The sequence below is a fragment of the Paenibacillus sp. JT31N17 genome (assembly GCF_056269255.1).
In genome coordinates this window covers 749,729-955,261 of record NZ_JBWDNP010000002.1, presented here as the reverse complement: position 1 = coordinate 955,261, position 205,533 = coordinate 749,729, and the positions used below count along the sequence as shown (strand labels likewise).

Annotated in this window: 187 protein-coding genes, 2 tRNA genes, 3 pseudogenes and 1 riboswitch (1 of these 193 running past the window's edge); of the genes and pseudogenes, 43 read left to right on the top strand and 149 right to left on the bottom strand. The window is 51.2% G+C overall.

All coding sequences use genetic code 11. The annotated features are described in order from the left end of the window. Positions 1-1,504 precede the first annotated feature (1,504 nt). From AC0YOB_RS11735 to AC0YOB_RS11695, 9 genes are all read right to left on the bottom strand, one after another. Positions 1,505-1,648 carry a hypothetical protein gene (locus tag AC0YOB_RS11735; protein ID WP_475792973.1) on the bottom strand — a complete coding sequence of 48 codons (144 nt, stop codon included), beginning with the start codon at positions 1,646-1,648 and terminating at the stop codon, positions 1,505-1,507. Between the two features lie 264 nt (positions 1,649-1,912). After that, positions 1,913-2,356 (bottom strand): D-aminoacyl-tRNA deacylase, encoded by a 444-nt coding sequence (gene dtd, locus AC0YOB_RS11730; protein ID WP_475792972.1) that lies wholly within the window; start codon positions 2,354-2,356, stop codon positions 1,913-1,915. Positions 2,357-2,379: 23 nt separating this feature from the next. After that, on the bottom strand, positions 2,380-4,563 hold the full coding sequence (locus AC0YOB_RS11725; protein ID WP_475792971.1) for a RelA/SpoT family protein: 2,184 nt from the start codon (positions 4,561-4,563) through the stop codon (positions 2,380-2,382). A gap of 337 nt (positions 4,564-4,900) precedes the next feature. Further along, entirely contained in the window at positions 4,901-5,413 is a 513-nt protein-coding gene (locus AC0YOB_RS11720; protein WP_475792970.1) for an adenine phosphoribosyltransferase, read from the bottom strand. Next, positions 5,410-7,845 carry a single-stranded-DNA-specific exonuclease RecJ gene (gene recJ / locus AC0YOB_RS11715; RefSeq protein ID WP_475792969.1) on the bottom strand — a complete coding sequence of 812 codons (2,436 nt, stop codon included), beginning with the start codon at positions 7,843-7,845 and terminating at the stop codon, positions 5,410-5,412. Before recJ ends, AC0YOB_RS11720 begins: the two co-directional genes overlap by 4 nt. A 131-nt stretch (positions 7,846-7,976) precedes the next feature. Further along, entirely contained in the window at positions 7,977-8,888 is a 912-nt protein-coding gene (locus tag AC0YOB_RS11710; protein WP_475765279.1) for a cation diffusion facilitator family transporter, read from the bottom strand. A 42-nt stretch (positions 8,889-8,930) separates the two neighbouring features. After that, positions 8,931-9,863 carry a protein translocase subunit SecF gene (gene secF / locus AC0YOB_RS11705; RefSeq protein WP_475765277.1) on the bottom strand — a complete coding sequence of 311 codons (933 nt, stop codon included), beginning with the start codon at positions 9,861-9,863 and terminating at the stop codon, positions 8,931-8,933. Further along, positions 9,853-11,118, bottom strand: coding sequence for a protein translocase subunit SecD (gene secD, locus AC0YOB_RS11700; RefSeq protein ID WP_475792968.1), 1,266 nt, complete (start codon positions 11,116-11,118; stop codon positions 9,853-9,855). Before secD ends, secF begins: the two co-directional genes overlap by 11 nt. Before the next feature lie 89 nt (positions 11,119-11,207). After that, positions 11,208-11,447, bottom strand: coding sequence for a post-transcriptional regulator (locus tag AC0YOB_RS11695; protein WP_210045737.1), 240 nt, complete (start codon positions 11,445-11,447; stop codon positions 11,208-11,210). Between the two features lie 254 nt (positions 11,448-11,701). On the opposite strand from AC0YOB_RS11695, the gene spoVB reads away from it, so the two are divergent. Then, a complete protein-coding gene (gene spoVB / locus AC0YOB_RS11690; protein ID WP_475792967.1) occupies positions 11,702-13,300 on the top strand; it encodes a stage V sporulation protein B in 1,599 nt (532 codons plus the stop codon). Positions 13,301-13,377: 77 nt separating this feature from the next. Here spoVB and AC0YOB_RS11685 read toward each other — a convergent pair whose 3' ends face one another. Beyond that, positions 13,378-14,109 carry a YetF domain-containing protein gene (locus AC0YOB_RS11685; RefSeq protein WP_475792966.1) on the bottom strand — a complete coding sequence of 244 codons (732 nt, stop codon included), beginning with the start codon at positions 14,107-14,109 and terminating at the stop codon, positions 13,378-13,380. A gap of 287 nt (positions 14,110-14,396) precedes the next feature. Here AC0YOB_RS11685 and AC0YOB_RS11680 point away from each other — a divergent pair, with 287 nt between their 5' ends. The 3 genes from AC0YOB_RS11680 to AC0YOB_RS11670 all read left to right on the top strand — a co-directional run bounded on the left by AC0YOB_RS11680 (position 14,397) and on the right by AC0YOB_RS11670 (position 17,021). Further along, positions 14,397-14,789, top strand: a complete 393-nt coding sequence (locus tag AC0YOB_RS11680; protein WP_210045677.1) for a TIGR04086 family membrane protein — start codon at positions 14,397-14,399, stop codon at positions 14,787-14,789. A gap of 111 nt (positions 14,790-14,900) precedes the next feature. Continuing rightward, positions 14,901-15,770 (top strand): phosphatase PAP2 family protein, encoded by an 870-nt coding sequence (locus tag AC0YOB_RS11675; protein WP_475792965.1) that lies wholly within the window; start codon positions 14,901-14,903, stop codon positions 15,768-15,770. Positions 15,771-16,025: 255 nt separating this feature from the next. Next, complete coding sequence (locus tag AC0YOB_RS11670; protein WP_475792964.1) at positions 16,026-17,021, top strand: class I SAM-dependent methyltransferase; 996 nt, start codon at positions 16,026-16,028, stop codon at positions 17,019-17,021. A 125-nt stretch (positions 17,022-17,146) separates the two neighbouring features. Here the strand turns inward: AC0YOB_RS11670 and yajC are convergent, their stop codons facing one another. From yajC to AC0YOB_RS11400, 54 genes are all read right to left on the bottom strand, one after another. After that, positions 17,147-17,449, bottom strand: coding sequence for a preprotein translocase subunit YajC (gene yajC / locus AC0YOB_RS11665; protein ID WP_210045674.1), 303 nt, complete (start codon positions 17,447-17,449; stop codon positions 17,147-17,149). A gap of 18 nt (positions 17,450-17,467) precedes the next feature. Beyond that, the gene (tgt, locus tag AC0YOB_RS11660) at positions 17,468-18,616 is read right to left on the bottom strand and encodes a tRNA guanosine(34) transglycosylase Tgt (RefSeq protein WP_475765266.1); all 1,149 of its coding nucleotides are present in this window, start codon (positions 18,614-18,616) and stop codon (positions 17,468-17,470) included. 2 nt (positions 18,617-18,618) lie between these two features. Next, positions 18,619-19,665, bottom strand: coding sequence for a tRNA preQ1(34) S-adenosylmethionine ribosyltransferase-isomerase QueA (gene queA / locus AC0YOB_RS11655; RefSeq protein ID WP_475792963.1), 1,047 nt, complete (start codon positions 19,663-19,665; stop codon positions 18,619-18,621). Positions 19,666-19,675: 10 nt separating this feature from the next. After that, entirely contained in the window at positions 19,676-21,826 is a 2,151-nt protein-coding gene (locus tag AC0YOB_RS11650; protein WP_475792962.1) for a SpoIID/LytB domain-containing protein, read from the bottom strand. 22 nt (positions 21,827-21,848) lie between these two features. Continuing rightward, on the bottom strand, positions 21,849-22,286 hold the full coding sequence (locus tag AC0YOB_RS11645) for a thiol-disulfide oxidoreductase DCC family protein (protein WP_210045671.1): 438 nt from the start codon (positions 22,284-22,286) through the stop codon (positions 21,849-21,851). Positions 22,287-22,389: 103 nt separating this feature from the next. Then, positions 22,390-23,412: a Holliday junction branch migration DNA helicase RuvB gene (ruvB, locus tag AC0YOB_RS11640; RefSeq protein WP_210045670.1), complete on the bottom strand. Its 1,023-nt coding sequence runs from the start codon at positions 23,410-23,412 to the stop codon at positions 22,390-22,392. A gap of 20 nt (positions 23,413-23,432) precedes the next feature. After that, entirely contained in the window at positions 23,433-24,062 is a 630-nt protein-coding gene (ruvA, locus tag AC0YOB_RS11635) for a Holliday junction branch migration protein RuvA (RefSeq protein ID WP_475792961.1), read from the bottom strand. Further along, positions 24,059-24,562 carry a crossover junction endodeoxyribonuclease RuvC gene (gene ruvC, locus AC0YOB_RS11630; RefSeq protein ID WP_210045668.1) on the bottom strand — a complete coding sequence of 168 codons (504 nt, stop codon included), beginning with the start codon at positions 24,560-24,562 and terminating at the stop codon, positions 24,059-24,061. Before ruvC ends, ruvA begins: the two co-directional genes overlap by 4 nt. Positions 24,563-24,726: 164 nt before the next feature. Then, positions 24,727-25,431: a BofC C-terminal domain-containing protein gene (locus tag AC0YOB_RS11625; protein WP_475792960.1), complete on the bottom strand. Its 705-nt coding sequence runs from the start codon at positions 25,429-25,431 to the stop codon at positions 24,727-24,729. Positions 25,432-25,630: 199 nt separating this feature from the next. Further along, positions 25,631-27,250 (bottom strand): LysM peptidoglycan-binding domain-containing protein, encoded by a 1,620-nt coding sequence (locus AC0YOB_RS11620; RefSeq protein ID WP_475792959.1) that lies wholly within the window; start codon positions 27,248-27,250, stop codon positions 25,631-25,633. A gap of 168 nt (positions 27,251-27,418) precedes the next feature. After that, positions 27,419-28,300 carry a branched-chain-amino-acid transaminase gene (gene ilvE, locus AC0YOB_RS11615; protein WP_475792958.1) on the bottom strand — a complete coding sequence of 294 codons (882 nt, stop codon included), beginning with the start codon at positions 28,298-28,300 and terminating at the stop codon, positions 27,419-27,421. 25 nt (positions 28,301-28,325) lie between these two features. Continuing rightward, positions 28,326-29,192 (bottom strand): prephenate dehydratase, encoded by an 867-nt coding sequence (pheA, locus tag AC0YOB_RS11610; RefSeq protein ID WP_475789894.1) that lies wholly within the window; start codon positions 29,190-29,192, stop codon positions 28,326-28,328. Next, the gene (gene thrB / locus AC0YOB_RS11605; RefSeq protein ID WP_475792957.1) at positions 29,189-30,169 is read right to left on the bottom strand and encodes a homoserine kinase; all 981 of its coding nucleotides are present in this window, start codon (positions 30,167-30,169) and stop codon (positions 29,189-29,191) included. The genes pheA and thrB overlap by 4 nt, the downstream gene beginning before the upstream one ends. Positions 30,170-30,337: 168 nt before the next feature. Then, on the bottom strand, positions 30,338-31,624 hold the full coding sequence (locus AC0YOB_RS11600; RefSeq protein ID WP_475792956.1) for a homoserine dehydrogenase: 1,287 nt from the start codon (positions 31,622-31,624) through the stop codon (positions 30,338-30,340). Between the two features lie 23 nt (positions 31,625-31,647). Further along, the gene (locus tag AC0YOB_RS11595) at positions 31,648-32,085 is read right to left on the bottom strand and encodes an ACT domain-containing protein (protein ID WP_210045661.1); all 438 of its coding nucleotides are present in this window, start codon (positions 32,083-32,085) and stop codon (positions 31,648-31,650) included. A 358-nt stretch (positions 32,086-32,443) separates the two neighbouring features. After that, positions 32,444-33,766 carry a GTPase ObgE gene (gene obgE / locus AC0YOB_RS11590; protein ID WP_475789897.1) on the bottom strand — a complete coding sequence of 441 codons (1,323 nt, stop codon included), beginning with the start codon at positions 33,764-33,766 and terminating at the stop codon, positions 32,444-32,446. 14 nt (positions 33,767-33,780) lie between these two features. After that, positions 33,781-34,338, bottom strand: a complete 558-nt coding sequence (locus AC0YOB_RS11585; RefSeq protein WP_475792955.1) for a Spo0B domain-containing protein — start codon at positions 34,336-34,338, stop codon at positions 33,781-33,783. 297 nt (positions 34,339-34,635) lie between these two features. Beyond that, on the bottom strand, positions 34,636-34,950 hold the full coding sequence (gene rpmA / locus AC0YOB_RS11580) for a 50S ribosomal protein L27 (protein WP_210045658.1): 315 nt from the start codon (positions 34,948-34,950) through the stop codon (positions 34,636-34,638). Positions 34,951-34,967: 17 nt separating this feature from the next. After that, positions 34,968-35,306, bottom strand: a complete 339-nt coding sequence (locus AC0YOB_RS11575) for a ribosomal-processing cysteine protease Prp (protein WP_475789899.1) — start codon at positions 35,304-35,306, stop codon at positions 34,968-34,970. Between the two features lie 14 nt (positions 35,307-35,320). Continuing rightward, complete coding sequence (rplU, locus tag AC0YOB_RS11570) at positions 35,321-35,632, bottom strand: 50S ribosomal protein L21 (RefSeq protein WP_475765233.1); 312 nt, start codon at positions 35,630-35,632, stop codon at positions 35,321-35,323. A 204-nt stretch (positions 35,633-35,836) separates the two neighbouring features. Further along, entirely contained in the window at positions 35,837-37,111 is a 1,275-nt protein-coding gene (locus AC0YOB_RS11565; RefSeq protein ID WP_475789900.1) for an Rne/Rng family ribonuclease, read from the bottom strand. Between the two features lie 41 nt (positions 37,112-37,152). Further along, positions 37,153-38,037, bottom strand: coding sequence for a site-2 protease family protein (locus AC0YOB_RS11560; RefSeq protein ID WP_475792954.1), 885 nt, complete (start codon positions 38,035-38,037; stop codon positions 37,153-37,155). Continuing rightward, positions 38,030-38,974: a peptidoglycan DD-metalloendopeptidase family protein gene (locus tag AC0YOB_RS11555; RefSeq protein WP_475792953.1), complete on the bottom strand. Its 945-nt coding sequence runs from the start codon at positions 38,972-38,974 to the stop codon at positions 38,030-38,032. Before AC0YOB_RS11555 ends, AC0YOB_RS11560 begins: the two co-directional genes overlap by 8 nt. A gap of 189 nt (positions 38,975-39,163) precedes the next feature. Next, the gene (gene minD / locus AC0YOB_RS11550) at positions 39,164-39,955 is read right to left on the bottom strand and encodes a septum site-determining protein MinD (protein ID WP_475789903.1); all 792 of its coding nucleotides are present in this window, start codon (positions 39,953-39,955) and stop codon (positions 39,164-39,166) included. Positions 39,956-40,143: 188 nt separating this feature from the next. Continuing rightward, a complete protein-coding gene (locus tag AC0YOB_RS11545) occupies positions 40,144-40,803 on the bottom strand; it encodes a septum site-determining protein MinC (RefSeq protein ID WP_475765225.1) in 660 nt (219 codons plus the stop codon). Positions 40,804-40,865: 62 nt separating this feature from the next. Beyond that, complete coding sequence (gene mreD, locus AC0YOB_RS11540; RefSeq protein ID WP_475792952.1) at positions 40,866-41,393, bottom strand: rod shape-determining protein MreD; 528 nt, start codon at positions 41,391-41,393, stop codon at positions 40,866-40,868. Continuing rightward, positions 41,390-42,268, bottom strand: a complete 879-nt coding sequence (gene mreC, locus AC0YOB_RS11535) for a rod shape-determining protein MreC (protein WP_475792951.1) — start codon at positions 42,266-42,268, stop codon at positions 41,390-41,392. The genes mreD and mreC overlap by 4 nt, the downstream gene beginning before the upstream one ends. 47 nt (positions 42,269-42,315) lie before the next feature. Further along, positions 42,316-43,347: a rod shape-determining protein gene (locus tag AC0YOB_RS11530; protein ID WP_210045649.1), complete on the bottom strand. Its 1,032-nt coding sequence runs from the start codon at positions 43,345-43,347 to the stop codon at positions 42,316-42,318. 43 nt (positions 43,348-43,390) lie between these two features. Then, positions 43,391-44,080 (bottom strand): RadC family protein, encoded by a 690-nt coding sequence (gene radC / locus AC0YOB_RS11525; protein WP_210045648.1) that lies wholly within the window; start codon positions 44,078-44,080, stop codon positions 43,391-43,393. Between the two features lie 45 nt (positions 44,081-44,125). Beyond that, positions 44,126-44,749: a Maf family protein gene (locus tag AC0YOB_RS11520; protein WP_475792950.1), complete on the bottom strand. Its 624-nt coding sequence runs from the start codon at positions 44,747-44,749 to the stop codon at positions 44,126-44,128. A gap of 34 nt (positions 44,750-44,783) precedes the next feature. Continuing rightward, positions 44,784-45,026, bottom strand: a complete 243-nt coding sequence (locus AC0YOB_RS11515; RefSeq protein WP_210045646.1) for a DUF4321 domain-containing protein — start codon at positions 45,024-45,026, stop codon at positions 44,784-44,786. Between the two features lie 62 nt (positions 45,027-45,088). Beyond that, positions 45,089-46,537 carry an SPOR domain-containing protein gene (locus AC0YOB_RS11510; RefSeq protein ID WP_475792949.1) on the bottom strand — a complete coding sequence of 483 codons (1,449 nt, stop codon included), beginning with the start codon at positions 46,535-46,537 and terminating at the stop codon, positions 45,089-45,091. A gap of 1,384 nt (positions 46,538-47,921) precedes the next feature. Continuing rightward, on the bottom strand, positions 47,922-49,322 hold the full coding sequence (gene murC / locus AC0YOB_RS11505) for a UDP-N-acetylmuramate--L-alanine ligase (protein WP_475792948.1): 1,401 nt from the start codon (positions 49,320-49,322) through the stop codon (positions 47,922-47,924). A gap of 7 nt (positions 49,323-49,329) precedes the next feature. Further along, entirely contained in the window at positions 49,330-50,706 is a 1,377-nt protein-coding gene (locus AC0YOB_RS11500) for a bifunctional folylpolyglutamate synthase/dihydrofolate synthase (RefSeq protein WP_475792947.1), read from the bottom strand. A gap of 72 nt (positions 50,707-50,778) precedes the next feature. After that, on the bottom strand, positions 50,779-53,439 hold the full coding sequence (locus tag AC0YOB_RS11495) for a valine--tRNA ligase (protein ID WP_475792946.1): 2,661 nt from the start codon (positions 53,437-53,439) through the stop codon (positions 50,779-50,781). A 541-nt stretch (positions 53,440-53,980) separates the two neighbouring features. Continuing rightward, complete coding sequence (locus AC0YOB_RS11490) at positions 53,981-55,558, bottom strand: LysM peptidoglycan-binding domain-containing protein (protein WP_475792945.1); 1,578 nt, start codon at positions 55,556-55,558, stop codon at positions 53,981-53,983. Positions 55,559-55,643: 85 nt separating this feature from the next. Then, positions 55,644-56,636, bottom strand: a complete 993-nt coding sequence (locus tag AC0YOB_RS11485; RefSeq protein ID WP_475792944.1) for an RluA family pseudouridine synthase — start codon at positions 56,634-56,636, stop codon at positions 55,644-55,646. A gap of 14 nt (positions 56,637-56,650) precedes the next feature. Then, positions 56,651-57,952 carry a glutamate-1-semialdehyde 2,1-aminomutase gene (gene hemL / locus AC0YOB_RS11480; RefSeq protein ID WP_475792943.1) on the bottom strand — a complete coding sequence of 434 codons (1,302 nt, stop codon included), beginning with the start codon at positions 57,950-57,952 and terminating at the stop codon, positions 56,651-56,653. 64 nt (positions 57,953-58,016) lie between these two features. After that, the gene (gene hemB / locus AC0YOB_RS11475) at positions 58,017-59,009 is read right to left on the bottom strand and encodes a porphobilinogen synthase (RefSeq protein ID WP_475765204.1); all 993 of its coding nucleotides are present in this window, start codon (positions 59,007-59,009) and stop codon (positions 58,017-58,019) included. An 89-nt stretch (positions 59,010-59,098) separates the two neighbouring features. Continuing rightward, on the bottom strand, positions 59,099-60,661 hold the full coding sequence (gene cobA, locus AC0YOB_RS11470; protein WP_475792942.1) for a uroporphyrinogen-III C-methyltransferase: 1,563 nt from the start codon (positions 60,659-60,661) through the stop codon (positions 59,099-59,101). A gap of 5 nt (positions 60,662-60,666) precedes the next feature. After that, positions 60,667-61,635: a hydroxymethylbilane synthase gene (gene hemC, locus AC0YOB_RS11465; protein WP_475792941.1), complete on the bottom strand. Its 969-nt coding sequence runs from the start codon at positions 61,633-61,635 to the stop codon at positions 60,667-60,669. Beyond that, positions 61,632-62,312 (bottom strand): precorrin-2 dehydrogenase/sirohydrochlorin ferrochelatase family protein, encoded by a 681-nt coding sequence (locus AC0YOB_RS11460; RefSeq protein WP_475792940.1) that lies wholly within the window; start codon positions 62,310-62,312, stop codon positions 61,632-61,634. Before AC0YOB_RS11460 ends, hemC begins: the two co-directional genes overlap by 4 nt. A gap of 43 nt (positions 62,313-62,355) precedes the next feature. Next, positions 62,356-63,174: a cytochrome C assembly family protein gene (locus AC0YOB_RS11455; RefSeq protein WP_210045634.1), complete on the bottom strand. Its 819-nt coding sequence runs from the start codon at positions 63,172-63,174 to the stop codon at positions 62,356-62,358. 99 nt (positions 63,175-63,273) lie between these two features. After that, positions 63,274-64,683, bottom strand: coding sequence for a glutamyl-tRNA reductase (gene hemA, locus AC0YOB_RS11450; RefSeq protein WP_475792939.1), 1,410 nt, complete (start codon positions 64,681-64,683; stop codon positions 63,274-63,276). A 177-nt stretch (positions 64,684-64,860) separates the two neighbouring features. Then, positions 64,861-65,259, bottom strand: a complete 399-nt coding sequence (gene speD / locus AC0YOB_RS11445) for an adenosylmethionine decarboxylase (RefSeq protein ID WP_475792938.1) — start codon at positions 65,257-65,259, stop codon at positions 64,861-64,863. Between the two features lie 323 nt (positions 65,260-65,582). After that, the gene (locus AC0YOB_RS11440) at positions 65,583-66,173 is read right to left on the bottom strand and encodes a non-ribosomal peptide synthetase module (RefSeq protein WP_475792937.1); all 591 of its coding nucleotides are present in this window, start codon (positions 66,171-66,173) and stop codon (positions 65,583-65,585) included. A gap of 166 nt (positions 66,174-66,339) precedes the next feature. Next, positions 66,340-66,984, bottom strand: coding sequence for a ribosome biogenesis GTP-binding protein YihA/YsxC (gene yihA, locus AC0YOB_RS11435; RefSeq protein ID WP_210045630.1), 645 nt, complete (start codon positions 66,982-66,984; stop codon positions 66,340-66,342). An 18-nt stretch (positions 66,985-67,002) separates the two neighbouring features. Continuing rightward, complete coding sequence (gene lon / locus AC0YOB_RS11430) at positions 67,003-69,345, bottom strand: endopeptidase La (protein ID WP_210045629.1); 2,343 nt, start codon at positions 69,343-69,345, stop codon at positions 67,003-67,005. Positions 69,346-69,431: 86 nt separating this feature from the next. Then, complete coding sequence (gene lonB, locus AC0YOB_RS11425; protein WP_210045628.1) at positions 69,432-71,138, bottom strand: ATP-dependent protease LonB; 1,707 nt, start codon at positions 71,136-71,138, stop codon at positions 69,432-69,434. Positions 71,139-71,391: 253 nt separating this feature from the next. Then, complete coding sequence (ispG, locus tag AC0YOB_RS11420; protein ID WP_210045627.1) at positions 71,392-72,507, bottom strand: flavodoxin-dependent (E)-4-hydroxy-3-methylbut-2-enyl-diphosphate synthase; 1,116 nt, start codon at positions 72,505-72,507, stop codon at positions 71,392-71,394. Between the two features lie 106 nt (positions 72,508-72,613). Further along, complete coding sequence (clpX, locus tag AC0YOB_RS11415) at positions 72,614-73,870, bottom strand: ATP-dependent protease ATP-binding subunit ClpX (protein ID WP_210045626.1); 1,257 nt, start codon at positions 73,868-73,870, stop codon at positions 72,614-72,616. A gap of 23 nt (positions 73,871-73,893) precedes the next feature. Then, positions 73,894-74,490, bottom strand: coding sequence for an ATP-dependent Clp endopeptidase proteolytic subunit ClpP (gene clpP / locus AC0YOB_RS11410; protein ID WP_210045625.1), 597 nt, complete (start codon positions 74,488-74,490; stop codon positions 73,894-73,896). Positions 74,491-74,718: 228 nt separating this feature from the next. Next, complete coding sequence (tig, locus tag AC0YOB_RS11405; RefSeq protein ID WP_475792936.1) at positions 74,719-76,020, bottom strand: trigger factor; 1,302 nt, start codon at positions 76,018-76,020, stop codon at positions 74,719-74,721. A gap of 95 nt (positions 76,021-76,115) precedes the next feature. Then, positions 76,116-77,027: a hypothetical protein gene (locus AC0YOB_RS11400; RefSeq protein ID WP_475765182.1), complete on the bottom strand. Its 912-nt coding sequence runs from the start codon at positions 77,025-77,027 to the stop codon at positions 76,116-76,118. Positions 77,028-77,212: 185 nt separating this feature from the next. Between AC0YOB_RS11400 and AC0YOB_RS11395 the strand changes: the two genes are divergently transcribed. Further along, positions 77,213-77,286, top strand: a tRNA-Gly gene (locus AC0YOB_RS11395). Between the two features lie 223 nt (positions 77,287-77,509). Then, the gene (locus tag AC0YOB_RS11390; RefSeq protein WP_210045623.1) at positions 77,510-77,638 is read left to right on the top strand and encodes a sporulation protein YjcZ; all 129 of its coding nucleotides are present in this window, start codon (positions 77,510-77,512) and stop codon (positions 77,636-77,638) included. Between the two features lie 462 nt (positions 77,639-78,100). On the opposite strand, the gene AC0YOB_RS11385 is transcribed toward AC0YOB_RS11390, so the two are convergent. Further along, positions 78,101-78,994, bottom strand: a complete 894-nt coding sequence (locus AC0YOB_RS11385) for a TetR/AcrR family transcriptional regulator (RefSeq protein WP_475792935.1) — start codon at positions 78,992-78,994, stop codon at positions 78,101-78,103. 19 nt (positions 78,995-79,013) lie between these two features. Continuing rightward, positions 79,014-82,232 (bottom strand): efflux RND transporter permease subunit, encoded by a 3,219-nt coding sequence (locus AC0YOB_RS11380; RefSeq protein ID WP_475792934.1) that lies wholly within the window; start codon positions 82,230-82,232, stop codon positions 79,014-79,016. 195 nt (positions 82,233-82,427) lie between these two features. Between AC0YOB_RS11380 and AC0YOB_RS11375 the strand changes: the two genes are divergently transcribed. Continuing rightward, positions 82,428-82,504, top strand: a tRNA-Arg gene (locus AC0YOB_RS11375). Between the two features lie 431 nt (positions 82,505-82,935). Here the strand turns inward: AC0YOB_RS11375 and AC0YOB_RS11370 are convergent. After that, the gene (locus AC0YOB_RS11370) at positions 82,936-83,376 is read right to left on the bottom strand and encodes a MerR family transcriptional regulator (RefSeq protein WP_475792933.1); all 441 of its coding nucleotides are present in this window, start codon (positions 83,374-83,376) and stop codon (positions 82,936-82,938) included. Positions 83,377-83,547: 171 nt separating this feature from the next. On the opposite strand from AC0YOB_RS11370, the gene AC0YOB_RS11365 reads away from it, so the two are divergent. Continuing rightward, entirely contained in the window at positions 83,548-84,399 is an 852-nt protein-coding gene (locus AC0YOB_RS11365) for an aldo/keto reductase (protein ID WP_475792932.1), read from the top strand. Between the two features lie 241 nt (positions 84,400-84,640). Here the strand turns inward: AC0YOB_RS11365 and AC0YOB_RS11360 are convergent. Both AC0YOB_RS11360 and AC0YOB_RS11355 read right to left on the bottom strand, forming a co-directional pair. After that, positions 84,641-84,749: pseudogene (locus AC0YOB_RS11360) on the bottom strand (transposase); the annotation flags it as partial. Between the two features lie 97 nt (positions 84,750-84,846). Beyond that, positions 84,847-86,157, bottom strand: coding sequence for an alpha/beta fold hydrolase (locus tag AC0YOB_RS11355; protein ID WP_475792931.1), 1,311 nt, complete (start codon positions 86,155-86,157; stop codon positions 84,847-84,849). Between the two features lie 409 nt (positions 86,158-86,566). On the opposite strand from AC0YOB_RS11355, the pseudogene AC0YOB_RS11350 reads away from it, so the two are divergent. From AC0YOB_RS11350 to AC0YOB_RS11340, 3 genes and pseudogenes are all read left to right on the top strand, one after another. Continuing rightward, positions 86,567-86,698 (top strand): annotated as a pseudogene (locus tag AC0YOB_RS11350) (type II toxin-antitoxin system HicA family toxin); the annotation flags it as partial. Between the two features lie 69 nt (positions 86,699-86,767). Further along, a complete protein-coding gene (locus AC0YOB_RS11345; RefSeq protein WP_475792930.1) occupies positions 86,768-87,151 on the top strand; it encodes a type II toxin-antitoxin system HicB family antitoxin in 384 nt (127 codons plus the stop codon). A 200-nt stretch (positions 87,152-87,351) separates the two neighbouring features. Next, the gene (locus AC0YOB_RS11340; protein ID WP_475792929.1) at positions 87,352-87,594 is read left to right on the top strand and encodes a hypothetical protein; all 243 of its coding nucleotides are present in this window, start codon (positions 87,352-87,354) and stop codon (positions 87,592-87,594) included. A 172-nt stretch (positions 87,595-87,766) separates the two neighbouring features. Here the strand turns inward: AC0YOB_RS11340 and AC0YOB_RS11335 are convergent, their stop codons facing one another. From AC0YOB_RS11335 to AC0YOB_RS11310, 6 genes are all read right to left on the bottom strand, one after another. After that, the gene (locus tag AC0YOB_RS11335; RefSeq protein WP_475792928.1) at positions 87,767-88,210 is read right to left on the bottom strand and encodes a LytTR family DNA-binding domain-containing protein; all 444 of its coding nucleotides are present in this window, start codon (positions 88,208-88,210) and stop codon (positions 87,767-87,769) included. Positions 88,211-88,227: 17 nt separating this feature from the next. Continuing rightward, positions 88,228-88,374, bottom strand: a complete 147-nt coding sequence (locus AC0YOB_RS11330) for an AgrD family cyclic lactone autoinducer peptide (protein WP_210045619.1) — start codon at positions 88,372-88,374, stop codon at positions 88,228-88,230. After that, positions 88,355-88,897, bottom strand: a complete 543-nt coding sequence (locus AC0YOB_RS11325) for an accessory gene regulator B family protein (protein ID WP_475792927.1) — start codon at positions 88,895-88,897, stop codon at positions 88,355-88,357. The genes AC0YOB_RS11330 and AC0YOB_RS11325 overlap by 20 nt, the downstream gene beginning before the upstream one ends. After that, positions 88,878-89,522, bottom strand: coding sequence for a hypothetical protein (locus tag AC0YOB_RS11320; RefSeq protein ID WP_475792926.1), 645 nt, complete (start codon positions 89,520-89,522; stop codon positions 88,878-88,880). The genes AC0YOB_RS11325 and AC0YOB_RS11320 overlap by 20 nt, the downstream gene beginning before the upstream one ends. Positions 89,523-89,955: 433 nt before the next feature. Further along, on the bottom strand, positions 89,956-91,677 hold the full coding sequence (locus tag AC0YOB_RS11315; protein WP_475792925.1) for a methyl-accepting chemotaxis protein: 1,722 nt from the start codon (positions 91,675-91,677) through the stop codon (positions 89,956-89,958). Continuing rightward, positions 91,670-93,352, bottom strand: coding sequence for a pyridoxal phosphate-dependent decarboxylase family protein (locus AC0YOB_RS11310; protein ID WP_475792924.1), 1,683 nt, complete (start codon positions 93,350-93,352; stop codon positions 91,670-91,672). The genes AC0YOB_RS11315 and AC0YOB_RS11310 overlap by 8 nt, the downstream gene beginning before the upstream one ends. A gap of 113 nt (positions 93,353-93,465) precedes the next feature. Next, positions 93,466-93,552: riboswitch (cyclic di-GMP riboswitch) on the bottom strand. A 319-nt stretch (positions 93,553-93,871) separates the two neighbouring features. Here AC0YOB_RS11310 and AC0YOB_RS11305 point away from each other — a divergent pair. After that, a complete protein-coding gene (locus AC0YOB_RS11305; RefSeq protein WP_475792999.1) occupies positions 93,872-94,750 on the top strand; it encodes an SDR family oxidoreductase in 879 nt (292 codons plus the stop codon). 104 nt (positions 94,751-94,854) lie between these two features. Here AC0YOB_RS11305 and AC0YOB_RS11300 read toward each other — a convergent pair whose 3' ends face one another. The 3 genes from AC0YOB_RS11300 to AC0YOB_RS11290 form a co-directional block, all read right to left on the bottom strand. Further along, positions 94,855-95,838, bottom strand: a complete 984-nt coding sequence (locus AC0YOB_RS11300) for an aldo/keto reductase (protein WP_475792923.1) — start codon at positions 95,836-95,838, stop codon at positions 94,855-94,857. 144 nt (positions 95,839-95,982) lie between these two features. After that, on the bottom strand, positions 95,983-97,311 hold the full coding sequence (locus AC0YOB_RS11295; protein ID WP_475792922.1) for a 5'-deoxyadenosine deaminase: 1,329 nt from the start codon (positions 97,309-97,311) through the stop codon (positions 95,983-95,985). A gap of 92 nt (positions 97,312-97,403) precedes the next feature. Then, on the bottom strand, positions 97,404-97,751 hold the full coding sequence (locus tag AC0YOB_RS11290; RefSeq protein ID WP_475792921.1) for a hypothetical protein: 348 nt from the start codon (positions 97,749-97,751) through the stop codon (positions 97,404-97,406). Between the two features lie 173 nt (positions 97,752-97,924). On the opposite strand from AC0YOB_RS11290, the gene asnB reads away from it, so the two are divergent. Next, complete coding sequence (gene asnB, locus AC0YOB_RS11285; protein ID WP_475792920.1) at positions 97,925-99,769, top strand: asparagine synthase (glutamine-hydrolyzing); 1,845 nt, start codon at positions 97,925-97,927, stop codon at positions 99,767-99,769. 184 nt (positions 99,770-99,953) lie between these two features. Here asnB and AC0YOB_RS11280 read toward each other — a convergent pair whose 3' ends face one another. From AC0YOB_RS11280 to AC0YOB_RS11270, 3 genes are all read right to left on the bottom strand, one after another. Further along, entirely contained in the window at positions 99,954-100,610 is a 657-nt protein-coding gene (locus AC0YOB_RS11280; RefSeq protein ID WP_475792919.1) for a non-canonical purine NTP pyrophosphatase, read from the bottom strand. Next, entirely contained in the window at positions 100,607-101,353 is a 747-nt protein-coding gene (rph, locus tag AC0YOB_RS11275; protein ID WP_475792918.1) for a ribonuclease PH, read from the bottom strand. The genes AC0YOB_RS11280 and rph overlap by 4 nt, the downstream gene beginning before the upstream one ends. 234 nt (positions 101,354-101,587) lie before the next feature. Further along, complete coding sequence (locus AC0YOB_RS11270) at positions 101,588-102,646, bottom strand: GerMN domain-containing protein (protein ID WP_475792917.1); 1,059 nt, start codon at positions 102,644-102,646, stop codon at positions 101,588-101,590. Positions 102,647-102,812: 166 nt separating this feature from the next. Between AC0YOB_RS11270 and AC0YOB_RS11265 the strand changes: the two genes are divergently transcribed. After that, positions 102,813-103,337 (top strand): phosphatidylglycerophosphatase A family protein, encoded by a 525-nt coding sequence (locus AC0YOB_RS11265; RefSeq protein ID WP_379113753.1) that lies wholly within the window; start codon positions 102,813-102,815, stop codon positions 103,335-103,337. A gap of 673 nt (positions 103,338-104,010) precedes the next feature. On the opposite strand, the gene hemG is transcribed toward AC0YOB_RS11265, so the two are convergent. From hemG to hemE, 3 genes are read right to left on the bottom strand one after another with little or no spacing between them, the layout of a single operon-like run. Next, entirely contained in the window at positions 104,011-105,540 is a 1,530-nt protein-coding gene (hemG, locus tag AC0YOB_RS11260; protein ID WP_475792916.1) for a protoporphyrinogen oxidase, read from the bottom strand. Between the two features lie 32 nt (positions 105,541-105,572). Continuing rightward, the gene (gene hemH / locus AC0YOB_RS11255) at positions 105,573-106,502 is read right to left on the bottom strand and encodes a ferrochelatase (protein WP_475792915.1); all 930 of its coding nucleotides are present in this window, start codon (positions 106,500-106,502) and stop codon (positions 105,573-105,575) included. Next, a complete protein-coding gene (gene hemE / locus AC0YOB_RS11250; RefSeq protein WP_475792914.1) occupies positions 106,495-107,568 on the bottom strand; it encodes a uroporphyrinogen decarboxylase in 1,074 nt (357 codons plus the stop codon). The genes hemH and hemE overlap by 8 nt, the downstream gene beginning before the upstream one ends. A gap of 253 nt (positions 107,569-107,821) precedes the next feature. On the opposite strand from hemE, the gene AC0YOB_RS11245 reads away from it, so the two are divergent. Continuing rightward, entirely contained in the window at positions 107,822-109,036 is a 1,215-nt protein-coding gene (locus AC0YOB_RS11245; protein ID WP_475765149.1) for an MFS transporter, read from the top strand. 135 nt (positions 109,037-109,171) lie between these two features. Here the strand turns inward: AC0YOB_RS11245 and AC0YOB_RS11240 are convergent, their stop codons facing one another. Continuing rightward, positions 109,172-109,798 (bottom strand): O-methyltransferase, encoded by a 627-nt coding sequence (locus tag AC0YOB_RS11240; RefSeq protein WP_475792913.1) that lies wholly within the window; start codon positions 109,796-109,798, stop codon positions 109,172-109,174. Between the two features lie 119 nt (positions 109,799-109,917). On the opposite strand from AC0YOB_RS11240, the gene AC0YOB_RS11235 reads away from it, so the two are divergent. Together AC0YOB_RS11235 and AC0YOB_RS11230 are read left to right on the top strand one after the other, a co-directional pair. After that, positions 109,918-111,057, top strand: a complete 1,140-nt coding sequence (locus tag AC0YOB_RS11235; RefSeq protein ID WP_475792912.1) for a THUMP domain-containing class I SAM-dependent RNA methyltransferase — start codon at positions 109,918-109,920, stop codon at positions 111,055-111,057. A gap of 95 nt (positions 111,058-111,152) precedes the next feature. Next, complete coding sequence (locus AC0YOB_RS11230; RefSeq protein WP_475792911.1) at positions 111,153-113,144, top strand: LTA synthase family protein; 1,992 nt, start codon at positions 111,153-111,155, stop codon at positions 113,142-113,144. 156 nt (positions 113,145-113,300) lie between these two features. Here AC0YOB_RS11230 and AC0YOB_RS11225 read toward each other — a convergent pair whose 3' ends face one another. From AC0YOB_RS11225 to melA, 8 genes are all read right to left on the bottom strand, one after another. Further along, positions 113,301-114,545, bottom strand: a complete 1,245-nt coding sequence (locus tag AC0YOB_RS11225; RefSeq protein ID WP_475792910.1) for a DUF445 domain-containing protein — start codon at positions 114,543-114,545, stop codon at positions 113,301-113,303. Between the two features lie 198 nt (positions 114,546-114,743). After that, a complete protein-coding gene (locus AC0YOB_RS11220) occupies positions 114,744-114,965 on the bottom strand; it encodes a YuzB family protein (RefSeq protein WP_210037612.1) in 222 nt (73 codons plus the stop codon). Between the two features lie 43 nt (positions 114,966-115,008). Continuing rightward, complete coding sequence (locus tag AC0YOB_RS11215) at positions 115,009-115,311, bottom strand: iron-sulfur cluster assembly accessory protein (RefSeq protein ID WP_210037611.1); 303 nt, start codon at positions 115,309-115,311, stop codon at positions 115,009-115,011. Positions 115,312-115,419: 108 nt separating this feature from the next. Then, the gene (locus AC0YOB_RS11210; protein WP_475792909.1) at positions 115,420-115,662 is read right to left on the bottom strand and encodes a hypothetical protein; all 243 of its coding nucleotides are present in this window, start codon (positions 115,660-115,662) and stop codon (positions 115,420-115,422) included. Positions 115,663-115,875: 213 nt separating this feature from the next. Beyond that, positions 115,876-116,355, bottom strand: coding sequence for a ferric iron uptake transcriptional regulator (gene fur, locus AC0YOB_RS11205; protein WP_475792908.1), 480 nt, complete (start codon positions 116,353-116,355; stop codon positions 115,876-115,878). Positions 116,356-116,554: 199 nt separating this feature from the next. After that, entirely contained in the window at positions 116,555-117,772 is a 1,218-nt protein-coding gene (locus tag AC0YOB_RS11200; RefSeq protein WP_475792907.1) for a M14 family zinc carboxypeptidase, read from the bottom strand. Between the two features lie 163 nt (positions 117,773-117,935). After that, positions 117,936-118,760 carry a glutamate racemase gene (racE, locus tag AC0YOB_RS11195; protein ID WP_475792906.1) on the bottom strand — a complete coding sequence of 275 codons (825 nt, stop codon included), beginning with the start codon at positions 118,758-118,760 and terminating at the stop codon, positions 117,936-117,938. A gap of 256 nt (positions 118,761-119,016) precedes the next feature. Continuing rightward, a complete protein-coding gene (gene melA, locus AC0YOB_RS11190) occupies positions 119,017-120,318 on the bottom strand; it encodes an alpha-galactosidase (protein ID WP_475792905.1) in 1,302 nt (433 codons plus the stop codon). Between the two features lie 207 nt (positions 120,319-120,525). Between melA and AC0YOB_RS11185 the strand changes: the two genes are divergently transcribed. Next, positions 120,526-121,428, top strand: a complete 903-nt coding sequence (locus AC0YOB_RS11185) for an AraC family transcriptional regulator (protein ID WP_475792904.1) — start codon at positions 120,526-120,528, stop codon at positions 121,426-121,428. Positions 121,429-121,484: 56 nt separating this feature from the next. Here AC0YOB_RS11185 and AC0YOB_RS11180 read toward each other — a convergent pair whose 3' ends face one another. The 3 genes from AC0YOB_RS11180 to AC0YOB_RS11170 form a co-directional block, all read right to left on the bottom strand. Next, positions 121,485-121,886 (bottom strand): YtxH domain-containing protein, encoded by a 402-nt coding sequence (locus tag AC0YOB_RS11180; RefSeq protein WP_475792903.1) that lies wholly within the window; start codon positions 121,884-121,886, stop codon positions 121,485-121,487. 1 nt (position 121,887) lies between these two features. After that, complete coding sequence (locus AC0YOB_RS11175; protein ID WP_475792902.1) at positions 121,888-122,394, bottom strand: DUF948 domain-containing protein; 507 nt, start codon at positions 122,392-122,394, stop codon at positions 121,888-121,890. Positions 122,395-122,555: 161 nt separating this feature from the next. Beyond that, complete coding sequence (locus AC0YOB_RS11170) at positions 122,556-122,792, bottom strand: hypothetical protein (RefSeq protein WP_475792901.1); 237 nt, start codon at positions 122,790-122,792, stop codon at positions 122,556-122,558. Positions 122,793-123,005: 213 nt separating this feature from the next. Between AC0YOB_RS11170 and AC0YOB_RS11165 the strand changes: the two genes are divergently transcribed. Beyond that, positions 123,006-123,233 (top strand): MerR family transcriptional regulator, encoded by a 228-nt coding sequence (locus tag AC0YOB_RS11165; RefSeq protein ID WP_475792900.1) that lies wholly within the window; start codon positions 123,006-123,008, stop codon positions 123,231-123,233. Positions 123,234-123,309: 76 nt separating this feature from the next. Here AC0YOB_RS11165 and AC0YOB_RS11160 read toward each other — a convergent pair whose 3' ends face one another. From AC0YOB_RS11160 to AC0YOB_RS11150, 3 genes are all read right to left on the bottom strand, one after another. After that, complete coding sequence (locus AC0YOB_RS11160; RefSeq protein ID WP_379112744.1) at positions 123,310-123,975, bottom strand: helix-turn-helix transcriptional regulator; 666 nt, start codon at positions 123,973-123,975, stop codon at positions 123,310-123,312. A gap of 168 nt (positions 123,976-124,143) precedes the next feature. Next, the gene (locus AC0YOB_RS11155) at positions 124,144-124,569 is read right to left on the bottom strand and encodes a DUF86 domain-containing protein (RefSeq protein ID WP_475792899.1); all 426 of its coding nucleotides are present in this window, start codon (positions 124,567-124,569) and stop codon (positions 124,144-124,146) included. An 85-nt stretch (positions 124,570-124,654) separates the two neighbouring features. Further along, complete coding sequence (locus AC0YOB_RS11150; RefSeq protein ID WP_475789947.1) at positions 124,655-124,942, bottom strand: Dabb family protein; 288 nt, start codon at positions 124,940-124,942, stop codon at positions 124,655-124,657. 119 nt (positions 124,943-125,061) lie between these two features. On the opposite strand from AC0YOB_RS11150, the gene AC0YOB_RS11145 reads away from it, so the two are divergent. Beyond that, entirely contained in the window at positions 125,062-125,313 is a 252-nt protein-coding gene (locus tag AC0YOB_RS11145; RefSeq protein WP_475792898.1) for a hypothetical protein, read from the top strand. 137 nt (positions 125,314-125,450) lie between these two features. Here the strand turns inward: AC0YOB_RS11145 and AC0YOB_RS11140 are convergent, their stop codons facing one another. The 4 genes from AC0YOB_RS11140 to AC0YOB_RS11125 form a co-directional block, all read right to left on the bottom strand. After that, positions 125,451-125,831 carry a cupredoxin domain-containing protein gene (locus AC0YOB_RS11140; protein WP_210037597.1) on the bottom strand — a complete coding sequence of 127 codons (381 nt, stop codon included), beginning with the start codon at positions 125,829-125,831 and terminating at the stop codon, positions 125,451-125,453. 125 nt (positions 125,832-125,956) lie between these two features. After that, positions 125,957-126,334, bottom strand: a complete 378-nt coding sequence (locus AC0YOB_RS11135; protein ID WP_379112747.1) for a YhjD family protein — start codon at positions 126,332-126,334, stop codon at positions 125,957-125,959. Between the two features lie 217 nt (positions 126,335-126,551). Further along, on the bottom strand, positions 126,552-126,911 hold the full coding sequence (locus AC0YOB_RS11130) for a phage holin family protein (RefSeq protein ID WP_210037595.1): 360 nt from the start codon (positions 126,909-126,911) through the stop codon (positions 126,552-126,554). A 169-nt stretch (positions 126,912-127,080) separates the two neighbouring features. Next, positions 127,081-129,267: an alpha-galactosidase gene (locus tag AC0YOB_RS11125; protein WP_475792897.1), complete on the bottom strand. Its 2,187-nt coding sequence runs from the start codon at positions 129,265-129,267 to the stop codon at positions 127,081-127,083. Between the two features lie 239 nt (positions 129,268-129,506). Between AC0YOB_RS11125 and AC0YOB_RS11120 the strand changes: the two genes are divergently transcribed. From AC0YOB_RS11120 to AC0YOB_RS11105, 4 genes are read left to right on the top strand one after another with little or no spacing between them, the layout of a single operon-like run. Then, positions 129,507-130,967: a spore germination protein gene (locus AC0YOB_RS11120; protein ID WP_475792896.1), complete on the top strand. Its 1,461-nt coding sequence runs from the start codon at positions 129,507-129,509 to the stop codon at positions 130,965-130,967. A gap of 47 nt (positions 130,968-131,014) precedes the next feature. Further along, positions 131,015-132,250 (top strand): Ger(x)C family spore germination protein, encoded by a 1,236-nt coding sequence (locus AC0YOB_RS11115; protein ID WP_475792895.1) that lies wholly within the window; start codon positions 131,015-131,017, stop codon positions 132,248-132,250. Between the two features lie 17 nt (positions 132,251-132,267). Continuing rightward, a complete protein-coding gene (locus AC0YOB_RS11110; protein ID WP_475792894.1) occupies positions 132,268-132,513 on the top strand; it encodes a hypothetical protein in 246 nt (81 codons plus the stop codon). A gap of 5 nt (positions 132,514-132,518) precedes the next feature. Then, entirely contained in the window at positions 132,519-133,625 is a 1,107-nt protein-coding gene (locus tag AC0YOB_RS11105) for a GerAB/ArcD/ProY family transporter (RefSeq protein WP_475792893.1), read from the top strand. 80 nt (positions 133,626-133,705) lie between these two features. Here AC0YOB_RS11105 and AC0YOB_RS11100 read toward each other — a convergent pair whose 3' ends face one another. The 8 genes from AC0YOB_RS11100 to AC0YOB_RS11065 all read right to left on the bottom strand — a co-directional run bounded on the left by AC0YOB_RS11100 (position 133,706) and on the right by AC0YOB_RS11065 (position 143,336). Continuing rightward, positions 133,706-134,890 carry a UxaA family hydrolase gene (locus tag AC0YOB_RS11100; RefSeq protein ID WP_475792892.1) on the bottom strand — a complete coding sequence of 395 codons (1,185 nt, stop codon included), beginning with the start codon at positions 134,888-134,890 and terminating at the stop codon, positions 133,706-133,708. A gap of 1 nt (position 134,891) precedes the next feature. Beyond that, a complete protein-coding gene (locus AC0YOB_RS11095; protein WP_475792891.1) occupies positions 134,892-135,212 on the bottom strand; it encodes a UxaA family hydrolase in 321 nt (106 codons plus the stop codon). 178 nt (positions 135,213-135,390) lie between these two features. Beyond that, positions 135,391-137,658: an alpha/beta hydrolase family protein gene (locus tag AC0YOB_RS11090; protein ID WP_475792890.1), complete on the bottom strand. Its 2,268-nt coding sequence runs from the start codon at positions 137,656-137,658 to the stop codon at positions 135,391-135,393. A gap of 256 nt (positions 137,659-137,914) precedes the next feature. After that, the gene (locus tag AC0YOB_RS11085; protein WP_475792889.1) at positions 137,915-139,060 is read right to left on the bottom strand and encodes a metallophosphoesterase; all 1,146 of its coding nucleotides are present in this window, start codon (positions 139,058-139,060) and stop codon (positions 137,915-137,917) included. A 257-nt stretch (positions 139,061-139,317) separates the two neighbouring features. After that, a complete protein-coding gene (locus AC0YOB_RS11080) occupies positions 139,318-139,881 on the bottom strand; it encodes an FAD-dependent oxidoreductase (RefSeq protein ID WP_475765098.1) in 564 nt (187 codons plus the stop codon). A gap of 59 nt (positions 139,882-139,940) precedes the next feature. Next, positions 139,941-141,098: a DNA sulfur modification protein DndB gene (locus tag AC0YOB_RS11075; RefSeq protein ID WP_475765096.1), complete on the bottom strand. Its 1,158-nt coding sequence runs from the start codon at positions 141,096-141,098 to the stop codon at positions 139,941-139,943. Further along, positions 141,098-142,234 (bottom strand): DNA sulfur modification protein DndB, encoded by a 1,137-nt coding sequence (locus AC0YOB_RS11070; RefSeq protein WP_475792888.1) that lies wholly within the window; start codon positions 142,232-142,234, stop codon positions 141,098-141,100. The genes AC0YOB_RS11075 and AC0YOB_RS11070 overlap by 1 nt, the downstream gene beginning before the upstream one ends. A gap of 349 nt (positions 142,235-142,583) precedes the next feature. Further along, positions 142,584-143,336, bottom strand: coding sequence for a 3-oxoacyl-ACP reductase family protein (locus AC0YOB_RS11065; RefSeq protein ID WP_475792887.1), 753 nt, complete (start codon positions 143,334-143,336; stop codon positions 142,584-142,586). A 307-nt stretch (positions 143,337-143,643) separates the two neighbouring features. Here AC0YOB_RS11065 and AC0YOB_RS11060 point away from each other — a divergent pair, with 307 nt between their 5' ends. Then, positions 143,644-144,231: a TetR/AcrR family transcriptional regulator gene (locus AC0YOB_RS11060; RefSeq protein ID WP_475792886.1), complete on the top strand. Its 588-nt coding sequence runs from the start codon at positions 143,644-143,646 to the stop codon at positions 144,229-144,231. A gap of 147 nt (positions 144,232-144,378) precedes the next feature. Here AC0YOB_RS11060 and AC0YOB_RS11055 read toward each other — a convergent pair whose 3' ends face one another. Continuing rightward, a complete protein-coding gene (locus tag AC0YOB_RS11055; protein WP_475789959.1) occupies positions 144,379-144,762 on the bottom strand; it encodes a c-type cytochrome in 384 nt (127 codons plus the stop codon). Positions 144,763-144,969: 207 nt separating this feature from the next. Here AC0YOB_RS11055 and tatC point away from each other — a divergent pair, with 207 nt between their 5' ends. Both tatC and tatA read left to right on the top strand, forming a co-directional pair. Then, positions 144,970-145,707 (top strand): twin-arginine translocase subunit TatC, encoded by a 738-nt coding sequence (gene tatC, locus AC0YOB_RS11050; protein WP_210037581.1) that lies wholly within the window; start codon positions 144,970-144,972, stop codon positions 145,705-145,707. 18 nt (positions 145,708-145,725) lie between these two features. Next, a complete protein-coding gene (gene tatA / locus AC0YOB_RS11045) occupies positions 145,726-145,938 on the top strand; it encodes a twin-arginine translocase TatA/TatE family subunit (RefSeq protein ID WP_210037580.1) in 213 nt (70 codons plus the stop codon). 109 nt (positions 145,939-146,047) lie between these two features. On the opposite strand, the gene AC0YOB_RS11040 is transcribed toward tatA, so the two are convergent. Together AC0YOB_RS11040 and AC0YOB_RS11035 are read right to left on the bottom strand one after the other, a co-directional pair. Further along, positions 146,048-147,763 (bottom strand): GMC family oxidoreductase, encoded by a 1,716-nt coding sequence (locus AC0YOB_RS11040; RefSeq protein ID WP_475792885.1) that lies wholly within the window; start codon positions 147,761-147,763, stop codon positions 146,048-146,050. Between the two features lie 21 nt (positions 147,764-147,784). Beyond that, positions 147,785-148,555: a gluconate 2-dehydrogenase subunit 3 family protein gene (locus AC0YOB_RS11035; protein WP_475792884.1), complete on the bottom strand. Its 771-nt coding sequence runs from the start codon at positions 148,553-148,555 to the stop codon at positions 147,785-147,787. A gap of 120 nt (positions 148,556-148,675) precedes the next feature. Here AC0YOB_RS11035 and AC0YOB_RS11030 point away from each other — a divergent pair, with 120 nt between their 5' ends. The 3 genes from AC0YOB_RS11030 to AC0YOB_RS11020 all read left to right on the top strand — a co-directional run bounded on the left by AC0YOB_RS11030 (position 148,676) and on the right by AC0YOB_RS11020 (position 151,665). Continuing rightward, positions 148,676-149,374 carry a hypothetical protein gene (locus AC0YOB_RS11030; RefSeq protein WP_475792883.1) on the top strand — a complete coding sequence of 233 codons (699 nt, stop codon included), beginning with the start codon at positions 148,676-148,678 and terminating at the stop codon, positions 149,372-149,374. Positions 149,375-149,622: 248 nt separating this feature from the next. After that, a complete protein-coding gene (locus tag AC0YOB_RS11025; protein WP_475792882.1) occupies positions 149,623-150,735 on the top strand; it encodes a copper amine oxidase N-terminal domain-containing protein in 1,113 nt (370 codons plus the stop codon). Positions 150,736-151,017: 282 nt separating this feature from the next. Further along, complete coding sequence (locus tag AC0YOB_RS11020; RefSeq protein ID WP_475792881.1) at positions 151,018-151,665, top strand: transmembrane-type terpene cyclase; 648 nt, start codon at positions 151,018-151,020, stop codon at positions 151,663-151,665. A 116-nt stretch (positions 151,666-151,781) separates the two neighbouring features. Here the strand turns inward: AC0YOB_RS11020 and AC0YOB_RS11015 are convergent, their stop codons facing one another. Continuing rightward, positions 151,782-152,579 carry a helix-turn-helix transcriptional regulator gene (locus AC0YOB_RS11015; protein WP_475792880.1) on the bottom strand — a complete coding sequence of 266 codons (798 nt, stop codon included), beginning with the start codon at positions 152,577-152,579 and terminating at the stop codon, positions 151,782-151,784. A 179-nt stretch (positions 152,580-152,758) separates the two neighbouring features. Between AC0YOB_RS11015 and AC0YOB_RS11010 the strand changes: the two genes are divergently transcribed. Both AC0YOB_RS11010 and AC0YOB_RS11005 read left to right on the top strand, forming a co-directional pair. Next, positions 152,759-153,844 carry an FG-GAP repeat domain-containing protein gene (locus AC0YOB_RS11010; RefSeq protein WP_475792998.1) on the top strand — a complete coding sequence of 362 codons (1,086 nt, stop codon included), beginning with the start codon at positions 152,759-152,761 and terminating at the stop codon, positions 153,842-153,844. 6 nt (positions 153,845-153,850) lie between these two features. Next, positions 153,851-154,909: a Gfo/Idh/MocA family protein gene (locus AC0YOB_RS11005; protein ID WP_475792879.1), complete on the top strand. Its 1,059-nt coding sequence runs from the start codon at positions 153,851-153,853 to the stop codon at positions 154,907-154,909. 223 nt (positions 154,910-155,132) lie between these two features. Here the strand turns inward: AC0YOB_RS11005 and AC0YOB_RS11000 are convergent, their stop codons facing one another. The 7 genes from AC0YOB_RS11000 to AC0YOB_RS10970 form a co-directional block, all read right to left on the bottom strand. Next, positions 155,133-155,582, bottom strand: a complete 450-nt coding sequence (locus tag AC0YOB_RS11000) for a HEAT repeat domain-containing protein (protein ID WP_475792878.1) — start codon at positions 155,580-155,582, stop codon at positions 155,133-155,135. Positions 155,583-155,724: 142 nt separating this feature from the next. Next, on the bottom strand, positions 155,725-156,669 hold the full coding sequence (locus AC0YOB_RS10995; RefSeq protein WP_475792877.1) for a carbohydrate ABC transporter permease: 945 nt from the start codon (positions 156,667-156,669) through the stop codon (positions 155,725-155,727). A gap of 14 nt (positions 156,670-156,683) precedes the next feature. Then, on the bottom strand, positions 156,684-157,634 hold the full coding sequence (locus tag AC0YOB_RS10990) for an ABC transporter permease (RefSeq protein ID WP_379112947.1): 951 nt from the start codon (positions 157,632-157,634) through the stop codon (positions 156,684-156,686). A gap of 120 nt (positions 157,635-157,754) precedes the next feature. Continuing rightward, positions 157,755-159,461 (bottom strand): extracellular solute-binding protein, encoded by a 1,707-nt coding sequence (locus AC0YOB_RS10985; RefSeq protein WP_475792876.1) that lies wholly within the window; start codon positions 159,459-159,461, stop codon positions 157,755-157,757. 144 nt (positions 159,462-159,605) lie between these two features. Next, positions 159,606-161,333 carry a sensor histidine kinase gene (locus tag AC0YOB_RS10980; RefSeq protein ID WP_475792997.1) on the bottom strand — a complete coding sequence of 576 codons (1,728 nt, stop codon included), beginning with the start codon at positions 161,331-161,333 and terminating at the stop codon, positions 159,606-159,608. 78 nt (positions 161,334-161,411) lie between these two features. Next, positions 161,412-162,986 (bottom strand): response regulator, encoded by a 1,575-nt coding sequence (locus AC0YOB_RS10975; protein WP_475792875.1) that lies wholly within the window; start codon positions 162,984-162,986, stop codon positions 161,412-161,414. Positions 162,987-163,195: 209 nt separating this feature from the next. Further along, positions 163,196-164,041 (bottom strand): helix-turn-helix transcriptional regulator, encoded by an 846-nt coding sequence (locus tag AC0YOB_RS10970; protein ID WP_475792874.1) that lies wholly within the window; start codon positions 164,039-164,041, stop codon positions 163,196-163,198. Positions 164,042-164,194: 153 nt separating this feature from the next. On the opposite strand from AC0YOB_RS10970, the gene AC0YOB_RS10965 reads away from it, so the two are divergent. Together AC0YOB_RS10965 and AC0YOB_RS10960 are read left to right on the top strand one after the other, a co-directional pair. Beyond that, entirely contained in the window at positions 164,195-164,938 is a 744-nt protein-coding gene (locus AC0YOB_RS10965) for an SDR family oxidoreductase (protein ID WP_475792873.1), read from the top strand. 114 nt (positions 164,939-165,052) lie between these two features. After that, positions 165,053-165,853 (top strand): SDR family NAD(P)-dependent oxidoreductase, encoded by an 801-nt coding sequence (locus tag AC0YOB_RS10960; protein ID WP_475792872.1) that lies wholly within the window; start codon positions 165,053-165,055, stop codon positions 165,851-165,853. Between the two features lie 241 nt (positions 165,854-166,094). On the opposite strand, the gene AC0YOB_RS10955 is transcribed toward AC0YOB_RS10960, so the two are convergent. The 9 genes from AC0YOB_RS10955 to AC0YOB_RS10915 form a co-directional block, all read right to left on the bottom strand. After that, entirely contained in the window at positions 166,095-167,234 is a 1,140-nt protein-coding gene (locus AC0YOB_RS10955; RefSeq protein ID WP_475792871.1) for an exo-beta-N-acetylmuramidase NamZ family protein, read from the bottom strand. Then, a complete protein-coding gene (locus AC0YOB_RS10950; RefSeq protein ID WP_475792870.1) occupies positions 167,231-167,935 on the bottom strand; it encodes a PIG-L deacetylase family protein in 705 nt (234 codons plus the stop codon). The genes AC0YOB_RS10955 and AC0YOB_RS10950 overlap by 4 nt, the downstream gene beginning before the upstream one ends. A 2-nt stretch (positions 167,936-167,937) precedes the next feature. Further along, complete coding sequence (locus AC0YOB_RS10945; RefSeq protein ID WP_475792869.1) at positions 167,938-168,903, bottom strand: GNAT family N-acetyltransferase; 966 nt, start codon at positions 168,901-168,903, stop codon at positions 167,938-167,940. A gap of 28 nt (positions 168,904-168,931) precedes the next feature. Then, the gene (locus AC0YOB_RS10940) at positions 168,932-170,128 is read right to left on the bottom strand and encodes an anhydro-N-acetylmuramic acid kinase (RefSeq protein WP_475792868.1); all 1,197 of its coding nucleotides are present in this window, start codon (positions 170,126-170,128) and stop codon (positions 168,932-168,934) included. Then, positions 170,129-170,989, bottom strand: coding sequence for a carbohydrate ABC transporter permease (locus tag AC0YOB_RS10935; RefSeq protein ID WP_475792867.1), 861 nt, complete (start codon positions 170,987-170,989; stop codon positions 170,129-170,131). 18 nt (positions 170,990-171,007) lie between these two features. Beyond that, positions 171,008-171,910: a carbohydrate ABC transporter permease gene (locus AC0YOB_RS10930; RefSeq protein ID WP_475792866.1), complete on the bottom strand. Its 903-nt coding sequence runs from the start codon at positions 171,908-171,910 to the stop codon at positions 171,008-171,010. 81 nt (positions 171,911-171,991) lie between these two features. Continuing rightward, positions 171,992-173,443, bottom strand: coding sequence for an ABC transporter substrate-binding protein (locus AC0YOB_RS10925; RefSeq protein ID WP_475792865.1), 1,452 nt, complete (start codon positions 173,441-173,443; stop codon positions 171,992-171,994). A 40-nt stretch (positions 173,444-173,483) separates the two neighbouring features. Further along, positions 173,484-174,398 carry an N-acetylmuramic acid 6-phosphate etherase gene (gene murQ / locus AC0YOB_RS10920; protein WP_475792864.1) on the bottom strand — a complete coding sequence of 305 codons (915 nt, stop codon included), beginning with the start codon at positions 174,396-174,398 and terminating at the stop codon, positions 173,484-173,486. Positions 174,399-174,608: 210 nt separating this feature from the next. After that, positions 174,609-175,472: a MurR/RpiR family transcriptional regulator gene (locus AC0YOB_RS10915; protein ID WP_210037555.1), complete on the bottom strand. Its 864-nt coding sequence runs from the start codon at positions 175,470-175,472 to the stop codon at positions 174,609-174,611. 321 nt (positions 175,473-175,793) lie between these two features. On the opposite strand from AC0YOB_RS10915, the gene AC0YOB_RS10910 reads away from it, so the two are divergent. Continuing rightward, positions 175,794-176,087 (top strand): c2 calcium-dependent domain-containing protein 4C-like protein, encoded by a 294-nt coding sequence (locus AC0YOB_RS10910; protein ID WP_475792863.1) that lies wholly within the window; start codon positions 175,794-175,796, stop codon positions 176,085-176,087. 165 nt (positions 176,088-176,252) lie between these two features. On the opposite strand, the gene AC0YOB_RS10905 is transcribed toward AC0YOB_RS10910, so the two are convergent. Continuing rightward, positions 176,253-177,068 (bottom strand): UTP--glucose-1-phosphate uridylyltransferase, encoded by an 816-nt coding sequence (locus tag AC0YOB_RS10905; protein ID WP_475792862.1) that lies wholly within the window; start codon positions 177,066-177,068, stop codon positions 176,253-176,255. A gap of 226 nt (positions 177,069-177,294) precedes the next feature. On the opposite strand from AC0YOB_RS10905, the gene AC0YOB_RS10900 reads away from it, so the two are divergent. Genes AC0YOB_RS10900 through AC0YOB_RS10885 form a run of 4 tightly spaced genes read left to right on the top strand, consistent with a single transcriptional unit; the run spans position 177,295 to position 181,804 of the window. After that, entirely contained in the window at positions 177,295-178,578 is a 1,284-nt protein-coding gene (locus AC0YOB_RS10900; protein ID WP_475792861.1) for a UDP-glucose dehydrogenase family protein, read from the top strand. Then, positions 178,575-179,519 carry an NAD-dependent epimerase/dehydratase family protein gene (locus tag AC0YOB_RS10895; protein WP_475792860.1) on the top strand — a complete coding sequence of 315 codons (945 nt, stop codon included), beginning with the start codon at positions 178,575-178,577 and terminating at the stop codon, positions 179,517-179,519. The genes AC0YOB_RS10900 and AC0YOB_RS10895 overlap by 4 nt, the downstream gene beginning before the upstream one ends. Before the next feature lie 18 nt (positions 179,520-179,537). Beyond that, complete coding sequence (locus tag AC0YOB_RS10890) at positions 179,538-180,794, top strand: glycosyltransferase family 4 protein (RefSeq protein WP_475792859.1); 1,257 nt, start codon at positions 179,538-179,540, stop codon at positions 180,792-180,794. 5 nt (positions 180,795-180,799) lie between these two features. Beyond that, entirely contained in the window at positions 180,800-181,804 is a 1,005-nt protein-coding gene (locus AC0YOB_RS10885; RefSeq protein ID WP_475792858.1) for a CotS family spore coat protein, read from the top strand. A gap of 71 nt (positions 181,805-181,875) precedes the next feature. Here AC0YOB_RS10885 and AC0YOB_RS10880 read toward each other — a convergent pair whose 3' ends face one another. Then, positions 181,876-182,922 carry a DUF4037 domain-containing protein gene (locus AC0YOB_RS10880; RefSeq protein WP_475792857.1) on the bottom strand — a complete coding sequence of 349 codons (1,047 nt, stop codon included), beginning with the start codon at positions 182,920-182,922 and terminating at the stop codon, positions 181,876-181,878. Positions 182,923-183,099: 177 nt separating this feature from the next. Continuing rightward, positions 183,100-184,491, bottom strand: a complete 1,392-nt coding sequence (locus AC0YOB_RS10875; RefSeq protein ID WP_475792856.1) for an MFS transporter — start codon at positions 184,489-184,491, stop codon at positions 183,100-183,102. Between the two features lie 144 nt (positions 184,492-184,635). Here AC0YOB_RS10875 and AC0YOB_RS10870 point away from each other — a divergent pair, with 144 nt between their 5' ends. Both AC0YOB_RS10870 and AC0YOB_RS10865 read left to right on the top strand, forming a co-directional pair. Then, positions 184,636-185,475: a helix-turn-helix transcriptional regulator gene (locus tag AC0YOB_RS10870; protein ID WP_475792855.1), complete on the top strand. Its 840-nt coding sequence runs from the start codon at positions 184,636-184,638 to the stop codon at positions 185,473-185,475. 132 nt (positions 185,476-185,607) lie between these two features. Beyond that, a complete protein-coding gene (locus AC0YOB_RS10865; RefSeq protein ID WP_475792854.1) occupies positions 185,608-186,390 on the top strand; it encodes a sugar phosphate isomerase/epimerase family protein in 783 nt (260 codons plus the stop codon). 59 nt (positions 186,391-186,449) lie between these two features. Here the strand turns inward: AC0YOB_RS10865 and AC0YOB_RS10860 are convergent, their stop codons facing one another. The 12 genes from AC0YOB_RS10860 to AC0YOB_RS10805 form a co-directional block, all read right to left on the bottom strand. Continuing rightward, complete coding sequence (locus AC0YOB_RS10860; RefSeq protein ID WP_475792853.1) at positions 186,450-186,965, bottom strand: DUF6886 family protein; 516 nt, start codon at positions 186,963-186,965, stop codon at positions 186,450-186,452. A gap of 185 nt (positions 186,966-187,150) precedes the next feature. Then, the gene (locus tag AC0YOB_RS10855) at positions 187,151-189,058 is read right to left on the bottom strand and encodes a DUF8034 domain-containing protein (protein ID WP_475792852.1); all 1,908 of its coding nucleotides are present in this window, start codon (positions 189,056-189,058) and stop codon (positions 187,151-187,153) included. A 48-nt stretch (positions 189,059-189,106) separates the two neighbouring features. Next, positions 189,107-189,868: a phytanoyl-CoA dioxygenase family protein gene (locus AC0YOB_RS10850; RefSeq protein ID WP_475792851.1), complete on the bottom strand. Its 762-nt coding sequence runs from the start codon at positions 189,866-189,868 to the stop codon at positions 189,107-189,109. Next, complete coding sequence (locus tag AC0YOB_RS10845) at positions 189,849-190,151, bottom strand: hypothetical protein (RefSeq protein WP_475792850.1); 303 nt, start codon at positions 190,149-190,151, stop codon at positions 189,849-189,851. The genes AC0YOB_RS10850 and AC0YOB_RS10845 overlap by 20 nt, the downstream gene beginning before the upstream one ends. Positions 190,152-190,190: 39 nt before the next feature. Continuing rightward, positions 190,191-190,949, bottom strand: a complete 759-nt coding sequence (locus AC0YOB_RS10840) for an SDR family NAD(P)-dependent oxidoreductase (protein WP_475792849.1) — start codon at positions 190,947-190,949, stop codon at positions 190,191-190,193. A gap of 31 nt (positions 190,950-190,980) precedes the next feature. Further along, the gene (locus AC0YOB_RS10835; protein WP_475792848.1) at positions 190,981-193,068 is read right to left on the bottom strand and encodes a right-handed parallel beta-helix repeat-containing protein; all 2,088 of its coding nucleotides are present in this window, start codon (positions 193,066-193,068) and stop codon (positions 190,981-190,983) included. A 170-nt stretch (positions 193,069-193,238) separates the two neighbouring features. After that, positions 193,239-194,087 carry a carbohydrate ABC transporter permease gene (locus tag AC0YOB_RS10830; protein WP_210037540.1) on the bottom strand — a complete coding sequence of 283 codons (849 nt, stop codon included), beginning with the start codon at positions 194,085-194,087 and terminating at the stop codon, positions 193,239-193,241. Between the two features lie 5 nt (positions 194,088-194,092). Further along, on the bottom strand, positions 194,093-196,078 hold the full coding sequence (locus tag AC0YOB_RS10825; protein WP_475792847.1) for a carbohydrate ABC transporter permease: 1,986 nt from the start codon (positions 196,076-196,078) through the stop codon (positions 194,093-194,095). A 22-nt stretch (positions 196,079-196,100) separates the two neighbouring features. Then, positions 196,101-197,762 carry an ABC transporter substrate-binding protein gene (locus AC0YOB_RS10820; RefSeq protein ID WP_475792846.1) on the bottom strand — a complete coding sequence of 554 codons (1,662 nt, stop codon included), beginning with the start codon at positions 197,760-197,762 and terminating at the stop codon, positions 196,101-196,103. A 298-nt stretch (positions 197,763-198,060) separates the two neighbouring features. Then, positions 198,061-198,741 carry a GntR family transcriptional regulator gene (locus tag AC0YOB_RS10815; RefSeq protein WP_475792845.1) on the bottom strand — a complete coding sequence of 227 codons (681 nt, stop codon included), beginning with the start codon at positions 198,739-198,741 and terminating at the stop codon, positions 198,061-198,063. A gap of 174 nt (positions 198,742-198,915) precedes the next feature. Continuing rightward, complete coding sequence (htpG, locus tag AC0YOB_RS10810) at positions 198,916-200,796, bottom strand: molecular chaperone HtpG (RefSeq protein ID WP_475792844.1); 1,881 nt, start codon at positions 200,794-200,796, stop codon at positions 198,916-198,918. Between the two features lie 339 nt (positions 200,797-201,135). After that, positions 201,136-202,242, bottom strand: coding sequence for a GerAB/ArcD/ProY family transporter (locus tag AC0YOB_RS10805; protein ID WP_475792843.1), 1,107 nt, complete (start codon positions 202,240-202,242; stop codon positions 201,136-201,138). A 135-nt stretch (positions 202,243-202,377) separates the two neighbouring features. On the opposite strand from AC0YOB_RS10805, the pseudogene AC0YOB_RS10800 reads away from it, so the two are divergent. Then, positions 202,378-202,641, top strand: a pseudogene (locus AC0YOB_RS10800) (helix-turn-helix domain-containing protein); the annotation flags it as partial. A 237-nt stretch (positions 202,642-202,878) separates the two neighbouring features. Then, positions 202,879-203,499, top strand: coding sequence for a cysteine hydrolase family protein (locus AC0YOB_RS10795; RefSeq protein WP_475792842.1), 621 nt, complete (start codon positions 202,879-202,881; stop codon positions 203,497-203,499). A 351-nt stretch (positions 203,500-203,850) separates the two neighbouring features. Here the strand turns inward: AC0YOB_RS10795 and AC0YOB_RS10790 are convergent, their stop codons facing one another. The 3 genes from AC0YOB_RS10790 to AC0YOB_RS10780 form a co-directional block, all read right to left on the bottom strand. After that, the gene (locus AC0YOB_RS10790; RefSeq protein ID WP_475792841.1) at positions 203,851-204,777 is read right to left on the bottom strand and encodes an SDR family NAD(P)-dependent oxidoreductase; all 927 of its coding nucleotides are present in this window, start codon (positions 204,775-204,777) and stop codon (positions 203,851-203,853) included. 211 nt (positions 204,778-204,988) lie between these two features. Further along, the gene (locus AC0YOB_RS10785; protein WP_475792840.1) at positions 204,989-205,192 is read right to left on the bottom strand and encodes a hypothetical protein; all 204 of its coding nucleotides are present in this window, start codon (positions 205,190-205,192) and stop codon (positions 204,989-204,991) included. A 262-nt stretch (positions 205,193-205,454) separates the two neighbouring features. Next, positions 205,455-205,533, bottom strand: the 3' portion of a protein-coding gene (locus AC0YOB_RS10780) for a GNAT family N-acetyltransferase (protein WP_475792996.1). 134 nt of this gene lie beyond the right edge of the window; 79 of the gene's 213 nt are visible here — the last part of the coding sequence; its start codon lies beyond the right edge, outside the window; its stop codon occupies positions 205,455-205,457.

Below are 205,533 nucleotides of genomic sequence, written 5' to 3'. Positions count from 1 at the left end.
TGGTTAGCTGCTGAGAGGTTGCCTCGTTTTTCGTCCCTGACGGGACCCACTTTTACTTTTTCTGCGCTCGGGAAACCAGGTGTCCCTTCGGGACTGGAATAACGTTTGGGGTTCAGAGGGCGCATCAGCACGACTATTATAGTCTCTAGTTTTCGTCCCCTGACAGGACCTGCTGCCCCCTAAATCCCCCGGAGGGGGACTCCAAAGGGTTCCGGCCCTCTGGACACCCGGCCGAATAACGTTGGCGATTCTGACAAGCTGGTTAGCTGCTGAGAGGTTGCCTCGTTTTTCGTCCCTGACGGGACCCACTTTTACTTTTTCTGCGCTCGGGAAACCAGGTGTCCCTTCGGGACTGGAATAACGTTTGGGGAACAAAGGGCGCATCAGCACGACTATTATGGTTATTAGTTTCGTCCCTGACGGGACCTGTTGATGCCCCCCTAAATCCCCCGGAGGGGGACCCCAAAGGGTCCGGCCCTCTGGACACCCGGCTGAATAACGTTGGCGATGCTGACAAGCGGGTTAGCTGCTGCGAGATCGCCTCGTTTTTCGTCCCTTGCGGGATCCACTTTTACTTTTTCTGCGCTCGGGGCACCTGGTGTCCCTTCGGGACTGGAATAACGTTTGGGGAACAGAGGGCGCATCAGCACGACTATTATGGTTATTAGTTTCGTCCCTGACGGGACCTGTTGCTGCCCCCTAAATCCCCCGGAGGGGGACCCCAAAGGGTTCCGGCCCTCTGGACACCCGGCCGAATAACGTTGGCGATGCTGACAAGCGGGTTAGCTGCTGCGAGGTCGCCTCGTTTTTCGTCCCTTGCGGGACCCACTTTTACTTTTTCTGCGCTCGGGGCACCTGGTGTTCCTTCGGGACTGGAATACTTTTGGGGTTTAGAAGTGCATGCAACTAGTTACACTTTCACTTTCACGTGTTCGTTACTGGAGATTGACAAGTAAACTTATCAAATTTAAACATCACTTAAAAACCGGCTCTGTCACACCAACGTTATTATGGGACGCAGTCCACCAGTCCTTGGGAGCAAAGAAAGGAAGTGTGTCCCGAAAGGGACGAAAACGATCCAAGGTAAGCAGTGACTTCCATGCGTTTCTCAGTAGCGCCAACGTTATTCATTCTGGGTGTCCAGAGGGCCGGCGGCCCTTGGGGTCCCTCCTGTGGAGGGATATAGGGAGGGATATACAAAGAAAAAAACCTACAAACAATGTTGTAGGTCCATCAATAATATATTCAAAAAAGGGGGTCGACCTTTATTATAGGTTCAACATGTTATAGGAACATTGAAAATAAGTTACATTTTCATTACAAAATTAAAAGCGTTTCCTTTCACACTTCACAACCATGCTCGACAGCCTAAAAAAATTACCTACATGGAGATGCAAGCAATGTTTGATTAGAGAAAAAATCACAACATTCCCCGCAACAAGACGAGAAAGAGGCCTCACTTCAGCTGCAGGCCTCTCCTCTCTCACTCTCTCTCTGCACATTCTCAACTGCCGTGCTTGCCCTGAGTTTCGCGGCGTGGAGCCACTGCCCCGCCCATCCACTCGGCAGCGATCTCCTCTTCGAGCTCCGAGAAGATCAATGCTTCCCGGCGGTCCGCCTGAAGCAGTCTCCTCGAGGATCGTTCCATACCTTGCTCCTTACGCGACTGGTGCATGGCGGCAAACCCCTTTTCACCAATTTACTTAAAAAAGTCGTTGTCCAGAGTCCGTAAGGCGAGCAGATAAAAAGATCTGTCGCCAAGTCTCAAGGATAAACCCGCAGCCGGGCTGTGATCTCCAGCTCCATTCCCGCTGCGTCGACGTTTTAAGCTTATATGGTTACTAGTGTTGCCCATGCATCCAGAATTAAGCCATGTCCGGCCGGTTTGGAATAAATTCTCTTCCTGACTCCCTTATTGCCTGCTTTCCAATAAAAGAGTGACCGGACCCCAATTGACCAGAGAGACATCCATCATTGCCCCAAAACGCCCCGTCTCCACATGAAGCCCACTGGACCGCAGCACCTCGTTAAAGTTTAAATACAGCGCTTCGGCCTGCTCCGGCTTGGCCGCAGCCATGAAATTGGGACGCCTGCCCTTTCGGCAATCGCCGTACAAAGTGAATTGGGAAACCGATAAAATGGACCCTCCGGCATCGAGAATGGATAAATTCATTTTATCGCTGTTATCTTCAAAAATCCGCAAGCCCGCAATTTTATCAGCCATCCAGCGGACATCGTTTTCGGTATCTTCATGCGTAAGACCTACCAACAGAACTAGACCTTGCTCGATGGAGCCGACCGTCTCGCCATCGATGGTTACGGCCGCATGCTTGCTGCGCTGCACAACGACTCTCATATATCTATAACCCTCTCCATTACCTATTGCATGATCCGATGGACCGAATACACATCCTTCACACGCTTGATCTTCTCCACAACAGACTGCAAATGTTCCAGATTACGGATCAGGATGGTCATGTGGATCATGGCCAGCTTGTTCTTGTCAGAACGTCCGGACACCGCGGAAATATTGGTTTTGCTCTCCGACACGGCCTGCAGCACTTCATTCAGCAAGCCGCGGCGGTCATGGCCGGTAATTTCAATATCCACACTATAGTTGGCCTCAATGGACTGCTCCCATTCCACTTCAATAACGCGTCCCGCTTCCTCGCCGCCTTCACCGAGTGGAATATTCTGGCAATCCGCCCGGTGTACGGATACGCCGCGGCCCCGGGTGATATATCCGATAATATCGTCTCCGGGGATCGGATTGCAGCAGCGTGCAAATCGAACAAGCAAATTATCCAGGCCTTTGACCGTAACACCATGTGTGGGCCGCGTCTTGCGCTGCGCCGGTGCGGTCTTGACATCCTTTTTCTCATTCGTCAATTCAATTTGATTGGCTTCTTCAGCTTCTTTGCGCATCTTTTCCGTCAGCTTGGTTACAATCTGGGCGGCAGTGATGCCGCCGAAACCGATCGCGGACAGCATATCGTCAATATCGTTAAAGGTGAATTTGGCTGCAGCCTCCTGCAGCTGTGAATCGCTGAGCCATGCCGGGGGCTCCAGCCCCAGACGTTTCAGCTCACGCTCGAGCATGTCTCGGCCCTTCTCCACATTCTCTTCGCGGCGCTCTTTCTTGAACCACTGCTTGATTTTACTGCGGGCATGAGAGGATTGGGCGATTTTGATCCAGTCCTGACTGGGGCCGTAGGAATGCTTCGAGGTGAGAATCTCGACGATGTCACCGGTCTTCAGCTTGTAGTCAAGCGGGACGATTCGTCCGTTGACCTTGGCTCCGATCGTACGGTTGCCGACCTCTGTATGAACCCGGTAAGCGAAATCCAGCGGTACCGCACCTGCAGGCAGCTCAAAGACTTCCCCTTTTGGGGTAAATACAAAAACAAGATCGGAAAAGAAATCCATCTTCAGAGATTCGACAAATTCCGACGCATCGCTGGCCTCATGCTGCAGCTCGATAATTTCACGGAACAGCGTCATTTTATCCTCGAAATAGCCGCCTGGCACTACAGTCCCTTCCTTGTAGGCCCAGTGGGCGGCAATCCCGTATTCGGATGTGCGGTGCATGTCCCACGTTCTGATCTGCACCTCCGTAGGTTCCCCGGTCGGTCCGATCACTGTCGTATGAAGCGACTGATACATATTGGCTTTGGGCATCGCGATATAATCCTTGAAGCGGCCAGGCATCGGCTTCCAGAGCGTATGAATAATACCGAGTGTGGCATAACAATCCTTGATATTATCCACAATAATACGAATGGCGAGCAGATCGTAGATTTCGTTGAACTGCTTGCTTCTCGTCGTCATTTTTTTATAAATGCTGTAAATATGCTTGGGCCTGCCGGATATATCGCCTTCAATATTCATTTCCTCGAGCTTCTCGGTGATCCGTCCGATGACGTCCGCGATATACTGCTCCCGCTCCGTACGTTTCTTCTTCATCAGATTGGCAATCCGGTAATACTGCTGGGGATTCAAATAGCGCAGCGCGATATCTTCCATTTCCCACTTGATGGCAGAAATACCAAGACGGTTCGCGATGGGACAGAAAATCTCAAGCGTCTCATAGGCGATGCGCCGCTGCGCTTCCTCTGACTGATATTTGAGTGTGCGCATATTATGAAGCCGGTCGGCAAGTTTAATAAGAATGACACGGATATCCTGCGCCATCGCAACAAACATTTTCCGGTAATTCTCGTTCTGCTGCTCTTCCTTGGAGCGGAACTGGATTTTCTCCAGCTTGGTCAGGCCGTCCACAACCGCCGCGCATGGCTCGCCAAACCGGGACCTGACCTCTTCCAACGGGACGGTCGTATCCTCGACCACATCATGAAGGAGAGCCGCTATTATCGACAATACATCCATCTGCATATTGACGAGTATTTCCGCAACTGCAACAGGATGCAGGATATAGGGCTCACCTGATTTACGAACCTGCCCGTGATGGGCCTGATCTGCAAAATCATAAGCTTCCTGAATTTTTTGCAAATCCTGTTCCTTCATATAGGTGGAAGCTATTTTGAGTAACTGCTCGATGCCCATGAAACGTCCCTTCCCGACTTCTATTTCCCCTTATTATGCCCCCTGTCAGGCCTCAGCGTCAACTATGGCAGCCATTGGCGGCACTCTTGCCCCTCTTGTGAAGCAAGCCATAGGACCTGACATAGGCCCTTCATCCACTGGCAGGATGCGGCATCCTTCATGCAGCCGGTCAAAGAGGGACCTTCTCCCCATTCGCAAAACAAAAAGCAAGGCCAACTCTCACTGTTTATAGATGAGAAGAAGCCTTATAAAATGATGCGGAGTGAACTTTGTAAATCGAGAAAAAACACCGGAACATGAGCATTCCGGTGTTTTTCTTACCAGCTGTTCGAAGGAATCAATAGGTCATCAATGAGAAAATATCCAGGTCGCCAAGCTTGCTGCGGCCGTCCAGATAACCAAGCTCGATCAGGAAGGCAGCTCCGATTACTTGTCCGCCAAGCTGATCAATCAGATTGAGTGTCGTTGCAATCGTTCCTCCCGTAGCAAGCAGATCATCTGCTATAAGCACCCTCTGGCCAGGCTGGATGGCGTCCTTGTGAATCGCCAGCTTGTCTTTGCCATACTCAAGATCATAATCGGCTTCTACCACTTCACCCGGAAGCTTGCCGCTTTTACGAATCGGTACAAATCCAACGCCAAGCGCAACCGCTAGCGGCGCACCTACAATAAAGCCGCGGGCTTCCGGTCCGGCAATCAGATCAATCTGCTTGTCTCCCACCGCCTGCTTCAGGGCATCGATAACCGCGCAGTAAACAGGACCGTTGTTTATCAGTGTTGTAATATCCTTAAATCGGATGCCCGGCTGTGGAAAATCGGGAATAATACGAATATAATCCTTAAAATTCATGAAACGCCCACTCCTTTTATTATGGATAACGGTAAAACTACCTCCGCCTGCTCAATAATCCAGCCGGCAAGCTCTTTGGTTTCTGCGAACAAAATCTGCTCCGTCTTTTCCCGCCGCAGCGCATCACGATATGTCGGAGAATGAGCAAGCTCTCTTTTGACAGGATCGGCGACAAGCCGGAGCTCATTGTTCTCTGTACGGATCAGCTCCAGCTCCAGAAAAACCTTCAGCATGAAAGCCGCAGACGCTTTCTTCCAGCCCATCATGACAGACAGCCGATCCGCTGCGCCATCCTCGTTGATTGGACATACGCGACGAAGGGTCTGGTACAGGTGGCCGAAATTCTTGCGGTCCGTATGGGAGAATGGCTGTACGGCTGCAGTTTCAGGTTTTTTTTGCTTGTCCTGACGTGATGCGGCAGATTTCGCTACTTTGCCTGGCTTGTCTTCATTGCCGTTAAAGGATTCGCTGTACATGGCGTAGACCCTTTCAATCCCTTGGCAAGCCTTAATGGAGGAAGCGAGCTTATCTGCAGAAGGAGGCCTCCCCAGAATAATCAATTTGGAGCAATACCAGCTATCTTCTGCAGCATCTTCATAAGTGACCATCCGAAGGCCATCCGGGAGAGCCGCGGATTCCGATTCCCTGACGGCTTCGAGCCATACCGGCGACGGAATCAGGACCAGGACAGATTCCAGATCGTCATCCTTGATCAGCTTGAGCAAAGCTGAGAACGAATCGCTGCCGGCTTGTCCGCGTCGGTCAAAAAGCTGAATATGCGGCACCCGCATATCGCCAACCATGAACTGCACCCGGCGTTCGCCATTCCATTCATTGATGGAAAGCTCGCCAACCAGTTCTAGTTCAGCGTCATCGGAGAGCTTATCCAAGTGCTTGCCGAAGCCAAAACCGACCGCATCCAGCAGCTTCCCGTCGCCGCTCAGCGACAGCTTCAAATGCTTGCTCTCCCTGCCAATGGCCCTTCGGTCCGCAAGCTTCGCCCCTTGCAGAAGCAGCTTAGGGGCCATATTGCCATTTCCGAACGGCTCAAGCTGTCCAAGCTGCTCCAGTACATCCATGGAAGCATCTTTGATTGTGCACGCCATATCAATCAAGGTTCCCGGGATCCAGTCTTCCTCCGTGAGCCATTCATCCGCAAGTTGGCACAGACGCGACTCCAGCATCTCCAGATTGTCTGCATGCAGGCTCATGCCGGCTGCCGCCTGGTGGCCGCCATAATGGTCCAGCAGCTCATCGCATTGTGTCAGCGCAGCATGCAGATCATATCCGGCAATCGACCTGGCAGAGCCCTTACACATCCTGCTTTCCTTGTCGATGCTCAGAATTAGTGTTGGCTTGTAGAATCGGTCAATCAGCTTGGACGCTACAATTCCTACAACACCGACATTCCAGCCTTCGGAAGCCAGCACGATGACAGCCGGCTCCTTCTGCCCCACTTCAGCGGCTAAGCTGCGCTTGTCCTCCCACTGCTGCTCGGCTTCCTTCAGAATGGTTTCCACGATAAGCTGCCTCTCACGGTTCAGGGTATCCAGTGTAAAAGCAGCCTCCGCCGCCGTCTCGTCATCCGAAGCGGTAAGCAGGTTCAATGCCCGATGCGCATGGTCCAGACGGCCCGCCGCGTTGATCCGCGGCGCCATTCCAAAACCAATGTCTGTAGAATTGACAGCTGCAAGCTTGATGCCCGCCGCATCCGCAAGAGCACGGAAGCCCGGCTTATCCCCTTTGCGCAGCTCCTGCAGGCCAAGACGCACCAATACCCGGTTTTCATCCGTAAGCGGCATTAAATCCGCGACGGTACCAAGCGCGACGACATCGCACCATTCCACCGGCGGTTCGCCCAGCAGAGCCTGTGCCAGCTTGAACGCCACGCCTACACCTGCCAAGCCCTTAAACGGGTAGGAACAGCCCACCTGCTTGGGATTGATTAATGACCATGCATCCGGCAGCACATGCGGCGGCTCGTGGTGATCCGTCACAATAACATCGATCCCCAGCGAATTGGCGTGATTGATTTGTTCAACGGCGCTGATTCCAGTATCCACTGTCACAATCAGCTTAACCCCCGCTTCAGCGGCAAGATCAATCGCTTTTATATTCAGTCCATACCCCTCCAGGGTACGGTGCGGTATGTAGGAATCGAACTTCAGTCCCATTCTGCGGAACAAAAAGGTCATTAGCGCAGTGGAGGAAACTCCATCCGCGTCATAGTCGCCAAATATACGGATATACTCATTTCGTTCCTCCGCCTGCCTGATGCGCTTAACCGCTTGTTCCATCCCCTTCAGCAGAAATGGATCATGCAGGCCCTCTAAACCGCCATAAAGAAACTGTCGCGCGGCATCAACATCAGCTAAACCTCTTTGTACAAGCAGTCTTGCGACCAAGGGTGATAAGGATAATTCACGGGCCAATATGGCGGCGCGCTCCTCTCCTTCATCGTCTATCTGTGCGACAGTCCAACGTGTTTTGGATCTGATCAGAATGCACACCTCCTTTCACCGGGACTGGAAAAATCGCTATAAGCTCAAAAAAAACGCTGCTGCTACTGCAACAGCGTCGGCATATGGTCCTGGTTCGGATCGTGATTGGATTTGTATGGATAACCCGGGTCATAGGGCTCGACATGTACCGATACATCCGTAACATGACTGAACCGCTTCATCAAGAAGTATTTGACCCGCTTGGCAATCTCGTTGCCCTCTAAAACCGAGATGCGCGGATTAACGCTAATTACGATGTCCCCGACAACATAATGCCCATGTTCCCGGACACGAAGCTCCTCAACTGCAATTACGCCTTCAATCCGCTGAATCGCGGCTTTGAATTCATTCAGATCCGCAGGCTCGATCTCACTTGAATGGCTTTTCAATACGGAAGCTGAAGCTACCCGGTAACCGCTGGAGAACACAATCACCACAATAATAAGCGATGACGCGGGGTCAAAATAATAGAGCACCGGCAGATCGAGCGGCTTGCCGAGAGCTGCCGCCCCTGTTCCCACGAGAGCAGCCAATGAAGCATAAAAATCAGTGCGGCGTTCTTTAATCGGAAAGAACAGCTCCTTTATGACAAAAGCAAGCACGACTGTTGTAACGGCAGGCCAGCCCGGCCCCTTGTCCACCCCGTCGGCGATTGATTTGATGGCGGATATACCGATTTCCAATCCGACAATCATCAGTAATATCGAAGCCATCACACCGGATGCTGCCTCGGTTTTTCCTTGCAGGGCCGGTACCGGAGCATCGGGTGCGCCAAGCCTCCTGCTGCGCCTGATACCGGTAAGAGAGACAAATGATGAAGCAGCGTCGGAGGCGGAGCGGCAGGCATCGGCAAGCAATGCTTTACTGCCTGTTTGCGCACCGATTCCACCTTTCACCGCCGCGATGCAGACATTACCGAGAAGTCCGGTCCATGCCGCTGATTCCGCCTTAGCGTAACGTTGATTCGCTGTCATGGAGGCCTCCTAAGCCATCATAATAATTGAATCCTTATATTCTTATGAAGCGGCTGGCGTTTTTACCGCAGTTTTTGGTTTTTGTTTCTTCTTCAACACCAGCCAGAGCGGGCTTGCGATAAAGATCGAAGAATATGCTCCGCTGACAAGTCCGATGAGAATGGCCAGTGAGAACAGTTTGATGGCTTCACTGCCGAATATCAACAAACAAATTGCAGCGACCGCAACAGTCAATACCGTATTAATGGAACGCGTGAACGTCTGCCCTACGCTGGCATTAACCAGCTCGTCCAGATCAGACGGCTTTTTGATCTTGGCAAAACGTAAATTCTCGCGCACACGGTCAAATATGACGATCGTATCGTTAATGGAGTAACCGATAATGGTCAATACCGCAACGATGAACGGCAAATTCACTTCCAGCTGCAGAATCGAGAACACGCTGATTACGATGAAGGCATCATGCATCAGGGCGACAATCGCCGCGAGCGCAAAGCGCCATTCAAAACGGATGCTTACATAGATCACGATACCCAGACTTGCAACGAGCATCGCAATTAATGCATTGCGTTCCAGTTCTTTGGCAATTTCAACATCAACCGTATTTACCTCGGCGGATGCATCCTTGTCAAATTTCGCAGCAAAGCCATCTTTAAGCGTTCTCTCCTTGGCGTCGTCAAGAACGGTGTCAAAGCGCATGGTTACACGGCTGGCTCCAACGGTTATGGCCGGTTGACCCAGGCCGTTATCCGCAAGGAACTTCTCGATGGCTTCCTTTTGTCCGCTCATATCCTTCTTGACGGCGATATCGACACTGGAGCCTGCACGGAAATCAACCCCGTAATTCATTCCAAAAATGCCGAGCATAGCGATTCCCAATATCGTGATGGCAATCGAAAAGATAAAGAAATAACGGGATCTTTTTACAAAATCGAACTTGATGTTCGAATCATGACCAAATTTATTAAAGCGCACGGATATCCTCCTCCTTGACTCCGAAATATCCCGGTTTTTTCACCAAGTTACTGCGAATAAGCAGGGAAAGGAGAAAGCGGGAGATGAACACGTTGGACAGTATACTCACAATGATGGTCAGGATGAGAATGATCGCAAAGCCTTTGACAGCGCCTGTCCCAAGGAAATAAAGCACGATCCCTGCAATCCCTGTCGTTACGTGCGCATCAATAATGGTCCGGAAAGAGTTTTTGGAACCGGCCTTATGCGAGGACATGATGCTCTTGCCGCTGCGCATTTCCTCCTTGATCCGTTCCGCCATAATAATGTTGGCGTCGACCGCCATCCCGATTCCCAATATAAAGGCGGCAATACCAGGCAGAGTAAGCGTCGCATTAATCAAGTTGAAGCACAGGAGCAAAAGCCAGATGAACACCACGATCGACACACTGGCAATAATTCCAGGCAGACGGTAAAAAATCATCATAAACAGCAGGATAAGCACCGTTCCGAGCGCACCGGCAAACAATGTTTCCTGCAAGGAAAGTTTGCCCAAGGTCGCCCCTACGCTCTGGGTATATTTCTCCGTCAATTTAAGCGGAAGTGCGCCAAGGTTGATTGTATTCTTCAGATCGGTTGCTTCCTCACGGGTGTAATCACCGGTTATAACAGCTTCATCGCTGTTGATTTCCTGTGCAACGTTAGGCGCTGATAGCTCTGTATCATCCAAATAAATGGCCAATTGATTTTTTGGAGAAAGCTTCGCAATTTCTCTGGTTATCTCGGCAAATTTGCTTTTATCCTTCATCTTTATGGATATCTCATACTGGTTCAAATTGGTTTGGCGGATATCCGCCCCATTTTGTTTGAACTCGTTCCCTTGAAGCTCCACCTTGCAATAGCCTGCGTCGTCAGCACAGCCGCGGGCACTGCGGAAAGTAAGCTCAGCCGGTTTCTTGAGAATATCACGCACTTTATTCTCATCGGTGACTCCTGCAATCTTGACGCGAATCCGATTTGAACCTTCTGTTGTTACGTCAGGCTCCGCAACCCCCGTCGCGTTTGCACGCTGTTCGAGACTTTTGGCTGTCTCGGTCAAGGACTCCTTGGTAACCTTTCCACCTGCTTCAATCGGTTGTGCCTCGTACAGAATTTCGAATCCACCCTTCAGATCAAGACCCAGCCTGACCTTGTCAATGATCATAGGGCTAGTTGCTGCTACGACGCCGACGGAAACGACGACGATGAGCACAAATGCTAGCAGACGACGGTTCATAATACCCTTAGTTCCCCCTTAAATTCTCATGTCAATATTCCTATTATAACGATGGTGCAAAAACGAGTCAAAAAAAAAGAGCCCCTCTTTTAAAAATGGGTTCCTTTATAGGCGCTGATGGTCATAAAGTTCATGAATTTCGTTACCTTGAGCGACAAAATGTCATTTACCACCTGGTGCATCATCGGTTCTCCGGTCTTGGCGTATTTCTCACTGACACATTCCCATATATCCTTACCAGAAACATATTCGTAGCCCACAAGCCTGAACTCTTCGGCTTTGCTCTGACACAGCGATTCAATCGAGCTCACCCATTCTTCACTTGTCATCGGCTTATCGTCATCGGTCAATAAAAGATTATTCTCCGTTGTCAAGGGAACATCTCCTTTCGCACTTCCTGCTTTCTTTCTCTGCTGCTCCTTAATATTCGCCATCCAGCCCCTGAATTCCTGCTGCGTGTTCAAAATTGGCTGCATGGAAACGGACATGCCTCGCATAAACATGAAGACAGGACAGGTTAGGGTCTGCATGCTGTCATTCACTTAAGCACGGCCATTTATCGTGGAGGAAAGAGGGAACGACCGTGACCAAGCAAACGTTTATCAAAGGGGCTCTTATCCTGCTGGCAGCCGGAGTCGTGAATCGCATACTTGCGTTCATTCCCCGTATTGCGCTGCCGCGAATCATCGGAGCGGAGGGCGTGGGTCTATACCAGCTCGGTTACCCTTTCCTGATCGTGCTTCTTACCCTTATAACAGGCGGGATTCCCCTGGCAATCGCCAAATGGATTGCCGAGGCGGAGTCACAAGGCGATCATAGACGCGTAAAACAAATTTTCCGGACGGCAATGGGACTGGTGGTTTCTCTGTCCTGCGTACTGACAGTCTCCTTTATTCTGCTTACCCCTTGGATGGTCAAGCATTTGATGACGGACCAGCGCGTTTATCAGACCTTTCTCATGATGACCCCCCTCCTTCTCATAATCGGGATTTCTTCCGTGTACAGGGGCTATTTTCAAGGCAAACAAAATATGATTCCAACCGCGATTTCCACGACCGTCGAAACGATTTTCCGTATTGTTTTTGTACTTCTGTTTGCAAGCTGGCTGCTTCCTTACGGTCTGGCCTGGGCGGCGGCGGGCGCCATGATCGGCGTCGTCGCTGGTGAAATTATGGGATTGGCGGTACTTGTCTGGCAGTATGTCCGGGACAAGCGCCGGCAATCCTCCGCCCCCCAGCATGAAGCGGCAGACAGTCTGGAAGCCGCCTTTAAGCCCGGCCAGCACATAATGGGCAGCGATAGCCAAAAACCAATCCTGCGGCGCCTTATCAATCTGTCCGTCCCCGTGACGGGAAGCAGAATGATCGGCTCCTTCTCCTACCTGCTCGAATCCATTTTTACCGCTCGTGCGCTCGCAGCCGCCGGTATCGCAACCGGCATTGCAACTGCCCAGTATGGCGCCCTGCAGGGAATGATCATCCCGATCCTGCTTCTGCCGACTGCGCTTACTTACTCGCTGGCTGTTTCTCTGATTCCCTCGCTTTCTGAAGCAGCAGCCAAAGGAGATTGGACGACAATCCATAAGCGGCTTCACCAATCGATGCGGCTGGCCCTGGTCACTGGCGCCCCCTTCGTCGTGGTGATGGCCCTGTTCGCCGAACCGATCTGCCGGCTGCTGTACAATCATGCGGAAATTGCCCCCATGCTCAAGTGGATGGCGCCAATCGGTCTCTTTATCTACATGCAGGCTCCGCTCCAGGCTGCGCTCCAAGCTCTGGAGAAGCCAGGTACTGCTCTTATGAATACATTCATTGGCGCAGTGGTCAAGCTTCTTCTCATTATCAAATTAGCTTCTGACCCTGAGCTTGGCATCTATGGCGCTCTGATCGCCATCAATATCAATATCGTGCTGGTCACTCTGCTTCATGCATTCAGTGTTATGCGTTTTGTCAAATTCCGGATGAACATAATGGACTTCCTGAAGGTCGGAGCGGCAATGGTTGTCATGGGGGCTGTCTCCCTCTGGATGATGAATCAACAAACGCTGCCAGCACTATGGCAAAATATGACCGCAGCCTGCCTCCTGGGCGTTTTGGTATATTTGGTTCTAATGGTTAAGCTTCGAATTATTGACCGTTACGATGCCGCCCGGCTCCCCCTGATCGGAAGGTGGTTCCGCTAACTAATTTCTAAATCCTAAAGAGGAATGTGCAAAAAAAAGGATCGCTCCTTCTCATCCTGGGAGAGAAAGAACGGTCCTTATTTGCGGCCGTCATCGATATACAGCTTGCCGTTATGGTCAATGGTGCAGAGAAATATTTTCTTCATATCAAACACGCCATTCTGGCGCAGTTGGTTATTAAGCCAGAAACGGTCTTTGCCCATTCGCTCCAAATTGTCGGTTTGCAGCTTGCCGTCCATGATCAAGGCAACAGGCAGGGATTCGAATCTGAAATTTTTGGGAAAAGGCCTCGGCGGCGTTGATTTTTTGGCCCATTCGGAATCTTGCCGGTTGTTGGCATCCGGGTCATCCGGCTGCGGATTCTCCTTCTCGATGACGGATAATTTACCGCTTGGTTCAAGAAGCGCGAATTCGACATCGGCAACGGATGATATCTGATTTTCCCGAAGCTGCAGCATGAGATCATCCAGATTGTATCGCTGCTTTTTCATGGCCTCGCGATCCAGCTTGCCTCCCTGAATGACGACCGAGGGCTTACCGTCGAACCATGTGCGAAGCGTGTGGCTTTTCAGGGTGATTAACGCAATTCCAATCTGGATGATGACCAGTACGGCCATCGGAAGCAAGCCTTCCATCATCGGTCTTGACGTGTCTTCAATAACAATGACCGCAATTTCCGCGATCATGACAGAGATCACAAGGTCAAAGACTGACAACCGGCCAATCTCTCTTTTCCCCATGAAACGCAAGGTCAGAAAGACCACAAAATAAATCAAAACGGTACGGAGCGCAAGAATCCAGAGGTCCATCAGATCACGTCCTCCCAAAGTTCTAAGGAGTATTGTCACCTTCCATGTGCGGGGTCATACGTCCAAAAGGGTTGGTTATATTCATCTCCTGCCCCAAATTATGCCCCACGGAATCTTCTTTGCCACAATTGGAATTTACCGCCCGACTTGTACTATTCTTGTCAGCTTGACCATATGTTTAGTAACGAAAAGTTTTAACCTGTCCTTCCCGGGCATAAAAACATTCTCTGGCAGCAAGTCGACCGTGGAAGGAAGCATCGCTATAACTCTTAAGGAGGCTGCACGGAATGAATCCAATGAAAAATGTCCCTAATGTGCATATGAAATCGCCCATGCTCTCGGGACTTCTGTATGCCGGGATATGGCTGGCTGCCGGAGCCCTGCTGCTGTCGGCATTGTTAAGATGGGGCAGCATGCAGGAAAGCGAGCTGCCTTCCTACAGTATGATCGTCCACGGCTGCGCAGCCCTCGCCGGCGGCTTCGTATCAGGCCGGAGATCCGGACGGCGGGGCTGGTATTCAGGCGGAATGCTGGGTCTTTTCTATGCCGTGCTGGTGCTGTTTATCAGCTTCATGGCTTCCAATACGGGAGTCAGCGGACGAACCTTGATCATGCTTCTGGAAACGCTTCTGTGCGGCATGGTCGGCGGAATGGTAGGCGTAAATGCTAAACGCTCCTGAGCGAATACATCCAAATCGTGAACAGTTTTTGAACATGCAGTCTCCCCCTTAAAATATGCTATACTGAATCGCAGCCATAGAAACAGGTTTTTTAGGGGGAAAGTAAATACGATGATTCTGTTCAACAATATGACAACCGTTGCCATCTACACCACGATTGTGGTTGTCATTTTATTGGCGTATGGTTCTTTGAGCAACCCGCTCCGCATCGGCGGATTATTTCTGAAAGAGTTGGTGATAAACCGCAAATACCTGCTTCATTTTGCAGCAATGATGCTCATTTTATTTTTCAATAAATATGAGCTTTCTATTGAACAAGATATGACAAACAACCATGATTTCGCGACTTTTTTTCAATCCATCGAAGGTCATTTTGTGGGCAACCTGCAGCATTTCTTTAAAAATGATATTTTGACGACTGTACTGGCGATGATGTATGTCGTTGTATTTCAAGCGCTGCTCATCACTTCAATCGGTCTTTATACGTATCTGGAAAAAACCCGGCGCATGTTCTACGCGTTATGCTACGCGATCATGCTGAACTATCTTGTAGCTATCCCGTTTTATTTATATTTCCCTGTCAATGAGGTGTGGGCGCATGATCCGACTGTACAGTTTTTGATGCTTGACGCTTTTCCTCACTTCGAGACGGAATACCGGGCCTTGTCCGGAATAAATAATTGCTTCCCAAGCCTGCACACCTCCATATCCGTAACGCTTGCCATTCTGGCTATACGCTCAGGCAACAAACGCTGGGCCTGGTTCTGCAGCATCAGTGCGGTTGTCGTGATCTTTGCGATTTTCTACCTGGGTATACACTGGCTCATCGATATGTGCGGAGGTTTGCTACTTGGCCTTGCGGCCTCGACGCTCGGCATGAAGTTCAGCGCGATCAAGGATCCATCCAAAAATCGCAAAAGAAGACCCGAGGCTTCGCCAGCACCAGGATCTGCAAATGTCAGTTTCGTTCGGGAGGAATGAATTCTGAACTGATTTCCCGCACATTCTTCACCGCACGCCCGGCTCTTGCAGCCGGAGCGTGTTTTTTGTTTTGACTTCCAGGAATTCCTGAAGAAACTGTACTTCTCCTACTTCAGTCCCCGTTTCAACTCGGCTAAATGGCGGTATTTATTTCTATGATGCTCTTCTGCATCGAACAAAAGAACTATTCGATCCAGAAGCTTTGGGTCACAACAACCAAGCAATTCATCAACTACCACAATGGGAGGTGCTCTCATGATAGAGCACATAATTGAATGGAACCGCCATTTTCAGGCCAAAAAATGGGCAAAACAAAATACCTCCTTCATCTCGAGCTGGCATGCTTATGTTGGCTATACCGCCCAGCTGTTTGACCGGTTCTCTCAGGGAGGCACTATTGCCCATATTGCCGAACGCTATGGGCTGGATCCTCTGCTGCTTCAACAGTGGGCTGATGTGGGGATTGAAGTCGGGCATTTGCATAAAACCGGGGATATCTATATGACAAGCTCCATCATGCGGCAGTATGCTTCAAGCGAAAGCAACGAATCGATAGGACACTGGCTGGAGGAAATGATGGAGATCCACATACCGACGCTGCTGCGTTTCCCGGATCTGTTGACAGCCTCTTCCCACAACACACATACATATTCCAAATCATTATCGACTTCTTATTCCTCTTTGCTGGAGACGCTCGCCTACCCAAAAATCTTGCAGTGGGTGCGCAGGCAGGGAGCTAAAACCATTCTGGACATCGGCTGCGGCCGTGCCACCTATCTGAAAAAACTGGCTAAAAGGGACAGAAGACTTAAATTAATCGGAATCGAGCAAAATCGTTCTTTAATTGGCAAATCCTTAAAAGGCACAAGGCGTCAGTACCATGGCAGGATTGAGCTGGTGCAGGGAGATTTTCGCAGCTGGAAGGGTCCCAAAGAACCGGTTGATCTGGTTATGCTGAATAACGTTCTGCATCAGATCAAACCCCGGGATCGCAAATGGATGCTTGAGAAGGTAAGCGGATTTCTGACTGGAAACGGCTCGGTATCCATCATCACTCCGCTTCATGCAGCCTCCAGCGGTAAAATATTTTCAGATACCTTCAACAGTCTCACGCCTTCCCAGCAGAAACCGTTTCCGATACCGACCCGGGAAGAGCTCACAGATTTGGCTCATGTCAGCGGACTTAACATCGTCTCGCAAATTCCCATTCATCCGGAAAGCCATTGGTATTTCATCACTCTGGAATCATAAATCTTCCCACGCCCACTGGAATATATACATTTGAATCTCTTAATTCCAATTGAAAAGGCCGGCAGCTGATAGAGGCAAGAAACCTCTTCAGATGCCGGCCTTTTATTGACAAGAAGGCTGTTTATTTATGTAGCTGACTCTTCTTTCTTATCAAGTGAGACTGGTGCGCTTGCGGTTACAATGTTATTCACCGCACTGCGGTCGAAAGTAATTTTCGTCGCGTCATTTACACGCAAAACCACGATATCATCACTAAGTTCCAAGACCGTTCCATGCATGCCGCCAATCGTGACGATTTTATCGCCTTTCTTTAATTGGCTCAGCATGTTGCTGCGTTGTTTGGATTTGCGCTGCTGCGGACGGATAAGGAGAAAATAAAAAACCGCAAACATCAGTACAAATGGCAGAATAGATGTTAATCCTGTCATTTTCTTTCACCCCTTTCCTTAAAATCCTTTGGTGTTCTCAAACAGACCGTATTGAGCAAAGAAGGTCTCCCGGAAATCGAGCAGCCGGTCTTCCATAATTGCTTCGCGAACGTCCCTCATGAGCTGCAGCAGAAAATGCAAATTGTGGATCGTCGTAAGCCGGATACCGAACGTTTCCTCCGCCTTGATAAGATGGCGTATGTATGCACGGGAATAATTCTTACAGGTGTAGCAGGAACACTCGGGATCCAACGGCCCAAAATCTTCGGCATACTTGGCATTTCGTATAACAAGTCTTCCACTGCTTGTCATGGTTGTACCATTACGCGCAATACGGGTCGGCAGAACGCAATCGAACATATCAATTCCGCGGATCGCACCGTCAATGAGAGCATCCGGTGAGCCTACTCCCATCAAATAACGGGGTTTCCCGGCGGGAAGCAGCGGAACCGTACATTCAAGCACGTTATACATCATATCCTTCGGTTCTCCAACGCTAAGCCCACCAATAGCATACCCCGGGAAATCCATGGAAGTCAACTCGGTCGCGCTTTGGCGCCGCAGATCTTCAAACATGCCACCCTGAACAATAGCGAAAAGACCCTGGTCCTGAGGTCTTGCGTGGGACTCCAGGCAACGCTCCGCCCAGCGGGTAGTCCGTTCCAGCGATTTCTTCACATAATCATATTCCGCAGGATAAGGGGCGCACTCGTCGAAAGCCATCATAATATCGGAGCCCAGTGCATTTTGGATTTCCATCGCTTTCTCCGGAGAGAGAAACAGCTTGTCCCCGTTCAGATGGGAGCGAAACTCCACACCCTCTTCCTTGATTTTACGCATGTTGCTCAAACTAAATACCTGAAATCCGCCGCTGTCTGTCAAAATAGGCCGGTCCCAGTTCATAAACTTATGCAATCCGCCGGCTTTCCTGACAATTTCATGTCCTGGGCGAATAAACAAGTGATAAGTATTGCTCAATATAATATGGGCATCCATCTGCTTCAGTTCTTCAGGACTCATCGTCTTGACCGTTGCCTGAGTGCCAACCGGCATAAATGCCGGTGTCTCAATGACTCCATGGGGAGTGTGCACCCTTCCAAGCCTGGCTCCGGACTGCTTGCAGGTTTTAATCAATTCGTAAGTAATCGCCAATTTGCTCTCGTCCATTCCTAGTAGATAAACATCGCATCGCCAAAGCTGAAAAAGCGATATTCTCGATCAATTGCTTCCTGATAAGCTCTCATCACCGCCTCGCGCCCTGCAAGCGCACTGACCAGCATGACAAGCGTTGACTTCGGCAGGTGAAAATTGGTAAGCAGCGCGTTGACAAGCTTGAACGTATAACCGGGATAAATGAAAATATCCGTCCATCCGCTGCTCTCGCGTATCGGCCCTCCCTCAAAGCGGCTGGCCACTGTTTCCAGCGTCCGGGCCGAGGTAGTCCCCACCGCTATTATCCGGCTGCCGCGCTCACGCGCCGCTTGCAGCACAGCAGCTGTCTCCAGGCTCAATTCGTAATATTCCGAATGCATCGTATGCTCTTCGATTCGTTCCACTGACATAGGCCGAAACGTGCCCAGTCCGACATGCAGAGTTATATAGGCAATATGAACGCCTTTTGCCGTTATCTGCTCCAGCAGCGATTGCGTAAAATGCAGCCCTGCCGTAGGAGCGGCGGCTGAGCCTTCATGCTTCGCGTAAACGGTCTGATACCGCTCACGGTCATCCAGCCGTTCCTTGATGTACGGCGGAAGCGGCATCTCGCCAAGGCGGTCGAGCAGCTCGTTAAAGATGCCCGTGTAATGAAATTCAACTATCCTGGCTCCCATGTCGCCTTCACCAATAATCGTAGCCTTCAAAAGAGGCTGGCCTTGGCTGTCTTCTCCAAAAATCAGCTCTGAGCCAACTTTTAAGCGTTTGCCCGGCTTGGCCAAGGTTTCCCATCGGTCTCCAGCCAGTTGTTTCAACAGAAGCAGCTCGGCTTTGGCTCCTGTATCCGCCTTGATCCCCATGAGTCTGGCCGGCATTACTCTCGTATCATTAAGTATAATGGTGTCTCCGGGGACCAGCATCGTCAGCAGGTCTACAAAACGGTGATGGCCGATAACGCCTGTCCCGGCGGAGAGGCTCAGCAGCCTGGAAGCGGTACGATCCGGTAGCGGTGTTTGGGCAATAAGCGATTCCGGCAGTTCAAAATCAAAATCATCTACATTCATCGGTCATTTGTCATTCCTTCACGATCGTTACATCTTTATAGTAGTATTGCAAAATATATTTGTAGTCATACCCTGATCCTGCAAGTCCCAAAGCGCCATATTGCGATAGACCCACGCCATGCCCGTTTCCGTGCCCGACAAACCGGAACGCCGGTTCCGCAGTTGCCGCTCTCACTGTACCATCACCGCTCAGAACGAAAATATTCCCGCTCAACTCCTTCGTTTGGGAGCTGCCCGCGGCCATAAGCGTGCCGTCTTCCGCCGGCCGCTCGCTGACCCGGCCGCTGGCGCCTGCAATCGTTAAGCGCGCGGTTTGGTCAATGGTAAACAATGTGCTCGGCAGCCCTCCAAAAGCGGAACGGTAGGAATCTGGTGTTTTCACATCCACCTTCTGACCATTGGCCAGAATCTCGGTTGGACGTCCGGATGGACCTTGCCGGCTCACTTCGAACGTCTTGACCGCTCCGCTCACCGCGGTTGGAACCTTGCCCTTCATGAGCGCCAACAGCGCGTCGGAAGTATAGGGTCCCCTGATCCACGACATCTGGTTGGACTCAGTTACGGTCTCAATGACTGTAACCAGAGTACCTTTGGATACCTCAGCCACGGGTGCTGCCTTCTCATCCACCAACGGGGCGGGTCTGACCTGAACGGAGTCGGCATTCACCCGCATCAGCGGCTGGCCCGCTGCGTTCTTCTCCCCCGTCTCTTCCAGCAGATCCTCGCGGATATAACCGACCGCTCCTGTCGGAAGGACGGCGCGTTGCCAATGCTTAAGTCCCTTCTCGGAGGATTCATCCGGGCTCGTTACCGACTTCAGATAGCCGACATCATTGCCCCAGATTTCCATGGAATCAGCTGTTTGTCCGCCTGCGCTGGAAGAGAACAAAGCTTCGATTACGCTCCCGTTATACGTAAGAACCTCACCTTTGGTTGCATCCACTGCGGCAATTGTTGTGGGCTTCTCCGAACCAATTCCACCGTAAGCCTGGCTTAGCGTCGTATCCACAACATGCGCAACCTGAAATTTAAAGCCTTGGAACAAGGCATAGGTGCGGGCAGCCACCGCTTGCGATTTGAGCGCTTCGACAGGCCAGGAGGCCGGCATTTCCGCCCCTACAACAGCATACAGATATTGTTCAAAGGGCAGTTCATTAATAACGGTCAGCTTATTGTTGACTCCGCTCAGCTCAATTTGCCCCCGGTAGCTGCGGTTGTATCGTTCTGTCAGTTTGATTCCGCTGGAGGCTGTTGTGGACAACCACAACTTCGATTCGGCCATCGGGACAGAATACAGCATTTGAGGAGCGGCGGCCGCTTCCGTGATGGTATGATCATTGCGGATAATGACATAAGCGGCGGCCGGATCGGTTGCGGTCAGCGGCAGGCCGTTATCCGCTGCGGCAGCCTGTGCTTTGATACTGTCCAATGCGGCCGAATCAGCAGCAGCGCCGACAATGACGGTATAGGAACCCGCTGCGCCTCCAACAGATTTGATTGCTTCGAACGCGTCAATACCCGCTGCTCCGAACGTTTTCGCCGCAGCTGCAGCCTCTTCCCGGGTCTTGAATGAGCCTGCCTCAGCATGCAACGGACCGGTGATATCCGGCTTGGCTTGTCCTCCTAAAGCAGCGATTGTGCCGTCCTTCTGCCATTTCTCATTGGCGGTGCGAGCTGCTGCTGCTGTTGTGTATGTACCTTCAAGAACCTGATATGCTGTTCCGTTGTTTTTGAATAGGGAAGTCAGCAGCGGTGTTCCGCCTATTGCTTTTAACCGTTTGGCCGCACTGAGCGCCGTCTGAAAGTCGCCGGTCTCAAGCACCTTCGGCTTATAGTCATCCAGTGTGAAACGGATCGACTCTCCAGCGGATGATTGAAACAATGGCGTAACGCCGGAAGGCTGCCTCAAACCCACCTGGATCGGGGCTGCGGACGAGACTGTGGCTGTCGCCGTATTCAGTGTATAATTGCCCGGAACATCCAGGAACAGCCCCACCCGAATGGTATCCAGTGACGTAACCGCTCTCTGAGCAGGCTGTGCAGCAGCAACCAGCAGAAATACAAGTGCTGAAAGCATTGCAGTAGCGGCCCAGTTGTAGCTTGCTCTGGGAGCTTTTGATCCCGCAGCCTTCTTATCAGAGCCTGCACGCTTGACATTCATATGCCGTTCATCCCCCTTATGCTTATTCACGCCTCGGCAGGGTGCACGACCCATTCGTACAGCCATCGTCTGCTTTGCCAAACCAGTCATAACGTCTTGCAGCAATATATCTGTACAAGTAATCAGCCATTCCCCGCATACCCGGTATACGGTAGAGAAGAGCTACCCACTTCAAATTACGGACAGTACGCAGAATACGGACTATACCGTCTGCTCCTGCATAGACAGCCCCGCCCTGATCAATGACGTGAAGCCTGGAGAGCAGTTGTTCGCGGGGGAATGATTGAATGCTTGCAATCTCCTCTTCACTCTCTTCGAGGGATTGGATGGAGATAAACCTCAAATCCGCCGATGAGCGCAGCTCCTTCATTCGCCGCACACTGGTCAAGCACAAATTGCATACACCGTCATACAAAACGATTAGCCTCTCGCCTTCATTTTCCTTCACGCGCTTCCCCATCCGAGAAGACCGCCTCCTTTGTTCCTTCAGCCAAACTACCCCTTATACTCCTTATCAAAGGGTCATTGCAGGCATACGAACGAACACACGCTTATGGCTGCCGCTAACTCTCCTCATCACCCGTAAAACGCTGCGGCACAGGCAGACCAAGGTGAAGATAAGCGAGCGGTGTGACGATGCGGCCGCGCGGAGAACGTTGGAGAAATCCGATTTGCATCAAATAAGGCTCGTATACATCCTCTATCGTCTGACTCTCCTCGCCGATTGTAGCGGCAATGGTGTCAAGACCCACGGGACCTCCGCGATAGTTGGAAATCATGGCACGGAGCATTTTGTGATCGATTTGATCAAGCCCCAGCGCATCAACCTGGATCAGACCAAGTGCTGATTGCGCCAATTCATGGGTGACAATCCCGTCTCCGCGCACCTGGGCAAAATCGCGCACCCGCTTGAGCAGCCTGTTGGCAATCCGCGGCGTCCCCCGCGAGCGCGTCGCAATCTCCCCGGCCGCCTCGCCAATCACACTCACTCCCAATATTTCCGCAGCGCGGTTGACGATGTAGGCAAGCTCATCAACATTGTAGAATTCCAGTCGGCTGGTCACCCCGAATCGGTCCCGCAGAGGCGCAGAGAGCAATCCTGCCCTTGTGGTGGCGCCAATAAGGGTAAAGGGCGGCAGCTCCAGCCGGACAGAGCGGGCGCTTGGTCCCTTGCCGATCATAATATCCAGCGCAAAGTCCTCCATAGCCGGGTACAGCACCTCCTCCACACTCCGGTGGAGACGGTGGATCTCGTCGATAAACAGCACATCGCCTTCCTGCAAATTCGTAAGCAATGCGGCAAGATCGCCGGGACGCTCGATCGCAGGGCCGCTCGTCGTCCGCAAATTCACCCCAAGCTCATTGGCGATAATATTGGAGAGCGTGGTCTTGCCAAGCCCCGGAGGACCATACAAAAGCACATGATCGAGCGCTTCCTTGCGCAGTTTGGCGGCTTCAATAAACACTTTCAAATTTTCCTTGACCTGCGTTTGGCCAATATATTCAGCCAGGTAACGGGGACGCAAACTAAGCTCCACCGCCTGGTCTTCCATCATGAGGTTAGCGGAAATTATCCGATCATCCATTCACGCCTGCCTCCTTCCCCTCAACCTTTAAACAACTGCTGCAGCGCTCTTTTCATAAGCGCGTCTACTGTCTCGTCCGGAACTGCCGTGCCTTGCAGCAAGGTCCAGGCCTTGTCAAGCTCAGCCGCCGTATAGCCCAACGCGCCAAGGGCTTCACGTGCTTCCTGCCAAACCTTACCGCCTTCACCTGCACCAGCTGGAGCAAAGTCCTCTTCAAGCGACCAGCCTCCGTTAACGCCGAATCCCGGAGATACGGAAGCAAGCTTATCCTTCAAGTCCAGAATCATCCGCTGTGCCGTCTTCTTCCCGATTCCCGGCAGCTTCATCAGAAATGCTACATTCTCCTGCTGGATGGCGGCGATAATTGTCTCCGGACGTCCTCCCGCGAGGATTCCCAATGCCACGCGCGGCCCGATTCCGGAAACCTCCAGGAGCCTGCGAAACATCGCTTGCTCCTCGCGGCTTCGAAACCCGAACAGCAGTATAGCATCCTCTCTGACGTGATGATGGGTATAAACCGTTACACTCTCATCCCCTGCCGCAAACGCGTAAGGATTGGGCGTATAGACACGGTATCCGATATCACGGACATCAATAACCACATATTCAGCATCCAGATGAACAACGCGGCCTCTCACAAAATCGATCATCGGCGCGTCACCTCGTTAATTTTGGCGGTAAGTACAGATGAGTGGGCATGGCAAATTCCGATGGCCAGCGCATCGGCAACATCATCCGGCTTCGGGATTGCGCTTAGCTTCAGCAGCATCTTGACCATCTCCTGCACCTGGCGCTTCTCCGCCTTCCCGTAACCTACAACCGCCTGCTTCACCTGCAGCGGTGTATATTCAGAAACCGGCAGTCCCCGCTGCGCGGCAGCCAGTATGATAACGCCGCGCGCCTGGCCAACCGCAAAGGCTGTTGTCACATTCCGGTTGAAGAAAAGCTTCTCGACCGCTACAGTATCCGGCTTATATTTGTCAAGGAGCGAGCAAGTCGACTCATACACCTGCAATAACCGCTCTTCCTGGGGAGTATGCGCCTTGGTTTCAATGCAGCCATACTGGACGGGAACAAGTTTATGTCCTATTTTATCGATGAATCCGAATCCTACAATGGCGATTCCCGGATCGATTCCTAATACACGCAAGGCCTAATCTCTCCTCATGCCAGTCAATTGGCCTTTTTTGCCTACCTCCCATTATAACAAATGATAAGCGGAATGAGAACACGCGTTTTGTCCTTCACCGGAATCTTATATGCACACAAAAAAGGACATGCGGCAACCCACGCATGTCCTGCTTCATCTCTATTTCAATAAGTGGATTTCATGACCTTCTCGCTCTCGTCCAGTGCATAGTCGCTGAATGTGGACAACACGCTGTTGTATCCGTCCAGATCGCTTATCCGTATACCATTCAATAATTCATCCATTCGTTCCTTGGGCAGACTGCTCTCCATGTAATTAACATCAAGTTGAAAAAAGGTCCGCATGACTTTCTCTTTTTTCGGCGGTCCATCGAATAATGTGAGGTTGCCATCCTTGTCCATTCCAATATAGGCATGGCTTTTGCAAGCTTCTGACAAGTCATCCATCCGCTGTTCCATCACAACCGTACTGTTTTTACCTATAACCGCCGTCCATTCCGGATGTTGTTTAAGCATCCCGAGAACGGCTCGGGCATCCGCTGTTCCAAGTGAAGACGTCTCCTCACCGCAAATATACGTCCGATGCAGCCAAACCTTCACCTGCCCCTGATGCTCAGCCAAAAGCTTGATGACACTGCTTCTGGCTGCAGGGGAGGATTCACTCTCTCCATGCGTCTCCGGCAGCATTCGGGATACATCGACCCAGGCTATGCTCATGGAGCCGCTGCTATCCTGAAGGCTAGCAGCATAAACATCTTCGGATAGTGCCGGAATACTAACCAGGACAAGCATAGAGCCAAGCGTCCACAAGGAGCGGCGGCGGCGGCGGATTCTCTTCTTCAACTGCTTCCACAGGCTGAATTCCATCATTGGAGGAACTCCCCTTTTAACTTTTCTGCTAGTATTCCTCCATTGTTCAGGAAATATGCGCCTTGGAATATTGTGAAACAAAAGTCCTGATAGAATGAAGAAGACGGGCCGGACATGACACTTTTCACTTCGGCAGCAGTTAGTAAAAGACTCTCCCCTGTCCAACGAGGACCGGAGAGAGCCATATATTTAAATTCTATTATCGGTTAATCCATGGGTAGGAGCCGCGGTTTTTCTGTCTTTGCTGGGTCTGTGCCTTACGGGATACCCGGACTGCTGGCTTGGCAGCTGGCTTGCGGATTTTAGCCACCTTGGCCGGTTGGCTCTGCTCGACGCTCTCATTTATTTCAGCCTGCTCCTCCCCATCGCGGTCATGGCAGCCGCAGTTGCAGGGCTTTTTGCCGGAACCGGTGGTCTGCTGGGCCGCAACCTGGCCATTTCCGACATAATTATAGCTCGGATAAGGTGATTCCGCCTGGCTTAGCGTTGCAGACGGATAACCTCCATATGGCCCCATCATCGCCGGAGACACGGCCGTTTGATCATAATGACCGTAGCCGCCTCCTTGCGGCATCATCATTGCCGGAGACACGGCTGTTTGATCATAATGACCGTAGCCGCCTCCTTGCGGCATCATCATTGCCGGTGATACGGCTGTTTGATCATAATGACCATAGCCGCCTCCTTGCGGCATCATCATTGCCGGAGACACGGCCGTTTGATCATAATGACCGTAGCCGCCTCCTTGCGGCATCATCATTGCCGGTGATACGGCTGTTTGATCATAATGACCGTAGCCGCCTCCTTGCGGCATCATCATTGCCGGAGACACGGCCGTTTGATCATAATGACCGTAGCCGCCTCCTTGCGGCATCATCATTGCCGGTGATACCATTTCGTTCTCCATCCCGTAACCGCCCATCGGTCCGTAGGGCATTGGCGCCGGTGCTCCCCAAGGCAGCGTTGATGAGCCCATCACCTGCCCAGGCGGACACCAATTAGCCGGCCCCATTTCAGCGGGACTCACAGCGGTCGGCATTGAATAGCCATAGCCTCCGGACATTGCCGGGGAAGTCATTGGATAGCCGTATCCATGAGTTTGCATTGCCGGCGAGACATTCTCCGGCATATTAGGCATATCATACAATGACATTACCTCGGTAGCCGGCACTCCGTATTGTTGAAACAAATCGATATGCTTCTCGTATTCGACATGGATCGGGTACGTTTTCGGCTTCTCCGTCACTGGCATAACAGGCATTGGAGCAGGAGCAGGCGCAGGCTCGGGAAGGGGCACGGGAACCGGTGTCGGGACAGGAGTTGGAACGGGCATCGTGCTCGGCTTTTGCCCAGTCGGCTTTTTGCCGATGAAGGGTGCCGTGGACATTTTCCCCATCAAACCCTGTACGCCTTGCATCACCGAAGATGGATGAAGCGGATGATGGCCTGCATCCTCATGATGCTCATCGTGCATATGCGGCATTTGACCCGGAGTGCTGGTCTTGGGAATGTTGACAATCTCACCTGTCAGCAGAACGTTCGGGTTTTTGAGCTGAGGATTGGCTTTAATCATATCGCTCAGCGGAACGCCCCAGGCTTTGGACAGCTTCCAAAGTGTATCCCCTTGTTTAACCTCATGCTGATGCATGATTTCCATGTCTTCCGGCTTCGATGCCGGAATTTTAATCTTCATTCCCACATCAATCATATCTACGTTTGTTATGGATGGATTAAGCTCAACAATGTCTTCCAAAGACACGCCATACTTTTGAGCGATCATATATAATGAATCGCCTTTTTTCACAATATGAATTTTCACTTGCCACTTACCTCCTGTCACGGTCTGTAGTTTATGGGCAGCGGCGAACGCCCATCCACCAATCCCTACATCCTATGCGAGAGATAGGCGGCTGCCACACTCTTTAGCAAAAAAAAAATTGGCCCGCCGCGGGACAAAATCCCACAGCAGGCCCTAATAAAACAATGATTACTCGTATACTTTTACGCCATCAACTTCAACAATCTTACGGAATTCTTCAAGCAAATGTGTTGTGATTGGGCCCGCTTTGCCGGAGCCGATCGTTCTGCCGTCCACCTCGCGCACAGCGATAACTTCTGCAGCCGTCCCTGTGAAAAACACCTCGTCAGCCACAAATACGTCATGAAGCGTAAACGGCTCTTCCTTAAGCTTATAGCCCAGTTTATCGCACAGCTCGATAATGGCTGCGCGGGTGATGCCTTCAAGCGCTCCGACATAGCAGGGCGGCGTGTACACGACACCTTTCTTGATAATAAAAATGTTGTCGCTTGAACCTTCCGCCACATAGCCTTGGGCATTCAGCATGATTGCCTCGCCTACGCCTGCAAGGTTAGCCTGGATCTTAACCAGAATATTATTGAGGTAATTGAGCGATTTGATCTTCGGATTGAGCGCATCCGGGATGTTGCGGCGCTGGGATACCGATACAGAGACAAGGCCGTCGCGGTATGCTTCAGGCGGGTAAATGGCCAGCTGTTCGACGATGATGATTACCCATGCGGTCGGGCAGCGCTTCGGATCAAGCCCCAGATTGCCGGGTCCGCGGGACACAACCAGCCGGATATACCCGTCGCGGAACTCATTGCGCCGGATTGTCTCGACCAAGGCTTGTTCCATTTCCTCATAGGAAAGGGGAATATCCAGCATAATGGATTTTGCCGAGTCGTACAGCCTGTCAAGATGCTCCTTGCATTTGAAAATATTGCCGTTATATATGCGAATCCCTTCAAATATTCCATCGCCATAAAGAAAGCCATGATCGTAAACCGATACCTTTGCATTTTCCTTAGTAACGAATTCTCCATTCAAATAGATAACTTGCTCTGCCATATGCGTGTGTGCACCTCCAGGAATATTAGCCTTCATATGTGAAGCTGGGATAGCTGCCCAGCGTTCGGACCTGACAGCCAATTGCCTCAATCTCGCTGATTGCGGATGGAAGCAATACGGTATCCAATGACATTTCGATATCGATCAGAAAATAATAATTGCCGAGCTTTTTTTTCGTCGGGCGCGACTCGATGCGGGATAGATTGATTTTGCGCCACGCGAAAGCCGACAGCACCTGATGAAGCGCACCCGGATAATCCTCCGGCAGCGTAATTAATATACTTGTTTTATATGCCTGTGATTGTCTGCTGGTCAACGGCTCCGGGCCTATAAGAAGAAATCGTGTAAAATTGTTGTCATGATCGGTTACGCCCCGCTCAAGCACATCAAGCCCGTTGTTCCATGCTGCCGTCGTCTGACCGATAGCCGCCCATCCGCTTAGCGGATTTTCCCTTACGATGCTTACCGCTTCAGCCGTGCTTCCCACATGCTCCAGTTCCGCATGCGGAAGATGCTTGCGCAGGTACTGCAGGCACTGCGCCATGGCAACAGGATGGCTCATTACCTTGGTAATCCGGTTGTAATCCAGGACTCCGTCTGCGCCGGAGAGCTCTGCCAGCGGCCCGATCAGATTCTGGATGGAAGGATATACCCACTCGGCCTGAATCGGCAGATTCACCTCATCAACCAGCCAATCGGTATGTAGGCTTACGGAGCCGTCAATCGTATTTTCTATTGGAATAATGCTGTAGTCGGTTGTCCCGTCGGCTGTGGCAAGAAAAACATCTCCAATAATCCGAAAGTACTTGTAATCAACCTCGACGCCGGAGAACAGGTATCTCGCCGCCTCATCCGATGTTGATCCTTGTGTCAAACACGCAACTCGTATCATGCTCTTACTTCTCCTTTAATCCGCTCCAGCAGCGAGCCGCCGCTCTCTTCACCCTGCAGAATGGTTAATTCAGGGCCAGCCGCACATGGCTTAAGCCACAGCGTCTCCGCCTTGATTCCTGCCTTGCCGAGTGTCTGAATGAGAAACTGCTCCAGTTCCGCCTTGCGCAGACTGTTAGTATCAACAAGAGTCAGCAGTGTCGGCCCAGCCCCGCTAAGAGCAGCTCCAAGAGCACCGTACTCTGTTGCCTTATTCAGTATTTCCTGCATTCCCGGAATTAGTGCGGCCCGGTAAGGCTGATGCAGCCGGTCCCGCATCGCATGCTTGATCAGCTCCAGCTTCCCGCTTGCCAATGCGGCGACGAGTAGCGAGCTGCTGCCGACATTGAAGACTGCATCTGCATGCGGTATGTGCGCGGGCAGTGCATGACGGGCCTTTTCCGTTGCTAGATGAAAGGCCGGAATGGCCACTAGGACCTCAAGATCTCCATGCGGATCAAGGCGAACCTTCTCCGCCCGCTCTCCGTCCCAGGCCGAGACAACAATGCCTCCAAAAAGCGAAGCCCCGACATTATCGGGATGCCCTTCCAGCTTCGTCGCAATCTGGAACAGCCGGTCGTCCGTCAGCGGGAAGCCTGCCAGGGCGTTGGCCGCCGTCAAGGCTCCGACGATAGCCGATGCGCTGCTCCCAAGTCCTCTGGTAAGCGGAATATCGCTGTACATGGCGATGTGCAGCTCCGGAATTTCAATGTCTGCCTCTGCGAATACCAGCTGTGCTACTTTGTAAATCAGGTTGGACTTATCCAGCGGAATGCCATCCAAGCCCTCGCCATGCAGTTCAATGACCGTCTTGCCGCTTCGGGGTACTGACATCTCCAGCCAGGAATAGAGGGAAAGCGCCATGCCCAGCGTGTCGAAACCTGGACCCAAATTGGCCGTGCTGGCAGGAACCTTAACGATTATTTTGCGATCAGTCATCGTATACCACATCCCAATCCGGATACTACAGGCAAATATTTTTTGCCGTTCTGAAGCAAACCAAGGTATCTCATACGTGTCAATACTCCTTCAAAAAGGGTTATACATAGAGAAACGGCTTTGATGCCCCCTGGGCGGCAAAGTTAGTTTCCTTGCTTAAAGCGTGAGTCAGCCTTCTACACGGTAAACGCTCCTGATGGTCTTAACTACATCCATACTTTCAAAGGATTCCAGCACCTTCAGAACTGCCGCTTTGCTGGCATCATGCGTAATAATGATGATTTCCGCTTCGGTTATGCTTGCATTGGGCTGCTGAAGCACCGATTCCAGACTGACCTCGCATTCCGCAAAGGCTTGCGTGATCTTCGCCAGAACGCCTGCGCGGTCATCGACATGCAGCAGCATAAAATACTTCGATGCAATCTGCTCGTCGGTCTTGAGCTTCTTCTGCTTATAAGAGAGCAGCGCCTGTTTGCCGTTGACACCGAGCTTCAAATTCTTGATGACAGCCACCAGATCAGCCACAATCGATGTAGCCGTCGGCAGCTCTCCTGCTCCGGCGCCGTAAAACATGGTTTCGCCAACGGCTTCGCCAAATACATAAACCGCATTAAAGACGCCATTGACCGAAGCAAGCGGATGGGTATGCTTCACCATTGTCGGCTGCACGCTGACGCTGATAAAGTCATCCTGGCTCTCTGCAATTCCAAGCAGCTTCACCACATATCCAAGCCGGCCCGCATATAAAATATCCTCGCGGCTGACCGATGAAATTCCCTTCACATCGACATCTTCCAGTGCAATATTCGCACGAAAGCCAAGTGTCGAAAGAATGGTCATTTTGCGGGCTGCATCCAGCCCTTCGACATCCGATGTCGGATCCGCTTCGGCATAGCCGAGCTGCTGGGCTTCAGCCAGCGCTTCCGTATACGCAGTGCCCTCCTGCGTCATTTTGGTCAGGATGAAGTTGGTCGTTCCGTTGACGATCCCCATAATTTTTGTAATCCGGTCAGATGAAAAACCCTCGACGAGCGTGCGGATGATCGGTATGCCTCCGGCGACGCTGGCTTCATAGAGCACATCGCATCCATGCTCCTGCGCTTTGGCCAGAATCTCGGGTCCATGCAGAGCCATCAGATCCTTATTTGCCGTAATGACATGTTTGCCCTTCGCCAATGCTTCGAGAATATAGCCTTTGGTCAGTTCAATCCCGCCCATGACCTCGACAATAACAGAAATATCCGGATCATGAATAATATCCCAGGGATCCTCTGTAAGCTTGCCCGGATCAATACTCACCGAGCGGCTCTTATTCACATTTTGCACCAATATCTTATCAATAACGATCGGCGAGCCCACCTGGCTCTGCAAATCCTCCTGATGTCCTTCGACGATCCGAACAACACCCGTTCCAACCGTACCAAGACCAAGCAGTCCCACTTTTACCGGTTTCATGATTTCTCCTCCATCAACTCGTTCTATCCTTGTCCGATGACCGACGCTTTGCGGACGCCATCCTGTTCATGAATGGCCGTCATAAGTTCCGTCAGCGTCCCGCCCATCTGCGAAGTATCGACAGAAATTACTACATTGGCTAATCCTTGAAGCGGAATGCTCTGGTGAATCGTCAGCACATTGCCCTCCGAGCTTGCAACAAGACCAAGCACTTTGGACAAGACGCCGGAGCGGTGATCCAAATCCATCGAAATCGTGACGATCCGTTCACGTTCGAGCTGATTCAGCATATGAACGCCATCCTTGTACTTATAGAAGGCGCTTCTGCTCAGGCCGGCACGCTCCGTCGCTTCATGAACAGTAGCGGCCTCGCCGCGCTGGAGCATCTCTTTGACCTGAATCGTTTTGACAATCGCCTCAGGCAAAATGTCCTCTCGGACGATAAAATATCGTTCCGCCACTAACCGTCCTCCTAAGAAAGACATCTGTTCTTCTATAGTGGACATTATATCGAATATCCACCGAAGCGGCAATAGGCAATTCCATGAACACAATATTTCTATTATACCTGATTTGACCGAAGTGGGAAGCCTGAGGCTTCATGCTCCCGTATGCGTCTTCTTAAGCAAGAAGAAACCGCTTTGCCGTCCTCAGGGACAAAGCTTCTTGACCCTAGAAGCTTTGGCATAGTATAGACCTAATTTATATTTTTCTTGTAGTTCCAATAAAAAATAAGACGGACCCGGCATATTATCCGGGTCCGTCTTATTCCTGTCCCACTTCATTTCTATGCCAAATCAGCCAGTGCGGGAGAAGCGTTTATTCGTAGAAATAATCGCTGCCCTCGAAGAACTCGAATGAGAAATCCCCGATCCGAACGGTGTCGCCGTCCTTCGCTCCGATTTTACGCAGCTCGGCGTCGACTCCCATTTTCCGCAGAGTGCGGGCGAACCGCATGACGGCATCATGCGTGTTCAAATTGACGCGCCTCATAAATTTCTCGATTGCTGCGCTCTCGACATAAAAGCCTTCGTTTTCCTTGCCGACGGTAAAGGACTCGTCTTCCTGCTGCTCCAGCGTATATACTTTACGCTCTGCTACATCCTTGACCTCTTCGATAAGCGGCATTTCCGGTACGGTTTCAAGCAGATCCGCGGCTTTGTAGAGCAGTTCCTGTACACCCTGCTTGGTTAGAGAAGACATCGGAACGATCTCGTACTCCATCTCGCCGTCAAGCCCGCTCAACTGTTCCCGGAACAGCTCCAGCTGCTCCTGCGAATCCGGCATGTCCATCTTGTTGGCGGCAATAATTTGAGGACGTTTAGCCAGCAGCGGATTATACAGAGCCAGCTCTTCATTGATCTTGTTCCAGTCCTCGAATGGATCTCTGCCTTCGGATCCGGACATGTCGACCACGTGCACAATAACACGCGTCCGCTCTACATGTCTCAGAAAATCATGGCCCAGTCCCACGCCTTCATGAGCTCCCTCAATCAAACCTGGCAGATCCGCCATGACGAAGCTCCGGCCGTCGCCGACTTCGACCACACCAAGATTCGGTGACAGCGTTGTAAAATGGTACGCGCCGATCTTCGGCTTCGCCCCCGAAACGACCGAGAGCAGCGTAGACTTGCCTACACTCGGAAATCCGACCAGTCCAACATCCGCCATTACCTTCAACTCGAGAACGATCCAGCGTTCCTGGCCTTCTTCACCGTTCTCGGCAAAATCCGGAGCCGGATTGCTTACGGTGGCAAACCGGCAGTTTCCCCGTCCGCCCCGTCCGCCGCGCGCTACAACGATCTGCTGGCCGTGCTGGGTCATATCGGCAATAATTTCCTGGGTATCGTCATTAATAATAATCGTGCCTGGCGGTATCCGGACAATCATGTGCTCGGCATTGGCTCCATGCATGCTTTTCACTTTGCCGCGTTCGCCCTTCTCCGCCTTGAAATGCTTCTGATACCGGAAGTCCATCAGCGTCCGAAGCCCTTCATCCACGCGAAAAATCACATCGGCTCCCCGGCCCCCGTCTCCGCCGGCCGGTCCGCCCTCGGGAACATATTTCTCCCGGCGGTAGGATACGATACCATTACCGCCGTCCCCGCCTTTTACAAAAATCTTTGCTTTGTCGACAAACATGCCCCAGCCTCCGTTTATTTCACAAGCTCCGCATGGAGCACCAAATTGTCCGGCTCTATATCCGCTCCGGCTGCCCTCAGCGGCGAATCTGTCATCGCCCGCTTACATTTATGCTTCCATTCGTTTGTATCCTTCATTCCGCCGTCATAATGAAACGAAGCGGTCATTGTATTCTCGTTCAGCGATAGATCGACCAGCAGCTTGGCCGCATCTCCGGAATCCGGTTTAACCGCGATCCGGTACGCATCAATAATGTCCTGCATAGTCTGTGCTGCGCGATGACCGTCAATACCCAATTCCATGAAATTAAGGTCACCCTCAATATCAATATCCAGCTCCACGTCATTCGTCAGCGTTCGAAAGGACTGCAGAAAAGTGACAAGCGATGGAACGCCGAGCTTGGCGATCTTGCTCTCAGTCATCATTCGTTCTCTTATTTGCTCCACACATTGAACTGCCTTCTCGGCCTTCTGCATCCTGATATAGCCGTATAAAACCTGCAAATCATTCATCCAGTCATGACGATGATGATTCAAAGTTGTAATTGATAATGTCTGCAGCACATGAATCATCCGGGCTTCCCGTAACGCAAATTCTTTTCGTACACACCATGCCCAGACCGCTCCGGCCGCCAAGAACCAAACAACGAAACCCGCTAAAAACCAAGGCTCAAACCGCCATGTGAGAACGGCAGCGGTTGGGATAATCAATGACGCGGCTGCATAATACTTGTTCCTGTTAAAGCGATTCATGGACCGATCCTACTTTCCTGTTCTCTCCTAGCCATTACCAGTATAGCATATGCTTCCAGGCGCCGCCTAAGGAAAAAAAGGAAGCCCCGGCCTGCGTGCAGACCGGGGCGAGCTTGATTATTGCGCTTCGACTGCCGCAGCTACCGGAGCAGCCTCGACCGAGTATACGCTAACTTTCTTACGTACACGTCCCCAGCGTTCAAACTTCACAACGCCTTCGATTAATGCGAATAATGTGTCATCTTTTCCGATCCCGACATTATTGCCCGGATGGATTTTGGTTCCGCGTTGACGGAACAAGATGCTGCCCGCCGTTACCAATTGACCGTCTGCGCGTTTGGCGCCCAAACGTTTCGATTGGCTGTCACGACCATTTCTTGTGGAACCTACACCCTTCTTCGATGCGAATAACTGAAGATTCAGTTTCAACATGGTTGTACCCTCCTTTGTTACCGAGTTAGTTGACGAATCTGAACGTACTTTCCGTAAGAGGTTACGATTGTGCTGAGCATAACAATCATCGATTCCAGCAGCAGCTGCACCCTTTCGTTCATAGCGGGATCGCTCTGCTCCGGAATATCAGACTGCAGCCACCCATTGTCCATGGAAGCAGGAAGCTCCAGACCCGCAAGCTCCTCAATCGCGTTGACTGTACCGACCGAAATGGCCGATACCCCGGCGCAAATGATATCTTTGCCTGGATTCTTAAACTTCGCATGTCCTTCAATCGCAAATGATACGATACGTGAATTCTCGGCGGAATGCCGCAAAATAGTGATCGTAATCATCCCTGGGACCTCACTTAAGCCTTGATCGCGCCAATCGTTACTTTCGTATACGGCTGACGATGACCTTGCTTACGACGGTAGTTTTTCTTCGCCTTGTATTTGTAAACGATAATTTTTTGACCTTTGCCGTGTCTCTCAACTGTAGCTGTAACAGAAGCTCCAGCAACAACGGGAGTTCCGGTTACGAGACCATCTTTATTGGAAACAGCCAGTACGCGGTCGAACGTTACGCTCTCGCCATCACCGGCGTTCAATTTCTCGATGTAAAGAACATCGCCTTCTTGAACCTTGTATTGTTTACCACCCGTTTCAATAATCGCGAACATGTAGTGCACCTCCTTATTTTCGAAGACTCGCCTGATGCAGGTGCCTTCCGATTCAATAACCGGCCGGGCTTGTCAACCTGTTCTGTGCGGTAAATGACTGCAGGGGAAAAATCCCACTTCTACAGGCACCATAATATATTATCACAGGATCAGTCACAATAGCAACAATATAATTCCATTCCAGCTATCAAACTGCCGGTTAATTTACTTGCCGCCCGATGGTCTGGACATATTCACTCTGCCCCTGCCCTTGCAAACCGGACAAACCTCCAGCAATTGATTCATGACATGATCGCGAACCTTCTTGCGGGTCAGCTCCAGCAGTCCAAGACGGGTCCAGCCGACAACCTGGCATTTGGTGCGGTCAAGCTTGAGCAAACTCTCCAGCCGGTGTGCGATCTGTTCGCGGTGCGATTCCTGCTCCATATCAATAAAATCAATGATAATAATGCCGCCTACATCACGCAGCCGCAGCAATCTGGCAATCTGCTCGGCCGCTTCCATATTCGTCTGGAACACCGTATCTTCCAAATCGCGCGAACCGACAAATTTACCGGTATTGACATCAATCACGGTAAAAGCCTCCGTTTCATCCCAGACCAGATCTCCTCCGCTGCTCAGACGGATACGGCGCTCGAATGCCTCCTGCAGCTGATGATTCACCTGATAGCGGTTCATGAGCCCGACAGAAGAATGACTGGAGTGAGACTGATCATAGAACCGCAGCCGGGATTGCATGGTAGGCGCCATTTGCCTGATTAATGCTTCCGTCTCGGTGTAAAATTCCTGATCGTCGATCCAGACCTCGTCCATTTCCACAGTAAGCAGATCTCTCACCAGCCGGTGGGCAAGACCTGCCTCGCGGTGAAGCTCCGCAGGTACCGGAGTATCCTCCGAACGGGCCTCAATTCCCTGCCACAGCTCCCGCAGGAACTGCACATCCGTCTGCAGCGCGTCACTGGCCTCGCCCTCGGCCGCGGTACGCAGAATGATTCCTTCATCAGAATGGCGGAAACGTTCACCAAATGAACGCAGCCTTGTCCGCTCCTGCTCCATCTTCACTTTTTTGGAAACTCCGACATAGGCGGCATGAGGCATATACACGAGAAATCTCCCCGGCAGCGAGAAATGTGTGGTTACGCGCGCCCCTTTTCCTCCAAGAGGCTCCTTGACAACCTGCACCAGAATCTCCTGACCGACCCGCAGAAGCTGAGCGATCGTCGGCTTCTCCTTCGGCTGCTGGTCCAGATGGGGATGAAGCACGTCGTCAATATACAGAAATGCGTTCTTGACAAGTCCTATATCCACAAACGCCGCCTGCATGCCTGGAAGGACATTCACGATTCTGCCTTTAAATATACTCCCGACAAGCTGGCTGTCCATCTCTCTGGTTTCCATATAAAATTCCAATAAACGGCCTTTATCGACGATTGCGATTTGCAGTCTATCCTTTTCACTATGCACTAGCATCAGCTTCATCTTGATTTATCACCTGCCCAGTAGGTGTTCTGGGTTATATTTTACATGAAAAGCTCCAAAACTGCACGATCTGCCTTTCCCTCTGCCAGGAAACCGTTCACCAGCCGCTGTTCCGGCAGCACCGCGACAATGCTTCCCTGCTCTTCCATGACGACAATCAAGTGGTAGCTGTCGCGTTTAAACAAACGCAAAGCGGAAGCAATTGTATGATGCCTTGAGATAATAATGGGAAGCGCCCAGCTCCCATGCTCAAGTGATCTTGAAGAGGCTACCGCCCGATGTGTCAGAAAGCGGATAAACAAAAAAGGGATATGCCGATAGGCTGTCCAATTCGTCAGCAGCAAAAAAAATCCCACCGCCAGCAAGTTCGCCTGAATCCCGCCGCCCGGATGACGAAATACGGGAACAACCGAAACTATTATCATGCAGCTGCTGAGGAGCAGACTAGTTCTCGTTCCCCAGACAAGCGTTCGATGAAATGGCTGAATTCTGCTCAGGGCTGCCTGCAGCAGCTTGCCTCCGTCCAGGGGAAGAATAGGCAGTAAATTAAAAAGCCCGATCATCATATTCGCCTGCATCACATACATGGACCAATCATGGCTCCACCAGCCTAAGAAACCCATAAGCCACGCCAAGACCCCCATCCAGACGTTCTGCAGCGGACCGGCAATTGCGACAATCGCCTCTTCCCTTGCCGGCAGGTTGGCCCCTTCTTCGATTTCAGCAACGCCTCCAAAGGGAAGCAGCTTCACTTCACGGACTGTCCACCCAAAGCCTCTGGCCGTAACGACATGTCCGATTTCATGGACCAGCACGATAGCGAACAAGGTGATAAGCTCTACAAAATAACCCGTTGCAATGGAAGCCAGCATGACAAGTACAAAAAGCGGATGAACCGACCACGCAATCCCATACAGCTTAATCAAACGGGATGACGTCAGCGGGATCGACGTACCGGCCTTTCTCCTTCACCGCAAAAAATAACAAGCTTTGCTCACCTTCTTTGGCAGCAGGCAGCTCCCCAAGCGACTCCCCGGCTTCCACCCAGTCATTAACAGCCACCTTCACCTGGCCAAGCCGTCCGTAGACCGTCATCCGTCCGTTGGCATGCTGGACAACAATGGTCTTGCCCGTCTCCTTCTCTTCGGATACAAGCAGGACCCGGCCTGTTTCAGCCGTCAGTACCGGAGCCGCGGAGCTGCCGGCAAGCTCGACTCCGCTTAAGGTTTCGGCAAAGGAGCGGATAATTACTCCCTTGGGAAGCGGTGCGACGACAGGCAGCGCCACCTCACCCTCGGCCAGCTGCGACTCTCCCTGGTTCCCGCCGTTGAACAGCGGGATAAAGGAAGGCGCACCGGCAAACATCCGGTTATACCAGGTTGCAGCCTCGTTAAAATCGATTTGTTCCGTGAGGGCTGCCGTAACTATTTCCTGTCCCTTCTTCGCTGCTGGAGTCTCCAGATGGAACATGGCGAACACGATAACGAAAAGCGCAGCGGCAATAGCACTTTGAATGAAAAGTCCCTGGACGATGAACGGTTTGCCGGGGGGGCGCTCGCCTCCGGGAACATCCGGAACCGGCCGGTTCCGGATGTTTTTTTGAGGCGTACGCTCCCATCCCGTTCTTTCCCATGGATTGGCCTGCGCCTTCCACATTTGCTCAGGATCAAGTCCCTGCTCCGGGATTTGCACAGTGAGCGGAAAGTTCTTTTCTTCGAAAGGCAGCGGCAAAACGGGTGATGATTGGTCATCCTTGAGGCTGCGTACCGGTATCATGACAGCTTGCTCCTGCTTCTGCTTTTGCTTCATTATCCGACGGATCCGCTCCTGGCGGCGCTGACGGATTCCATTGTTTGTATCCACGGCCCATCCCTCCATCTCATCAAGCTTGTTCGCTTATTTATATGAGAAGACAGGCTTGTTTATGTTGTTGGCAAAACTGGGCGGCGGACACAAATAAACCGTTCAGCTTTGCTGAACGGCTTCCAAGAGAGCCGGAGGGTTGAACAATTCAGCCGGTTCAACGGTTAGATATTGCTCAATCCCTTGCAATCAACCTATTCCAAGAAACTTGCGGAAACGCTTTATGACTCCCGACTTTTCCTCAAGCGGCATTAGCGGCACCATGTCGCCTAACATCCGGCGGGCGATATTGCGATAGGCAATAGCAGCACGCGAGGAAGGATCCATGACGGTAGGTTCACCCGCATTGGCCGATCGGATTACCTTCTCGTCGTCCGGAACGATCCCCAGCAAATCGATTGCGAGCACCTGGCAGATTTCATCGATATCCAGCATTTCACCCGAGCGCACCATATTGGCGCGGATCCGGTTAATGATCAGTTTGGAGGGGACCTTGTTTTGTTCGAGAAGTCCAATCACCCTGTCCGCATCCCGGACAGCGGCATTCTCCGGCGTGGTAATGATAATCGCGCGGTCAGCGCCCGAAATGGCATTGCGGAATCCCTGCTCGATCCCTGCAGGACAATCAATCACGACATACTCGAACTCCTTCTTCAGCTCCAACACAATATCTTTTACCTGCTCAGGTGTAATATCGTTCTTGTCCTTGGTCTGAGCAGCCGGCAGCATATAGAGTTCATCGAAACGTTTGTCCTTAACGAGCGCCTGATTCAATCGGCAGCGGCCTTCGGAAACATCGATCAAATCATAAATGATCCGGTTCTCAAGCCCCATCACCACATCCAGATTACGCAGACCGATGTCGGTATCCACCATGCAAACTTTTTTGCCCAATAAAGCCAGCGCCGTCCCTAAATTGGCCGAGGTCGTTGTTTTGCCGACTCCGCCTTTCCCTGATGTAACCACTATCGCTTCTCCCAAGCTTAACACTCCCCCGCTGCAACCATCGAAGCCTCAATCCGCTAAGCCAGGCTCCAATTGGCAGTCTAAGTAACGTTGTACCAGAGCATATACTCCGCTAAGACCCAAAACCTGGATAGTATTGGGACTTTTAAAAGCCTGGCGGCATAACAAGATTGTTCCTCACTTCATGAATGAATCCAATAAACCTATACCTTAAAAACAAAAGAATGATTGCGTAAACGATGCAGCTGCGACATCTTGTCAATCTTCATGGCGCCCTCATTCAAATAAGCGAATTCCATCGTTGCATCACCTGTCATCCACTCATCCGGCGGCCGGCTGATCACTTCATTAATACGAAGCTGAGTAGGTCTGAGCAGAGAAGCTGCAATAATAGCATCCGTTTTGCCGCCGGTTCCAGCATGGGCGAGTCCGCGAAGAGCGCCAAGCACATAAATATCCCCTGTGCACAGCAGCGAGCCTCCGGGATTCAGATCTCCCATCAGCAGCAAATCACCATGATGCTCCACGGTTTGGCCGGAGCGGATAATGCCGGTCATGACTCGTATATTGTTGCCCTCATCAATCCTGGGTGCTTCCGGCATATCACTTTCAACCGACTGCACGATAAGATTGCCTTGCTGGCGGATAACGGACCTTATTTGATCCTTCTCCTCCTCGTTGGCCAGGCGGGCACCCAGCTTCACATGAACATGAACGATCGGACCGGTCAGCAGCTGTTGATGCGACTTTTCCAATTTGTACTGCAGTTCTTGAAGAAGCACGGAAAATTCGCAATGGTCGTCAAGAAGAAAAACCAATCCTTCTTTAACGCCTTTGATCGTAATATGCTGCTTATCGGTCACGCTCGTCCCTCCTTCTCTACTTATTACGATTCTTTTTCGGACCTCCCGATTCCTGCCTGGGTTTATTTTTCATCGTCATCTTCCTTATTCTTTTTCAGACTACCCTCGAACCACCGCCTTGCAGGTACATACATAAGCAGGGAAAATAACAGCTGAAGAAAAAGACTCGGCAGAATGTGATCAAAAATCGCCCATTCATAGGACAGGCTGGTTAGTCTGAAGACGCGGTAAATAAAATGGACAACCGTATCATTTATAAAGGTAAAAAAACCGATCATGGATAAGGCCATCAGAAGTGTGCTTCTTTTATTTTCCAGCAGCAGACCAGACAAGTATCCCACAAGCCCGAACGTAAAGGACTCAACTCCAATAATTCGGCCATAAAAAGCCAGATCCTGCAGCAATCCAAAGGACAAGCCAAGAATAACCGCGGAATGGCGGCCCCTGTACATTGCTGCAAAAAGCACAAAAGCCAGTGTGAAATGGGGAACTACCCGCCCCACTAGACCATCCGGCAGAATCCAGTAAAAAATCGTCCCCTCCGAAATAAAGAAAAGCAGCATCACAAGGATAATCCGTTGTATGCTCATTGCGTTTCTGCTCCGGTATCCGGAATTTTCACCACGAATACTTCCGTCAAATGATTAAAATCCGCTGCAGGCGTAATCGTTGCCGTCTGGGTCAGACCAAAATCCCCTACCTGAACGGAATCCACAGTTCCGATAATCAAACCTTTTGGAAACACATTGGCAAGCCCGGAAGTGATGATCGTGTCGCCTTTGGCAATGGGATCTTTTTCGGGAATTTTGCTCATCGTCAGCTTGCCCGTATCCTTGCCGTAACTTTCGATCATGCCAAAGGAGTCCTTCTTGTTCAGTGCCGTGGCGGGAATTTGCTTCGTACTGGCATCCAGCGAATTCGCATCCAAATCCGTTATCGGCATCACTGAAGAATAAAAGGGATCGACGCGGTTCACCAGGCCAACGAGGCCTTTGGTCGTGACGACAACCATATTTGTTTTAATCCCGTCCCGGGAGCCCAAATCAATCCGGATCGTCTTGTCGTAAGGATCGTTGCTCGCGGATACAACCTGTGCAATCAAATATTGATAATTATTCAGGCCCTTCTGCCGCTCGGTAAAATTCAAATCCTCTTTCAATGATTCATTTTCTTGTTCAACCTGGTTAAAATGGATGCTGTCCCTGGCATAATTCGCCGCAATTCCGCGGAGAATTTCATTTTCCTTGTATACGTCATGCAGCTTGGATAAATCTTCAAACAAGCCCGCGATATAGCCTGCGGGCCTGTAAAACCATTCCTGTACAAATGCGCTGGAATCGAGGATAAAATTTTCCGGCCAGGTGAGCTTCTTGCGCTCACCGATCGAAAAGCCCATAACGGCTACAAAAACAATAAATATGATCATCAGAACAAACATGCGTCGATTGCGCATCCAATTAAACAATTCTTATCACCCGTCCATTCCACTCATCCGTTTTCCCCATCCGGACTTTATCGTTTGGAACGAGAAACCGGGCCGCCCCGCGTTTTGAATAAATCAATATTATCAAGCGCACGTCCAGTTCCTATTGCAACGCAATCAAGCGGATTCTCCGCAACAATAACAGGCATCCCCGTTTCACGGGCCAACAATTTATCGAGGTTGCGCAGCAGCGCGCCTCCCCCGGTCAGTACAATTCCACGATCCATAATATCGGAGGACAGCTCCGGCGGACATTTCTCCAGGGTGACTTTAACCGCTTCAACGATCGAATTCACGGTATCCATGAGCGCTTCCGTGATTTCGCCGGAGGAAATCGGCAAGGTCTTAGGCAGTCCGGACACAAGGTCGCGGCCGCGAATTTCTATGGTTTCGGGCTTGTCCATCGGCAGCGCCGAACCGATCTCCATCTTGAGCTGCTCCGCTGTCCGTTCCCCGATCATGAGGTTATACATGCGTTTGATATATTGGATAACTGCTTCATCCATTTCATCGCCGGCAATCCGGATCGAACGGCTTGTTACAATACCTCCAAGGGAAATAACCGCCACTTCGGTTGTACCGCCGCCAATATCGACGACCATGCTGCCAGTAGGCTCCCATACCGGAAGATCGGCCCCGATAGCCGCTGCGAAAGGTTCTTCAATTGTGAAAGCTTCTTTGGCTCCCGCCTGCTCCGTTGCTTCCTTGACAGCCCGCTGTTCCACCGCTGTAATGCCAGATGGCACACAAACCATGACATTCGGATGGCGTGGAAAAAAAGAACGCTGCTTCTGAGCCTGGCGAATAAAATATTTAATCATTGTAGCTGTTGTTTCGAAGTCAGCGATAACGCCGTCTTTCATCGGACGGATCGCCCGGATGTTGCCCGGTGTGCGGCCGATCATTTTTTTGGCTTGCTCGCCAACAGCTTCAATGGTTTTTGTATCCGTACGAAGAGCTACAACTGAGGGTTCTCTTACGACAATACCTTTTCCTTTTACATATACAAGCGTATTTGCCGTTCCCAGGTCAATCCCTAAATCCTTTGTACCACCAAACATGATAATCTTCCTTTCTCTTCTTAAGGCAATCCCTCATATTATATTACATACAACCTTGCTCCTTCAAACTGATAAATCGATTGTCACCTATTACCAAATGGTCAAGCACATCGATGCCGACCAGTTCGCCCGCCTCCACCAGCCTGCGTGTCAAAGTAATGTCCTCAGGGCTCGGCGTTGGGTCGCCGCTTGGATGGTTATGTAAACATATTATAGATGCGCTGCTGCACTTAATGGCCGCCCGAAAGACTTCACGCGGGTGCACAAGCGACGCATTCAAGGTTCCAACCGAGAGGGTCTCGCGATGGATGACATGGTTTTTGGTATTCAAAAATAAACAGACGAAGTGCTCCTTTTTCAAATACCGGAGTTCCTCCATCATGAAATTAGCCGCATCGGAGGGCTTGCGAATCGTTAGAGTCTCATTCTGCTGGCTGCGCGCGAGGCGCCTGCCCAGTTCAATGCCTGCACGCAGCTGAACGGCCTTGGCCGGTCCAATACCGCGAATGGCCGTGAGTTCATCAATGCTCATGTCAACCAGGCCATATAAGCTGCCGCATTCTTTCAGAATACGCGAAGCGAGCAGCACAGCAGATTCGCTCTTGGTTCCCGTTCGTAACAAAATAGCCAGTAATTCGGCATGACTTAATGCTTCGGCCCCAACTGTCATCAGGCGTTCTCTTGGTCGGTCTTCGTTAGGGACATCCCTCAGCACATATTGCTGCGCCTCCATGTCCTGTTCCTGCCTTCTTGGATGAATTGACAAATCATGCTTGAATCAAATGACTTCTACGCCAAAAGCGGACAGCATTTCGGACAGCAGGGATAACGGCAAGCCCACGACATTGAAATAGCAGCCGTCCAATCTGTCTACCAGCGTCGCGCCCAGACCTTGTATGGCGTAGCTTCCCGCTTTATCCAGTGGTTCTCCGGTCGCCACATAACGCTTCATCCGGTCCTGATCAAGCGGTTTCATGGCAACCCTGGTCATCCGGTGCCGGACAAGCTCCCTCCCTGAGGAAGTCTCCAGGCAGGCAACACCTGTGAAAACATGGTGTTCCCGTCCCTGAAGTCTGCTCAGCATCCTGAGCGCATCCTGCTCATCGACAGGTTTCCCCAGAACGTCCCCGTCCACTACGACTATCGTATCCGCTCCAATAATAAGAGACCGGTCCGCGTCATGGCCGCCGAGCATGGGAACAGCCGCTCTTGCTTTGCGTAGCGAGAGCTGCTCGACAATACGGGATGGCGACCAATCCGGAGGTGTTTGTTCATCCGCATCTGTCGACAAAATGAGAACCGGCAAGGACAGGTCGAGCGATGCGACCAAATCCCGCCGGCGTGGAGATGATGAAGCCAGCACGAGCTGGCGAACTTGTTTTGTAGGAAGGGATGCATCCATTTGAGTAGCACTCCTATTAATTACTGATGCGTTGTCACATTTTGCGGTACAGCCAGACGGCTGCAACAAGCCCGATGATACTGAGCAGGCTTACCTTTAAGCGGATTGTGAAATCGTAGCTCAGCACAAGTAAATCTGCAGCAGGCGACCACTTAACTTCGGAGGTTTTGGTTAGAAACGATAGTCCAGAGACGGGAGTAAGCCAGCGCGCCACCAAAGTGCCCGCCAGTAAACCGATTAAGATGAATAACAGCAGAATCCATCCATTTTTCTTCATCTTCCATCGTCCCTCGCCATTTTTTGACACGTTTGCTCTATTATACGCTCCAGCGAAACGCTTTACAATCCATCGATAGCAGCAAACCAGGCTTTTTGGGTAAACACCGCTTCCATGAGCGCGTTTTGCATTGACCACAGATGCGCATCAGAAGGCTTCTTTGCATATTCGCCAGCTGCAGCGGACGCTGCGTTCACCTGCTGAATAACCTTGAGCAGCGCCGTTTTTTGCTGTGCATCTGTCACACCCTTCTCTACAAGCGAAGCTGATTTTACCCACTGCTGATGAAGCTCGCTCCAACTATTCGCCTCACCCATGGAGGCATCATTAAGCTTTTCTAATGTGCTTCCATCCATTTGACGAATAAGTTCGCCCGTTTGTTTGAAAAAACTTTCAATTTCTGCAGGCTTGCCGGTATAGGGTATGGAGGAGAGTGCGGGTACATCGATTTGTTTGATATATACCTCCATTCCGGTTAACGTTTGGCTAAGCGCAAGCGCCTCGTTTCGATCCGCAGCCATGCCCACATAAACCCGATAGTCCTCACCATCCGCATAAGATGCAGCCGCCAACCCTTTTGCCGTCAGCTCCTGAACTGCCGCATCCTGTCCTTCTTGATTGCTGAAAACTCCATACTGCAGCATGTAATAGGAACTTTCAGGTATATTCACTTTGATATTGGATGATCCAGCCGCTGCCCCGCTCTGATTTCCAGAAGTGCTGTTGCTCCCATTTGAATTAACCGCCGCGACTTGACTGTCCTTATTATCTGCGGCGTTCGCGCCCGCACCAACCTCAACAGTCGGCACAGCCGTTCCGGCCCCAGGATCCTCCGCCGACGGCGGCCCTCCCGCAAAAAGGGCCAAAATAAAATAACCGAACAATCCTCCGGTCACAACCGCTCCGGTCACGGATGCAAATACCTTGTACCAGGATGGATTCCGGCCATGGCGGTAATTTGCAGCCGTCTTGAACGAGCTGAGGATGCCCTGTGAACCTGAAGAATTTCTTTCGTGCTCGTCCAGATCCTCAAGATCAATTTCAGGCTGATGCGCTTGAATTGTTTTCGATCTCCCGTTGAACGGCTCCTCCGCTGCCGGTATATGATACAGACTATCGTGAGCGTCATAAACGGGAGTTGATGCCATATAGGCATCCTCCCAGGACGAAAGCTTCGCTTCTAAAGGTTTCACTATTTGTGGCGGGTCAGCATGGCCGGGCTCGGCTGGCTTTACTATATTCCTGGAGTCCTGAGACGTGGATGGTGGCAGAGAAGCTCCCTTGACCGTTTGACGATCCGTCTCGCGAATCAACTGCTCCAACGCATGCGCATCATTTTGGAACGGGCTGTTCCATGTTCCCTTATCGGACGAAAATTGAAGTTCTTCCTGAAAAATCGGCACGACATTGGACTTGTTCGGGCGTTCCTGCAAATCCGGATCCGGCTCCCGCTGCTCACGAGCTCCGTTTTGCTTGTCAAAACGGTACGTAATGCGTGCTTTTGAATTCATATCACTCTCTCCTTGTCCGCAATCTCTAGTACGCTTCCTGTGGTCCTTAAAAATATCTTTGTGAATCTTGTCCCTATTTTCAGCAATGTCTTTGTGTTCCTTGTCCCTATCTTCAGCGATGTCTTTGTGTTCCTTGTCCCTATCTTCAGCAATGTCTTTGTGTTCCTTGTCCCTCTTCTCTAGTAATAGTGTATGAAGAGATTAAGAGACTTATGACAAGTGCCCCTCCCTAAATCCCTCCTGAGGAGGGACCCCAAGGGTCTTCCGACCCTCTGGACACCCGGAATCGACTAACGTGGGCGTTATAGAGAATCGCTTATATGCCGCTGACTGCTATGATCGTTTTCGTCCCTATCGGGACACACTTCCATGCAGCGCTCCCGAGCCGCCTGGTGGACTTCGTCCCTGAATAACGAACGCAGCTGCAGAAATGCTTTTACGTTACAGCAAGCAGGTATCGTTTTCGTCCCTCCCGGGACACACTTCCATGATGCGCTCCCAAGCCGCTGATGGACTTCGTCCCCCATAAGATTTGGGTCATATTGATGAGGAATTTACCTTGGCATAATTGAATTATAATTATCTCGAATTCTTAAATCGGGGATTAAAATAAGGTTGGAAGAATGTAATCGTAAATGGAGGAGATGAGTCTGTGATTCTCAAACGTTATTCCAGTCCTGAAGGGACATCTGGTGCCCCGAGCGCAGTAAAGTAGGAGTGGGTCCCGTCAGGGACGAAAAACGAGGCCATCTCGCAGCAGCTATCCCGCTTCGCCGCCCCGCCAACGTTACCCACCCGGGTGTCCAGAGGGCCGGAACCCTTTAGGGTCCCCCTCCGGGGGATTTAGGGGGTAGGGACGAAAAACGAGGCCACCTCGCAGCGGCTTGCCCGCTTTGCCGCCACGCCAACGTTACCCTACCCGGGTGTCCAGAGGGCCGGAACCCTTTTGGGGGATTTAGGGGGCCATCTGCAGTAAAAGTAAGAGTGGGTCCCGTCAGGGACGAAAAACGAGGCCACCTCGCAGCAGCTTGCCCGCTTCGCCGCCCCGCCAACGTTACCCACCCGGGTGTCCAGAGGGCCGGAACCCTTCGGGGTCCCCCTCCGGGGGATTTAGGAGGCAGCTGCAGGTCCCGTCAGGGACGAAAAACAAGGCCACCTCGCAGCAGCTAATCCGCTTCGCCGCCCCGCCAACGTTACCCTACCCGGGTGTCCAGAGGGCCGGAACCCTTTTGGGGGATTTAGGGGGCCATCTTCACTCCATGGAAATGGAATCCGGGGAACATTTGGGGAGGGGCATCCCCAAATAAAAATAGCCCTCTGGCAGCATCCGAAATTGAATCGGATGTCCAGAGGACCAAGAGGCACTTGTCGTCCCACAGAGGATTCAGGGATGCCTTGATCGAAGCAGTCTTGCGAGTCCATCGGCAACCTTCCAAATGTCTCCGGCACCCATAGTAATGACAAGGTCACCAGGTGACACTCTTTCGGACAGCTCGGCCAGCACCTCTTCTTTAGTTGGCAGATAGGCGGTGTTCGCATTACTGTTTTTGACGATAAGCTCGACCAATTTTTTAGAATGAACGCCTTCGATCTGCAATTCGCCGGCAGGAGAGTAGATGTCTGTAATAATGACCTCATCCGCCTCCATGAAAGCCCTGCTGAATTGCTCGAACAGAAAGAAGGTCCTCGTATAGCGCTGCGGCTGGAATACGGCGATAATTCGCTTTCCAGTTGATTTTGCCGCACTGATGGTCGCCTGGATCTCAGTGGGATGATGGGCGTAATCATCAATGACGAGAATGTCATTAACCTCGCCGAGAACCTGAAAACGGCGTTTGGCTCCGCGAAAATCGACAATAGCCGCCGCTATCGCGTCGAAAGGCACGCCTGCCTCCAGACAAGTGATGATAGTTGCCATCGCGTTGTAGACATTATGCCGCCCCGGAACGGACAGGTTGATACTGCCCAGCTTATTGCCATGCTTCGTCAACTCGAAGGAGGCTTTACGGTCGCCGAGTTCAATATTCGCTGCTGTGTATACGGCGTCGTTTCTTTCGATCGCATATGTGATGATCCCGGATCCGCCAAGCGGACCGGCTTCCAGATTCGGCAGCATATCCAGGAGGTTTTCATCGTCTATGCAAATAATCGCTTTCCCGTCTTCCTTAACCTGGCTTAAGAACTGCACATAAGCGGCCTTCAGCTTGGTGAAATCGCCGTCGTAGTTCTCCAAATGGTCAGGCTCAACGTTGGTCACGATAGCAATAGCAGGATGATATTGCAGGAAGGAGCCGTCGCTCTCATCGGCCTCCGCTACTACAAACTCTCCCTTTCCGGCCTTTGCATTGGTGCCTACATTAATGATCTCTCCCCCGATAATATAGGTGGGATCAAGTCCGCATGTTTCCATAACAAGTGCGATCATTGATGAAGTCGTCGTTTTGCCATGAGCGCCCGCAACTGCGACGCCTTTGCCGTTATTCATCAGTCTCGCCAGCATTTGTGCGCGATGCAGGATCGGAATGTTCAAATCCTCTGCTTCTTTGCGCTCCACATTGTCGCGGGACAAAGCGGTAGAATAAACAACAAGGTCCGCGCCTCTCACATGCTCCCGCTCATGGCCAATATAGATATGCGCTCCATTAGCCGCAAGCTTCTCGGTGAGTTCCTGCCCTGCGACGTCGGAACCTGACACCTTGTACCCCATTTCCAGCATGACCCGAGCGATAGCGCTCATACCATAACCGCCGATACCGATGAAATGAACGTGTTCTGCCGTATTCAAAGACGGTTCACCAACCTTTTTCAGAATCCATATTGTAGAGCAATTGAGAGCGGACGTCTGCAATCAAATAGAGCGTTCCGGTTACAACCGCCAAATCGGCTTCACCGGTCAACTTCTGAAGCCGCGCGAGCGCCTGCTTCCAATTCGGTTCCACGATGAGCTCGAAAGGGCGGCCGATTTTCTCCCTCATCTCCCGAACGATATCTGCCAATGCTTCGGCCGACATCGCCTTGCGAAAATCAGGCTCAGTTACCACGAGCATATCCACTAGAGGTAGTATATGCCGTATTGTGTCAGGATGATTCTTGTTCGCCAGCATCCCGATCATAAGATGAAGACGGTTATACGTATACGTATTGCGGAGCGCGTCCGCAAGCGTTTCCGCGCCCTCGGGATTGTGCGCGCCGTCAACCAGAAGGCGGGGAGATTGGAGCACCATCTCAAGCCGGCCGGGCCAGGCCGCCTTGCGCAATCCCTGCCGGAGATCCTCATCATCCATGACAAGCGCATAGTATTGACGCATAACCTCCAGCGCCATGACAGCTACCGCAGCATTGGCGCGCTGATGCGCACCATTCAGCGTAATTGTCAAATCGTCAATGGAGCGGAACAATCCGTTGAAACGAAAATGCTGCTCGTCTTCCTTCACATCGAGTGTGGTTTCACTGAATTTCTCACCGAGCAGATATAAGGTGCTGTTTGCAGCCTTTGCCCTGGAAGCGATGATTTCGATGACCTCCGGCTGACTGACAGCGCTTATTACGGGAACTCCGGGCTTGATAATCCCTGCTTTCTCCCGGGCGACCTCTTCAATGGTATCACCCAGAATATCCATATGATCATGTCCCACATTCGTAATGATGGAGACGATGGGATTGACAATATTCGTTACATCAAGCCTTCCCCCAAGCCCGGTCTCCCAAACCACGAAATCCGGATAAGCCACCGTCGCATAATACAGAATAGCCAATGCCGTTGAAACCTCGAACATCGAGGGCGATCCAAGCTCCGATTTCGCAATCTCCTCGACATGCGGCTTGAGCCTATTGGACAGCATCAGCAGCGTTTCCTCCGGGATATCGACACCGTTATATTGAAACCGGTTGGTGAATTTGGTGATGAAAGGAGACGTGTAGGTCCCTACATCATAACCGGAGTGAATCAGCACGCTGGTAAGGTAAGCACAGACGGAGCCCTTGCCGTTCGTACCGGCAACATGAATAAACTTCAAGCGGCGCTCCGGATGGCCGAAGCGTTCCATCAACAGCTCAATGCGTTCCATCCCCGGCCGGATGCCGAACGCGACTAATCCTTCTATCCAATCCCGTGCTTCCTGATAAGTTGCAAGCCCGCCGTCGGCGGACTTAAGAAGCTGATCTGTCATAAGAGTTCTTCCTTCTTCCTCATATTAACCTGAGCAATTGCTCGCAAGCTGCTATAGCGGCGTTAACGATCGTTATCCGCGCAGTTCCGCGAGTCTTGCTTTCACTTTTTCCCGTTTATCCGCATAATCGGCCATTTTGGCCCGTTCTTCATCAATGACCTTGGCAGGCGCTTTGGCTACGAAGCCTTCATTGCCCAGTTTCTTCTCGACACGCTCAACTTCGCCGGTCAAATTCTGAATTTCCTTCTCCAAACGTATAATCTCCTGGTCGATATCAATCAGCCCGGCCAGCGGAAGATACAGCTCCGCCCCGGTAATAACCGCCGTCATTGCTTTATCCGGCGCCTCCTGGGAAAGACTGATTTCAAGCAAAGATGTCCCGCAGAAACGGCTGATGAATTCTTCGTTGCGGCTGAGAATGCCCGCTTCCGCTTCTCCGGATGGCTTGATGAGCAGCTCGACTTTCTTGCTCATTGGCACATTGACCTCTGCGCGAATATTGCGGACCGATCGGATAATCTCCATCAGAAGCTCCATCTCGCGAACGGCATCAGGCGCTTCGAGCGCCGAGTCATATGCCGGCCAGGCAGCCAGCGTGATCGTCTCGCCATCATGGGGCAGATGCTGCCATATTTCTTCACTGATGAAAGGCATGAACGGGTGAATCAGCCGCTGCGTCCGGTCAAGCACGTATGCAAGAACGGACTGCGTGGCCCGCTTCGCTTCCGGATCGCTGCCGTACAGGTTCAGCTTCGCAAACTCAATATACCAATCGCATAAGTCGTCCCAGATGAAATTCGTCAGCAATCTGCCGGTTTCACCGAACTCATAGCTATCTATAAGTCGTGTAACATCACGTGAGGTTTCATTTAACCGGTGCAGAATCCAGCGCTCTGCTGTTCCGAGCTTCCCGCTGATATCGATATCTGCAGCCGTTACCCCCTCCAGATTCATCAGCGCAAAACGGGACGCGTTCCAGATCTTGTTCGCGAAATTACGCGCCTGTTCTACTCTCTCCCAGCGAAAACGCAAATCCTGGCCAGGCGTACTGCTCGTCGAGATCATGAAGCGCATCGCGTCAGCGCCGTATTTTTCGATCACTTCTAGCGGATCGACGCCGTTGCCCTTGGATTTGGACATCTTGCTGCCATTCTCATCGCGAACAAGCCCATGCATCAGAACATCCTTGAACGGTTTCTGGTCCGTGAATTCCAGTGCGGTAAAGATCATGCGGGCGACCCAGAAATAAATAATATCATAACCGGTCACCAGCACGTCGGTTGGATAGAAACGCTTCAGATCCTCGGTCTGCTCCGGCCAGCCAAGCGTCGAGAACGGCCATAATGCCGAGCTGAACCATGTGTCCAGCACATCCTCATCCTGCCGCAGCGAGGAGCCACCGCATTTGTCGCAAACTTTAATATCTTCTCTTGCTACAAGCAGTTCTCCGCAATCCTCACAATACCACGCCGGTATGCGGTGCCCCCACCACAATTGGCGGGATATGCACCAGTCACGGACATTTTCAATCCACTGCAGATAAATTTTCTCAAACCGGTCAGGAACAAAACGGACACCGCTGCCCGCACGCTGAGCCTCAATCGCCGCCTGTGCAAGGGGCTTCATCGAGACGAACCATTGCGTGGACAAATAAGGCTCGATAACGGCGCCGCTGCGTTCGCTGTGTCCTACCTGATGGACATGATCCTCGATTTTAATGCAGACTCCCTGAGCCTGAAGATCAGCCACAATGCGCTTGCGGCATTCGGAACGGTCCATTCCTTTATAGGGGCCTGCCTCGTCGTTCATCACGCCGCTCTCATCCATGACAACAATTTGCGGGAGCTGGTGGCGAAGGCCGACCTCAAAGTCATTCGGATCATGGGCAGGCGTTATTTTGACCGCGCCTGAACCAAAATCCTTCTCTACATATTCATCAGCAATAATCGGGATTTCCCTGCCGATAATCGGCAGAATGATCACCTGCCCGATCAAATGCTTGTAGCGGTCATCCTCGGGATGAACAGCGACAGCGGTATCCCCAAGCATCGTCTCCGGACGGGTTGTAGCAACGGTCAGGAAGCCGCCCTTATCCTTCAGCGGATATTGCAAATGGTAAAGATGCCCGTTCACTTCTTTATATTCAACCTCAATATCCGAAAGCGCTGTGCGCGCGGCGGGATCCCAGTTGATGATTTTTTTGCCGCGGTAGATCAGCTTCTTCTCATACAGCCTTACGAATACCTCGCGCACAGCTCGTGAAAGTCCTTCATCAAGCGTAAAGCGTTCGCGCGAATAATCCAGCGAGAAGCCCATTTTGCCCCACTGCTCATGAATGGTCTGTGCGTATAATTCCTTCCACTCCCAGACCTTCTCCAGAAACTTCTCGCGCCCGAGATCGTATCGGGACAAACCCTCCTCGCGCAGCTTCTGCTCCACTTTGGTTTGTGTCGCAATCCCGGCATGGTCGCTGCCCGGCAGCCAGAGCGCGTCAAAGCCCTGCATCCGTTTCGTACGGATCATAATGTCCTGGAGCGTAAAATCCAGTGCATGCCCGATATGCAGCATCCCCGTTACATTGGGCGGCGGGATAACAATGGTATACGTCGGAGCATCAGGACGCTTGCCGGCTTCAAAATATTTTCCCTGCATCCAATATTCGTACCACTTGGCTTCCGAGGCCTTCGGATCATACGTCGTCGGCATCTCTGTCGTCATTTGTTTTTCAGACATGGCTACTTACCTCCATTATGTTTGCAAACCGGAACTTGAGTAACGGCCTGAAGGCCGCCGGTTGTGAATATGAATATGGTGAATCGTTGTAAACGGAAAAGAAAGGAGCAATTATTTTCCAAATAAAAATAAACCTTCCGCCCCTTTATTGCAAAGGACGAAAGGTTATGCTTCCGCGGTACCACCTTTGTTTCGACCAGCGGTTTCCCCCTGATGCGACACCTCGAACAGATAACGGCTGCGACCGGCTGGAACTAACGGACGAATCCGCTCATCCAAGCAACTCAGGGGCGACCAGTTGCAGCAAACATCCTGCAGAACCTCACAGCCATCCGGTTCCGCTCTCTGAAGGCATTGATGCCACTCTTCCCCTTCAATGTTATTATTTCTTAAAAGTATTGCCTTATTTTTTCTATCATACACGTTATGATTTGCACTCGTCAATCCTAAAGCGGGATACGGGCGGCCCATAATGGGGTGTTGACAGCAAAAAATCCCTCTGGAGCGGATTGCCGCTGCAAAGGGATTCATGGTTTTAAAGCTATGGAATATATAAAACCTGGCCTTCATTGATGCTGTGATCAGACAAACGATTATAGAGAGCGATTTCTCGGGGCTGCATTTGATAGCGGCTGGCTATCGTCTCCAGAGTTTCTTCGCGCTGTACGATACACATGCGCAGTCTGCGGAACGATTGATCGTCCGCGCTTCTTCCGAAGAACAGATTCTTCCATTCGATCTCATCGCCGTTTGGCTGACTTGCCGCTTCCGCCGCCTTTTGCGCATCCTGCTTCGCAACCGCTCTTGCTTCCTGCTCCCTCAGGCTGGACTGCAAAAGAGAACGAAAACCGACATTGCCGGCTGGCTGTCCGGACGCTTCATCAGAAGGCTTGATCCCCAAAGCAACGCGCATTTCCTTGGGAGCAGGCTCAGGTTCCGACGCGACGGGATCAATCTGGATTGGCTGAGCGCCCAATGGGCTGTCCGCTGCAAAAACAGACGCGTCAGGAGGCTGCTCTTCGGCTGCCGGGTGGAATGTTGAAAGCTGCTGGTCGGTACGCTGTGATTCCCGATTAGAACCCTCAGGCTCTTCCGCTTCCAGCTCGGAGAGATTAAGTATTACCTCTTCCTCTTCAAGCTGCTGCTGTCTGAGCGCCTCCAGCCTGTAGGCTTCCCATTCGGCAGCTTCGCGGCGGGCGTCTTCCCGCTCTTCTTCAAGAGCCCTCTCCCGTTCTTCCTCCTCCAGCTGGGCAGCGCGCAGTGCAGCCGCTTCCCGCTCGGCATCCGCTTGACGCAGTGCCTCGAAGGCTAATGCTTCCCGCTGCTCGGCTTCCAGTCGGCGCTGTTCCCTGCCGGCTTCCTCTGTTTCACGCTGAAGCTGTTCCCGCAGAGCCGCTTCACGGTTCGCGGCCTCCCGCTCGGCGATCTCGCGGTTTGCCGGTTCCCTGAATCCTTGCGTAACAGGAGCTGCCCAGCCGTCGAAGCCAGCCGGCGGCTCCTGCACCCGTGGTGGCGAAGGCTGTGATACGGGAGCTGCCCAGCCGTCGAAACCCGCTGGCGGCTCCTGCACCCGCGGTGGCGAAGGCTGTGATACGGGAGCGCCCCAGCCGTCGAAACCCGCTGGCGGCTCCTGCACTCGCGGTGGCGAAGGCTGTGATACGGGAGCGCCCCATGAAGGCAGCTGTTCTTCATCTTCCCTTTTATGAACGACGGTAAAAGGTTCCTCACGCCATTCTTCCTGCTCCTGCTTCTGCTCGATTTCGATGCCAAGCAGGGACAATACGCCTGTTACATTGAGCGTTCTGGCGGATAGCAGATCGACATCGAAGTTATCAATTTCCACCGCGATGTCATCGAGTCTGTTAATGCGGTTCATAGGAAGCGTGATTTCCACTGGAATCATATGCTCCAGCGCTTGATCTCCCTCAAGCCCGTCAGGCGCCCGATATACTCCTGACAGCAGCAGATGCCCCTTAAGCAGCACTTGTTCACCCTGCTGAACAATCTGGATACGGGGAACAAGCTCGATTTCTTCGAGCTCGTCTATTGCAGCCACATCATCCGGCAAATGAACACGTTCGTAAACGTCAAAGCGTAAACCGCTCGATGGATTGGACACGCTAGTCGTCCTCCTTTCCCCTCTCATAGCTTGGTTATAGCTATCTTCCCTATTTATCTATATGGCGAGGGGTAGGCGGGCATGACTACATTTTCAATGGAGTACCCAATTGATTGACGACTTTCCGGAACCAAGGTGGCTCCGGTGAGCGAACGGTGATTGCGTGATGGGAAAAAGGATGCTGAAATACCAGTTCCTCGCCCCGCAGCGCCTGATGAGGAAGAAGCCGGCTGCTGCCGCCATACAGAACATCGCCGATAAGCGGGTGTCCGATATGGCTCAGATGGACACGGATTTGATGCGTACGTCCTGTTTCCAGCGTCAGGCGGACCCAGGTGGCCTCCTTGAAGGTCACCAGTACCTCATAATGCGTGACGGCCTCATCGCCTGCGGGCGAAACGCGCCTGCGGGCCTTATGATGGCGGTCCTTCCCGATTGGTGCAGCTATTGTACCGCGTTGATTGCCCATGCGGCCCTGGACAAGCGCAGCATACTGGCGTCCGATCTGTTTAATCCGCATGGAATCATCCAGACGCAGCTGGGCGAGGTCATTTTTGGCATACAGCACAGGTCCCGATGTATCATCATCCAGGCGATGGATATGCTTGACCGGCATGGGGTCGCCTGCACTTAGACAATGACAGGCAGCAGCCTCGTCCAGCGTACCGCGCCGACCGGGAGCCGAAGCATGGACCGGCATTCCAGCCGGTTTGTCCATTACGAGGCACCAGTCATCCTCAAACAGGACAGCAGCTTCCCATTGAGCCTTCTCGGTGAGCTGTTTTTGGGCCAGGCGATAAAGTGGATCGGCTTCAACATTTGCCGGTACAAAGGCGTGCAATCGGACAACATCGCCTTCCAGCTGAATGCCGCCAACCGAGAACAGCCGGTTCACCCATTTCTCCGGAAAGAAAGCAAGAGCCAGCAGCCACTGCCGCACAGCATGCGGATGACTCCCGGCCTTCAATACAGGAATATTCAATTGCTTTTCTTCAGACCATTCAGCCAGAACGGGAACCGGCAGCTCCAGCCACTCCCCGCTTCGTTTGATGCTCCTGCCTTGCGTCCATTCATCCATTAGCCCCATCGCTCCTATAAACGCCGCAGCGCTTCATCATGAGCCTCAATCGTGGCATCAATGGCATTCTCATCATGGACGGCAGAAACAAACATGCCTTCGAACTGGGATGGCGCAACACTGACTCCAAGATCCAGCATCGCTCCAAAATAAGCCTTAAACCGTTCCGAATCAGCGGTTTTAGCCGTGTCATAATCAATGATGTGCTTGTCGGTAAAAAATGGGCACAACATGGAGCCTACACGATTAATCGTACAAGCGATTCCATGTTTGAGCGCATTGGATTCAAAACCATCCTGCAATCTGACCGACATCCGTTCCATATGCTCATATCTCTCCGGCGTGAGCAGGCTAAGTGTCGTATATCCCGCCGCCATCGCGAGCGGATTGCCCGACAATGTGCCGGCTTGATAGATTGGGCCGCTCGGGGCCATCAGCTCCATCAACTCGCGTCTGCCGCCATAAGCGCCAACCGGAAGCCCGCCGCCGATCACTTTGCCCAGGCAGGTCAAATCCGGAGTGATGCCGTACAAGCCCTGCGCGCAATGATAGTGGACGCGGAATCCGGTCATGACCTCATCGAAAATAAGCAGGCTTCCATACTGCTCCGTCACCTCGCGCAGCCCTTCAAGGAAACCCGGCAGAGGAGGAACTACCCCCATATTGCCGGCGACCGGTTCAACAATAATACAAGCAATTTGCTCGCCAAACTTCTCGAAAGCGAGCTTTACCGAATCCAGATCGTTATAGGGTACTGTAATGGTTTGGGATGCCACGCTTTCCGGAACACCAGGACTGTCAGGCAGACCCAGCGTGGCGACACCGGAGCCTGCTTTGATCAGAAGGCTGTCGGCGTGGCCATGATAAGAGCCTTCGAATTTTAAAATTTTGCTCCGCTTCGTGTAGCCTCTTGCCAGACGCAGGGCGCTCATGGTCGCCTCTGTGCCGGAATTCACCATACGCACCACTTCAACTGATGGAACGCGCTCGCATACCAGCTCCGCCATTCTGGTTTCCAGCTCGGTTGGCGCACCAAAGCTGGTCCCCTTCTCAGCCGTCCGCTTGATGGCCTCAATGACTTCCGGATGGGCGTGACCCATGATCAGCGGCCCCCAGGAGCCTACATAGTCGATATAGCTGTTCCCGTCGATATCGTAGACGCGATAGCCTTCACCGCGTTCCATATAAACCGGCGTAAGCCCAACGGACCGAAAAGCCCTGACCGGCGAATTTACACCTCCGGGAATGACAACCTTCGCTTGTTCAAAAGCCGCCTTGGAACGCTCATCCCGGCGAAACCGATTATTTTCGCTCAAATTCGACACACCACCTGTTATTTGTTCGCAATCCTAACATTTTCGCGATAGAGTAGGATTGCGTCTATTCTTTGAGCCAGCGTGCAGCATCCAGGGCATGATAGGTAATGATCAGATCCGCTCCGGCCCGCTTCATACCGGTTAATGTCTCAAGCACAATCGCCTTCTCGTCGATCCAGCCGTTGAGAGCTGCGGCCTTCACCATGGAATATTCCGCACTTACATTATAAGCCACAACCGGCAAATCAAAATGATCCTTCAACTGGCGGAGAATATCCAGATAGGCAAGCGCAGGCTTCACCATCAGCATATCCGCACCTTCGATAACATCGGATTCCGCTTCACGCAGCGCCTCGCGCCCATTTGCCGGATCCATCTGATAGGTCTTGCGGTCCCCGAACTGCGGAGTTGAATGAGCCGCTTCACGAAAAGGCCCGTAATAGGCCGAGGCATATTTCACTGAGTAGGACATGATGGGAATCATTTCGAAACCGGCTTCGTCCAGCCCGTCCCGAATGGCACTCACAAATCCGTCCATCATATTGGATGGAGCGATGATATCGGCTCCGGCCTGAGCCTGGGAAACAGCCGTTTTTACCAAAAGCTCGAGAGAAGCATCATTATCCACTTCAGCTGCGCCAGTCGACTGATTATGCAGGATGCACCCGCAGTGACCGTGATCTGTAAATTGACACAGGCAGGTATCTGCTACAACCACCAGTTGAGGTGCCCGGGATTTGACGCTGCGTATGGCCTGCTGGACAATTCCATCCGGCTCATAGGCGGATGAGCCGACAGCGTCCTTATGTTCGGGAACGCCAAACAGGAGAATGGACTGTACGCCGGAAGCTACAACGGCATCGATTTCCAGTTGAAGCTGATCCAGTGATAAATGGTAAACACCAGGCATAGAGGGAATTTCCTCTTTAATATTTTGACCGTACGTAACAAAAATCGGATAAATAAAATCATTCACCGTCAGCTGCGTTTCGCGGACCATATTGCGCAGTCCCGCAGAACGGCGCAAACGGCGATGTCTCGTAATCGGAAAAGTCATAATAATACCTCCTTAGGCGTTTATGGCAAAGTTCTTCATTTCATGGTTTGGCGATCCGCCAACAACACATGTTTTCCCCGGCTTAAAGCCTACTCGCCAGGAATCCGTTTGGCTAATCGCGATGCCGCGATAGCCTCGATAAGACCGTCAATTGTCGCATCCTCCGGCTGAATGGTCACGACCAGACCCGATTCCTCGGCTGTCTTGGCCGTAAGCGGACCGATGCAGGCAATATCCGCACTCTGAAGCACATCTACCGGATTGTCCACTCCCATGCGCTGCATAACCGTTATTAAATTCGTCACTGTTGATGAGCTGGCAAATGTAATGACATCCACCTTGCGTTTGATCAGCAGCTGCAATACATCTTCATCCTGGTCATCTTCAATTACAGTCTCGTAGACATCAATCTCCACAGTTACGAGCCCGCGCAGGGCAAGCTCCCGCGGAAGCACTTCCCTGGCCAGATCGCCGCGCGGCAGAAGCACCCGCTGACCTGGCAGCAAGCTCTCATGCAAGCTGTCCAGCAAGCCCTCTGCCTGAAATTTCACAGGAAGCGACTCTACGATCAGACCGCGTTTCTCCAAAGCTTCAGCTGTTTTGGGCCCGACGGCGGCAATTCGGGCCTGATGGAATCGCCGGATATCTATACCGAGTCTTTTCAGCCAGCCAAAAAAATACTCGACCCCGTTCACGCTTGTGAACATCAGCCAGTCGTATTGCTCTTCGGCAAGCAGCGCCGATTCTACCTCACGCACCGCGGAAGCGGAACTCTGCTCTCGCGTCTGTATCACCGGAAATTCGCAGGGCTCCCCGCCCAATTCCTCAATACGGTCCGCCAGGTCGCTGCTTTGCGCTCTCGCTCTTGTCACCAGCACCCTTGTTCCAAACAAGGGCTTTCGTTCATACCACTGAAGCTTGTCCCGCTGCCGGACAACATCACCTACGACTATAACCGCAGGAGGCTTGAAATCTGCCGCTCTCACAACAGCTTCTATCGTTTCCAAGGTTCCGGTGATGGTTTGCTGTTCGACCCGGGTGCCCCATCGGATCAGCGCCACAGGAGTCTCAGGAGGCTTGCCGTGCTTCATGAGCTGGTCGGCAATATAGCCGATCTTGGCAACGCCCATAAGAAAAATAAGCGTGCCGGTCGCATTGGTCACTTTATCCCAGTGAATCGATTGGTCAAGCTTATCAGGGCTTTCATGCCCCGTTATAATAGATAAGGATGAAGCCAGATCCCGGTGTGTTACAGGGATTCCCGCATAGGCAGGTACGGCAATTGCCGATGTAATGCCGGGAATGATTTCGAATTCAACGCCATTTTGCTGCAGCAGCTCCGCTTCTTCCCCGACCCGACCGAAGATCGTGGGGTCTCCGCCTTTGAGTCTGGTGACAATCTTCCCTTCAAGGGCCAGATCGACAAGAAGCTGATTGATATCCTCCTGCTTCATCGTATGACGGTCGGGAAGCTTGCCCACATATACTTTCTTTGTGCCTGCCTTAAGATATTTCAGCAAACGGGGGCTGGCTAACCGGTCGTACACCACGACATCACATGCCTGCAAACATTCCATGCCCCGGATAGTAATCAGCTTCGGATCTCCGGGACCTGCTCCTACGAGAAAAACCTTCCCTGTCGCCTTCTCCATGCCGTTCATCCCCCAATTTCGGCCAAAATACGGTCTGCACCTCTCTCTATGAGCGCATCCGCGACTTCCTTGCCCAGCTTCTCGGGATCACTCCCATGAATGGTTTCTTTCAGCAGTATCGCGCCATCCGGTGAACCGACAATACCTGTAAGCGCGAGAACAGGAGTTTGCTTGGCTTCCTGCTGATCGATAATCGTCGCATAGGCTCCGATCGGAATTTGACAGCCTCCGTTCAGCGCTCCTAGAAAGCTGCGCTCTGCACGTACGGCTAATGACGTCATAGGATCATTAAATAAATCGAGCAGATCGCGAACTTCCTTGTCATCCTCGCGGCACTCAATACCAAGCGCCCCCTGACCCACTGCGGGAACAGACAGCTCTACAGGCACGTAAGAGGATACCCTGTCCTCCCAGCCCATTCTCTTGATCCCCGCAGCCGCCAGAACGATGGCATCGAAGCCTTCTGTCTCGAGCTTGCGGATTCGTGAATCAATATTGCCTCTGATTGATTCAATTTGCAGATCGGGACGGGCGTGCTTAAGCTGGCTGGATCGTCTTAAACTGCTGGTGCCGACCTTTGCTCCTTGTGGAAGCTGCTCCAGCGAGAAATTGTTTTTGCTGATCAGACAATCCCTTGGATCGACCCGCTTGGGCGTGGCTCCATTGATAAGCCCCTCAGGCAGCTCGAAGGGCATGTCCTTCATGCTGTGAACGGCAATATCAATCTCCCCGTCGAACAAGGCTTGTTCAATTTCTTTCACAAACAAACCTTTTCCGCCCACCTTGGACAGCGTGACATCCAGAATGCGGTCGCCTTTCGTAATGATTTTGCGCACCTCAAAAGAATAATCCAATTGATGCAGAGCGCATAATGATAGCAGCTGATCAATTACCTGGCCTGTTTGGGTCAAAGCCAGCGCGCTTTGCCGTGTTCCGACCACAATAGTCCGCTTTCCGTCAATGATATATGTCATTCCTCATGCCCCTTCTCCACTATATCCTGAAGCCGGTTCAACCAGCCGCCGATCTCTTCCTCCACAGAACCAGAGCGTTCAGCCGTAGGCGATTCTCCTCTCGAATAAGCAAGTATCTCCTGAGCCGCAAGCTTTAAAATGGCATGCCTTCGTTTCTCATCAGGCTCCTTCTCAAGAGCTTGTTTACGCAAAAGGCCCAGCTTCGGAAGTGCAGTTCCCAGCTCTTTCCCATAGTTCATTTCCAGCTCCCGCTTGATGCGCGCTATCAGGGAGGGGCTCGCCCCTCCGCTCGTCACAGCCAACAGCAGATCGCCTCTGCGGACGACCGCAGGAGTAATAAATGCCCCTTCTTCGGCTTTGTCCGCCACATTGCACAATACCCCGCTGCCCGCTGCAGACAAGGAGACGGAATGATTGACAGCCCGATTCCCGGTAGCTGCGAATACAAGAAAAGCATCGGCTAAATCCTCTTCCTTGTATTCCCTCCGCTTATGCCGGATAGACCTCAACTCTGCCAATCGTTGAAGCTCCTCAGTAAGCAAGGGGCTCACGACCACAAGCCTGTCCGCTCCGGCTTCCAGCAGTCCGAGCACCTTGCGCTCCGCGACAGCTCCCCCTCCGATTACAACGCAGAGCTTCTCTTTGAGATTCACCATCATTGGATAAAAATCAGCCAAAATTGTTCAACCTACTTTCCTTAGCGTATACGGCTTAAGGAATCTATGACCAGCCGTGAAAAGAAGAGGCCTTATTCATTAACAGATTAAGCAGCAGAACGCCAAAGCTGATCAAATTAAAGCGGGCGCTGTTCCAGACTGTCCCGTTGAACCATCGATGCCTCAATATGTTGGCAATATAGAGTGCCAATGCAACGAAGGAAGTAAGCACCTTGGGATCAAGCAGCAGAGTATATCTGCCTTCCGTCAAAATCGATGTAACCGCAACCGCCAAAGACAATGTAAGCAGCGGCGTACCGATTAACGACGCCCTGAACATGAAGCGGTCCATAACATCCAAACTGGGCAGCCGCTGAACGCTCTTGGTCCACCTCTTTCCTTTCAATCTGCCATGCAGGAACAAATACATACCTGAGAAAATGGCGCTTATCGTAAGCGCGGCAAAGGCACAGATCATCAGGCTGACATGAACCACCAGCAGTTCTCTAGCGAGCTCCCAAGGGGCCAGCGACGCTCCTGAGCCGATACCGAACAAATTAAGCGTCAGTACCGCGAAGCCGATTACATTTGCGAAGAAAACAATAAATTCAATCCGGAAAAATTGACTGATAACGAGCGATATCGTCACCAGCAGCCAGGAGAACAGCAATAAATATTCAAACAGGCTCATAAAGGTCATATCCAGATGCGAAGCAATCCGCTGAACCAGAAATACCGCCTGCAGCACCCAAACGAAAGTAAGCAGCCCTGTTCCCACTCGTTTCGCCCTCCGGTTCCGGTCAACGAAATCCGAGAAGTAAAAGAGCAGGCTCAGGGCATAGATATAAAGCATTGCATCATATAACCAGTTTTGTGTAACCATGGGCGCCTCCACAAGTACGGCTTGAGATCGCCGGATAAGGAAATGGCGGCTATTCGCCGCCTGTCAAGTTCACTTGATCCCAATCGCTCGATATAAAAATTAAGTGGTCGCAGCAGCGATTGTACGGGAGGCTGTCTGCGCTCCAGGATTTTTTCCGAGTGACGAGATATGAGCGCCCTCTGCTGAAGAGACAGCCTCACGTTGTTTGGTCGATCTGCGTTCCTCAAGCTTGGCCTCTGCGATTTCCTCTTCCAATGCGAATAATTTCACAAACAAATCCATCGCATCATCGGCATGCTTCTCGGAGGCCATCTCTTTAATACGGACAATCGGATCGTGCATCATTTGGTTCACTATGCTTTTTGTCAGCTTGCGGATAATTTTCTTCTCGCGTTCGCCCAGGTCAGGGAGCTTGTTGGTCAGGCTCTCCATGGTTTCTTCGTGAATAACTGCTGCCTTGTCCTGCAAAGCGCGAATGAGCGGTGCGACGCCTAGCGTCTTATACCACTGGCGATATACATCCAATTCCTCAGCTATAAAGATCTCAATCTTGGCCGCTTCTGTCCGGCGCTGCTCCAGATTGCTCTCTACAATGCCTTCGAGATCATCGATATCATACAAAAACACATTTTCAACTGATGCGATTGCAGGATCCAGATCACGCGGTACAGCAATATCAATCATAAAAAGGGGACGCGCCTTGCGTGACTTGATGGCAGCCGCCACCTGTGCCCTCGACAGCACATAACCGTTGGATCCTGTTGAGCTGATGACAATATCCGTCTCATGAAGACGATGAATCGCATCCGTCAAGGATAGGGGAATCCCGTTAAACTTGTCCGCAAGCTCTACTGCACGGTCATACGTCCGGTTCACGACAAAAACTCTGCTGACTCCATTGGCATACAAATGCTTGGCAGTCAGTTCGCTCATCTTGCCTGCACCGATAATCATGACTGTCTTGCCGCTGAATTGTCCGAAAATCCGTTTGCCCAATTCAACTGCCGCATAACTGACCGAGACGGCAGCTTCTCCGATTGATGTCTCGGAATGCGCCTTTTTGGCCAGTGTCACCGCCTGCTTGAACAGCATGTTAAACATCGTGCCCGTCGTCTTCTGCTGCTGTGCAAGCAGAAAAGCACTCTTCACCTGACCCAGAATTTGAGTTTCCCCAATCACCATGGAATCAAGTCCGCATGTGACTCGGAACAAATGCTCAATCGCACGTTCATCTTCATACATATATAGATCGTTCGTAAATTGCTGTCTCGGCATGTCAAACCATTGTTCCATAAAGTGACGGATATAATGACCGCATAAATGCGGACGATCGACTACAGCATACAACTCGGTACGATTGCAGGTCGCAACAATGACACATTCCATGACGCTGTTCGTCTGCTGTAATTGTTTAAGGGCCTCCGGAAGGGCCTCGTCTGTAAAAGTAAATTTTTCTCTGACTTCGACTGGAGCCGTACGGTAATTAAGGCCAACAACCAATATGTGCATGCGCGTTCACCTGCCTTTCTTTACAGTTATTATCGTCTTAATCATCAATTATTATAGCATAGTTCGACAACCTGTACTCCTGCAATTATGAAAATTGTTTGAATGCATCATGATTAAAAACCGCATTAAAAATGACCACGAAAGCTCCGTGGTCATTGATCAAGTCATATGAAAATGTTACACAAGCTCGACTTGCTTCAAATCCGGTTCTACAACCTTCAATTCGCCCATTCCACGAATCAATTTCTTGGCATGAGTCGTTGTTGGTTTCAAAACAGACAGCATGTAGTCGATCGCAAGCTGCGGATCCACTGTTTCTCCGCACGTATAACAGTCGAGAGCAGCAAAACCTTTCTCAGGATACGTGTGAATGGAGAGATGACTTTCAGACAGCAGTACAAGAACGGTTGCGCCTTGTGGCTCAAATTGTTTTGCTTGCACAGAGAGTACGGTAGCGCCGCAGCTTTCAGCAGCCTCCACCATTTGGGCTTGTAAAAATTCCGCGTTGTTGAGCAGGTCAAAATCTACACCCCATGTGTCAACAGCAACGTGTCTTCCGAAAGTTGAGTATTCCATCTTTCGGTTCCCCCTTCCTAGGAATAAAATGTTTGAAAACTTTCATCCGCTAGGACCTACGTCATTCACTGCCCGAGGGAAAAATCTCTCGCAACATTACCATGTCCTGAGTGAATCCTGGTTCCTAATATTCTTTTCAACGAGAATAAAAATAACATCTATCGCTGATAAATGCAATAGTTTTTTTAAATTCTTTATATGAAGTTTTATCCTCAGTCCCATGACTGCAGCATTCGCGCCAGAGCCTTGGAGACGCACAGAGGCTGCAAAAAATAAAAGCCGCCATGGCGGCGGCTTTCAATCATGCATATAATGTCAAGTGATTATGCTTCCAACACGAACAAATGACGGGTGTGGTGCTTTAATTGCTCGTCGATTCCGGCAATCTGATCCCGGTCTGTGCATTGGTTGCGTAAATCGAGCAGTTCATTGATGGTGTGGTGGATGATTTTGATCTCACGTTCGATTTCCGTGCTGCGGAACCGTTCCTCAAGCTGGCCAACGGTATTCTTATACTCGAAAACAACACGCAATTCTCCACCGGTATTCTCTACAATTTTGCGTACAGCGCCCATTTCATAATAATAAACCATCGTATAAGAAGGATAAATCCGATTGACAATGGCATTCCCGCGAAAAATGGAAACTGCTTTGCGCATAGCATTTGTTAATTTTGGTTTAACCAACCGGCAGGAAAGTTCACAAATGTAATGATCTTCTTGACGTTCAAAAATTAAGCGGACTTCTTCATGTCCTGCTTGGTCTTCGAGAATCATTTCGTGATTGCCGTTATCGAGCACCATGACCTGCTGCTGCACATGATGATCTTCAAAGAAACGAACAAATCCCGCCATCTCATCAGCCGTTAGTTGCAGAGAAGCTTTGACATATTCCGTGGCTATCCGCTGAGCCATAAAAATCTCCTCAATTCTATAAACATGCCCTTTGTAAACCTTTGCTTAAATATATTATACTTCATCATTGCCGTTTATTCCTGCCGGTTGTTCTTGAAATTCACTCAAATTCCAGAAGAATCACGAATAATCACTCATGAACGTATCATATTATGCACTTTGCTCGTTATTCGGATGCTTCATCGCGGACTTCCTGCTCTTCCTGCTGTTCATCCTCTTCCCGCGCTTCCGCGATCCGCTCCACAATAATGCTCCAGACCTCGTCGCGTCCAAGTCCCGTCTCGGAAGAAAACAGCACCATTGCATCACTGGGGACGGTTCCCAATGTGTTCTTAATCATTTTAATATGTTTGTCCCACTTGCTGCGCGGAATTTTATCCGCTTTGGTGACGATGATACAGACCGGAATATCGTAAAACTTCAACCAATCGTACATCATTTTATCGTCTTTGGAAGGTTCATGACGAACATCGATGATGAGCATGACCATTTTGAGCGGTTCGCGGTTTTGCAGAAATCTCTCGATCATTTTGCCCCACTGCTCGCGCTGCGTCTTGGACACTTTGGCATACCCGTATCCGGGGAAATCGACGAAGTAAAGTCTGTCCTCGATACGGTAATAATTAAGCTGCTGGGTTTTGCCGGGCTGAGAGCTCGTACGGGCCAGGTTCTTGCGTTGGATCAATTTATTGATCAATGATGATTTCCCGACATTCGAACGCCCTGCCAGAGCAAACTCCGGCAAGGCGTCCTCAGGATATTGGGAAGGCTCTACAGCGCTAATCACAAATTCGGCTTTGTTGACATTCATTCTTGAATAACCTGCTTTCTAATGCGTCTGAATAGGCAGCTGCGTAAGGGCGTGCTGCAGCACCTCATCCATATGGCTGACCGGAATAAAATCCAGATCGTTTCTTATGCTCTCCGGAATATCGCGCAGATCACGCTCGTTTTCTTTGGGGAGCAGCACCTTTTTGATTCCTGCGCGATGCGCTGCCAAGGATTTTTCTTTCAATCCTCCGATTGGCAGTACACGGCCTCTCAGCGTAATCTCTCCGGTCATGGCCACTTCCTTGGACACATGACGGCCGGTTAACGCGGAGATGAGCGCCGTTGCCATCGTAATGCCGGCAGAAGGGCCATCCTTGGGAATCGCTCCCTCCGGGATATGGATGTGAATATCGTTCTTCTCGTGGAAATCCGGATCAATGTTCAACTCCTTGGCTTTGGAACGCGTAAAACTAAAAGCAGCCTGAGCCGATTCCTTCATGACGTCGCCAAGCTGACCGGTCAAGGTCAGTTTGCCGCTGCCGGGCAATACCGTAACTTCAATGACCAGCGTGTCGCCGCCCACTTCCGTCCAGGCAAGTCCGGTTACTGCCCCAATCTGATCCTCGATCTCAGCCATACCGTAGCGGAATTTGGAAGGCCCGAGCCACTCCTTCACTTTGGCCGTATCCACTTGAATAGGGGTGCGCTCCGGATCGGACACGATCGCTTTGGCTGCCTTACGGCATATTGCCGCGACCTGCTGCTCCAGATTACGAACCCCGGATTCTCTTGTATACTCTCGGATGACCTGCATCATTGCGATATCGTCGAGCAGAAGCTGCTCCTCCTGAAGGCCGTGCTCCCGCTTCTGCTTGGGCAGTAGATAACGCTCGGCAATCTGCAGCTTCTCCAGCTCGGTATAACCGGGAATAAAGAGCATTTCCATACGATCCAATAAGGGGCGCGGAATATTGTGCACAGCGTTTGCCGTTGTCACGAACATCACATTCGACAAGTCAAACGGCACCTCAATAAAATGGTCGCTGAATGTGTTGTTCTGCTCCGGATCAAGCACCTCCAACAGTGCCGATGCCGGATCTCCGCGAAAATCCATCGCCATTTTGTCGATCTCATCCAGCAGGAATACCGGATTGCGCGTTCCCGCTGTCTTCATGCCCTGTACAATCCGCCCAGGCATGGCTCCGACGTACGTACGGCGATGGCCGCGGATCTCCGCTTCATCCCGCACGCCGCCAAGCGAGATACGTACAAATTGGCGTCCGAGCGACTTGGCGATGGAACGTGCCAGTGAGGTTTTACCTACCCCTGGCGGCCCCACCAGACACAATATCGGCCCTTTCAGCTTTTTCACAAGCTGCTGCACGGCCAAGTATTCCAGAACCCGTTCCTTCGGCTTCTCCAAGCCGTAATGATCCTCATTGAGAATCTGTTCGGCTTTGGATACATCCAGATCATCTTCTGTTTTCTTATTCCAGGGAAGCGAAAGAAGCCAATCGATATAATTGCGGATAACACCGCCCTCAGCAGAAGAAGCCGGCATTTTCTCCAAACGGTCGATTTCCTTCTCGACCTTCTCTTTAACTTTATCCGGAAGCTCGGCCTCTGTCATCAGCGTCCGAAGCTCTTCCACTTCTCCGGCGCGGCCTTCCTTCTCCCCCAGCTCCTTCTGGATGGCCTTCATTTGCTCACGCAAATAATATTCCTTTTGCGTCTTTTCCATCTGTTTTTTGACGCGCTGGCTTATTTTCCGTTCAAGCTCCAGCACTTCGCGCTCATTATTCAAAATATCGAGCAGCTTCTCAAGCCGGTCACGGACATCAATGGTTTCCAGAATGTCCTGTTTGTCTTTAATCTTGAGAGTCAAGTGGCTCGTTATGACATCGGCAAGCCGGCCAGGCTCATCAATATCAGAAACGGCCGCGAGCGTCTCAGGAGTGACCTTCTTCGATAAATTGATATAATGCTCAAACTGGTTCAATACCGTTCTCATGAGCGCATCGATTTCAGGATCGCTGGACTCCGCTTCCGGCATTTCCTTGACGGTTACTTCGTAAAAATCATCATTGGGCAAATAATCCACAATCTCCGCCCTGTTGACACCCTCCACCAATACACGTATCGTGCCGTTCGGCAGCTTGAGCATCTGTCTGACGCGCGCTATCGTGCCGACGCGGTAAATATCCTCTTGTGTTGGCTCTTCAATATTTACTTCTGACTGTGAACACAGCAGGATCATATGATCGTCAAGCATGGCACGGTCCAATGCGCGTACCGATTTCTCTCTGCCGACATCAAGATGAAGCACCATGCTGGGGTATACAAGCAGCCCTCTGAGTGGAAGCAGAGGCAGCCTTCGGCCTTTCCATTTTGCAGGTCCCATACCAGCACCTCCGTTCTTGAAGCAATTTCAACCCTTTTGTCTGACGGAAAAATAAGGCTCTTACTTGAGTGCCTATCCCTATTTTATCACTCAACGGAATCAGCCTGCAAATAGGGAAGGCTCGGTGCGATAAAAACATCACTTGCAGCAGTCGGCTGATGCGCCGGAATAAGCTTATCCATATCGCGGAATACATGCCTGAACACCTCGTCGATATGACCGACCGGGATGATCTGCAGTCCTTGCAGATCCGCAAAAATCGCCTGCCAGTTCTCACGCGGGATGATAACCGTATCCGCACCTGCCTGGAACGCTGCCTCCACCTTGGCAAGCACACCGCCCACCGGCTTCACATCTCCATGGATGCCAACTTCCCCGGTCATGGCAAGTTTATTGTCAATCGGCTCGCTCTTGATCGCGGAAGCGATGGCGGTTGCCATAGCAATTCCGGCTGAAGGACCGTCGATCGGTGTTCCACCGGGGAAATTAATATGCAAATCAAAGTTTTCAGGCTTAAACCCGATTCTCCGCAGCACAGTCAGAACATTCTCGACCGAGCCCTTTGCCATGCTTTTCCTCCGTATTGTCCTGCTGCTTCCGCCGCCGAGCTCTTCCTCTTCCACAACGCCTGTAATGGTGTAGCTGCCTTTGCCGGCCCTGGCTGGAATCGCGCTAACCTCAATCTCCAGCATCGTTCCCATATTCGGTCCATAGACGGCAAGACCATTGACGAAACCGATCTGCGGGAGCGCAGGGACTTTGCGGTCGGGTCTCGGCGGAATCTGGCTGCTGTTGACCACCCATTCGACATCCGCTGCCGTGATCCCCTCACGCGATTCAGACAAGGCAAGACCGGCGGCAAGCTGAATCACATTGACCGCTTCACGGCCGTTGGTGGCATAGCGGGTAACCACATCAATCGCATCTTGTGAAGGCGGCAGGCCGATTTTTTTCAGGGCATTAACCGAGATTTGGGCAATTTCGGCAGGCAGCAGCGGACGGAAATAGATTTCCATGCACCTGGAACGCAGTGCTGGCGGAAGCTCCTGCGGTGACCTCGTGGTAGCCCCCACCAGTCTGAAATCCGCCGGAAGCCCATTTTGAAAAATATCATGAATATACATGGGTACTGAAGTATCCTCGGAATTGTAATAAGCGCTCTCCAGATACACTTTACGGTCCTCCAGCACTTTAAGCAGCTTGTTCATCTGTATGGGATGCAGCTCGCCGATTTCATCGATGAACAGCATACCGCCGTGGGCTTTGGTTACTGCACCCGGCTTCGGCTGCGGAATCCCGGCCACACCCATGGCACCAGCCCCCTGATAAATCGGATCATGCACAGAGCCGATCAGCGGATCCGCAATCCCGCGTTCGTCGAAACGGGCGGTGGTGGCGTCAATCTCCGTAAACTTGGCATCCGGCAGAAATGGAGAGGTTGGATTCTTTTTGGCTTCCTCCAGAACGACACGGGCTGCCGCGGTCTTTCCTACCCCTGGAGGTCCATAAATGATCACATGCTGGGGATTGGCGCTGCACAGAGCCGCTTTGAGGGCTCTCAAGCCGTCGCGCTGGCCGACAATATCATTAATGGTCTGGGGACGCGTTTTTTCGGACAATGGCTTGGTAAGCGATACCGAGCGAAGCTTGCGGAGCTTATCCATTTCCTTGCGGGACTCCTTGTCAACAGCGGTGCGGTTGGTCTTCTGACTGCGTAATAAATTCCAAAAGTACAGTCCGATCACGATCGCAAAAAATACTTGAATCAGCATTAGAATCAAATTTAAACTCATAGCGATTAATACTCCTCTCAAACCACTGGGCAAATGGTCCATTCTGCATGCTTGCGGCAGCGAAAACCGCATGCAGGCAGGCTTGGGCCATTCCTGGCGGTGAAGTAAGTGTTATCCCTTTTTGGAAATAGCAGCAGCGTACGGTCTGCTATTAAAAAAAATCCGGCATATCGGGACTCATACCTGTCAGTATTGCCCCCAGCCGGATGGAATAATCGCTATTTGATTCTAAAGTTTGAATCGTTTGCTGCTTTTACGCATGCGGTACAGAATGAGCCTTGCGTCCGGGAATCTCCCCCGTTGCTTCATAGACGCGGACGATCTCGTCGATTTCTTTCTTCAGTTCAGCCAGAAGATCAGCTTCAGGCACCTTGCGGATCATCTCCCCGTACCGGAACAGCATGCCTTCTCCCCGTGCTCCGGCAATGCCGATATCTGCTTCTCTGGCTTCGCCCGGCCCGTTAACCGCACAGCCCAGAACGGAGACCTTAATGGGGACTTTGATTTTACTGATGTACTCTTCAACTTCATTGGCGATGGTGAACAAATCAATATCCAGCCGCCCGCAGGTCGGACAGGAAACGAGCGTCGCCGCGTTGGTGATCAGACCGAAGGACTTCAAAAGCTCCCGCGCCACCTTGACCTCTTCCACCGGATCTGCGCTCAGGCTGATCCGTACGGTGTTCCCGATTCCCATCGCAAGCAGCGCGCCAATTCCCGCAGAGCTCTTAATGGTGCCCGTATGCAGCGTTCCTGCTTCGGTAATGCCCAGGTGAAGAGGATAGCGAATCTGTTCGGCAGCCATCCGGTAAGCGGCTATAGCCATCGGCACATCGGATGCTTTAAGAGAAACGATAATGTCATGAAAATCAAGTTCTTCCAAAATACCGATATGAAAAAGGGCGCTTTCCACCATTGCTTCGGGAGTCGGATAGCCGTATTTCTCAAGCAGGTGGTTCTCAAGCGAACCTGCGTTGACGCCGATTCGTATCGGAATGCCCCGCTCCTTGCACGCCTTCACGACAGCTTCAACCTTCTCGCGGCGGCCGATATTGCCCGGATTGATCCGCACCTTATCCACGCCGTTCTCAATGGCAGCCAGCGCCAGACGGTAATCAAAATGTATATCCGCAACGAGCGGTATATGAATGCGCTTTTTGATTTCTTTGATGGCTTCCGCCGCTTCTTTATTGTTAACCGTGACACGGACAGCCTGACAGCCGGCTTCCTCCAGGCGAAGAATTTCGGCGACAGTCGCTTCCACATCCGCCGTCTTGGTCGTGCACATGCTCTGGATGATTACTTCGTCGCTTCCCCCGATGGTGAGCGGGCCTAACTTAACCGGTATGGTATCTCTACGTGTATACATATCAGGCAACGTCTCCCTCCCGTTAACGTCAAAGTCCACCCCTGTCAAAACGACCTGTAAGGCCGCTTGGACAGAGGTGGATACTTTAGAGCGTTCTTTAATTGAATCAGGCGCTTTCTTCCTTCTTCTTGCTTTTCTTGGAGGATAATTCAGGCATAACCCGATCCTGAACCACTTTCTCGGTAATGATGCAGTTATTCACATCATCGCGGGAAGGAACCTCATACATAACATCCAGCATCAAGCCTTCGATGATCGCACGCAAGCCGCGGGCGCCGGTATTGCGTTTGATCGCTTCTTTAGCAATCGCATCCAATGCGGCAGGCTCAAAATCCAGCTTGACGTTATCCATTTCAAGCAGCTTCTGGTACTGTTTCACAAGCGCATTCTTGGGCTCGGAAAGAATACGAACGAGCGCAGGCTCATCAAGCGGCTCCAGGGTAGAAATAACCGGCAGACGGCCTACAAACTCCGGGATCAAACCAAATTTGAGCAGATCCTCCGGAAGCACCATGGACAGGTACTCGCCGGCTTTCAAATCCTTCTGGCTGTCTCCGGCAGCGTTGAAGCCGATGACCTTCTTGCCGATCCGGCGCTTGATAAGCTGCTCCAGACCGTCGAACGCGCCGCCGCAGATGAACAGAATATTCGTGGTGTCGATTTGGATGAACTCCTGATGCGGATGCTTGCGCCCGCCTTGAGGCGGAACCGATGCAACCGTACCTTCGAGAATTTTGAGAAGCGCTTGTTGAACACCTTCGCCCGATACATCACGGGTAATGGAAGGATTCTCCGACTTGCGCGCTACTTTGTCAATTTCATCGATGTAGATAATGCCGCGTTCCGCTTTCTCCACATCATAATCAGCCGCTTGAATCAACTTCAGCAAAATATTCTCGACATCTTCGCCTACATATCCGGCTTCCGTCAGCGAGGTAGCATCAGCGATGGCAAACGGAACATTCAAGATTTTGGCCATCGTCTGCGCGAGCAGCGTCTTACCGGAGCCTGTTGGGCCTACCAGCAAAATATTGCTTTTTTGCAGTTCAACGTCCTCAAGCTTATTTTGCGAGTTGACACGCTTGTAATGATTGTATACGGCAACAGACAGCGATTTCTTCGCCTGCTCCTGGCCGATTACATATTGGTCAAGGATGTTGCGGATATCTTTTGGCTTCGGAATGTCTTTCAGATCAAGCTCTTCTTCATGACCGAGCTCTTCCTCCACGATCTCCGTACAAAGCTCGATGCATTCATCGCATATATACACGCCAGGACCGGCGACAAGTTTACGCACCTGATCTTGAGATTTGCCGCAGAAAGAACATTTCAGCTGGCCCTTCTCCTCATTGAATTTAAACATGGGATCACCCCTTCTTCGATTTGTTACAGGTTGCTTATATTGCTTGATGAGACGACCTTGTCGATCAAGCCGTAATTGAGCGCTTCTTCCGCACTCATGAAATAGTCACGGTCCGTATCGCGGTCAACTTTCTCATAAGGCTGTCCGGTGCGGTCAACATAAATCTGATTGAGCTTTTGCTTGGTTTTCAAAATCCAGTCCGCGTGAATCTTGATATCGGATGCCTGGCCGCGAACGCCGCCCAGCGGCTGATGGATCATGACTTCGCTGTTGGGAAGCGAGAAACGCTTGCCCTTGGCTCCAGCCGTCAGCAGTAGCGAACCCATGCTGGCTGCAAGTCCCACACAAATCGTCGAGACATCCGGCTTGATGAATTGCATCGTATCGTAAATCCCCATCCCTGCGGTTACCGAACCGCCTGGCGAGTTAATGTACAGATGGATATCCTTCTCAGGATCGTCAGCAGCCAGAAACAGCAGCTGTGCGATGATCGAGTTTGCCACATCATCGTCGATCGCACTTCCTAGAAAAATGATCCGATCCTTCAAAAGACGAGAGTAAATATCGTAAGATCTTTCTCCCCGATTCGTTTGTTCAACGACTATAGGTACCAGATTCATGCGACCAACCTTCTTTCTCTTATCGACTTTTAATACCGTATTTATTTTAACATGTTACGCAGGCAATGTCATTTTTTACGAATACTACATTATACGATACTGGCAAACCATTATGTACGGGACAGGTATCCCAATTGTAAACTTAAACCCTCTAAAGGGAGAAATAAGGCACGTGTACACGTGCCTTACTTCCTCATGGCGGCTACACATCGCCCGCCGGGAGCGATATTAAGCAACTTCAGTTGTAACTTTACTGTTGTCCAACAGGAACTTGATCGTTTTGCGAAGAACCAGATCTTCCTTGATATTGTCCAGATTGCCGTTAGCTGCGAAAATCTCGCGAAGCTCGTCTGCCGTACGGCTGTACTGCTTGGACAACGTCTCCAGCTCCTCATTCAGGTCCTCGTCGCCAACTTCGATGCCTTCGTTTTTGGCAATTTGCTCAAGCACCAAATTATTGCGGACGCGCTTCTGGGCATCGCTGCTCATTTGAGCGCGCAGGGCTGCTTCATCCTGTCCTGAGAACTGGTAATACATATCCAGATTCATCCCCTGCATGCGCAGGCGGTTCTCGAAATCACGAACCATAAAGTCTGTTTCGGATTCAATCATAGCATCGGGAATATCAATAACGGCCGCATCGGCCACCTTTTCCACTACAGCCGTTTCACGGGCCTGCTCATTGCTTTTTTTCTTGTTCTCGACCAGTTTGGTCACGAGATCTTCCTTGAATTCATCCAACGTATCAAATTCGCTTACGTCTTTGGCAAATTCATCGTCAAGCGCAGGCAGGTTCTTGCGTTTGATTTCATGAAGCTTTACTTTGAATACCGCCTGCTTGCCTGCAAGATTCTCGGCGTGGTAGGTTTCAGGGAATGTCACTTCAATGTCCTTGAAATCGCCGATTTGCATGCCGACTACCTGATCTTCAAAGCCAGGGATGAAAGAATTGGAGCCCAGCTCCAGCGAGTGTCCTTCTCCCTTGCCGCCTTCAAACGCTTCCCCGTCAACGAAACCTTCAAAATCAATCGAGGTCACATCGCCAAGTTCAGCCGCCCCTTCGTCAAGAACAGTCAGCTCGGCATGACGCTGCTGCAGACGATCAAGCTCAGCTGCAATCTCCTCTTCCGTAACCGTTTCATCTACAGCCGGAACTTCAATGCCTTTGTATTCGCCCAATTGAACTTCAGGCTTGACGGTTACCTTGGCTTTGAATTTGAAAGGCTGTCCTTTGCTGAACTGCTCCACTTCGATATCAGGCCGGTCAACCGGAATGATCTCTGTTTCTTTCAGCGCTTCGGAATATACATCCGGAAGAAGAATGTCAATTGCATCCTGATAGAGGCTTTCGATACCGAAACGGGCTTCAAAAATACCGCGGGGTACTTTTCCTTTGCGGAATCCAGGTACGTTTACTTTTGCAACGACTTTCTTGAAGGCCTTGTCCAGCGCTTCACTCACTTGCTCGGTCTCGACTTCAACGTCGATGGAGACAAGGTTCTTGTCTATTTTTTCCCAAGTTGCTTTCATGTTATGCTTTCCCCTCCAAATTAACTAACGCTTTTCTCGCGTCCGATGATTCACGCTAATAAACCATTCTATTATAATCAACATCCGGGCGAATATCAAGACTCGCTTCCATCCTCCCGGTCCTGCAGCAATGCCACCTGCCTGAGCGAGCGGCAAGCCTGTTCATACTGAAATCGGAGCGCTTGCGTTATACCGTATGTATCGCGGATATCATCGTCGCTTGCCCTGTCATAAAGAGATAATTCTACGATGAGGTGAAGCGCGCCCGCAAAGCAATCAATGGTTTCATCGTCGCCGTTGACCAGCCGGTCGTAGATGGTGGTTCCATAAAAGCATTGGAGGCACTCCTTCCACATTTCACGCGCAAAATGAGGCATGGTTACGTCAATAACCTCCGTCACCGACTCCACTCTCTCGAGCACTCTGGAAACAGGCTCGGGAAAGCCATCCATCGAAAGCGGCGTCAGCTCAATTTCAAGCTCGACCTGCTCCCCCATCCGCAAAAGCGGCAATTTCCCCGTTACGCCCCGGCGATGCAAACATTGGAGCGCCTTGAACTGCAGGGCCGGATGAAGCTCGCTGCCCGTAAGCCAGGCGACAATCGCTTCATCCACATCGGGATGCTGAATATGAGCGGCTCTCTCCAAGGCCAGCACCTGCTGATCGGGTATAGGATGATTCCGCATAATATACAGGACTTGTTGAACGTAAGCATCATCATATTCTTCCGGCGCCAAGGCGTCCCTTCTGAAGGAATCCTCGTCCTCATCGGCTTTTAGCTCAGCATTCTCCAGCGAACCATAGCCATGGTCAGACGCTTCAAAAGTGGGAAAAGCCATATCGAGCCAAGTGAGCAGGCTGCCCCATTCTTCATAGTGGCGTTTCTCCTCGCCCTGGCAGTTCATCAGAAAGCGGAGCAATTGTTTGGCTTCGCCATACTGCTCGGCTTCAAGCATCCGTGTCAGCTGCAGCTGGTATTGATCAAGCATGCGCGGAAACAAATACACATTTTCCTTACTGTCGCCTTGAGGGGAATTTGAAGTTGTAATAGTATCACCACCTTATCAGTCCATCCGCACCGGCAGCGGAGCCTGCTTTTGATATGTGTTCGATTATAACACTGTCTGTTATTGATTTCCATTGCACCCTGTGCTATCATTTATTGGTCGCAGTACGCTGCCAATTTTCTAGTGCGGGTGTAGTTCAATGGCAGAACGCCAGCTTCCCAAGCTTGAGGCGAGGGTTCGATTCCCTTCACCCGCTCCACTAAATAATTCCTGAAAGCCTTGATCTGCAAGGCTTTTTTGTTGTTTTGCGCCTGAAAAATTCACTCTCGAATATGGTTTGGAACGGATGCTTTATCTATGCCCGCTCTGCCAGTTCCTATTCCATTACCTGGGCCAATGACGTTATGTGATAAATACCCAATCGCACTGGGGCAGGTGTGCATACCTTAAAGAGTACCCTAGACGCAAGGAGGTGCTTTTGAATGGGCTACGCTGGTGTTGGTGGTGTTGGCTATGGCGGATTTGGCACAGGAATCGGATTTATTCTCGTACTCTTTATCTTGCTGGTCATTATCTCCCGTGGATGCGGCTTTGGTGGATTCGGTTATTAATTAACATTTGGAACGTAACCCTCCATATGTTCCGGACCTTGAAAACTCCATTAATTGACCCGCTGCCAAGCGGGTCTTTTAGCTATTTACGCCAAGCTGCATCTGCTCCTGAACGGCATCTGTCCTGCATTCGCCGATTTCCTTGCATTGCATAAGTGAAAAGAGCAAGAATCCGTGAGCAGCAGGCTATAGCGTCCATAAAGGCCGTTCTCGAGCTCCCTGATATCCGGATGCTGTTTCTCCCCTAGCTACAATAATTGGAAGGCTGGAGCAGGCCTGAGTATGCCCAGAGCGGGTTCTGGTTCGACCGTCCGTACTTATTACCACTATAACGTGTCCGCTAACCGTCATATATCGACCATTTTTGAATAGACATGCAAAAACGGACCGTTATGCGCTTTACGCGCCTAAACAGTCCGCTTTTATACTGCCTTGCATGATGATATCCAATTATTCATGCATTCAGATCAATTCACTTATGCCAGCCTCCAGCTTGATCACAAGCTTTTTGAGCTCCACGATTTTGGTGCTTTTCAGAAGGGCCAGCATTCCCTTAATGAGGACGGGCTGCGGGTCCGATTTGTCGAGTTCATTCTCCAGCAACTGGAGTGAGGAATTCATCTCTGCAGCGACATCGGAAGGCACGTCTGATTCGGAGATAACCGTACGGATGGCCTCAATATCAGCACTGACGTTATGATTCCCATCATCGCTGCGAAGCTCGGAGGAAGTGCATATCCAATCCTCCAGCACTTCACGGTCCATAATCACTTCAGCGTTGCCCGTAACCATACCTGCCATCAGCTGATCCATGCGCTCCAGAATATAAGCTGCCAAACGCTCGATATCAAACTTCTTGCCTTCCAGAATGACAAAGCCCATGTAGCCCTCAATAAAAGCGTTAAAGAATATAGCCGCATCGTTGGCATAACGCTCAACATCCGGCCCGTAATGCTCGCGTATGGCGGTACGTGTGGCCAGAAGCCCGCTTGCTCTTAATTGAAGGATCAGATCATGCAGCTCCTCATTCAGATCAAAGCGTTCCTGCATAATGATATTGATGAAGCTCTTATGCTGGTTATACAGCTCATAGCTCATCGTAATCCGTTTCCGCAGCTTGTCGCGGGAGGAGAGTTCCGTGGATTCGGAAATCTCCTTCGCTCTTTTACTCATTTTCCCAATGTAGTACTTGAATATGGAGAATAACAGATCTTCTTTTGATTTGAAATAGAAGTATAGAGAACCTTTAGAAATGCCCAGGGCGTCAGCAATATCCTGAATGGACGTCCCTCTGTAGCCCTTTTCCGAAAAACGCTTCATGGCGCCTTCGAGAATTTGCTGTTTTTTGCCTTCCACGTGTCAGACACCGCCTTCCTTACTCTTCAATTGCGGCCTTTCTGCGGAATTTAGCCAGGAATTCATAAACGATTGGCACGATGAGCAGTGTCAGTACCGTCGAGCTGGCCAGTCCGCCAATTACGGTCACACCCAGCCCCTTGGAAATTAGTCCGCCGCTGCCGCCTTCAAAGCCAAGCACGAGCGGCAGAAGCGCTCCAATGGTGGCAAGAGCTGTCATCAAAATCGGACGCAGCCGGGTTCCAGCCGCCTCAATGAGCGCTTCCCGGGTGCTGAGCCCCGCCTTCTCCATATGCAGTACGCGGTCAAGCAGCACAATTGCGTTGGTAACCACGATCCCGATCAGCATGAGCGCTCCCATCATAGCCGCCGCACTGATTGTTTCCCCGGCCAAATACAGACCGACTAACGCTCCGATAATGGTAAACGGCAGGGAGAACAATATAGCAAACGGCGTCAGAGCTCCGCCAAAGGTGATAACCAGCAGCAGGTACACAATCGCAATGGCCGCAGCCATGGCCAGACCAAGCTGGGTAAAGGTTTCGTTGATCTGCTCGGCGACGCCGCCAAAGTCGACTGTCACATTCGCAGGAAGGTCTATTTTATCAATTTCAGCCTTCAGGTCTGTGCTGGCCTTGTTCACATCTTTGGACACAATGTTAGCCGATACCCCCACATAAAGCTTGCCGTCTTTGCGGGATACCGTGTCGGCCGATGTACCTTCTTCCACTTTGATGACATCTTTGAGCGGTACGGTCACGCCAAGCGGCGAAGTGATCGTCTCGTTCTCAATGTCGGAAATGGAACCGTACTGCTTCGTATCCACCTGCACATACACATTGTAATCCTTGTCGTCTACGGTCACCTGCGTCAATACCGGACGTTCGCGCACCGGACTGAGCTTCATGACGATCTGACCGGCTGTCAAGCCAAGCTTGCTCAGCTTTTGCTGATCGGCGACAAGCGTATACTGCTGATATTGCTGGGAAAGAGAGTTGTCAACTTTTTCAAAGGAGCTGTCCTTTTTCATCAGATCCTCGATTTGCGTAACGACCGGTTTAATAGCATCAAAACTGTCACCGTATACGGACAGGCTCAGCTGACTGCCGCCAAGACCGCCGCCTCCGAGATTCATCTGTCCCCAATTGCCTGACGGTTCCACCGTTTTGAGGGCTTCGACCAGCTTATCTTTTTCAGCGTTGAAATCCTTCACGTCACTCTCATACTGTACATAGAACAACGCGCTTTTGCCTGATGATGCGCCGAACGGACTCTGTCCGCCGACCGAATACTGCAGATTAGTTACACCTGCGCGTTCCATGATCAGCTTCTCCGCATCAAGCGAGGTCTGCTCGACGTCGGCCAGGGTTTTTCCCGGTCCTGGCGAATACGTCACCATGGCATATTTCTCCGGTTCATCCGGAAGGAAGCTAACTCCGATCTTCGGAACCAGGAAGAAGCTAGCGGCCAGTATGACAATAGCGCCAACGAAGGTAATCAGCTTATGATTAAGCGCCCATCCCAGAATTTTGCGATACCGGACGGCGATAACGCCGGGACGTTCCTCATGCTTCTGACTTTCCTTCAGACCTTTGCGGAACATCAAATGGGTCATCATCGGCACGACAGTGATGGCTACGAGCAGTGAAGCAAGCAGCGCAAACACCATTGTCAGCGCAAACGGCATAAAAATTTGACCAATGGGTCCTGTAACGGTTCCAAGCGGAAGGAATACGGCAATCGTGACCAAGGTCGATGAGAGAATCGGCATAAACATCTCTCTGGTCGCCTCGGTGATCAGCGCCTTGCCTCTGAGCTTCTCGGAACGCAGAGACATCCGCCTGTAATTGTTCTCAATGACGACAATCGAGTCATCGACGACCCTCCCGATCGCGACCGTCATCGCGCCAAGCGTCATAATGTTAAGAGTGATATCCATCTGCTGGAGAAGCAAGAGAGCGATAACCAGTGACAGCGGTATGGAAATAATGGATATGATCGTCGTTCTGAAATTGCGCAGGAACAAAAGAATGACAATAACTGCAAACAGTGCGCCGAACAGCGCCTTGTCGATCATCGTGCTGACTGATTCCTCAATCGGCTTGCCCTGATCCAGCATCACAAGGGATTTAATTTCCGCATGCTCTTTCTGGAATTGAGCCGTCTCGTCCTTCACCGCATTGACAACGTCAACGGTATTGGCATCTGAGGATTTTGTAATATTGATGCCGATAGAAGGCTCCCCGTTCGTCCGGGAGATGGATTCCGGCATGGAGACCAATTCGATATTGGCAATTTCCGACAATTTAACAGTCGGGATTTCTGTTGGCGCTTGTGAACCTTGGGGAGCCTGATTGACAGCGCCTTGCCCTGTTCCGCCATTGCCGGCTGCTGCCCCTCCTCCGGGAGCACCTGCAGCCTGTCCTGCGCCTCCAGCAGCTTGTCCTGCGCCTCCAGCAGCGCCCTGCGGCGGTGTTCCGCCTGCACCGGATGGAATTGCCGGGATCTCAATATTTTTCAACTGATCAAGCGTAGTAACATTGCCATCAACGACGATGGCTTTCTCGGTCTTGTCCATTTCAAACAGGCCAAGAGGGGCTTTGACGGCCGAGGCTTGTACTATTCCTTTAACCGTATCTTCACTAAGGCCAAGCTCGGCCATCTTGTCTTTATTAAAGGTTAGCTGAACTTCCTTCACCTGCTGGCCGGAGATCGCTACCGCGCCCATTCCGTCAATGCCTTCAAGCGATGGCTTCAAATCTTCCTCGACCAGCTTCGTGACCTCTTCAAGCGTCATTCCGCTGCCGCTGGAAATACTCAGAGACATAATCGGAAAATCATTAAGGCTGATTTTGGATATCTGCGTATCCTGTGCGCCGCTTGGCAGTTCAAAACCATCGGTGACAGCTTTCAGCTCACTCTCCGCTTCCTTCATATCCTTGCCGTAATCATACTCCACAACGATGGAAGAAACGTTCTCTGATGAAGTTGAGGTGAATGCGGTGACGCCATTCATGTTCTTGAGCCGCTGCTCGAGCGGGATGGTCAGCTTGTCCGCCACCTCTTCCGGAGTTGCGCCCGGGAACACGGTATTGACCACCAGTATGGGAACACTAATGTTCGGAATGGTCTCCTGCTTCATGTTCAGACCCGCATACAATCCGCCAACCGTGACAATAATCGTCATGATCCAGATGGCGAATTTGTTGTTTATTGAAAATCGGATAATTCCTTTCATCCTTCCACTCCTCATCTCTTTATATGACTTCATTGACCATTCGTTCAAATATAATTCCATACTATTTGAACAAAGTTCAAAAGTCAATTAAACAGCGTTCAAATGAAGCCTGGTTGAACGGTCAGTCACAATAAAAACATATTTGAAATTCCTCTTGCGCTTTTCAAAAAATGCATGCTATAATATCACTTACGTGTCCCAGTAGCTCAGCTGGATAGAGCAACGCCCTTCTAAGGCGTGGGTCGGGGGTTCGAATCCCTCCTGGGACGCCATTAGGTCGCGATACGTTCAATTTAATAAATATCTAAAACCCCCGAAACCCTTGATGTCACTGGGTTTCGGGGGTTTTTTGTTACCTATGATAATCCTTGAGAATATGATTGGAAACGATAGGTTTTGAATTTTTTCTACACATTTTCTACACACATGAAATCAAATGATTCACATTAATGCAGGCCGCTCGTTGGGCTCCATTTAAAATCCCAAGCGCTTGGAATTTTACTTCTTCGATAAATAATCCCACCCCCTCCATCTATTTTGCCCTCTAGGTTGTATGTCCCGTTGATCCGGCCAATACTTGGGACGATTACACGTTCTACGTTAGCAATCTAAACTATCTCGTTCAATGCCAAGCCAACCAAATGATTCAAACCTAAGTGTTTTTTAAGGCGGTTAATGTAGTCACGAATATCTCTCACGCCTTTCAAACTGAAGGCGAATAAAATACGTCTGAATGCATATTCTGGATTTTGTCCCAGTTGCCGGGATTGGTCGTGTCAGGAGTGCGGTGCTCCAGAATGGCCTGATATAGGGCGGTTTTTTGTTCCAAATGGGCAACATGCCGTTTGGCTTCTTCGAGCTTAACAAGCGCCGCTTCTTTATGCTCTATCATGAGTGCGCTGCGTTGCGGAATGGTCGAATCCCCTTCGAGACAGAGGTCGACGTACGTTTTGATGACCTCAATCGGCATCCCGGATTGCTTGAGGCATTTGATACCATGCAGCCAGTTGATCGATTCTTCGTCGAACATCCGAATGTTTTTTTGATTGCGCTGTTCGCTCGGCACCAGGCCTTTATCCGTGTAAAAGCGCACGGCGTGCTCGGTGAGTCCCGTTATCAAGGCGGCTTCTTTGACTGTATGCATGTGGAATCCTCCTTGAGAAAAATTTATTGATGACGGCTTGACTTCGTGTTACACGAAGGATCTAAGCTTATTGTAATGCAAATCAGCCGTAAGCGGGATCCCCGCTGCGGTGCCAATTCCCGGGGTGCGCGCCATTTGCTGTTTTACATTTGAACAATTGGAGGAAATACAATGCAAACTGTAACATTGAACAACGGAGTGAAAATGCCGATCATCGGCTTCGGTGTCTACCAAGTTCCCGATGCAAAAGAATGCGAGAACGCAGTATATGAATCGCTGATGGCCGGTTACCGCCTGATCGACACCGCCGCCGGTTACCTGAACGAGGAAGCGGTCGGACGTGCGATCAAACGCAGCGGCGTACCACGTGAGGAGCTGTTCATCACGACAAAGCTCTGGGTTCAGGATGCTGGCTACGAGAGTGCCAAGCTGGCGTTTGCCAAATCCTTGAATAAGCTACAGCTCGACTATCTCGATCTATACCTTATTCACCAGCCGTTCGGCGATTACTACGGCGCTTGGCGTGCGATGGAAGACCTGTACCATGAAGGAAAGATCAAGGCGATCGGTGTCAGCAACTTCCTGCCCGACCGTCTGATGGATCTCATCGTGCATAACGAAATCGTGCCCGCCGTCAACCAGGTCGAAACGCACCCGTTCTACCAGCAGATCGATAGCGCAGCTTTTATGAAAGAGCAGGGAGTGCAGCACCAGTCGTGGGCGCCGTTCGCTGAAGGACTCAACAACATGTTCGGCAACGAAGTGCTGATCTCGATCGCGGAAAAACACAACAAGTCCGTCGCCCAGGTCGTGTTGCGCTGGCTTGTTCAGCGTGAAGTCGTTGTTATTCCAAAATCGGTGCGCAAAGAGCGGATCGTCGAAAACTTCGACATTTTCGATTTTGAGTTGAGCGCGGACGATATGAAAGATATTTCCGCCCTCGATACGCGGGAAACTCTTTTTTTATCGTACCAGGATCCGAAGTTCGCCAAGATGCTGGGCACCTTGAGAGTCGATCTGTAACCTTGATCGAACCGTAACTCTTCACGCGTTTATCCTCATATCTATTAAGAAAGGACAGGGCGGACACACCTGTCCTTTCTTTACTTGAATTATTGTGGGAAGCATAATCCCATTCTCCCTCGAATCAGCATTACCTATATAACCGGCAGCAGAGATTTATAATTGCACACAGAGCCTATCGACAGTCACTTCGGGTGTTTTAATCTTATGGATGAAGCCTTTAACGGCCTTACGAATATCCGCTGGTTGGAAATCGCAATGTATACCGTCCCAAATAATCAAGAATGTTCCGGCCTGACGAAGGGAGGCTTGCAGTATACCACCCAACTTTTCTGGTACAACAATGAAACCTGTTTAAGTTAATGACATTTTGAAATTAAGGGGACTTTATTCTAGCATGTATTCTAATTTTACCGATTTACTGTCAAACTCGGGTTCATTCAAAAGTTATTGAACAGAAAAAGGATCTTCTATCCGGGTATAGGGTTCGATAGGAAGCTCCTCACCATTCAAAAATTTAACAATGGCATCAGTGTAAGTCTGCTGATAGGGCTTAGTGATTACGTGTCCAAGCCCCTCAATTGGCAGTAGCTTGGAGTTCTGGAATGTATCCCGGAATTCACGGGTCTGCTCCCAGGCAATATAATCATATTGTCCACGAATGATTAAGACTTGTGTTGTATCCTTTTTCAAGGCTGGCCGCGGATCTGGGACTTTCTGAGAATCCAATGCCATTTTCACATTAACCCAGAAACCAAACCCTTCGGAAGGAGACACCTCATTCGTATCTGGATTCGGATTACTCGGTTCCATGTTAAGCATATCTACAAAACTTTCGTATAATCCATCGAGTGATTTTTCAGGCATCAAGACGTATAGACCTTGTGTGCCTCCCGCTTGAGAAATGATTTGAGCTAGGGTAAAGCGTAAATTTGCTGAAACTACTTCACTTTGATCCTTTTGTCCGGCTTCATTTAATTTAGGTCCAATATCACTGTTATTTCTAAGCCAGATACCTCCTGGGGACAGAAAGACAGCCTTCTCAACGTAAGGGTAAGCCGCCATGTAGTTTGCAATCAAGGTTCCGCCCCAGGATTCACCGACTAAAATCACTTTATCCGCATTCAATTGTTCACGGATGGCTTCCAAATCCTGTACTTGTCTGTCTACAGTATATTCATCTGGATTATGCCGACTGGAAAGGCCGGCACCTACTTGGTGGTAGTTGTATACGTCATACCCTTCTTTGGCAAGGGCATTAGCATAATCATCGTTCTCCAAAGAGGGTGCGCCTGCGCCCCCATGAACGAGTAAAACGGGATATGGCTTATCCACGTTCTCGGAGATATGTGTATACGCAATTCGTGAACCAGTGGATAAATCCCAATAATGCATATTATCGCTCGGTTGCATTGGATTTGATTCGACAGGAGCATAAAGGAAACCGAACATGAGCGATGCGGACAAAAGTAGAGCTATTCCAGCAGAAAACATGGAGTATTTCCTGTTTGACCGAACCTGATTTCCTTTTAACATTCGTCCGGTGAAATACCCACCTCCACCTGCAATGATAACAAGAATAAATATCCCGGCTACAAAAGCGATTATTCTATTCCCTGAACTTCCAGCAAAGTATATTGTCGCGACCATCGAAACGATCATTCCTACAATGCCAGCTACGGTCAATAGAGCCCAAGCTGAAATTTTCTTAAAAATTGTTGGAGCAACTCCTTTTGTTATAGGGGTGATATCTCCCATCTTATCTTCCTACCTTCCTTATATGTGTGGTTGCAACTCTCTGTTGCGAAGCATTCTTGTTTTTGATTCTGCTCGAGACCATCGTTTTCTGACAATTCCAGTAATTTCCATGTCGAGTTATCCGAATATATAGATTACGAAAAATGGAATCTTTTCAGTAATGGAACTGAAATATCCTAAGCGATTGAGATTTTACTTCTTCGATAAATAATCCCATCCCCTCCATCTGTTTTGCTCCCTTGGTTGCATGTCCCGTGTGTAAATACAATAATCAAGGTTTATTAAGGAAGATTTAATTTCAATACGTGCTGACACGTGTTATAATATATTCAGAGGGTGAGGGAAGTTGAGAAGTTATTCATCAAGAGAAATCTTACGAATCTTGAGAGAAGCATGATGGTACAAGGTCCATACAGTCGGTGACCATTATCAGTTTAAGCACCCGACAATTAAAGGCAAAGTAACCGTAACGCATCCTGTGAAAGATGTAGCAATACATATCCTAAAAGATATCGAAAAGAAGACGGGGCTAAAATTATAGCCCCTCCCCCTTCTTTTTAAAATAAAATATTAAAAATTTAAGGTTAGAAAAGGATAAGTGCTAAATAAAATGAAAAAGACGTATACATTCCCTGCTGTGCTGGTCTTTACTGAAACGTACATCGCCATTTCGTTTCCTGATCTGGAGGAAGCCTTGTCACAAGCGGATGATATTGAGCAGGCACTGAGGCGGTCAAACGAAGTGCTTAGGCTTACCATTGAAAGTCGAATTGCTGATAACGAGGAAATTCCGGAACCCACTCCACTGACTGCGATTCGGTTGGAAGACAATCAGAGAACGATCTTAGCAAGCGTAACACTTAAAAAAAAATTGAAATATGTGAAAAAAACACTTACTGTTCCCGATGATCTAAATGAAGCAGCGGAAGAGGCGGGTTTGAACTTCTCCCAGGTGCTCCAAAGGGCGCTGCGTGAAGAATTGTCACAAAGATAAACTTGCATTTGAAGTCAGGGACAGTCAAAAAACAACCTCGTCAGCCAATCGGCAGCGGGGTTATTTATTTGATATGCGCTATAAGAAGAGGTTATTTATTATATGACGCCTCTAAAAAGATGTTCATTGATAAAATAGGCCTATCCCCTACTGGATATTATAGTGGAATTATGTCGAATTAAATAAAGGGGAGTGGTTGGATGAAGAAAATTTTATTTACAGTAATTGCGGCTGTTATTGTGTTATCTGCTTGCTCGGCAAATACAAACAATAGTGATAACCAGGCGGCGACAACGAATCAAGAAACTACTATGAATGCGGCACCGGAAGCAGCCGATCCACCAACATCCGGTATATGGACTGGAGCTGTCGATGTCAAAAACAATGGTAAATCAGACTATCAGTCTCTAGTGTTTTCTGTTGTCTACTTGACGGGGGTATGACCAAGCAGCAAGGGATTCGAGGTTTTTTTGTTTCACTAAATAGCTATTAAGATTACGTCTTTTTAATCGATAATTAACTCTTCGGTCCCAAACCTGAACTGCAACGTGCTAAACCGTATCGGATCTCGAGGAATCCTGTTTAAAACAAATTAAAGATCAAAGAGGCTGTTTCTCATGATCGGGAAACAGCCTCTTTGATCTTTATGGAAATCATTCGGGAATCATCACCGGCTTTTGTTTCTACGAAAGGTTGATTGATCTGTTTGAGTTTCTTCTCGACAGCTTTGTATTTTTCCCAAGCCAATGTACAACTCTTGGAGTCCTTGCCTAATTCATATTCGAAATACGCCCGTTTGTACTGATCATCCAGCCTCTTGATATTCCTGATATGAATGGAAAAATTCCGGTCCACCGGAAAGAAGTCGTACCCGCTGTCCTGCAAGGCCTTTGTCCATGTTTTTAAAGTGCCCCAAATATAATATTCTTCATTTGTCGTGTGAATTTTGATTTGCGGCGTACTGCCCCCGATGTACTCAAGGAACACCACAGCTTTAATCTCCACGCTGCACAGCCCGCCGCTGCCATCGTTATTTTTTATAACTGATAATAAATCCATTTCAAACATCTCCCAGGCTATTTCTGCTTTTTAAGAAGACTTGCCGGCGTTTTTGGCTGATGTACCCAAATGATGCTGGCAGTAGAAACAATCAGTACCGCAGCGGAGGCCAATGCAGTACAAACAAAATAGAAAACTTTGCTTTTAAGCGATTTCATTTTCATATTTAGCGTCACCTCCTCTCCATTTGATCAAGAGAATGCATTGAATGAGGAACGAAATGGCAACAATTGAGGATTGGAAATAAAAATTTGAACAGACAATAAGAACGGAAATCCACCTTAATAACGGAAAATACTTTGAAGGAATCCTGGTTTGCTGCTCGATTCTTGATGGCGCGTAGAGGATGGCGAGAAGTATGCATACGATAGTCAGACAGAACACGGTTAAATTGGAAATTGAGGAGAAACCGACAATATTGGCCGCTATGGAAGTCGATAGCAGGCATGTCCAGCTATGTTTAAGATGAATGCCTCCGGAAACCGCTCTTAGAGCAGCGAAGGCCAGCAAGGCGTATATCGTTTCCTGCGTTTTCCCTGTCATTAAGCTCAAGCTCAATGCAGCAATTAAGGTTCCGAAGGTATTGAAAAGCGCCTCTATGGAAAATTGCAATTCTTCAATAGAGCTTGGATGGTCAGGGGCCCTCCGCTTTAAGCCCGCAGCCAATCTAAAGGCCAATGTTTGCATCTTCTGTCTCCTTCTTTAGTGCAAAATAGAGCAGAAAAGCCAGTCCGATAAAGTAGATTATTGTGGCTATGTATAGATTTCCAATAAACAGCACAGCTCCGAATGCCAGAGCGATTAATATCATTATAATCATTACCAGCAAAGTTACCAACTTATAAATTGGTTTTTCGAATTCAAATGAGAACCCTATTCCTCTTTTATATAGAAAACCGCTAATCAGATACCCGATAAGACCCGTCAATGTCTGCAGCAGATACCCTTTCCATGCATGAGAATTAATTTCCTGAACGGACAGGTACCCAAAGGATAACTGCATTATCAAGCCTGTCTGCAGCAATGCAAAAAAACATAGACCTGTCAAAGATACAATTAAAGCCCAGAATGCAGGAATTTTAACTACGGCCATCATAAAAAGAACCAGCAGCACCAGAATGGCAACCGGAGCGTAATCAGCAAGCGCTACTTCTTTTCGCAAGTAAAAACTCACAAGGTTAATGACGAGCATCATGATAAGCGAAGGCCAAAGATATTGAGTGAATTTAAGTCTGTAAAGGGTGAATGAAATAGAAAACAATGCGATGCTTTCAATGATGGAAAATAACATGAACAACAAAAAAACACTCATTTGATCAACCGTCCCTCAGTTTACTGAACCCCGCTGTGCGATAAATTCAATCGCTCTATCCTTTAGCCATATTGGCCTGCCACCATCTAACAGTGCATCCGGTTTAAGAAAATCACCCCTATACTCCGGATTGAGCGCCCGTTTGCCGGCAAGTGATATATTTTGTTGGGATGTCCCCAGATGCTTGGAGAGCCAAGCGGCTGTCACGTATTCCAGTAGTTCCATTCGCTCTCCTTTCCCGTATCCGCCTTATTACCTCATTATACCCAAGCGGTTGATATGTACAAGCGAACAAAACTATTTTCCAGACGTTTCTTGTCTCTATAGCAGCTGGTCCCGGTTGTTATACAAGAACGGGAACCTGCTCCTAAAAAACTAGGAAAAGGTTCCCTGCTTGGGGCGGTACCCAATATGCAGAACATTCATAAAAAGCTTACTGCACTTTTACTTTGAAACGGCTTGCCGATTTCAGAAGTTCTGCCGCCAGATCCGAGCACCTGCCGATGGATTCGGTCAATTCCTGCATCGTAGCGCTTTGCTGCTCGGCAGCCGCTGCGACCTCTTCGGAGCTTGCTGCCTGCTCCTGTGTAATGCCGGAAATTTGCTGCATGGCCGAGGTGATCTGCCCGAACGACCGCTCCACATTGACAACAGCCTCCTGCAGCTGCTCGGTGCACGTCGAAAACTGGCCAACTCCCTTAAAAATACCTTCGAAATTGGCATGCGTCTCGCTAATCCAGGCATGTCCCTGCGTGACGGCTTCATTGCCTTCAACAATACGGTTGATAACCAGCCGGCTGTTTTCCTGTGTGACCGAAACCAGCTCGGATATAGACAAAGCGGACTGTGAAGATTGCTCGGAGAGCTTCCGTACTTCCCCTGCAACTACAGCAAAGCCTTTGCCCTGCTCACCGACACGGGCCGCTTCAATCGATGCGTTAAGCGCCAGCAAATTCGTTTGGCTGGCAATATTCGAAATAATGGTTACAATATCTCCGATAGCCCGCGAATTATGCCCCAGAAGCTCAGCGGCCTCGAGGGAGTGCCGCATTGCCTCCTGTATGACCTCCATCTGATGCAGCGTCTTCTCTACCAATTCCCGCCCGCCTTCGGATTGCTCTCTGACAAGCACCGCAATTGACTGCATCTCCTCCACATCCTGGGTGACCTCAGAGAGCTCCCCGTCAATTTCAGATACAGCTTCCGAACTGTTCGTGAGCCCTTCGACGATCCCATTGATGCCCTCGCTCATTTTGTTCATGGATACCGCTACCTGCAGCGCACTCTGGCTTGTCTCTCCCGATGCCTGATGCAAATTGCGTGTCGTTCCCGAGATCTCGTCCGACGATGATAGAATCTGGCGGATCAGCTCCTGCAGGTTCTGGCTCATCTGTCCGAACGACTGGGACAGCTTGCCCATCTCATCCTCACGCTTCAGTATAATCTGCTCGCTCAAGTCTCCGGCAGCCACCTTCTCCGTGGCCGACATCAGCCTGCGTATCGGCTTTGTGAATATACGGCTGATCGCCAGCGATACAATGGAGCCAATCAATAAAACGATAATGGTTATGATGACGGTGGACCAGAATATGGTCGATGACATTTTTGGTATAACAGAGGCATCCAGGTCGATACCGAGCAAGGTGCTCGTGTTTCCATCCGTGTAGGGAACGAAGATGGATTTATGAATACCGAATTCATCCTTGTAGATTTCGCTGACAATTGTCTTGTTGTCGGTCAGAGCCTTGTTCATATCAGCCGTAAACGGATAGTCGGTCCCGTAATCGTCCGGTACATCGGCTAACACGACGATATGGTCCTTACCGCCGCTTTTGGACAGCACATACACATTCTCCAGACCATTCTTAACTTTGACCTGTTCCAGATTTTCTTTCAGGGCGGCATAAAGCGGGTCGCTTGCATCCTTTACTTCGGCCTCGTAACCGGGAATGCCGGCTACCAGATCCGAGACAACCCCGATATCCGTATTCAGCCTTAGATCAAACTGCTGCAGCAGCTTATCGACCAGATTCGTATTGACGTAATAAGTTGTGCCTGCAAATGCGGCGCATGTAAATAATTGCAGCAGCAGGATGCTGATGATGACTTTGAGCGACAGTCGTTCCCGCACGGGACGCAATAAGGAATTAAACAACTTCGACGGACCTCCCTGATTGATACGGAGAATGGTACTGCTCATAAATTTCGTCTACTCTCTCCTTTAAGTAGCCGACAATTGCCGGGACATGCTCAAGCTGTGTATAAGGCGAGATCACAAACAGCTTGCTGGCGTATAAGGGGACTTCCACACCTTCCTGGGATAAAACCAGCAGATGCTTCTTGGTGTCCCCAAAAAACATGTCATCGCGCCGCTCCCCGAGCAGTTCGAATAATCGTTCATTAAGCCGGTTGTTTCGGACGAGCTCATCAAGCGGGCACTCCCCGGCCAATTCCTCTTGGAATCGGGAAATCCGGTTCTCATAAATCCTCAGCAGTGTCGTAATACCGGGATTGTCGGGGTTTGCGATCACCATCTCGGGAACTTCCTTCATGAGCTGCCTGCGGAAAGCCAAATTGACCGATACAAACTGCGCCAGCAGCTGTTGATACCCTTCAATGCCAAAAGCCTGCAGAGCGCTGTAGATGCTGATCGAGCTGGCCATTCGGGAGCATTCCAGCGTGTAACCGGTATGATACTGGCCATATCCGCGGTATCCCACATAAGGCGTTTCGTCGGGATTCAAATCAAGCAGCCGCAGAGATTCCGCTTCTTTAACCAGGAGCAGGCTCGTCAGATACGGCGTTTGTCCCAGCTTTTGAAAATCAAAGCACATGGTATCGGCCAGATGAATATGCTTCATTTTGCCTGCGATCGCATGGAGAGCTCCCAGCGTTTCCATGTCCAATGCAAGCGGATTAAGGGCAAAATCATAATCATTGAAAAAAGCGAAAAATCCTCCCAGCGCTGAGTCCGCATGAATATGCGGCCTGTTTAATCCATTAGCCGCGGCAGCTTGTACGGCAATATTCATAATATCGGAAATATCGTCAATTCCCATAGCATCGGTCGTCCCCGTAGTGGCGACGATATAGATCGGAATCCCGCCTGAACGAATAACCTGCTCCAGCTTCCATTTCAAATCCGCTGTGTCCATGGAGCTGTCGCTTCTTGTCCGGATTTTGACCAGACGGTCGCTTCCAAGTCCTGTCGCTTCCATGGATTTGTACAGACTGTAATGAGCCGAATCCGAACAGAAGGCATACAGATTATTCGGCACTCCCGTGCGTGAAGCATCCGGAGCGAATTTGGCGATTGCCAGCCGCAGACCGGTGAAGATTGCCCCCTGTCCGCCCCAGGTTGTGTAGCCGCCGCTTCTCGTATGGTCATAACCGGCCAGCTTGGACATCATGCTGACGACCCGCACTTCAGCTTCAGCTCCGGCCGGGCCATATACGTCCCACAAATTATTGCCGTTGACAAGCATCGCGGCGAGCATTCCCATAATGCCCGGAATCGATGCCATAGGCAGAATATTGGTCATAAAATATTTGGTATGGTAGGGATGCGCATGCATCAGTTCAATCAGGCCCCGGGTTACATCTTCCATCGCCTTCCCCTGCGGGGGGATAACGCTGCTCTCATTCAGTTGTCCATAGAAATCGCCTGACCGGTCCTTGCTGCCCTTCAGGTTTACCCTCTCAGGGTCCTTCAAAAGATCGAAGCCCGTCATCAGCTGCTCCATAAGCTTCATCAATTGCATCCGGTCCTGCTCATTCCCATCATCGCTCGGAAACCATTGACGTACATCTTGAACTGGTGACATCTTCATGTAATAGCCTCTTTTCTGTAACCAATTTATTTTGTGATGCGAAAAACCCATAAATGATCCGCACAGCAAAAAAACAGCATAATGGGCATGGCAAGCCTAAACAGCTGTTAAATGGATGCAACTGGCTGGCATTTCCACTGTTGGATGATGCCCCTGTAGTTTTGCGTCACTACTTTTCAATAGCTTTGCCTAGTATTCAATTTGTCTTCGCCATGGAAATAATAGACCGGGAAGCTTAGTCGTATATTACTATTTTGTTCCATTATCTTCAAGGATTTTTGGGCCTTTTAACAATAAAATTATAAATAAGTTACGAATTTATTACAATTATTGACCTTTCGACATTAAAACCAGTTCTAAAGACTTATTTTTTTTCAAGTTTTCTCCTCTTTTCTAGAGATTTATTTTTTTTCATTTCTGCATGCCCGGGGTAATAGTTCAATGGAACGCGTAAGAACAACGTATTCGTGGAATGATAGCTTATCGAAAGGAGTTGTTTCTCAAATGACGAAGCAGCCTATGACATCTTCAGGCGAAACGCCAGCAAGGCCAACCACTTTACCGCCTCAGCATCAAAGCCGGCAGCCAGGACTGGAATCCAAAATGACGCCAAGCCCGCAATTTGAATCTTCCGGATTAAAGGCAGCGGGCAAGCTGCAGGGCAAGATAGCCATTATATCCGGAGCAGACAGCGGGATCGGCCGTGCCGTTGCAGTTGCTTATGCCAAGGAAGGCGCCGATATAGCCGTTCTATATTTGAATGAACAAAGCGATGCGGAGGTAACCAAGCAGTTCGTGGAAGAGGCCGGCCGCCGCTGCATTCTGCTGGAGGGAGATATCGGCGATCCGAATTTCTGCCGCCAGGCCGTGGAGGAAACCGTTAAAAGCTTGGGAAAACTCGATATCGTCGTCAATAACGCGGCAGAGCAGCATCCCCAGGATAAGATTGAGCTCATTATTCCCCAACAGCTTGAACGGACCTTCAAAACCAATATTTTCGGGATGTTTTATTTAACGCAGGCGGCTATGCCCCATTTGGCAAGCGGTGCAGCAATCGTTAATACGACATCCGTAACCGCCTACCGGGGAAGCCCGACATTGCTCGATTATTCGGCGACCAAAGGAGCCATCGTTTCCTTTACCCGCTCCCTGTCCCTCAATCTTGCCGATCAGGGCATTCGCGTCAACGCCATAGCGCCCGGCCCTATCTGGACACCTCTTATTCCTTCAACCTTTGATGAGCAGAAGGTGGCCAAATTCGGCGCCGATGTCCCGCTCAAGCGTGCCGGACAGCCGGAGGAACTGGCTCCCGCTTATGTGTACCTCGCAAGCGAGGATTCTTCTTACATGAGTGGTCAAGTCCTTCACATCAATGGCGGGGAAATTGTGAACGGGTAGCATTCCCGAAGAAAATGATCTGCAGCTTGGAACAATTTAAAGAGGCCCGGACAAGCGAAGGAATTCGCTCGTCCGGGCCTGCCCGTGCTTAACTATTCTCTTATTCAATAAGGTCCTCTGATATAGTTGTGGACCTCTTGCTCGTAGAATTGATGGATTTTGTCGAGCTCGCTTCGCGTATAACCCGGAACATTGGCCGCCCGCAAATTATCTTCCACCTGCGAGACGTTTCGGAATCCCGGTATGATACAGGTAATATGGGGATTATCCAGAAGGTAGCGCAGCGCGGCGCTGGCCATATTCGTTCTGCCCTCGGCAATCCATGACAGCTCCTTGCTCAGTGATACGCCCATCTCGAAGGCAATTCCGGCGAAGGTCTCACCAACATTAAAGCTTTCGCCATTACGGTTGAAGTTCCGGTGATCGTCAGGGGCAAATGTTGATTTCTCCGTGAACTTGCCCGTCAGCAGCCCGCTGGCAAGCGGCAGACGCACCAGAATGCCCACTCCCTGCCCGAAAGCCTTGGGAATCAGCTCAAGCTCCGGCTTCTGCCGAAACAGGTTGTATATCACCTGCAGCGCCTTTACATTGGGATGCTGCAAGCAAATAAAACCCTCTTCGACGGTTTCAACGCTTACCCCGTATTCGCGGATTTTGCCTTCCTCGCGCAGACGGTCAAGCGCGCCGAATACCTCGCCGCTTCGCAGAATATCCGTAGGCGGACAATGCACCTGGTACAGATCGATTCTTTCGCGGCCCAACCGCTTCAAGCTTGCCTCGCAATAGGCCCGCACCGACTCGTAGGAATAGGAAGCCGGATCCAGAAGATCACCGGCACGGCCAAACTTGGTCGCGATGTAAATTTCGTCCTCCCGCCCTTTTGTCGCTTTGGCGAGCAATTCCTCACTATGTCCTTCACCATAAACATCTGCGGTATCGAAGAAGTTGACGCCCTCTTCCATTGCACGTGACAGCGCTTTGAGCGCCGAACCATCGTCCGTTCCGCCCCAGGATCCGCCGATAGCCCATGTTCCGAAGCTGATTTCACTAATGTGCAATTCGGTGCTGCCCAGTTGTCTGTACTTCATGATATCAACCGCCTTTATGTTTTGATGGCGCTTTCTTGCCTTGTTCCATTATGACTGCCATTCCCGCATACTGCAAGAGGACGAGTCGCTAAAATACAGAAATGGCGAGCCTGCTCTCCTGCAGACTCGCCAAATATCCTCAGGTCAAATCCTTGCGAGCAGTCTGGCGATGGATTTATCCGCTTCCCGGAGCACGAGCTTCTTGTCCATCGTCCGTACTCGCCCCCGCTGAACGACGTTTTTGCCGTCTACCCACACAGAGTCGACATTACCGCGGGAGGCGGCATACACAACACGGGAGTACGGGTCGGCATCAAAAGAGGGAAACGTGTGAAAATCATTCAAGTTCAGCAGGACCAGATCGGCCTTCTTGCCCTTCTCGATGGAACCGATCAGATGATCCATACCGAGTGTCTGCGCTCCGCCGATTGTAGCCATTCTCAGCACTCTCCGGGCATCCATGCTCTCCGGCCCGCATCTGGGCTTGTGAAGCAGAGCGGTCAGCCGCATCTCCTGGAACATATCCAGCGTGTTGTTGCAGGGTGCCCCATCTGCGCCAATTCCCATTCCGATGCCCTCATCCAGCAATTCGGGCACCATCGCGATGCCGGAGGCGAGCTTCAGATTGGAACCCGGACAATGGGTCATCTTCGTACCGGTCCGCTTCATGATGGCCCGCTCTTCCACGTCCAGCCAGATGCAGTGAGCGAGAACCAGCCGGGGGGAGGTAAGGCCTATATGATCAAGATAGACAATGTTGCGCATACCGCGCTGACTCATTACAAGTTCGATTTCCTCCTGATTCTCCGCCGCGTGCGTATGAACCAGCACTCCGTAACTGGCAGATAAATCGCGCACCTCAGTAAGAAGACGCTCCGAGCAAGAAACGACAAATCTTGGACAATACGCATAGCTGAGACGGCCGCCATCATGGCCATGCCACTTCTCCAGCAGCCGTGTGCTCTCCTGCAGGGAGGCTTCGGTTTGTTCCTGAAGACCTTGCGGCACATCGCCGCCCGCATCCATCATAACCTTGCCGGATACGGCCCGGATGCCGCTCTGCGCCATGGCTTCAAAGGCGGACTCGGTGTGGCTGACAGTCTCCATATCCAGAATTGTCGTGGTCCCGCTGAGCAGCAGCTCGCCAATGCCGAGCATGGCCGAATAATAAATAGATTCCGCATCATGGGCAGCCTCAAGAGGCCATATCCTTGTCCGCAGCCAGTCCATCAATGCCATATCGTCCGCGCGGCCGCGGAAAAGCGTTTGGCATAAATGGATATGGGTCTGCACGAATCCGGGAAGCAGCAGCTTTCCACGGGCTTCAATGACTGTCGTATCCGGCTCAAGGTCCGTAATCCTGCCGCCAACCTCAGCGATGATATCATCCCTGATCAAAATATCTCCGGTCAGAATCTCATCCTTGTCATTCATCGTCACCATCTTGACATTACGCAGCAAGGTTGAACCCATAGGGGAAGCCTCCTCCATCATCAGATGCTCCCATTGTAGCATGAACATAGGGAAGAGACTTTACATCTCAAGTTGAATATAATCCTGACAAGTTAGAGACTTTCTTCTGAGAACAAGCCCATCGTCGAGATATGCCGCCTGGTTTCCTCCGTACCTCTTTCGTACAGCAGCTTGTAGATATCCATGAGCAACCCGTCAACACCGGCGTTGATCTGTTTGTCCGAGGATGTTTCGAAAAAAGTTCCTCCAAAATGAAATGCCTGCGCTTCATCCATACTGGACAATTCCCCCATCAGCTCCTGCAGTTGGCCCAGCTCCTCTTCACTTGCGGTTATTGCCAGTTCATAGGCTGTTGCTCCCTGATCCTCCAGAATCGAACCCGCCTGGACGGATACATAATAGGTTTTACGGCTGGTTGAATCTTGTGTATGCTCTTCCATATTCGTGATTGCCCCTTCCCGTTCTCATTCCACTTCCGCGCCTTCCATTCGATAATGGATCCGTACGCTTCGCTTCTCTAGCATCCCCATCCGGACAGACATTTTATGCTGGCTGACGGCATAACCATCATAGTACCGCTGTTTAAGCCCTGCTTAGAGAGGAATGAGAGAACATGTGTGGAATCACGGGCTGGATCGATTGGACCGACGACCTGACCAAGCAGTACGCCACTCTGGAACAAATGACTGAAACGCTGGAAAATCGCGGGCCGGATGCCTCAGGTACATGGCTCTCCCGCAGTTGTGCACTGGGTCACCGCCGGCTTTCTGTTATCGACCCTGTCAATGGCGCCCAGCCGATGATACGGACAACTGAGGATGATACGTATGTCATTGTTTATAACGGCGAGCTGTATAACGCCCCCGAACTGAAGCGGGAGCTGGAGGGGCGCGGCAGAAGATTTACTACCACCTGCGACACGGAAGTGCTGCTGGTTGCCTATATGGAATGGGGTCAGGCATGCATTGAGAAATTCAACGGCATATTCGCCTTTGCCATTTGGGATTCGCGGGAGGAGCATCTGTTCCTTGCCAGAGACCGGCTGGGTGTAAAGCCCTTGTTCATTGCCAAGCAGGATGGGCGGTTCGTATTCGGTTCGGAGCTCAAAGCTCTGCTCGCCCATCCTTCCGTTAAACCTGTTGTTGGCGCGGAGGGTCTGGCAGAAATTTTCATTATGGGACCTGCGCGAACACCGGGCCAGGGAGTCTACCGCGACATCAGCGAGCTGCTGCCCGGCCAGTGCGCCACCGTCACCCGCTCCGGGGTTTCCATCGTAACCTACTGGAAGCTGGAAAGCCGGCCGCATACCCAGAACGTCCAGGAGACGGCCCGCAGCGTGGGCGACCTGCTTAAAGACACCGTCGAGCGCCAGCTCGTATCCGATGTCCCGCTTTGCACGCTGCTGTCCGGAGGACTGGATTCCAGTGCCCTTACGACCTATGCCGTCCGTTATTATGAGCAAAACGGGCAGGATAAGGTCCATACCTTTTCCGTTGATTATGCGGATAACGATAAACATTTCAAGGCTCACGCTTTTCAACCCAATTCCGATGCGCCCTGGATCGAGCGGATGACCAAACATCTGGATACTGTCCATCATCCAGTTCAATTTGACACGCCTGAGCTTGTCGATGCGCTGCGCGATGCTATGCTGGCAAGAGATTTGCCCGGAATGGCGGATGTGGATGCTTCGCTGCTTCTGTTTTGCCGGGAAATCAAAAAGGGAGCCACGGTTGCGATTTCCGGCGAGGCGGCAGACGAAATTTTCGGCGGGTACCCATGGTTCCACCGCGAGGAGGCGTTGAATGCCGGCACTTTCCCATGGGCGCTGGCTGCGGAGATGAGGGCGGGTCTGCTTTCACAGGACGTTGCCGCCTGGATCAAACCGCAGGAATATATCGGCGACCGTTATTCGGATGCGATTGCGCAGGTGCCCAGGCTGGACGGCGAAGATGCGGCTGCCAGAAGAATGCGGGAGATGTCTTATCTGAACATTACGCGGTTTATGCCAACACTTCTGGACCGCAAAGACCGGATGAGCATGGCGGTCGGCCTTGAGGTCCGGGTCCCTTTTTGCGATCACAGGCTTGTTGATTATGTCTTTAATATCCCTTGGGAAATCAAGACGGCCGGCGACCGGGAGAAAGGCATTCTGCGCCTCGCTCTGGAGGGCGTACTGCCGCCTGATGTGCTCTACCGCAAAAAAAGTCCCTACCCCAAAACGCATAATCCCAATTATCTGGAGGCGGTACGCTCAAGATTGCTTGATGTGCTGAATGAAGGCCGATCTCCCCTGCTTCCGTTAATTAACGTTAAAAAAATCCGCGAGCTTGCCGAATCGGATAACGCCAGCTCCAATATTCCCTGGTTTGGCCAGCTCATGTCCGGACCTCAGCTGTTCGCCTATCTGCTCCAGACCGATATGTGGCTCCGGGAATATAACATCACCATTCGTTAACGGAAATTTGCAAAAAAGAAGCCCCGCAGCAGACCATGCAAGTGCGGTCTGCTGCGGGGCTTGGCTATGTTCAAATTATAAGAAAGCATAAAACTCTCGCATACTTTGCTTATATTACTGAGGGTAGAAACAAACTTGTTTCTGCCGCCTATGGTCGGTAGAGCCGCTTCTTCCTGCCGCTTTTCTAAGCTTGCTGCTCCAGCTGGATCAACAAGGAAGCAAGAGCTTGTCCCCGGTGGCTGATCGCCTGCTTCTCCTCCGTTGAAAGCTCAGCCATGGTCCTGCCATGGGACGCAAGCCAGAACAAAGGATCATAACCGAAGCCGCCGGCTCCTGATGGCGTATCGGTTATGAATCCGTCGACATAACCCTCCGCTTCCACGAAGCTGCCGCTCGACGGATTATACAAGGCGAGCGAGCAGACAAATCTCGCTTTGCTCAGCAGCTTTGTTTTGCCCTGGGGAGCAGTGCCTTGCTCTGCCTTAATGGAAACCGCAGCACCCAGCTGCGACAGCTCATCCAGCAGCTTGGCATTATTCAGCGCGTCGCTTGCTCCTTCTCCTGCGTACCGTGCCGAGTAAATTCCCGGACGTCCTTCGAGCGCGTCCACCTCAAGCCCGGAGTCATCAGCCAGCACCATCAAATCGAGCGCCTTGGCAACGGTCTTCGCTTTCTTGCGGGCATTCTCGCCAAAGGTAGCTCCATCCTCCACAATCTCAGGGAGATCGGGATAATCAAACATGCTGACAACCTGCAGTCCCAGTTTGCCGAACGCATGGGCAAACTCACGCACCTTGCCGGGGTTTTTGGTAGCTACGACTACTGTGCGGACTGCCGTCATACGCGCGACGCTCCGATCCGGCTGCCCAGCGGCCCGAGCACATCGCGCTGTCTGGCGATCAACGCCTGAATGCCTTCTTCCGCCACTCCAAGCAATCCATCCAGCTCCTCGCGCGAGAAGGGGGCGTCTTCTCCCGTTCCCTGAACCTCGACGAATTTGCCGGAACCGGTCATCACAACGTTCATATCGACCTTGGCTTTGGAATCTTCCTCATAATTCAGATCCAGCAGCGTCTTCTCCTGGATCACACCGACGCTTACCGAGGCCAGAAAATCCGTGATCGGATATTTGCCATAATCCACGTTCTTCGACAGCTTGTTTACCGCCAGGGCCATAGCGATGAAAGCGCCTGTAATGGAAGTCGTTCTTGTCCCTCCATCCGCCTGTATAACATCGCAGTCCAGCGTAATCGTGCGCTCTCCAAGCGCCTGCAGGTCCACTACCGAGCGCAGCGCGCGGCCGATCAGCCGCTGGATCTCCATCGTGCGTCCGGTGAGCTTCCCTCTTGCCGATTCACGCTGATTGCGGGATTGCGTGGCTCTGGGCAGCATGGAATATTCCGCGTTTATCCAGCCTTTTCCCTGCCCCTTCATAAAAGGAGGCACCCGCTCCTCAACCGTAGCCGTGCAGAGCACCTTCGTGTCGCCGAATTCGATCAATACGGAGCCTTCCGCATATTTATTGGGGTTCATTGTTATTGTGACCGGCCTAAGCTGGTTCCACTGCCGTCCATCTGTTCTCATACTTATGTAGTCCTCCTCATAAAGCATCTCAATCATTCTACCAAAGACAACGGGGAAAAGCATCCTTTGCGGCGGCGGCGGGCAGACGGACTGAGGTTGACAGCCATCGCGCACCGTCACACCCGGTGCGGGAAGCCTCATATAAGGTGGCGGAATAAGGCCGGGACTACAGCAAAAAACCCGCTCCGGAGCAGGTTCGCCCCAGGCAGGCTTGTCGCTTGTATAAGGTCAGGATCAGGACTTAAAGGCGTTGACATGCTCGGGTGCGGATACAGGGCTGCTGTAGGATTGGTTGTTGGTATCGGTGAAATCCGTTTCGCCGTTGAGCTTGATTTGAACCTTGGCCGCACCAGTATTCGCCGTTAATGCCAGGACCACAGCCTGCAGCATTTCTGCAGGCTCCTGCTGCCCTGCCACATACGCATCATCCTGCAGCTCGACAGTAACGATATCATTCTGCTTCGTAACGCTCTTGACCGTTACATCCGGCGTCATGACAGCCGTAAGCGCACGTCCTTCGGAAGGACCGCTGATCAGCTGCTCGATAGCCGATTTGGCCCGGTTATCGGAACGGTTTACCAGCCTTGTGACCGGAACATAATATAATTCATTATTGGGTGTCAGAGCCGAGAAATACAATGTTACCGGCGTGGTCTGGCTGTAATTGTTCACGCCATCGGCTGCTTCGAGATTGATGCCGACGGATCTTGTCAGAGGCTGATCAATCGGCATGCCGTCAACAGGCATTTCACCGAGTTTCGCGCCTTCCATCCATATGTCCACCTTCTGAATATCCGGCATGCTGGTCAGCGTCCAGGTTACCGCTTCGACGATATGCCGCTCCTCCGTCACATTGTAATCCGCGAATGCCTTGGAGAAATCAACAACTGCCAGCTTCTGATCGGGAACGATGTTAAAATCCTTGATTTCGGTGCCTTTGGGAAGCACGGCCTGGAATCCCTCCGGGAGCTGTGATGCGTAGGCACCCCCGTCCACCATCATCTCAAGCGCCTTCTGGCCTGGCTTCTCCCCCTCGCCCAGAGCAGCCTGTACAGCCACGGGCGCCAGCATTCCATTCTGATCCTTCAAGTAAACGGTCATCTGGGTCTGACCGGCATGATTGGCTGCCTGTCCGACGTCGGTAATGGCCCCGCTGACATTCTGCGAGCTGTTCTGCGGCGGATCGATGGACGGGCTTTCTTCCTGTGAGAATAATCCGCAGCCGGTCGTAAGAATGGGCAACGCCAACGCTCCGGCGAGCGCCGCCCGGCGAACAAGGCGATAATGTTTCATGTTCATAATTCCTCCCCGTAGACTTAGTAATCAAGCGCGAGCCCTTCCATTCATTTGGTACAAGTTGCTCTTTTGTAGTACTATGTATACGAGCCCTCTCCATCAATTAGACCAGTTTTGTCCATTAAACAAGAAACAAGAGGTGAGCCCTGTGGCCAAGTCTAAAATGTACAGTCTCAACAGTGAAATCGTAGCTTCGACGACCAAAGAATGGCTGGCCAAACGAGGCGTTACCATTAGTCAAATTGCTGAACTTGTTATTTTTTTGCAGAAGTCCTACTTTCCCGAGCTGACCCTGGAAGAATGCGAGCAACATATTGAAGCTGTGCTTTCCAAGCGTGAGGTACAAAACGCGGTGCTGACGGGAATTCAGCTCGATATGCTGGCGGAGGAAGGCAAGCTGCTTGCGCCGCTGCAGGATATGATTGAGAACGACGAGGGCCTTTACGGCTGCGATGAAATTCTGGCCCTCTCCATCGTCAATGTATATGGAAGCATCGGTTTTACGAATTTCGGCTACGTCGATAAACTGAAGCCGGGCATCCTGAAGGTGCTCAACGACAAGGAAGGCGAGCAGTGTCATACCTTCCTCGATGATATTGTCGGAGCCATTGCCGCATCGGCCAGCAGCCGCATTGCGCACCGGAAACAGGCGGAGCGCGAGGGCAGCATGGGGCCGCCGATTGACTAATCGGCTGGATGCCGGTTGGATGCCGGTTGGATGCCGGTTGGATGCCGGTTGGATGCCGGTTGGATGCCGGTTGGATGCCGGTTGGATGCCGGTTGGATGCCGGTTGGATGCCAAAAAGGATGACAAAAGCGCCTTGCGCCTTCGTCATCCTTTTTTTTAATTGTATATTTTAGCTAAAATTCAAAAGCATTGCTTGTGCGAGACTAGCAAGGCCGGAAATCTCCAGACTGGGGCAAGTCGGACCTGCCAATCTATAAGCCTGATGGACAGCTGTTGAAAAACTGCAGAAGGACCATCCTCGCTTAATGAACAGCATGAATTAATCGAAACCATCTGTGCTGCAGCAAGCTTTTTCCTGCTTGTACGGTTTGTAGCCAGAACTATAGCGAGTATAACAAGGTTTTTCCTTGCTGGAACAGATGTTTCCGCTTTATACGCCATGATCGACGGCTGCAGCAAGGTATTTCCGGCTTGTACCGTCTTTAATCAGAACTAAAACAAGTGTAATAAGGTTTTTCCTTGCTGAAACAGTTGTTTCCGCTTTACACGCCATAATCGACGGCTGCAGCAAGCTTTTTCCTGCTTATACGGTTTGTAGCCAAGCTATAGCGAGTGGAATAAGGTTTTTTCTTGCTGGAGCTAATTATTCGATCTTGTCCGCGGATATTTTTTATTACTTGCGTTTGGTTATCGCATCATATACGCGGGACGCTGCTTCCCTGCCCTGACGGATGCAGTCAGGCAGTCCCACGCCATCGAAAGCTGCTCCCGTGACCCACACACCCGGAAGCTTTGCGCTCATCCTTGCCCGCAGCGTGGCAATTTGCTGCACATGCCCGACCGGATACTGAGGCATAGACTTATGCAGCCTGGTGATTTCCGTAAACAATGGTACGGCCGTGATACCCATTATATCGCGTATGTCACGCCGGACCGCATCCTCAAGCTGGGAATCAGGCAGATCGACAACCTCTTCATCGCCAGAACGGCCGATATAACAGCGCAGCAGCACCTTATCGTCCGGGCTGGAATGAAGCCACTTCGTCGAAGTCCAGGTACAGGCTGTTATGGTTGTTCCTTCGGAGCGTGGAATGACAAAACCGGACCCGTTAAAATCCTCTGTAATATCCCGTTTGTTGAAGGCCATAACCACATTGGCCACAGAGACATAATTGATTGCACGCAGCGCCTGCGTGTCCATATGGGGCTCCAGCAGTTCTGCCGCATCATATGCGGGCGCTGTGATGACAATGCCATCGGCTTGAATAATTTCACCATCGCTAAGCAGGATGTCATATGGAGCCCAGGGTTGGGCTTGCCCGTCTGTCTGCCCCGCTTCCGGCTCCGTCTCTGCATTCCTGCCGGTTTCCTCGCGCTCATCGGGATCATTCGGCCGAAAAGCCGCAGCCTTGACGCCAATCCTGCGCTCTGCTCCTGACAGCGCATGATCAAGGGCTTCAATCATTGTCGTTAGTCCGCCTTTGAAGGTCAGGAACATGCTGCCGCGTACAGAAGCCGGAAGGCGGCTTGCGCTGGCCGCGACGGCTGGGGCCAGGCGCCTGTTCGCACTCATGCCGCGAATCAGACTGCGATGCTTGCGCTCGGCATCGCGAAATTGCGGGAATGTCGCCTGAAGGCTCAGCTTGCGCAAATCACCCGCATAAATCCCGGCCAGAAGCGGCTCCGCCACGCGTTCCATCATTTGATCGCCCAGCCGGCGCGACAGGAAATCACCAAGCGCTTCGTCCGACTCCTCCTTGCGGGCAGGCAGCACAAAATCGAGCAGCGCCCGCAGCTTGCCTCCCCATGATATCAGTCCTGATTTGAGAAATGGGGAAATTTCTGTCGGTATGCCCAGCACAAGCCCAGGGGGCATGGGATGCAGCTTGCCCTTATGAAGGATATAACTTTTTTTGGCCGTCGGATTGGTACCGACCAGCTCCTGCTCGATCCCCAGATCCCATGCCAGATCGATAATCGCGTTCTTGCGGGCCAGGAATGAATCCGGCCCCCGCTCGATTACGAAGTCATCCCGCTTCAAAGTGTTGATCTTCCCGCCCAGCCTTCCGGCCGGATCAACAATCGTAATTTGTATGTCGCGTCCGCGCTTCTCCGCTTCCCTAAGCAAATAAAAAGCGGAGCTCAGTCCGCTGATCCCGCCGCCAATGACGACTAACCGATCAGGTTGTCCGCTTCCCCGCATGTCGTTCATCTCCTCTGCCCTGTGTTATGGCGTTATGCCTGCTGCCACTGATCCTGTGAAATGACGGTTTCCGCCAAGGTTTCCATATATAACGGATCGGTATTCAGCATTTCAATGCGGGCAAAATCAATGCCCAGCTGCCTGGCAGCCTCAATCGCTTCAATGTCCAGATCATATAGAACCTCCAGATGATCGGAAACAAAACCTATCGGAGCCGACAATACCTGTGTATAGCCGCTTTCGGCCACTTCCTTGAGCGTCTCCAGAATATCGGGACCCAGCCACGGCTCGCGCGTGCGGCCTGCGCTCTGCCACGTGAAGCCCCAGTCCGCAGCACCCGCCCCTTCAGCAACCGCAGCAGAGGTCTCCAGCAGTTGAGCCTCATAGGGATCATTCATCTCCCGTATCCTGACCGGCAGACTGTGGGCGCTGAACAGAACCTTAACCGGCCTGGAAGCATCAAATGGGCCCAAGCCCGTTTTCACACGGCTGATCAATGCCTCTAGCAGCTTGGGATGCATATGATAGCTCTCCACAAAATTCATCTCTATGCGGAGCTCTTCCGCCCTTTTCCTTGCGCGTTCCACATAGCCGCCCACGCTCATGATGGAATAATGCGGCGCCAGAACAATGCCAACCGCCTCACGGACGCCGTCTGCAGCCATATTGGCTACTCCATCCTCAATATAGGGACGGGCATGCTTCAGGCCTTGGTAGCACATATAACGACCCGGCGCGAAGGTATCCAGCTTGTCCTGTATGCCGGCGACCTGGCGGTTCGTATTCTCCCGCAGCGGGAAGAACCCGCCTACGATCGCTTCATAGCGGCCGCTCAGATCAGCCAGCTGCTCCGGCGTAGGGGGATTCCCCCTGCGGATATGCGTATAGTACTCCTCGATACCGTCCAGACTTTCGGGCGTTCCATAGGACATGACCAGCACGCCGATTTTACGCTCAGACATGGCGCGCCTCCTTCTGCTGTCCTGCCGCAGCAATCGCCTCGGCCGAATAATCATGAATACAGGAAGTCAGCTCACGCAGCTTGTCAAGCGATGCCTCGGGAAACAAGCCATGCCCCAGGTTGAAAATAAATCCGGGCTGCCTTATTCCCTCGTCGATAATCTGCTTGGCATGGGATTGAATAACATCCATCGGCGCAGTCAGCACATACGGATCCAGATTTCCCTGAACCGCATAAGAACCGCCGATGCGGCGGCGGCCTTCGGTTATCGACACGCGCCAGTCAAGTCCAATGACATCGGTTTTCAGCTTTCCAAGGGTTGGAAGCAGTTCGCCGGAGGCCACGCCTGGAAAATAAATTTTGGGCTGCTTCAAGTCAGACAGCTCTGTAAAGATCCGCTCAATGGTCGGCAACACAAACTGCCGGAAATCATGGGGAGCAAGCGCTCCGACCCAGCTGTCGAACAATTGGAATGCCTTGCCTCCCGCTGCCATGTGGGCGCGGGCATAAGCGATAACCATATCGCCCAGCTTGTACATCAGCTGATGCCATATCTCGGGCTGGCTGTACATCAGCGTCTTGGTGCGGATATACGACTTGGACGGACGTCCTTCTATTAAATAGCTGGCTATGGTGAAAGGCGCGCCTGCGAAAGTGATCAGAGGCACATCAAGCTCACGGTCCAGAATGCGGATCGTCTCCAGGATATGGGACAGGTCGCCCTCGACATCGATGGGCCTGAGCTTCGCCACGTCAGCTGCAGATTGAATGGGATTGGCAATAACAGGTCCCACGTTCGGAACAATATCAAAGTCGATGCCGATCGACGCCACCGGATTCATAATATCGGAATACAGAATGGCCGCATCCACGCCAAGCTTTCTTACGGGCATCATTGTCACTTCAGCAGCAAGCTCCGGCTGACTGCAAATTTCAAGCAGCGAGTATTTTTCTTTTATTTTACGGTATTCGGGATCATAGCGTCCCGCTTGTCGCATATACCAGACGGGTACGCGATCGACTTGTTCTCTCCTGCTTGCCCGGATGAACCGATCGTTGTAGCTCATTGACGTTCCCCATTTCTATCGGATTCTCTACGTTACCATTATGCCCTTTTTGATGAAGCGTAACAACCGCCCTCACTCTTCTTTCAATGACAACTATATGACAAATGACGGATTTCACTCGATTGGAAGAACGGCTTTGCCGTCCATTGGCGGCAAAATATTTGCTGCAAAGTCAGGATTTGCGGCTTGCTTGTTATGCTATACTTAACCTATTGTGTTCAGAATAAGCAAAGGTTAGGAGAAAACAGTCATTATGGAGCAGTGGAAGAAGAATCTGGCTGTCCTGTGGGTGGGACAGTTCCTTGTCATGGCCGGAATGACCATGATCATTCCGTTTATGTCCCTTTACTTGCAGTCGGATGGCATCGGACTTACGGATCCGCATGAAATCGCCACCTGGGCGGGCATTATTTTCGCCGGCAATTTCGTCACCGCCTTTCTGTTTCAGCCCCTCTGGGGTAAACTGTCCGACCGCTACGGACGCAAGGTTATGCTGCTTCGCTCCGGATTCGGAATGGCGGTTGTCATCGTGCTGATGGGCTTCGCAACCGCCCCCTGGCATCTGCTGGTGCTGCGGATGATCAACGGCACCATATCCGGCTTCAACCCCGCGGCCATCTCTCTGATATCGGCTACAACGCCCAAGGACCGGACAGGCTTTGCCATGGGCACGCTGCAGTCCGGGGGCATTGCCGGCACGATGCTCGGTCCCCTGCTGGGCGGCCTTCTTGCCGATCAAATCGGCTTCCGCCCGATCTTTTATCTGACCGGCACGCTGCTGTTTATGGCTTCAACGCTTGCCATGCTCGTCGTAAAGGAAAGCTTCGATCACAAGCAGGCGGCTGCAAGGCCCAATGTATCGGTACTTGAAGGATTTCGTCAATTGGGCCGGATTCCCCAGCTGACCTCGCTGTTTGCCGTAACCTTTCTGATCCAGTTCGCCATGGTCGGGCCTATGCCGCTGCTTCCTCTGTACGTCCAGCAGCTGCATGGAAGCGACGTCAACGTTGCGTTCTGGGCTGGACTTGTCAGCGCAGCGGCCGGCATGTCCAATATGGTCGCTTCCCCGCTGCTGGGCAGGCTGAGCGACCGGATCGGGCAGGAGCGGATTCTTGCCGTCTCGCTGATTGGCGCGGCGGTCATGTTCATCCCCCAGGCGATGGCCACACATGTATGGCAGCTGCTTATTTTCCGCTTTCTGCAGGGGGCATTCCTCGGAGGGCTGATCCCGTCCGTGAACTCCCTGATCCGCAAATTTACCCCCGACGGAATGGAGGGACGCGCCTACAGCTTCAACACCAGCACTCTCAGCCTGGGCAATATGTTCGGCCCGCTTGTCGGAGGCGTGATATCGGGCTGGATCGGCATTGGCGGCGTCTTTATCACTTCATCCGTTCTGTTTCTCATCAATGCGGTCTGGGTGCGCAGCACCCTGGCCCGCAAACGCACAGCAAACAATAAATCATGAGGGTTATCGGCAGGCTGCCAGGAAAGCGGATATGCAATCATAGTATAAAAAAACGGACATCCCGATAGAGGGAAGTCCGTTATTGTTATAATCTCGTTCATCATCCGGCATAAACATCAGCCCGGTCAAGAGCTTCTACTTCACAACCGCCACTGCCAATCCGTCATAAGCGGGCAGCAAGGTTCCGATCAATCTCTCATCGCTCAGCATCCGCTCGTTAAATTGCCGCATCGCCACCACAGCCGGCCCCGTCCGCTCCGGATCGATCGTTTTGCCATGCATGAGTGCGTTATCGCCGGTAATAACAGCTCCCGGATTGGCCAGCTTGATGGCATAATCGAGATAGACCGGATAGCTTTCCTTGTCCGCGTCAATAAAGAAGAAATCGAAGGTGCGCCCCTCCTGGACAAGCAGCGCAAGGCTCTCCTTGGCATCCCCGATCCGGTAATCGACACGGTCACCGAGGCCTGCCGCTTCAAGGCTGCTTCTTGCCACATCCGCATAGCTTTGGTTCAGCTCAAGCGAGGTCAGCTTGCCTCCATCCTTGAGCCCTCTAGCCAGGCATATGCCGCTGTATCCGCCAAGCGCGCCAATTTCCAGCACCTGCTGCGCGCCTTTCATGCGGACCAGCATCGTCAGCAGCTTGCCGTAGCCCGGCGCAATGGAAATCTCAGGCATATCATGCTCGCGGATTTGCTTATGTACCCTCTCCAGATCGGCATCCTCGCCAAGCAGCTGTTCCACATATTGTTCCGTCGACATCCATGCATTCTCCTCTACCATGAGTTTTAGTTTGTCAGGCCGCCTTCATATGTCTATACTTGATTGTATGATTTTTAATGACCGGAAACAACCGGAGTAGGCGAATCGGAGTGATTGCATTGGAAAAATTACAGCTTATCGCGACATCCCCCATGGGGCTTGAGGCGATTGTTGCACGTGAATTGAAGGATCTGGGCTATGAAGATGTGCAGGTGGAGAACGGGCGCGTGAATTTCACCGGCGGTCTGGCTGATATTTGCCGCACCAACCTGTGGCTGAGAACCTCTGACCGCGTCCTTGTGAAGATGGCGGAATATCCCGCGCGCACCTTCGAGGAATTATTCGAAGGGACAAAGGCGGTCAATTGGGCGGACTGGATACCGGAGGATGGCGAATTTCCGGTGAACGGCCGCTCCCAGAAGTCGCAGCTGACAAGCGTGCCGGCCTGCCAGAGCATCGTCAAAAAGGCGGTTGTGGAGAAAATGAAGGCAACCTACGGCACAGAATGGTTCCACGAGGACGGAGCCAAATATGTGATCGAGGTTTCATTGATGAATGATATGGCGCTCATTACGCTGGATACGACAGGTCCTAGTCTCCATAAGCGCGGCTACCGCAAGCTGGTGACGGAAGCTCCGCTCAAGGAAACGATGGCGGCGGCAATGGTGCTGCTCAGCCGCTGGCGTCCGGACCGGCCTCTGTACGATCCGTTCTGCGGGTCAGGCACAATTCCCATCGAAGCGGCCATGATTGCCTGGAACATCGCTCCGGGACTGCGCCGGTCGTTCAGCAGCGACCAATGGCCGCTCATCCCCGAGGAGCTGTGGGAAGCAGCCCGCGAGGAAGCCTTCGATTCGGTGAAGGACGATATCCCCTTGTCGATTGCCGGCTCCGATATCGACCCGGGCGCGATTGATGTGGCGGAAGCGGCTGTGAAGAAGGCCGGTTTTGCCCGTGATATCAAGCTGAGCGTGCTGCCAGTGTCCAAGGCGAAGCCGGAGGGCGAGTACGGCTGCATTATTACGAACCCGCCATACGGTTCGAGGCTTGGCGATGATACGGAAGCCGAAAAAGCGCTGAGGGAGCTCGGCCACACGGCGCTGTATCTGCCGACCTGGTCATTCTTCGCTCTCAGCCCTTCCAAATCGGTAGAGCATTATTTTGGACGCAATGCCGACAAAAGGCGCAAGCTGTACAATGGCCGGATTGAATGCGCTCTTTATCAGTATTTTGGCCCGCGGCCTCCTTTTCGAACATAAGGCCAAGCCTTCCGATTCCTTGATCTGGATACGAAATGTACTATAATGGGAAAGACATTATTAACATTTTGTAAACAGGAAAGGACACCCTTGTTATGGCTCAACCGCTGCAGCCAACCGGGCGGAGAAGTGTCGGCATGGCGCTTGCTGCCCGGTTTAAAGGCTTGGATCTTGTGCTTTTCTTCGCATTGATGATGATTAAGCTGGTTTTGTTCGACCGCTACGTGCATGTTCCGAATATGGCCATGGACGGGGAGGATGTGCTGGTGGCGCTGGGTACATTGGCGCTGGTCTGCTTCTGGACGCTGTGGCTTCCGCCGCGCGGCCGGATCATCGCTCTCGTGCTGCTGAATATGCTGCTTACGGTCATTATTTATGCCGATTTGATTTATTTCCGCTATTTTCAGGATATGATCTCGATACCGGTGCTTACCCAGGCCGGACAAGTAAGCTCGCTTGGCGACAGCATCGCCTCTCTGCTGGGCTGGGCGGATATCTGGATTTTTATCGACTGGCTGCTGATTGTGCCTATAGCCGTCTTCACGATATTCCGCAAGCGTCACAAGCGCGATATTGCATTATCCTTCGCCAGACCCAGCAAGCTGCGCAAAATGATGCTCCGCCTTTCGCTGAGCCTGATCATTTTGGCAAGCGGCCTTACACTCGTCTTCGTGCCCGTCACCTATGCGCAGCGCACCTGGGCCGTCGGACTGTTCACCGGCAACTGGTGGAATATGTCCCTGTACAATGTGACAGGCGTCATCGGCTTTCACGGATATGACCTGTACCGGTATGCGGAGGATCATTGGCTGCATGACAACAAGCTTCCGGAGGATCAAATCCAGGAAGCGAAGCAGTGGTTCGAGGACCGCGGCAATGTCCGCAAGCAGCTTGAGGATGACAGCATGTTCGGCCGCTATAAGGGCGCCAACGTCATCATGATCCAGCTGGAAGCCTTTCAGAACTTCCTGATCGGCCAGAAGATAAACGGCCAGGAAGTTACGCCGAATATGAACAAACTGCTTGAAGAGTCCATGTACTTTAAGAACTTCTATCACCAAACCGCCCAGGGCCGCACATCCGATGCCGATCTGGCTGCCAATATTTCGCTTCAGCCCTTGCCGAGCGGCTCGGTATTTATCCGCTTCGCGCAGAACACCTTCGACAGCATGTCTGCCACGCTGAAGGATAACGGCTACGAGACAGGCGTATTTCATGCATACGACGGCGGCTTCTGGAACCGCAATGCGATGTACAGCACGATGAGCTATGACAAGTTTTACAGCAAGAAAAGCTACACGATCGACGAGCCCCTGGGCTGGTCGCTGGGGGACCGTTCGTTCTTCCAGCAGTCCGTTGATCTGATGCTGAGCGAGCAGCAGCCGTTTTACTCCTTTCTGATCTCCTTGTCCAGCCATCACCCTTACAAGCTTGCCGCAAGCACGCAGACGCTGGATGTCGGGGATTTCAAAGGAACGATATTCGGCGACTACCTGGAGGCTGCCCACTATGTCGACGATTCGCTTGGCGATCTGGTCAACAGGCTCAAAGCCGAGCATTTATGGGACAAATCGATTTTTCTGTTCTATGGCGACCACGATAATTCCATCAAGGAATGGGAACCCTTCGAGAAGTTTCTGGGCAAACCGCTGAGTGAGCTTGACCGGATGAATGTGCTGAAGCAGGTACCCTTGATCGTTCATCTGCCGGATGGAGCCAAAGCCGGAACCTACAGCCAGGTTGGCGGACAGATGGATTTGACGCCTACCGTGCTCCATTTGCTCGGGATTTCCTCGGCGGATAAAATCATGGCGGGAACGCCGCTCGTTACGGACAAGCCGCTCGAGGGCAAGAAAGTCGTTTTCCGAAACGGCGGTTACACCGACGGCAAGGTGTTTTATATGCCGGCAGATGATTTTATAGCCGAACATGCCAAGTGTCTGGACGCCACTACAGGGCAAGCGCTTGCCCTCACCGCCTGCAAGGGCGGAGCCGAAGAAGCCCGTCAGGAGCTTATCGCGTCCGATCGCGTCATCGAGCATGATTTGATCAAGAATTTCCGTTCCCAGCCTGATATTGAAAAATAAGAAGAAACGTCTCCGCCGTCCTCTGGCAGCCGAAGCAGATTTCTTCCCTGAGACCCTAATGTGAAACATATACATGCTGCAAGCTTGAAAAAGCACCCGCCGTCAAAAGCTGATTTTCATCAGCTTCGTGACCATGCGGGTGCTTCTTTTTAAACCTTAAGTAAACAACTGGATGGAGGACAAAATGATCCCGACGAAAAACCCGCACAGCGCTCCATTCACACGGATCCACTGGAGATCCTGACCAACCTTCTCCTCCAGCATGCTGACCAATGCCGCATCGTCCATCTGATCCAGATTTTCCTTCACCAGCTGCCCGATGCGGAAATGGTTGGATTCCACCAATTGAATCAGATACGCAAGCAGACGGCTTTCCCATTCATTAATTTTCTCGGGCTCCTGGGACAGATGACGAATGATGGCACTGTAGACACGGAAAAGCGATCGTCCGCCATCTGCACGTCCTTCCTCCAGCCTGGCCAGAGCCAGGTTCCGCAAATCTTCCAGTCTCGCCTGCAGAAAAGCTTCTCCGCTCTCTCCTTCAATGCGGCCAAGCGCCCAATCCTTCGCTGCATTCAGCTTCTCGTCGTTATCGGCCAGCTGGAACAGCTGGATCCGGATTTCCCTGACAATCAGCTCCCGGTATGTACTTTCCTTAAGCATCAGATCCTTGATCCCGTTCGAAATCATATTCTGCAAAATCGAGCCGAGCTTCTCTTCATTCATCAGTCCGCCGAAAGCCTGCAGCGCAAAGCCCATGAATCCGCCCGCCTTGACCTCAGACAGCTTCTCCAGCGCCAGCTTGCCCAGCATAACGCCGGTCTCGGGCCGCTCCGCCCAGTTGGCCGCTTCGCCCAGTACAAAATCCAGCGCCTTCTCATCGTAGCCGTCGTTCATGACCTTGGTGATCACGGATTCCGCCACAGCCTTCATATCCGTCTTCAGCAGATAAGCCGCCAACCAGGATTGAATAACCGGGACCGCTTTCTCCAGCGGAAAGCGGACAATAAGCTGGATCAGAAAATCGAGAATCTGAATTCTGGCCTTCTTCCTGCTCATCAGCTTGGTCAGCTGTGTGGAAGCCATGCGCAGCACATGAAGCTTGCTGAGCTTGTTCTCGATGCTTTCTTTATTCAACAGTTCATTCTCCATCGCCGAGATCAGAGACTGGATGATTCTGCTCTTATTCTTAAGCAGTAGCGCAGTATGCGGAATGGGAATGCTAAAAGGATGGCGGAACAGCGCGGTGACGGCAAACCAGTCGGCGATTCCCCCTACCAATCCGGCTTCAAAGCCACCCTTTAACAGGAAAACGAACGTATTCTCGGGTAAAAATAACGTAACCAGAAATCCGGCGGCCATAATGGCTAACGATAATCCCGCCAAGTACTTTGAGTTCATATACGGCCTCCTGCAGCGTTTTTGCAAAGCAAAATTCATTAAGCATCTCTTGACAACATTCTACAACGCGGAAGCAATCAAGCACAAATAAGACCGATGATTACAAGGATCAATTACCCTCATAACGAAAAAGCAAACGTCAACAGCCTAAGATGACGTTTGCCTTTCATGCACACCGGCTGGATGGCCGGCATGATCTTATTTTACATATTTGCGCGCTTTTTCAATCACTTCATCCTCGGTCGGCGCGGTGATATAGCGGCCATTAATGAAAATAAAAGCAAAGCGCGAGCATGGTCCGCAGTAGGATTTGCAGGCTACCCGCACTTCTGTCTCTGGTGCTATCTGCGCCAGCTTCGGCAGCATCGTCTTTGTGCGGATATGCTTGCATTTATCGCAAATGCGAATGTCATTAGCCATTCGTCTGTCTCCCCAATCTCCCATTGCCTATCAGCCTTGCTGATTAGTGGTCGCCGTGATTGCCTCTAACCGGGTTCGTGATGACAAAACCTTCCTGAGGCAAATACAGATAATCAATTTTAACGCCGTCGAGCATCTCCACGTTCTTCTCCAGCACGACCGTTATGTCCTTGTCGGTTTCTACAATTTCGTCATTCTCTCCGGCATCGTCCATGCGCATGCCATAGTGAGCATGGTCGCCATGCGAGTGAGTAATGTAGACACGGAGCAGCTTTCCTGCATTCTCAGGGTTGTCCAGCTCCTGGCGTAAAATTTTCGCGGCATTGCGGGTTATTTTGCATTTCATTGGGATAAGCATCTCCTTTATCATCAAGCATGTCTTTTCCTATTTTAAAGAAACCGGACTGATTGTTCAACTATGTACGACAGCTATTTTTACAATCGTTCACCTATATTACGGTTTCAGCCGGTCGCCATATCTGCGTTCCATATAACGCGTGTAGCCTTCCGCCGCAATCATCGTCACGGCAATGTCATCGATAGGTAAGAACGGCATGACATCGGGCAGCACCCAATACAGCAGCACCGGAACGACGTAAAGCAGCTTATGGATCAGCTTCACATCCCGTGAGACGAGCAGGCGGTAAATGCGGACAAACACATGACGCCAATGGCGGAGCGATAAAAGTTTCATCATGAACCTCCCTTATGGGGCTGTAAACCGGGAAGAATGGACGGCGCCGCAAAACGTGGAGTCCGCCGTCAGTTCGCCGAAGTCAAGCTTCTTGCTGCTGTTTATAAGTTTACCATATGGCAAGCATCTATGCTTGTGCAGCAAATCAACGACTTAAGGCGCATAGAAGAAAAGGATAACACAAAAAAAGAAGCCTCCCACCGGAAAGGCTTCTTGTCAGGATACGGCTTTACGTTCTTTCTTGCAGGACTTGTTCGCGCATTTTTTATAAATCCCGGTAAATTCCAGGCGGTGATCGGAAACCTTGAAGCCAAATTCCTTCTCCAACCGCTCTTCCAGCTCCTGCAGCCAGTCGTCCTTGATCTCTTTCACTCCGCCGCATTCGCTACACAGCAGATGATGATGCATATGCTCGTGATCCTTGCTGCGCAAATCAAAACGCGCCACACCGTCGCCAAAATTTATTTTCTCGACAATATCCAGTTCATTCAGCAGCTCCAGCGTCCGGTAAACCGTAGCGAGGCCGATATCCGGATTGTTTTTCTTGACCAGCATAAAAACTTCCTCGGCACTGAGATGATCGGTCTCATTCTCAAATAATACTCTCAAGGTAGCTTCGCGCTGACGCGTTACTTTGTATCCCATGGCGATTAACTGTCGATTGGCCGCACCAACTTCATCCAGTATGCTCAACATAACCACCAGCTTCCTGTAATTTTCAGTAATAATTACTATTTACTATTCATTATAACAAATAAGCCTTCCCCCTTCAACTATGCCTCGCAAGCAAGCTCCTCAGAAGCCTGCTTCCGTGAGAAGCCTTTTCCAATAGACAAGCGGTATAAAGAAGCGGCCCTGTCCTCCTGCCGAACCGGAATCAAGAGCCGCCGCCAGTTCAGATTTCCTCCTGCGCCACAGCTTCCACAGCAGCCAGCAGCAGCGGCCGGAGTTCATCGTACAGATCCGGAAAGGAGTTGATCGGCAGCGGATTGCTGCCCAGGCCAACCTCTACCGTAAAGCCGGGCTTGCGGAAATCATGAATGAACCAATCCTTGAAGCCGGCATCGCTCCCGCCGAGCTTGACCGGCTTATAGCCTGCAGCCTTTGCCAGCCTGCGGGCAATCCGCTCCGATTGCGCCGGCTCATAACCGCGATAGTTCCAATAAATTTCCTGTCCCTGCGTATGAAGGGCCACTACCATGTCAAATTTCCGCTCCTGCGTAAAGCTGTACAATGCCTGCGCTTCCGGCTCAGACAGCGGGGCTGGACCGGGATAGTCGCGGGGACCTGGTCCTGACGCTTCCCGCCGCCTCACCTCTTCTTCCCAGAAGGCCGGAAATTGGTCATTCAAATCCACTCCGCGTATGTTGGCCTTCCACTTGGCGAAGCGCTGCGACTGACGGTTCCACTGCAGAAGCTCAGAGAAAAAGAGGTGATCCTGGCGCAGCCCTTCCTGCACCAGTTCAACGCCATCCGGATTCACGAGCGGGACAAACCAGACCTCAGCCCCCTGAATCAATTTGCGTATATCCACCCCGCCAACATTCCTGCCATGAGCGCATGCATCAGCCGCATCCTCCACAAAGCTCATCAGCAGCGGAGCCGTAATCCATTCGTTGGCATGCATGGCCGCATTGATTTGAATTTTACGGGGGCCTTCTCCAAGACGAACAGCATGAATAGGCTTATGGAGCACACTGTATCCGATAACAGTCCTCTCCAGAAAAGGATACTCGCTCTCCAGCGCATCCAGATCCCTTTGCAGCTCGGCATGGCCATATTCGGCTCTGGCATCGATAATCCGGCCATAAGACCCGGCCGGAACGGTTATCAGCTGACCTGGGATCAGCTTCTTCAGATCCAGATGAGGATTAGCGGCGGCGAGCCCGGGGACAGCAGCGGAGAAAAGCGCGGCAATTCCCAGCAGCGAGTCGCCGGGCTGAACACAATAAACGGTCTCATGCTGGGCAGGCACAGACAGCAGCAAGCCCGGAATCAGCTGCTGGGCAGCGGCTATCCGGGGATTTGCGGCGAGCAGCGACTCCTTGTTTACCCCGAACCTGCTTGCAATTCGAAGCAGTGTATCCCCTTGCTGGACGATGTAAGGGAGCATATTTTAAACCTCCTCGCGAGTATATGGACGGCATAAGCTGACATGGCTCCTTTAGACCCATGCTATGCACACCCCACTTCCCGCATGACAACCCGAATATCAACCTAAAAAAAAGAAGACCCTCACCAGATCAATTCTTCTGGCAGGGATCTTCCTGGAATTTTCAACCTACTGTCCGGTTCGCAATCTGGGGCACCTGCCATACAATGGGAGTGAGCTCGATTTGCTCGCCCAGCCACTGCTGCGCAATTCTCTTGAACATTACCGGATCGCCGCTGCAGAAAAATTGATGCACCGGCATATCCTCGGCACGCTCCAGCCGGTTGCGGTCATGGAGGATGGTGCTGATCTCCCGGGCCGTCTCGCCGTCGGAGCTGATCAGCCTCACATCCTTGCCCATTACCTCGCCTATGGTTTCAGCCAGAAAGGGATAATGGGTGCAGCCCAGGATGAGCGTATCCAAATTCCCTGCTTGCAAAGACCCCAGGGAAGTTTTTACCGTGTTGAACGTCTCTTCGGAGCGAAAATTCCCCTGCTCAACCAACGTTACAAAACGGGGACATGCCAGACTGACGACCTCAATGGTTGGCGAAAGCTGTTTAAGGGCGTTCTCGTATGCTCCGCTGCTTATCGTTCCTTCCGTACCAATTACGCCGACAACCCCCGTTTGCGTGGAGCTGTTGGCTGCCCGCGCTCCGGGATGGATAACCCCCACGACTGGAACGGCTACCCGCGAGCGGATATCCTCAAGGGCCACCGCTGTTGCCGTATTGCAGGCGATAACAATCATTTTAGGCCGATATTGAATCAAATAATCCACAATTTCTCTCGTAAAACGCGTTATTTCGTCGGCTGGCCGGGGACCATAAGGCGTACGGGCCGTATCTCCGAAATATATGATTTTCTCACGTGGAAGCTGACGCATGACTTCCTTGACTACAGTAAGGCCGCCTACGCCGGAATCCAGTATTGCTATCGGTTGCTGCACAGACACACCGCTTTCTTGTTCGTTTTAAGAGACATCAATAGAATATGTACGCGGGTTTGAAAAGGTACCTTCATCTTAGCCTAAAACAGGACAAGGTTCAAGAACGGGCAGGTCCCTACTCGACTATTCCGATGTGCAGCAGAAGCAATGGATAGTTGAAATAACGGAGTGCCCGGAGCCGTTGATCAGCGGCTGCATGCAAAAAAAGAACCGCCAATCCCCTGACAGGATGGCGGTTCTTGTGCATGGATTCTGATTAATTATATTTTGGCAGCCAGTCGCCATGCGCTTCAATCAGCTCGTCGCACATCGAGCGGATATCGTCCATCGACAGCTCGGCACCGGTATGCGGATCCAGCATCGCGGCATGATAGATATGCTCGCGCTTGCCCGTGATCGCCGCTTCGATGGTCAGCAGCTGGGTATTGATATTCGTACGGTTGAGCGCGGCCAGCTGCGGCGGCAAATCGCCGACATAGGTAGGAGTCACACCGCTGCGGTCAACCAGACACGGTACCTCGACGCAGGCTTCGCGCGGCAGATTGGAGATCAGACCGCCCGTATTCATTACATTGCCGCCAATTTTGAAGGGAACATTCGTCTCGATCGCTTCAAAGATATAAGAAGCGTATTCATGCGTGCGCTCATGATGCAGCTCCGGATTATGAACCAGCTCATCCTTGAGCTTCTGCCATTTGCTGATTTGGCCAACACAGCGGCGCGGGTACTCATCAAGCGGGATATTGAAACGGTCAATCAGCTCCGGATAGCTTTTCTTGATGAAATATGGATGGTATTCCGCGTTATGCTCAGAGGATTCGGTAATATAATAGCCGAAATTCAGCATCATTTCGTAACGGACCATGTCCCAATGTTTCTCGTTCTGCTTCTCGCGCGCACGGCGTTTGATTTCCGGATACAGGTCGACTCCATCCTTCGATACCTCAAGCAGCCATGCCATATGATTAATGCCGGCGATTTTCGATTTCACGCCCGTCTTGTCAAGGCCAAGACTGTCGAACAAGCCGCTGACGCATGCCTGCACGCTATGGCAGAGGCCAACCGTTTCCACCCCTCCGTAGGTGTTCATGACATTGGTCAGAACGGCCATCGGATTGGTATAGTTGAGGAACAGCGCGTCAGGACAGACTTCCTTGATATCGCGTGCAAAATCCAGCATAACCGGAATGGTGCGCAGATTGCGGAAGATCCCGCCGATGCCCACGGTGTCGGCAATCGTTTGGCGCAAACCGTATTTTTTGGGAATTTCAAAATCGGTAATCGTACAAGGATCATAGCCGCCTACTTGAATGGCATTGACCACATATTTGGCTCCGCGCAGCGCCTCCTTGCGATCCGTATAGGCTTTGATGGTGCTTGTGCTGCCGCTCGTGTTTTTAATATGGTTCAGCATGGTTTCAGAATCGGACAGCCGCTCCGGATTAATGTCAAACAGCGCGATTTCGAATCCTTGCAGCGCCGGCGTTTTCAAGCAATCGCCGAGCACATTTTTGGCAAAAACGGTACTGCCTGCTCCAAGAAACGTAATTTTAGACATGAGTATCCTCCCTTGAATAGGTGACTGAAGCTAGAATCTTAGAAAGCGGTTTAATGTATTGCCTTATCCCTACTATAAATGAAAAAACATAGGGTTGAGTAGGAATTATTGCGTGATCAATATGGACATATGTAGTTTTATAATATACGCTTAGGGAAGTTGTTTCTGTTTGAAATGAAACTGTCCCCTGAAAGGAAACGAGCTGCAATGGCGGATCATTACAAAATATCAACAAAGTCCAATTCTCTTCCCGCGCATGGAGAATTATCCGTCCTCTTTGCAGGCGAGGGAAAGCCTTTTCCCAATCATCAGATCGGTCCTTCGGTTCATAATTATTATCTTGTTCATACCGTTCTTTCCGGACGGGGCGTATTTGAAATCGACGGCTTGCGGTATGAATGCTCAAGAGGCGATACCTTCTTCATCTTCCCGGACGTACTCTTCTCCTACACCGCCGATGCCCAGGAGCCATGGTCGTACCGCTGGGTAGCCTTCAAAGGCCATATGGCGGAATCGCTGCTCTTGACAATGGGCATAACGCCGCTGAATCCTGTTATTCACAGCGATAACCTGCGGCCTCTCCGGGAGCTGTACCGCCGGATGAAGGATACACTGGAGAAGGCGCCGTATCCGGAGCTGGCCGATCTGGAAGCAAGCGGCCTGTTGCGTATCCTGCTAAAGGAATATGGGGTCTGCAATGCAGGCAAGCTGGCCTTTAATTCCTTGACCATCGTTCCCGATATAGAGCGGCAGATCAAGCAGGCCGTCCGCTGGCTTTCATTTCAATACGCGCAGCAGATTTCCATTGAGGATTTGTCGCGGAAGCTCGGCTACCACCGTACCCATCTGTCCAAGATGTTCAAACAGGTTACCGGCGTTTCGCCTATGCAATTTTTGCTGAAGGTCCGCATGGAACGGGCGCGCGAGCTGCTGCTCGGGCAGCATCACTTGTCCATTGATCAGATCGCTTCTTCCGTGGGTTATCTGGATGCCCTCTACTTCTCCAAACAGTTTCGCAAAACCTATGGCCTGGCACCCTCCGAATACCGCTTGCGCCATCGCCAGTCACTTCAGGCACAACAACAGCAAAAAGGACAGAGCCATCTTTGACGGCCCTGCCCTCCTTGCTTTGTCGTCTTATGCGGCATCTGCTATATGGTAACACTTTAGCGGATCGTTTGTATTTCCTCTTTGGCTTCCTCCAACGTATCCTTCAACGCTTCCTTGGTATTATCGAACTCCGGAAGATCAATACCCTCCAGCAGTTCATCCTTCCGGGATCCGCGCCAGCTGCTGATGCTGCCTATGACACTGCCGGCCGTATCCTTGGCCTTGTCAGTCAGAATCGCAGCTTTGCTGCCTACCTGCTTGACAATGCGGGCTGTGGAATCTCCGGCATTCGTGACTACTTTTACGGTCCGGTCCGTTACCTGCCGTGTGCCGTCAGAAATATCCCGGCGCAGCTCTTTCCCGGCTTTTGGCGCAAGCAGAAGCGCTGTAACCGATCCGAGGATGCTTCCGGCAACCGCGCCAAACATAAAACTGCTTCTCCGATTCAATTTGCCCATTTCAATCGCTCCTTTTAGGATTGTTTTTAGTAGCGTGCCCTTCTCCATGCTCCATGCATGCAGAGGAATCTTTGTTATCTTTGCGCTTTGTCTGCCAGAACTGCCAGGCACTATAACCGACTTCAGCCAAATCCAGCGCGCCGGCAATATGCCGCTGGTATTTGCCGCCAGCATTTTCCACATACCGCTCTGTCGTTTGCGACAAAGCGCCGGACAAGCTGCTGATTGCCTTTGTCGTCTGGTCCGCCGTTTCACCGATCCGCCGTACGGATTCGAACAGTTTGGATGCTCCATCAAGCTGGTGCTGCAGCGTCCTGACTGTGTCCGAGGCTGCTCCCATGAGCTGACAGGTCTGTGCGGCAGCTTCTTGAGCATGGCGTTCCATGGCCTTCGCCGCATAGACCAGCTGATCCAGCTTGCGGTCCACAGACCTCAGCCATAGGAGCACGCCAAGCACCAGCATCACAAATGCGGCAACAAAGGCCGCAGTCAGCCAAAGGTTCAACATCGTGATCCGTCCTCCTTTGCTGCGCAATAGACTAATGCCCATTTCTAATCACAGTATAAGCAGCATGGGCTTGACTTGACACAAAGAAAATGAGAATCCGAAAATGATAATAAACCCCATTGACCTAAAGTTCACTCTAGACGATCTGATGTGTCTGCAGTTCAAATAATCAACATGCCAAGGAGGGACACTTTATTGAAAACCATATTGATAACAGGAACATCGTCGGGAATCGGAAAAGCCGCGGCCCTGCTCCGCAAAACATCCGGGTCAAATTGATCAAGCCTGGTATGGTTAAAACCGACTTTGGCGGAAGATCCATGGATTTCTTTAACGATTAATCGCTGACGGAATATCAGGTATTTCTGAATAAAGCGGGGGGGTTCGAAAATGGGCAATGGGATCCAATCTCCTCCGGAGTACGCTGCGGAAATTATCTATGAGGCGGCAACCACGGTACAAATCAATTGAGATACATTGTTGGCGAGGATGCAAAAGAGGTTTTAAAGCTAAGACAAGAATTGGTCGATACGGCATTCAACGGGCACGCCCTTTTCCTGAATGCCCGATTAGCGCCATAATAGGCGTAAAATAACAAGGTGGATTTATAAATGAGTTATACGATCGGGCAGGTTGCCGAGGAGACCGGATTATCGATCCATACCCTGCGGTGCCAAGCTCACCCTCCAAGGAAGCGAACCATCGAAGAACGGATGAACAGGCTTCATAAACAGAAGGCGCGGGTTAAAGCTCAAGTGGATCAGCTCATGTCCTTTATGTCGATGATTGATCACAAACTGGATTTCTATTCCAACGAACAGGAAGCCGCTGATCATTAAACAAACACGGCAGTCGCTGCCGTGTTTGTTTGTTTTGCCCCGCAAATTCTCCCGGTTCACCAGCGGGCTTGCCGTGTCAGCCTCCGGAAATCCGGTAGCTGCATTTGCTCCCGCCTTTGGCCAGGCATTCCGTTCTTTCCACATCCGTGTCCAGCAGCTGCCTGAACAGTGCCAGCTCGCATTGGCAGGCCTGCTGGTAACGGCTTGCCACCTGGGCAATGGGGCAATTATATTCATGCAGCACGAAGCCTTCCTGATCCTGCTCAAGCTGTACCATATAACCGCCGTCATTCTGAATCGCCGCAAGCTCGGTCACCTTCTCAGGCAGGCTCTTGCCTTCCATACGCAGCGCATAACGCTCGATCAGCTTGCGCTTGCGTCCTTCGAACAAACGGTCTACCAAAGCGGCAGTATCCGGGTCGTCCTCCAGCTCCTGGAGCAGATCCATCGCCAGCACATGATAATTCTTGGGAAACAGATGCTCCGCCTGCTCGGTCAATCGATAGATGTGGGAAGGCCTACCCATTGCCTGTCTTACAATAGAAAGCTTAATAAGTCCGTCCCGTTCCAGTGTGCTCAAGTGGCGCCTGACGGCCATCTCTGTAATTTGAAGGTGCTTCGCCAGATCACCGGCCTTCATCTGCCCCTTCGTCTTCAGCAGCAGGAGGACGGTTTGGCGCGTCGATCCCTCATGCCGGGCAGGCAGCTCCTGCTGTGCAAAATATTCGCCATCCTGTTCCACCTTAACCACCACCTTGCGCGCCGCACGGTTCTTGCTGCAATTTCCGCACGTTAGATAGCGTCATTGTATCGTACTTTTAACCTTTCGTAAATCGCGGGACCTATATCGGTCATTAAAAAAAGCACCGGCAGGGTCCATGCTCCCTGTCGATGCCGTGAATTCCTGTATTTATGCGCCCAATTCCTTCGCCAGATAAGTTTGTACAGCGGTTTGAAATTGCTGCAGAATACCCGGAAGGATAATCGACAGCGGATGCAGCTGAGCTCTGTCCCACTCGTAATAATCCTGCACCAGCGGCTTGCGCAGCCGAACCAGCTCCAGCAGAGTCCCATGGATAGCCTCCGGGAATACGCCCTCGCCCGCAATAATATCGATGATATCCTCATAGCTGCTGGCATCGCGCATAATGAATCCATCAATCAGACAGCTCCCAATATCGGTAACTGTCTCAATGGCCAAATGCAGCGCCCGCTCCTGCGCAAGCCCGCCGAGCAGTCCGCCATCCCAGCCCTCGGCAATCATGCCGAGCGCATCCACAAGCTCCGGAATGACGTCCAGCCTGGCCGATATCTGTTCCTGATTCACATAGTACATGCTATCATGCCCCTGCCCTGTTTTGCATTTGTTGTTGCCAAAATAGTTATTTCCATCCCGGGCTGCAAGCTCCCATACGAATGATTTAGCTCTCGTAGTCTACGCTCACCGATGATTCCCTGACTTCGCTAATATGCTCGATGACTTTTTTATGTACGGGATGCACCTGATACGCCGCGAGCGCTTCCATGGAATCCACTTTTGTAACCAGGGCAATGTCATAGGAGCGCTCGGAATGCAGCACATCGGTGCCGACTTCAATGGACCGAAGCTCATCGATTTTGCCCTCCATATCTTTGAGCACCTGTACCGTGCGGGCAATGCTTTCCGGCGAACGGTCCTTCAATTTGAAAAATACAATATGCGTAATCATGACAAAACCTCTCCTTTTTTATTACGGGTTATGTACCGCATGATGAAACCCCTTTTGTCACATAATAACCTAAGCTGCCGTCCATCGGCAATTCTTTTGCAAAAAGGGGCTGATTATCTGTGCGTTATCCGGTTACGACCGTAGCAACCTTGATTGGCATTGGTTTATGCCTTTATAACTATACGGGTTATGATCCCCATAACATGGTGTTCTTCATGTTCAGCGTCCCGGGCTGGTTCGCCGACATGTTCATGGACATTCATCAGCTGAATGTGATTTTCATGTATATCCTGACCATTATCAGCTGGGCCTTGATCGGTCTGCTCTGCGATTGGATGATCGCACGGGACAGACGCCGGAGCCAAACCTGAACAAACGTGAATTCAAGAAGACTGGCATATTTGTCGGCGGCAAGGCAAGTTTTCCCCTCGAAGGATAGGCAAGGTATGGGAATCAAAATTGCTTATCTTATCAAAAAAAAGGAGCCCTGGAGGCTCCTTTTTTCCGTTTATCCCACGATAATAACGGATTTCATATCTGCATGTCCTACGCCGCACATGACGGAGCAGTGCAATTCATAAGTGCCGGGTTTGTCAAACGTAACTTCTTGCTCCAATTTATCACCCTGCAGGTCAATATTCAGCTCGGGAATCGCCAATCCGTGCACCCCGCTTTTGTTGACAAGCTTCAGGATCACTTTATCGCCTGTTTTCACATGGTATTCTTTCTGGTCATAAACGAAATCACTGGATGCTTCCACCTTCAAGAGCGATGTGCCAGGCGGCAGAGAGGCCGCTTCATCTACAGGTTTGTCCGGAAGCTGGGTTGTCAGCAAAAAAACGCCTAAAAGTGAGGCTGCTGCGAAAATGATAAACATAATCCACTTCATTGCTCCTTGCTCCCCTTCGTCATCAGAATGTCTACTCCCTATATTACCTAAGATCGTCCGTTATTCTCAACCTTAAACTGCATAAAGGGATAAAATTTTTTTGTTTTTTGACAAAACGATGAACGTTATTTGACCATGTACGTCTTTAAAAGGCGCTCCGTCTCGGCACGGATAAATGTCCAGCGGAGCGAAAATTCATGATGATAACCCTGGCAGATATATTTGGTCGTGATTCCGCCGTCTCCCCGCTTCTCCTCATAGATGTGAATCCCGCTTTCGCGAAATTGCCGGCGCAGAGCCGCCAGCTCCAGCATGACACGATCCTGCAGCCCGCGCAGCATCGACTCGTACACTCTGGGCAGCTTCGTCGCCGCGGAGCCGACGACGCGAATATCATGATCGAGAATAAGCATCAGAATGCCAAGCAGAATATAACGTTTGACTAATTCAAGCTCCTTGCCGATTTGAACGGGCGGCTGCGAGCTCATATCGATGGCCATCATGGACCCCTCCATATCTCAATCCCATTAAACAAGAACATTTGTTCCCATTATAGCTCAGGAGCGCCGCTTATGCAAGGAGGAGATAACAACGTAAGAAGAACCGGCTATCGCCTCCCTCTGGCGGCTTACACATAGAGGCATGAAACTTATCCATTATATAAGGTCAAAAAAAGCCAGCCCTATAAGGCTGGCCATGAGAAGGATTAGTTATACGGTTTTAATCTTTTTTGTTCTTCAGCACCTGGATGAGATCGCGCAAACGCTCCGGCATCGGCACACCGATTCTGCCCAGGTTCTCGGTGATGGAAATCAGCTCATTGGCCAGATAGAAGTAAATGGCGCCGCCCATTGCGATATTATCAAGCTCAAGCAGAATATCAATGCGGTGAGCAAGCAGAATGACCAGCAGCATGATGCCTTTCCTGGCGAGACCCCAGGACCCCACCAGACTGCTCAGTCCCTTCTTCTCCATCAACGCCGCGGTAACACCGGTCAAATAATCAACACCCATGGCCACGAGCAGCAAGGAAAGCGATTCCGGCCATATGCCATAAGCAAACATCAGGGTAGAACCCATAACCGCACATGCTGAACATATAACGAGCTGCTGCAAAGCTTACCACTCCCCCACAATGATGTCATGTCACTAACACCATATGCGGGAGCGGTTAAGGTTGTCCGTTGCAATTGCCCGGGACAAACACATATTTACTAGAATCCCAAAACGCATGACCGACTTTGCCGCGTTATACCGCTCTGAAGCGGTAGACGACGCTGGCATAATCATGCTTTGCCTGCGGTTTGACAATACCGGCATGCATCAGCTCATCGCCGCCGATAAACTCGTCCTTCCCGATCCATTCATAAGTGCGGTCCGGATCAAGCCCCTTCAGCCGCAGCCGGTCCAGGCGGGCATTGGGTTCATTGAGCTCTGTGACATGGACAGCCAGTGCTTCGGATTGATCTTCGGACACAAACATCCATGCCGTCTCATTGCCCTCGAAAGGACTGAGCAGCCTGTAAAACAAACCGAATTGAGTCAGCTCGCGGATCTCCTTGACCAGGGCAATCTGCCCTTTCACTTCGGTCTTCTCGGCATCGTCAAACAGCGTCAGATCAAGCTCGTAGCCGAAATTCCCGGACATCGCCACATCTCCCCGGGTTTTCAGCGGCGTATTGCGTCCCACCTGATGGTTGGGCACAGCGGACACATGGGCTCCCATCGAGCTGACGGGATAGACGATGCTGGTGCCGTATTGAATCTTCAAACGGCTGATGGCATCCGAATTATCGCTTGTCCATGTTTGCGGCATGTAATAAAGCATTCCCGGATCGAAGCGTCCTCCCCCGCCGGAGCAGCTCTCAAACAGAATATCGGGGAAAGCCGTAGTGATTCTTTCGAGAACGCTGTAGAGACCCAGCATATAACGGTGCGCGGTCTCGCGCTGGCGGTCGGCCGGAAGCAGCGCCGATCCGATTTCTGTCATATTGCGGTTCATGTCCCATTTTACATAGGTGATCGGAGCGCTTTGCAAAATATCGCTCACGGACTGAACGATGTAATCCTGCACATCCGATCTGGAGAGGTCCAGAATAAGCTGGCTTCTTGCTTCCGAACGGCGTCTGCCCGCGACATGAAGACACCAGTCCGGATGGGCGCGGTACAGATCGGAATCCGGCGAGACCATCTCCGGCTCGAACCAGAGGCCGAACTGCAGGCCCTGGCTGCGCACCCGCTCTGCCAGATCGGCTAGTCCGGCAGGCAGCTTCTTGTTATCGACCACCCAGTCGCCGAGCGAGCTGTTGTCGCTGTCGCGGCGTCCGAACCAGCCATCGTCCAGCACCAGGAGCTCGATGCCAAGCTCGCTTCCCGCTTTGGCGATGGCTTCAATCTTATCGGCATTGAAGTTAAAGTAAGTGGCTTCCCAGTTGTTGACCAGAATCGGCCTGGCCGCGTCGCGGTATGCCCCTCGGCACAGCTTCGTGCGGTAGAGCTCATGATAGGTTCGGGACATGGTTCCCAGACCTTCCGCAGAGAAGACCATAACCGCTTCCGGCGTCTGAAACGCTTCTCCAGGCTCAAGCAGCCAGGAGAAATCAAAAGGATTAATTCCCAAATAGGCACGGGCGGTATGGAACTGGTCCACCTCCACCCCGCCGACAAAGCTTCCGCTGTAGACCAGACTGAAGCCGTACACCTCGCCCTGATCCTCGGCGGCATCCTTGGAGAGAAGCGCAAAGAACGGATTGTGCATATGGCTGCTGGAGCCACGGCGGCTCTCGACTGATTGCGTGCCCGGCACTAAAGAGCGGCGGTGAATGTAGCGCTCACGCGTCCAGGCGCCTGACAGCTGCAGCATATCATAGCGGTCATGCGGCAGGTCGACGCTGGCACTGAGCGCACGCTGCAGGCTGATCGCTTCAGAGCTGATATTCATAATCCTTGAAGAACGGATGATGGCGTCGAATTTCTCAAATACCGTATAGGACAGCTCCACCTTCAAGCCCGCCAGCTCATCGGCCAGCTCGACAATCAAGGTTTGCGCTTCCTGATCGTTCTCCGCATACACGGCAGGCAGATTCTCAAGCTTAGGTTTGCCGGCTTCTATCCGGTGGGTCACATAATGAAGCTCCGTCGCGCTTGCACCGCTGGACAGCAGCACCTCATAGGCCGGCGTACGCGTATCGCTCGTGCCGTAGCCCGGATATTCATGAGGAAGCGTATCCAGTGAAATCGTACGGTCTTCCCGGATCGGGTTGGAGCTGAAGGATGCCCGCTCCACGCGCTCCAGCAGCCGCCCAGGATGGGCTTGTTTTATTTTGCGTCCCCAGTAAAGCTGGGTCGGATAACCTTTCAATGCTTGAAAAATATAACTCATGGATGGAGTTTGCAAATGGAAAAGCTGGTGTTCTTCATCGAAACGAATCGTCATGGTTGCCCGTCCTCCTATTTTTAAAACCTGCAGCCTGGCCGCACGATATAAGTATAGGCGCGCGCTTTATGGCTGAGTATGGACGCATTTAGCCGCGATATGGATGAATGTAGGTTAATAGCATATCCACCTTGGGCGATTATCTTTACCGCGGCTGCAGGTTTGCCCGGGAAATGAATAAGGAATGGTCTTCCATGGGAATCGTAAGGAAAAGCGAATGCAGGGGAGGGTCCATTGTAATGCCGGTTTCCATTTCTGCCCGAATTGAAAATAACCTGGCTTATATTCAAAATGTATTCAAGGATTGCAATGACTTGATGATAGCCCCCTGGAAGTATGGCCCTCACATGGAATATCGTGCTGTATCCATTTATTTCAACACACTTACTTCCGAGAAAGTCATGAATTATTTCAAGCAGACGCTGCAGGATCTTGTCCCTCATACGGTAGGTCCCGGCACGGAAGTTACGCTGGAAATGATTGAACAATATTTCAGCGAGCATGTCGCTTCTTCAGAATCCGCGCTCATTATCAAGGACTTCGCGCAAGTGGAATCACTGCTGCTCAGCGGCTGTGCGATGGTGTTCATCGACGGCTGGAACAAGGTGATCAGCTACCGTACCCCTGATTTGGACAGACGGCAGGTGACAGAACCGGTTACGGAACCGGTGGTGCAGGGTCCAAGGGAGTCAACCGTTGAGAATCTCAGGAAAAACATCGGGATGATCCGCTTGCGCATCCGGAATCCCAAGGTTAAATTCAACTATCTTCCCACCGGAGGCCAGGCGCATACCGTCATTGCTTACGGTTATATGGAAGACGCCGTTGATCCGAATGTGCTCAAGGAATTTAAAAAAAGGCTTGCCCAGCTCCCGAATGGCGACGTATTGGAGACCTCATACATTGAAGAGCTTCTGGAGGATCACACATGGACGCCCTTCCCTCAATTCCGTTATACAGAACGGACGGATGTAGCGGCAGCGGCGCTTTTGAGCGGGAAAATCATTGTCCTTACGGAAGGCACAGGCAGCGTCCTGGTCTGTCCCGGATTGTTCTTTGAGCTGTTTCAATCCAGCGAGGATTATTACCAGCGGACGGCCATCGCGAATTCCATCAGGCTGCTGCGTCTGTTTTCCTTTCTCATTGCCCTGGGACTTCCGAGCGTGTACATCGCAATTTCGACGTTTCACACAGAGCTCATCCCTACCGTACTGCTGCTGGCTATTATCGATTCACGCGAAGGAATCCCGTTCCCGGCATTCGCCGAAGCGATTATTATGATGTTTATATTCGAGCTGCTGCGCGAGGCGGGCATCCGTCTGCCAAGGCCGGTCGGCTCTGCTGTCAGTATTGTCGGAGCGCTCGTTGTCGGAGAAGCGGCTATCAACGCAGGTATCGCCTCCCCGATTATGGTCGTGGTTACAGCGCTTACCGGGATCGCTTCGTTCTCGCTGCCGCAGTACAACTTCGCCATTTCACTCCGTCTGCTGCAGCTCCCGCTGATGCTGCTAGCCGCCATACTCGGAGGGTTCGGAATTATGATTGGCTTCCTGCTGGTATGGAACCATCTGATCCGGTTGAAATCGCTTGGCATCCCGTATATGACTCCGCTTGCGCCATGGATACCGGGACAGATGCGCGATATTATTTACCGCCAACCGCTAAAAACCTTGATGAAGCATACGAAGCCGCCAACGTAAGGAAAGCTTTCCTTTCCTGCAATAACAGGCCGACCTCCTGCGGCTTCATGGACAAGAAAGAGGTGAGTGCGCTGCTGCCGCAAAAAACGGTCTCTTATACGCTGAAGCTGATTGGAATGATGGCAGCGGCCATCCTGTTCGTTACAGCCCTGTCCGGCTGCGGAGACCGCTCGGAGCTTCCCGAACGGGCATTCGTGATGGGAGTCGGCATTGACGAATCCGAAGCCGGGAAGCTGCTGCTGACTTTTCAAATTTATAAGCCCTCGCAAAGCATCGCGACCAAAGGCAGCGTCGGGCAGCCGTATATTAATGTGAGAACAACCGATGACTCCGTTATGGAAGCCATCCGGGATGTAACCAATCACCTGGGGAGAAAAGCGCAGTTCAGCCATATGCGGGTCATTCTGATCAGCGATACGCTGGTCCGCAAAATCCCCGTAGCCAAGCTGCTGGAAATGTTCTACAGGGATCATGAATCCCGTCTGACTTGCTCCGTCATAGTCACCCGCGGACCGACCTTTAACTATTTCTCCAAGCGTCCCCTGATCGAGAATACGGTCAGCCAGCAGTATTACTTGAGCGAAGAGCAAGCCAGCCAAAACAGCGGCAAATCCGTGGAATCCAATCTGCTTAAATTAGCTCTCCAGGTCAGAGGCGCAACGGGCAATGCCACACTTCCCTTTCTGGAGACAAGTACGGATGAAACCGGCAAGGACCCCCGCATTACCGGCATTGCTGTTCTCAGAAAAGGACTGATGGTCGGCCTGTTGAATGGCTACTATAGCGAAGGGCTTCTCATGCTTACCAATAAATACAAAAGCGGCAGTATCGAGCTGCCTTGTCCGGACAAGTCCGCCGGTAATTCTTCAGGGATTGACGAATCGGTGGAGGTAGTCAGCTATAAAGTACAGAAGACCGTCAAACTCAAAGGCGATCAAATCCATGTAAACCTTCACGCGGATGCGAAAGTAGCGGCGATCGAGCTCTCATGCTCCACCATATCCAATGATGCTGAAGAAACCGCCTTCGAGAAGCGGATTGCGGATCAGATCAAACAGCAGATGGAGAACACTCTGAATCATATCGTAGCGATGAAAGTGGATTTGCTTGGGATCGGCAATCAAATCAACCGGCATCATCCGGCTTTATGGAAGAAGTGGAAGCCTGATTGGCCAAACAGATTTGCCGGTGTAACGTTCACGATTGATACGCATACCCTCATGGTTACACATGGAACAACAACAGGCAAACCGCTGCTCGAAGACGAGCCGCAGCAAGAATAACAGGCAGGTGAGCCTCTATGGTAACGGTTATTGTAGTGATTTGGATCGTCATCATGGCAGGGTGCGACTGGCGTGCAGGACGGCGGGAGGGCCCGAGGCCGGCCCGGATAAAGTTCATTTACGGCCTGCTCCTGCTGGTTATTGCTTACCACACGATTGTCATTCAAGGAAATCTCCACTGGCTCACCTATTATGATTCGGCGAATGCGCTTTTCGGCAGGGCAGGCAATACGATAATGAAGTGGCTTAAAACGAAAGGATGAGCAGAATGCAGGTGAAAATAACGCCGTTCCAGGCGGTGATCTTTCTATTTATCTATCTCACCAGTTCAGCGATCATCAATATTCCCGCGCCGCTCATAAGCTTTGCCGGCAATTCGTCATGGATTAGCCTCTCTATCTCAGCAGCCATGGGCATGATCCTGATACTGCCTGTCTTGTGGCTGGCCCGGACGTTTCCGGAGAAAAATTTCATCGAATACAGCAAAGAGACCGTTGGAGCCCCTGTCGCCTTCCTGCTTGGCCTCGCATTTCTTTATTACCAAATTCATATGGGAGCCGCCATCGTTCTGGATATTGCGATGTTCCTAAAAAGCTCGATGATGCGGTCGACACCGTCCTACTGGTTTATATTTCTCATTTTCCTGGTTGTTGCCGTGACGGTTGACGCCGGAATCGATAAAATAACCGGGTTGTTCCCGATCCTCATTGTCAACGTCATGTTCTTCGTTTCCCTCATTGTGCTGATGTCGATTACGAATTTCGACTTTAACCACCTGCTGCCGATTTTACCTGACGGCGTCAAGCCGCTGCTTCACGGGATCTACTATTCCTTCGGTTTTCCTTTTGTCGAGGTTGTAGTCTTCTCCATGATCCTGCCCTTCGTCGCCGGCCCCAGACCGGGGTATATACTCAAAATGCTTGCCGCTATAGGGCTTACCGCGCTGTCGCTCATCGTAACTACGCTTACCACGATCCTCGTGTTCGGCCCCATTGCAGGGGAACGCAAATATTCGCTGTTCGAGGTCGCGCGCTCGGTGAGCATTCTGGATGTTTTTCAGCGGATTGAAGCCCTGATCGGTTATTCGCTCATTGTCGCTTCCTTTATGAAAACAACGATCCTGCTCTTCACCGCGCATCAGACCTGCATCCATCTGCTGGGACTCAAAAAGGACAAGATGCTTGTCTATCCCATGGCGCTGCTGATGGCTCTCATCTCCATGACGGCCATTGAGGGCGGAGAGGCCAAATGGAACTACGAGGTGACCGTTATTCATCCGATGTGGGGCATGTTGTGCGGAGCTGTGCCGCTGCTGCTCGTATTCTTCATTGCGCTGATCCGGCGCAAGAAAAAACCGGCCTCCACACTCCCGTAAGGGGGCGGTGACCGGTTAAATTGGATGCCTATAAAAAGCTCCAACCCCAATCGAAGAGGATGGTGCTGCAACGATTTAGCTTATAAACTTGGCCCAATCCGGTTGATGCTGAACTCCTGATGGCCGAGAATTTCCGCTTTTGTTAATTTGCCGTTCGCCACCTCAACGATTTCATTCCATATCCATTCGCCGGCCTGGTTGACTCCTGTGGTGCCGTCCAGAATTTGACTGACGTCAATATCCATATTGTCGGACATCCGCTCGAACATTTTTTTGTTGCCGGTGATTTTAATGACAGGGATTACGGCTGCGCCGGTAGGGGTACCTCTGCCTGTCGTAAAACAGACGAGATGGACACCGCTCGCAGCCATACCCGATACGCACTCAATGTCATTGCCCGGCGAGTCCATAAAATAAAGCCCGGTTCCCGGAATCGGATCCGCGTATTCAAAGGCTCCCTTGAGCGGAGCCGTTCCGCATTTGCTGATGCAGCCGAGCGACTTTTCTTCAATGGTCGTCAACCCGCCGGCAATATTGCCCGGACTTGGATTGCCGCCGCGCATATCTGCGCCCATCCGCTCTACCTCGCGCTCGAAGCGTCCTACGAAAGCGTACAGCTGGTCTGCCACTTCCGGCGTAGCGCAGCGTGCGGCAAGCACATGCTCGGCGCCGATGATTTCCGTAGTTTCGCTGATCACGACTGTGCCGCCCTGCTCGATCAAAATATCCGAAGCAGCGCCAAGCGCAGGGTTGGAGGCCATGCCGGAGGTGGCATCGGAGCCGCCGCATTTGACCCCGATCCGCAGCTTGCTTGCAGGAATCGGCACCGGCTGCAGCTGATCCAGCTCGCTGCGCAGCTCGCGGGCGATCTCAACGCCCCGCTGAATAGCTTTAATGGATCCGCCTGCTTCCTGGATCTCAATCACTTCAACACGCTTCCCCGTGGACGTACGAATATCCTCGGCAAGAGCATAAGGATCTACCACTTCGCAGCCCAGACTGATAATCAGAACGGCGCCCACATTCGGATTCTTGCCGGTGCCGGCGAGCGTTGCGAACGTGCGGTCCTTATCCGCCCCGATCTGGCTGCAGCCATGCTGATGGGGAATGGCGACGGTTTCGGGGACAAGCTGGGTGACGCGGTTCGATACCTGGTTCGCGCAAATTACAGTCGGGATGACAAGGATATGATTGCGGATGCCGTATTCACCGTTAGGACGCAGATAACCCTGAATGGTCGTTAAAGCCGCTGTTGTTGTGCTCATTTTAAGATTCTCCTCCCGCTTGGTCGCCGCGTCCCCGGATGCCCTCGACATTATGGACATGAACATGACGGCCAACCTCGATATTGACGGTCGCCTGACCGATGACTTCCCCGTATTTGCGCACATGCCCGGCTGCCGCTACCGGCCGGATCGCCAGCTTATGGCCAAAAGGAATCGGATCAAGCGCCTCCACCTGCTCCACAATCTCTCCGGAGCGGTAAGAGATAATTTCCCCTGATTGAATTTCCCGTAAAGCGGTTGCAACATCATCCTTGGCGTCGACGACAAGCGCGTCGGCGCCTGCTTGAATAGCTCCTGCCACTGCATTCACCTCTGTTAGAGTTATCGATAACCTTAAGTAACAGCCAAGGTTAAGCGCTGTCAATTACAGCTCCGATAGAGTTATATATGCTTTACAGTATACCTTATTGACCGTGGTTTGACATCAGGCAATCAGGACCCTGCCGGATAAAATTACTGGCAGAGTCCCAGGATGAGAGCTAGGAAGCGAACGCCGGCTTATCCACGCCGATGTCGTCCAGCATGATTTTACCTTGACTGCCTGACAGAAAGAATGTGATCTCCGACAAGCTTCCGGGATCGAACTGCGGATTCTCCGCCTGAAATTGACTGAGCTGCAGTCTGTAGGTCTGGAAGACAGGCTGCATGGCATCCTTGTATTTGCCATCCTTGGCCCCATCCTCAAGCCACGAGGCGATCGTGAATATCGTCTTCGGCTGCCAGGTTACCGGAAGGAAGCGGTCAAGCGGCAAGCGGACCTGTACGCCGTTCCGGCTCTTGAGCCGGATATCGATGGAAGGTAAAGAGCCGCCCGCCGACTCCCCATCAGAGAGCAGGTCCTGCTCCAGATTGGACATGGAGAATACAAAACTCGCCTCCCCATCAGCTGCAAGCTTCTCGCCGATTGACGGGTCCAGCTTCAGCGTATAAGAGCCTCCCTGCTGCTGCTTCCATTCCAGCACCGATCCTTTGGTGCCCTTGTTGTAGCCGTCGCGGTCCTTCGCAGCCGCCTCCGACCATTGCAGACCATCCACCTGAACGGTTACCCCGTTCTTATAGGTCGATTTGTCGGCATCGTCGTCGAAACGGGCCAGCTCCCGGAAGCTTCCGTCTTCGAAACGGCTCGTATATCGGCCCTCCGGCAGCCAGCCGCTGCCTGTGCGATAATCGGCAAACAGCTCCTTGTAATGCGTATTGCCGTGGAGGGCAACCTCCAGCAAAGCAGACACATACACCTTGGCGATCTGCTGCTGGTCGGTGGCCGCCATCATGCCCTCCTGAGTTAACAATAAGCCGCCGGGCAGACTGTCGTCCATCGTGCCCCACTCCGTGTTAAAGCGGCTGTGGTTGGCCTGGGCAATGTAAAGAGCTGCCTTGAAGCGATCCGATCCCGGGGAGAAGGTGGAACGGATATACTGCCGTTCCCCGGTATACGTATCAACATCGCCGTCATTGGCTCCCTGAAGCGTCAAATAATAGGTATCCTTAAGTGCAGCCAGCTGCTTGTCGACGGTTTTGTCCGTTGGCGCAATGCCGATAACCGCTTGAATCCTGATGTCACCAAGCCGTTTCAGGCTTGCATCGGAAGCAAACCACCTGGAGCGGTCCGCTGCCATCGCTACGGCCTGCCCTCCCCTGGAGTGGCCGATCAGCGCAACATTCTGCAGATCAACCTTATTGTAAAAAGGGCTGCCTGCCTGATCGTTGAAAGCGGAGAGCTGCTGGAGATGCTGAAGCAGAACCCAAGCCCTTACCTTCATATCCTGATTCGGGATATTGGCCCACACGGAGTAATTAAGGAAGTTCTCATCTACAGAGACGGCAATAAATCCCCGGCTGGCCAGCAATTCGCCCAAATAGGCATAACCTTCGTCGGAAAACTGCTCCATCAGATGATTGCCGTGAACTATAAGCACCAGTGGAAAAGGGCCGCTGCCCTCCGGCATCCAGACTCTTCCATTAAGAGGCAGCGCATGCTCGTCAAAGCCCCAGAAGAAGGAACGCAGCCAAGGCCAGTATTTAATATAAGACGAAGCATCGACGGATTGCGAAGTCAGATCCACCGACCCGCCAAACTCATCGCGGTGACGGTCCTCGCCGCTGCCGTACGTAAAGCTGGTGAAGCTGAAGGGCCCGGGACTGGCGGGGTCATCCGCCTGCAGGACATCCACGGGATAAGCGTCAACAGGGACATCCTGGGCAAAAGCCGGCACGGCCGTCTGTTCCTGCCACGGCCAATACGCGACCGCCACGCAGAGAATCCCCGCCGCCAAGAGAGATGCCAGCTTCGGCAGCGGCCTGATCCGGTAGCTGGCAAGCAGCCCGACCAGAATTCCCGCTATCAGCCCGGCCGCTGTCAAAATTGCGGAGAGGATAACCGATAACAGAATTCCTTCGTCGGCAAAATACCAGATCAGATAAATCGCAATTCCTGCGACCAGCAGCGCTCCCGTATAAAAACGCGGCACAGGCAAATAACATAGCGTAAGCATAAATGCGATCAATACAGCGCCAAGCGCCATGCCGATCGTACCAAGCAGGAAAATTGCCGACGTATCAAAAGCGGTTCCCAGCCCTGTCGGCATTCCCAGCGCCGCGATAATCAGCATGACGGAGCAGGCGATCCACGGGCCGATCAGTGAATACCGCCAAAAGCGGGTATCATAGTCAAACATGCTGTATATGCGATTAAGCAGCCATTCGATAAACGTAGAGCTTCGGCGAACGGGCCGTAATTCCATCTCCATTTTTGAAATGCACTCCCTGAAAGCTTGCGCGTTATGGTGGAGCTGTCGGTTCTCTTATTCATTATAGAAGGCATCCATCCATGCAGCCAACACTATGTTGCTGCATAAGCAGAGAACTCTTGACAATTCCGGTGATTAACTAGCGGAGCAGGGTACAACGGCTCTCCGGCAAGTGACAAGCTGCCAGCTCACTTGTAACACTTGCGAGTACCGGAAGATGTTTGACGCAAGCGCAGCCGGATTTTTCACCGGACCTTTAGGCAAGCGGCTCGAAGGAAATGGTGATGTCCAATATTTCCGAACGGCTTCCGATCCGGATGGGCGGCCCCCAGGTTCCATAACCGGAGCTTACAATGGCATGGAGCCTGCCTTTCTGCAGATAACCCCAATCCAGCTCAAATATCCTCCGGGTAAGCAAATGATTCGGAGCCATTTGTCCACGGTGCGTATGGCCGTGCAGCGACACGTCAATGCCGCTATCCGCGGCCTCGCCTATTGAGGAGGGCTGATGATCCAGCAGGATCAAGGGAAGAGAGTGATCCAGCTCCGCAATCAGCTCCTTGATGGGAAGGCGGCCGCTCCGGCCGGTTCTGACGCTTTGCGCCGCTTTATCCTTGCGCCCGACCAGATAGAAGCTGTCGGCGATTTTGAGCGTTTGATCCGTCAGTACGGGAATGCCCGCTTTATCCATAAGGGCAATAAACTCTTCTTTTTTGCCCCCGATATATTCATGATTGCCCAGCACTGCGTAGGTGCCGTAGCGGGATTTGAAACCCTTCATGACACTTCCAAGATCAAGCCGCCGGAAGGGCTCAACGTCATCGTCGATGACATCGCCCGGAAGCAGCACAATATCCGGGTTCAGCTGATTGATGCGCTCCACCAGCAGCTTCAGATAACGTGTTCCCACAATCGTTCCGAGGTGCAGGTCGGAAGCAGCCGCAATGCGAAGCTGTTTGAGGTCGCCAGCCTGTTTGTTCACGACGACTGAATATTGCCGGACAACAGGATTCCACGCGTTCCAGGAGCCTCGCGCAAGAATAGCAATCAGAATCACAAAATAGACCGCGCCCGCAGAAAGTACCGCCGTATCCCGGGAAACGGAAGCGCTGCGCAGCGCCCAGACGGCCAGATCAGCCAGCGGCAGCAATATGACGCTATATTCGAACACCGCAAACCAATAGGAGCCGATCCATTTCAAGCCCCTCGGGAGGGGACCGGGAATGACTCTCTCCAGCAGTCTGGAAATAATATAGGATAACGCGATAATCCAAAAGCATGTCCAATAGAGAGCGCCCGAATAGCTATCCGTCAGGGCAGACAGAAATACCGATCCATTCCAGCCAATATACCATTGCAAGCCTACAAAAATACCAAGCACCGCAGCTATTGTGCCTATCATCCGAAAAACTCTCATACCTTCACTCCGCTTCTGCTTATCTGCCATTCAACCACATCTCTCTATTATAACCGGATTAAGAGTAATCAGCTAACTCCCCCGCACGAACCGGTGGCGCGAGTATATCAGCGCCCGGTTCTGTGCACTACGAACCGTTATCCGAACGAGCACACGCCCGGCACCGTGCCGTCAGGCAGCAAAAAAAGCAGGAGAGCCGCTGTCACGCGGCCATCCTGCTTCATCTTTTCGTCTGATTGCTTTTACGCCTTCAATACATCATGATCGACATAACGCTCGCCGTTCAGCTCGCTGATCACATTGATCGCAACCTTGGCGCCGTCGCCTGCCGTAATGATCGTATGCAGGCTCACACCTGCACAGGCGCCTGCCGCCCAGATGCCTTCCACATTCGTCCTGCCCGAAGCGTCAACATCGAATACAGCCTTCACTCTCGGCTCCGTTCCCGGTTTGGTCTGCAGGCCTATCGTTTCTGCCAGATCGAGCAGCAGCCCGGATGCCACAATGACCACTTTCGCCTGATAGGTTTCATTCTCGGTTGTAATTTGAAAGCCATCCTCTGATTGCTGTACATGGGTTACTTTGGCCCTAATAAGCTCGGCGCCGAATTTTTGCGCCTGTTTGATGCCGACTTCAACAAGATCGACGCCTTTGATTTCCGGAACGCCGTAATGATTCTCGATCCAGGCTTTCTTCGTAATGCTTTGATCGCTGTCGATCAAAAGCGTCTTTTTCCCCGCTTTTGCTGCAAACAGCGCAGCGCTGCCGCCTGCCGGGCCGGCCCCGATAATTGCAATATCCACCATAAGTCCAAAACCTCCTCAAATTAGTAGGCTTACAAACCCCATCATACCGCTTGCATTTGCTAGTTTACAACTGCGCCTTCCAATTCCTTCAAATATTCGATGACTTGAATATGCTTGCGCATCGATTTCTCATGAACCATATTCAGCTTGCCGTTGTCCAGCTTCCCGAATCGCTCGGACAATTCCGGATTATCATGCGTCCAATCCACCTGGCTGAGCACATCCAGGCAGTCTGACCATCCCGGATTATATTTGCCGTCTTCCTTGTACAGGAAGTCATGGGCATACAGCGCCAGCGACTCCTGTACGATCCGGCTGGAGGATATATAATGAGCCATTCCAGGCTGCTCCGGCATATGAGGCAGAACTCCGTTAAAGAATTGATGAAGAATTTCCACATGAGTGGCCGGGTCCTTGCGGATTCGGCGCGCCAATTCATAGGTTGGATTCATTTTGCCCGTATACAGCAGGGTCGCCACCGAGTACAACCAGCTGAAGCAGGTGAAATTCTTGTTGTAGGCGGTCAGATTGTTGCGGCGCTCGATACCAACCGTCTTCAGCAGTTCGTTGTTGTCGGCCACCTGCTGCAGCACCAGATTAAGCGGATCACTGCCGTCATATGAGTGCCCGAGCTCCTTGCTCACCAGCTGTACCTTGGAGTTGATATCCCCGAACAGCTGCTTCTCTTCCTCTTCCCCCAGACCTACATACAGCTGTACGGAAAGCTCGCTCTCCAGCAGATCCAGCCTTCTGGCCTCCATCTGCTCAAGCAGCCCCTCGGCCTGCTCCAGCTCTTCCTTCGCCTGCGGATCCTCCGGAGAGCGGCGGCATTTCAGCTTGAGCTTCGCGACTTCCTTCTCCCATCTGCGGTTTTCCTTGATCAGCTGCTCATTCGTGTAGCCGAGCGCCAGAATCCGGTGCTGGCCGTCCAGAATGCTGAGCTTGGAGCCATGCAGCAGCACAAGATGGTCCTCCGCTCTGGCAAGGGCGCCCACATCGCGCAGGGAAAGCGTAACAGGACCAAAGAACACATGATCCAGCTCGCGCTCCTGCAGATAGTTGGCGATTTTGCGGCGCTGCATGCCGCTCAGCTTCCGCTGCACCATAGGATCGATAGCCGTATAGTTCAGCAAATCATGGATCCGCAGCGAGACTGTTGCCAGCCCGAAGCGGTCGCAATAAGGATGAATCGTCATATTTAAGCGTAAACCGTCCATTAACCGATCTCCTCCTTATCCGAAATGAGAAACAGGTTTTCTTTATCGTAGAAATCCCGAATATATTGATAGGCCTTCATAATCCGGCTCCGTCTTGGCAGGCGGTCCTTCTCCTCATCCTTGTAGATCAGGCTCCAATCGATATGGGGCAGGATCTTCATGGCATGCGCGAGCGAATATTTGTTGAACTGCAGCGTCTTGAACGCTTCCTCGTTGAGGAACAGCGCAAGCGCAATTTGCACATTCTCCGACCAGCACAGCTCCTTACGGTCGGGAGCGGGCAAATAACGGAGCATGGTCTCAAAATAATAATTGGCCTGCTCCAGATGCTCGTTCAGCGACACCTCGGTGTAGTGATAGCCGTTGTTTCTTGCGGCCGATTTGAGCCGTCCCTCGAAGAGGGCAATCAATAATTCGATAACGAGCGAATAAGCGAACAAATACTCCGGTCCCTTGCCCCGTTCAGAGTATGTATCGGTCGGAAGCTGATTCATCACCGGATATTCCTGCACAAGACGCGTGGCCATGATGTGATAGAATCGCCGTTGATCGCGCAGCGATGCCAGATTCCCGCCGATCTTGCGCGGCAGCTTGTTGATATCGGAGAACAGCTGGCGTTCCTGCCTGGAATTAATATCGAGATAAATCATGACGGACATGGGGAAATCGTACAGTTTCCGCAGCTTTTCCGTAAGTTCAGCCACCCGGTCATATTCACGTCTGTCCTTGGCTCTTGCCATATTGCCCTGAAGCGTTTCCATAACACGACGGAATGCGGCCAGGCGATGCTGCCCGTCGACGACGTAGCATTTCTCTACTGATTGCAGGTCATAGGAGCTTCGGTTCGGATCGTATTTGCCAGCGCCTCTGGCGGATAGTATGATGCCTGGAAAATAAATATTTTGCCCATGATCCAGATAAAGCAGAATATAATCCACAAGCCTGGATACATTTTTGGGGATCAGCTGGCGCTGCACTTCAAGGTCGATTTCATAAATTGTAAACAGTTTGCTCATTGGCAGCGTGGTTGACAAAGTTGTTTGACCGAATGTGCGCGCCATATTTCCGGGCACTTCAACATAAGTACCAGGAATTCCAGTTGAAAACAGCTCGGATAGGGATTGTACCGGTTCCATAATTAACCTCCATATTTCGTATTACATACAGAATATAGTAGTATTGTAAACTTCGCAATGTCGTCTTTCGGATTCTTTCGTATTATAGTATATTCAGGATACGCCTGTAAAAAGAAGCGTCCGAGCCCTTTTTTGCCGGATAAAACAAAGAACCGTGCTTCGTTGGAAGCACGGTTCTTTGTGCCGGGAAAAAACAGAAAACTTTATCCCGGATTATTTTTTTGATCAACCGTGCATTTTCCAGCAAGCGATGAAGCAGCGCATCGGCTTCCGCCCGGCAATGGCGATCTCAGGCATTAATTTTGCCTTCGTTTCCGATGATCCGGCCATCTCCCGTCTCCCTTTCAATTTAGATAACAACGCCGCCGTCCACATTGATTGTTGCGCCGGTTACAAAGCTGGCTTCCGCCGACGCAAGGTAGGCCACCATACTGGCAATTTCGAAGTCATGACCGTATCGGCCCAGAGAAATCATGCCGTTTACGATCGGCGCATAAGGTCCGTCAGCCGGATTCATGTCCGTATCCGTCGGCCCTGGCTGAACAATATTTACTGTGATGCCGGCTGCGGCGAGATCACGGGCAAGACCGCGGGTCAATCCGGCTGCGGCCGCTTTCGTCGCAGTATAAAGACTGTTACCAGGGAAAGGGTTGCTGTCGGCGTTGATGCTCCCAATATTGATTATGCGTCCTCCTGCGCCCATTAGGGGGCCGGCGGCTTGGACAGCAACGAATATAGCCCGGAAGTTAACAGCGACCATTTTATCGAACTCTTCAATAGAGAATTGATCATAGGGCTTCAGGTTGGCAATTCCCGCATTGTTAACGAGAATATCTATTCCGCCAAAAGCTTTGACGGTTTCTGCAACTGCTCCTTGAACGGCCTCCACATCCGCGCTATCTGCCCGAACCGCCAAAGCGCGGCCGCCGGAAGCTTCAATTTCCTTGACCAGCTCATCCGCTTTATTCTGCGCGTTTACATAAGTGAAAGCCACTGCTGCTCCATCGCCTGCGAGTCGTTTCACGATTGCCGCTCCTATACTTCTGGATCCTCCTGTTATCAAAGCCGTTTTTCCTGATAAGGGTTTTGCTGATTGAGTCATATTGCCATCTCCTTTTTGTTTTGGAACGTTCGGTTCATTACTGCACCGCTAATGTATCGCAAAAGATCAACTGCTGTCAAGAGCTCATTTCCAAATTTCAAATGTTATATCATGACAAGCCGAAAATCTTGAATTTAAAGGCCTGCCAGGACATTTCCCATAAATAATACGGCTCCGCCGCGCAGATACTTGACAATTCATATCCCTATTCGTTATATTTATGTCATATTTATAAACCGAACAGTTCAATATTATGACAATATATGTTTTCGGGAAAACAAACAGCGGTTGAAAGGGAGTAATCAGTATGGCAGGAGGACGCCCGCGTGCTTTCGACATTGATATTGCTCTGGAAAGCGCGCTAAGACTGTTCTGGCAGAAAGGCTATGAGGGCACGTCGCTGTCGGATCTTACGGAGGCTATGAATATTAACCGTTCAAGCCTTTATACAACTTTTGGCAGCAAGGAAGAGCTGTTCCGCAAAGTACTTGATCTTTATTACGAAGGTCCGCCAACCGTCACAGGCGCTGCTCTTCACGAATCAACCGCCCGTGCCGTTGCCGAACGGCTTTTGAGCGCGACAGCCGACACGGTCACTGATCCTGCCACTCCACCGGGATGCCTCACTATACAAGGCGCTCTTTCATGCGGAGAGGAAGCTGAACCTATACGACAGGAGCTCATTACACGCCGGAAGGCATCCGGGATCGCGCTGCGGCAACGTTTCGAGCAGGCCAAGGCAAGCGGGGATTTGCCCGCCCATTCCAATCCGGCCGCTCTTGCACGGTTCATTTCAACGATCGCCGAAGGAATGTCCATTCAAGCTGCTGACGGCGCAAGCCGTAAGGAATTGCAAGAGGTGATTGATACGGCGCTGCAGGCTTGGCCATCCTGAAACCGGATTCAGCCACCGTCATTTGAAGAAAAGAAATCAAATAAAAGCGGGACGTGAGGCTATTTAAGCCACGTCCCGCTTTTATGTTGGATATGATGTATGTTTCGTTTCCGCCCTAGCCGCTTCCTTCTCGTTCGGAAGAGTCCCTTACTTGTGATTCGCCAGCCAATCCGTAAGCGCGGTAATTTCATCATCCGTCAACGTTCCTTTGAAAGGTGGCATACCGCCGCCGCCATTTTGAATCTGGGTGGAAATCTGGTCCGCGCTCATAGTGGCGCCAATCTTCTGCAAATTCGGGCCTACGCCCCCGGACAGATCCGCCGCATGGCAGGAAATGCACTGCTGCTTGTATACGGCTTCCGCTGTCGCATCAACCGTTCCCGCATTCCCGGCCGGCGGGGCTGCCGGTGCATTATTTGAGTTATTCGCCGGCGGCGGCGCGTTATTCGTATTGTTGTTGCCTCCGCATCCTGCTGCTGCCATAAGGATGGCAGCCATCACCAGCACCAGCGGTAATGTGGTTTTCTTCATGTGGGTGTCCTCCTGAATGTTGTCCGTAGCTTCTTTGAATGGGATAGCTTGTCTTTAAGATTGCCCGTCTTATACTTCCTCATACACGCGGATGCCTCCCTTGCTGAAGCACGCATAATGCGGGCGTGAATGGGTAAAGTAAAAGTATCCCTGAAAATCCATTTCAGAGGGAAATCCGTTTGATACTAAAGGGAGCTGAAAAGGAAGATGAGAAGCGACGAGGATTTGATTCGTCATTTAACCGAGCTCCGTAAACGGCTTATTCTCGTCGCGGTCTGGTTTGCGGCAGCATTCAGCGGGGGCTTGTATCTGTCGCCCGCCATATTACGGTATATCAAATCCAGGCCCGGCACCGCGGAGATCCAGTGGAATGTCTTCTCGTTCACGGACGGGCTGTTCATCTATTTGCGGTGCGCGTTGTTGTTTGCCATCTTGTTCACGCTTCCTCTATTGCTATACCAGATATGGGCCTTCGCCCGGCCGGGGCTCACTGAGAAGGAAGCCAAAGGAACCCTTTCCTACGTTCCTGTCTCCTTCCTGCTGTTTATCTGCGGGATCTCGTTCAGTTATTTTCTCGTTTTTCCCATGATGCTCCGGTTTATGGAGCAGATGAATCAAAGCATCGGAGCAGTGGAAACCTACGGTATCGACCGTTATTTTTCCTTTCTGTTCAATCTGATCCTGCCCCTGGGCATTGCTTTTGAAATGCCGCTCGTCATTTTATTTCTGACGAAGCTTGGGCTGCTGACGCCGGACAGGCTGCGGAGCACCCGGAAGTACGCCTATGTCAGCCTGGCTGTCGCCGGGTCCTGCATATCGCCGCCGGATTTTGCCTCCCATCTGTCCGTTACGATTCCATTATTGGTGCTGTTCGAGATCAGCGTCCTCATTTCCGTGAATTATTATCGCCGGAGAGGAACATCCGCCATACCGTCAAGCCAATAATGAAAGGAGGTTTAAGCCATGTTCAATAACATCGGCATTTCCGGGCTTGTGATTATTTTGCTGATCGCGCTCATCGTATTCGGACCGGCCAAGCTCCCGCAGCTTGGAAGAGCGTTCGGAGACACACTCCGCGAATTCCGCAACTCTACGAAAGGCATTGCAGACGATGATGAGCCCGTATCCGGCGCAACGGAATCCAAGTCCAAGGACGAGCAGCTCAAGCTCCTGTAGCATAAAAAGCAAGCAGGAACCGGCTGTCGCCTAAATTCTATAAGGTCAAAAAGAACCTCCAATCCCGCTTTCGCGGACTGGAGGTTCTTTTGCTGCCGACGCCCCTAGCTTACACCAGTAATCCGCCCTTGCTCCGGTAGGTGATGATTCCCTCTGCGGCGCGGTAAGCAAGCGCCCCTACCGTTCCTGTCGGATTATAGCCGGAATTCTGGGGAAACGAGCTGGCTCCCACCACAAACAGATTGTCCATATCCCACATCTGCGAATAGTTATTGACCGCCGATGTGTCAGGCGCGTTGCCCATAATAACGCCTCCTGTGTTATGGGTGGACTGGTATGTGGAAATATCGTAGGGGCCAAGCTCCTTCAAGGAATCCACGTGGTCGGCGCCCATTTCCGTTACGATCTCTTTGCATTTGGAAGCCAGATACTTGGCAAGCTCACGGTCCTGATCCTCAAAGTCAAAGGTTATCCGCAGCAGCGGGTCCCCGTATGCATCCTTATAGGTCGTATCCAGATCAAGAAAATGCTGCCGGAATGACATGGAGGATCCTTGTCCGCCCACTGACAGGATACGGTTCGCGTATTTGATGGTATTCGCCTTGAATTCAGGCCCCCATGTCGGAGTTCCAGACGGAGCGGGATTGTTCTGAATCGGCCTCTGTCCGGACTGGCTCAGGGAAAGCGAGCCGCCGTGAATAAATTTCAAATCCGAATGGTCGAAGTTATCTCCGTTATAGTCATCGACATTGACGCCAAGAGCCCCCGCGCCGGCAAAATTATTGAACTGGTCTTTTTCGAAAAAGCCCTGCGCCGAGCCCTTCGTCACTTGATAGGCATAGTTTTTGCCGATGACCCCTTTTCCCGTCTTGGGATCATAAGGCGTGCCGATATCGGACATCCTCAGAAGCCGGACATTATTGAACACATAGCTGGTCAATACGACGATGTCTGCAGGCTGCTCGATTTCCTCGCCTGTCGTAACATCCGTATACATTACCCCGGTTGCCTTATTGCCCGTATATAACACTCGTCTGACATGCGAATGGGTGCGGATTTCGAACTTCCCTGTCTTGTTAGCTACGGGGATGACCGTCACAACGGGGTCAGCCTTCGCTCCGTATTCGCAGCCGAACCGTTCGCAATAGCCGCAGTATTGGCAGGCAGCCCGGGAAATTCCGTCCGGATTGGTGTAGTTCTCGGACAGATTGGCCGAGGGCATCATGTACGGATGCAGATTCAGCTTCTTGCTGGTATCAATGAAACGCTGCATGGCAGGCGATTTCTTCATCGGCGGCGTCGGGTACGGATTGGAGCGCTTGCCGCCAAGCGGATTCGGTTCTCCGGAGATTCCAGCCGTCTTCTCGAACTTGTCGTAATAAGGCTCAAGCTCGTCATAGGTGATGCCCCAGTCCTGAATCGTCATATCGGCAGGGATTTTATTCTTGCCGTAGCGTTCGATCGTTTTGCTGCGGATTTGGAAATCGTAAGGGAGAAAGCGGTAGGTCTGACCGTTCCAGTGCACCCCTGACCCGCCAAGACCGTCGCCGATCAGGAAGGAGCCGTACTGCCGCATCGGCAGCGCGCGGAACTTCTCGCTGCTGCGGAAGGTAATGGTCTCCTTCGATAAATCCTGCATCAGGTCGTAACGAATCCCGTAACGCAGCTCGTCATGGACCATAAAATAATCCTCCGTTTTGCGTTCGCGGCCCTTCTCCAAACCAACAACATTCATGCCTTTCCTGGTCAGCTCGGAAGCGATTATACCGCCGGCCCAACCGACCCCGACAATGACAACATCCGTTTTCGGCAGCTTCTTAGCCATAGAATTCCTTCCTCGTTTCCGCTAATGCCCCGCCATATGTTCTTGCAGACTGCTTGGGGCGATAGCCGTAAATTCTTTTTCGATCACATCGGTGTAGCTCATTTGATTGCCCGGATAATTCCGCATGCGCCAGCCGTTCTTATCCGTATTGCCGCCGTACAGCGGATCGCTGTATGCGCCTTCCAGCGTATTGCCGCGCATCATTTTGAAAAAACCGCTCGCCGATATGGTCGTCAGCTTCACTTCATCCGACTCGAACGCTTTGAGTACCTGATCCTGCTCTTCCCCGGTCAGCCCGGCGAAGCCTTTGCTTAACTTGGTCTGGCTGTAGTTTTCCATTTCTCTGAGCCCGATTTCATACATTTCTCTTCGTTTCAAACGCCCTTGATAGCCCTGGACCATCTCCCCGGTATAAAAGGGAGGGGACATGTACTCTCTTCCGTTAAAGCCGTATTCACCGGCCAGCTGGTGGTCGATAAAGAAGGCCACGCCAAGCTCGCGCGCTCCCGGACCGTTACTGTCCGACGGAAAAATCCGCTCGGTTGCCGCATCCACAATCGCAAACTGCTCCTGGTTGAAAAACATGAGCGCGCGGTTGTAATTGACCGCCGGCGGAGCGGGCTCATTCGCGGGCGCTGCCGGGTTGGCTTTGCGCGGAATCAGACTCCCGAGCGCTCCCCCGACAACGACGCCCCCCAGGGCAAATCCGGTATTTACGAGAAAACGGCGTCTGGAAGGCTCACGAACGTCCGGATCGGACGGTTTCTTGCGATTATCTTCATCTGCTGCCAATCGCTTCACCCCTTGCATGGATTAGGGTTATTATTTTCCAATAATATGTGATTATACATTTTAGTTCCGCAGTAAATATTAACCTTAAAGAACGCAGCTCATATAGAGAGGAACTTTCACATGAATATCAAGCCTATCCTGCTTTCCGTTCTGCTCATTGGGGCTATTGCCGTATCCGGCTGCCAAAACGGACGCAATCTCAAGACAGAGAGCGTCCAGGACGCCCAACACATCCAGGAGGAGCAAATGAGAACGCTCCGCAACCCCAATATCATTCCGGGCGCAGGCCACATGAAAGTGCAGACAACGAATGAACTGGGCAAGACAAGCTACGGAATGGGCAGCAATGTGTACAGTGTCATCGGAAGCTCGGGGCTGCACAGCGAGGGCTTGTCGCAGCATCTGGAGTCGCGCCTTAGCGGCATGGGGATCAACAACGTATCGGTATTCGTCTTTGACGACTCTGTCGTTCTGGCAGCAGCCAAGCGGGAGCTCACTGCTTCGCAGTACGACCCGATGCAGGAGAAAGTACTGAGCGGTACAGGCGGGTTCTCGGGCAGGGGAACGGAACCGAACAGCCGGATCGGAACCTTTGGCGCCGGTGAGAAGGTGTCTGCCGACAATATCGATATGGCCGAGAAGCAGATCGAAACACTCATAGGCGGCAGCGTGCATGTGATCAAAATTGTAAATCCCGAAGCGGTCAAAACCATCAAACAGATCAGGAGCTATTCGGAAAATCCGGAAGCGCACCCGAGCCAGATCGCGGAGGGACTTAACAATCTGCTGAGACTGGCCCCCCAAAAGCCCCAGAAATAAGCGGAGAGCGACGAAGAATCGTCCCTTCGCTATTTTCACCGGGCATGGTTAACCGAATTGATGAATGGAAGAAAAAGAGTTCCTCTTGCTGCTGCTGACAAGAGGAACTTTTTTTGTGTCGGCGCTCTCATTCAACCAGCTGGCAGCCTGCATTCTCTATCGCTTGTCCAGTTCGTCCGGTGCAACTAATTGTCTTATATCCGCGTCTATTTGTCGGTACCCAATAAATAAAAGGATGGTGCAACGCTATGTTGAGAAAAAACATGATACGCACAGGCCTGCTTACTGCTATAGCGGTTGCTCCCTTGATGCAGCTTTCACCCTCCCATACCGCTGCTGCAGCGGACGAGGCGCAATTTCAGATTGGAAAGCCGTCCTATTCCATCAATTCCGCGGTTCACACTCTGGCGGCCCCTCCCTATATGAAGAATGCCACCACAATGGTGCCGCTTCGGGCGGCGGCTGAAGCCATGAAGGCAGGAGTCAGCTGGAGCGTCAAATCGCAAAGTGCCGTCTTAACCGGCCAATCCTTCGGCAGGCTGACCGTGAAGCTGAACGAGAACATCGCCGTCAATGACAAAGGCGGGAAAATCAAGCTTCCGGAGCGCGTTACGAATGTGAAAGGCATTCTGTTTATCCCACTAAGAAGCCTGTCACAGCTTATGGGCTTTACCGTTCAATGGAACGGAGCGGACCGCAGCATCGTCATCAGCCAGGGAAGCGCGCAAGCGGACAAGCTGACCTTCCAGTATGGATTCAATAAAGATGATGAGGGCTGGGACGGCGGCTTCGCCGATCTGCCGGTCGGATACGATCAGGCTATTTATAATCTTGACTATAAACGCGAGCCGCTCCCTCTCGAGGGCAATACAACAAACTTCGGATTAAAGCTGAGCGGAATGAACCGAAGCGACGATCTGTTTATGTTTGCGACCAAAAAGGTTGAAGGTCTGGAGCCAAGCACAACGTACCAGGCTAAGCTTAAAATCGGAATGTATACGAATCAGGGCGGAGGAATGATGGGCGTTGGGGGTGCTCCCGGCGAAGCGGTCAGCATCAAGGCCGGTGTGCTGGGCATAGAGCCGAAGGCCGTTCAGAAGGATGATGGCGGCGGGAAGTTCTACCAGATGAATGTGGATAAAGGGAACCAGTCCGTCGAAGGCGCAGACGCCAAAATTGTCGGCAATATCACGAAGCCCGATTCGGAAAAGGAAGGCTATCAGCTCGTGACCTTCAATTACGGAACCAGCGTGAAGACCAATGCCAACGGCGAATGCTTTATTCTGATAGGCAGCGATTCCGGCTATGAAGGCTTGACGACCTTGTACTTTGACGACATCCAGCTTTCCCTGACAAAATAATTGAAGAGGAATACGAAAGAGCAGTCCAGGCTTATTTTGATAAGCCCGGGCTGTTTTTTTTGTAACGCGGGTGCAGACTGCCCCCTCTTCCATGCCGCAGCTTATGGGCAGCATCACGCAAACAGAAAGACCTGTCAAGCCGGTTTTCTTTCATTACGGAGCTTCTCGGATATAAGCCGTCATTCGGGTTCCCATCATACGGTCTATATGGAAAGCTTGTTTCATATACATAGGCATAGACAAGCTCAATCCGTATTTTTGAAAGGATGCGAATGCCGCCGTATGGAGCACCTATTGCCGCTAAAGGTTGTATATCTGATGATGTTCGGAACAGCCCTGCTTTGGACGGTCGTTTATATTCTCGTCATATATAGGGGGTTTAAGGATAAATTCTGCGGAATGCCCCTCGCCTCCATATGCGCCAATATTACCTGGGAGTTTCTGTTTACTTTTCTTATGCCGTTTCATCCCCTTCAGCAAATCGTCACCCTGGTGTGGTTTCTGTTGGACTGCATCATTTTGCTCCAATATCTCTATTATTCCAAAGGCTTGTATCCAACACGCACGCTTCACGCTGCCGTCTTCTCCCTGCTTGTCATCGCTTTGCTGCTGCATTACGGGATGGCGGTTGAATTTCACGATAAATGGGGCATTTATTCGGCCTTCGGCATCAATCTGCTGATGTCCATCCTCTTCATCCAAATGCTGCAGGCCAAAGGGCCCCAGGGCCAATCCCTGCCCATCGCTTACTGCAAAATGATCGGCACCTTATGCGCCTCCTTCTTCAGCTACTCGCTTTTCCCCCAATCCGTTTTATTGACGATTATGTATGTTCTGATCTTTATTCTGGACGCTGCGTATATCCTCCTGCTCGCTGGCCGGTCAGTCAGCAGTACTCAGAAGCCCGTTATTACCAATAAGACGATCTGATGAGTGGAGCACTATGAACGCATTTCTCCAGGATTACCAACCAACAGACAACTATCGCTTTTTGCATCGCGGCTCCCTCATTTCCCGTACCAAATTTCCCCAATATTTAAGAAACGCTAGCTCTCCTTCCGGTAAACGGCAGGACTCTTCGATGAATATCGCTTGAACCAATGGCAGAAATACTGCTTGGAGCCCAGGTTCAGCGCCTCGCTAATCTCGTCAATCGTACTGTCCGTCTGCTGAAGCTCCCTGCACGCCCACAGAAAACGTTCCTGCTGAATGAACGCGTTAACCGTCATATGCATCGTTTCGGCGAAGATCCGGGAGAGATGCCGCGGGCTGATATGACAGTGCCTGGCGATCTCGGCAAGTGCCGGGTTCGCCAGCTTATGGTCCTGGATATAGAGCAGCGCCTGCTCCACAATCTGGCGGGAACCGATGAAGCCGACATCGGCGATCTTCTCCACGGCTTGATCCTTGAGCTCGACGAGCGGCGAAATAATCGTCCAGATCAGCTCAATTATCCGCATCTGCACGCGGAATATCTGATGGCCGCCGACATTCTGCTGCAGCTGCAGGATCGTCTGCAGTTCCTTTTGGATCAACGGGTAAATGCCGTGAATATGCGGCAGATCCTGCCCAAGGCCGTTGATGGAAAACGGCAGGAAAAGGATTTCCATGGGGTCCTGGAGATCCGACCGCTGTTCATGCATCTCGCCCGGCGGAGCCATATACACCAGTTGGGGCATCAGCTCAAACTGATCCTTGTCGAGCCAGTTGATTCCTCTGCCTTTTGTTATAAAATGCAGCTCATACTGCTGATGGCAATGCGGGGCTATGTACCAGCCCGACCTGGGCGCAACATACCCCATAAAATTAGCTTCGATTCCGATTTGGTCGAAAGTTACCTGCACGGCCGTTCACTCTCCCCAGCCTCTATTGGAAGATACATCAACAGAATAACAGATAACAGACCTTAAATAACCCCCATATGTCCGTATAACGTAATATATTGTCCTTCTTGGCTCTTATTGCGTTGGAGGATCTTGCTATAAAATGAACCTATCTGATTATGGAGGTGACGCGCTTGTCTGTGAAATGGAAGAAGCGTCTGATTGATTCGGCACCGTTCGAGGCCTGCTCTGTATTTGATGTCAACAATGATGGGCAGCTCGATATTGTCAGCGGCGAATATTGGTATGAGGGACCCGAATTTACGAAAAAGCATAAAATCTGCGATATTCTGGCCATCAACGAGTATCACGATGACTTTTCCGATTATCCCATGGACGTGGACGGCGACGACTATCTGGATATTATCACAGGCGGCTGGTGGGGCGAAACGCTGCGCTGGCGGCAAAATCCCGGTGCCGCGGGAGGAGAGTGGCAGACCTTCGACATCGGGCATGTCGGCAGCATTGAAACGATACGGTTCTATGATATTGACGGCTGCGGCATACCTGAGATCTTCCCGAATACGCCGGGCGGCCCGCAGCTTTTTTTCAAGCTGATTGTGGACGCGAAAGGCCGCGGAACGGGGAAATTCGAGAAATACATCATTGGCGGGCAGCCCAGCGGGCATGGGCTGGGCTTTGGGGATATCAGCGGCAATGGACGCACAGATATCCTCCTCTGCGGCGGTTGGCTGGAACAGCCGGAGAATCCCTTCCAGACCCCTTGGGAGTTTCATCCCGAATTTTCGCTTGGCTCGGCAAGCGTCCCCATTCTTGCCCACGATGTTACCGGCAACGGACTGACCGATCTTATTGTGGGCCAGGCGCATGATTACGGTCTTGACTGGTACGAGCAGATTGTCGATTCGGCGGGCAACCGCAGCTGGCTGAAGCATCAAATCGATCCAACCTGCTCGCAGTACCACGACCTGTACCTCGTCGATATCGATCTCGACGGCGAGCTTGAGCTGGTCACCGGCAAGCGCTACCGCGCCCATAACGACGGCGATCCGGGAGCATTCGATCCTGTCGGCATTTATTACTTCAAGATGCGCTCCGGGCAATTCGGGAAGCATGTCATCGATTATGGACCAGCAGGCGAGGCAGCAGGCTGCGGTATCTATTTCTGGCTCGCGGATTTGACCGGCAATGGCCGACCCGATCTCGTCGCCCCCGGCAAGGACGGCTTGTATTTGTTTGAAAATCTCGTTACTGAAAAGGAGTAGGATCAGATGAGCCGCCAAAAAATCAGGCTTGGTTTTATCGGAAGCGGTTATATGGGACAGCTTGCCCATATGTCCAACTATCTCAACCTGCCGGAGGAGTGCGACATTGTCGCCCTGGCCGAGCCGCGTCCGGGACTTGCACAATCTGTCTCCACCCGCTATGCGATACCCCATGTATTCGGCAGCCATGAGGAATTGCTGGCAAGCGGCCTCGTCGATGCCGTCGTCGCTTCGCAGCCATACACGCGCCACAGCATTCTAATCCCGGATATATTGCGCGCGGGCATCCCGGTATTAACGGAGAAGCCGGTAACCCTGTCCGTTGCGGCCGGTGAAGAGCTGGTGAAGCTGGGGCAGAAGCTGGGTTCCCTGCATATGGTCGGTTATCACAAGCGCTCCGAACCGGCAATGGAATATGCGAAGCGCATCGTCGATGAATGGAAGCAAAGCGGAGAATTCGGCAAGCTTCGCTATATCCGCATTACGATGCCCCCGGGTGATTGGACGGCAGCAACCGACGCACCAATTGGCACCAGTGAACCGGGCATAGCGGGCACTCTGGAGCCGCTTCCGGCGGAATTCAGCGAAGCAAGCGGCAGAAAATATGACGCCTTCGTCAATTATTATATTCACCAGGTCAATGCCATCCGTTTCCTGCTTGGCGAATCCTATAAGGTGACTTACGCCGACCGGTCTGAGGCGCTGTTCGTTGGAGAAAGCGAGTGCGGCATATGCGTGACGCTGGAAATGGCCCCCTACAGCACGTCGGTTGAATGGCATGAGGGGATTCTCGTCGCTTTTGAGCAGGGCTTCATTAAAGTGGATTTGCCCGCGCCGCTGGTCCGCCAGCAATCCGGACAGGTGACGGTGATGCGGGATAACGGCAAGGATATTCCTTCCTATACGACTCCGGTAATGCCGAATATTTCGGCCATGCGCAATCAGGCCAGGAATTACCTTGCGGCTGTCCGCGGCGAGAGACCGGCTCCATGCGCAGCTCCCGAGGCGCTGGAGGATCTGAAGATTGCCCGGGATTATATCCGGCTGCTGGAAGCGTACCAATAACATTCCAAAATATTCTATAGACAAAAAGCCGTATCCGATGTCGCTTGCGACTCCTTGGATACGGCTTTTTCATAGGTTAAAATTCTATTCCTTACTGCTTAGATTTCTTGTTGCACAATCTAACTTTTTCGCCCAAGGACGGCGTGAGCCGTTTCCTTTCAACCTCGCATGCTGTCCGTTATACACATTTTAAAATTACAAGAAGATAGTGCCATGGAGGGATCTACCTTCTCGTCAACGAGGCCCATGTTTGCTCAAGCCAGGCATCGAATTCGTCGCCCTTGTCGCCTTCGTACGAATCATACACGTCAAGTCTGGTCTTCCGCAGCTTTTCCTTGAACTCTTCATAGGAGTGGCCCTCCGGCAGACTTTTCTTGATTCTGACCAGGATTTTGCCGACTCCTTTGATGAGCTCGCCTTTCGCCTTGGAAGGCGGCTGAACATCCTCGCCAAATGCCAGCAGCTTGCGGTAAGCAGCCTCCTGCACGCTGTACACGGTATCGTGATTCATCCGATGCGTAAGCACGTCAATGGTTTTCGGATGGTTCCACTGACCCAGCTCCTCCACCGCTTCCAGACGCTCTTGCCAGCTGGAGCGGTTAGCCGCTTTCTTCAATTCTTCGTAATTCGGGGGCAGCTCATGATTGACTTCTATTTCACTCAAACGATCCATTCTCCTTCTAGTTCGATTCATGCCTGATGCCTAAACAAGCCTTCATCTGGTATTGTACCATCATCCAGAGAAGAACATAACCTTAAGTTGCGGATCCCAGGCAGGAATCAGCCCATCCCTTCCCCTCAGCGACATCAGCGTCCTAACCCTTTACACCGCCAACCGTCATCCCTTTGACAAAATATTTCTGCAGGAACGGATAAACCATAATGATCGGCAGGGAAGCGACAATCGTCATCGTGGCGCGGATCGAGAAAGGCGTCACCGTGTTCCCTCCCGAATTGCCGGCGTTTGCGAACGCGTCGCCCGCCGTCTTCGCCGTCAGGGAGGCGTTGGAGTTCTGAAGAATCTTCTGCAGCTCGTACTGCAGCGTGCTGAGCTCGATATTCGATGAATTGTACAGGAAAACATCAAACCATTGGTTCCACTGATAGACGGCCGTGAATAATGCAACAGTCGCAAGCACGGGCATGCAGAGCGGCAGCACGATGCTGAAGAAGGTTTTGAAATCGCCTGCCCCGTCTATCTTCGCGGACTCCAGAAGACTCTCCGGCAGGCCCTCAATGAATGAGCGGATGATGACCAGATTAAATACGCCGATAAGGCCAGGCCAGATGTATACCCAGAAGCTGTTGATCAGACCCAGATCGCGGATGAGCAGAAAATTGGGAATAAGTCCACCGTTAAAATACATCGTCAGAATAAATGCGATGGTGACGAATTTGCGGAGAACATAATCCTGTCTGCTTATGGTGTAGGCGACCATCGCTGAACAGAAAACGGTAAGCACGGTGCCGATGACGGTACGAAGTATCGAAATCAGCGTCGCATGAAAGATGGTGGCTTCTTTGAATACATAGACATAGTTGTCGAGCGTCCATATCCTCGGCCACAAATAAATGCCGCCCCTGATCGAATCATCCGCCGTATTCAAGGAGACGGCGAGCGTATTCAGGAAAGGATACAGGGTGACGATCATCAGAATCGTCAGAAAAGCATAATTGACAATATCAAAAATCAGGTCGCCGCGCGACGCGCGGATGCGGCTGGACTTGTTGGACACCGCTTCTGCTGCCGGATTAGCCATAAGGTCCCCTCCTTCTAGAACAGTCTGGACTCGCCCATTCGTTTTGCAATATTGTTCGCTGCGAACAATAAGATGAAGCTGATGATTGTCTTGAACATGCCCGCCGCAATGGAAAGCGAGAAGTTACCTTGGGCAATTCCGTATTTCAGCACAAATATGTCAAGGTTCTCGGAATAATCGATGTTCATACCGTTGCCCAGCAAGTACTGCGGTTCGAAACCCGATTCCAGCAGATACCCGATATTCATAATCAACAATACGACGATGACAGGCTTGATGCCCGGCAGCGTAATATACCACATTCGTTTAATACGGCCTGCTCCATCCATTTCCGCCGCTTCATATTGGGCAGGGTCAATCATTGTCATGGCAGCCAGATAGACGATTGTATTCCATCCAACGTCCTTCCACACGGAGCTTGCTCCGAATATGCCCCAGAAATATTCCGGTATGCCGAGGAACAGGATCTCATTGCCTTTCTCCACAAAACCGAACCGGATTAACAATTCATTGATGATGCCGTCCGGCGACAATGTCGTCTGGACGATGCTTGCCGCAACCACCCATGAGATAAAATGAGGCAGATAGCTGACGGTCTGAACGACCCGTTTGAACGCGATCCGGCGCACCTCATTCAAGAGCAGGGCGAGTATAATGGCCGTAACAAAGCCAAGAACCAGGTTAATTCCGCTCATCGCAAGCGTATTTCTTAAGACGCGGATGAATCGTTCGTCCTGAAACAAAAATTCAAAATGTCTGAATCCCACCCATTCCTGATCCTTGAAATCCTTGGCCGGCTTATAATCCTGAAAGGCGATTGTCCATCCCCATAAGGGCATGTATTTGAATATAAACAGCCATACCAGAAAAGGAACCGACATGAGGACCAGCATCCGTTGGTGAACCAGCTTCAAGGCAAACCGCTTCAGTCCCGTCGGCTTCTTTGGCAGCGCCAGATCCGGCATTGACATTGTTGGTTTCTTCTCCATCTTCCATCTCTCCTTCCGGACTGAATCGGATTCGTTCAATGGAAAAGGCCGGACTTATGCGCGGGGCACGAAGCCGGCCTTTTCGCCTAAACCTGATTATTTGCTGCTTGCGGTATCAATCAGCTTCTTCACTTCGTCAGTCGTCCATTTCTCGTAACCGGCCGTATCCAGCTTGCCGAATTCGGTCGTGTATTCGGTCCAGACCTTCTCGAAATCAGCCGGCTTCGCAAGGACCAGTTTCGGGAAGTATTTCTTGGTGATTTCGTCTTTCTTCGTTTCCCAGATTTGCTGCTCCGAGCCCTGCTCCTTCGGAATGCCCCATGCCGGGAACCATGGACGGTCATCCGGAGCGGCAAACAGCTCGGCATAGGTTTTGACGCCGTATTTCTCAAGGATCACTTTATCCGCTTCCGTCAGGCTCATCTGGAATACTTCAGGCTGCAGGCCCGGAGCAACCGAGTTGCCGTCCGCATAGGAAGAACCGTTGCCGTACAGCGGCCAGTTCCAGGAATAATATTTGAACCCGAACGATTCATTGAACGGCTCGTCGATTTTGGCGATTTGCTCGGCTGTCCGGAACATCCGCCCATTCTCGTCAACCTCGTAGGTTTCACCTTTTATGCCCCACCGTTGAAGAATCTGATTCTCGTCCGTCAGCAGGTTATCCAGGTATTTGATAATGCGGACAGGGTCCTTGGCGCTTACCGTGATTCCCATGCCGCGGTTCTTAACGAACCCCGGAGGATCCAGGTATTGGTCCTTCTGTCCGTCGAAGGTGACCGGCAGCGGGAAGTATACGAAATCATCCTTGGCGGGGTCCAGCTTCGCCGCGTCCGTCAATGCGCTTTGCGCATTTTGGAACTGCCAGCCGTAATCGAAGAAGCCTACAACCTTGCCTGAAGTCAGTTTTGCCAGATACTGATCGTAATTGTCGACGAAAGAGGCTTTGTCGAACAAACCTTGCGCATTCAGGTCATTCAGCTTCTGCAGCCAGCGCTTGGTGGCATCCGTAGCCGCATACGTCTTCGCCTCATGAGTCGTCATGTCGATGGTAATGTTGCCGTCGTTCGGGTAGCCAAGCAAATGCATGGGCGGGTTGGAGGTGGAGAAGAATCTCCAGTCATGCGTGAGCGAAATAAAGCCAGTCAAATCCTCGTCTTTATGTTTCTCCACGAAATTCTTGACCAGATCCATATAACCGTCAAGCGTGTTGATCTTCGGATATCCCGCTTCCTTCAGCACCCGGCGCTGCACCCAGAATGCGCCCTGGCCAATGTTCGGGTCGGGGATAAATTCGCCGACTACGTTCGAGAAGGGCAGGAAATAAATTTTGCCGTCCGCCGCTTTCATTTGGTTGAAATAAGGACCATATACCCGCTTGATGTTTGGACCGTACTGCTCAATCAGATCATCCAGCGCAATAAATGCTCCGGCATCGAGGATCTTGTCGATGGCGGCGTCCGGAATCATGACGTCCGGATATTCGTTGGAGGCGATCATCGTCCCGATTTTCGTATTGAGGTCGCCTACCAGATGCTCGATCTTGAAGTTGACGCCCGTTTGATCCTCGAGCATCTTGCCGATCGTCGTCTCGTTCGTGTTAATATCTTTTGCCGCTGCAACCCCGTTGAAATAAGAAAATGTCACTTTCTCCTGCTGCTCCGGCGCATCGCCCTCTGCTGTCTCATTCGTACCGGCCGTGTTCGCCGGCGTATTGCTGCCGCCCGTGTTATTGTTGTTTGAACATGCTGTGATCAACACCATGATGGCGGCCATACAAACCAATAGAAGTTTCTTTGACACTGAATTCGAGCCCCTTTCACATCCATTATTTTTTTGTAAGCCCTTTCATTATATGGGGAATTCCAGACTTTGTTTACCTGATAAACTATAGTTCATTCAGTAAAAAATATAGGAGTATGACCGGGACATCCTCTTCTTGTTCAATCAATCGACAGGAACGCTCAGACGGATATATGTCCCTTGACCGGGCTCGCTCTCAATCAGAAAACGGAAGCGGCTGCCATAAATCAGCTTCATGCGATAGATGACATTCTGCACGCCTATCCTCTCCCCGATCACTTCCTCGCTTTCAAGGTAGCTGTAGAATTGGTTGACTTTGTCCCCGTCCATGCCGACTCCGTTGTCCCTGATCGAGAACACCAGAGCTGCCGCCTGCCTCTCAATCCGCACCTCAATCCTTCCCCCGTTCCGGAGCGGCTCAATGCCGTGAATGCTGGCATTCTCCACGAACGGCAGGAACATCATCTTGGGCACCACGCATTCCTTGGCGGACGGATCAATATGGATATGATAGTCGAGCCGGTCCTCGAACCGGTACTTCTGGATTTCCAGAAAGCACAGGACAAATTCAATTTCCTCCATGACCTTGACCCGGTCCTTGCCCCAGGTGAGGGACATACGGAAGATTTTCGCCATATTGTGAATGATCTTGGCTGTTTCCGTCTCGTCCTTGATCAGGCTGCGCATCCGGATCGTTTCCAGCGCATTGAACAGAAAATGCGGATTAATCTGGCTTTGCAGGGCATTCAGCTGCGCCTTCCTGCGCTCCAGCTCCAGCGATTTGGTCTGGATATCGGCAACGTACACATCGTCAATGAGGCTTTTCACCTGGATCGTCATCCGGTTGAACTCGCTTGTTAATTGTCCGATCTCATCGGTATGCTCCCGTTGGTTGATGATATCAAAATGCTGGTTTTTCACTTTCTTCATATGCTTGAGAATGCGGACCAGCCGGACATTCATGGACCTGGTGATCCAGAGGATGATCAGCGTCGGCAGAATAATGTTAATGCAAGCCAGAAGAATAATGAATTCCCGCGAATTGCGGACCTCCTTGAGCACTTCCTCCTCGGGAATTGTCCCGACGATCCGCCAGCCCTCCATATAATTGACATACTGGTAAGTCGTCTCGAATTCCAGCATGCCGGGCGGAAACTTAAGCGAGCTGAAGGAGGCTGAGTCTTTTCTCCAATCCACCTCGGGATCGGTCGTATACTCAATCTGATCCTCCGCATTGATCAAATAAATATGTCCCTGCAGGTTCAGGTTTTGGAAAATCTGCTGGATCGACGTGGTTTTCATCTCGATTTTCAAGATTTTGTTCCAGTGGTTCTGGGAAGAGTAATAGTCCATTCTGCGGATGATGCTGAACGAATCCCTGACAGGCTCCGCGTCCTTCACCGAGAACAAGTCCTCCCGTTCGGTCCGGACAAAGATCGGCTGGGACGATTTGCTGTTTTCCAGCTGCTGATACCATACCGACTGCTTTACTTTATCCGTCAGATCCCCGATGCCCCCCGAGTGCAGAAGCGTGGGATTATCGACATAAATCTTGATGTTCTGGACGGCATTGTACATGGGTGTATAGTTGTTGATGATTTTGCGGAAATAAGAGTCGTAGGCGCCGACATAATCGGCGGGCTCCACATATTCAGCCTCCAGCATGTCATTCAAATTGAGATCCGTGTAAAATGCGGTCGAGACGGTTACGGCATCTTCAATTTTGGCCCGGAATTCATTCTTGATCTGTTCGATTGCCCTTGTAATATCCTTCGTCCGCTGGTTCTTGACATTATTCGTTGTCACATAATAGAAAATGACATTCGTAAAGATGATCGGAACAAATACGCAGCAAATATAAAGAATCAGCATTTTGTTCCGCAACCGGACATTATTCAAGTTCAGACTCGGTTTCACGCGGATTGGTCCCCTTTACCGGAAGATGGCTGCTTACAGCAGCTTATTGCGGTATTCCGACGGCTTCATATGTTCAATCTTCTCGAACTGGTTGACGAAATAATCCGCACTGCTGAAGCCGACCTTCTCCGCTACCTCGTAAATCCGGATATCCGGCGATTGGCGCAGCAGCTTCTTCGCTTCATTGACCCGTATTTGCAGCAGGAAGTCATTAAAATAAATTCCGTATGTTTTCTTGAACAGCTGTCCCAGATACACCGGATTGATAAAAAAATGGGCTGCAATGCTTTTCAAGCTGATGTTGCCCGCATAATTCGCTTCAATGTAGCTGCGGACCTTCTGAATGCCGCCTCTCACCTGCACCTTTCTCAGCTCCGCGATATAGTCCTTGCTCTCCTCGACAAAACCGGCGAACAATCCCTTAAGCTCGCCAAGCGACAGGCTTAAATCATGCCATCCGACAATCGGGGCCATGCCCGCGAGGGACCGCTCATCCCCCTCCATGCTGCGGATGGCCTTGGTTATGCCGAGCACGCATTGGTGAATGGTCATTTTTACCGCTTCAGGCGCATACCTCTTCACGCGGAAATCCTGGAACAGCGCGTCGACCGCAAGCTTTACCTTCTCCGACTGCTGTTCCTCAATCTGCTCAATAAAACGGCTTAATTCGGCCGGGTCCATTCCTATGTAGTTCAGCGGCTCCGATTGCACCTGACCATAGATGACGATACGGCTGTCATCGTGGATATATTTGTGCAGCATGGCTTCCTTGGCTGTTATGTAGGATTGCCGGATATTCGCCAGCCGTTCAACCGGAGCGCCGGCATAAAGAAAAACACGTCCCCCGGCCTCGACAGACATCTTCTGCCGGAATCTTACGGCGAACTGCCGGATGTCCCCCTTGAACGGCACCAGTACGTGATCAGGCAGCAGGATGCCGATCCGGTTCCGGTGCTCATGCAGGTAGAGCGGCTGATCCCCTGCGGTCATATCCTGAAGCGCCTGCTGTACAAGCTCCTTGAAGCGTGCGGATGAGAGCTGTTCGCCGGGCGGCTTCCAGATATGGTTGTCGTTCAGCTCGGCGAACAGGTAGTACAAGCGATCGGCCTTGCCAAGCATGAGGCGCTGCTCCCAGTCGGCAATAAAGCTGTCATCCGCCTCTCCGAGAATGAGAGATTCGATCATGGCTCCGGACAACAGACGGTCATGGCGTACGCGCTCTTCCCGCAGCCTCCCGAGCCTGTCGTTCAATTTGCGCAGCGCATCGGAAAATTCATGCTCATCGATCGGCTTGACGATAAAGTCATGAACGCCGTAACGCACGGCCTGCTGGGCATATTTGAAATCATCGTAGCCGCTGATGATGATGAAGACGGGGCTTGCTTCATTCTCCTCCACGATGCGCCGGATCAGCTCCATCCCATCCAGCACCGGCATGCGGATATCGGTGATAACGAGATCGGGCCGAAGCCGCCGGATCAGCTCAAGAGCATCCTCCCCGTTGTCCGCTTCGTCCACGACCTGGAAGCCGCAAGCCTCCCAGTCGATCAGCTTCATCAAGCCTTTGCGGGTGAAAACCTCGTCATCCACCAGAATAACGCTGTACATGGATCAATCATTCCTTTCCGCTATTCTCTCTCATATAGTAACATCTACTCCGGTGCAGCGGACAATGAGGTCTCCATTTTATGAAAGGATTATATTCGAATATCCCTGCCGATTTCCTGGCACGTCAAAAAGGAGCCCCACTGGTCGAATGCGGGCTCCTGAATTTGACGAAAGCTCCTCAAGCGGCAATATTCCTGCCAGTCTGCGGCCTAGCTCTGCGCCTCGAGAAGTTTCCGTATCTTGTCCGTCGTCACTCCATCATGAAGGGGTACGTGAATCGAAATCTGAAGATCCCCGGCACCCATCGGCTGGAAGGAAATATGATCAAAGGCCAGCTTGCCGACAACCGGATGATTGATGATTTTATCGGCATCCGTGGTTTCCAGCACATCATGAAGCTGCCAAAATTCCCTGAACTCCGGACTGACGGCAGATAAAGCTGCGACCTGCTCGGACCACCAGGGATCATCGATAAAACGGGCATATTCCCTGCGGAACTGAGCCACCATACACCTCGCATGTTCTTCCCATTGTACCCCTTTGCGCTGCCGAAAATCCCCGGAAGTAAATGTAATCCACAGTAAATTCCGCTCCTGCCCCGACAAGCCTTCCATATCGCCGTTTACTGCGCTAAAAGCCTTGTTCCAGGCCATAATATTCATTTTGGAATCCATCGCGCAGCCGGGGGAAGTATGGAGATCCTCCAGAAAACGCTGAAGCACCGGAGTAACCTCCGTCTGCTGCCTCGGCTGCTCGGGCGGCGGCTGGCGGTGCGCCAGAAAAAACATATGCTTGCGCTCAGCCGCATCTAGCTGGAGCGCTTCCGCCAGACTTTCAAGCACCTCCGCCGAGACATTGATATGGCGTCCCTGCTCCAGGTAGGTATACCATTCCAGGCTGACTCCAGCCAGCATGGCCACCTCTCCGCGCCGCAGTCCCGGCGTGCGCCTGCGCCCGTCATCCGGCAAGCCTGCGCGCCCCGGTGTAATGCGTTCCCGCCGGTTGCGCAGAAAATCAGCCAGCTCGCTGTAGCGGTCAAATTCCTTTGTAGCCATAATCTTGGTTCCTCCAATCCGTGATTCCATTCCCAAGGAGGGTGGTAGTACGGGTTCCAGTATAACCGGTCCTCTCCCTATACAATATTGCTCATTATACAATAGCCTATGACAAGCCGCATCATAAATCAAACCTTGGGAGGAAAACATCTTATGAACATGAGCTCTAATACCATTCTTATTACAGGCGGCGCATCCGGCATCGGCTATGCGCTTGCGGAACGATTCATCCAGGCAGGCAATAAAGTCATCATCTGCGGAAGAAGAGCGGATAAACTGGCCGAAGCCAAAGCCGCTCTTCCCGAGCTTGTAACCTATACATTCGACGTATCCAGGGAAGAGGACCGCATCGCCCTGTTCAAGCAGGTGACACAGGAGCACCCGGAGACAAATATTCTCCTGAACAATGCCGGCATCATGCGCTACCAGGATTTCACCAAGCCGGAAGACTGGAAGGAAACAGTCTCCGAAATCGAAATTAATCTGGCGGCACCCGTTCATTTATCGCGTTTGTTCACGGAGCATTTGATGAGGCAAAAAAATGCCGCGATCATGAACGTCACTTCCGGACTTGCTCATGTAGCATTGGCTCTGACTCCTGTATACAGCGCAACCAAAGCCGCTCTTCACTCCTTTACCTTGTCTTTGAGACATCTGTTGGCCGGCCACTCCATCCGCGTCATTGAAATTTCGCCGCCCCATACCAATACCGATCTGGGAATTCCCGGCGGAAATGCCGTAGGCATACCGGTGGAGCTGTTCGCCGACGAGACGATGAAGGCTCTTGCTCTGGATGAAGATGAGATAACGTACGGCTGGTCCCAGCTGACGGCTCAGGCTTCGCGTGCGGAACGCGACGAAATGTTCAAGCAGGTGAACGCCAAAGCTTCGGTTTAAGTCTCTCCCCATGGGATTTTTACATCCGTTCAGGAAAGCTTTATTATAGAGATAAAGCTGCACGGCTGTTGCTCTCACTAAACAACGGCATGTGATAAACGGGAGGAAAATGAAATGGATTTGGGACTAGGCGGAAAAGTAGCAATTGTTACTGGAGCAAGCGCAGGGATCGGTTTTGCCTGCTCCAGGGCATTATTCCAAGAGGGCGCTGCCGTTGTCATGGTTGCGAGGGATCCTGACCGCACTAAGCAGGCAGTAGACGCGATTCTTTCAGGCCGCTCCAGGGAGGAAGCAGCCCGTATTATCACTGTAGCAGGCGATATGAATGAGCCGCAGACGGCTAAGCAGGCGGTTACCGCAGCGCTGGGAGTTAATGGCCGTATTGATATTTTGATCAATAATGCCGGTTCCGCCAAAGCGGGGTCTTTCTTCGAAATGCCTGAGGAAGCTTTTTTGGAGGCATGGAATTTAAAGCTGCTTGGTTACATCCGAATGGTGAAGGAAGCAGCGCCCCACATGATCAAACAGAGAGACGGGCGTATTGTTAACATTGTCGGCGGCGCAGGACGGACGCCAACCCCTGCATTCCTCGCGGGCAGTACCGCCAATGCGGCGCTGCTTAATTTTACAAGGGGCATTTCCAAGGAACTGGCGAAATCGAACGTCAGGATTAACGTCATTTCACCGGGCGCAACCAACACGGAGCGTGCGGAAAAGCTCGCCCGACAAAACGCGGAGGCCAACGGCATCACCGTCGAGGCCCAGAAAGCGGAAATGAACGCCGCGATTCCGCTCGGGCACATGGTCGATCCATCCGAAATAGCAGCGATGGCGCTGCTGCTTGTTTCCGATCATGTTCCTTCCATTACGGGCACGGAAATTGTCATCGACGGCGGACAGCAGCCGGGCGTTTGAACGACCCTTCTGCCGACCGCATAATTGATGCACAATACCAGATAAAAAAGGCACATGGCAGAGAAATCACGCCATGTGCCTTTTGCGCGCAATACTCACCGCCGTCTTGGTGCCGCCGCCATCCAATCCGGCAACATATCTATTAGGGGAGCGTATACCTCAAATTTCCCATGATCACGTCCTTGTTATCTTGACCTGCAATACTCACTCGACCGGAAGGGGCAATGTAGCCCTTCCCCCATCAATAAAGATGATAGTTCCGTTTGAGATTTGCAAAGTCACGGCTTTCCGCATGGAACTGCTCCAGCATAAACGCCAGATCCGCCGAATCGCCACTGTACAAATTATCCCCGCACAGCAAATCAATAAAAGGTCTGGCGTTCTCCCTTATTGGCGGCAGGAATGAAAATGGTTCATAGAACCTCCTGATTGTATACATAAGAATAACTCCCGTTTTTACAGCCTGGATGGTACGGGCATCTGTTACATGAAGCTGTACACCGCCACAAAGCTCGTCTTTATATTTGGAAGCCGTTGGTTTGAAGTAAACAGGTCGGAAAAGCACGCCGGGCAGCTTCATCCGGTTCATTTCATCCGCCAGCTGCAGGGCATTGATGAACGGTGCTCCTATGATTTCAAAGGGAAGCGTGGTTCCTCTTCCTTCAGAAATATTGGTGCCCTCAAATAAGCAGGTGCCGGAATACAGCAATGCCGTCTCAAAGCGCGGAATTCCCATGGAGGGCTGCACCCAGATACGGCCTGTGTCAGGGAATTGCATCCTCCGGTCCCAGCCGTCGCATCGCACGATAGTCAGCTTACCGTTCCAGTTCATCTGATCATTGGCCATTGAAGCTACCTCGCCAGGGGTCAAGCCATAGCGCACACAGAGAGGGTAATTGCCAACGAACGATTGATAGCCTGGCTTCAGAATATTCCCTTCCACCGTCACGCCATCGAGCGGATTGATCCGGTCGAGAACGACAAATTCCTTGCCGTTTTTTGCACAATCCTCCAAAGCGTAAAGCATGGTGTAGATAAAGGTATAATACCGTACTCCCACATCCTGAATATCGTAAACGACCATATCTACTCTCTCCAGCATCTCCTGAGTCAGCCGCTTGGAATCCTTCCGGTACAAGCTGTATACGGGCACGCCAGTAACCGGATCCTGATAGGTATCTACCATAGCCCCGGCTTCTTGGTCGCCGCGAACACCATGTTCTGGCGAGAACAGGGCGGCCAGGTTGAAATTCTCATGCAAAATCTGAATGGTAGCTGCAAAATCATTGTTCAATCCTGTAGGACCCGTAATCAGTCCCAACCGTTTGCCTTTGAATACATGGGCATATTGCGTTATACAGTCAATACCATTTCGGATCATAGCTGCCCCTTAAGGACACGCATACTTTCCTCCGGAATCATGAAGGTCTCCGCATACTCGTTTCGGGATTCGATGCCGCGGACTCTGGACAAATGCTTATAATATTCCAAATAAGGGAAGGATTTGCTTCCGGTCACAAACCAGTGCCGTGACACGGCCTTAATCCACAAATCATAAGCTTCTTGAGAGAAATCCACATATACATAAGGTACAAAGCCGACTGCGTCCTCCCAGTTCTCCGCATAATACAGCCTGGAGGCAAAGAAAGCGGGATTCTCCCGTTCCAGAGGGGCAAGAGCCGCATAGAAGCGCGCGTCGTTGACAATAAGATGAGTCGTCATATGATCCTTGTGCATGCTGTTCTTGAAGTGAGTGATAATAACATTGGGCCGCACTTCACGAATCACATCACATACTCGCAGACGCATCTCCTCGTTATCCTGCAGCTCTCCATCGGGTATCTCGAATACGATGGATTCACCGCCCAGCATCTCTGCGAAAGCTGCGGCTTCCCTGACCTTCTGCTCGCGGTACTCCCCCACATCTCTGCCTGCCGGAACTCCGCGTTCACCCGCTGTCAGCGCTAAAGTTACAATCCTGTCGCCGCTCAGCGCATGGCTTGCCAGGACGCCTCCAGCAGTCAGCTCCATATCGCCCACGTGACCGCCGACCGCCAATATCGTTAATTGTTGTTCACTCATAATCAGAGCTCCCTTCTCATCACAGCAAAGTGTTTGACCGTCCGAAAACCAGCCTTCTCGTAAATCCGGATGGCCGGATTGGTGCTGCCCGTATACAATGACATATACGTAGCTTGGATACGCTGAAATGCTTCACATAATTTAAAGAAAAGGATACTCCCCAGTCCGTGTCCCTCATGCTCAGGATGTACTCCGATTCCGGTAAAATAGCCTCTGCCGTTGTTCTGGCGTATGACTGGACCGGCGAAGCCGACTGCTTTCCCTTCATATACGGCGAATAGAACAGGCTCGCTGTCGGCGGCACATTGTGCTATTTCCCTCTTCCACAATGTATTATTGAATCCGTCCAGCATTTCCTCCACACCGCTGATCTCCTCTGATTTAAACAGTTCCACCCTGTAACCGTCCATGCCCGCTGCTGCTTCTTTGGCTTTCATATCATCAGGAACAGTGAAACCGGCAAGATTCAGATACATCGCACATTCTCTGGCACGTTCTGCATAACCCTGACTGAGCAGAAAGCGATAAAGCGCACTGTCTACCGGTACGCCGGGTGCGTTGTTATGCTCATGATGCGGGGTGTCCGGTATATACCAAGGCAATCGCATGGGATTAAAAAACATGAGCTCTGACTGCTGTTTACCCAAATACTTAAAACGGTTCTCCAAGGCCTCTAACATCATCTCGTACGTTTCATTGGTTCTACAATCGCTGGATAATACTATACAGGTTATATAGCCAGCAGCATGTCCCAAGGGCAAGTCATCGCCCGTACATCCACAGGCAAAGCCTTTAACCTGATCAGATTCCAGTAAAATAAATGTCGTTTCTTCATCAAAGTAGGGGCTGGACAAAAAAATGTCTGTGAAGCTGATTTCGGTAAGCTCCTTATATCCGTCTTTCATAGCTTCCTTGTTCCACAAAGATATAACCCCTTGAGTATAATGGCTGTCCCAAGACACAATCATGAAGCTATGCCTCCATTCAGGAAGGAATTTAATAAGAGATTTTCCCCAGAATCACTGCTCGCTGGGCTCCCGTGACGACAGGAAGATTGTTAGGCTGCGCAGCCATTGTATAATCGGCAAGCAAGGCGAAAGCAATCGCCTCCTTGGCATCGCTGTGATATCCAGCCTCTTCTTGAGTAACCACCTGCACATTCATAGACTCGAGCTCATGCTTTAGAAATTTCATCAGCACCGGATTATAGCTTCCTCCACCACCCACGATCATCATATCTGCTGGGTGGCGGTGGCGGATAAAACGGGAGTAAGCCTCTCCAATCGACCACGCAGTGAGCATGGTGACGGTAGCGACGATATCATCTGAAGATAGACTGTTCTCTTGTTGATAGCGAATCAGCCCATCGATATAAGATGTGCCAAACCGTTCTCTGCCCGTTGATTTGGGCAAAGGAAGGCTGTAATAGGCCTCTTGCTGCAGCATACGAAGAAGATCGCTATTTATGTCGCCCCTATGAGCTATGGCCCCTCCGGTATCCATCGTTTTTTCTCCGGGATATAAACGCGCCACCACGCCATCGATCAGCATGTTCCCCGGACCCGTATCAAACGCAAAAACCTGATCCGGGGTGCCGCCTGCCGGAATCACGGTAATATTGCCGATACCGCCAATATTCTGCAGCAGCAGGGTCCGATTGTCCTCCCGGTACAGCAGATATTCCGTAAACGGAACCAGCGGTGCCCCTTGCCCGCCGACAGCCATATCAGCCACGCGGAAATCCGATACGCAGGGAATTCCGGTTCGGGCAGATATAACCGCACCTTCTCCAATCTGCACCGTGTAATGAAGATTGTAACCATCCACATCATGCGCTTCAGGTGCATGATAAATCGTTTGCCCGTGGGAACCGATGACCGCAATGTCTTTGGACTCGAGACCGGCTGCCGCTATGACAGACAGGGCAGACTCCGCAAACAGCTCGCCTAGCCATACATTCATGCGTCCGACTCTGTCTATTGCCGCCTCCTTCGGATCAAACAAGGCAAAAATTTCTTTCCTGACTTTAGCCGGATAGGGCTTATTCTCAAATGCGATCAGGCGGACATGAGGCTGCCCGCCGGGAACACCGTTAATCTCAATCACGGCGGCATCGATACCATCCACAGAAGTACCGGACATCAAACCCACGGCATAGCGACAGTCATAAGCAGGCAATGACAAGCTGGCCATTTATCCTTTCACCGCCCCTACGGTAACGCCCTCCAAAAAATACTTTTGCAGGCTGAAAAACAGAATAAACATAGGAAGGGCGGATATCGTGGCGCCTGCCATCATCGGAGCGAAATAAGTTGTATTGGCGAAGCGGAAATTTTTCAAACCAACCTGAATGGTTTGCATATCCATTGTATTGGTAACAAGAAACGGCCAGAAGAAGGAGTTCCAATTATCCATGAACGTGAGGATTGCCATGACGGCCATGACGGTTTTGGATAAAGGCAGGATAATTCTGAGATAGATTTGCAGCTGGCTGCAGCCTTCTATCTTGGCGCTTTCTATAATCTCTTTGGGGATGGTGGTCATAAATTGTTTGGCAAGAAAAATATTATATACCGTAACCAGACCTGGCAGAATCAAGGCGCTGTAGGTATTCTGAATGCTAAATACATTGACGATCAGAATATACAAGGGTACCTGTGTCACTTGATAAGGAATCATCATGGAGCATAGCAGCAAAGCAAAGAGCCACGCTCTGCCTCTAAATTTAATTTTCGAGAATGCATAACCTGCCATACTTGCAAAAAATACATTTGAAATGGTGACGCTCCCCGCCACAATCAAGGAGTTCAAAAGCCATCTGACGGAATATTCGCTGTAATCGAAGAAAAACTTGTAGGAATCAAATGATATCTTGGTAGGAAAGAGGGAATAACTCATCGCACCTGCTTCAACGGGATCCCCCAAGGATGAAATGATCATAAAATAAATGGGGAATAACGTTGCCAAGGCAAAGATTAGAAGCAAAATGATGATCGCCGTATTTCTGATATATCTGATCTTATTGTTCTCTGAATGGTTGCTAAAGAGCGCCATCTATGATCCTCCTTCCCCCTAATATTCCACTTCTTTGCCAAGGAATTTGAATTGGACCAATGCTATTCCCGCGATGAGAAGAGCCAGGATCAAGGATTGCGCAGCCGCTTCGCCGAACTCGAAGTACTTGAATGCATTATTGAATATGAGCAATCCGACCATCGTAGTTGCATTATCGGGACCTCCGCCTGTCATCAAATAAGCGTTCTGAAACACCTGGAACGAACCGATAACACCGGTGACCAAGAGAAATAAGGTCGTAGGCTTCAGGCAAGGAATGACGATATACCAAAGCTTTTGCAGGAAAGACGCCCCATCGAGCTCGGCCGCTTCATAGTAGCTCCCGTCTATGCCCAGCAAGGCTGCCAAATAGATGATAATACTCGCACCATGACTGGATAGCCATGCCATAAACACCAAAGAGAACATGGATGTCGAGCTCGATCCCAGCCAATTCTGGTTGCCGATCCCAACCGAGTTAATCAATTGATTAAAAATACCTGACGGCATCGGATCAAAAATCCACAGCCATACAACCGATAAGGCAACACCTGAAGCAACTGCCGGAAGATAATAGACGGCCTTAAAGGTCGTCTGCATCCATTTCTTCAATGGAATAATCAGGATCGCCACGGCAAAGGACAGGAACAGGGCCACAGGCACGGTTAGAATCGTATACACAACGGTATTTTTGATGGATTTCCAGAATAAGGAATCCTGTATCGTATGAGCATAATTATCGAATCCAACAAAGGTGGATCCCAGCGGTTTATATTCCTGAAAGCTGATAACGAAGGCACTGGCAACCGGATAGGCCGTAAACATTGCAAATATGACTAAAGCTACGGCGATAAATGCATATCCCCAAGCTCCGTCTCCTTTTATTTTTCGCTTTTTTATGAATTTGCTTGAGTGAATCATACAGCTGCACCTCATTTCAGATATCCGGCTCGCTCATCCGGATAGCCGCATGCGGATGCACACGACTATCTGGTTGATTCCTTATTCCTGCATCACGCCGTCTTCGCCAAAGGCGTCGATTGCAGCGGTTTTTACCGCTTCATACATGGCTTCAGGCGTAATTTCACCAGCCAGCAGCGCCTGTAATTTAGGAATAATCACTTCATCTTCAATCTTGATGGCTTCGGCACCCAATTCAACAGGGATATCAGGACGGGCAGGCGTTGCATGCGAGAGCAGGGTTTCGACGGCTGCCACATTGTCGGGATTCCTGTTGATCGTCATGCTTTCAGCGGCTTTTCTCCCGCTTTCCGTAATATGCGCAACGAAAAGGTCATTATTGGTCGTTGCCGCAACACTGCCGCTTGCCAGGTAATAGGCTGCTTTTACGACATTGGCTTTGTGCTCGGCCGTCGGTTCCTTTTTGCCGCGGAAAGCGACATAACCATCTACCGCAACGCTGGACTGCGGTTCATTCCCCAGTAATGTAGGTACGGGCAGTACGATATAATCGACCGCTATACTTCCTTTTACGGCGCTGCCGTCGTTGGCTTCCAGCTTCTCGTTATTTTGGTTGGCGGAGTTCTCGAAGGTGGCCAGGCCCTTGCCCGTGATCATCGTCTGACCGGTCAGAAACATGTTCCAGCGTTTGCCCGCGTCGACGGAGCTGAGCTCTTTAGGCATCGAGCCGTCGTCAATAAGGGCCCGGACTGCTTTCAACACTTCCAGATAATTTTTATTGGTATAAGCGTATTTCAGATCTGTGGTGAATGCGGACGGCATGCCTGCATTTTTGATCAATACATTCAAATAGTCTTTGGATGTAACGCCAGCGGTTGCGAACACAAATCCGTAGCGACTCGTTTGGTCTCCGTCCTTAACAACGCCTTTTTTAATCGCTTCGCGGAATTGCTCGTAGGTCCAACCGTTTTTTTGAACATCTTTCCAGTCGATTCCTGCCTCTTCCATGAACTTCTTGTTTCCTCCCAAGGCGTGAGCCTCCATATACGCCGGGAAGCCATACAGACCACTGCCGTTTTTCATGTATTCCAGCGGAGTTTTATCGTAATCTGCGACCATTTCCGGTGTTGCCGTATCAGTGATGTCAATAAGCATTCCCTGCTGTACATACTTGGAAATCCCGTCCGAGCCGATGAACGCCAGATCAGGAGGGCTGCCCGCATTGACCTGCGTATCGAGCTTCTGTGTCATATCTTCCCAGCTGGCAGGCTCTATTTTCAAGGTGAGATTAGGATATAATTCATTGAACCCCTTCTCCATTTGAGCAAAATGTTCTTGAAAATTTGCGGAAACCGGGGGCAGCAGCGCCGTAATGGTGTCTTTCGCCTCTGTGCTTCCTGCGCTTGAAGTGTTGCCAGGGCTGGAAGCATTGCCATTATTGGAATTCGCATTATTGGATGAACATGCTGCAAGTGTGGTCAAAGACAGACTCAAAGCTAATACGGATGTCAGAAGTCGCATTTTTCTTTTCACAGAATATTGCCCCCTAGAAATCGGATTTTATAATTGTGGATTAAACAACTCGACTGAAATTGCGTATGGCTGCTTTCAGGTTTCCGCCAGATAGATCCAGTGCCCGCTTGGCATCCTCTGCCTCCAGGCTCGTTTTTATCATCATGATGGCAAGCTTGCAGCTCATTGAAGCCTTTTCCAGATATTTGGCTGCTGTTCCGGCGTCCGCGCCTGTTGCTGTCTGAATAATGCGGATAGAGCGGTCATTCAGCTTGTTGTTGCTTGCCTTCAAGTCGACCATAAGATTGTTATACGTCTTGCCCAGCTTCACCATCGAACAGGTTGTGAGCATGTTGAGAACCAGCTTCTGAGCAGTTCCCGCCTTCAGCCTTGTAGAGCCCGCAATTGCTTCAGGCCCGACAACAGGCGCAATACATACATCGCAGACATCCTCTATTCTGGAGTTTTTGTTGTTCACTACACCTATAGTTGCGGCACCAAGCTCTCTTGCCTTCTTCAAAGCGGCAATGACGAAATTTGCGCTCCCGCTCGCAGAAATGCCAATAACCGCGTCTTTATTCGTGACGCCGCAGCGCTCAATTAAAACGATCCCCTCCTCTGCATTGTCCTCAAATCCTTCAACAGCCAATCTCAAAGCAAGATCCCCTCCGGCAATATGTCCCTGCACCAGCAGAGGATCAACGCCAAAGGTGGGCGGGCATTCAGACGCGTCGAGTACACCTAATCTGCCTGATGTTCCGGCCCCTATATAAAACATTCTGCCACCATTTCCAAGCAGATGATGCAGAATATCAACCGCTTTCATGATTTGCGGAATTTCCGCAGCGACCGCTGCAGGAACCTTCGCATCCTCTTGATTCAGGAGCCGCAGTATTTGTTCTGTCGTGCTATCATCGATCATCAGCGTATCCTGGTTAATCTCCTCCGTTGTCAGTCCCGCGAGATATTCATTCATAGCCAATTCATTCTCCTGCCTCAGGTTATTGTAATGTCAATTTAGCTGACACGTATTCCATTTCTTAAGCTTATATTAAGGGGATGCCGGGATTCCGTCAATAGATTCTGAAATTAAATTTTATTTTAGAATTAATTTTTGTTTTTTAAATTCTTATTTGCGACAAAAAAAGACACTAGCTCTAAATCACTAATGTCAGTAACGTCCATCTTATTTCTTCTGCTTGCTTGCCAGGATGTTATGGGTCTTGGTCAGGTATTTTTTCACATTCTGGTATTCCGCACTCGCTACCCCCGCAAAAAGGATATCAATAATGGTAAGCATAGCGATTCTTGACCCCATAGCCCCGCTTCTTATGGTTAATTCCGGAGTTGAGATGCTGAGCACAATATCTGACTTTCCCGCTAATTCACTTTTGTTATATTTGGTAATGGCAATAATATTGGCTCCATTCCTCTTGGCAATTTCCAGCGAGTCGAGTATCTCTATCGTAGCGCCGGAATTCGAGATAAAGATGGCTACATCGCCCTTTCCCAAGAGGGTTGCGGCAGTGAGCTGGCTATGGCCATCGGTATAGGCGTGACACATCTTGTTGATCCGGGAAAACTTCTGTTCCCCATCCTGACAGGCCAGACCGGAGGCTCCAACACCGAAGAAAACAATCCGGTTGCTGGCACGGAGCGCTTTGACAGCACGGGCTACCTCATTCCGGTCGATGATGCTGAGCGTGTCTTCAATGGATCTGACATTGTTGTGAGAAATATTGGAGATGATGATGGACAGGTCGTCTCCTGGCTGGATATCGGTGTACTGATCCTTCTGTTCCTCGTCCATGGAGCCCAGTGATGCAGAGATGCTTACGATAAAACTGCGGTAACCGTTATAACCCATCGTTTTGCAGAAACGAAGAACGGAGGCATCGCTGGTTTTACTCAGTTTAGCAAGACCCTTGATGGAAAGATGGGGAATTTCCTCCAAATTGGTCAAAATGCTCTCAGCTACCATTCTCTCGACTGGCGTCAAGCTATCCTTCTTGTCCCTGATCTTAATCAGAATATTATCATTAATCGCCATTTAATTTTTTCCCACTCACCTTAAAATTCTACGAACCGGGCTTCACAAAATTCAACTTTATATTAAGTGTATTTACGCCAAAACACAAGATAAAGCAAATAAATATTCGGGAAACCCGTTTCACGTGTCTTGCATATTTATTTCATAAATATAAATCATAATGAAAATTATTTCTGTTTATAATCATTCAGATCTATTCATAGCTCAGAGTGAAAACTGGAGAGCGATATCTATTATTCTATAAAACCAACTGATGACCCGTTACGAGTACTAGTTTTCATTCATATGATACTAAATAACGTAAAGAGGAGGTAAATGTATATGCCATTAGGAAAGAAATCCAAAAAAAATGCTGAAGGCAGCCAAACTGGCGGCAGCAAGACGGCAGGCGATCAAACCGGGGGCAGCAAGACAGCGGGCAACAAGTCGGGCGGCAATCGGACAGCGGGCAACCGGACAGCGGGCAGCAAGTCGGGCGGCAACAAGACAGCGGGCAACCGGACAGCGGGCAGCAAGTCGGGCGGCAACAAGACAGCGGGCAACCGGACAGCGGGCAGCAAGTCGGGCGGCAACAAGACAGCGGGCAACCGGACAACCGGCGATGATATCGAGTAAGATCATACACATTTTGCGGTTATACGGTTCATAGATGACTTCTGGTTTCATCAGAGGTCATTTTTTTTAATCAACAAAAGCTCCTGGAAAGCGCAAATGACCCATCCAAAGTCCACTTCTGCAAAGTGTCCTTATTGCGGGTCACAGGTTGTAAACGGTTTCCGACTATTCAATTTTCCCTTGCTTCATCAGGTATGCGCAGCGTTGGATGTTCAGATATTCCTGCTCAATGCTGATATCGTACCACTTCTCAGTGAAGACGTAACCAAGCATCCTCCTGGATCGGCACATTGCGTTTAATGCTTCAGTCAGCTGGATTTCTCCCCCATTTGCTTCGATTTGTTCGAGATAAGGAAATATTTCCGGTGTCAGTACATATCTCCCCATAACGGCAAGCCGGGATGGCGGATTGATTTTAGGCTTTTCAATTATGGATTGAAGCTGGTAGACCTGAGATTCCAGACTCGTTCCGGAGACGACTCCATAGTTTTGAAGCAGTTCCTCCGCTACCGCTTGCAGTCCGATCACCGGACATTTGTATTGCTCGTACAAATGAATCAATGCCTGTAACGGTGAAGTCTGAGCCAGGCTGACTTGATCCGGAAGCAGAATGGCAAACGGGTCATATCCTGCGAACGCCTTGCCGATCTGAATGGCATGTCCCAGTCCGAGCGCATCCGGCTGTCGGGCATATTGAATGTACACCTTGGCCGGGCCAACCTTTTCAATCATATGTTCCTTGTGATGCTTGGATAAATGCGACTCCAGCTCAATCGAGCGGTCAAAGTAGTCCATTATCTCCGTTTTATTGCGGGAGAGAATGATTAGAATTTCCTGTATCCCCGCGTTTATGGCTTCCGATACGATATAATCGATCGCCGGCCGGCCGCTGATCGGGAACATTTCCTTTGGAACCGCTTTGGTTATCGGCAGATTTCGAGTCCCATAGCCGGCAGCGGGAATGATTGCTTTCAACACCATGGAAATCACCTCTTCCATTCAAATATTTTATTATTGTTAATTATCAGTATATAAAGAATTTCCTATTTGAAGCTTGTCCTCTATCAAAATCAGGCATCTGTATACACCCATTTTATAGAGTCCTTATTCAGGGCCCAATTTCATCCTTTTTGGATCATTAGCCGTGACGATTGTTGGACAACCGCTAATATAATAGATTACTAGATTTGAAAGAAGGAATTCCTATATGGATATTTGTGTTGTTGGAGCGGGATATGTCGGCCTCACGACGGCTGCTGTATTAGCCGATATCGGCCATATTGTCTATTGCACGGATCGCGACACGACCAAAATAAACAACCTGAAGAAAGGAATCGTACCGATCTATGAACCCGGACTTACCGAAATGATTGCGAAGAATCAGGCGGAAGCAAGACTGTTTTTCGCTGCGAACGTAAAACGGCATATGATGAACTGCCCGGTCGTTGTCGTTGCAGTCGGAACGCCCTCCGCCAAAAACGGCAGTGCGGATATGAAATATATCCTTAGTGTCGTTCAAGACCTCTCGCTTGTTATTCGTTCTCCTAAAACCATCATTATAAAAAGTACCGTTCCCCCTGGAACTGCGGACCGGATTGATGCTCTGCTTCAAGAATACGGGGTAAGCCAAGCGCTGTACGAGCTTGTGTCCAATCCCGAATTTCTGCGGGAAGGAAGCGCAATCGAGGATACGGTGCATCCCGACCGAATCGTCATCGGAGCAGCCAATGAAGAAGCGGCGCTTATAGTGAAGGATCTGTACCAGGCTATTGAAACCAGATTTCTATTGACTCAACGTATTGAAGCGGAATTGATTAAATATGCGTCCAACGCTTTTTTGGCTACCAAAATTTCTTTTATCAATGAAATATCGCGTATTTGCGAGGCTTATCACGCCGATATCACGGAGGTTGCCCAGGGGATCGGGATGGACAACCGGATCGGGCCCAAATTTCTGCAGGCGGGGTTAGGTTATGGAGGCTCCTGCTTCCCGAAGGATGTTAATGCATTGAGTTATGCCGCTTCCACCAAACAGGTGAAAATGGAGCTGCTTCAGGCCGTTAAAAAAATTAACCGCTCACAATTGGGGGTTTATCTGAATAAACTGAACCACAAGCTGGGCGAAAAGAGAGAGAACATCCGGATCGCTGTCTGGGGAGCAACGTTCAAGGAGAATACCGATGATACCCGCTATTCCCAGGCAATAGCCTTTATGAAGCTGCTGACGAAACAAGGATACCAGGTTTATGCTTACGATCCGCTCGTATTTCCTCCTATCCCGCACGTCGTTTGGTGTTCCGATAAATATGAGGCCGCAAAGGGGGCAGATGCGCTTGTCATTGCGACTGGCTGGCCGGAATTCTTGGAAGCCGACTTTCACCGCGTCAAGCTGCTGATGAAACGAAATCTTCTGTTAGATGGACGAAACTGTCTGGACAAAAAAACAATGGAAGCGCATGGGTTTGAATGCTTGGGAGTTGGAAGACCATGAAAATCATGGTGACGGGTGCCGCGGGATTTATCGGTTCGCATCTTTGTGAATTTTTACTGAATAGCGGGAAGCACGAAGTCATTGGAATCGATGCCTTTGTTCGCGATGAGTTGAAAATAATAGGAACCAAGAACATCGAGATGTTTCATTCCCACCCAAAGTTCACCTTGGTTACGTCAGAATTGCTGCATACCGATTGGGATGGACTGCTGCAAGGCGTTGATGTCGTTTTTCACCTGGCGGGGATACCCGGTGTCCGGTCCAGCTGGGGGAATGATTTCAGGAATTACGTGGAAACAAACATACTCGCAACCCAGCAGCTGCTCGAAGCATGCCGCGGCAAGGCAATCAAGAAATTCATCTTTGCTTCCACTTCTTCCGTTTATGGAGAACGGACAGGAAGGGTGCCGGAGGACACAAGCACGACCCCGCTTTCTCCTTATGGCGTGAGCAAGCTCACGGGTGAACAATTATGCCGTGTTTATTGGAAGAACGATGGCGTCCCCATCGTTATTCTGCGTTTTTTTACCGTATATGGACCCCGTCAACGATCGGATATGGCCTTTCATCGGTTTATGAAGCAAATGATTAAAAACGAACCGATAACGCTGATTGGAGACGGCACGCAGTCAAGAGATTTTACGTATATCAGCGATTGCATTGAAGCGACGGCTGCAGTCGCGGACCAGCCCTCACTGGTAGGTGAAACCATTAATATTGGAGGAAAAGAACGTTCCTCCATTCTGAATGTGATTCGCATACTGGAGAAGTTGACGGGAAAACGCGCGAATATCGTGAACGCAGGCGCCATGCGGGGAGAGCCGATGCATACATGGGCAGATATTACCAAAGCGTCCCGGCTCTTGAACTACGAACCGAAAGTAAGCTTAACAGAAGGCTTGGCCGAAGAATTGGCCTACTTTACAAAATTCTATTCATAACGGGAGGCTGTCTTTGGAATGAGACTGGCATTCGTATGTACGGAGAAACTTCCTGCTCCCGCTGTAAAAGGCGGCGCCATCCAGATGATGATGGACGGGGTTTCTCCCATTCTTGCCCGCGAGCATCAATTAACCATTTATTCAGTGACGGATGAGCTTCTGCCGGATCTGGAGACTCGCGGCAGCGTTAACTATATAAGATTTCCAAGGGAACAGTATGTAACGGAAGTGGCCCGTTCGCTAAAAGAAAACGCTTATGACGTCGTTCATGTTTTTAACCGGCCGGTCAACGTCATTCCGTTCAAGAAGGCCTCTCCCTCCAGCCGCTTTGTCCTGAGTCTCCATAATGAAATGTTTGCCGAGAACAAAATTTCGGATTCGGATGCAAAGCTTTGTGTACAGTATGTCCATAAAATAACGACCGTCAGCAACTACATTAAGAAGACCATAACGGACCGGGTTCCCGAAGCGAAAGATAAAGTCGAAGCGATCTATTCCGGGTTTGATCCCAATCGCTATTTTCCCATATGGACGGCACGGGGGAACAGCATGCGCCAGCAGCTTCGCACCCGTTACGGGGTCAATAATAAGAAAGTTATCCTGTTTGTAGGGCGGCTGAGCGTAAAAAAAGGCCCGCATCTGCTCATTCAGGCAATGGAGCGTGTCCTTGCGCAGCATCCGGATGCCGTTCTGGTCATTGTGGGCGGCAAGTGGTTCAGCGACAATACTGTGGATGACTATGGTAATTCGCTGTTGAAGCTGGCCGAACCGTATAAGAATCAGGTTATATTCACCCAGTTCGTTCCGGCTGACGAGATTCAAAATTACTTCTCGATGGCCGACGTATTCGTGTGCAGCTCGCAATGGCAGGAGCCTCTTGCGCGCGTGCATTACGAAGCGATGGCAGCAGGCGTGCCCGTCATTACGACCAATCGCGGCGGTAATGCTGAGGTTATTACGCATAAGGACAACGGCTACATCGTCCGCGACTATACTAGCGCGAATTCATTTGCCAATGCCATCAACTATATGCTCACCAATAAAGAAGAGGCATCGGAAATGGCTGTACGGGGGAGGCAGCTGGTAGACAGCAAATTCACGTTCGGGCATGTGTCGGACCGGCTGAACAAGATTTACATGGGAGCCTATTCCAGCAGTCCCACTCCATTGTCCAGTGCATCCGTATCCAAGAGAAAATCGGCCCGTCCGCTTCGTTCACGCAAGAACAGAAATAGCGCTGCAGGTCTTAAAAGAATATCTTACAGAGGCAGGTAGGATTCATGCAGGCGAATATTAATGAAATTATGTTCCAGTATCCTCTACGTGTGAAAAGCGTCAAACTGATCTCGGACAAAGGCAAAAAGGCGACATGGAGCGTAGTCACCAACGCAGGCACAAAAATATTAAAAAAATCGCCCGCAACCCAAAAGAGGCTGCTGTTTCTGGTTCAAGCGATCAGGCATATGCAAAAAAACGGAGCTCCCATCCCGGCAATGGTGGCGACCCGGTCAGGAAAAGATTATGCCGAGGACAGCAGCGGCAACTGCTACGTCCTATCCGACGCTGTTCAGGGCTCTTCTCCTACCTATGGAACAGAGGATCTGCTGGCCATCATGAAGGAGCTCGGCAGGTTTCATATGGCTTCAAGAGGATTCGCCCCGAATTACACGACCAACGAAAGAGTGCATCTGGGCGGCTGGGCGCAGAGCTATGAGCGGTATATCGAGCGGTTGGAGGGCTTTAAGGGAATGGCCAAAAGCAGCAGCGAATTTCAAAAGCTGTACCTGCTCCATGCCGACAATTATATCAACCAGGGAAAAGAAGCCCTGAAGTGGATTAGAAGCAGCTATTACACCAATTGGGTCAACAAGGTCGCTGCGCAAAAAAATCTGTGCCATCAGGATTTTGCGGCAGCTAACTTGATCAAGACGGGTAAAGGCCTTGCTGTAATCGACATGGATTCGCTGACTTATGATTTGCCAGCCCGGGATCTTCGTAAAATCTTCAATAAAGTCATGAAAAAGCATGGATGGAGCGCAGCGAAAGCGACTGCGATGCTTAGAGCCTACCGCGAGGTCCATCCTCTGAGCGATGAGGAATGCCAAATTGTTTATGCCGACCTTCTGTTCCCCCATTTATTCTATGGAATAGCGAGCAAAGTCTTTAATAAACGTTCTGAGTGGAATCCTTCCGTTGAAGTGCAGAAGCTGAAATCGTTCATCGCGGCAGAAAGCGACCGCCAGAAGATGCTGTCCTCATGGCCGGCAATTGTCAGACAATCCTGAATACGTTATGTTTCATTAGTCCTGCCCGGCCGACAGCTGCATGGCCGGTACATAGCTCAAGAAGAAATATTTCAATTTCTTATCGGCTTGAATATTGTTTTCAAAGCATTTCTTGCAAGCTCTCCGTCCGGCCAACTGCCCAGTTTTCTGAAATCGGTGTTGTCCGTAATTTGGTCAATGCCGCCGATCAGACGAGCCTGGGCCAGCTGTTGAAGTTCCGAATCCGCAATTTGCCCCGCAATGAGGCCGGCAACTCTTTCCCCGTTCATAACCTTGAAGGGGCGGTCGTAGAACGTTGACGCGCCAGCCGGAATATTACCGCTGATCCCCAGCCCTTTGTACATTTGCGATAAACAGCTGTATGCCTCATTTAATGCAAGCTCGCGTTCTCTCCAGTCGGCTGTCGTCTGAGCCGTTAACAGGCAGGGCAAGAGCTGATCCGAGCATTTCAAGCGTCTGAATGCCGTGCCGAACCATTTCGGATATGGCGCATATTGGCCTTCCATCAAGAAACACAGATTCATAATATCCCGAACAATGCGCGAACCGATGACCGCTGAGCCCAGCTCGTCGCCAACATAACCGGAACGGTGCATCAGATGCTCCTCCTGCCCGATCCGCTGCCAGCCGGATGCCATCAGATATAACCAAATATCGCGCGGATAGAAAGCAAATGTATGGCGCAGCGCCGACAGCTGACCGTCATCATCCCGAAAAACCTCTCCGCGGGTTATCTCCAGAAGATTCTGGGAGGGGAAGGTCAGCCAATCAACCAGCTCCAACGATCGGGTAATGTCTATGGCAAGATGGCCCCTGATGAAATTTGGCACCGTAGTGATTACAGTCATTTTGATATCGATGGGAAAACCGTAGAAGCTTGGCGGGACACTCTGATCAAGCAAAGCCTGGATAGTCTCGCGAAGCGCCTGATCACGTTCATGCAGAAAAAGATAGACGCGCGGTCCCCAGTCATGGTCCCTCGACATTTCCGTGTCAAACCCCAGTACTTCGCTTCCCGGGCCGATGAGGGCAGCCGAATAGGGTACAGGCGATAATGTATCCATTACCGGCTCTACAATTTCAGCATAAAATCGGCGGCATAATTCAATGCCTAACATAAACGAGTCCCCTTTCTCTGTAAAAAATGGCTGCCGAAGCAGCCGTTTTTTGTATTTTAGAAAAATTCATACGGGCCTGCTTCGAAATATTTGTACTTCCGCTCACTTCCGGGGCGTTTGCCGCAGCCTTCATTTTACATGATCCCAGGCAATTGGAAAAGCCTGCATACTCTTCTGTCAAGTTGATTTGCTCCGGCCGATAAACGCCAGCGAGAGCAAGCTGCCTCCAAGCAGAACCGCGGCTGCAACCATAAGCGACATATGCATACCGCCTGCAAAGGATTCGCTGCCGCTCAAAATTGAACCCAGAATGGCAACCCCCAGCGTCGCGCCAAGCTGCCGGCTTGAGTTCAGAGCGCCTGATGCGGCGCCGGTCATTTCTTTTGGCACGGAAGAGATGACCGCCGCCATCAATGCGGGAATCGTAAATGATACGCCAAATCCGATCAACAGCAGTCCCGCGAGCGTAAGCATGTAATTCGTATCGGTGTCCACCCATACGAGGAGTAACGTACCCAGCGCACCCAGGCCAAAGCCGGACGTCATCGGTATTCTTGCTCCGATCCGGCCTACGAGACGACCGGTAAAAATTGGATTGAACGCCAGCGGAAGCATCATTGGCAGGAGCGCGAGTCCCGCTGTGTGGGCGGATAATCCGCGCGCTTGCTGGAAGAATAAAGGCAGAATAAACAAAATACCCGACAGGCCGATATTAACCGCCATCCCTGCAACCATCCCGGCTGATACCGCCGCATTCCTGAAGATCAGCGGCGGAAGCAGCGGATTCCTGCCTTTTGCTTCAACAATCAGGAATAGGATGGCGCTTAGAAGCGCCAGAACAAGCGCAGAGAGAATGACCGGAGAATTCCATCCGTATTGATCTCCCTCCATAAGAGCGTAAGACAGTGAAGCAATTCCGGCAATGGCAGTGATTTGACCTGCCGGATCAAAGCCTGTCTGCGGTTTGCGCCTGGTTTCGCTGACCAGAAGCGATGTCATGACCAGACTGATGAGACCAAGCGGAACATTGAGCAGGAAGATGCTGCGCCAGCCAAGCGAGTCGACCAGCAATCCGCCCACGACAGGTCCTGCCGCCATCGCCGCTCCCGTCACCGCTGCCCATATTCCCAATGCCCGCGCACGTTCCGACGGCTCCGGATAAGCATAGGTAAGGAGCGTCAGAGAGGCTGGCAGCAGAGCGGCCCCGCCAATACCAAGTATGGCGCGCAGACCGATCAGCGCCCCAAGGGATGGAACAAATGCCGAAAAGGCGGATGCCGCCAGAAACAAGCCGAGGCCGCCAATATAGACGCTCTTGGCTCCCAGCTTGTCGGCAAATGCTCCCATCGACAGCAGCAGGCCGGCGAAAACGATCGTATAGGCGTTCACCACCCATTGCAGACCGGCTATGCCTCCCCCAAGGTCGGCGCGAATGGCGGGCAAAGCTACACTCACCACCGTCGTATCCAGAAGCACCATAAAATAACCGAGTGAAAGTCCGATAAGCAGCAGCATGTTGGCGGGCTTGCCTGCCTGTTTAGCTTGTATTTGCACCGTATGCTCCAACATATTTTCCCCTTTCATCGCGATATGGAAAATCGTCATTTCCCTGATGAAAGTGTATAATGGATTTTATACTAGAATAAGATGATGGTTTATCATAGGAGAATTTCTCCTATGATAATATCCCATCAAGGAAGCCGGTGAAGTGGAATGAACCAGGCAAATAATGAGCGTTTTCTGGAGCTTGCGCAGTTCCTGCGGACGCGGCGCGCCCGTATTTCACCCGAGCAGGCCGGTCTGCCCGGCGGAGGAAGGCGGCGGACGCCTGGTCTTCGGCGCGGGGAAGTGGCGCTGCTCTCGGGCGTCAGCGTCGATTGGTATACATGGCTGGAGCAGGCGCGTAGCATTCAGGTATCCGCACAAGTACTCGAAAGCATTGCCCGTGCTCTCCAACTGGATCCGGATGAGCGAAAACATTTATTTCAGCTGGCCCTGCAGCAGCTGCCTGCGGATCTGAACCCGGCCGAAAGCAGCATCAGTCCGGCGCTGCAGGACTTCCTTGATCAGCAGGGGATAAGTCCTGCCTATGTTACCGATCAACGCCTGAACATTGTTGGCTGGAACAGTATGGCAAGCCGGATTTACGGGAATTATGAGGCCATGTCCCCGCGTGAGCGCAGCACTGTCTGGCGTTCCTTCACATCGCCATATGTCCGGCAGATGCTTCAGGAAAACTGGGAAACGCATGCCCGGCACCGTTTGGCTCAATTCCGCGCCAGCTACGGCAAATACGCCGGCGATCCATGGTGGATGGAGCTCATCGAGGATCTCAATCAGGCAAGCCCGGAATTCAGGGAATGGTGGCCGCAGCATGACGTCCTGAATGGTCCCGAGGGGAAGAAAATCAATCATCACCCGTCGGCCGGCATGCTCGTATTTGACCAAATTTCGTTTCTTGTGGCGGGCTCTCCCCACCTGACCGTCACCATCAGTATACCGTCGAAGGATGACGATACAATATCCAGGCTTATAAAGCTTCAATCCAATTGAGAAACGTCTTTTTTGGAATAATCGCAGTGCACCTCTCCCCCCTCAACCTCTGAACATTTATGATATAATCCTGAAGTAATTCAATAAAGGGCATAACCCGCTTACCGCCGGGTTGAATTAGGAGGAAATCAAATGGCAGGCTTTTCTATCGGATCATGGTCATTTCACGCTTTATTCGCCGCAGGAAAAATCAATTTGTTTGGCTATCTGGAAAGCATCAAATACCGCTACCGCCTTGATCAGGCAGACATTTGGAGCGGCATGCTGCTCTCCACAGAAGACAGCTATATCAACAGCGTCGAGGAGACACTTGATGAAGAGGGCTTGACCGTCGCTTGCCTGAGCGTGGACGGCGCCGATATTTGGCATGACGATCCTGCCATTCGCGAACAAAACTACCAAAAAGCGCTCCTGTACCTCGACATCGCACGCAGATGGGGGGCTAAAGCGCTTCGGATCGATATGGGCGTCAATTCACTTGCCATCACGGATGAACAGTTTAATCTCATTGTCAAGCGTTACCGGGAGTACACGCAGTTTGGCCAGGAGCATGGTTTTCGGGTAGGGCCGCAGACGCATCAGGCCGGTTCCCAATCTCCCCAAAATCTGAAGCGGGTCAGCGACGAGGTTGCTTCGCCATCCTTTGGAATCGTACTGAATGTCAACCGCTGGCTGGCGGATAAGGAAATCGGGGACGAGCTGGTTTCCCCTTTCACGATGCATGCCCAGTTTGACAGGGCGTTTGTGGATTTCGCCGGAACCGGGCTGCTCCAGAAAGTGCAGCTGCTGCGGCAGGGCGGATACCAGGGGTGCTGGTCGCTGGAATTCCGGGGCGGAGCGGATGAATATCTGGAAGTGGAACATGATCTGCTGACTGTCCGGCGCGCTGTGAGACAGGCGTTTAGCGAGAATTAATTTCCACAAATACTAAGTAAGCTGTCTTCCGCTATTGGGGACAGCTTGCTTTTTTCTTTTCATAAATTCCCTGCATTTTCGAACCGGTGCATGCCGAAATCCTTCAATGACGAATTTAGAATGGCCTCTCTCAATGGATTCAGGTTGAGGGTGAAACGCACATCGATATTCAAACCCATTAATCTCTCCAGCAGATTCGAGACGGGTTCCATTTCCACCGGCTTTACCGTCTCGGGCGATATGTAGTATCCCGCAATTTCATCGAATAACTGAAAGCTCTCAACGGGCAGACGGTATCTGTATACGGTGGCGTTCTTGATGCGCTCATACCAGCGGGTTTCGACGGTAATCACAATGTCCGCACCGGTCAAGCCAAAAAACCGTCGGTGATCCTCCTCAAGAATCCCTTCACCCTTGGTATACACAATTCGTGGACAATCCCGCGGAAAATAAAAAGTGAACTCATGCGCATCGTCAATCGCCCAAACCACAGGGGGCATATTCTGCCGGTTTTCTTTTACTCTGGGAAAAAAGGTATGAATGGCAGCGTCCTTGCTAAAATGAAACAGCTTCATTTTATCCTCCTCTTCGCCTTTCGCTCATCCTCTAATCTACCATACTGTCCGGACCAGCGGCACGTTATGATTTGGCAAACCTCCAAGCAACCGTGCCCCATGCACAGGACTGAAGTCGATAGCCTCCGCACAACCAGAAGAGACCCTGCACCGGAATCGGCACGGGGTCTCCATTTTTTAGCTGCCTATGGGTTTCTCCCTGTAAGAATCTCCACCTTATTCGGATCCGGCCACACCGGATCGTAGGTCGGGCGGTTGACATAACGCGCCAGCGACAGCTCCAGTCTGGTTCCCGCACCCGGAGCAAGCTCCACGCTCAGCCACTTATCCCCTACTTCCATCCGCCTGATTTCCCCGCCCTGCCCGTTGAACATAACGGCTTCCTCGAACCGGTGCTCGCCGAACGCGCCTGCCTGCACGATCACTTCCTTGCGCTCAAACAAGCTCAGATTCACCAGCTGAAGCATCAGGGAGCCAGCGGATATGGATTCCACAAGAGCTCCGACATCCTCAGGCAGTCCCGGCCGCTGCCTTACGCCATCGTAATACCGGACGCTGGCATGCTGCAGGCCGCCATGGGAAATATGCATGGGCGCGCCAAGCGTAGTCTGCAGCAGTCCTTCAAAATAAACCGGACACATCTCCTGCCATTTATGAATGCTGGACAGATCTTCCAGATTGAAACCGTCCGAGCGCCACTCTTCAGGGTCGCCTTCTGACGAACGCATTTTATGCAGCTGGCTGCCAATCAGCCGATGGTTGGCCTCCAGTATCCGCTCGGGATAACCCGGATTGTTTCCCTGCATGTATTGAAACCATGGAATGGTATTGCCGTTGTAATGCTTGGTGCTCTTGTTCGTCTCGGTACTTGTTCCCGATACGCCGGGAATCGTGATTTCAAGCGAGCTCTTATCCAGTCCAATCCGCCGGATGCGCTCCAGATCCTCATCCGCCATAGAGATGAACCAGAGATGGATGGGAATAAAAGGATCGGCGGGGCGGTAATCCGTCCATCCTGCGTCGGTATGTTTATACGGAACCGATGAACGGCCATTCACGGTCTTCCGAAGCGCCCAATTGCGGTCCAGCTGGTTCCGGGCCACATCCAGCCGTTCCATATCCCCTGTCAGCAGAACGGCATTAGAGGCCGCATTGACCAGCGGTTCGATAATGGTTATGAAGCCATGCGGCCAACGCCAGCCATAGTAGCCGCCCCACCACTTGCCGTCCATATATTCTCCGATTATGCCGCTCAAGCCGACATTGTCCGGCATAATGCCGCCGTTGGTCTCGGCTCTCTCCTTCCAGGCATCGACATATTCCAGCACCCAGTCGCGAAGCTGCTGCTGCCCGGAATACAAATAAGCGTTCGCGACCATTCCCGTCGCGTTCAGATTCAGCGGGACATCCCCTCTGGCCATCCGCTCATTCATCATCCGGATAATTTCCCGATAGACCGCATCATCCGACCAGGCGCATCTGCCAGAAGCATAATCCACGCCGGCCAAATCCTCGAACGGGGCTGGGTAGTGATCCAGTATGCCGCGGTGCGTGCTCCAATCCTCCTCCGTCAAATCGAAACGCGGCCCCCGGCTTCCGTTAATGGGAGAGCGGATCAGCCGCTTTTCCTTGTCGTAATTGGGCGCGTCCGGGTCATCGCCGGTGTACATAGCGGCAAACCGCATCGCTCTTTGCCTGTTCTTCAAATAGCCGGGGTCTGCAAGGCCGAGAAAATATAAATAAAGATAACCTTCCCCGTGATGCATCCAATCGTAATAGGCATCGAATTCGCGGGAGATTTGACCGTATTGCGTCCACTGCCACGTAATCCCTTCCCACAGCTTCTGCGCCAGCTCCAGCGTTTCGTCGCTTCCTCCCAGCACATACAGCAGCGCCAGATACATGAAGCCTTCATAAGGATCATCCGAGCCATCCATACCGGGCCAATCCGGCCGCCAAATCAGCGTGCCGTCGGCGCGGGTATAACGGTTTACGAATTCGGCCGCCGCCTGATTCAGCGAATCAAGCAGCAGCCTCTCCATCAGCGCCCAATGCGGAGGAGCCCAACTCTCCTCAGCCGCAATTTTTATCATCGCCTGCATCTCCCCGTTGGAATATATAAGGATCTCTTAAACATACATCTAGCGTTTTTTCAAAATATAATCATTGCCGACCAGATAGCGCCAGAAATCCAGTCTTTGATAGAACTCCTTCTGCCAGTCCGAACCGTACCAGGGATGCCGGGTTTTTAAAATTTCCACTACCTCAGGGTCGTCGTAGCTATCGGTATTGAACAGATTGCGCTGCTGCTCCACGGAATTCAGGCGGATTTTGAACACATAACGGGTTTTGTCCGTTTGGTTGGGCTGCGCGCAGTGCCAGATATCCTGGTGCATGAAGGCGATCGTACCCGCCTTCGATGCCAGATGGCACTGGCCTGCGATATTCTTGTAGCGCGAAATGCTCCAATAGCTGGCCCGGCGCAGCTGGGAACCGGGGAGCACCAGCGTCGGACCCATTTCGACCGGCGTGTCATGGGCGAAATAAAAGGCCTGGATGTCAAAGTTGTGGGGATTCGGATTCATGACGCCGGAATCCACATGCCAGTTCTGCGATTTGCTGTTATTGGGCTTGACGGTATGCAGAAAAGAATGGTCATAAACATAATTTCGGCCCACCAGACTTTCAATAACGCCTCTGACCCGGGGCAGCTCAAAAACCTTGCGGATCGCCTCCGAGCTGTTCCAGAATTCGTAGCCCTGCGGTTCGACTGTCAATTCATCCCTATAAACCGCCTCATTCAGCTCCTGCGGAACCAGATCCTCCAATACAAGCAGCCCGTCACTGCAAAAGCGGGCCATCTGCCGTGCATCAAGCAAATGCTCATTCGCCTTGCTGACCATTGATCACAACCTCCCTCTCCAGCAAATATTCCCAGGGCAGATGGCCCGTTTCGTTCTCATGGCCATGCATGAAATACGGCAGCTGGGGAGCCTGGATGACCTTCCATCCGTCCCTCATGGCATCCAGCACCGAGTCATAGGGAGGAATCGCGGAATCACCCGTTTCCATCCGGCTGTCCCCCTCAGCCGATGCGCCGTCGTAAAGCGCCCACGCCACCGTCTTGGAGCTCAGCTCCGGGTTGGTCAGACACAGAAACAAAACCTGCTGTCGTTTGACTGTCATCGTTATCGCACCTCTTATTCATAAAATGTGAACGTCAGATTACAGATGATATCCGCCATCGATCGGAATGACCGCTCCGTTCACCCACGATGACCGGCTGCCTGCCAGATACAGCACGGCATCGGCAATTTGCCGGGGCGTCCCTACATGCGGCCCGAGCTTGGCGGCTTCCGCCAGCCGATCCGCCTCTTCGGGATTGACCGTAAACTGCCGGAACCACTGATTGAGCAGCGGGGTCGCAACTCCCCCGGGCATAAGCGCATTGAAGCGGATGCCCGCTGTCCGCAGATCAAGCGCCAGCCCCTGCGTCATATGGTTCAATCCTGCTTTTATCGTGTCATAGACCAGGTTATTGCTGTCATTGCGGATACCGTTGATGGAGCTGATATTGATGACGCTGCCCCGGCTTTCCCTCAACCACGGAAGCGCTGCCTGTATGAGGAAGAAAGGGGCCTTCAAATTGACGTTAAGCAATCTGTCCCAATCCTCATGGATGATCTCTTCAACCGGTTTATTGCAGACGAGAGCGGCATTGTTGACGACAATATCAATGGTGCCCCATCGGCCTGCCGCCTCATGGACGAGCCGTGCCGGCGCATCGCGGTCTGCCAGATCGGCTTTTACAAAATGGGCTTCGCCCCCGCTCTCCGTAATGCTTCTGGCGATCTCTTCCCCTCTCGCCTGATCCCGGCCGCATACCAGCACCTTCGCGCCGTGACTCGCCAATGCTTCGGCCGCCGCCTGACCGATCCCGCTCGTTGAGCCTGTAATAATCGCGGCTTTACCCTGAACGCTCATTTCTTCATCTCCCGAAACCGGTAGTTTTACGTTATTGCCTGTCAGCAGCGGAGCGGGGGCCGACATCGGACAGATCAATCGGCTTGAACCCAAGTGAGAATGCCGGCGAATCCTCCTTGAGCGTAAAATCTCCCCCTGCCGCATCCACAAGGCGCGGATCAGCATAGATGGAATGAAGGTCATAACCCAGCTGCCTCATATCCTCGATGGACCGGGTGTCGTCCAGCGAGAAATTCGCCTGCTCATCGAATCTTTGATTGCCGGATAGCGGCTCGCCGCCGGAGACGTCCCAGAACAGATTCAGATCGCTGTAAAAGCCCTTTTTGTCGAAATGGCCGGCATATCCCGCAACGAAGAATGGCTGCCCGTCGGCAATGACCAGATTCTTCTCGAATGTTAAGGAATTATGACCCTCCGCCCTGCTCAGAGACGCCTGGCCTTCACGTCCGAAGGCAAAAATATTGTTGCGCACGATATTCTCCCGCCCGTAATGCTGATGAAAGACCTGACTGGTCGTCCGGAAGCATACGTTATTCTCAATGATGATATGCGAGCTGCCCTCATCCGGATAAATCGCCCAGCCGCCATAGTTGCATTTTTCGATATCATGAACAAGATTGCCGCGGATGACCGTGCCCGGCTGGACGCCAAGCGTGTAGATGCCGCCCATATCGCTGAGCAGACCGTGGCCGATATCATGAATATGGTTCTTCTCGATCCGGTTGTCCTTCGATACATTCTCCGCATATCCCCACACCCAGCCGCAGGAAATTCCCGTGTAATACAGATCGTGAATATGATTATGCGAGAAACTGCTGCCAAACGAATGCACCGAGAGAATGCCGCAGGCGCTGTGAAAGATACGCCCGCCGCCGTGAATATGATTATCCGTAATCCGGTTGTTTCCCGTACGCCTCAGCACAGGGCCATCCGCATCCGCGCCGTCCAGCTTGATCCCCCCTGCTCCCATATCGGCGATTGTATTGCCGACAATACGGTTGGACTGGCAGCCCTCGGACAGTTCGACGCCGTACCAGCCGATTCGCTCAATCCGGCAATCCTCGATTGCGCAATAGCGGGCTCCGCGCATATAGATCACGCCGGGAATATGGAATGCCGCCTGCGGTGCCGCTGCAAAATCGATTCCCGGACGCTCGAACCGCTCTCCCCCGCCTTTGGGCTGTGCCCAATCCGTATGGGCAAAGGCAAGTCCTTTGAAGGACAAGTATTCCACATACTTCTCCTCGTCCGGCCTGCCTTCCAGCTTCAGCAGCTGCTGCGCGGAACAGGCGACGAATTCTGTTTCCTCCAGCGTTTCGCCCGGGCGCGGGATGTAATAGACTTTGCCGGCCGAGCGGTCAAGATACCACTGCCCGGGCTCGGTCAGAGCCTCGAATACATTCTCCACATAATATTTGGCGTACCGCTTCGCCACATCGTCTTTGAGCACGAACATGCTCCTCCGGCTGGACTTCACCTCACCCGTGAGTTTATCGAAGGATTCCACCGGCATTCTTTCTTCGATCCAGTAATGGACGGCGACGACCTCCACATCGTTCATATTGCGCCAGGAGCCGTCGATATCGCCTGGTGAACAAACGAACGTATCCGTACCGGCGAACAGATCGCTCGTCATACTTCCGCTGTGGAAGCCTGTGCCCGGCACATCCTTCATCCAATAAAAGCCCTGCCTGGGCAGACGGGTCCTTGGCCTGCGCTCTCCGCTCACGAACAGCTGGCGGAAATACCGCTTGTCTCCGGCGGCTCCCGGAACATCGGCTATCCACATCGGTATATCGCCCACTGTCTCTTCCCGCCAGCCCGTAATCCGCCAGCCCCCATCCACCACAGGCTGCTCGCCCGGATAGGCGGCGTACGTGACCGGTCCCGAGTCCTCGGGTGCAAATACGACCGGCTCCGTCTGTTCGTAAACGCCGCCCCGAAGCCATACAGTAACCGGTCCTGACAGCATCGCCGAGTTCTTCAGCCGGCGGATGGCATCCCGCGCTCCGGCGATTGTGGCAAAGGGGCCGTCTTTCCCGTCAGGGCCGGGGTCCGGCTGTCTGCCTGACCAGGCGTCATTGCCGGAAGTGGAAATATACAGCTCGTTTATGCTCATGCTCTCTCTCCTTCTGTATTTTCAATGATCTTTAAGCGCTAAGTCATTAAAAAATGGCATGCGGAAACGTCTTCCGATAATCGCAATTGTTACAAGCGTGTTTGCCTTTCCCTTGCATAAACCCGGTTAACCCTGCCGATTCGCTGCAGCCTGCTTATCTGCTTGCCCTTCTAGGCTTTAATAGAGCCCGAAGTAAGTCCTTCGATAAAATAGCGCATGCCAAGCGTAAACATCAGGAGCAGCGGCACGGAGGCGAATACATAGCCCGATGTAATAATGCCGAGATCCGGCCGGGATATTTTGCCTACCGAGTTCCCGGCATCCGGCGCGTAACTGGCCAGTGCCATGGAAATCGTCTGCAGGTTCGGCGTGCTGATCATCAGCATGGGCCAGATCAGATCGTTGTAAATCGATAGAAAATTCATGATGGCGATCGTGATCAGAATCGGACGCGCCAGGGGCAGCGCGATCGACCACACGCAACGGAATTCGCTGGCGCCTTCCACCCGGGCCGCTTCGAACATTTCCTCGGGCTGGGAGGTGAAGAAGGTGCGCAGCAGAAAAATCGCAAACAGCTGGCCGCCGCCAATGTAGAACACAGCCAGCCCCTCCAGGCTGTTCTTCAGATGCAGCCAGTCGGCAAGCACGAAGTTCGGCGTCAGCAGCAGTACTCCGGGGACCGTCATCAGCATGACGATGACCCAGAACATCATATTCCGGCCAACGAAGCTGAGCCGGGCAAAGGCGTAGCCGCTAAGCGTCGCGAACAGCATGATGCCAAGGATGGAGATGACGCATAAATACATGGTCCGCAGGACAGGAGCCAGCAGATCAAACAGCGCGAACGAATAATTGCTGATTTTCGGCGGCCAGGGCAAGCCCCAGAAATCTCCGTATATGAGCAGGCTGTCGCGCAGCGACATAGAGACCATCATAATAATGGGAACAAAAGAAAGAATCAGGATAACAGCCAGCAAGGAATAGCTGATGATCGCTTTTGCGTTTATTTTCCTCGGCATCCTCTTTAGACTCCTTCCTGTTTGGAAAACCGCAGGTTCAGTATCGAGCCGGCCAAGACGAAGACAGCCAGAACAAAACCGATGGCCGAAGCGTAACCGAAATTGGCGTTCGAGATCTGGTTGTACATCTGCAGGCCCGGCACATAGGTAGCCGTTCCCGGTCCTCCCCGGGTGAACAGATAGATATTGGCGAAGCCCTGGATGCTGCCTATGAAGGTGAAGAACAGAATCAGCCTGATCTGCGGCCGGATCATCGGCAGATCAATTTTCCAGAAGCGTCCCCATGAGCCTATTCCGTCGATGGAGGAGGAATCGTAGATATCTCTGCTGATCCCGATCAGACCGCCGAAATAAATCAGAAAAGCAAAGATGCTCACGAATGGAAATCCCGCCATAATAATACTCCAGAGAGCGAGGTTCTCCTCTCCAAGCCAGGCATGCTTCCAGCCGTCAAGTCCGATCACGCCCAGAAACTGATTGATCATGCCGACTTCGGGCTCATACATCATCTTCCACAGCAAAATGCCGACAACGCCGGGTACGATGCTTGGAACGACATAAGCGGTGCGGAACCAGTACTTCATCCGGCTGCTGCGGAGCCAGAAGATCAGCTCCGCAACGAGCAGCGGCATCGTAACCTCTTTGATAATCGAAGTAATCAGGATCAGGAACATGTTCCATATCCCGATCCAGAAAAATTCATCGGACCACATTGCAACGAAATTACTCAGACCGATCACCTTGAGCGGCTCCTTCAAGCTGAAGTTGGTAAAGGAATAGAACACTGCCATCAGCGTCGGCGCGATATTAAAGATAAGAATGAGAATGATGGATGGCAGCAGCAGCATATAGGCGGATCTGGAACGCCTGAGCTTCCTGCCGAAGCGGATGACGGCGGCACGCCAGCTTGCAACAGACCATACAAATAGGCAGAAGGCTGTTATAGCAAGCGCAGCATCGACGACGATCAGAGCGGTTTGAATATAGAACTGCCTCTTTGCATCCAGAGCGCTGCTGAGGGAAACCGTTACCGGCTTGCCCTGATCGGTCAGCAGCAGAATTTCATCGCCTGTCGTGCCAATCAGACTGTTGATTGAACCGGCTGAAACGCCTGCGTTATAAAGGGCGTAGCCTTCCGCATTCAGCACAAACAGCTTCCCGTCCTTATCTCCTGCCAGAATATGTCCCGCTTCGTCCACCGCTGCGACCATTGTAATCGGGTATGCGGAGAGATGATTGATCCACAGGACCTTCCCTTGGGCCGAGACCAGCGAAACATTGCCTCTCTCGTCTCCAGCCAGCAGCTCCTGCTTTCCGTTCAGACTGAGCCGGGTAATCGGCTGGATCAGATTCGTTCTCCATAGCTCCTCGCCCTCAGGGGATAAATAGCCGACCTTGGAATCCGCAGTGCCGAAATATACGCCTTGCTCTCCGGCTGCGACGGCGTTAACGTCAAATCCGATCTTCGTCTTGTACCGGTCCGCTCCGGACTCGTCGAACAGACCGACCCAGAACCGGTCCGTATACTGTCCAATTCCGTAAGCAATGGCCATTTCACCGTTTACCGCCGAATCAAGTCCGATGACTCTGCCGTTCACGTCGAAGCCGGCAATCTCGTTCAGCGTCAAATCAAACACATATACCTTTCTGTCGCTGGTGCCGATATAGATCTTGCTCTTGTCGGCTGACAAGGCAAGCGCCGAGGCCGTTCCTTCAAGCTTCTTCTCACTGAGTACCTGCTGCTGACCGTCAAGCAGGATTAACCGGCTGTCGCTGGTGATTGCAGCCGTCGTCCGGGCGTCAATCCCGGCCGCTTTCATCACATTCCCTCCGCTGATCGGGCTGCCTGTCTTGTAAGGCTCGCCGGAAGAGGCAAAAACGAGAACATACAGCAAATTCACAAGGATGAGCAGGATAAGCGCTCCAATGGCAGCCAGCAGTCCTCTTCCGGCGAATAACGGTGCGCCTTTCTCCCGTGTTATGTTCGGCATAATACCCTCCTGCCCCGGGCGGCTACTGCCCCGGCGCCCGCTCCGGATGCTCGATGTCTTCGGCGGTCAGCCCTGCGTTCTTGATGATCGCGTCAAAGTTTTTGGTCCATGACTCCTGAAGCTTCTTGCCGAATTCCTCAGGCGTGATTTTGCCCTCCAGCGCCTCTTTATACAAATTAAAGTGGGCCTTATCCAGGTCAGGCACGCGTGTGGATAACGGATTGTTGAGGGGAATCTCCGCGTTTCCGAGCATTTTGACCCCTTTGAACATCTCCTCGATCTCCGCCGGGACCTTCACATTCTTGACCATAACCGGACCGCCGGGATTGAACTCGTCGGCTGCGACCATGCCATCGACCCATGCCTGATAGCCGGGCTGGGAGAGCCAGAACATGACGAAATCCAGCACCATATCCGTTTGAGCCTGATTCTTCTCGATAATGCTCACATATTCGCCTGTTGCGGATTCGACGCTCCGTACGGGACCCTGCACGAGATCTCCAGTCATCGGCGGATTCTCGAATGTCCCCCAATTGAAGGGCTTGAGCGAGCTGGTATCTGTAATTTTCAGCTCCTTCAGCCGTGCCGGGTCGTTGAGGTTGGCCATATCCTGCTTCACTGTCGGCAGGCTCCAGGTGCCGTCAATAATCATGGCCGCTTTCTGCTGCAGGAACAGCGGATAATCGTCGGTGCTGACGAAGAAATCCTTCTGCGCATATTTTGGGAACACCTTCGCCATGTTGGTGACCATCTGGGTCATTTCCGGTGTGTCGAAACGGATTTGACCGTCCTTGATCGCTTTATACATCCTGGCCTGATTGAAATTATATTTCAGATCAATGTAAGGATCGTTCGGATCCGCTTTGAAATTGCCGTCCAGCTCGTCGTCGTAGTTGTAATCTCCCTCATGCGCCCGGACGATATCATGCCAATTGCGGGTGAATTGATCCAGATAAATCTCGATCACCCACTGCGGCACCTTCCATACGAAGTTGGAAGCAATCGGAATGATGCCTGCCGCGTTGATCTTCTCGGATACCGCCGCAAGCTCATCCCAGTTGGTCGGCGGCTGCAGGTTCAACTTGTCGAAGATGTCCTTGTTGTAGAACCACATAATATGGACCGATTGCGTCGGAAGCATGATCCGGTCTCCCTTGGCATTCTTCGCCACGAAGAAGTTAAAGTCCAGATCATCGTCCCACTTGTTGCCGGTATACGGGTTGACCTGATAGCGGTACTTATCGAAATTCAAATACTTGTCATAGGTCGGTACATAGTTGCCTGCCACCAGGTCAGGACGCGGGCTGCCTACAGCCAGCATCGTTCCGAGGACGGTCGGATAATCGCCGGCTGAGCTGCCTTTGGGCTCCCATACCAGCTTCACATTAGGCTGCACCTTCTTGTAAGCCGCTGCGAGAGCCTCGAACGCTTTGGCATCCCCGACATCATCGGAATTCCCGTTCAGGGAAATGACGATTTCCCCGCTGTATTGTTTATGTTCAGGTTCAGCTGCCGCAGGCTCCTGCCCGGCTGCCGGTTCCGCCGGTGTATTTGCACCATTATTCTCTTGGGTCGCCGGCTCATTATTGGCAGGTACAATCGGCGCGGACGAATTGCTGCACGCAGATAAAATTGCGGTTAAAGCAAGGAGCGTAACTACGAGCATGGAGCTGATCTTTTTCATGCATAACCCTCCGTAGAAATAGATTAGGAACGCAGAACGCATTCAAACCCCTTTTCGAAGCAGCAGCCTGTAGTTCAGCTATCTATTATAGGTTTATCGAATAAAAATCACCTCCTTTATACAATAAATGGATAATAGATTGTGATGCTGCTATATAAAATGAGTATTGGGAGAGGCAGCAAGCGGAAATAGGCTGGAATAGTTTTGACAATTGAGGATTGATAATGCCGGAAAGGAATAGTAGAGGCTCTTGGATACGGATAATGTAACCGTTTACAATACTGAAGAAAGGTTTGGTTTATACCTCCCCTCCATTGCTGTCGATCCAGTCGGTCAGATTTTGCCTGGAATAATTCAGATGCTGCCGGATCGCATTGCGGGTTCCCTGCCAGTCCTGCTGCAGCAGCTGCTTTACGATTTCCCGGTGCTGCGTCATGGATAGATTGTACTGCTCGGGTGTGGGGTCGCTGACCGTCAATATCCGGAAATTCATCAGGTTCTGATAGGTTTCCAGAATCTGAATATTGCCGCAGGCGTTAATAAATTCCGTATGAAAAATCATATCGAAATTACCATACTGCTCGATAGGCGTTACCGCCGGGTCTACCTCCTCGACCGCGAATTGGGTGAGCTGATCGAGCTTGGCAGCAATCTCGTCGAAGCGTTCCCCGGAGAACGTGCGGTATTGATCAAGCACCCAGAAATCGATCATCAGCCTGAATTCAATCACCTGCTCCACATAGCTCTTATCGATCCCCACGACAAAGGTCCCCACCTTGGGTACCGTCTTGACCAATCCCTCGGCTTCCAATCGATTCAGCGCTTCGCGGATCGGAGTAATGCTGATGCCCAAATTTTTTGCAAGGACAGGGATGGATATTTTCTCATTGGTACGGAAGCTGCGGCGGATAATCATCTGCTTCATCGTACCGTATACCTGATCGAATAAGTTGGAGGTTTGTATTTTGGGAAGTTCCACAGCAATCACGCCTTCTTCAAATAATGGAAAAAACCATCTGTTATATATAAGATATAAGATGCCCGGAGGGAAGTCAACCCAAAATAAAATACGACAAAACTCAGCAGAAAAAGAGGCAGGCCTGTTTCGGCCCGCCTCTTCCTGTACTCCTATTGCCTGTTAAACCGCCATTGCTTAGACCATGATTTTGCAGATATCGTTCGTGAACTCCACAGGATCCTGAAGCGGCAAACCTTCGATCAGAAGGGCTTGATTGTAGAGCAGAGCCGTATACAGCTGCAGCTTTTCCTTGTCCTTGCCGTAAGCGTCCTTGAGGGATTGGAACACCGCATGATGCGTGTTGATTTCCAGCACCTTGTCCGCTTTTACATCCTGATTGTTTGGCATCGCCTTCAGGATCTTCTCCATCTCGATGGTGACTTCCCCGTCCGTCGAGAAGCATACGGGATGAGTGCGGAGTCTCTTCGATGCTTTGACGCTGCTTACTTTGTCCGCGAGGATTTCTTTCATCGACTCGAACAGCTCTTTATTGTCGTTCTCATCGGAATCCGACTGATCCTGATCCTTGTCCTCCTCAATGCCGAGGTCGCCGCTGGATACGGATTTGAATTCCTTCTCTTTATAGGACATGATCATTTTGATCGCGAACTCATCGATATCATCGGTGAAGTACAGGATTTCATAGCCTTTGTCCGCTACCAGCTCGGTCTGTGGAAGCTTGTCGATCCGTTCATTTGTTTCGCCGGAGGCGTAATAAATGAATTTCTGGTCTTCCGGCATTCTGGCGATATATTCATCCAGCGTCACAAGCTTCCGCTCTTTGGAGGAATAGAACATCAGCAGATCCTGCAGCACATCCTTGTGGCGGCCGTATTCATTATAAACCCCAAATTTCAGCTGTCTGCCAAACGACTTGTAGAACTGCTCGTACTGCTCTCTCTCATCCTTCAGGAGGCTTTGCAGCTGGCTCTTGATTTTGCTTTGGATGTTCTTGGCGATCAGCTTCAGCTGGCGGTCATGCTGCAGCATTTCCCTGGAAATATTAAGCGATAAATCCTCCGAATCCACCATCCCTTTGACAAAGCTGAAGAAGTCAGGGAGCAGATCGGCGCATTTGTTCATGATGAGCACGCCGTTGGCGTACAGCTCCAGGCCTTTCTCAAATTCCTTGGAATAGTAATCAAAAGGAATGTTCTCAGGAATGAACAAGATCGCCTGATATCTCACCGCGCCGTCCACGCTGATATGGATATGCTTGAGCGGCTTGTCGAAGCCGTAATGCTTCTCCATATAAAACTTCTCGTAATCCTCAGGAGTCAGCTCGCTTTTGTTTTTTCTCCAGATGGGGACCATGCTGTTGACCGTTTGCTCTTCCTGGTAAGCCTCGAATTCGTTCTCGGTGCCTTCCTTTACCCTTTGGCTGGAAATCTCCATCTTGATCGGATAACGGATGAAATCGGAGTACTTCTTGATAATCGCCTTTAAACGATATTCCTCCAGGTACTCGTCATAGCTCTCGTCTTCCGTGTTTTCCTTGATCTTCAGGATAACCTCTGTGCCCACCGTATCCTTCTCGAAAGGCTCAATCGTATATCCTTCCGCTCCGTGGGATTCCCACTTGAAGGCTCCTTCGCCTCCCAAAGGCTTGCTGATAACCGTCACGACGTCAGCAACCATAAACGCGGAATAAAATCCGACGCCGAACTGACCGATGATATCATGGCCGTCTTTGGACTCATTTTCTTTTTTGAACGCCAAAGAACCGCTTTTGGCAATGACGCCGAGGTTGTTTTCCAAATCCTCCTGGGTCATCCCAATACCGGTATCTGTAATGGTCAGTGTACGGTTTGCTTTATCGGCTGTAACTTTAACAAAGTAGCCGTCCTTGTCAAAAGCCAAATTGTCATCCGTTAGCGCTTTATAATAGATTTTGTCGATTGCATCGCTGGCATTGGAAATCAATTCTCTCAAGAAGATCTCTTTCTGCGTGTAAATGGAGTTGATCATCATATCCAGAAGCCGCTTGGATTCCGCTTTAAACTCTTTTACTGCCATCCTTATCTCTCCTCCAATTATAAAAAGATTTTCATCCTGCTCAAATAGTTACCGGATTGCGATTAGCACTCTAATCCATTGAGTGCCAATCCTTATTTTATAATCCCCATTTTTTTATGTCAATACGAACTGACCGGTTTGTACAAAAAAACCCAAGCCGGGGTTGAGCTTGAGCTGGCGCCATTGAACCGTATGCTTATGCTGACAGCTGTGCGGCATCGCCTGTACAGATTCCGGGCTTTTGACATTCAGATTCCCTGGATTTCCTTTCCCCCCTCTCATGCCGGGGGAGGAGACGCGCATTATATCCAGGTTGGAATGGGATGAAAGTTGACTGAATTAGCTGCCGCTGTCCTTGACAGCGACAGGTTTTCCGCGTTTTTTACGAATAACCGCAATGAGCAGCAGCAAGATGGGATAGCAGATGGTAACATACAACCCCAATTTTCCGGCATATTCTGCAAACTCATATAATTCAAGCACGCTTTGCGGAAGCATGGCAATCAGAAAGATAAAAGGCAGCATGAAAAAAGCAAATATTTTATGCTCCTTCAAATGAAACATCTGGGTTATGGATTTGACCGTAAGGTAGAATGTCGACAGCATCGTCGTGAACACGTTAGTCACCCAGACCGCAAGAAACGCCGCGTCCAGCCGTTCCAATATATTGGCGGGCAGTGCCGTTGTTTTGGCCAACTCCAATGTAGGCCACATCAATAATTTGATTTCTTCCGGACCGAATACGGCTACGGAGGAAATGACTATGAGTACATATAACACACTGGGTATAGCCCAGCCCCAAATCATGGAGAGATAAGCCTTTGTTGGCGATTTCATGAACGGGATGACCATCGTAATAATGAAGGAGCCTTGAAACAAGGCGGCAATCGTAAATACCCATAAAAACAGGTCGTGATGCTCATTACCCCATACAGGCAGCAAATTCAGGACGCGGGAGTTCTTAAGTGATAACGATACGATAGTAAGGCCGGGCACCATAATGAACGGCAGGTAAAAAAGATGGATGCTGGCGAACGTCACAATATCCGTTCGGGCGAATACGGCTGCAAGCAGCAGCATCGCAAGAACAGTCACTTCCAATGGGGTCCTCTTTAATATGGAGGTGATAACCACTTCCCCGAATTCCCTGGAAATCGCAGCTGCCAATATACTGAAGAAAATGACAATACTCAGGCTGGCCACGAATGAGATGCCTCTTCCGATAATATCCTCGCTGTATTGAATAATCGACTGGTCAGGAAAACGGATGCCGAGCATCGTAACAATGATCAGGCCGAATAATCCGACCAGTGTTCCGAGCAGCGTGACAAGCGGAGCACCGGTATCTGCTGCGCGAACGGCAAGAAGGGGAACTGCGAGAACGCCGCCTCCGATTGTAGAACTAACTACAATTGCTGCTACCTGAAGCGTGGTGATGGGACGCAATTGATTTTCTCCTCTCTGAATAAGCGATGATAGGAATAGGCTTCCATTTTTTCCATTCAAATATGTATTGCGGTCCTTCTAAATTGAAGTTGAGACAGTCGTTTCGTGCTAAACAGATGCTGGGGTAGTTATACCAACATGAGCGTTTCGGGACTGCAGCATAAGTTCAAGGCCATCACGACGATGGGCCCGTTGCAATATCAGAAGCAGCTCTGCCTTCAGGAAGCAAGGCGCCTGATGTTAAGCGGCTCGATGGATGTCACGACTGCCGCATTGGAGGTCGGCTATGAAAGCCCATCGCAATTCAACCGTGAATACCGGCGGTTATTCGGCCTCCCGCCTCATCAAGATATCAAAACCGTGCAAAAATCCGCGACTGGCGCTTTGGATTTACGCTAATCGAAAAAATCATCGTTCTCATCTCGCCGAATTGTCCGCCCTGAATCCTCTAATTAATAAAAGAAGATTGCTTGTGGCACATTCCAAAGAACCCCTAGACTTCTCAAGGGGTTTAGGCTGATTCATTAGGTTACATAGTATTAATTATGCGCCATCAAAAAATAGAATATGTCCAAGACTCCATTAATATATATTCATAAAAGATAGATATTGTGAATTGTGAATTGGAGGAGAACAATGTTTAAATCTCATCCTGCTAATACAGCAATTGTCATAACGGACCCACAAAATGACTTTCTTTCACCTGGAGGGAAAGGTTACTATTTAACTAAAAATATTATTGAGCATTACAACACATTAGGAAACCTTGAGATTCTAATAAGCACCGCCATGAGTAAAGGATATCAGCTTTTTGTATCCCCTCATTATATATATCCGCATGATTATGGTTGGCAATTTACTGGAGCTGAGCAAGACATGTTATTAAAGCTTCGGGTCTTTCAAAAAAATCATGACCACATCTCTGTGGGAGCTGACTGGGTTCCATCACTTAAGCCATACATTTTGGCAAACCAAACAATCGTTGCTACCGCCCATAAGGTTGCCAGTCCGCAGAACAATGATCTCGTTTACCAGTTGCGTCAGCATAGAAAAGAAAAGGTCATTTTGGCAGGTGTCCTATCAAACATTTGTGTAGAATCGCATATGAGAGACTTAATTGAAAATGGATTCCAAACCGCTGTTGTATATGATGCCACTGCAGCTATAAGCGAGAAGGATTTTCAAGCAGCAATTACAAATTTTCAGGCATTCAGCAGTGCTACGTGGTCAACTCAACAGGCGATCTCTCAATTATAAATCTATCCAATAACTCTCCCAGAGGAAATTCTTGTTGAAACATTCCTAGATGGCGTCTGTTATTTAACTTGATAGTTGGAAATATAGCGACGGTATTGTGTCAGTCCAGACGGATGAAAAACTTCTGGGCTATCCCTCTGAGAAATTCGTCATCATCGGTTTCCTGCTTTTTCTTAACGATTTCCAAGCTCGGTTCCAGAAACGGCCAGATAGCGCAACCGACTGGACTTGTCGGTTGCCGCCTCGTAAATGACTTCTGCGGTATATTCCTGCTCTCCCGATTCCCGATGAAGCGCCGGTGATTAAAATCGTTTTCATTATGATTCTCCTCGATGTTTTCATAGACGTTTTTCAAAAATCAGTTTTGGTCGCCAAGTATTTCCAGGATTGCATTTCTTGTTTTACATTGGCAACTTTCTGATCCGCCACTCCATACGCATCCGCTCCCAGAAAAAGATGAACCGGAGGATACTCGGACTCGGAAACTCGAATCAAAACATCCATTCCTTTATTCGGGTCGCCAGGTTGATTCTTATCATAACTCCGGATGCCGGATTCCTGGTTCTTTCTTATTGTCTCATAATCGGCGATAGGATTGCCTCCAGCACGAATCGATCCTTCAGAGAAAAAGCTGGTGCGGAAGAAGCCAGGCTTAACCGATGTGACAAAGATTCCTAAAGGCGCTACTTCCTGCGCCAAAGATTCACTCATTCCATCTACGGCAAACTTTGTAGCGCTATATACGCCGGTGGCAGCCATCCCTTGATATCCGGCTATCGAGGATATATTAAAAATATGACCTGACCTTTGTTTCCGCAGCTGGGGAAGCGCATGTCTTATTACATTAAACGTTCCAAATACATTGACTTCAAAGTTTTGCCGAATAAGATGATCTGGAACTTCCTCTATTGGTCCAACCTGGCAGTATCCTGCATTATTAACAACTACATCCAATCGGCCAAACCGCTTAATTGTGGCATCAATCGCGGTTTTGACATCTGAATCATTTGTTATATCCATTTGAAGCGGAAAAAAGTTGTCGTGCAGACCAACGGACAGCTCAAGATCTTTAACCACTCTTGAAGTGGCTGCTACAATATACCCCCTATCCATCAGTGTCTTAACTAAAGTTAATCCGAATCCTTTGGAAGATCCCGTAACGAACCAGACCTTTTTCTGTGACATCCTTACCATTCCCTTCAGAATTCTTGATTCACTTTTTTTACTCAAATGTCTTCCTAGATTCATTTCATTGACAAAAATAATAACGGATAGCATCTTATATCACTCTAATTGTTAAAATTAATCCTATACTCCACTCGACTCTTTGCTCCAACGCTTAATATACCTGTAATTGAATGGTATCCATGTCCAGAGCATTTGACCATCTCATGTTGGGTGAGTTATTTTGAAAACAGTCCATCGTCGTATATGATGAGCACTTTGACTACCTTGATTTCCTAAACAAACGGGGAAACAAAAGAACCTTTCAAACTTCCGTTCGGACAAGAAATGCAGCCGTACCGTTCACGCGGATTGCCTCAGCTGTTTGGATACCAAGAACCTCGGTCGCTTTTGGTTTCTGCCAGCTCACTCGTTTAGTTCGAATGCGCTGCCCTGTTCTACGGTTAATGCGGCTTTTATTTTCATCAATATCTTTCCTCCAGCTGGTATTTATGCCTTTCAGCAACAATCTTCAACTCCCTTCTTATTATAAAAACAATAATTATCGCATGTATTTAGAGATCCTAGCCATCCTTTTGCATTATTCAGCCACGAGTAGTAGGAGTAAGAAACTTATGCTAGACGTTGCAAACGGGCAAACTTTACAACCGTTAGCACATTAAAGCAGCAAAAAAAAGCAAGTCATGAGGACTTGCCTTATAGCTTTAATACAATTCGAACTACTCTTTAGAATATGCCCGTCAAAGTCGTCATCAAACTCTTCGACAATCTCAAATTTCTTTGCTTCGTAGAACCTTCTGCCAATTACATTTTTCCCTTTTAACATTAATGTAGACTTCTTTTGCTCCA

Bases quoted from the DNA above. Each gene is read 5' to 3' on its own strand.
- thrB (WP_475792957.1), bottom strand. From the start codon at position 30,169: ATGACTGATCGCAAAATAATCGTTAAGGTTCCTGCCAGCACGGCCAAT.
- AC0YOB_RS10790 (WP_475792841.1), bottom strand. From the start codon at position 204,777: ATGCTATCCGTTATTATTTTTGTCAATGAAATGAATCTAGGAAGACAT.
- AC0YOB_RS11390 (WP_210045623.1), top strand. From the start codon at position 77,510: ATGGGCTACGCTGGTGTTGGTGGTGTTGGCTATGGCGGATTTGGCACA.
- AC0YOB_RS11680 (WP_210045677.1), top strand. From the start codon at position 14,397: ATGAATCCAATGAAAAATGTCCCTAATGTGCATATGAAATCGCCCATG.
- murQ (WP_475792864.1), bottom strand. From the start codon at position 174,398: ATGAATGAATATCTCGCGGGACTGACAACGGAGGAGATTAACCAGGAT.
- AC0YOB_RS10870 (WP_475792855.1), top strand. From the start codon at position 184,636: ATGAACCAGGCAAATAATGAGCGTTTTCTGGAGCTTGCGCAGTTCCTG.
- AC0YOB_RS10830 (WP_210037540.1), bottom strand. From the start codon at position 194,087: ATGCCGAGGAAAATAAACGCAAAAGCGATCATCAGCTATTCCTTGCTG.
- AC0YOB_RS11120 (WP_475792896.1), top strand. From the start codon at position 129,507: ATGCCGGTTTCCATTTCTGCCCGAATTGAAAATAACCTGGCTTATATT.
- AC0YOB_RS11055 (WP_475789959.1), bottom strand. From the start codon at position 144,762: ATGAAGAAAACCACATTACCGCTGGTGCTGGTGATGGCTGCCATCCTT.
- AC0YOB_RS11165 (WP_475792900.1), top strand. From the start codon at position 123,006: ATGAGTTATACGATCGGGCAGGTTGCCGAGGAGACCGGATTATCGATC.
- AC0YOB_RS11065 (WP_475792887.1), bottom strand. From the start codon at position 143,336: ATGACTCAATCAGCAAAACCCTTATCAGGAAAAACGGCTTTGATAACA.
- AC0YOB_RS11025 (WP_475792882.1), top strand. From the start codon at position 149,623: ATGTTGAGAAAAAACATGATACGCACAGGCCTGCTTACTGCTATAGCG.
- AC0YOB_RS11355 (WP_475792931.1), bottom strand. From the start codon at position 86,157: ATGGGAGATATCACCCCTATAACAAAAGGAGTTGCTCCAACAATTTTT.
- AC0YOB_RS11485 (WP_475792944.1), bottom strand. From the start codon at position 56,636: ATGGATGAATGGACGCAAGGCAGGAGCATCAAACGAAGCGGGGAGTGG.
- AC0YOB_RS11325 (WP_475792927.1), bottom strand. From the start codon at position 88,897: ATGCAAACATTGGCCTTTAGATTGGCTGCGGGCTTAAAGCGGAGGGCC.
- AC0YOB_RS11510 (WP_475792949.1), bottom strand. From the start codon at position 46,537: ATGAATTCAAAAGCACGCATTACGTACCGTTTTGACAAGCAAAACGGA.
- AC0YOB_RS11155 (WP_475792899.1), bottom strand. From the start codon at position 124,569: ATGTACTATGTGAATCAGGAACAGATATCGGCCAGGCTGGACGTCATT.
- yajC (WP_210045674.1), bottom strand. From the start codon at position 17,449: ATGACAGGATTAACATCTATTCTGCCATTTGTACTGATGTTTGCGGTT.
- AC0YOB_RS10905 (WP_475792862.1), bottom strand. From the start codon at position 177,068: ATGGTGTTGAAAGCAATCATTCCCGCTGCCGGCTATGGGACTCGAAAT.
- AC0YOB_RS11645 (WP_210045671.1), bottom strand. From the start codon at position 22,286: ATGGGGAAGCGCGTGAAGGAAAATGAAGGCGAGAGGCTAATCGTTTTG.
- AC0YOB_RS11725 (WP_475792971.1), bottom strand. From the start codon at position 4,563: ATGGGCATCGAGCAGTTACTCAAAATAGCTTCCACCTATATGAAGGAA.
- AC0YOB_RS11695 (WP_210045737.1), bottom strand. From the start codon at position 11,447: ATGACAAGTGAAGAATGGGTGAGCTCGATTGAATCGCTGTGTCAGAGC.
- mreD (WP_475792952.1), bottom strand. From the start codon at position 41,393: ATGAGCATACAACGGATTATCCTTGTGATGCTGCTTTTCTTTATTTCG.
- AC0YOB_RS11150 (WP_475789947.1), bottom strand. From the start codon at position 124,942: ATGATTACGCATATTGTATTTTTCAAATTGAAGGACCGTTCGCCGGAA.
- rph (WP_475792918.1), bottom strand. From the start codon at position 101,353: ATGAGAACAGATGGACGGCAGTGGAACCAGCTTAGGCCGGTCACAATA.
- AC0YOB_RS10890 (WP_475792859.1), top strand. From the start codon at position 179,538: ATGAGACTGGCATTCGTATGTACGGAGAAACTTCCTGCTCCCGCTGTA.
- AC0YOB_RS10880 (WP_475792857.1), bottom strand. From the start codon at position 182,922: ATGTTAGGCATTGAATTATGCCGCCGATTTTATGCTGAAATTGTAGAG.
- AC0YOB_RS10795 (WP_475792842.1), top strand. From the start codon at position 202,879: ATGTTTAAATCTCATCCTGCTAATACAGCAATTGTCATAACGGACCCA.
- AC0YOB_RS11300 (WP_475792923.1), bottom strand. From the start codon at position 95,838: ATGAAGTACAGACAACTGGGCAGCACCGAATTGCACATTAGTGAAATC.
- AC0YOB_RS10865 (WP_475792854.1), top strand. From the start codon at position 185,608: ATGGCAGGCTTTTCTATCGGATCATGGTCATTTCACGCTTTATTCGCC.
- AC0YOB_RS11060 (WP_475792886.1), top strand. From the start codon at position 143,644: ATGGCAGGAGGACGCCCGCGTGCTTTCGACATTGATATTGCTCTGGAA.
- radC (WP_210045648.1), bottom strand. From the start codon at position 44,080: ATGGAGGCGCAGCAATATGTGCTGAGGGATGTCCCTAACGAAGACCGA.
- AC0YOB_RS11200 (WP_475792907.1), bottom strand. From the start codon at position 117,772: ATGCTCCCTTACATCGTCCAGCAAGGGGATACACTGCTTCGAATTGCA.
- ruvA (WP_475792961.1), bottom strand. From the start codon at position 24,062: ATGATCGATTTTGTGAGAGGCCGCGTTGTTCATCTGGATGCTGAATAT.
- AC0YOB_RS11240 (WP_475792913.1), bottom strand. From the start codon at position 109,798: ATGTCGACGGAACAATATGTGGAACAGCTGCTTGGCGAGGATGCCGAT.
- AC0YOB_RS11330 (WP_210045619.1), bottom strand. From the start codon at position 88,374: ATGAAAATGAAATCGCTTAAAAGCAAAGTTTTCTATTTTGTTTGTACT.
- fur (WP_475792908.1), bottom strand. From the start codon at position 116,355: ATGTTGAGCATACTGGATGAAGTTGGTGCGGCCAATCGACAGTTAATC.
- AC0YOB_RS11345 (WP_475792930.1), top strand. From the start codon at position 86,768: ATGAAAAAGACGTATACATTCCCTGCTGTGCTGGTCTTTACTGAAACG.
- AC0YOB_RS10895 (WP_475792860.1), top strand. From the start codon at position 178,575: ATGAAAATCATGGTGACGGGTGCCGCGGGATTTATCGGTTCGCATCTT.
- AC0YOB_RS11320 (WP_475792926.1), bottom strand. From the start codon at position 89,522: ATGAGTGTTTTTTTGTTGTTCATGTTATTTTCCATCATTGAAAGCATC.
- AC0YOB_RS11455 (WP_210045634.1), bottom strand. From the start codon at position 63,174: ATGGTTACACAAAACTGGTTATATGATGCAATGCTTTATATCTATGCC.
- AC0YOB_RS11230 (WP_475792911.1), top strand. From the start codon at position 111,153: ATGGCTCAACCGCTGCAGCCAACCGGGCGGAGAAGTGTCGGCATGGCG.
- AC0YOB_RS10995 (WP_475792877.1), bottom strand. From the start codon at position 156,669: ATGGCTAATCCGGCAGCAGAAGCGGTGTCCAACAAGTCCAGCCGCATC.
- AC0YOB_RS10875 (WP_475792856.1), bottom strand. From the start codon at position 184,491: ATGTTGGAGCATACGGTGCAAATACAAGCTAAACAGGCAGGCAAGCCC.
- AC0YOB_RS11075 (WP_475765096.1), bottom strand. From the start codon at position 141,098: ATGGACGGTTTACGCTTAAATATGACGATTCATCCTTATTGCGACCGC.
- queA (WP_475792963.1), bottom strand. From the start codon at position 19,665: ATGAATGTAGATGATTTTGATTTTGAACTGCCGGAATCGCTTATTGCC.
- AC0YOB_RS10980 (WP_475792997.1), bottom strand. From the start codon at position 161,333: ATGCTGATTCTTTATATTTGCTGCGTATTTGTTCCGATCATCTTTACG.
- AC0YOB_RS11720 (WP_475792970.1), bottom strand. From the start codon at position 5,413: ATGAATTTTAAGGATTATATTCGTATTATTCCCGATTTTCCACAGCCG.
- AC0YOB_RS11495 (WP_475792946.1), bottom strand. From the start codon at position 53,439: ATGTCTGAAAAACAAATGACGACAGAGATGCCGACGACGTATGATCCG.
- AC0YOB_RS11180 (WP_475792903.1), bottom strand. From the start codon at position 121,886: ATGGGCAAATTGAATCGGAGAAGCAGTTTTATGTTTGGCGCGGTTGCC.
- AC0YOB_RS11220 (WP_210037612.1), bottom strand. From the start codon at position 114,965: ATGGCTAATGACATTCGCATTTGCGATAAATGCAAGCATATCCGCACA.
- AC0YOB_RS11265 (WP_379113753.1), top strand. From the start codon at position 102,813: ATGTACAGTCTCAACAGTGAAATCGTAGCTTCGACGACCAAAGAATGG.
- rplU (WP_475765233.1), bottom strand. From the start codon at position 35,632: ATGTTCGCGATTATTGAAACGGGTGGTAAACAATACAAGGTTCAAGAA.
- AC0YOB_RS11215 (WP_210037611.1), bottom strand. From the start codon at position 115,311: ATGAAATGCAAAATAACCCGCAATGCCGCGAAAATTTTACGCCAGGAG.
- AC0YOB_RS10840 (WP_475792849.1), bottom strand. From the start codon at position 190,949: ATGAGCGTTCAGGGTAAAGCCGCGATTATTACAGGCTCAACGAGCGGG.
- asnB (WP_475792920.1), top strand. From the start codon at position 97,925: ATGTGTGGAATCACGGGCTGGATCGATTGGACCGACGACCTGACCAAG.
- AC0YOB_RS11080 (WP_475765098.1), bottom strand. From the start codon at position 139,881: ATGGTGGATATTGCAATTATCGGGGCCGGCCCGGCAGGCGGCAGCGCT.
- AC0YOB_RS11565 (WP_475789900.1), bottom strand. From the start codon at position 37,111: ATGAAGCTGATGCTAGTGCATAGTGAAAAGGATAGACTGCAAATCGCA.
- AC0YOB_RS11185 (WP_475792904.1), top strand. From the start codon at position 120,526: ATGGCGGATCATTACAAAATATCAACAAAGTCCAATTCTCTTCCCGCG.
- AC0YOB_RS11370 (WP_475792933.1), bottom strand. From the start codon at position 83,376: ATGCATACAGTCAAAGAAGCCGCCTTGATAACGGGACTCACCGAGCAC.
- AC0YOB_RS11575 (WP_475789899.1), bottom strand. From the start codon at position 35,306: ATGATTACGATCACTATTTTGCGGCATTCCGCCGAGAATTCACGTATC.
- AC0YOB_RS11440 (WP_475792937.1), bottom strand. From the start codon at position 66,173: ATGGCTCAGCGGATAGCCACGGAATATGTCAAAGCTTCTCTGCAACTA.
- AC0YOB_RS10950 (WP_475792870.1), bottom strand. From the start codon at position 167,935: ATGAGTGAACAACAATTAACGATATTGGCGGTCGGCGGTCACGTGGGC.
- AC0YOB_RS11305 (WP_475792999.1), top strand. From the start codon at position 93,872: ATGACATCTTCAGGCGAAACGCCAGCAAGGCCAACCACTTTACCGCCT.
- htpG (WP_475792844.1), bottom strand. From the start codon at position 200,796: ATGGCAGTAAAAGAGTTTAAAGCGGAATCCAAGCGGCTTCTGGATATG.
- AC0YOB_RS10820 (WP_475792846.1), bottom strand. From the start codon at position 197,762: ATGAAAAAGATCAGCTCCATGCTCGTAGTTACGCTCCTTGCTTTAACC.
- AC0YOB_RS11040 (WP_475792885.1), bottom strand. From the start codon at position 147,763: ATGGCTAAGAAGCTGCCGAAAACGGATGTTGTCATTGTCGGGGTCGGT.
- AC0YOB_RS11000 (WP_475792878.1), bottom strand. From the start codon at position 155,582: ATGGATCGTTTGAGTGAAATAGAAGTCAATCATGAGCTGCCCCCGAAT.
- tatA (WP_210037580.1), top strand. From the start codon at position 145,726: ATGTTCAATAACATCGGCATTTCCGGGCTTGTGATTATTTTGCTGATC.
- AC0YOB_RS11005 (WP_475792879.1), top strand. From the start codon at position 153,851: ATGAGCCGCCAAAAAATCAGGCTTGGTTTTATCGGAAGCGGTTATATG.
- AC0YOB_RS10860 (WP_475792853.1), bottom strand. From the start codon at position 186,965: ATGAAGCTGTTTCATTTTAGCAAGGACGCTGCCATTCATACCTTTTTT.
- AC0YOB_RS11270 (WP_475792917.1), bottom strand. From the start codon at position 102,646: ATGAAACATTATCGCCTTGTTCGCCGGGCGGCGCTCGCCGGAGCGTTG.
- ilvE (WP_475792958.1), bottom strand. From the start codon at position 28,300: ATGGCAGAGCAAGTTATCTATTTGAATGGAGAATTCGTTACTAAGGAA.
- hemG (WP_475792916.1), bottom strand. From the start codon at position 105,540: ATGCGGGGAAGCGGACAACCTGATCGGTTAGTCGTCATTGGCGGCGGG.
- lon (WP_210045629.1), bottom strand. From the start codon at position 69,345: ATGGGACCTGCAAAATGGAAAGGCCGAAGGCTGCCTCTGCTTCCACTC.
- AC0YOB_RS11675 (WP_475792965.1), top strand. From the start codon at position 14,901: ATGATTCTGTTCAACAATATGACAACCGTTGCCATCTACACCACGATT.
- AC0YOB_RS11030 (WP_475792883.1), top strand. From the start codon at position 148,676: ATGAATATCAAGCCTATCCTGCTTTCCGTTCTGCTCATTGGGGCTATT.
- ruvB (WP_210045670.1), bottom strand. From the start codon at position 23,412: ATGGATGATCGGATAATTTCCGCTAACCTCATGATGGAAGACCAGGCG.
- clpP (WP_210045625.1), bottom strand. From the start codon at position 74,490: ATGAATCTGGTACCTATAGTCGTTGAACAAACGAATCGGGGAGAAAGA.
- AC0YOB_RS11115 (WP_475792895.1), top strand. From the start codon at position 131,015: ATGGACAAGAAAGAGGTGAGTGCGCTGCTGCCGCAAAAAACGGTCTCT.
- AC0YOB_RS11380 (WP_475792934.1), bottom strand. From the start codon at position 82,232: ATGAAAGGAATTATCCGATTTTCAATAAACAACAAATTCGCCATCTGG.
- lonB (WP_210045628.1), bottom strand. From the start codon at position 71,138: ATGAGTTTAAATTTGATTCTAATGCTGATTCAAGTATTTTTTGCGATC.
- AC0YOB_RS10970 (WP_475792874.1), bottom strand. From the start codon at position 164,041: ATGGCTACAAAGGAATTTGACCGCTACAGCGAGCTGGCTGATTTTCTG.
- AC0YOB_RS11340 (WP_475792929.1), top strand. From the start codon at position 87,352: ATGAAGAAAATTTTATTTACAGTAATTGCGGCTGTTATTGTGTTATCT.
- AC0YOB_RS10975 (WP_475792875.1), bottom strand. From the start codon at position 162,986: ATGTACAGCGTTATTCTGGTGGATGACGAGGTTTTCACCCGCAAAGGC.
- rpmA (WP_210045658.1), bottom strand. From the start codon at position 34,950: ATGTTGAAACTGAATCTTCAGTTATTCGCATCGAAGAAGGGTGTAGGT.
- AC0YOB_RS11105 (WP_475792893.1), top strand. From the start codon at position 132,519: ATGCAGGTGAAAATAACGCCGTTCCAGGCGGTGATCTTTCTATTTATC.
- obgE (WP_475789897.1), bottom strand. From the start codon at position 33,766: ATGTTTGTCGACAAAGCAAAGATTTTTGTAAAAGGCGGGGACGGCGGT.
- hemB (WP_475765204.1), bottom strand. From the start codon at position 59,009: ATGACTTTTCCGATTACGAGACATCGCCGTTTGCGCCGTTCTGCGGGA.
- AC0YOB_RS11735 (WP_475792973.1), bottom strand. From the start codon at position 1,648: ATGGAACGATCCTCGAGGAGACTGCTTCAGGCGGACCGCCGGGAAGCA.
- AC0YOB_RS10845 (WP_475792850.1), bottom strand. From the start codon at position 190,151: ATGACAGTCAAACGACAGCAGGTTTTGTTTCTGTGTCTGACCAACCCG.
- AC0YOB_RS10960 (WP_475792872.1), top strand. From the start codon at position 165,053: ATGGATTTGGGACTAGGCGGAAAAGTAGCAATTGTTACTGGAGCAAGC.
- AC0YOB_RS11210 (WP_475792909.1), bottom strand. From the start codon at position 115,662: ATGATGAAACTTTTATCGCTCCGCCATTGGCGTCATGTGTTTGTCCGC.
- AC0YOB_RS10945 (WP_475792869.1), bottom strand. From the start codon at position 168,903: ATGATTGTGTCTTGGGACAGCCATTATACTCAAGGGGTTATATCTTTG.
- AC0YOB_RS10930 (WP_475792866.1), bottom strand. From the start codon at position 171,910: ATGATTCACTCAAGCAAATTCATAAAAAAGCGAAAAATAAAAGGAGAC.
- tatC (WP_210037581.1), top strand. From the start codon at position 144,970: ATGAGAAGCGACGAGGATTTGATTCGTCATTTAACCGAGCTCCGTAAA.
- AC0YOB_RS11070 (WP_475792888.1), bottom strand. From the start codon at position 142,234: ATGGAACCGGTACAATCCCTATCCGAGCTGTTTTCAACTGGAATTCCT.
- AC0YOB_RS10935 (WP_475792867.1), bottom strand. From the start codon at position 170,989: ATGGCGCTCTTTAGCAACCATTCAGAGAACAATAAGATCAGATATATC.
- AC0YOB_RS11670 (WP_475792964.1), top strand. From the start codon at position 16,026: ATGATAGAGCACATAATTGAATGGAACCGCCATTTTCAGGCCAAAAAA.
- AC0YOB_RS10990 (WP_379112947.1), bottom strand. From the start codon at position 157,634: ATGCCGGATCTGGCGCTGCCAAAGAAGCCGACGGGACTGAAGCGGTTT.
- AC0YOB_RS11650 (WP_475792962.1), bottom strand. From the start codon at position 21,826: ATGAATGTCAAGCGTGCAGGCTCTGATAAGAAGGCTGCGGGATCAAAA.
- AC0YOB_RS11100 (WP_475792892.1), bottom strand. From the start codon at position 134,890: ATGAGCACAACAACAGCGGCTTTAACGACCATTCAGGGTTATCTGCGT.
- AC0YOB_RS11225 (WP_475792910.1), bottom strand. From the start codon at position 114,545: ATGAACTCAAAGTACTTGGCGGGATTATCGTTAGCCATTATGGCCGCC.
- AC0YOB_RS11110 (WP_475792894.1), top strand. From the start codon at position 132,268: ATGGTAACGGTTATTGTAGTGATTTGGATCGTCATCATGGCAGGGTGC.
- AC0YOB_RS11130 (WP_210037595.1), bottom strand. From the start codon at position 126,911: ATGGGTTCTACCCTGATGTTTGCTTATGGCATATGGCCGGAATCGCTT.
- AC0YOB_RS10915 (WP_210037555.1), bottom strand. From the start codon at position 175,472: ATGGCGATTAATGATAATATTCTGATTAAGATCAGGGACAAGAAGGAT.
- AC0YOB_RS11515 (WP_210045646.1), bottom strand. From the start codon at position 45,026: ATGAAGAAAAATGGATGGATTCTGCTGTTATTCATCTTAATCGGTTTA.
- AC0YOB_RS11530 (WP_210045649.1), bottom strand. From the start codon at position 43,347: ATGTTTGGTGGTACAAAGGATTTAGGGATTGACCTGGGAACGGCAAAT.
- AC0YOB_RS11140 (WP_210037597.1), bottom strand. From the start codon at position 125,831: ATGAAGTGGATTATGTTTATCATTTTCGCAGCAGCCTCACTTTTAGGC.
- AC0YOB_RS10885 (WP_475792858.1), top strand. From the start codon at position 180,800: ATGCAGGCGAATATTAATGAAATTATGTTCCAGTATCCTCTACGTGTG.
- AC0YOB_RS11125 (WP_475792897.1), bottom strand. From the start codon at position 129,267: ATGACGATTCGTTTCGATGAAGAACACCAGCTTTTCCATTTGCAAACT.
- AC0YOB_RS11290 (WP_475792921.1), bottom strand. From the start codon at position 97,751: ATGGAAGAGCATACACAAGATTCAACCAGCCGTAAAACCTATTATGTA.
- AC0YOB_RS11245 (WP_475765149.1), top strand. From the start codon at position 107,822: ATGGAGCAGTGGAAGAAGAATCTGGCTGTCCTGTGGGTGGGACAGTTC.
- hemC (WP_475792941.1), bottom strand. From the start codon at position 61,635: ATGACATATATCATTGACGGAAAGCGGACTATTGTGGTCGGAACACGG.
- hemH (WP_475792915.1), bottom strand. From the start codon at position 106,502: ATGTCTGAGCGTAAAATCGGCGTGCTGGTCATGTCCTATGGAACGCCC.
- clpX (WP_210045626.1), bottom strand. From the start codon at position 73,870: ATGTTTAAATTCAATGAGGAGAAGGGCCAGCTGAAATGTTCTTTCTGC.
- dtd (WP_475792972.1), bottom strand. From the start codon at position 2,356: ATGAGAGTCGTTGTGCAGCGCAGCAAGCATGCGGCCGTAACCATCGAT.
- AC0YOB_RS10835 (WP_475792848.1), bottom strand. From the start codon at position 193,068: ATGAGCATAAACGAGCTGTATATTTCCACTTCCGGCAATGACGCCTGG.
- AC0YOB_RS11585 (WP_475792955.1), bottom strand. From the start codon at position 34,338: ATGATTCATGTGCTGCAGACATTATCAATTACAACTTTGAATCATCAT.
- AC0YOB_RS10855 (WP_475792852.1), bottom strand. From the start codon at position 189,058: ATGATAAAAATTGCGGCTGAGGAGAGTTGGGCTCCTCCGCATTGGGCG.
- tig (WP_475792936.1), bottom strand. From the start codon at position 76,020: ATGAAAGCAACTTGGGAAAAAATAGACAAGAACCTTGTCTCCATCGAC.
- AC0YOB_RS11175 (WP_475792902.1), bottom strand. From the start codon at position 122,394: ATGTTGAACCTTTGGCTGACTGCGGCCTTTGTTGCCGCATTTGTGATG.
- AC0YOB_RS11685 (WP_475792966.1), bottom strand. From the start codon at position 14,109: ATGGACCTCTGGATTCTTGCGCTCCGTACCGTTTTGATTTATTTTGTG.
- AC0YOB_RS11520 (WP_475792950.1), bottom strand. From the start codon at position 44,749: ATGGATGCATCCCTTCCTACAAAACAAGTTCGCCAGCTCGTGCTGGCT.
- AC0YOB_RS10825 (WP_475792847.1), bottom strand. From the start codon at position 196,078: ATGCCGAACATAACACGGGAGAAAGGCGCACCGTTATTCGCCGGAAGA.
- hemA (WP_475792939.1), bottom strand. From the start codon at position 64,683: ATGCACATATTGGTTGTTGGCCTTAATTACCGTACGGCTCCAGTCGAA.
- AC0YOB_RS11085 (WP_475792889.1), bottom strand. From the start codon at position 139,060: ATGATAGGCACAATAGCTGCGGTGCTTGGTATTTTTGTAGGCTTGCAA.
- yihA (WP_210045630.1), bottom strand. From the start codon at position 66,984: ATGAATGTCAACAAAGCCGAATTTGTGATTAGCGCTGTAGAGCCTTCC.
- AC0YOB_RS10900 (WP_475792861.1), top strand. From the start codon at position 177,295: ATGGATATTTGTGTTGTTGGAGCGGGATATGTCGGCCTCACGACGGCT.
- speD (WP_475792938.1), bottom strand. From the start codon at position 65,259: ATGGAATACTCAACTTTCGGAAGACACGTTGCTGTTGACACATGGGGT.
- AC0YOB_RS11500 (WP_475792947.1), bottom strand. From the start codon at position 50,706: ATGACAGATCAGCTTCTTAAGTCCGCCGACGGCGGGCTTGCAACTTAT.
- AC0YOB_RS10965 (WP_475792873.1), top strand. From the start codon at position 164,195: ATGAACATGAGCTCTAATACCATTCTTATTACAGGCGGCGCATCCGGC.
- ispG (WP_210045627.1), bottom strand. From the start codon at position 72,507: ATGTATACACGTAGAGATACCATACCGGTTAAGTTAGGCCCGCTCACC.
- melA (WP_475792905.1), bottom strand. From the start codon at position 120,318: ATGTCTAAAATTACGTTTCTTGGAGCAGGCAGTACCGTTTTTGCCAAA.
- AC0YOB_RS11335 (WP_475792928.1), bottom strand. From the start codon at position 88,210: ATGGATTTATTATCAGTTATAAAAAATAACGATGGCAGCGGCGGGCTG.
- AC0YOB_RS11295 (WP_475792922.1), bottom strand. From the start codon at position 97,311: ATGGGTTCAACCTTGCTGCGTAATGTCAAGATGGTGACGATGAATGAC.
- AC0YOB_RS11310 (WP_475792924.1), bottom strand. From the start codon at position 93,352: ATGAAGATGTCACCAGTTCAAGATGTACGTCAATGGTTTCCGAGCGAT.
- AC0YOB_RS11710 (WP_475765279.1), bottom strand. From the start codon at position 8,888: ATGACAGCGAATCAACGTTACGCTAAGGCGGAATCAGCGGCATGGACC.
- AC0YOB_RS11020 (WP_475792881.1), top strand. From the start codon at position 151,018: ATGGAGCACCTATTGCCGCTAAAGGTTGTATATCTGATGATGTTCGGA.
- AC0YOB_RS11625 (WP_475792960.1), bottom strand. From the start codon at position 25,431: ATGATGGAATTCAGCCTGTGGAAGCAGTTGAAGAAGAGAATCCGCCGC.
- AC0YOB_RS11280 (WP_475792919.1), bottom strand. From the start codon at position 100,610: ATGACGGCAGTCCGCACAGTAGTCGTAGCTACCAAAAACCCCGGCAAG.
- AC0YOB_RS11365 (WP_475792932.1), top strand. From the start codon at position 83,548: ATGCAAACTGTAACATTGAACAACGGAGTGAAAATGCCGATCATCGGC.
- AC0YOB_RS10940 (WP_475792868.1), bottom strand. From the start codon at position 170,128: ATGGCCAGCTTGTCATTGCCTGCTTATGACTGTCGCTATGCCGTGGGT.
- secD (WP_475792968.1), bottom strand. From the start codon at position 11,118: ATGAACCGTCGTCTGCTAGCATTTGTGCTCATCGTCGTCGTTTCCGTC.
- AC0YOB_RS11135 (WP_379112747.1), bottom strand. From the start codon at position 126,334: ATGATGGCCATCGATATGAGCTCGCAGCCGCCCGTTCAAATCGGCAAG.
- AC0YOB_RS10955 (WP_475792871.1), bottom strand. From the start codon at position 167,234: ATGATCCGAAATGGTATTGACTGTATAACGCAATATGCCCATGTATTC.
- AC0YOB_RS10910 (WP_475792863.1), top strand. From the start codon at position 175,794: ATGCCATTAGGAAAGAAATCCAAAAAAAATGCTGAAGGCAGCCAAACT.
- cobA (WP_475792942.1), bottom strand. From the start codon at position 60,661: ATGGAGAAGGCGACAGGGAAGGTTTTTCTCGTAGGAGCAGGTCCCGGA.
- AC0YOB_RS10850 (WP_475792851.1), bottom strand. From the start codon at position 189,868: ATGGTCAGCAAGGCGAATGAGCATTTGCTTGATGCACGGCAGATGGCC.
- AC0YOB_RS11600 (WP_475792956.1), bottom strand. From the start codon at position 31,624: ATGAAACCGGTAAAAGTGGGACTGCTTGGTCTTGGTACGGTTGGAACG.
- tgt (WP_475765266.1), bottom strand. From the start codon at position 18,616: ATGGACGAGAGCAAATTGGCGATTACTTACGAATTGATTAAAACCTGC.
- pheA (WP_475789894.1), bottom strand. From the start codon at position 29,192: ATGATACGAGTTGCGTGTTTGACACAAGGATCAACATCGGATGAGGCG.
- hemE (WP_475792914.1), bottom strand. From the start codon at position 107,568: ATGAGCTACAACGATCGGTTCATCCGGGCAAGCAGGAGAGAACAAGTC.
- AC0YOB_RS11090 (WP_475792890.1), bottom strand. From the start codon at position 137,658: ATGGAGATGGAATTACGGCCCGTTCGCCGAAGCTCTACGTTTATCGAA.